This window comes from Rahnella sp. RFA10(1/100) (assembly GCF_004195115.1).
GTDB classification, from domain to species: Bacteria; Pseudomonadota; Gammaproteobacteria; order Enterobacterales; family Enterobacteriaceae; genus Rahnella; species Rahnella perminowiae.
In genome coordinates this window covers 1-230,686 of the sequence record NZ_SEWR01000007.1, presented here as the reverse complement: position 1 = coordinate 230,686, position 230,686 = coordinate 1, and the positions used below count along the sequence as shown (strand labels likewise).

Sequence of the window (230,686 nt, the reverse complement as noted above, 5' to 3'; positions counted from 1 at the left end):
GGTTTTCACCACGCTGGCTTCGTTGACGTCGAACTCCAGCAGGGCACCGTCGCTTTCAATAGCGCCGACACTGGTCACCAGATAGTCGGCACGGAATCCTGCAACAAAAGCCGTGGCGGCAGGGCCGATAATTCCGCCATTGTGCGGACGCAGTGTTCCGCCCGGCACCATCACTTCAAAGCGCGGATTCTTATACAAGATATGTGCGACACGCAGACAGTTGGTGATAATCCGCAGGCGGTTATGATTGAGCAGCGAATGGGCGACCTGCTCGACCGTGGTACCGATGGTGATAAACACTGTCGAGCCGTCAGGAATGTAATCAGCGATGGCTTCCGCAATGGCTTTTTTCTCTTCCGTCCAGGAAATCTCGCGCTGTTCGAAGGCGGTATTAACCACACTTGACGCACGCCCCGCACCGCCGTGATGGCGCGTGATCAGCCCCTGATCGCTGAGTTTGCGGATATCGCGGCGGGCAGTTTGGGTCGAGACATCCAGCAGCGCCGCCAGCTCTTCAATGTTCATGTAACCGCGCTCGGCAATCAGTGCGAGCAGTTGATCGTGGCGCGGATTGCCGGTCAGTTCAGTAAGACTCATGGATACATCCTTCAAAATGAGCGTCTGAGTCGTATTCTATACAGAAAGTGACAAAAAAGACCGGGTCTGATCACAGTCAGGTATCCCCGCGCGGCCACCAGGCTGTGTACATTTCAGTGCCGCGACCCCGCTGGCAAAGCGAACCGCTTCGGCAGGCAAGGCGTCCTGAGACAGACTGACCGCCAGTGCGCCATGAAAAACATCGCCTGCGCCGGTTGTGTCTACGACATTAACGGCGAAGCCCGGCTGATGATGCAGCCTGTCATTTTCCAGCCACAGACAACCTTGCCCGCCCTGTGTGACATAGACATGACCCTTTGTGAGCGTTTTGGCTTTGGCTAATGCAGAACCGGCGTCAGATTTTCCGGTCAGCCGTTGTAAACCCGGAGCGGAAAACGCGGCGTGATCGCTTAAAGCGACTAAATCGGCGATATCTTGCGGCGTCACATCGGCATCCAGCACCGTCATTACACCCACCTGACGCGCCAGCGTAAATGCCTGTTTCGCTCCCTCATGCCAGCGCACATCTGCCAGCACCACATCCCACTGTGAAAAATCGATAGCCTGTAACCATGTGGCACAAGCGGGCAAATCCGGGCCGGGATAATTGATAATGATCCGCTCACCGTTGTTGTCCACCAGAACGGCGGATTGCGACGAGCTGGCGCCTTCCACGCGGCGGACGTACCGGGTATTTACCCCCAGGGAGTCCAGCTCCGTGAGCAGCCGGTTTCCGGTATCGTCATCACCCACACGGCCAATAAAATCCACCTGCGCCCCCAGCCGGGCTGCCGCAACGGCTGCCGTAGCGGCGGGACCGCCGCCCACTTCATGATATTTTTCAGCGACATATTTTCCCCCTCCCGCAGGCAATTCTTCAACGTAATAGATCCGGTCCATTACGGTAATCCCGACACAGGCAATGCGAATCATGGCTATTCCTTAAGCGTATTTTGATGAGGTTATTTTAATTTAGCCAATTGTTAAAAAAGTGATGGCTGTCAATTTTTTGACTTTAAATTACAAATACGATCAAAAAACGACAAATAAAGACACCGCTGATTATCAAAAAGTGACATGTCTGATCAGCACAAAGGAGAGACGCATGGCAAATGTGGCATTTATTGGTCTGGGGCAAATGGGCGCTCCGATGGCGGCCAATCTGGTTAAACAGGGGCACCGGTTAGCGGTGTTCGATCTCAACCCGCAGGCGGTACAGAAGCTGGTACATCAGGGCGCATCGGGCGTTAAGAGCGCGGCAGAGGCGGCGCAGGGTGCGGATTTTGTTATCACCATGCTGCCCAATGGTGATCTGGTACGCGAGGTTCTGTTTGGCCCTGAGGGGGTCTGCGAAACCCTGAACCCGTCGGCACTGGTTATCGATATGTCGACAATTCACCCGTTACAGACCGACAAGCTGATTGCTCAGATGCATGAAAAGGGCTTCAGCATGATGGATGTGCCGGTGGGCAGAACCTCTGATCATGCAGTGGCCGGGACTTTACTGCTGCTGGCGGGCGGTACGCCTGAACAGGTTGAACGCGCAACGCCGGTGCTGATGGCGATGGGGTCTGAACTGATCAATGCGGGCGGGCCGGGCAAAGGGATCCGCGTCAAGCTTATCAACAACTACATGAGCATTGCCCTGAATGCGCTCTCCGCTGAAGCCGCCGTGCTGTGCGAGGCACTGGATCTGTCTTTCGATGTGGCGCTGCAGGTGATGAGCGGAACACCGGCCGGAAAAGGCCACTTCACCACGTCATGGCCGAACAAAGTGCTGAAAGGGGATGTGTCACCCGCTTTCATGATTGACCTCGCCCATAAAGATCTGGGTATTGCGCTGGATGTCGCTAATCAGCTGCATGTGCCGATGCCGCTCGGTGCGGCTTCCCGTGAAGTATACAACCAGGCACGCGCCGCAGGACGCGGACGTCAGGACTGGACGGCCATTCTTGAGCAGGTGCGCACCAGCGCCGGTCTGACACAAAAAATACATCCGTAACGCCTTAACCAAGGAAAGTTGAATGACTCACTACAGCCTTAACGATATCACCCGTCCGTCCGGCGGATTCGCCATGCTGGCGGTCGACCAGCGTGAAGCCATGCGTTTAATGTTCGTGGCCGCCGGCGCGAAAGCTCCGGTTACCGATCAGGTGCTGACCGATTTTAAAGTCAATGCCGCGCGGATTTTATCGCCGTACGCTTCTGCAATTTTGGTCGATCAGCCGTTCTGTTACCGCCAGATTGTTGAGCAGAATGCCATCGCGCAAAACTGCGCCATGATTGTGGCGGCTGACGAATTTATTCCGGGCAACGGCTTGCCGGTGGACAGCGTGGTGATCGACAAAAGTGTAGATCCGCAGGCGGTCCGGGAAAACGGCGGCAAGGCGCTGAAATTACTGGTGTTGTGGCGCAGCGATGAAGATCCGCAACAACGTCTGGAGATGGTGAAAACATTTAATCAACGCTGCCATGCGCACGGTCTGCTGAGCATTATCGAACCGGTGGTCAGGCCGCCTCGCCGTGGCGATAAATTTGACCGCGAACAGGCGATTATTGATGCCGCGAAAGAACTCGGTGACAGCGGCGCTGACCTTTATAAAGTCGAAATGCCCCTTTGCGGGCGCGGTACACAGGCCGAACTGCTGCACGCATCACAACACCTCAATGAACACATTCATATGCCGTGGGTGATCCTCTCCTCAGGTGTTGATGAAAAACTCTTTCCGCGCGCAGTCAGCGTCGCCATGACGGCAGGCGCCTCCGGTTTCCTGGCCGGCCGTGCAGTCTGGTCATCCGTGGTCGGTTTACCGGATACCGAACTTATGCTCAGGGATATTTCCGCGCCGAAATTGCAGCGTCTGGGCGAGATTGTCGACGACATGATGGCCCGCCGCCGCTAACGAAAGGAGTGGAAAATGAAATGGTTTAACACGATGAGCCACCACCGCTGGCTTGAACAGGAAACCGACCGGATCTTCGAATTTGGCAAAAATGCCGCTGTCGCCACCGGCTTCGGCTGGCTGGGTAATAACGGACAAGTCAGGGCGGATATGGGGACCCATTTGTGGATCACCGCCCGCATGTTGCATGTGTATTCGGTTGCCGCAGCCATGGGGCGTCCCGGAGCGTATGCGCTGGTGGATCACGGGATCCGCGCCCTTAACGGCGCACTGGCGGATAAACAGTACGGCGGCTGGTACGCCTGTGTAAACGATGAGGGCGTGGTGGATGCCTCGAAGCAAGGTTATCAGCATTTCTTCGTTTTACTGGGCGCGGCCAGCGCCGTCACCACCGGCCATCCGGAAGCCAGAACGTTACTCGATCAGGCTATCGGTGTGATCGAAAAATACTTCTGGAGTGAAGATGAACAGATGTGCCTCGAGTCGTGGGATGAAGCGTTCAGCCAAACCGAAGCTTATCGCGGCGGCAATGCAAATATGCACGCCGTCGAAGCTTTCCTGATTGTCTACGACGTTACGCACGAGCGGAAATGGCTGGATCGCGCACTGAGAATTGCCTCGGTGATCATTCATGACGTCGCCCGTCGCGGCGAATACCGGGTCAATGAGCATTTTGATACGCAGTGGAACCCGATCCGCGATTACAACAAAGATAATCCGGCGCACCGTTTCCGTGCTTACGGCGGCACGCCAGGGCATTGGATCGAATGGGGCCGCCTGATGTTGCATCTTCATGCTGCGCTGGAAGCCCGTTTTGAAACGCCTCCGGCCTGGCTGCTGGAGGATGCAAAAGGGTTGTTCCACGCCACAATCCGCGATGCCTGGGCACCGGACGGCGCAGATGGTTTTGTCTATTCCGTCGGCTGGGACGGGAAACCCATTGTGCGTGAACGTGTGCGCTGGCCGGTTGTTGAGGCGATGGGCACCGCGTATGCCCTGCATTGTGTTACCGGCGAAGCGCAATACGAAACCTGGTATCAGACCTGGTGGGACTATTGCGTGAAGTACCTGATGGATTACGAAAATGGTTCATGGTGGCAGGAGCTCGATACCGACAATAAAGTCACTACCAAAGTCTGGGATGGCAAACAGGATATTTATCATCTCCTGCATTGTCTGGTGATCCCGCGTCTGCCGCTGGCACCGGGGCTGGCACCTGCCGTGGCCGCCGGACTGCTGGACATCAATGCAAAATAAAAATCACGGAGACCATCATGAGTACCCTACAAAATAAAAATACTCAGATTGAATTTACCGCCGGTAATAATGAATTTTCGCTGATTTATCAGCAGCGCCTGATTTTACGTCATACCGCGCAAGCACCCTGTTTATGGATTGGCGGCGGCGAAGCGGATATCGCTATGTTTCGTGGCAATTTCAGTATTAAAGATCGCCTGAATGAAAAGGTTGCGCTGACGGATATCACCATCACCGCTCAGGCTGCGGGGTGGCAAGTGCGTTTCAGCCGTGGTGGTACGCTCAGCGCAACGCTGATTATCACCACCGATGATACCGGGCGTTTACAGCTCAACCTGCAAAACGACGACAGCAGGCATAACCGTATCTGGTTGCGGCTGTCGGCGCAGGCAGAAGATCATATTTACGGCTGCGGTGAACAGTTCTCTTACTTCGATTTACGCGGCAAACCCTTCCCGCTGTGGACCAGCGAACAGGGCGTCGGGCGCAACAAACAAACCTATGTTACCTGGCAGGCCGACTGCAAAGAGAACGCAGGCGGCGACTATTACTGGACGTTTTTCCCACAGCCGACCTTTGTCAGCACACAAAAGTATTACTGCCATGTGGAAAACAGCGGCTATATGAATTTCGATTTCAGCGCGCCTGAATACCATGAACTGGCCTTTTGGGAAGATAACGCCACCCTGCGTTTTGAATGCGCCAGCGACTATATCAGCCTGCTGGAAAAACTCACCGCGCTGTTAGGCCGCCAGCCTGAGTTGCCGGACTGGGTGTATGACGGCGTGACGCTGGGCATTCAGGGCGGTACGGAAGTCTGCCAGCAAAAACTGGACGTGATGCGCGAAGCGGGTGTGAAGGTTAACGGCATCTGGGCACAGGACTGGTCCGGCATTCGCATGACCTCGTTCGGTAAACGTGTGATGTGGAACTGGAAATGGAACAGCGAACTGTATCCGCAGCTTGACGCACGTATTCCGCAGTGGAAAGAAGAGGGCGTGCAGTTCCTTTCTTACATCAATCCCTACGTTGCCAGCGACCGGGATTTATGCGCCGAAGCCGCAAAAAAAGGCTACCTGACGCGGGATGCCAGCGGCGGTGATTATCACGTCGAGTTTGGCGAGTTCTATGCAGGCGTGGTGGACCTGACTCATCCGGCGGCCTATGAGTGGTTCAAAAACGTTATCAAAAAGAACCTGATTGAACTGGGTTGCGGCGGATGGATGGCAGATTTTGGCGAATATCTGCCGACCGACACTTTCCTGCACAACGGCATCAGCGCGGAAATCATGCATAACGCCTGGCCTGCACTGTGGGCGAAATGTAACTACGAAGCCCTGCAGGAAACCGGCAAACTCGGTGAGGTGCTGTTCTTTATGCGTGCCGGTTACACCGGCAGCCAGAAATATTCGACGATGATGTGGGCGGGCGACCAGAACGTGGACTGGAGTCTGGACGACGGACTGGCCTCGGTTATTCCGGCGGCATTGTCTCTGGCGATGAGCGGTCACGGTTTACATCACAGCGACATCGGCGGTTACACCACACTGTTCGGGATGAAACGTAGCAAGGAATTGCTGCTGCGCTGGTGCGATTTCAGCGCCTTCACGCCGATGATGCGCACCCACGAAGGCAACCGTCCGGGCGATAACTGGCAGTTTGACGGCGACGCCGAAACCATTGCGCATTTTGCCCGCATGACCGGCGTATTCACTCATCTCAAACCCTATATCCGGCAGGCCGTACAGCAAAACAGCCAAAGCGGTTTACCGGTGATGCGTCCGCTGTTTCTGCATTACGAAGAGGATGCCCGCACGTATACCCTGAAATACCAGTATCTGTTCGGTCGTGATCTGCTGGTGGCACCGGTGTATGAGGAAGGGCGCAGCGACGGGTCTCTGTATCTGCCGCAGGATACCTGGATCAACATCTGGACCGGCGAAACGCATCACGGCGGCGATGTAACGGTGGCCGCACCGTTGGGTCAGCCACCGGTCTTTTATCGTGCAGACAGCGAGTGGGCAGCGCTGTTCGGTGCATTACGTCATATCTGATAAGACTCAGCCGCCGGGGTTGGCGACCACGCCCCGGCGTATGAAGGAGAATCATAATGAGTCAGACAACACCGGAAAATCCCGCGACCCTGCGCCTGCCTTTCAGGGAAAAACTGGCGTACGGCATGGGGGATTTAGGCTCCAATATCCTGCTCGATATTGGCACGCTGTACCTGCTGAAGTTTTACACGGACGTGCTCGGTTTGCCGGGCACTTACGGTGGCATCATTTTTCTGATCGCCAAATTCTTTACCGCCTTCACCGATATGGGCACCGGCATCATGCTGGATTCACGGCGTAAGATCGGCCCAAAAGGCAAATTCCGTCCCTTCGTATTGTATGCCGCGTTTCCGGTCACCCTGCTGGCGGTCGCCAACTTTGTCGGCACACCGTTTGAGATAACCGGTAAGACCGTCGTGGCAACACTGCTGTTTATGTTGTACGGGTTGTTTTTCAGCATGATGAACTGCTCCTATGGCGCGATGGTGCCTGCCATCACCAAAAATCCGGACGAGCGTGCGTCGCTTGCGGCCTGGCGGCAGGGCGGTGCCACACTGGGACTGCTACTGTGCACTGTCGGTTTTGTGCCGGTAATGAATCTGCTCGAAGGTAATGCGCAGCGCAGTTATATCTTTGCCGCGACGCTGTTCTCGCTGGTGGGTTTGCTGTTTATGTGGCTGTGTTATGCCGGAGTGAAAGAGCGTTATGGCGAGGCGCAGCCTGCAAATCAGACGCAAAAACCGGGGCTTTTGCCGTCATTTCGCGCCATCGCCGGTAACCGTCCTTTGTTCATCCTGTGTATCGCCAATCTCTGTACGCTGGGGGCGTTTAACGTCAAGCTGGCGATTCAGGTGTATTACACGCAGTACGTGCTGAACGACCCTATTCTGCTCTCCTATATGGGCTTTTTCAGCATGGGATGCATTTTCATCGGCGTATTCCTGATGCCTGCCGCCGTCAGACGATTCGGCAAGAAAAAAGTCTATATCGGCGGTCTGGCGCTGTGGATCGTCGGCGACATCCTCAACTACTTCTATGGCAGCGGCTCCGTTAGCTTCGTCGCATTCTCCTGTCTGGCGTTCTTCGGTTCGGCGTTCGTCAATAGCCTGAACTGGGCACTGGTGTCCGATACGGTGGAATACGGCGAGTGGCGTACCGGCGTTCGTTCGGAAGGTACGGTTTACACCGGCTTCACCTTCTTTCGCAAAGTCTCACAGGCACTGGCAGGATTTTTCCCCGGCCTGATGCTGACGCAAATCGGCTATGTGCCCAATGTTGTGCAGTCGGCGCACACGCAGGAAGGGTTGCGTCAGTTGATCTTCATTTATCCCTGTGTGCTGGCGGCAATCACCATCGTGGCGATGGGCTGTTTCTATAACCTCAACGAGAAAATGTACGTGCGCATCGTTGCGGAAATTGAACAGCGTAAGCAGACGGCATAGTGCATTCACTGTAACAGCGCCCTGCGGGGCGCTTTGAGGATTGCCATGAAGGATTTTCATCACCCTGATCCGCTGACATTGCGGGAGAAGTGTGCCTATGGAATGGGCGATTTTGGCTCGAACCTGATGTTGTGTATCGGGACGCTGTATCTCCTGAAATTTTATACTGATGAGCTGGGCATGCCGGCGTTTTATGGCGGCATCATCTTTCTGGTGGCGAAGTTTTTCACCGCGTTTACCGATATGCTGACCGGCGTGTTACTTGATTCCCGTCGTCATATTGGAGCCCGGGGTAAGTTCAGGCCGTTCATTTTATATGCCTCCGTGCCGGTCGGGCTGGTTGCGACGGCGCAGTTTATGGCGAATGATTTCGGTCTGCCGGTAAAAACGGCACTCGCCACTGTCCTGTTTATGTTGTTCGGCTTGTTCTACAGCCTGATGAATTGTTCTTACGGCGCGATGGTGCCGGCTATCACCAGAAATCCGCATGAGCGGGCGCAGCTTGCCGCCTGGCGTCAGGGCGGTGCCACACTCGGGTTGCTGCTGTGTACGGTCGGGTTTATGCCTGTCCAGGCGTTGCTGGGCAATTCCCCTTCGGTGGGATATTTCTGTGCCGCGCTGATTTTTGCCACCTGCGGTATTCTGTGTATGGGCTGGTGTTATCGCGGCGTCAGGGAGCGTTACGTCGGGATTACGCCTGCGGAACATAAATCCGGGATCCTGCGGTCATTTCGCGCCATATTCCGTAATCCGCCGTTACTGGTATTGTGCCTCGCCAACTTGTGTACGCTGGCGGCGTTTAATATCAAACTGGCGATCCAGGTGTATTACACGCAGTACGTTCTCCACGATATTCATCTGCTGTCATGGATGGGTTTTTTCAGCATGGGCTGCATATTGATTGGCGTGTTTCTGGTACCGGGTTGTGTGAAACGCTTCGGCAAAAAGCAGGTATACCTGGGAGGATTATTGCTGTGGGCAACCGGCGATATACTTAACTTCTTTTGGGGAAACAGTTCGTTAAGCTTTGTGTTGTTTTCCTGCATGGCATTCTTTGGCACCGCATTTGTCAACAGCCTGAACTGGGCACTGGTACCGGATACCGTGGATTACGGCGAATGGAAAACCGGTATTCGTGCCGAAGGCTCGGTGTATACCGGTTATACCTTTTCACGAAAAATATCTGCCGCGCTTGCCGGTTTCCTGCCGGGAATTATGCTGACGCAAATCGGTTATATCCCGAATGCGGTGCAGGGCAGCGCGACCTTACTCGGTTTACGCCAGTTGATCTTTGTCTGGCCCTGCTTACTTGCCATTACCGCCGCCATCATTATGGGCCTCTTTTATAAACTGAACGAAGCACGCTTCGCGAAAATAATTGAGGAAATCGCTCAGCGCAAAAAAGATAACGAGCCTGAAACACCGGCTGAAAAAAGCAATCTTTCCGCCGTCATACAATAAAAAAGCAGGTCGCCACGATGAACGGATAATGGGGCGGCCTTTTTCATCTTTACGGCTCTTTACGTCTCCCGCCTTTATTTTTCGCCATGTTGTTGCACACTTACTACAGTTGAATTTACGGCTGAAAGGATGTGGAAAGTATATGTGGCATCAGCAAACTATTACGCTCGGCGCGAAAGCGCGGGGTTTCCATTTGATCACCGATGAAGTGGTCAGCCAAATTGAGCGTCTGCATGAAGTACAAACCGGGCTGGTGCATTTATTTATTCAGCACACTTCAGCGTCGCTGACGCTGAATGAGAACTGTGACCCGACCGTGCGCTACGACATGGAACAACATTTCATGCGTACCGTGCCGGAAAACGCGCCCTACGAGCATGACTACGAAGGCCGCGATGATATGCCGGGTCACATTAAGTCATCGCTGTTAGGTGCATCATTAGTGCTGCCCGTTTCCCGGGGAAGGTTGCTGCTTGGCACCTGGCAGGGGATCTGGATGGGCGAACATCGGATCGACGGCGGACAACGCCGGATCGTCATCACGTTACAAGGAGAAATCCAGGCATGACCAGTTCAGAATTGCTGACCTACTGCATGGGGAAACCCGGTGCGGAGCAAAGTGTTGAAAATCAGCGCGGCGCAAATCAGGTAAAAGTGGGCGATGCGATGTTCGCCATGGTGTGTGAAATCGACGGTCGCGAGGCCATTTCGCTGAAAGCCAGCCCGGAGCTGGCAGAGCAATTACGTGCAACACATCCGGATATCGTGCCGGGAGATCATCTCAACAAAGCACACTGGAATACGGTATTCCTCGACGGTTCGCTGCCCGATTCCCAGTTTTATTATCTGATCGACGGCTCTTATGCGTTGGTGGTATCCGGTCTGCCGGAAGCGATACGTCAGGAAATCGGCCGCTGATTGTCCGGCCAGTTGCCGCTGTTAAGTGTTGAGGGGGAGAAGTCTGCCGCCTCAGCCCGCCATGGCAGTGCGCCACGAAAGCGCCACGCGCGTGTGATGTCCAGACTCCAGTAACGTTCTGCGCCCGCAGGCCCTGGAATATCTTCCGGGTGCCAGTGGATCTGCGTGTGTCCCTGAAGATGCAGCACATCACCGTTCTCAAAATCGATAAACAGCAGTGCCGCACGCGGTTCTGCCAGTAAATTCCCCAGCGTATTCATATAACGGTTACCGCGAAAATCAGGCACCCACAAACGGTTTCCCACCAGATGCGCAAACCCCGGCTGACCGCCGCGATGTGACATATCGGCACCGCCGTGTGCGTGGCTGGCGATAAAAAACGTATCGGCACGGGCAATCAGTGAGCGGGCATCAGCATCCGGTTCGGACATATCTTCCCGCGCAGGCAGCGGCAAACTGACGGGTACATCGGCCAGTTTGCGAACCTGAATATACTGCGGACAATTGCCAAAACTCTGATCGACGACGATCTCAATGCGGTTTTTATCCATGCGCCCGATCCTGCCGTTCACACGGTTACGCCGCCGGTTGGAAAAATCGATCCCCAGCCCGCCGATCTGTTTCCCCGGTTGTAAGGCGGCCAGCGCCGGATCGTCATCCCGCCGCGGTGTATTGATCCGCAAATGCGACGCGTCCGGCGTACGGATAAACCCGGCGGGGCCGGTCAGCAGAGTCGCCACCGGCCAGCCGTGGTCATCCAGCGTCGAGATAAACAAATACGGTAGCGCGGCGAAAAACAGCCGGTGCTGTTCCGGCATCGCATCGCGGATGCCGTGTGCGGAAACGTCAAACCCTGCCATGTCCTGCGCCAGGATTTCGTCTGCATGGAAGGGGTTATTCATCGTCTTTTACCCCGCGTTCTCAGGCAGTGGCAACGCCGGAAGTGGTGTAAAGCCCGGCAGGCTTTCGATCCGTTTCAGCCAGCGGTGAATCGCCGGATAATCCGCCAGCGAAACGCCGCCTTCCGGTGCCGCCGCTACATAGCTGTAACAGGCCAGATCGGCAATCGTGGCCCGCTCCGTCGCCAGAAACTCGTGGTTTTCCAGATGCTGTTCAAGCTGCGGCAGGAATTTTGCCGACACTTTCAGCGCACTTTCATACACTTCCGGTGCTGAGAATTGTTTCACCATACGGGCAGATGCCGGGCCGTAGCGCACTTCACCGGCAGCGCGGGACAACCACTTTTGGACTTCCGCCGCCTGGAACGGATCTTCCGGTAACCAGTGACTGTCGGGTGCGTAGCGTTTCACCAGATACACCAGAATCGCATGACTGTCGGTGACAATGTGTTCGCCGTCGGTCAGCACCGGCACTTGTCGCAGCGGGTTTAACTGCGCGAATTCTGCGGTCTGGCGAACCTCTTTGCCGCCGTCTTTAGTTTCAAAGGGCAGACTGAGCATGTTCAGCAGCAGGATGACGCGGTGGCAGTGACCGGAAAGCGGCGTATTGTAAAGTTGAATGGCGGGCATGGGTTGTCTCCTTTTGAGGTATGAATCAAAGATTACTCTTGCGCCAGATGATTGTGATCCACGAAGATTGAAATTGAGCGTTTCACTTTGTGGAAGAATCTATGGACCGTTTGGATGAAATGGCGATTTTTGTCGCTGTACTTCAGTATGGCAGCCTGGCGGAAGCTGCCCGTAAACTTCACCGTTCTCCACCGGCCATCACCCGCGCCATCGCCTCGCTGGAACACCGGTTCGGCGCAAGGCTGGTCGAGCGCACCACGCGCAGTCTGGCGCCGACAGAAGCGGGCGCACGGCTGGCGGAAAAAGCCCGGCTGCTGCTCAGCCAGTATCAGAATGCGGTAGAAGATACCGCTGAAACTCAGCTCAGCGGCCTGCTGCGCATCACCGCGCCGGTGCAGTTCGGGCGTAAACACGTTGCGCCCCTGGTGATGGAGTTTCTGGCGCAACACCCTGATATGCAAATCGAAATGATACTCAATGACCGCAATCTGGATCTGATCGACGAAGGGTTAGATCTGGCGGTACGCATCGGTCATCAGGAAGATTCAGGCAAAGTCGCGCGCAAGGTCGCCGAAGTCACCCGCGTGCTGGTCGCCAGCCCGACGTATCTGGCGCAGCATGGCGAACCGAAGCATCCGTCTGAACTGGCGGTGCATCAGACGGTGACGGGCACGCTGCGCACGCAAATCTGCGAATGGCGTTTCGGGCCGCATGAGGATGATTTGCGCGTCCGGTTGTCGCCGCGTCTGCTCTCCAATGATGTGGAATCGCAGTTGCTGGCGGTGCGCAGCGGGCAGGGGATAGCACGGTTACTGTCGTATCAGGTGAAGGATGATGTGCAGGCGGGCCGTATGGTACGGCTTCTGGCGGATTTCGAACCTTTGCCTTTGCCGGTACAACTGGTGGCGCAGCAGGTCCAGCAGATGCCACGCAAGGTGCGGATATTCTGGGATTTTGCTTATCAGCGACTGAGTGCATTGCCTCAGCTTCATGCGTTAGACGCATCTTCTGAACAGTGACGCCGATCACGCCCGCTGGCGGCAAAAATAATCTACTCTGAGAGTTGTGCAAAAACAGTGAGTTACTTAAGGGCACGTTGTCCATTTGCTCACGCCAACCCAAAAGGAAAGGATGATGACCCGTAACCGGCTGAATCTTGCCACGCTTTTGATTCTGGCGCTCAGTGCGCCGTTTCCCCTGACCGTCAGTGCGCAAAGCCTGCCGCAGGATCCTGATGCGTCGGTGCCTGCGAAGAATTACATCACGGCGGTGAATCCTGATTTAACCATCACTTACCGGTTGTATGCGCCGACGGCTGAACATGTCGATGTGGTGACCGGTGCCACGCCGGTGACGTACATTCCACATCAGATGACCAAGGACGATAAAGGTATCTGGAGCTGGACGTCAGATGTACAAAAACCTGATCTCTATGAATATTTCTTCAACGTCGATGGCTTGCGGATTGCCGATCCGGGCAGTGCAATGCCCAAGCCACAGCGTCAGGTGAATACCAGCCTGATTCTGGTGCCGGGCAGTATTCTGGATGTGAACAAGGTGCCGCACGGAGAAGTGCGTACACTGACCTATCATTCCGTCGCGCTGAATTCTGAACGTCAGGTCGCGGTGTGGACGCCACCGGGTTACAGCGATGCCTCACAGCCGCTGCCGGTGCTCTATTTCTACCACGGTTTTGGCGACACCGGCCGCTCGGCGCTGGATCAGGGTCGCATTCCGCAAATCATGGATAACCTGCTGGCGGAGAAAAAAATCGTGCCGATGCTGGTGGTGATCCCGGATACAGAAACCGATGCCAAAGGGGTGGTGCCGGAAGATTACGTCACCAAAGATCGCCGCAAGGAATTCTATCCGCGCAATGCTGCCGCTGCCGATAAAGAACTGACCGGTGACATTATCCCGCTGATTTCCAAAACTTTCCGCGTACGTGATGATGCCGCCGGACGCGCGCTGGCCGGGCTGTCACAAGGGGGTTATCAGACGCTGGTCAGCGGCATGACGCACCTCGACCAGTTCGGCTGGCTGGCGACCTTCAGCGGTGTCAGTACCACGACGGTGCCGAATGCCGACATTGAGAAACGCTTCGCCGAACCGGATAAAATCAACGCGCAGCTGAAAAACTTTACGGTCGTTGTCGGCGAAAAAGATGTGGTAACGGGCAAGGATATCGCCGGACTGAAGTCTGAGCTGGAAGAGAAAAAGATTAAATTCGATTACCACGAATACCCGAAGCTTGGCCACGAAATGGACGTCTGGCGCCCGGCCTATGCGGAGTTTGTGCAGAAGATATTTAAGTGATCTCAGCGCCCTCCCCTTCGCAGGGGAGGGCGCTGATCGGCGCTTAAAGATTACGCTGTTTTCTTCGCCTGCTGGCTGTGGCGTTCCAGCAGCGGTTTCAGGAAGCGCGCGGTATGCGATTCTTTGCATTCCGCGACGGTTTCCGGTGTACCGGCGACCAGAATCTGTCCACCGCCCGCGCCACCTTCCGGCCCGAGATCGACAATCCAGTCCGCGGTTTTAATCACGTCCAGATTGTGTTCAATCACCACGATAGTATTGCCCTGATCACGAAGCTGATGCAGCACTTCCAGCAGTTGCTGGATATCGGCAAAGTGCAGGCCGGTGGTCGGCTCGTCGAGAATATACAACGTCTGACCGGTGCCGCGTTTGGACAGCTCACGCGCCAGTTTCACACGCTGTGCTTCACCGCCGGACAGCGTGGTCGCGGACTGGCCAAGGCTGATGTAGGTCAGACCGACGTCGATCAGCGTCTGCAATTTACGCGCAAGCGCAGGGACGGCATCAAAGAAATCACGCGCTTCTTCAATGGTCATCTCCAGCACTTCGTGGATGCTCTTGCCTTTGTATTTAATTTCCAGCGTTTCGCGGTTATAGCGTTTGCCTTTGCACTGGTCACACGGCACATAAATATCCGGCAGGAAGTGCATCTCGACTTTGATCACGCCGTCGCCCTGACAGGCTTCGCAGCGGCCGCCTTTGACGTTAAAACTGAAACGCCCCGGCGTGTAGCCGCGTGAACGTGATTCCGGCACACCGGCAAACAGCTCGCGCACCGGCGTGAAAATACCGGTATAGGTCGCCGGGTTGGAGCGCGGCGTACGGCCAATCGGGCTCTGGTCGATGTCGATGACTTTATCGAAATGTCCCAGGCCTTCGATTTCACGGTACGGCGCGGCTTCAGCAATCGTCGCACCATTCAGTTCGCGCTGTGCCAGCGGGAACAGCGTGTCGTTGATAAGCGTCGATTTACCGGAGCCGGACACGCCGGTGATACAGGTAAACAGGCCCACCGGCAGCGTCAGCGTGACGTCTTTCAGGTTATTGCCTTTAGCGCCCGACAGTTTCAGCACTTTTGCCGCATCCGCAGGGACGCGCTGTGCCGGTACAGAGATTTCACGTTTGCCGCTCAGGAACTGCCCGGTCAGTGAATTCTCGGTCGCCATAATGTCTTCAGCCGTACCTTCAGCCACCACTTCGCCGCCATGCACGCCCGCGCCCGGTCCGATATCAATAATATGGTCAGCGGCGCGGATGGCGTCTTCGTCATGCTCAACCACAATCACCGTGTTACCGAGGTCGCGCAGGTGGATCAGTGTTTCCAGCAGACGTTCGTTATCGCGCTGATGCAGGCCAATGGAAGGTTCATCAAGTACGTACATCACGCCCACCAGACCAGCACCAATCTGGCTTGCCAGACGGATACGCTGGGCTTCGCCGCCGGACAGTGTTTCCGCAGAACGAGACAGCGAGAGGTAATTCAATCCGACATTCACCAGGAATTTCAGGCGATCGCCGATCTCTTTCAGCACTTTCTCAGCAATTTTGGCGCGCTGGCCGCTGAGTTTCATATTGCGGAAGAAATCCATCGCATGACCGATGCTGAAATCGGAGATTTCCGGCAGCGTGGTTTCTTCGACAAACACGTTACGGGCTTCTTCACGCAGACGGGTGCCACGGCAGGACGTACACGGACGGTTGCTGATGTATTTCGACAGTTCTTCACGTACCGCGCTGGATTCCGTTTCTTTATAACGGCGTTCCATATTGTGCAGCACGCCTTCAAACGGATGGCGACGAATCGAGGTATCACCGCGATCGTTGATGTATTTAAATTCAATCGTAGTTTTGCCGGAACCGTGCAGGATGGCATGTTGTATGTCGCTGCTCAGTGCATTAAACGGCGCTTCCACGTCGAAATCATAGTGCTCGCCCAGCGAGCGCAACATCTGGAAGTAATAGAAGTTACGGCGATCCCAGCCACGGATCGCGCCACCTGCCAGTGAAAGCTCAGGATTCTGCACCACACGATCAGGATCGAAAAACTGCTGTACGCCCAGTCCGTCACAGGTCGGACAGGCACCGGCCGGGTTGTTGAACGAGAACATACGCGGTTCAAGCTCACGCATGCTGTAGCCACACACCGGACAGGCAAAGTTAGCCGAAAACAGCATTTCTTCCGCTTTCGGGTCATCCATATCGGCGACCACGGCGGTACCGCCGGAAAGCTCGAGCGCGGTTTCAAACGATTCCGCCAGACGCTGGGCCAGATCGTCACGTACTTTAAAGCGGTCGACGACCACTTCAATGGTGTGTTTTTTCTGCAGTTCTAATTTCGGCGGATCCGACAGGTCACAGACTTCGCCATCAATACGCGCACGGATGTAGCCCTGCGACGCCAGGTTTTCCAGCGTCTTGGTATGCTCGCCTTTGCGGTCTTTGATGATGGTCGCCAGTAACATCAGGCGCTGGCCTTCCGGCTGCGCGAGTACGTTATCCACCATCTGGCTGACAGTCTGGGCTGACAGCGGAATATTATGATCCGGGCAGCGCGGCTCGCCCACGCGGGCAAACAGCAGGCGCAGATAATCGTGGATTTCCGTGATGGTCCCGACGGTAGAGCGCGGGTTGTGTGATGTTGATTTTTGCTCAATCGAAATCGCCGGAGACAGACCTTCAATATGGTCGACGTCCGGTTTTTCCATTAAGGATAAAAATTGGCGTGCGTAGGCTGACAGCGACTCGACGTAGCGGCGCTGGCCTTCGGCGTACAGTGTATCAAACGCCAGAGAAGACTTGCCTGAACCAGATAAGCCGGTGACAACAATCAGTTTGTCGCGCGGGATAATCAGGTTGATATTCTTGAGATTATGGGTGCGTGCGCCCCGAACTTCGATCTTATCCATTCATCATTCCCGGATTAACTTGATAGCTCACCGTGCCGGTGACCGCCGTGAAAACCTGTTTCGCGCCAGTCATCGAATCGGGCACAGAGAAGAACGTAACGCGCAATTATGACACAAATCACAGCCTGTGCCACCCCAAAACCTGAATGTATATCCAGTACTCGATGTAACGATGGAATGTTTGCTGAACAATCTGGAAAGAAAATCCCAACGTTTTACATCCATGGTACGAAGGCAACGTTTTGTGGTTATAATGTCGCGAAGTGAGTTCCTCACACCCCAAACTGTGGTTTCAGCCACGACATACATCATCAGGAGAATCCACATGGCCAGCAGAGGCGTAAACAAAGTTATTCTCGTCGGTAATCTGGGGCAAGACCCGGAAGTCCGCTACATGCCTAACGGCGGTGCAGTCGCCAACATTACTCTGGCAACGTCTGAAAGCTGGCGTGACAAAGCAACCGGCGAGCAGAAAGAAAAAACGGAATGGCACCGTGTTGTGCTGTTCGGTAAATTAGCTGAAGTTGCGGGCGAATACCTGAAGAAAGGTTCCCAGGTTTACATCGAAGGCGCACTGCAAACCCGTAAATGGACCGATCAGGCTGGCGTTGAAAAATACACCACCGAAGTCGTGGTTAACGTGGGTGGGACCATGCAGATGCTCGGCGGCCGTGCCGGCGGCGGCGCACCAGCAGGTGGCGGTCAGCCATCCGCAGGCGGCCAGCAGGGCGGTTGGGGTCAGCCTCAGCAACCACAAGGCGGCAACCAGTTCAGCGGCGGCCAGCAGGCACGTCCGGCTGCGCAAAACAACGCGCCAGCACAGAACAACGAACCACCAATGGATTTCGACGACGATATCCCGTTCTGATTTGTTGCCTTCGGGCTCCTCTGTCAGAAAAACAAAAAGCCCCGAAAGGGGCTTTTTGTTTTCTGGCTTTTACCGCTCTCAATCTTTTGCCGACGCACCAGGCTGGCTCATTGCGCCGCCATTGCGTCAAAACAGCGCCTCGTTTTAGCGCATTTTTTTCCCGTTCAGGGCTGCGGCGGATTGTACTTAAGATTGTATACAAGGCTCCGGCGGCAAATCGCTTTTGTGGTACAGAAATTGCTTTTCTCCAGAGAGACTCAGGGGAGAAAAATATGAAAGCGATCGTGATTGGTGGCGGGATTGGCGGTGCATGTGCGGCGATTGCGCTGAAGCGTTTTGGTATCGAAACGGCGGTATACGAGGCGGTGAAGGAGATCAAACCGGTAGGCGCGGCGATTTCTATCTGGCCTAACGGCGTCAAATGCCTGAATTATCTCGGCATGAAAGAGGCGCTTCGTGAACTCGGCGGCAATATGCGCTTCATGGCCTACAAAGACTATCAGCAGGGGCAGACCATGACGCGGTTCAGTATGGAACCGCTGATCCAGAGCGTTGGCGAACAACCCTATCCGGTGGCGCGTGCTGAACTGCAATCAATGCTGCTTGATACCTATGGCCGCGATAAGGTGCAGTTCGGCAAGCGCGTGACGCATGTTGAGGAATCTGACGACAGCGTCACCGCCTGGTTTGACGACGGCACCTCCGCGACCGGCGATTTACTGATTGCGGCCGACGGCACCCATTCTATTATCCGCCAGCATGTGCTGGGCTATGCGACGGAGCGCCGCTACGCCGGTTACGTCAACTGGAACGGTCTGGTAGAAATCGATGAAAGTATTGCGCCTGCCGATCAATGGACGACATTTGTCGGCGAGGGTAAACGCGTTTCACTGATGCCGGTAAGCGGCAACCGTTTCTACTTTTTCTTTGACGTGCCGCTGCCGAAAGGCTTGCCGCAGGATCGCACCACCGTGCGCGATGATTTGCAGGGTTACTTTGCGGGCTGGGCAGAACCGGTGCAAAAACTGATCAGTCAGATCAACCCGGAGACCACTAACCGCGTTGAAATCCACGACATCGAACCCTTTATGCAACTGGTCAAAGGCCGTATTGCGTTGCTCGGCGACTCCGGCCACAGCACCACGCCGGATATCGGGCAGGGCGGCTGTGCGGCAATGGAAGATGCGATCGTACTGGCGAATATGTTGCAAACCAATTCGTTAGGCATCGAAGATGCGCTGTTGCGTTATCAGGAGAAACGCGCCTGTCGCGTGAAGGATCTGGTGCTGAAAGCGCGTAAACGCTGCGATGTCACTCACGGCAAAGAAATGGCCGTGACCGAACAATGGTACGAAGATCTGAAAAGTGAAACCGGCGAGCGCATTCTTTCCGGTATGTGTGAAACCATTCTGGGTGGGCCGCTGGAATAAATCCGGGGCGGTTTTTAAAAGAAATAAATTTTTACACATCCTTAAAGTTCCCTGCGTTTTTGCCGAAAATAACATCAGAAGGATTAGGGTATCCACTGGCGCTACGGCGCAAAACATAGGGACTTATCGGGATGACAGTTATCTCCTCGGCAGGTAATCAGGCGCTTAATACACTGGTTACGACGACAAAATCACTGACGGCGGTGTCCTCCGCCGCCAGTCAGCAGCAGGCTTCAACGGCGCAATCAGCAGCGGTGATTATCGGCCAGACGGACACCACGTCGCCGGTCTATACCATTACCAAACCGGTATTAGTCTGGGAACGCTCTTCCAGCGACCTGATGTCTTCCAAACTCGCATCGAATTTCAGCAACGCCGGCAATGCGTCGCGTTTTGCCGGGCTCGGCGCGGCGCTGCTTGAGCGTTTTACCACTGACGGCAGCAGTTATTCGCAATCGGTAATAAAGCAAACTTCGGCTTCGCAGGCCACTGCGGCGGCCAATGTGGCTGCCCAGTCCCAACTCCATACCAAAGCCGATAATCAGATAAGCCTGAGTATTAAAACCGCCAGCGGTGCACGGGTGGATATTACGCTGGGCAGTGGTGATGACGGTCTTGGCGTGCAGGTGAATGTCAGCAAAGGCACGCTCAGTGATGCCGATCGCAAAGCGCTGGCGGGGCTGGCGGAAGGTTTCCAGAAAGCGATTGATGGTCTGACGGCGCAGCCGCCGAAGCTGGATCTGAGCGGTCTGACGAAGTTTGATTCCTCGGTACTGTCATCGGTGGATTTACACGCTACGCTGGGCACCACCCATACTCAGACGCTGGATTTTCACGCTGATGCCAATACCCGCTCAGTGAAATCGACCGGTATTGCCGGTACGGTGGATATCAGCGTCGACATGAGTAAGCGCGCACTGCTCGGCACAGAAAACCAGCAAAAGCAGGCGCTGAACAGCTATCTCAAACAGATCAACAGTGCGGGTAATCGTGGCAATGCTGATGATTCGCTGATGACCATGTTCAAAGAGGCTTTTACCGCGCTGAACAGCAATTATGGCGATACGGCGACAACCTATAAAAGCCGGGGTTCTGAGCCGGTGTATTTCTCGCTGACCAAAACCGATAAAAACATGATGACCGGACTGGCGGATTTCACGGCCTCGGTGACGCAGACGCCGGTCAGTTCTACCAATCCGATGCGCCCGGATGAAACGGATACATTCTCTTATCAGGTGTCGCAGGCCAGCACCATCACCGGCACCAACACGCAGGATCGCAATATCACGCAGAAACAGCAGTCACATCTGGTCGCCAGCTACCATGAGTCGCTGACACCGGGGCTGAAACTGAATCTGACCAGCGACCGTAACTCGCAGAATTACCTTTACTACCAGATTGATGACACGGCAGAAAGCACGACGTCCGTGCAATATCACAAAGGTGCGCTGGTGAGTGCGTCGGTGGATCAGTCCGCCACCAACTCAACACATATTCAGAAATATGTGAAAGGTGCGCTGGAATCCGACATCACCACGCCGGAAATCACGTCGAAAACTACTGACCTGCTCGGCAAGCTGCAATCCGCCTGGGAAAATAACGCCCCGCGGATGTCGTTCCGGGATTATCTGGATCATCAGACATTGCCGGATCTGAGCGGGATGGTACTGATGGAATCGGATCCTGCGGTATTAAAAAATCATTAATCCTTTGCAGTAACGTAATTAAATAAACGGAAAATATAAGCCTCTCTGAATATTTCAGGGAGGCTTTTTATTTATCGGGGATGTGATGTTTATTAATTTAAAATTGGAGACAGGAAATATAATGGAAATCCTTCGTTAAACATTTAAGGAATGAATGTGCAGCTCTTACCATTAACCGCACTATTACTCTTTTTTCCTCTGAGCGTATTTGCCAGTCAGGATATCTCGCCGGAGCCATTAAGACTAAAGCAGGCAATGCAATCTGCGATGGACAGCCTGGGCAGGCAAACCACGCTATGTGACAAAAAAGAGCAACAAAAGCCGAAAATCACCGCAGAAGATCTGAAGCCTTTTGATCGGGAAACGATATCTACTGCGCTTATTTACTTTAAAAATGAATCGCTGAAATCCTGTATTAAACAGCAAGAATATGAATATATGCTGAGTATGATTGCCTATGCGGGCAGTTTTCCTGAAAGCGCACATAGCGGGCAAGATTATCAAACAGTGATCGAATCTTTGATTGTCCTTTCGCCAGGTGCAAATCCCTCTGTGATAAAAACAGAAGGTCGGTTTTTAGCTTTACCCGCACCTTTACAGGAAAAACTTAAACAGACATTCCACTCGAAAACCTTCGATCTCGAATTCGTGCTCAATTATTACGACATCCACGGGCAGGGAAAAAATAAATCCTGATCCAGGGCTAACGTATTAGCGGCCCCGTCCGGGGCTGTTCTTTTCTCTTTAATGCTTACCTGGATATCTCAAACTTCGTCCCTTTCACCACAATTTCATCAAATTGCAGATGATGCATAAACTCGCGCAAAATCAGCAGCGTGGCGGCGAAATCATTGCCGTCAGGAATGCCTTCGAAATGCGCAGGACGGCCATTAATCACCAGCGCCAGCCGGTCAAACGTGCGTTCCACTGCATCCCGCGACAACGTCATAACTTCGTTTTCCGCCTCACCGGCAATGCGGGCCAGCACGCGGATGTCGTTGTCTGTGCTGAATAATTTAGCGCCCGGTGGAATGTCGTGCCGGATGCGCGTCACTTCATCTTCGACCACCATAATGGCGGTTTCCATTTCATCCGGCGTCGGCGGTGAATGGCGGAAATAGCCGACGGAGGTGAGTTGAGAGCCCAGTGTCAGGAGCAAACTTTTATCTTCGCTATCGTCATTACGGACGATAACTTGCGTTTCTTCGCTGCCGATATGCAGCAATACAGCAGGTGTGATCATCGGCTTCTCCCAATCGTTAACGTTGTGACGTCATGCTTTCTGAGCAGAAAAACTATCATGTCAGATGCGAATCACGCCGCGCAAACTCTTTCACCATCCAGTCGATAAACACCCGCACACGGGGCGAAAGCTGGCGGTTACGCGGGTAAAGCAGGGAAACCGGCAGCGAACCGGCCGGGAAATCCGCCAGAATTTGCACCAGGCTTCCCTGTGCCAGATCCTCCAGCAGACCGTAATGCGGCACCTGAATAATTCCCATCCCGCGCCGTGCGGCTTCTTTCATGCTTTCCGCGCCGTTGACTGACAAACTGGTTGGCAGCAGGATTTCGCGTGTTTTGCCTTGCTGCTGAAAAACCAGCGGCAGCAGCCCGCCGGTCGCACTGGAACGAAAACCAATCATCCGGTGACCGGCCAGATCGTCAGGTGTTTCTGGCGTTCCACAACGTTGCAGATAGTCCGGGCTGGCGCAGGTAATTTCCGGCAACGTACCAAGCGGCCGCGCCACCATATCGCTGTCTTTCAGCTCTCCGGCTCGGATCACGCAATCGATGCCTTCCCGCACCAGATCCACCAGCCGGTCACCTTCACTCATGTAAAACTCAATGTCGGGATACTGCGCCAGAAAATCCGGCAGGCCGGGCAGCAGAAAATGCCGCGCCATCGACCCGTGCACATCCACCCGCAACAGCCCTTTTGGCTGCGCACCGGCAAAGGCCATCTCGGCATCTTCCACATCCGCCAGGATACGCAGACAGCGCTGATAATAGGCTTCGCCATCCAGCGTCGGGCTGACGTGGCGGGTGGTGCGTTGCAGAAGCCGGATGTTCAGCCGCGACTCCAGTTGCTTAATGGCATCGGTCACCGTCGAGCGTTTCAGGTTCAGCGCCTGTGCAGCCTGGGTAAAACTGCGCAGTTCCACCACGCGGGTGAATAACTGCATGCTGTCGAGCTTATCCATGATAATTGTTCACCTTTTCCGGATAGTGATAACGAATATCAGGTAATTATCCGGCAGCGTCAATCGGCTACGCTTTCCTCACCGACAACAGATCCGAATCACTGAAAAAAGGGAACGCATCATGACTTCATCCAAACCGAAAGTCGCGCTGGTCACCGGCGCATCACGCGGTATCGGCGCCGCCATCGCAGAGCGTCTGGCGCGCGACGGTTTTACCGTGATTGTGAACTACTCACGCGGTGCGTCAGAAGCCGACGAGGTGGTCAGAAAAATTGAACAGGCAGGCGGAAAAGCCATCAGCGCGCAGGCGGATGTCAGCGACGCGGCGGCGGTCAGCCGGATGTTTGCCAGCGCGGAACAGGCGTTTGGCGGCGTGGATGTGCTGGTGAATAATGCGGGTATTATGACGCTTTCCGCTATCGCCGACACCGACGATGCAACATTCGACCGCCTTATCGATATCAACCTGAAAGGCACTTTCAACACGCTGCGTGAAGCGGCGAAAAACCTGCACGACGGCGGACGTATTATCAATTTCTCATCAACGGTTGTCGGGTTATATCAGCCGACTTATGGCGTGTATGCCGCGACCAAAGCCGCTGTCGAGGCGCTGAGCCGCGTGCTCACCAAGGAAATGCGCGGCCGCCAGATAACCGTCAATACTGTTGCGCCCGGTCCGACGGCAACGGATTTATTCCTCAACGGTAAATCCGAACAACTGGTGGAAACCATCGCCAAAACCTCGCCGCTCGAACGCCTCGGTCAGCCGGAGGATATCGCCTCCGTGGTCGCCTTCCTCGCCGGACCCGACGGTGCCTGGGTCAACGGCCAGACGCTGAAGGTGAATGGCGGGATTATTTAATCCTTCCGTTTAACGCAGGAAAATAAAAAGCCGGAATGCAGCTCGCAAAAACCCGTACCAGGAATACTGTGACGGGTTTTTGGTTGTATACTCTTTGTAGATACAACGGTGGAGAAATGAACATGCGTACTCGGGCCACATTACAGAAATGGGGTAACAGCATCGCGTTAAGGCTGTCCGGAAATTTGAAGTCAATTCCACAATTCGAGGAAGGTGATGTCGTTGATATCGAGATTTCTGAAGACGGGCTGCAAATTCGTAAAGCCGAAAAGCAGAAGGTCACTGAGGCCAGCTTGTTATCGGGGCTGAGCGCGTATAATGCTCACGCTGATGAATTGGCAGAACCGACTGACAGGGAGCTTGATTATTAATGTATTTACCAAAGCGCGGGGATATTTGCTGGCTGGATTTTGAACCCACCAAAGGAAAGGAAATAGGCAAATATCGACCAGCGCTGATCCTGTCTCATGAAACTTATAATCAGGTTACCGGGCTGGTGATTTGTATGCCGGTGAGCAGCAGTATCCGGGGCGCGCCGACCGAAGTGCCGCTCAACAATCTGAGCGCACCTTATGTGGTTGCCACCACGTTGATACATACAATGGACTGGCGGCACCGGCAGGCTAAGTTTATCGCTGTTGCCGAAGATGGTGTGTTTAACGATGTACTTGCCCGGATTATTCCGCTGATTGGCGGTGAGAACTTACTGGCCTGAAGTTAATCTTCAGGCCACGTATCATGCGTATTGCGCTTCGCCGTTGCCGAAGGACCAGTTTTCTTTCGGCACTTCGACCAGGCTGATGAACACATCTTCCAGACGTAATCCGACTTTTTCATGCAGCCCGTAAGCTACGGCGTGATAGAACGCCTTTTTCATTTCCAGTGTACGGCCGGCGTTGAGCGTTACCTGAATCACAATGCAGTTCGGGCTGCGCTGGATATTCAGATAATCAGGAGAAATCATCATTTCTGCCGGAGAGTGCTCGGAGATGACAATAAACTTGTCGTTTTCCGGCGCATTAAGAGCTGAGCGCAGCGCGTCATAGACCACTTCGCCGACGGTTTTGCGGTAGGTTTCAGGTTTTCCTTCAACCATATCAATACGTACAAAAGGCATTTTATTCTCCTCATTATTTTCTGTAGGGCGTGCATCTCTGAGGATGCGGTCGTTAAGGTATGCAACACGAGGAGTAGAGTTGTCGAGCGATTTTTTGTACGTACCGGTATTCTACGTACACTTCCTCATTAGCCCTTGCTTATCTCATGATACTTAAAAGTATAATAATAACTAAGGTAAAATAGTTCGTTTTCAGTAAAAGTAATAATCCGTTGTAAATGATATTTATCATGCCTTTATTGCAACTTTCTTGGTATTTTATGTCCCCTTTTTCTGATAACGATTGTTTTCAGAATTCACAGCAATAGTTAATTCAAGCATAGCCTTTCGGCGTTTGCTTCTTTCATGTTCCAAAAGGATCACAATGCTGTCAAAAGTGCTGGAATCTTTGTTAAGTGCAATGGATTCATCAACGATAACCGATTGTTTTATTTGGGCTGTTGTACTCGTTTTTTTTGGTGCTTTATATGCCAGGTATAAGAGTAAATCACCCCGTTTTTTGGAATACGCACCGACTTTAATGACTGCGCTTGGGATCTTGGGGACCTTCGTAGGGGTCGTGATTGGACTTTTGCATTTCGATACAACCAATATAGAACGCAGCATTCCTGTCTTATTGGGGGGATTAAAAACAGCATTTATTACAAGTATTGTCGGTATGTTAGGTGCTCTAGCATTTAATATTTTAGATACGATGCTCTCCTCCCCCCGGCCAAACGGTATGAATGTAGCCCAGCCAGAAGCGGTGACGCCTGATCATATTCACCAGGTTCTCCAGTCGCAGCACAAGCTTTTAGAACGAATTGCGTTCGGTTTTGATGGAAATGATGAGGTCTCTTTAGTGGGGCAATTGAAATTGTTGCGCACTGACATGGGTGATATTTCTAAATTGCAAAGAAATCATCATGAAGAGTTCAGTCAGAAATTATGGGCTGAACTGACTCACTTTGGCGATTTGATGGCAAAAGGCGCAACAGAGCAAATCATCGATGCCCTGAGAAAAGTCATTGTCGATTTTAATAATAACCTTACGGAACAATTTGGTGAGAATTTTAAGGCCTTAGACAGTTCTGTTAAAAAACTCGTTGAATGGCAAGGTGCTTATAAAGACCAAGTCGAAGTGATGAGTGAGCAATATAAGCAAAGTGTTGATTCGCTTATGGAGACAAAAAATTCTGTCGCGGGTATTTGGGAAGAGTGCAAAGAAATCCCTCTCGCAATGGCAGAACTGCAAAATGTATTGAAGGTCAATCAGCATCAGATTGATGAACTTTCAAGGCATTTAGACGCTTTCGCGACCTTAAGAGATAAAGCCACCGAAGCTGTCCCTGCAATTCAAATGAAACTGGATGAAGTTGGGGAACAATTAAAAGCCGGTGCTTTAAGTGTCAGTGCTTCGCTGGAACAGACTGGCGGACAGTTGTTGGTCAATGCTAACTCTATGCGTGTTGCTCTGGATGAAGGTGCAGAAGGTTTCAGAAACTCCGTAACGCAAACCCAGCAATCTTTTGCTTCTATGGCACATGACGTAGCGAACTCCTCAGAAGTCCTGACATCCTCTCTTGGAGAAACTGTGGAGGAAATGAAGTCCAGCGCCATTGAACTTCTTACTTCGATGCAAATCTCTGTATCCGACATGGGAGGAAAACTGAAAGATCATTCTGCGGACCTTTCCGCAATGATGAAAACTCAGTCTGATGAACTTTCTGGCGCGTTGAAAAGTAATTCGAGCAATATGCTGGATACTCTGCAGAGTTCGTTTGATAAGGCAAACTCCGGACTTACCGAACATGTTAATGATTCCCTAGGTCGTTTTGGAGAGGCAATCAATAGTCAGCTCAAAGCCTTCGGAGAGGCAACCGATCGTGAAATGAATCGTGAATTACAAATCCTGGCTGATTCACTTATTTCGATCAGTAAAGGCTTCATAAATAACTATGACCAGTTAATTAAAGAATATCAGGTTGTTATGGGGCAACTTAAGTCGATGATTAACAGCAATGAGCGCAGGTAAAAAATGGAGAAATTCTTAGGTAAACCTGTGGAAGTTAAAAAACAGGACAATGAACACTGGATATCCATGTCAGATCTGATGGCGGGGTTAATGATGGTGTTCCTTTTTATTTCTGTTGCTTATATGCACTATGTTCAGGTAGAAAAAAATAAGATCAAAGAAGTCGCCGTTGCTTATCAGAATGCACAAATAGAACTTTATAATGCGCTTGAAATGGAGTTTGCCAAAGATCTGCCTGACTGGGATGCTGAAATTGATAAGCAAACATTAGAATTTCGTTTCAAATCCCCAGATGTATTGTTCAGAACAGGTAGCTCGGATCTTCAATTAGGATTTAAGTCTACTCTCGATAACTTCTTTCCCCGGTATCTTACCGTGCTTGATAAATTTAAAGAACATATTACTGAAGTCAGAATTGAAGGCCATACCAGTAGTGACTGGACCGGGACATCTGACCGTGATGTTGCTTATTTTAACAATATGGAATTGTCGCAAGGTAGAACCCGAACAGTACTGGAATATGTCTATGAAATGGATGAAATTAAAAGCCAGCGGCCTTGGATAAAATCTCATTTTTCAGCAGTAGGTTACTCATCATCACACCCCGTGCTTAACGCTTCTGGCAGAGAAGACCCGAGCCGCTCAAGACGAGTCACCTTTAAAGTCGTCACTAATGCTGAGTTGCAGATTCGACGGATAATTCAGGAGTAATATAATGAAACTTAATATTAACTTATCTGAATTAATCCGGCTGGGAAAACGCATGCTACCAGAAGGATCGGGTTTTATTTTGGGCGAAAAGTCAGTGAGTTTTGAACCTTTAGATGTTGAATTGGAAAGCGGTATAAAAATCAACATTAGTGAGTTGGATGCCGGCACAGGGTTGATTTCATTTAAGGGACGTCAGGTTCTACTTTATATCCGAGATCATAGTCAAATATATGATTCTGCAATAGCTGATCCTGGTAGAGGCAATAAATTTCATATTGCATGGTGTAAAACGCTGGATACTATGCGGCAGGACGGTCGTTTTGGTCGCTATCATGCAACAAACCGACTTGATGGATTTTTCGAAATCGACGATGGCCATGGAAAACATCAGGATATCGAACTTAAAGTCTGTAAAAATTGTCTGGAGAAATTGAATTATCGTGAAAGCGCTAATAAGGCCGTTAGACATATTGTGTTTGCTTCTTTTGTGCTCAAAGATTTCTTTTCTCATTACAGTACTTGTTTTAGCTATATGCCTAAAGGTTTATATAACGCCACAAATAGCGGCTATACTGAAGACTGGAAAGAAATATCTAACAGGATAAGAAAGAGAAGTGGTTTTGTATGCAGTGACTGTGGTGTTGATATGAGTTCACACCGTAATTTGTGCGACGTACACCACAAAGATGGTGTGAAATATAATAATACGGAAGAAAATCTAGAAGTCGTTTGTCGCGATTGTCACCGGAAAAAACCGCAGCATGGATGGATGTTCCTTTCATCATCGGATATGCAAGTTATAAAGGCTTGCCGACTACAACAAGGCGTTAATAACGTCAATACCTGGAGTGACGTTTATTCCCTTACTGATACTTCTATTCATGGCGATATTAATATATTAGAAATGAAGAAATATCCATTACCCAAGCTGGGTTATCAGATAGAAAATGCGGGGCAGGGTAGAGAAATAACTCTGGATGCTGCCTGGGTATCGGAAAAAATTGCTGTAAATCTGGAGCCCGTTTTTTTGCCCGGTTGGACTATTTTTACAGTCAGTGAAGCTGTGTCATATATCAATGAAGGCTAAGGCTGCCGGTTTGCGGCGACCTTGCCAATTGTGTGACGTTACTGGATTTACTTAAACCACAACAGCCTTCCTCCTGAACATCCCCCGCCAGCCTGGGCGACAGAACATCACCAGATTCCCCAGCAGTATCAGCGCCAGCCCGATAACCGCATTAGTGTGCCACTGATAACCTTCATAAAATGTTGAAACCGTCAGCGCGACCAGCGGGAACAGCAGTGTGCTGTAGGCCGCCTGACTGGCACCGATACGGCCAACCAGTGTGAAGTAAATACCGAAGGCCAGTACCGAACCAAACACGGAAAGATAAACCAGTGAGCCGAGATATTGCGGTGTCAGGTCGATGGCAAAGGAAGCGCCCTGCACCAGACTCAGCGCGCCCATGACTGCCGTGCCGTAAAACATTGCGTAGGTGTTTGTGGAAAGCACATCCAGCCCGTGACGCTGATGGCGTGAACTGATCATATTCCCCAGCGAGAAGCCGTAGGTGCCGAGCAGGCTGAGGCCGATGCCTTTTAGCAGTTCCGGTGCAATGTGTGCCGCACTCAGATCATGCCAGAACAATGTGATAATGCCTGCCAGCCCGAGAACCGACGCCGGGATCACTGCCGGAGCCAGTTTCTGGCGGAAAAACAGCATGCCATTGAAGGCGTTAAACAGTACAGCCATCGAGAAAATCACCGATTCCAGCCCGCTGGTGATGTAGGCTGCGGCGTGATAGAAGCAGTAAAAATTGAAGCAAAAAACGCAGCAACCCTGAACCACGCAGAACAGGTGATCTTTCAGCGCCAGGCGGCGCAACCGGCGTGTTGCCAGCAATGCCAGCAGCATGATCACCGCAGCCAGCAGGAAACGGTAGAAAACGGACACCGTCACCGGTACGTCCCCCTGTTGCAGATAAATCGCAAACCAGGTGGTGCCCCAGATCAGGATCACCGAAATATAAAGCAGTGCGTTCATAGAATTCTCTCACCCGAAAAGTAATGACTGAGGGAATTCTGCGGTAACGGCAGGCGTCTGGCTTTCAGCGATTTGCGCTGAGTTGCATATTCTTGCGCATTTTTCCGGTCACCAGCTCAGCAAGATCTGGCTCTGCGGCGGGGAAAAACCGTAAAATGAGCGTCATCTTTCTTCCACACGGGCATGTCATGACTAAGGTTTATCAGGCTTTCGAAACGCTGCGTCAGCATAAAGCGGTTCTGCATGACAGTGTGGCGCTGGGTTCCGGCATTCAGCTGGCGGCGTGGTCGAATAAAAATGACATCGTGAATCAGGAAAGCGCCGATCACCATACGCTGAGCCTGTACGTGGCCGATGGCTACGAGTGTTATCACAAAACCCGCAGTGGCTGGCGTAACGGCGGCGGGCCGGATCGTTTTTGTCTGATGCCCAAAGGCAGTATGTCGAGCTGGGATGTGCGCGACGATTTATCGTTTGTGCATCTGTATTGCTCCGACGAACATCTGCGGCATCTGGTGGAGCAGACCTGGGATCGCAGCCCGGCAGCGATTGAGCTGGAAGAACGCACATTCGAAGAAGATCCGCAAATTACGTTATTATATCGCCACTTTTTGCTCAGCAGTCAGTGGCAGGAAAACAGTAATCAGCTGATGCTGAGCAGCGCCGCCAATCTGCTGATGGCGCATCTGGTGAAACATTACACCCGTCTGCAATGGGCGCTGCCAACGGTACGCGGCGGTCTGGCACCGCATATTCTCAACCGCCTGAAAGATTATATTCATACCCATCTCGCGGAGCCTTTATTACTGCCGGAGCTTGCCGCGCTGGCAGAACTCAGCGAATTCCACTTTGCCCGCATGTTTAAACAAAGCATGGGGATGGCGCCGCACCAGTACGTGATGAATGCCCGCCTGATCCGCGCGGAAAATTTGCTAAAAACCAGCCGGATGGACATCACCACAATCGCGCTCGAATGCGGTTTCAGCTCTGCCAGTCATTTCAGTAACCGCTTCAAATCTGTGCGCGGCATAACGCCGACGGCGCTGCGTGGCGGCATTATTACCTGATTTTTATTTCCTGCTAAAACCTCTCTTCCTGTCTGGGCAATTACGGTGCTAACGTAATGGTTCTTCACCTTATTCAGGAAAAACCATGCAGACCTCCGCTCCCGTTATCGAAACCGAACGTCTGATTTTACGGGGTCATCATATTGATGATTTTGAATACATTGCCGCGCAATGGGCCAATCCGGCCGTCGTGAAATATATCGGTGGTACACCGTCAGGTCGCGAAGCCAGCTGGAGCCGCCTGTTGCGTTATCCGGGTCACTGGCAGATGCTCGGTTTTGGTTACTGGATTGTGTTCGAAAAATTGCAGGGTACAGAAGGTGCGTTTGTCGGCGAAATGGGTCTGGCGGATTATCAGCGTGACATCACGCCATCGCTCAATGGCATGGCAGAAATGGGGTGGGTGATTTCGCCGGCATTTCACGGCAAAGGTTACGCCTTTGAAGCGGCAAAGGCGGTGCTGAACTGGGCCGGTGCACATGTCGATCGCCAGCTATGCTGCATTATTGCGCCGGAACATCAGGCCTCCGTTCGTCTGGCGGAAAAGTGCGGTTTCGTGGCTCAAACCGATACCACTTATCATGGCTCAGCCACGCGGATCTTCGTTCGTCCGTCGTGACCGGCTATTCATGCATCACATTAACAGGAGCAACCATGCTAAAGATTCTGGGTAAATCACCGTCGATCAATGTACGTAAAGTGTTGTGGACCTGTCATGAACTGGGGCTGGACTTTGAACAGGAGCAGTATGGTTCGGGTTTTCAGTCTGTCCAGACAGCGGAATTTAAGGCGCTGAACCCGAATGCGATGGTGCCGGTGATGATCGACGGCGAGTTTGTGCTGTGGGAATCCAACGTGATTTGCCGGTATCTGGCGGCGCGTGAAGGACGTGAAGATTTGCTGTCATCCGACCCGAAACGTCGTGCCCTGGCCGAGCAGTGGATGGACTGGCAAGCTGGTGAACTGAATAATTCCTGGCGTTATGCGTTTCCGGCGCTGGCGCGCAACAGCCCGCAGCATCAGGATCCGGCACTGATTGACGCCGGTGTCAGTGAATGGAACCGTCACATGCAAATGCTCGAAGAACAACTTCAGCGTAGCGGCGATTATATTCTGGGCGATAATTTTACGCTGGTGGATATTCCCATCGGGCTGGCGGTGAACCGCTGGTCGATGACACCCATGTCGCGTCCGGCCTTACCGGCAGTGACAGCCTATTATGACCGGCTCAATCAGCGCGAGGGATATCGTCTCTATGGCCGCAATGGCTTAGTCTGATCCCCGACATGCTTCACGCTGCCTTCATTCACCCCGGTCACTTACTTATGTAAGCTCCCGGGGTCTCATTCAGTTGCCGCCTGAATGCCACGAGAATGATGTCAGGAAATATTAATTATTTAACAGACGTCGGGTTTATTTAAAATCCACCTGCATCAGTTCACTAATAGACTGACCGCGGGTTGAGGAAACACATTTATCAATATAGCTATTGAAGGCGGCGGGTTTTGGAATACCCATGTCCAGTAACCGGGAATTATCAAATTTCACGTTTAACTGCGCAAACCCGCCGTAAAGTTTAATTGCGCGTAGAATGATTTTATCATTGCACGGGCCGAGTACATCTTTAAATTGTTTACGGATGCCGGTAAATTCCTGATAACTGATTTGTTCATATTCACTGATAATCCGCGGAGCATTATTGGCTTTTGCCACCGAAGTATCTATTTCATGAAATGGTGTACACATCTCTTCGCCGGAAGAAATATGATAGAAATTATGGCTGAGGCTTTTGGCGAGACACAGTTTTACCAGCACCATCGCGCAATAGTCTACCGGAATGACATCCACCTGATCGTCGAGCGTGCAGGTGAATTTCTTCAGTTTAATTGCCATCATGAACACCCAGAAGATGCTGCTTGAAGGCTGGCAACCATGCTGAGTGTGGCCGACGATAATCGACGGTCGGGCAACCACGAACGGCAGCGACGGGCATTCGGCGCGGACGAGATTCTCAATCGCGCGCTTGGAAGCCGTGTACTGCACCAGATCTTCGTTCTGTTCGTTGTCCGGCATACCTTCGTAGAAAACGCTGTCTTTATCCGGCATTGATGCCATTGCCGTGCCGACATGCACAAATCGCTGCAAACCTTTGACCTGTGCCATGCGTTTGGCGAAGGTCAGTGAACCTTCGACATTTACGCGCCACATAGCCGGATTATTGCCAAAAGAGGCGATCGCAGCGCAGTTAATAACGTGCGTGACATTATCTAAACGTGAGTCATGAATAAAACTTTCCGGTTCGGCCAGGTCACCGGTCAATATAGATTGCTCATTCAGTGCAGAAAAATGGGCATCATTTAATTCAAATTTCTTCAGGTTATCAATAATTCTGGCGAGTCCCGTCGCTTTATCGTCAGCCCTGACTAAGAGTAATAATGCATTATTGGTGGTAAGTTGCTGGCGCAGGAAATATTCGACGACAGCTCCGCCAACAAAACCAGTGGCACCGGTTATTAAAATAGTATTCATATCAGAAAGACCTGCAACGGGAAATTACCGGCACAGTACCACCTCTATTGTAAACGGAACGTATACCATTTTTGGGCTTAAATAAACGAAGGGTAAACAGCACGAAAAGCTTAAAATTGATAAAAAGTTCCGGAAACATAAAAATTTTCTCACCGCAGATTTTACTTACAGAAGGAAATAATTATCGGGCGTGAATTAATTATTTAAGCCAAATTTAATGCTGTTGCAATAAAATTCTGAGGGGTTTTACCGGTGAAAAGAACGGCTAAAAAGTGATAACGTATGTGCATAAAGTATCCACTCCATCGCCACTACGTTAAACTGTACCCCTGAGAACAGTGAGCGATAAGGATCAGAAAGGATGACGCGAACGGCGTGTCTGGTGTGTAATGCAGGGAATATTGCGCAGGTCATTCCCTCATGCGCTGAAATAAGGTACAAGGCTGCATGAAAATCCCAAATAGAATCCAACCTCTGGTGGATGACGGCCTGATTGATGATGTGGTCCGTCGACTGAAAAGTGGCAAAGAGGCCGACGTTTACACCGTGTTATGCGGTGAAGAGATCCGTTGCGCCAAAGTGTATAAAGAAGCGACACAACGTAGCTTCAAACAGGCCGTGCAGTATCAGGAAGGCCGTAAAGTCCGTAACACCCGCAACGCGCGTGCGATGCAAAAAGGGTCAAAGTTCGGGCGTAAACAGCAGGAAGAATCCTGGCAGACAGCCGAAGTGGATGCGCTGTTCCGTCTGGCGAATGCCGGTGTGCGCGTGCCGCAACCTTACATTTGTCTGGACGGTGTGCTGCTGATGGAGCTTATCACCGATGCTGACGGCGTGGTCGCGCCGCGCCTCAGTGACGTCATCCTGACGGAAGAAGAAGCGATAGCCGATTTTGAGACCATGATCCGCAACATCGTGCGCATGCTGTGCGCCGGTATCGTTCACGGTGACTTATCGGAGTTTAACGTGCTGATGGATGCCGAAGGGCCGGTGATTATCGACCTGCCGCAGGCCGTCGATGCCGCTGCCAATAATCACGCCGAATCGATGTTCGAACGCGATGTGAATAACATGACGGAGTACTACGGCCGGTTCGCACCGCAGCTGCTGGAAACGCGCTTCGCCAAAGAAATCTGGGCATTGTACGAAGACGGCAAACTGACGCCGGAAACTATTCTGACCGGGCTGTTCACCGAAGATACGCATAAAGCCGATGTGGATTCGCTGCTCGATGAAATCACTGCCGCTGAAGATGAGTATTACGACCGTCAGCGGGCAATGAAGGAAAGAGACCTCGATCACTAAGGCATGGTTGTAGGTCCTCTATTCCGGCATTACCGCATGTTTTCCGCAAAAACCTGCGTTCTGCAAAATACGCTGGCCGGTTTCTGAGAGGATAAAGTCTGCCAGCGGTTTCCCTTTCTCCGTGCAGGTCGCCAGCGCATAACGGGCCCGCACGTTATAATCTGCCGGAATATTGAAGACTTCCAGCGCGTCGTTTTCCCGTAACAGCGTGGCATAACTGGTGTAGCCGATGAAAACATCGGCCTGACCGCTGCAGATCAGCCATTCTGCCGCCAGTTTACCTGCCGGGATTTTTGCCGATTTTTCACCGCCCACCAGACGCAGTGCTTTGTTGCGTAAAATCGCCCCGGCATCAGGATGCCGCCTTTCAATCAGTTCGAACATCTGCCAGGTGTAATCACCGGAAGGATCGCTTTGCGGTGTGGACGTCGCCAGACGAAAACGGGGATCCAGTAACACGCTCAGCCAGTTGAGTTTTTCCAGTTCCGGCCCTTTTCGGGCGGTGACACACAGGCTGTTACCGCAAAATGCCTCCACTTCCAGCGCCTTACCGTGCTGCTGCAACGTCAGTGGATGCGCGGTGTTGGCGGAAGCAAACAGATCGACCTTTTCGCCCTGTTCGATCCGTTCGCGCAACAGCCCGGCGGGGCCGAATTCTACGTCGATTTTGTTGCCCGTCTCTTCCGTAAAGGCATCGCACAACGGTGCCCATGCGCGGCGCAAACTCCCTGCCGCCAGCACTTTAATCGTCTTTGTCATCAGGTCTCCTTATCACATTGCCTCTGCGTAAAGCGCCGGAGACGAGGCTATTTCTCCGCGCGCGCCGCATCTGCCGCCGATTTAAAATCTGTCCGGTAGAAGCGCTGATAATAAGCATCAGCCTGTTTGTGCATATCAATGTCAGCAAATTTTTGCGGGTAGAGTTTCTTCGCCATCCACAGTTCGCCAATCGCCAGCGCTTCAGGCATCGGATAGCCCCAGGCTTTGGCATATTCCGGCATCAGATAAACACGGTGATTTTTGACCGCATCAATACTCTGCCATTTGGGATCACCGGTGATCTGTCCGACCACTTCCGGATAACGATCCTGTACGAAGATCACCTGCGGGTTCCAGGCGATCACCTGTTCCAGCGCGACCTGCTTAAACCCTTTTACCGTCGCGGCAGCAACGTTCATCGCACCGGCATGGGCCATCATCAGGCCGGTATATTTGCCGGAACCGTAAGTGGTCAGATCGGGATTTGCCATATACGTGCGGATCCGCTGATTGGCCGGAACACCTTTCAGCCGCCCGGCGGTTAACTGGCGCTGAGAAAAAGTATAGTCGATCAACGCCTGTGCCTGTTTCTGGTGATTGACGACTTCGCCAATCAGCGCAATACCTTTCTTCAGCCCTTCGGTATACGCCTTATCCTCATCAGGCAAGACCGGGTTCATCATGTGTTCTTCGCCTTTCGGATCATCACGCAGTGAAACCGCCACGACGGCGATCCCGGTCTGGCTGATCTGGTCGATCATTTCCTGCGGTGCATAGTGGGTGACGAATACCACTTGCGGATGCAGTGCCACCAGACTTTCCAGATTCACGCTGGTCAGGTCGCCGACCACCGGTGTTTTCGCCAGTTCCGGCGCGAGGCGAACATAACCGTTGCCCAGTTGCCGCTGCCAGTTATTCAGTACGCCGACAATATCTTTAGTGGCATCCAATTGAACCAGCAGGTTGAGGGTCTGATGCTGCAATACGACGACACGGTTAACCTGATCAGGAAGCGTGACCTGACGGCCGAGCTGATCGGTTATCTGGCGGGTGGCAAAAACGGAAGGGGAAGACAGGCTCAGGGCCAGCCCGAGCAGGGTAACCGAGGGCAAAAAACGCAATGAAAATGGGTGCACGGAAAAATCCTCTGATTTCGTTATGCAGAGGATTATATAGCGTTGGTGCGAAACTGAATATAACCGGTGACAAATGGCCGGTTATTTACGTCCGTCCAGCAACATACGCACTGCCAGTCCGCCCAGTACTGCGCCCATAAACCAGCGCTGGATGATCATCCACACAGGCCGTCCTGCCAGGAAAACGGCGATGTAACCGGCCGAAAGCGCAATGAGTGCGTTAACTGACGCACTGATCAGAATTTGCGAGCCACCAAGAATCAGTGACTGTGCCAGCACATGCCCCTGTTCCGGCACGATGAATTGCGGCAACAGTGTCAGATATAATACCGCCGCTTTCGGATTCAGCAGGTTCGTGACCAGCCCCATGGTGAACAGCTTTTTATTGCTGTCACGTGGTAACTCCCTGACCTGAAACGGTGAGCGGCCACCGGGTCTGACCGCCTGCCACGCCATATACAGCAGATACGCCGCACCGCCGATACGCAGGGCGTCATAGGCAAATGGCACCGCCATCACCAGCGCGGTAATACCGAGCGCAGCAAACAGCATGTAAAACAGGAAGCCCAGCACAACGCCCCCCAGGGAAATCAGACCGGCTTTCGGCCCCTGACACAGCGAGCGCGAAATCAGGTAAATCATATTCGGGCCAGGCGTTAACACCAGCCCGAGGCAAATTAACAGAAAGGGGAACCAATGAGCGGCATCTGGCATGACAGCCTCCGGCAGGCTTCAGAAAGTGGCAGCCCACAGATATAGAATGTTTAGCACTGGTTTGGCAAGTGACAGCTTGTCATTTTTTATTCATCGATTCCGGTGCATTCTATAAAGGTGACTTACTTCCTTCAGACTGAAAAATCAGGATTTATGATGACGAACACAACGATGTCGGCGCGTCTGGCGATTGCCGGTCAGATTGCGGCACAGGCCGCTGAACTGGCGCTGGGTTTTTTTAACCGCCGGGACGCCATCGAGGTCAGCAGTAAACGCACCCAGGATTTCGTTTCTGAAGCTGATGTGGCGGTCGAGCAGTTTATCCGCAGCCAGCTGGCGCAGCATTTCCCGCAGGACGCGGTGATCGGTGAAGAGATGGGGGGCGTACTGACGGATGCCCCTTGCTGGGTGATCGACCCGATCGACGGAACGTCGAATTTCCTGCGTGGTTCGCCGCTGTGGGGCGTATCACTCGGACTGGTAGAGAATAAAAAGCCGTTGATCGGTATTGTGGCGCTGCCGGTATTAAATGATCTGTTTGCGGCAGAATCCGGCAAGGGGATTTTCCTCAACGGCAAGCCGTTTCGTCGTGATGATCGTTTTGAAGATGTGCAGATTGTGTCGCTGGGTGACAGCTCGGACGACAAACTCGACGAAGCCTCGGCATTTTATCAGGGCCTGCGTGCAGCAGACTGGTCGGTGCATTGCTATCGCTGCACGACCGTCGGCATGGTGTTTGCGGCAAAAGGTATTATCGGCGGGCATTTGCAACGCCGCACGACGCTGTGGGACATTGCAGGTGGCACGGTGCTGTGCCAGGAAGCCGGACTGGACACTGTGGTCAAATTTGCCAGTACCGCAGACGGCATTGAGGATTATCGCCATATGTCAGTAGCCGCCGGCACGGCGGATCTGCTATCGGCAGTCATTCCGCTATGGCCCGGATTTGAACCGAAGTAAGTGGCGGTAATCGCTCTCTCTTTATGAGAGAGCAAATTGTCGAAACGTCTGTCAGATCCTATTTTTAACGCTGGCCGGTAACATGAAAAATTTGTCCGGTAACCCTAAAATTACATTTCGAAAGTCAGCATTTAACAAAATGAAATATAGTTTCATTTTCACTAAAGTTCCCTCTGTTCCGGCCGTTATGAGTGTTTCCTGTCACTGACTTTCCGATGTGCCCAGATGAAAAAGATCATCAACCTTTCCATACTTGCCCGTTTGCTGGGTGCATTTGCACTCGTCCTGAGTTTGCTGTTAATTTTGGCGGCGATGTCAGCCTGGCTGCTTAACAGCAGCAATCAGCAGATTGAAAACTACCGCGCTTACCGGCTTCCCGGTGTGCAGTATCCGCTGGTGATGCGTGGCACGCTGGCAGAGTTACGCCTGCAGCAGGTGCAATATATCGCCTCGCCGGAGGGTGCACCGCGTGACGGGCACCGGGGCGAAATCCTTCAGGCAGTGGCCACCTTTAAAAACGCGGAAAATGCGTATCTGAAGCTCAACAGCGGCGGCAGTCAGTCAGATCTGTTTAAGCAGATCGTCGCTAATTTTGAACAGTTTTCGCTGGCGAATAATCAGGTTATTGCGGCAGTTGAGCGCAATGATATTGCGCAGGCCACACAAATCAGTGGCGATAACTCACGTAAATACCGCACACAACTGATGGCGGATCTGGCAACGCTGGTCAAAAACGAGCTGACCAACAGTGAAACGGCGGCAGCGGATGCCCGCAGCAGTTACCATACGGCCAGCGCGATGTTTTTAGTGCTGGTCTGTGTGGCCTTTATTCTTTCACTGGCCATGGCGCTGCTGCTGGCGCGCACGCTGGTGAAGCAGCTCGGCGGGGAGCCAGCATATGCCGCATCCATCATGCGTGAAATTGCCGCCGGTAATCTGGCGGCAAAAATCACGCTGAAACCGGGTGATGATGGCAGTTTGCTGGCTTCGCTGAACGGCATGAATCAGCAACTGAATAAAACCATTCATCAGATTATGGAAGGCAGTGAATCCATCAATCACGCCGCCAGTGAAATTGAACAAGGCAACGTGGACTTATCACAGCGCACCGAAGAACAGGCGGCCTCGCTGGTGCAGACCAGTTCCAATATGCAAAACCTGACCATGACTGTCAGCCAGAATGCCGAGAATGCCCGGCAGGCGAGTCAGCTGGCGCTGGAAACCTCGAAAACGGCGTCTCAGGGCGGCGTAATTGTGACGGGGATGCAGGCGCATATGCGTGATGTTTCGGGCAGTTCGAATGAAATCATCAATATCATCAGCGTGATTGAAGGCATTGCCTTCCAGACCAACCTGCTGGCGCTGAACGCTGCTGTGGAGGCGGCGCGTGCCGGTACGCAGGGCAAAGGGTTTGCGGTGGTAGCGAGTGAAGTGCGGGTGCTGGCGCAAAAAAGCGGGCAGGCGGCAAAAGAAATTAAAGATCTGATCCAGGGCACCGTCAGCAAAATTGCCGAAGGGTCACAGCAGGCCGATCGCGCCAGTAAAGCCATGAGTGAGATCGTCAGCTCGGTGAATAAAGTGGCAGAAATTGTCCGGGAAATCTCGACGGCAAGTTCTGAGCAGCACACCGGTATTCACGAAGTGGGGATTGCCGTTGATCAGATGGATCGGGTTACCCAGCAGAATGCCGCACTGGTGGAGCAGGCGGCGGCAGCGGCGCAATCCCTCACGGAACAAAGCATTGATTTGCGCAACGCCGTGCGGTTTTTCCGCACGGCGACAGCCTGAGCCGCGCGCATCAGCCTTTATGCGTCAGGGGGAGTTTTGACTCCCAGTCCGTATCGGGGTGTTGGGCAATTTGTTGGGGCGTCATCGGACGTCCCAGAAGATAACCCTGCAAGGTATCGCAGCCCAGTTGCGTCAGGAATTCCTGCTGTTGGGTAGTTTCAACGCCTTCGGCCACCACTTTGAGGTTCAGCGTCTGGCCGAGGGCGATGATCGCAGAAACAATACTGGCATCTTCGCTGCCTGCAATCAGGTCGTTAATAAATGCGCCGTCGATTTTCAGCTCACTGGCGGGCAGACGTTTCAGATAGAGCAGGCTGGAATAGCCGGTACCGAAATCGTCAATCGAGGCTTTTACGCCGTACTGTGTCAGGCGCTCCAGAATTTCTACGCTGCTATCCGGGTTGCGCATGGCGGTGGTTTCGGTGACTTCCAGCGTGAGCATTTCAGGCGGGATCTGATGGCGTTCAATGGTTTCTATCACCATTTCGACCAGATTCGTCTGTTCAAATTGCAATGTGGAAAGATTCACCGCCACCGTCCATTGCGTATGTCCGGCCATATGCCATTCCCGTAACTGGCGACAGGCTTCGTTCAGCACCCATTCGCCGATCGGAATAATCAGGCCGGTTTTTTCTGCCAGCGGCAAAAATATATCAGGGCTGAGGATGTTACCCCCGCGCTCCCAGCGCAGCAGTGCTTCGAAGCCGCTCACCGGCCCGTAAGGCGCAATAAATTTTGGCTGATAGTGCAGGCGCAGCTCATGGTGTTCAATCGCCAGACGCAAATCATTGAGCATCTGCAACTGGTTCTGCGCGTTGGCGTTCATCGACGGCTGGAAGAAACTGTGGCCGTTGCGACCGGAATTTTTGGTGTGATACATCGCGGCGTCGGCATTGAGCATCAGCTCGCGCTCATTCTCTCCATCGCCCGGATATACTGCAATCCCCACGCTGGCAGAGACCAGCAGTTCATAGCGGGAAACATAAAACGGACGTGCAATCAGATGTACCAGCTTATCGGCCAGTTGTGACGCATCGGTCGGTTCGGTGATTTCAACCAGCAGTACAAATTCATCGCCGCCGAGACGCGCCAGCGTATCCGCCGCCCGGAGCTGTGATTGCAGACGTTCAGTGACGGAAATTAACAGCTGATCGCCGATGTGATGGCCGAAGGCATCGTTAACCGCTTTAAACCCGTCGAGATCCAGAAACAGTACCGCAAATTGCGATTCACCACGCAACGCTTTCTGAAGTGCCTGACTCATGCGGTCTTCCAGTAACAAACGATTAGGTAAACGGGTCAGATTGTCGTGCAGCGCCAGTTGGGTCAGCTCGCGGTTTGCCTGTGCCAGAGAAGACGCCAGAATTGAGGTGCGTGCCTGCATCCGGCCATCGAGAATAGAGATGATCAAGGTGATGGCCAGAATCGCCAGCGTGACCACAATCACCAGTAACGCCAGCCAGTTATTATCCACGCCGCTGAACGCTGCCATACTGTGACTGTCCGTCGGGAATCGGGCTGCCTCCATGCCGATGTAATGCATACCGACAATCGCGGTGCCCATTATCACCGCAGCGCTGATGCGCAGCAGGCGGACATTAGGCGACTGCTGGCGCAAATTGAATGCCATCCACAGCGCCGCGCCGGAAGCGACAATCGCAACAACAACAGAGAGCACCACCCAGCGGTAATCGTAGGTAATGGGCGGCATCATCTGCATGGCGGCCATACCGGTGTAATGCATAGCGGCAATACCGCCGCCCATCAGTAAGGCACCGGCAAATAATCGTCTGGTCGGTAATTCCTGCAGACAGACCAGCCACAGCGCGAAGGCTGAGGAAATGATGGCGATCACCATAGAAAGCAGGGTGATGAAAGGGTCATAACCCATCGGCATCGGGGAATTAAAAGCCAGCATGCCGATAAAATGCATCGACCAGATGCCGATGCCCATTGCAATGGCGCCACCTGTTAACCAAAGTCGGGAAGCCCTTCCTTCCGTGGTGGCGACCCGGCCCGCCATATCTAGCGCGGTATAAGAGGCAAGCATTGCAACAATGAACGAAAACATCACAAGCACATTGTTGTAATTACTGGAAAACATGTGAGGCTCCACAAAGAGAGAGTCGATAGCGACGGGCTGATTTTTATCCGGCGATAATGGCATTAAGAATTATTAAAGGCGAATGAACTTACGATATTTTTTTTCGTGTAATTAAGATTAATCCGTAAGTGATTTTAATCAAATAAAAAGTTTTTTGATAAATTAATCCTGAAGAAAGGGAGGGTTTTAAAACGAAACAGATACGCGTTTTGAAAGCGTTGTCTATAGTTAACAAATAATTAAATGAAACAGGACGACAGACATTTATGTTAACAGTGCATCATTTGGATAATTCCCGTTCGCAGCGAATCTTATGGATGCTCGAAGAACTGGACATTCCTTACGAAATCAAACGTTATCAGCGGGATAAAAAATCCATGCTGGCACCGGCATCACTCAAAAAAATTCATCCTCTGGGCAAGTCACCCGTACTGGAAGATAACGGACTGATCCTCGCGGAATCCGGCGCCATTATTGAATACCTGCAGGAGGTGTATGACGATGCGGGCACGCTGAAACCCACGGCGTTTGCTGAGCGTCAGCAATATCGCTACTGGATGCACTACGCTGAAGGATCGCTGATGCCTTTGCTGGTCATGAAGCTGATTTTCAGCCGTCTGGGTCAACCGCCAATGCCATGGCTGATCCGCCCGATTGCCGGCGCGATCGGGCAGGGCGTGCAGAAAAATTATCTGGATAAACAGATCCATACTCATCTGGATTATCTTGAACAGCACCTGGTAACTCATCCTTATTTTGCCGGTTATCAGTTCAGCGCAGCAGATATTCAGATGAGTTTCCCGATAGAAGCGATCAATGCCCGGTCCGGACTTGGGAAATACCCGCAACTGAATGCCTGGCTATCAAATGTGACTGCACGTCCGGCCTATCAGAAGGCGCTGGAAAACGGCGGACCATTTAATATTTTACGTTAATCCATTACGCGCTTTTATATTATTCAGGCATTGATTGCGCGTGATGGGGTACGCAATCAGCGCCTGATAAAAATAAACCACAATAAATACCCTGCTATTTATTTCGCCTCTTTTTCTTCCTTTTTTGCCACCGGATAAATTTCCACCACAATCGCGTTTTTATTGACCGGACAACGGTAAATTATTGCCATTCACAGTTGATGTGCGCCGGTTAAAGGCGAGATAATCGTTTGCGTACCTCCCCTTCATACTTCACGTTGCAGACGTGTTGGCTACGGTCGGTCACCCGAATCACTTACCTGAGTAAGCTCATCGGGATTCCCTTCCTTGCCGCCTTCCTGCAACATGAATTATTTGGGGCGTTTTTTTAATGAGTCCCCGCCATACGCGCTGCGAGTTAAACGTTTGCTTTGCCGTACTGACGCTGTTTCCGGCGATTCAGGACGACAAATAAGGAAAGGAACGTGCAGAAACGGTTTCATAATGACCACGCCGGCTAATCAGTAAAGACATTCAGAGGATTTTCCATGTCGAGTCAACAACCTCAGGCGGGCAGCGCCGTTGCGCCAAAAAGCCCGCTTGATGCTTTTTTCAAAATGAGTGCGCGTGGCAGTAATGTCCGTCAGGAAGTGATAGCGGGCTTAACGACTTTCCTGGCGATGGTATATTCGGTCATTGTCGTGCCATCCATGCTCGGCAAAGCAGGCTTCTCGCCAAGTGCAGTATTTGTTGCGACCTGTCTGGTTGCCGGTTTTGGTTCCTTGCTGATGGGCCTGTGGGCAAACCTGCCGCTGGCGATTGGTTGCGCCATTTCTCTGACTGCCTTTACCGCTTTTAGTCTGGTTTTGGGCCAGCATATCAGCGTACCGGTGGCACTCGGCGCGGTATTTCTGATGGGCGTCTTGTTCACTATTATCTCGGTGACGGGCATCCGTTCGTGGATTTTGCGCAATCTGCCAACAGGCGTTGCGCATGGCACCGGTATCGGTATTGGTTTATTCCTGTTACTGATCGCCGCCAACGGTGTTGGCCTGGTGGTGAAAAACCCGCTGGACGGCTTACCGGTGGCACTTGGCGCGTTCACCTCTTTCCCGGTAGTGATGACATTACTCGGTCTGGCGGTGATTTTTGGCCTGGAGAAACTGCGTGTTCCGGGTGGCATCTTGCTGGTGATTATCGCGATTTCGATTATCGGCCTGATCTTCGATCCTGCCGTGAAATATCAGGGTTTGTTTGCGATGCCTTCTCTGGCTGGCGCTGACGGCAAATCGGTGATTTTCGATCTGGATATCATGGGCGCGCTGAAAGCTGCGGTATTACCCAGTGTACTGGCCCTGGTGATGACGGCGGTGTTTGATGCCACCGGCACCATTCGCGCGGTCGCCGGTCAGGCCAATCTACTGGATGAAAACGGGCAGATCATCAGCGGCGGCAAAGCCCTGACGGCTGACTCCGTGAGCAGTATTTTCGCTTCCCTGGTTGGCGCTTCTCCGGCTGCGGTTTATATCGAATCGGCAGCCGGCACGGCGGCTGGCGGTAAAACCGGCCTGACAGCCACCGTGGTCGGTGTGCTATTCCTGCTGATGTTGTTCCTGTCTCCGCTGTCTTATCTGGTTCCTGCTTACGCCACCGCACCTGCGCTGATGTACGTTGGTCTGCTGATGCTCAGCAACGTCACCAAACTGGATTTCAGCGATTTTGTTGACGCGATGTCAGGGTTACTTTGCGCGGTCTTTATTGTTCTGACCTGTAACATTGTCACCGGCATTATGCTCGGTTTCAGCGCACTGGTGATTGGCCGTATTTTCTCCGGCGAATGGCGTAAACTTAACGCTGGGACGGTGATTATCGCTGTGGCGCTGGTGGCGTTTTATGCGGGCGGATGGGCGATCTGATCTGTTTGCTCCTCCCTCTTCGCAGGGGGAGGAGCAAATCCTCTCTGATGTAACCGCACGCACTGATTTAAATCACATCTCCTTTTGATCTACTATTCCTTAGTTCGCTCCGGACTCACTCACCTGCGTCTGGCTGAAATTTATAAAAACAAGAGTCTAAGGAAAGCATGGAAATCTTCTTTACCATTCTGATTTTGATTCTGGTGGTGTCGCTCTCCGGCGTCGTCACCAGAATGTTGCCGTTTCAGGTTCCTCTTCCGTTAATGCAGATTGCTGTCGGTGCCTTGCTGGCCTGGCCAAATTTTGGTTTGCATGTGGATTTCGATCCTGAGCTGTTTCTCGTCCTTTTTATCCCGCCGTTACTGTTTGCTGATGGCTGGAAAACCCCGACCCGCGAATTCCTCCACCACGGGCGCGAAATTCTCGGGCTGGCACTGGTGCTGGTGTTACTCACCGTCGTTGGTATTGGCTATCTGATTTATATGATGGTGCCGAATATCCCGCTGGTGGCCGCGTTCGCGCTGGCAGCCGTGCTTTCACCAACCGATGCCGTGGCGTTGGGCGGGATTGTCGGTAAGGGGCGTATTCCGAAGTCGATCATGGGCGTGCTGGAAGGTGAGGCGCTGATGAATGACGCATCCGGCCTGGTCTCCCTGAAATTTGCTATTGCTGTGGCGATGGGCACGATGATTTTTACCGTCGGTGGTGCAACGGTCGAATTTCTTAAAGTGGCGATCGGCGGCCTGATGGCCGGTGTGGCGGTGACGTGGTTATACAGTAAATCGCTGCGCATCATGAGCCGCTGGAGCGGTGATGATCCGGCGACACAAATTGTCTTCCTGCTGCTGCTGCCGTTCGCCTCGTATCTGATTGCCGAACATATCGGTGTGTCGGGCATTCTGGCCGCAGTGGCGGCGGGGATGACCATCAGCCAGTCCGGCATTATACGTAACGCGCCACTGGCGATGCGCCTGCGCGCGAACAGCGTGTGGGCGATGCTTGAGTTTGTGTTCAACGGCATGGTGTTTATCATGCTGGGCCTGCAATTACCGGGGATCCTTGAGAACTCTATCGATCAGGCCACACACGACCCGTCTATTGTGACATGGCATCTGTTTGCCGACGTCGGAATTATCTATTTTGCGCTGCTGATCCTGCGTTTCGTCTGGCTGTGGGTAATGAAGAGTTTCAGCAACCGTTTTCTGAAAAAGAAACCGCTGCTGTTTGGCAACTACAGCACGCGTGAGCTATGGGTGGCCTCTTTTGCGGGTGTGCGAGGGGCCATTACGCTGGCCGGTGTGTTGTCGATTCCGTTATTCCTGGCTGATGGTTCGGCGTTCCCGTCGCGTTATCAACTGGTCTTTCTGGCGACCGGCGTCATTCTTTTCTCACTGATCGCAGGCGTGATTGCCTTGCCGTTCCTGCTCAGAGGTGTGGTGGTGGCTGACGGCACGACCTACCGTGAAGAAGAACGCATGGCGAAATCGATCGCAGCAGAAGTGGCGATCGAAAGCCTGCATAAAATGGAAGAACGTCTGGCGGCAGATACCGAAGAAAATATCGATGAACAGACGCTGAAGGAGATCAGTTCGCGGGTGATCGGGACGTTACGACGACGCACGGCAAACCGTGATGATATGGAAACCGCGCTGAAGCTGGAAAATCTGGAGCGCCGCTTCCGTCTGACTGCACTGCGTGCGGAACGTGGTGAGCTTTATCATCTGCGCGCCACGCAGAAAATCAGTAACGAGACCCTGCAAAAACTGCTGCATGATCTGGACTTACTCGAAGCATTGTTAGTCGAAAAAGAAGTGTAAAAGTTACAAGCAATATCAGGAACCGCGTGTGCTGCAACGTTCACGCGGTTTTTATTTCCCACTAACTTCCCGCTATTTCCAGTAATCCCTGCACAGAGTGATCCAGGCCTGCGCACTGTGCGAGAGATAACTGCCCTGATGCCAGATAAGCCCGAGCTGCCACGGCATCAGCGGATCCAGCGGTAGCCACATCAGCGCATTTTTATCCAGCCGCTGGCAGACCGGTTCCGGCAAAATCGCCACACCCATACCGGTTTGTACCATCGCTGCCAGGAAATCCCATTGCCCGCTGCGTGCCGCAATTTTTGGCGTAAAACCGTGTGAGGCGAAGGCATCCATCAGCTGGCGGTACAGGGCAAAATCTTCGTTATAAATCAGGATGCTTTCTTCAGCCAGTTCGCTTATCGACATACGCGTCCTGTTCAGCCAGTGCGGGGTGCGGGGCATCACCACACACATCGGATGGCTGAAAAGCGGCAGAGAGGCAATAGAAGGCACAGCGTCCGCCGGCAGGGCGGTGAGGGCCAGATCCAGTTCGCCGGATATCACCGCCTGTTGCACCGTCAGGCCGCCAAACTCGGAAATAATCAGTTCGATGCCGGGATATTGCTGGCGAAAGCTGCCGATAAGCGGCGCAATTTGCGTACCGACCATCGGGGGGATGCCCAGCCGTAAATGACCGGATTTCAGCGAGTTAATGTCTTCCAGTTCTGCTTCCAGCTGGCGAAACTCTTCAAGAATATTCAGGCCGCGCTGATACAACGCCTGACCACTGTCGGTCAGCCGTAAGCGGCGTCCTTCGCGGACAATCAGCGTGCATGCCAGTTCTTCTTCCAGATGACGCAGCATTTTGCTGATTGTCGGCTGGGTGACAAATAACTTTTCCGCTGCGCGGGTAAAGCTCTGCTGGCGAACCACTTCGACAAAATAGCGTAAGGTACGAACGTCCATGGGCGGATATTTTCCCGGTCAGATCGGCGAGTCACGAAGTATTCCAAACTGGAATCATTTTTATAATTTTAATTCATTTCTTTACCGGTTTCCTGCCAGCGTATACTTCTTTTTCACTCTTTCCTCTTTCGAGGTTATTCCCATGTTGTTGGCGTTGCGCACTAAAGCGCCGTCCCTGCTGACCCGTTGCCAGATCCCTGTTCAGGTGGTGCTGTATGCGGTGTTATTCGTTATAGCCGATCGCCTTGTCACTGCGCTCCATCTGCCTTTGCCTGCCAATATTGTCGGGATGCTGATGCTTTTGCTGCTGATTATGTTCCGTATTTTACCGGTGAAATGGGTGAAAGCCGGTTCCCGCTGGCTGCTGGCAGAGATGCTGTTGTTCTTTGTGCCGGCCGTGGTGGCTGTGGTGAATTACGCCCAGTTGCTGATGATCGAAGGCTGGAAAATCTTTCTGGTGATTGGTATCAGCACGATGCTGACGCTCGGGGCGACCGCAGTGGTCGTTGATAAAGTGTATCGTCTGGAGCAACGTCTGGCGGCGAGGAAGGCAAACCGTGACTGATTTACTGATCAGCATGTTGTGTTTCGTGGTCACCCTCGGGCTGTATTACGGCAACAAAAAACTGTACCGCCAGAAACGCACATTGCTCCTGATGCCGCTGGTGTTCACACCCATCGTGCTGGTGATTTTGCTGGTGGTGACGCATACGTCGTATCAGGATTACATCGGTGAAACGCACTGGTTGCTGTGGTTGCTCGGGCCGTCAACCATCGCGTTTGCGGTGCCGGTTTACGAAAATATGGCAGTGATCCGTCGTCACTGGATGTCACTCAGTGCAGGCGTGCTGACGGCGATAGTGGTTGCCGTCAGCAGTTCGGTCTGGCTGGCACGCATGCTGACGCTGCCGGAAGAAATCCAGCGCAGCCTGGCGGTACGCTCCATCACTACGCCTTTTGCGCTGGCCGCCGCTAAACAAATGGGTGGCCAGCCGGATCTGGTGGCGCTGTTTGTGGTGATCACGGGCGTCTTTGGTATGGCGGTCGGCGATATGCTGTTTCTGCGCCTGGCGGTAAAAAGCGGCCTCGCAAAAGGTGCCGGTTTCGGTGCGGCGTCACACGGTGCGGGCACGGCGAGAGCTTATGAACTGGGTGCGGAAGAAGGTGTGGTGTCGAGCCTGGTGATGATGCTGGCGGGGGTTGTCACGGTGGTGATTGCGCCGGTGATTGGGGGGCTGATGTGGTGATGATCTTTTGAAAAAGATCTGAAACTTTAAGTTCAAATTCAAATTCAAATTCAAATTCAAATTCAAATTCAAGGTTGTGGGCGTCGGCCCACACCGAACAGAGACCCGGTAACGCGCGGGCCTCTGGACTCCGCGCTTTTTTAACTGCGTGCTTCGCTCGCTGGCCATGTTTCAGGTGCGGCAGCGACAGCCGCAAAATTCCGCCGCTGCGCGGTGCCCTCCCGTCGGGTTACAACCCGCGCAAACTACCGCGCGGTTTTCCACCTCTCGTCCGGCGATATTTTGGAACCGGCCTCAGCGTTAACCTCACAACCTCACCATCTTCTTTTAAAAAAGCCTGCGGGCGATTCAGAAAGCTTGCTGAACGGAGCGGCCTGGAGACCAGAGGCTCCAGGACCGAGGGAAGGAACCGCGCAGCGGCAAGATTTCCAGCCTGTCACTGTGGTGGCTGAAACATAGCCAGCGAGCGATAGCGCGTGTTGAAAAAGCGAGGGGAAATCCAAAAGGGGAAAAGCACTTTCCCCTTTTGGGCGGTTTCGGCGGCAGCCGCTAAGCGAGCACCGCTATTGAGAAACCGAAACCTTCACCATTCCGTTCATATGCCGGTCAAGCTGCGGCCTCAGCTTAATGGATCACCTGCGATAAGAACTCCCGCGTCCTCGCTGATTTCGGATTGGCGAAGAACTCCAGTGGTGGTGCCTGTTCGACGATCTCCCCGCGATCCATAAAGATCACCCGGTCGGCGACGGTTCTGGCAAAGCCCATTTCATGCGTCACGCACAACATAGTCATGCCTTCTTCTGCCAGCGTAATCATGGTGTCCAGTACCTCTTTCACCATTTCAGGGTCGAGTGCAGACGTGGGTTCATCAAACAGCATGATTTTAGGCTTCATACACAGCGAACGGGCGATGGCTACGCGCTGCTGCTGACCACCGGAAAGCTGACCGGGGAATTTATGCGCATGTTCGGCGATGCGCACACGTTTCAGGTAATGCATCGCCAGTTCTTCGGCTTCCTTCTTCGGCATCTTACGCACCCAGCACGGTGCCAGGGTACAGTTCTGCAACACGGTCAGATGCGGGAACAGGTTGAAGTGCTGAAATACCATACCGACTTCGGTGCGTACGCGTTCGATATTGCGCAAGTCATCGTTCAGTTCAGTGCCGTCCACTACGATGCGCCCTTGCTGGTGCTCTTCCAGATGGTTAATGCAACGAATGGTCGTTGACTTCCCGGAGCCGGAAGGGCCGCATAACACGATACGTTCACGCGGTTTCACGCTCAGGTTGATATCTTTCAATACGTGGAACTGTCCGTACCACTTGTTCACGTTTTCCAGCGTGATCATCATATTTTGGTTTTCAGTGACTTGATGGTCGCTCATGGTTTACCTCAGTGTGCGGAACGTCCGGTGTGAAAGCGTCTTTCCAAATGCTGGCTATAACGCGACATGCTAAAACAGAAAATCCAGTAGACGGCGGCGGCGAAGACATAGCCTTCGGTCGACATGCCGAGCCATTCGGGATCGACGGTGGCTTGCTGAACGCTGCTAAACAAGTCGAACAGGCCGATAATGATCACCAGACTGGTGTCCTTGAACAGCGCGATAATGGTATTGACCAGACCCGGTATCACCATTTTCAGCGCCTGCGGCAGAATGACTAAGCCTTGCGTTTTCCAGTAGCCGAGCGCCAGTGACTCGGCGGCCTCGGTCTGACCTTTCGGCAGCGCCTGTAACCCGCCGCGTACCACTTCCGCGACGTACGCGGACTGGAACAACACAACCCCCACCAGTGCGCGCACCAGTTTGTCGATATTTGTCCCTTCGGTCATAAACAGCGGCAGCATCACCGAGGACATAAACAGCACGGTGATAAGCGGCACGCCGCGCCAGAATTCGATGAAAATCACTGAGAGAATGCGCACGACAGGCAGGCTTGAACGCCGTGCCAGCGCCAGCATAATGCCCAGCGGTAACGCACCGGCAATACCGACTGCGGCAATGATCAGCGTCAGCGTCAGGCCGCCCCATTGGCGGGTTTCGACGCGACTCAGTCCCAGGAAACCGCCGTACAGCATGATCCAGGTGAAAATCGGGAAGAGCACCATCCAGCACGCGATATAACGTCCGCGCCGGGGCATGGCTTTAAAGAAGATCGGCGCAAGAGTCAGCAGACCGACGATCAGTGTGACGTTGATACGCCAGCGTTGATCGAACGGATACAGCCCGTACATGAATTGCCCGAAACGTGCATGGACAAAGACCCAGCACGCGCCAGCTTTGGTGCAGTCAGTGCGCGCGGTGCCGACCCAGTTGGCCTGGAAAATCACCCAGTTCAACAACGGAGGGATCACCAGCCACATCAGCCATATACAGAACAAAGTCAGCAGGCTGTTAAACCAGCTGGAGAAGAGATTTTTACGCGCCCAGAGCACGGCGATACCAAGTGGCGTACCGGGCTTCACGGCTCTGACTCCCGGAGGAAGTGTTGTCATTGTCATGGGATTCCCTTAACGCTCGACCAGTGCGATACGGCGGTTGTAAATGTTCATCAGGAAGGAAATTACCAGGCTGATGATCAGGTAGACTGACATCGTAATAGCAATGGTTTCAATTGCCTGACCGGTCTGGTTGAGCACGGTACCGGCGAACAGCGATACCATATCCGGATAGCCAATTGCTGCCGCCAGAGAAGAGTTTTTCACGATGTTCAGATACTGACTGGTCAGTGGTGGAATAATCACCCGCATCGCCTGCGGCAAAATGACCTGACGCAGGGTGACCGGATTCGGCAGACCTAACGAACGGGCGGCCTCATGCTGACCGTGCGAAACAGACTGGATACCGGAGCGGATTACTTCGGCGATAAAGGTTGAGGTATAGACCGATAACGCCAGCGTTAACGCTGCCAGTTCCGGGATCAGCACCATGCCGCCACGGAAGTTGAAACCGCGCAGTGCAGGCTCGTCCCAGTGCAATGCAGGCCCGAAAAACAGGTGTGCCAGCGCCGGAAATGCAACGATCATGACAATCGCCCACGGCCAGATATGCCAGATCCGGCCGGTGTGTATCTGTCGGAAATGGTTGTAGCGTTGCAGCGCAATGATGCCAAAAATAGCCAGCAGCACGGCGATAAAACCCGCCAGACTTCCCGGTGCCAGTTCCGGTGACGGCAGGTACAGACCGCGGTTACTGACAAAAGCCAGGTCAAAAGCATTCAGGCTTTGACGCGGCCCCGGCAGGTTACGCAGTACGGCGAAATACCAGAAGAAGATTTGCAGCAGCGGTGGAATGTTGCGGAACGTTTCGATATACACCGTCGAGACTTTACGAATCAGCCAGTTATCGGAAAGGCGCCCTAAGCCGATAATGAACCCGAGAATCGAGGCAAAAACGATACACAACGCAGAAACCAGCAGGGTATTCAGCAGACCGATAACAAATACGCGCGCATAGGTGTCGCCTTCCTGATAGTCAATCAGATGCTGAACAATGCCGAAACCGGCACCTTTTTCAAGAAACGCAAATCCCGAGGTGATCCCTCGTGTTGTCAGATTGGTAATGGTGTTGTGGAGCAGGTAACCCAGACAGGCCACCAGCAACACCACCGCGAAAATTTGGTAAATCCAGGCTCGTACGGCTGGGTTTGCCAGCGAGAACGAGACTTTTCCGGTTGGGCGTTGCGACATAAGATCCTCGACCTGCAGGTAAAACAGTGGAAGTGATGCACCGGGGAACGACCGGTCCATCAGCTTCCTTTATCAGACTGAACTTTTGTTTATCCAAAGTAACTGGCGTTGCAGCAAGGCGGCAAGGGAGGGAATCCCGATGAGCTGACACGGGTCAGTGATTCGGGTGACCGAATGCCGCTAACGCCGCTGCAACGTCAAGTACGAAGGATAAAATCAACGGACAGGGGGTGCATACTGGATGCCGCCTTTATTCCAGAGGGCGTTCTGGCCACGTTTAATTTTCAACTCGCTGCCCTGACCGACGTTGCGCTCGAAGCTTTCGCCGTAGTTACCCACTTGCTTAACGATTTTCACGACCCAGTCGTTAGGCACTTTCAGGTCAGCACCGTAAGTCCCGGTTTTGCCCAGCAGGTTGCTCATATCAGGTGTCGTCGGGTTAGCCGCCAGTTGAACAACGTTCTGAGAAGTCACGCCCATTTCTTCAGCATTGAGCATCGCGAACAGTGACCAGCGAACGATCGCCAGCCAGTCTTCATCACCACGGCGCACAACAGGTCCCAGCGGTTCTTTAGAGATAACTTCCGGCAGCACAATGAAATCATCCGGTTTGCCCAGTTTGATACGCAGTGCATACAGCTGAGACTGGTCAGAAGCCAGGGTGTCACAACGACCGGAGTCCAGCGCTTTGGCGCTTTCATCTGAACGGTCAAAGGTCACCGGGGTGTAAGTCATTTTGTTGGCTTTGAAGTAATCAGCCACGTTCAGCTCGGTATCTGTACCGGCCTGCAGACAGACCGTTGCGCCATCGAGTTCTTTGGCGCTTTTCAGACCCGCTTTCTGGTGGGTCAGGAAGCCGATACCGTCGTAGTAGTTTACGCCGGCGAAAATCATGCCCATGCCCGCATCGCGGGAAGAGGTCCAGGTGGTATTACGGGACAGGATATCCACTTCGCCAGACTGCAGGGCGGTGAAGCGCTCTTTCGCGGTCAGCGGGGTATATTTCACTTTCTCAGAATCACCAAACACCGCAGCAGCCACCGCGCGGCACACATCAACGTCGATACCGGTAAATTTGCCTTTGGAGTCAGCGTAAGAGAAGCCTGGCAAGCCATCGCTAATACCGCACTGAATAAAGCCTTTCTTTTTTACTGCATCCAGAGTGGTACCTGCATGAGCCTGACCAGCCAGTGTCACGAAGCTTGCTGCGGCAATCAGTGTTGAGAGCAATATTTTTTTCATAAAGCGTCCTGTGAGACAAAACTGAAAATTATTATTGTGTGAGTGCCGGAGCACCCTGTCTGTTATGGGGCAACGCCCTCTGCACCTGTCTTTGCAAAGGGAGTGCCAACATGAAAAATGCCCCATCAATCAAGTTGCATAGAGGAATTGCACAGTAACATTGACGAGGTGTATAAAATTTATTGCTCTCTTTCAGTGCGTGGTCAATGTGACTGCCTTAAATGAGTGCGGAATATTTCAATATTGGAGTGCAGATCGCGATGTTTGCAGCGAAGTGAAATATGCCCTCATATTTGGAAAAAAAATGAGGCAAAACCATGAGCAAATCTCTCAGTTCGGATGAGCTGAGAGATAAATTGGCATAACGGGGTGTAAAACCGGGGCAGTGCAGCGGAGAAAAACGGGACGTCTTATTTGGCCTGATCTTTACTGCCTGTGATCAGTTTGCGTGCAGCCGCGATCTGGTCGCTATCCGGTGCTTTGGGTTTGGCTTTATTGAGCGCGGTGCTGAGGCCTGAACGTCCCCAGAGGTCAAAGCTGTCATCATCTTTGAGATGGTCGAAGATAGACGGTGTTGCGTCGTTTTTTTTAGCCATGAAAGTTACAGATCTCTTAATGGGATGCGATGAATGAAAAAAGCCCGACGCGGTGGCATCGGGCTGAGGGTTTATCCACTCTTGCGCTTATCAATAAAGCGAAGGTGCACCCGCCGGGCGGGTTTTAAAGCGGCGGTGCAGCCAGAGATACTGATCGGGTGCACGCATAATTTCTTTTTCGATTACCCGGTTCATGTAGGCGGCGGCTGCCATTTCATCATCGAGCGGGTAATCCTGTAATTGAGGCTGGATCACCAGTTCATAACCGGTACCGCCAGCTTTACGTACCAGCACGACAGTCACCAGCGCAGGTTTTGCCAGACGTGCCAGCATAAAGGTTCCGCTGGTGGTTGCGGCCTGATCGACCGCAAACAGAGGGGCAAATACGCTGCCGCGCGGGCCGTAATCCTGATCCGGTGCAAACCAGACGGCTTCGCCTTTTTTCAGCGCGTGAACCATACCGCGTAAATCTTTGCGATCGAGCATCGCTTTGTTAGACCGCATACGGCCCCAGGTCTGCACAAATTCCATCGCTTTATTGTTGTGCGGTCGGTACATCGCCATCATCGGCTGACATAAGCCCATCGCACGGCCGCCTAATTCCAGCGACATAAAGTGTACGCCAATCACCAGCACACCCTGTTTATTTTCCTGCGCCTTTTTCAGGTTATGCAGGCCGCTGACGTCAAACCAGCGTTTTACACGGGCGTCCGACCAGAACCAGGCCATGCCGGTTTCCAGCAGACCCATGCCGAGGGATTCAAAGTTGCTGATGATGCGCGCTTCGACCTGATCAGAAGGGATATCCGGGAAGCACAATTGCAGGTTACGGCGCGTTATTGATACACGGCGTTTCAGGAAGCGCATGGACGTTCGGCCCAACCAGATGCCGAGGCGATTTAACACCGGATAAGGGAGTTGAACCAGCAGGAACAGAACGCCAAGACCAAACCAGGTCAGCCAGTAACGTGGACGTAAAAAAGATGCGCGAAAACGAGGAGATGTCATAAAAGCCCAATCATATGCATAAAAAACCGGGGGTAACGCGTCAGGGGTTTGCTCAGTCGCGATACGGATTGTCTGTTAAAGAGTGGGACAACATCAAGGTGTAAACGTTTTCGAAAGTACACAAATTGACTCACTTTTACTTAATCAAGACATAATTTTAAAAGGCGGGATCGCGAAGCTGAAGGGCTGTCCGTAGGCGTTGAGCGGGGCGAATACGACTCTTGAGGCGAGTATAACATGCCGCGTGATCTAACCGCAGAGGGGAATCGTCCGATAAACGCACTATTTACTGTTTCTTTACGGAAGGGTTTACACAACAAAATGAAAACGCTACCGAAAGAAGGGAGTTTTCCTTCAGACGTCGCAGTTACACCCGCAGGATATTTCAGCACGCTCCTTTGGCGAAGCATGCTGAAAAGGGGAGTATCAGCGATATAACGGATTACTCATCACAGAATATCGGCCACTGCCATACAGTGCGATCACTACAGCAGCCATGAAATAATAAACGATATCTTCAATTGCCCATGCGCCGACCGGAGAGAGCGCGAAGGTGTGGTGGACACCGACCATCAGCCAGGCGACGACCATGGTCGCAGCCGCAGAGAGCGCCGCGAGGCGGGTGAAAATCCCCAGTATCATCATAACAGGAGCGATCACCTCACCAATGATCACGCCGTAGGCGACAAATGCCGGAATACCATATCCTGCCAGCATGCCCTGAATGCCGCCCAGTCCGTCGTGCAGCTTATGCCAGCCGTGAAAAATCAGCAGGCCATAGGTGATCCGCAACAGCAAAATCGCCAGATCCGGTTTGTTCAGTGCAGCGGTAAAACGGAGATAAAGTTGCTTCATCAGTATCACTCCTGGAGACATTTTATTGTCTCTATAAAGTAATTCTTAATCACTGAATGCAGGGGATAATTATTCTCATTTGGGTTGATCTGGATTAGGTTTTGCGCAGATTTTGGACTAAAGGTTTTTCGATAAAGCAGAAAACAAAAAGGCGCTCCCCTTACGGAAAAGCGCCTTTTTAAGACATTAACTGATGAATATCAGTTCATGCCGTATTTTTTCAATTTCTTACGCAGCGTACCGCGGTTGATACCCATCATCAGGGCCGCACGAGTCTGGTTGCCACGGGTATACTGCATCACCATGTCTAACAGTGGCTGTTCAACTTCAGCCAATACCAACTCATACAGGTCATTCACGTCCTGACCATTCAATTGAGCAAAATAGCCCTTAAGTGCTTGTTTTACCGAGTCACGCAGAGGCTTTTGAGTCACCTGATCTTGTGAGTTTACGGTAGAAACGGTCAGTACGTCAGAATTCACGCGTTGTTCGAACATAGTTCTGTCAGCTCTTTTTTGTTACGCAAGATTTTCGAAATATGCTTCCAACGCCTCCAGCTGTTCGCTGGCATCCTCTATGGCGTTGAAGGAGCGCCGAAACTGGTCATTTGGGGCATGCTCCTGGAGATACCAGGAAACGTGCTTACGGGCGATACGGAATCCCTTGCCTTGACCGTAAAAGTCGTGCAATTCCCGTACGTGCCCTATTAACAAGCGCTGAACCTCACCCATAGAAGGTGGAGGTAACAACTCCCCTGTGTCCAGATAATGCTGGATTTCCCGGAAGATCCAGGGTCTCCCCTGAGCGGCACGTCCTATCATCAGAGCATCAGCTCCGGTGTAGTCGAGTACCGCCCTGGCTTTATGCGGGTCAGTTATGTCGCCATTCGCGATAATCGGAATGGAAACATTCTGCTTAACTGTCCGAATACTGTCGTACTCTGCTTCTCCATTGAAGAGACAGGCACGGGTTCGGCCATGAATTGTCAGGGCCTGAATTCCACAGTCTTCAGCCAATTGGGCAATTTGTACACAGTTACGGTGTTCCGGTGCCCATCCAGTACGGATTTTCAACGTGACTGGCACATCTACTGCATTCACAACGGTAGTCAGGATTTGTTTAACCAAATCCGGATACTGCAGTAATGCAGAACCTGCCAGTTTGCGGTTCACTTTCTTGGCCGGGCAGCCCATATTGATATCAATGATTTGCGCACCGCTTTCCACGTTAATTCGTGCAGCGGCCGCCATATCTTCGGGGTCACAACCGGCAATTTGCACGGCGCGGATCCCCGGTTCATCGTTATGTACCATACGCAAACGTGACTTATCCGTCCGCCACACCTCCGGATTGGAGGAGAGCATTTCAGATACTGCCATCCCAGCCCCCATCGCATGACATAAGGCACGAAATGGTCGGTCAGTGATACCGGCCATCGGGGCCGCAATCAGGCAATTTGTAAGCTGGTGGTGTCCGATGCGCATGAACTAGGAATGACCATACTGATGTCCGCAAGGGCGCGTATATTACGCATTTTCGTTGCGATATGAAAGGCCAAACTTTGAGCAATTGGATAAGAAAATGCCTTGCTTGCGATGTAAGTCACTGCATTTTGTTTTTTTATCTTTGTTTTACATGGCGTTATCATGATGTGGTTAAATTGTGCGCTTGTGCAAATTCCTAATATCTCTCTGAATCCCCCTGATATAACAGTTGATTCTAAGGGTAGATTTGCCCTTTTAAGCAGCAACAACCACAAAATTCCGTGACGTAGATCACTCTTTGGTCAAAAATACGTCTCACCGACTGCCGCAGGATGAGTTCAGACTTGTCTGGCCTAAAGGCTGCGCCGTTCCCCTTTTTCTCCGCTCCCAGCGTATGGGATAAACTCTAATAATAAGCATGCTAAATGTATCATGTAGAGAAACAGGATTTTTATTACTATTTGGTTGAATTATGATCACCCCCTTATTTTGGAGACGGGTCATGTTTGAACAAATTATTGAAGAATTTCAAAACGGGGACATTATTTATGGTCTGGATGCTCCCCGGGATGCGGTGTGCCGGGCAATTAGAAGCATGATGAGAGACAACGGTATATTTATTAAAATATTACGCCACGGGAGAAAACGACAGGATATTATTATTCAAAATCAACTGACCAACAGTGTGGTCAATGTTTCAAAAATAAGCCACCGGCTGCATGCGCCCGGAAAGTTTTACTCGCCTGATAGACAAATCCGCTCAAGAGGAGAAGCGACCGCGGATCCGAAAAGGGCGATCCAATTTAAGCATTTTTTACGTAACCATCAAAAATGGAACCTGGAAAACGGAATATCTCCTCACCAGATAAAATCAGTTCATCAGGCACAATACATACACTGGGGAAAAACGGTTGAAGTGGATATTTCTCGTTTGAAAAATGCGAGGATACGGCAACTACCCCCCAAAAAGTCTAATACAAACCTCGATATTGCTAAAGAAGCATGGATTCGGGCCAGTAAAGCCGGGCTGGAGTTTCAAACCAAAACCAGAAATAAAAGGGTGCATTTTATCCTTGATGAAATCGCGTTTGAGCGGGTTATTGAAAAGAGACCGGGCGATATTACCAGCGCTGAAATAAGATGGCTTTACCGTAACCGGGGTAATCCTCAGGTCGCCAATAATGTGGTTTACTGGCTGGGTGGCGTTAAAGTTATGCCGCCCTGGGAATGCGAGCCTATTTCATCCATATTTTCCCGGTACCTGCCTCGCTCAGAATATCCTGGAATTAATCAGGAGTGCCAGGAGCTGTCAGTATGCTTTAACAATCTTAATGATTATGTTAATCAGGAAGACGAGATCACGAGACTGTAATTTATCAGACAGTATTGAGTGATATACCGGCTACGGAAAATAACAGGGAGTCATATTTCAGCCGATATATTTCTGTGTATGAAATATCGCAGAGAATACATGGAATAGAGGAAGGGCATCCAGGTTTTAAAAATAAGGCAGCGGGCCCGCTCTGCTGCCTTGAAGGGGAAGCGCAATTATTGCGCGACGATGACCCGGCCATGCAGCCCTTGCACCGGGCGATTATTCGCATGATGCATCGCATGCTGGAATTTCTCCAACTGGGTTTCAGACAATGTCTGAGGCTCTTTAACCACCAGCCAGCGTACCCCTTCTGTGCACGGTGGAGTGGTCAGTGAGCCGCTGAAGCGGTAATGCGTCAGGTCTTTTGGCATCAGGCTAAGGAGATCAACTTTCGTCTTCAGTGCGACAGGTTCTCCTGCTTTATCAGGCATTTGTTGCCATATTTTTTCCAGTCCGGCATTAGCCTTGCCGGTTTCAAACATCACCGCAATCACCGCAATCTCCCCTTCAGCATTCATATGAACAAAATGCGCCTCCATCGGGAAGGATTTACCGTTGAGGGTATTTTCGCTCGGGGAATGGAAATGGAATTGTTGCAGAACGAATTTTTCGCCGTCCAGTGTAACGAAGTCCCCCTGCTGAACATTTACCTGCACGCTGTGACCGTTATTAATGACACTGACCGGTGGCAACTGATAGCTGAGCTTAAGCGGGCGGGGGTGCACCTGTAATGCATCTTTGATATCGATAGGCGACTGTGCTTTACCCTGTTCACACAGATAAAAATCAGGGCTGAGTTTCGACCAGTTTTGCGGGGCAGTGTCGCCATCATATGACCAGTGCGACGCTTCGTTTGCGCAGGCGGGTTGTGCAGAAACTGACAAGGTCAGTGCGGCCAGCGCGGCAGAGAATAATTTTCCTTTCAAGAGATATCCCTTTCATGTGTTGAGTAATAAAACCTCGCAAAGTGTAAGGGTTTTGTGCGGCAGGAGAAATATGAGAACAGGCCGTAAAAGAGTTTTAGAAGAAAATCCGCTCTTTCTGCACAAACAGAAAGAGCGGGGAACATAAATCAGGCTTTTTTAATGCCGGTGATGCGGCACCACTCTTCTTTCTCGGCCACCGGATCCAGGTCAAACTTGTCTTTATAGGCATCCGCCACGCTTTGTGCCTGGCTGGCCAGTACGCCGGACAGTCCCAGATGGCCGCCTGCGACCGGCAGTACACTGATAAGGGGAGCCAGTTCGCGCAAAGGGCCTGCCAGAATGTTGGCGACTACCACGTCGGCCGACAGATCCTCAGGCTGGTCTTGCGGCAGATACAGCGACAGACCCTCTGAAACACCGTTACGTTCGGCATTATCACGGCTGGCCTGTATGGCCTGCGGATCGATGTCGATCCCGACCACATGCTTTGCGCCCAGCTTCAGCGCGGCGATCGCCAGAATGCCGGAGCCGCAACCGAAGTCGATCACGGTTTTACCGTTCAGATCCAGACTGTCTAGCCATTGCAAACACATGGCCGTGGTCGGGTGAGTACCGGTACCAAACGCCAGCCCCGGATCCAGCATGACGTTCACGGCATTCGGATCCGGCACATCGCGCCAGCTCGGGCAAATCCACAGACGCTCGCCAAAACGCATGGGATGGAAGTTATCCATCCATTCGCGTTCCCAGTCTTTGTCTTCCAGTTGTTCGATTTTATGCGCAAAACCTTTGCCCAGCAGCGGTGCGTTTTCCAGTATAGCGATCACTTCGTCCATATCGGTTTCCGCGTCGTAAAGGCCAATAGCGTCAGTATCCCCCCACAACAGGGTTTCGCCGGGCAGCGGTTCGAAAACCGGGTTATCGTGAGTATCCTGGAAAGTCACGGATACCGCGCCACTTTCGATAAGCGCATCACTCAGCGTTTCCGCGTCGTTACCGGTGGTATTAATCTTCAGTTGGATCCAAGGCATAGCCATTCTCTTCTTAACAATCTGTAATAGCAGTACCGTCCGTTCAGGACGGCCTGAGTACGGTTTCGCGTGGCTGTTTGCCAAATTTATTGCCGGCATAAAACGCCAGCAGGCTCAGCAACAGCGACGGCACAATCGGATGCAGACCGGCAATATGCAGGTCAAGACTGGCGAGCAGGGTATAACAAACTGCGCCAACAATCATTGCGCTCAGCGCGCCCGCAGCGTTTGCCCGTTCCCAGTACAAACCGAGCACCAGCGGCCACAGGAACACCGCTTCCAGCCCGCCGAATGCCAGCAGGTTCAGCCAGATAATCATTTCCGGCGGACGCCATGCGGCCAGCAACACCAATAATCCCAGTATAAAGGTGGCCCAGCTTGATAAGCGTTTTAACTTACGCTCGTTAGTCAGTTGCTCCGGTTTAATACCGAGGTACAAGTCTTTAACGATAGTCGCTGATGACTGCAAAAGTTGCGCATTGATGGTCGACATAATGGCAGCCATCGGCGCGGCAAGAAAGATACCGGCGGCGTAAGGGGGGAGTACGGTGATCATCAATGTCGGGATAACCTGGTCTGGGATTTTCAGATCAGGCAATACCGCACGTCCCAGCGCGCCGGCCAGATGCATACCGAACATCAAAACGGCGACCACAATCGTGCCGAGCACAATGCCACGGTGTACCGCTTTGCTGTCTTTGTAGGAAATACAGCGCACAGCGGTATGCGGCAGGCCGATCACACCAAAGCACACCAAAATCCAGAAAGACGCCATAAAAGGCAGTGAAAGGACGTCATCTCCGCCATGCACGGACACCAGTTTCGGGTCGATTTGCCGGAGCTTATCTACCGCGCTGTGCAGACCCCCTGCGGCGTGAATGACGGCGATCAACAGCAAAATAGTGCCGAGCAGCATCACCAGCCCCTGCATGGCATCATTGAGGACGCTGGCACGGAAGCCGCCAAAGGCGGTGTACAGCGCAATACTGATGCCGAAGATCAGCAGACCGGTGTCATAAGGAATACCCGCCGCCGTTTCCAGCAAGCGTGCGCCACCGATGAACTGGACGGTCATCGCACCCAGAAACGCCACCAGCAAGCTCAGGCTTGCCAGCCAGACCAGTAAGCGGCTCCGGTAGCGCGCAAAAAGCATGTCGTTCAGCGTGACCGCATTATAACGACGCGCAAGAATGGCAAATTTTTTACCCAGTACGCCGAGTGAAAGCCAGACGGCAGGCAGTTGAATCATCGCCAGTAATACCCAGCCAAGACCAAATTTGTAGGCCGCACCGGGGCCGCCGATAAAGGAACTGGCACTGATGTAGGTGGCGGTCAGGGTCATGGCCAGTACGAAACCACCCATTGAACGGCTACCGAGGAAATATTCGGTCAGAAAGTTGCCCTGTTCGCGGCGGGTATAGGCATAGACAGACAACCCGAAAACCAGCAGTAAATAGGCAATCAGTGGCAATAAGACTTCAGTCTGCATTAATGTCCTCCAGCGGAATATCGCGATAAATCACGCGAACCATCAACCAGCTTAAAAGAACGAAAATCAGCGGTACCAGCAGGCAGGCCATTTCAAACCAGTGCGGCAGACCGGTGATACCCTGTTTGTCGTCAGGAATATACGCAGCAAAACACCATGCCAGCAGATAGGCAATCGTCAGCCCGAATGCCCAGCGGGCTTCGCGGTTGGCTTGCAAAAAACGTTTATCCAATGCCATTTATTTGTCTCCCCTCAAAACGTAAAAAAGGCCGGAATATCCGGCCTTGATAAGAGAGTACGCAACGGTACGGTCTTTTTATTTTTCCTGCAAACCGAGTTTTTTCTCAAGATAGTGGATGTTGGTGCCACCATGCTGGAAATTCTCGTCGTCCATAATGCGCATTTGCAGTTCAATGTTGGTTTTGATGCCGTCGATGATCAGCTCTGCCAGTGCATTTTTCATGCGGGCAATCGCCACTTCACGGGTTTCGCCGTAAGTGATCAGTTTACCGATCATGGAATCGTAGTACGGAGGCACAGTGTAGCCTGCGTAAATATGGGATTCCCAACGAACACCGAAGCCGCCAGGTGCGTGGAAGCGGGTGATTTTGCCCGGGCTTGGCAGGAAGGTATTAGGGTCTTCCGCGTTAATACGGCATTCCACCGCATGGCCTTTGACCTTCACTTCGCTTTGTTTGATCGACAGCGGCTGGCCGGATGCAATACGCAGCTGTTCTTTGATCAAATCCACACCGGTGATCATCTCGGTAACCGGATGCTCAACCTGGATACGGGTGTTCATTTCGATGAAGAAGAACTCGCCGTTTTCGTACAGGAATTCGAAAGTACCTGCGCCACGGTAGCCAATATCCACACAGGCTTTGGCGCAACGTTCGCCGATGAAACGACGAAGATCTTCCGTAATGCCTGGTGCTGGCGCTTCTTCGACGACTTTCTGGTGACGACGCTGCATGGAGCAGTCACGTTCAGCCAGATAAACGGCGTTGCCCTGACCATCAGCCAGTACCTGAATTTCCACATGACGTGGGTTTTCCAGGTATTTTTCCATGTAAACCATGTCATTGTTGAAAGCCGCTTTGGCTTCCGCACGGGTCATGGAGATGGATTGCTCGAGGTCTTTGTCGCTGCGGACAACACGCATACCACGACCACCGCCGCCGCCAGACGCTTTGATGATGACCGGATAGCCGATGCGTTTTGCGAAGGCACGGTTTTGGTCCATATCATCGCCCAGCGGGCCGTCAGAGCCTGGTACACAAGGTACGCCGGCTGCTTTCATCGCATGGATCGCAGAAACTTTGTCACCCATCAGGCGGATAGTTTCAGCTTTCGGGCCGATGAAAATAAAACCAGAACGCTCAACCTGCTCTGCAAAATCGGCATTCTCGGACAGGAAACCGTAGCCCGGGTGGATAGCCACCGCGCCAGTGATTTCCGCCGCCGCGATAATGGCAGGAATGTTCAGATAGCTTTTTACTGAAGCTGCAGGGCCGATACAGACGGTTTCGTCTGCCAGCAGCACATGTTTCAGGTCACGGTCAGCGGTGGAGTGCACAGCAACGGTTTTGATGCCCATTTCTTTACAGGCACGCAAAATACGCAGGGCGATTTCGCCGCGGTTCGCGATAACAATTTTATCTACCATGGTACGCCTCGTTATTCGATGACGACCAGCGGCTCGTCGAATTCAACCGGTTGGCCGCTTTCTACCAGAATTGCTTTAACAACACCGGATTTGTCTGCTTCGATTTGGTTCATCATTTTCATCGCTTCAACGATACACAAGGTATCACCCGCGTTCACTTTCTGACCCACTTCGATGAAGGCTTTAGCGTCCGGGCTTGGCGTACGGTAGAACGTCCCTACCATCGGTGAGCGAACGATATGGCCACTGATTGCTGCCGGAGCCGCTTCTGCTGGTGCAGCCGCAGGGGCAACCGCAGCAGCCAGGCCTGGCTGTTGTTGTACAGGCATGGCATAAGCCTGTTGCATCATAGGATAAGCCTGCGCAGGTGCAGCACGGCTGATACGAACTGACTCTTCGCCTTCAGAAATTTCCAGTTCAGAAATGCCTGATTCTTCAACCAGTTCGATCAGTTTTTTAATTTTACGAATATCCATGGGTGTGATTCCGGACTCTTTTTGCGTAGAAATTAGTGGGTTTTTGACAAGCGGTTAACCGCTGCCTGTAATGCAAAGTGGTAGCCATCTGCGCCAAGTCCGCAAATAACGCCCACTGCGATGTCGGAAAGATAGGAATGGTGCCGGAACGCCTCACGGGCATGTACATTCGACAGATGGATCTCGATAAACGGAATCGATACCCCCAGTAATGCATCGCGCAGCGCCACGCTGGTATGGGTAAAGGCCGCGGGATTGATCAAGATAAAATCGACGTTTCCGCGTGCCTGATGAATACGTTCAATCAGGACATGTTCTGCGTTGGATTGCAGATGGCTCAGTGCCACACCGGCAGCAGCAGCCTGAACTTCCAAACCTTTAACAATATCGTTGAGCGTGGTGTGTCCGTACGTTTCAGGCTCACGGGTCCCTAACAAATTCAGGTTAGGACCGTTCAGTAGCAAAATGTCAAACTTATGCGCCATTGTGAGCCTATCTCCGGCAATTAGACAAAGATTGTAGAAAATACCCTGATGTCACCGGTTTGTCACCTTTTTCGCGGCAAATCAGCCCGTATCTTCGGCATGAGGTCGGGCATTATAATGATATCGTGGCAATTCGCAGCTAAATACTGGTCTTATCAGCGAAGATAATCAACCCTCGACGGGTGAATGTGCGCGCAATTGGCGAAATTCTGAGAGGCTGTGCCTACGCGCTTTCCCCGGTTTATCGCAGCCACTGACGGAATTTTTTATAGCGCAAGGCCAGCAGGATGGCGGCAAGTGTTGCATAGATGATCGGTTGTGGTGACAACACTTTGACTGACCAAAGGTAATGGATCGGCGCCAGTATGGCGATCAGATAGATGAGATTATGTAGCTTTTGCCAGCCAGCGCCCATTTTACGCTGGGCCCACAGTGTCGACGTACAGGCCAGCGCCAGCAGGAGGATCCAGCAGATGATACCCAGTGTGAGGTACGGGCGGGAAATCAGCTCGCTGCCCAGCAGGCGGATATTGTTAATCCCCAGTTCGAGGAATGAATAGCTCAGAAGATGCAGGGTTCCCCACGCGAAACACCATAATCCCAGCAAACGACGGGTGCGGATCAGCAATGGTTGTTTGCCATAGCGCGCGACAGGCGTCACCAGCAGTGTCACCAGCAAAAATTTCAGAGTCATCCTACCGGTAAAATGCTGAATATCTTTTGCCGGATCGGCGCTGAACCAGCCCTGGTTGATGGACAGCAGGAGCCAGAGAAAGGGCAGAATGGCAGCAAGATAAATAATGACTTTCAATCCGGTAATACTGGCAGGGCTTAAACGACGCATAGCTGAACGGCCTCTTCCTTAATAGAACTTACGCAAATCCATACCGTGATACAGCGACGCCACCTGATCGGCATAGCCATTGAACAGCAACGTCGGCTGGCGCTGAACGTCCAGCAACCCGCCGGAACCGATAAAACGTTCCGTCGCCTGCGACCAGCGCGGGTGATCCACATGCGGGTTCACGTTGGCATAAAATCCGTATTCGTTGGAGGCAATCTGGTTCCAGGTGGTCGGCGGTTCATCCTGAGTAAATTTGATGTTCACGATGGATTTAATCCCCTTGAAGCCGTACTTCCATGGAATGGTCAGACGGATGGGTGCGCCGTTTTGTGGCGGCAGTGCTTTGCCATAAACACCCACGGTCAGCATCGCCAGCGGATTCATCGCTTCATCTATACGCAGCCCTTCAACATAGGGATAATTCAGCCCGCCGCCGATAAAACGGTCTTTCTGCCCTGGCATATGTTCCGGATCATATAAGGTAGTGAAGGCGACATAACGCGCTTTGCTGGTCGGCTCTGCCAGTTTGAGAATTTCACTCAGCTGGAAACCCACCCACGGCACCACCATCGACCAGGCTTCAACACAACGCATCCGGTAGATACGCTGCTCGAGCGGGAAACGCTTCATGATGTCATCCATATCCAGCGTGATCGGTTTAGCGACTTCGCCTTCTATTTTTAACGTCCACGGTGACGTGATCAGTTGCCCGGCATTGGCGGCAGGATCGGCTTTATCCAGCCCGAACTCATAGAAGTTGTTGTAGCCGGAAACTTTGTCCTCGGGGGTGAGTCTCAGGTCATTTTGATAAGCAGCGGGCTTGGTGAAATCCAGCGGTTTACCGGCTGGGGCGGCCGGGCGGTCATGACCTTTGAACCAGGAAAGGATATCCGCACGTGCGTTTTGAGGGACTGCGAGTGCCGCGGCACTGATCCCCAGCGCCTGCAAAACTTTGCGTCGGTCATAAAAAATACTTTCGGGTGTGATGTCTGCTTCGGTCAGTTTGCGGGGTGTGGACATAGCATTCTCCGGCATTCTCATTGTTGCGATTCATTTTTTTATGGTTATAGACAGAGCATGGCGTGAAAACGGCGGCTTTGCGAGATATCGCGCTAAAAAACCGCATCCTGCCGGCAGATATTGAGTCAGCGTTTACTGTTTATATAAGAATTCCGAATTGATTGGTTTTTGTATTGCTATGCTATGAATGTATACACACGACTCTTTGGTAAATTTCTCCTTTCATCGCGTTTTTCTGTTTTATAGTAGCGGCGTTTTTTCGTAGCAGGCTCAGAGAAAGGGTTTGTTTCCTCCTCACCGTAGCGAGTAAGGCACAGGGATGCGATTTACTACCAGACTATCGGCACTGATGACGATGTTAGTCGCGCTGGCAATGTTACTGATGTTGCTTGGCGTCACTTTCAGCTTTATCTATCTGAATAAACAAGACACTGAGCAACACCTTCAGGCGCTTGCCACAACCTATGATCAGGCGTTGCTGACACACACTCCCGCAGAAGCCCAGCGCTGGATGCCACAGGCTATGCGCATGCTCGATGTGACTGATATCGAAGTCAAACTTAATGACACCACTGTTTTTGAATACCATGAGCGTCCGGATGTGCATCGCTCGTGGGACAGCGTGATGCCGGAATATGACACTGCCATTATCCCGCTGATGCAAAATCACGCCATGTCGCTGCATATTTCCTATGTTGATCCTGTCAGCAGCTATATCCGCTCCCTGCGTTCTACATTCACGATTGGGATCGCCATTCTGCTCATGCTGGCTATGCTGCTGCTGAGTTTTCGCTGGTTACGTCAGGAAACGGACGGCGTGGAAAAACTGGAAGACCGCGCGGTCAGAATATTACGCGGCGAACGTGAAGGATTGTCCGGTGATATGGGCGAATGGCCGCATGCTGCCAGCAGCGCAATAGATCGTCTGCTGACGGATCTGAATGAAGCACGCGAGCAGCGCAGCCGCGTGGATACCCTGATCCGCGCTTATGCTCAGCAGGATGCGCAAACCGGCCTCAGTAACCGCCTGTTCTTTGACAATCAGCTTGCGACACAACTGGAAGAAAAGGGGGCGCACGGTGTGCTGATGTTATTGCGCTTGCCAGATTTCGACACTATGCGCGAAACGCACGGTCAGGCCGTGGTCGAAGAACTGCGTTCGGCGATGGTGAATCTGTTATCGACATTCGTGATGCGTCATGTCTATGCGCTGCTGGCACGTTATTTCCACAGTGATTTTGCCGTGCTGTTGCCACACCGTACCTTAAAGGAAGCGGAAGTGATGGCCTCCCAGCTCGTCAATGCGCTTGGCGTTCTGCCGACCTCGTCGCTGATTGACCGTGACGCGCTGATGTATATCGGCATCAGTGCTTACCGTTTCGGCCAGACACCGGATCAGGTGATGGATATGGCTGAGCAGGCGACGCGGCATGCGGCGTTCCAGGGAAGTAACAGCTGGTTTATTTACGATAAAAATGTGCCGGAAAAAGGCCGTGGCAGTGTGCGCTGGCGGACACTGCTTGAAAATACACTGGCGCGCGGCGGCCCGCGTCTTTATCAGAAACCCGCGTTCACCCGGGACAACAAACCCGATCACCGTGAATTACAGCGCCGGGTCTTCGATGGTGAGCAGGAATTGCTGGCGGCGGAGTTTATTCCGCTGGTGGTGCAGTTCGGACTCTCGCAAAGCTTTGACCGGGTGATGTTAAGTCAGATTATTCCGTTACTTAACCGTTGGCCGGACGAAACGTTAGCATTTCACCTGACGGTTGATTCATTATTGCAGCGCTCATTTGTGCGCTGGCTGCGCGATACCTTGCTGCAGTGCGAAAGATCGCAACGAAATCGAATTTTGATTGAACTTGCTGAGGCCGATCTCTGTCAACATACCGACCGGCTACGTCCTTCGATCAGATTATTACAGGGTTTAGGCTGTCGTCTGGCTGTTTCCCAGGCCGGACTGACGGTGGTCAGTACCTCTTATCTGAAAACTTTTCCCGTGGAAAGAGTCAAGCTTCATCCTGGATTAGTGCGTGACATTGATAAAAGGGTTGAAAATCAGCTCTTTGTACAAAGCTTACTCAGTGCATGCGAAGGGACTCAGGCGCGGGTATTTGCCTCCGGCGTGCGGACAAAAGAGGAATGGGCTGTCCTGCTGAAAAGCGGGATCCACGGCGGGCAGGGGGATTTTTTTGCCGGTCCGGAGCCTGTTGAACCGGTCGGTAAAAAATATTCACACAACCGCGATGTTTAAGTGACCGTTAATGCATTATTTAACGTAGAATGAGCCAGCTTTTGACCTACGCCCTTGTCTGCTAGCCGGTGCTTGTGCTCAGGCCGCAGATGGAGGGAAGATGTTGGTAAAAGTGTAAGAATTTATGTGCGGTGTTGCTACTTCGCCTGGGTGCCTGCCCGAGGTAAACCGAGCCTGCGAGACAGAATTATTTCGCAGTGCCATCAGCCTCAAAAAGTCACAGCAAGTGAATGGCGACATCGCGGACAATTTTCACGGAAGCAGGACGTTTTTGCGCCTTGTCGCTGCTTCGCGTGGTTGGTAAAGTAGGCGGATTTTATTTTCCGCCCCCAGCTAGCAGGATTATCCCTTCGTTATGTTTAAGAAATTTCGTGGCATGTTTTCCAACGACTTGTCCATCGACCTGGGTACCGCCAATACCCTCATTTATGTAAAAGGACAAGGCATCGTGCTGAATGAGCCATCAGTTGTGGCTATTCGTCAGGATCGTGCTGGTTCACCTAAAAGCGTTGCTGCTGTTGGTCACGACGCAAAACAGATGCTGGGTCGTACTCCTGGCAATATCGCCGCTATTCGTCCAATGAAAGACGGCGTTATCGCTGACTTCTTCGTGACGGAGAAAATGCTGCAACACTTCATCAAGCAAGTTCACAGCAACAGTTTCATGCGCCCAAGCCCGCGCGTGCTGGTGTGTGTACCAGTGGGTGCAACTCAGGTTGAACGCCGTGCTATCCGTGAATCTGCACAAGGTGCAGGCGCGCGTGAAGTGTTCCTGATTGAAGAGCCGATGGCGGCGGCAATTGGTGCCGGCCTGCCGGTATCTGAAGCGACCGGTTCAATGGTGGTGGATATCGGTGGTGGTACCACAGAAGTTGCCGTCATCTCCCTGAACGGCGTGGTGTATTCCTCTTCTGTGCGTATCGGCGGCGATCGTTTCGACGAAGCTATCATTAATTACGTACGCCGTAATTACGGTTCACTGATCGGTGAAGCAACGGCTGAGCGTATCAAGCACAGCATCGGTTCTGCCTATCCAGGTGATGAAGTGCATGAAATCGAAGTGCGCGGCCGTAACCTGGCTGAGGGTGTTCCACGTGGTTTCACGCTGAACTCCAACGAAATTCTGGAAGCCTTACAAGAGCCGCTGACCGGTATCGTCAGCGCGGTAATGGTTGCGCTGGAACAATGTCCGCCAGAACTGGCTTCCGACATCTCCGAGCGCGGCATGGTGCTGACCGGCGGTGGCGCATTACTGCGTAACCTTGATCGTCTGCTGATGGAAGAAACAGGTATCCCTGTTGTTGTCGCAGAAGATCCACTGACCTGCGTCGCCCGTGGCGGTGGTAAAGCATTAGAAATGATCGACATGCACGGCGGCGACTTATTCAGCGAAGAGTAATCTCAGCCAAGACTGGCTGATTTAAGCAAGTCTTGTTGCAAACAAGAATAGTCTGCCCGGGAAGGTGGTTGTCCGTCAGGTAAAACCTGCAACGTGAAGTGTGCAGTGTTCAATGTGGATCCGCGCAAACACTGGCTGAGCGATAAAGCTCTGCCAGTGTTTTGGCTATCCCATGAGATTGCCGCCTTTCTGTCAGGGGAAGTCTTTACTTCGACTGGCTGAAATCTTCTGTTGCCGAGGAACTCGCATATTTTATGAAGCCAATTTTTAGCAGGGGGCCTTCCCTGCAACTGCGACTTTTTTTGGCTATTCTCACGGCCATTGTCCTGATTGTTGCCGACAGTAAAATAGGTACGTTTGTTAAAATCCGCACCTATATGGATACGGCCGTCAGTCCCTTCTATTTTTTGTCCAATGCCCCGCGTGAATTCTTAGATCAGGTTTCCTCTACTTTTGCCACCCGTGGTCAGCTGGAACTTGAAAACCGCGCTTTGCGTCAGGAATTGTTGCTGAAAAACAGCGACCTGATGTTGCTTGGCCAATACAAACAAGAAAATGCCCGTTTGCGCGAGTTGCTGGGATCACCGTTGCGTCAGGACGAGCATAAAATGGTGACGCAGGTGCTCTCCACCAGCAATGATCCTTACAGCGATCAGATCGTCATCGATAAAGGCAGCAACAACGGTGTGTATATCGGGCAACCTGTTATCAGTGATAAAGGCGTCGTCGGCCAGGTTGTTGCTGTTGCCGCACTGACCAGCCGTGTACTGCTGATTTGTGATGCTTCACATGCGTTGCCGATTCAGGTACTGCGTAATGATATCCGCGTTATCGCTGCCGGTAGCGGTTGTGCTGATGACTTGCAACTTGAGCATCTGCCAAGCAATACCGATATTCGTGTCGGTGATGTGCTGGTGACGTCCGGTCTGGGGGGGCGTTTCCCTGAAGGTTATCCGGTCGGCGTGGTATCTTCGGTTAAGGTCGATAATCAGCGTGCCTATACCGTGATACAGGCACGTCCGACCGCCGGTCTGCAACGTTTGCGTTACCTGCTATTGTTGTGGGGGTCTGACCGCAATGGCGAGCACCCTTTACCACCGGATGAAGTGCATCGCGTTGCCAATGAGCGCCTGATGCAAATGATGCCGCAAGTATTGCCGCCTCCGGGAGATATGGGGCCGCCGGCACCTGTTCCTCCACCGGCAACCGGAACAGTCACTGCGCCTGCCAGTACGTCTGCTGTTCAGGGAGCGGCAGAATGAACAGCTACCGGAGCCACGGACGCTGGATTATTTGGCTATCCTTCTTAATAGCCATGCTATTGCAGGTGATGCCATGGCCTGAACAGATCTATATGTTCAGGCCGTCGTGGCTGTTGCTGATCCTGATTTACTGGGTGATGGCATTACCGCATCGCGTCAACGTGGGTACCGGTTTTGTTGTCGGCTTTATCATGGATTTGATCCTGGGATCGACGCTGGGTATTCGCGCACTGGCCTTTGCCATTACCGCCTACCTGGTCGCGTTCAAATTCCAGCTATTCCGTAACCTGGCGCTGTGGCAACAAGCGCTGATTGTCATGGTGCTTTCACTGGCTGTGGATGTCATGGTGTTCTGGGGGGAATTCCTGGTCGTCAACGTGTCATTCCGGCCTGAAGTTTTCTGGAGCAGTGTGGTCGACGGTGTGCTGTGGCCATGGCTGTTCCTGCTGATGCGTAAAATCCGTCGTCAGTTTGCTGTGCAATGAGGATGTTATGACCGCACTTTATCTGGCTTCCGGGTCACCACGTCGCCGTGAATTACTGGCCCTGCTGGAACTGCCTTTTGAGCGTCTGATGACTGACGTTGCAGAAGAGCGTCAGCCTGGCGAAGCCCCGCAAGATTATGTTTTACGACTGGCGAAAGATAAAGCGCAGGCCGGTGTGGCGGTCGCGGCAGAAGATTTGCCGGTGCTTGGCGCAGATACGATTGTGGTCCTTGATGGTAACGTCCTGGAAAAACCACGGGACGAAGCCCAGGCCGCTATTATGCTTAACGCATTGTCTGGAAAACAACATCAGGTGATGACCGCCATTGCGTTTGCCGACAGGCGGGATTGCCTCAATACGGTGGTTGTGACCGATGTCACCTTCCGTTCACTATCCTCCGACGATATTGCACATTATATTCTGAGCGGTGAGCCCATGGATAAAGCGGGCGCTTATGGTATTCAGGGAAAGGGCGGTTGTTTCGTCCGTGAAATTCGCGGCAGTTACTATGCAGTTGTGGGGCTTCCTCTGGTGGAAACCCAGGAACTGCTGAATGAATTTTCTGCCTTACGCGAGCTTAGGAGAAAACATGACAGCTGAATTACTGGTCAATGTCACCCCGTCTGAAACCCGCGTGGCTTACATTGACGGTGGCATTCTGCAGGAAATCCATATTGAGCGCGAGACCAAGCGCGGGATTGCCGGCAATATTTATAAAGGGCGTATCAGTCGTGTTCTGCCAGGTATGCAGGCGGCATTTGTTGATATCGGTCTTGAAAAGGCCGCCTTTTTACATGCGTCAGACATTATGCCGCATACTGAATGTGTGGCGCGTGACGAGCAGAAAAATTTCCATGTGCGTGACATCGCTGAGCTGGTTCATCAGGGCCAGGATCTGATGGTGCAGGTGGTGAAAGATCCGCTTGGCACCAAGGGCGCACGCCTGACGACCGACATTACTTTGCCTTCCCGCTATCTGGTATTCATGCCCGGCGCGTCCCATGTTGGTGTTTCGCAGCGTATTGAAAGTGAAGCCGAGCGCGACCGTCTCAAACGTATTGTCTCGGAATATTGTGATGAGCACGGCGGCTATATTATTCGTACCGCAGCCGAAGGCGTGGGCGAAGAAGAACTCAAACAAGATGCGGCCTACCTGAAACGTCTGTGGACCAAGGTAATGGAACGCAAGCGTCGCAATAAAACCAAGTGCAAGCTGTATGGAGAACTGGCGCTGGCGCACCGCGTGCTACGTGATTTTGCCGGTGAGGCACTGGACCGCATCCGTGTAGACTCCCGCCTGACGTATGAATTGCTGGTCGAATTCACCAGCGAATACATGCCGGAAATGACCAGTAAACTGGAGCATTACAGCGGTAAGCAACCCATTTTCGACTTGTTCGATGTGGAGAACGAAATCCAGCGTGCGCTTGAGCGTAAGGTGGAACTCAAGTCCGGTGGCTATCTGATTATTGATCAGACCGAAGCCATGACCACTGTGGATATCAACACGGGGGCGTTTGTCGGTCATCGTAATCTGGAAGACACGATATTTAACACTAACACCGAAGCGACGCAGGCCATTGCCCGTCAGCTGCGTTTGCGCAATCTTGGCGGCATTATCATTATCGACTTTATTGATATGTCCAATGAAGATCATCGTCGCCGTGTGCTGCACAGCCTTGAGCAGGCGTTGTCTAAAGACCGCGTGAAAACCGGTATTCACGGTTTCTCCGCGCTCGGTTTGGTGGAGATGACCCGTAAACGTACCCGCGAAAGCGTCGAACATGTGCTGTGCAGCGATTGTCCGACCTGCCATGCCCGCGGCACGGTGAAAACTGTTGAAACTGTCTGTTATGAAATTCTGCGTGAAATCGTACGTGTGCATCATGCCTACGATTCCGATCGTTTCCTGGTTTACGCGTCTGCCGCAGTAGGGGAAGCGCTCAAGGGGGAAGAATCCCATGCACTGGCCGAGGTGGAAATCTTCGTCGGCAAGCAGGTGAAAGTGCAGATTGAGCCGCTCTACAGTCAGGAACAGTTCGATGTCGTCATGATGTGATCCGATGGCTAATCGTCTGAAGCATCAAGAAGTTAAAGGTTTCCATTGCCGTCTGTGCAGGTGAAAGCCAGCATGGAATGGAAAACAAGGAGAGAGGTTTGAGGCGACTGCCCGGTATTTTATTAACCACCAGCGCAACCCTTGTCGTGATAGTGGCTTTGGTGATCAGTGGCTTACGGCTGGCATTGCCTCAACTGACCCGTTTTCAGGATCAACTGGTCGGGAAAGTTGAGGCGGTCACGGGCGTACCGATCGAATTATCGCAAGTGAGCGCCAGCTGGAAAACCTTTGGTCCGATCATGGAGATCCGTGGCCTTCAGGTCACCTTGCCGGACTCAACGTGGCAGGTTCAGCGCATTACGCTGGCGCTGGACGTCTGGCAATCCCTGCTGCATTTCCGCTGGCAGTTCCGCGACCTCACTTTCTACAATTTACAGCTGGATTTAAACAGCACGCTGGGGGGCGATAACAACAAAGGCAATGGCATCCAGCCAAACCGAGTCAGTGATATCTTCCTCAGACAGGTCGACCATTTCGATCTGCGCAACAGCCGCATTTCCTTCCTGACGCCTTCCGGCCCGCGTGCGGAATTTGATATTCCTCAGTTGACCTGGCTGAACAGTCACAACCGCCATCGCGCCGAAGGGCAGCTTAGCCTGTCGAGCTTTAACGGGCAGCATGGCATTGTGCAGTTGCGTATGGATCTGAACGATACCAACGGTCTGCTCAATAACGGTAAAATTTATCTTCAGGCCGACGATATCGACATGAAACCGTGGTTCAGTCGGTGGTTGCGCAACAATACGGGGCTGGAAAGTGCTAACTTCAGTCTGGCCGCCTGGCTGACCGTACGTAATGGCGATGTTTATGCCGGTGACGCGCTGTTGAAAAAGGGCTCTGCCACCTGGAAAAACGGTGACGATGCGCACCGCCTCGATGTTGATAACCTGACTTTGCACGGCAGCCGCCAGGGTAACGGCTGGCAGATTGGTACGCAGCAACTGAATCTGAAAACTGACGGCGTGGCGTGGCCAAAAGGGCGTCTTGAAGCGCTTTATCTGCCCGAAAATAATAATTTCCTCGGCCCCTCGCAGGGCGAAGAATTGCGTATCCGCGGCACAAATCTGCAACTCGAACGCTTAGGACCGGTGATCCCGACTTTCTCGTTTCTGACCCCGGCCTTGCTGGAGCGTTGGCAGGATTTAAAACCTGCCGGTAATGTGGCTCGCCTCGCGCTGGATATTCCGCTTAAGCAGCCGGAACAGACCCGTTTTGATGTGAACTGGCGCGATGTCAGCTGGCAGCGTTGGGAACTGTTGCCAGGCGTTAACCATTTCAGCGGTGGTCTGAAAGGCAGCGTCGCGGACGGGCAGATGACGGTGAAATTACAAGACAGTCTGCTGCCGTTCGGCGAAATGTTCCGTGCACCGCTGGACGTCAGCACAGCGACCGGAACCTTTAACTGGACCAACGGTAAAGAAGGCTGGTCGTTGTCGGGTAAAAACGTGGATGTCAAAGCGAGCGCACTGTGGGCGAAAGGCGATTTCCGCTACAACCAGCCTGCCGAAGGCGAGCCGTGGCTGAATATTCTGGCCGGTATTCGCTTATATGACGCCGGTCAGGCCTGGCGCTACTTCCCTGAGCCGCTGATGGGTAAACATCTGGTGAATTATCTGAGCGATGCGATCCGGGCTGGTCAGGTGGATAACGCCACGCTGACTTTTAACGGCAATCCTCAACATTTCCCGTTCAAAAAGAACGAAGGGCAGTTTGAGGTCTGGGTTCCGCTACGCCACTCGACCTTTGAATTCCAGCCTGGTTGGCCAGCGCTGACCGATCTGGATATCGATCTTGATTTCCTTAATGACGGCCTCTTTATGAAAGCCGCGCACACCAAACTGGGCAACGTTGACGGTAATAACGTCGTTGCCAATATCCCTGACTACCTGAAAGAAAAACTGTTTATTGATGCTGACCTTCGCGGGCAGGGTAAAGATATCGGCGACTATTTCATGGATACGCCGTTGCATGATTCGCTGGGTTCGGCGTTACAGGAATTGCAGATTGGCGGCGAAGTGAATGGTCGCTTACATCTTGATATTCCACTGGATGGCGAAGTGGTGCACGCATCCGGTGGCGTCACGCTCAATAACAACAGCCTGTTTATCAAACCGCTGAACAGCAAAATCAGCCAGCTCAGCGGCCAGTTCAGTTATGACAACGGCAATCTGCAAAGTAACCGGCTCACCGGTAACTGGTTCGGTCAACCGGTCAACGTGATGTTCAGCACGCAGGAACTGCAAGATAATTTCAACGTACAGGTCGGGCTGGATGCGAACTGGCAGTTGTCCAAAATCCCCGGCTTGCCTGCGGCGGCGGCCAGTAAAATCTCTGGCGGAACGCCGTGGAAAGGCGATGTTAATATCACGCTGCCGCATAAAGGTACGCCGACGTACACCGTCAATGTGAACGCCGATCTGAAAGATGTGAGCAGTCACTTACCCGATCCCCTGGATAAGAAAGCCGGGCATGCGATGCCGCTGGTAGTGAACGTTAAAGGTGACCTTCACAGCTTTAATCTGCAAGGGGTGCTGGCGGGTAAAGACCAGTTCAACAGCCGCTGGCTGCTGGGCAAACAACTCCAACTGGATCGCGCCTCCTGGCAGGAAAACAGTAAAAAGACACCCCCCTTGCCGGATGACAGCAGCCTGACACTTCATCTGCCCGCGCTTGACGGTGAAAGCTGGCTGGGTTTGCTGTCGCCGGATAAAGCGACGCAGGATACCAATACTAAACTGGCGGGTTTCAGCTTCCCGCACCAGATCATCCTGACAACACCTGCGCTTACGCTAGGCGGGCAGGTCTGGAACGATCTGATTCTCACCTCGGTTCAGGGGCATCAGGGCATGGAAGTCAGCGCCAAAGGTAAGGAAATCGATGGCAGGCTGAATATGAATGACAACGGCCCGTGGCTGGCAAAGCTGAAATATGTTTATTTCAATCCGCAATGGACGCCGGAAGATGTGGCCGGCAGCGCACAGCCGGGCGGTAATCCGTTTGCTACCAATAAGATTTCGTTTGCCAGCTGGCCGTCATTACAGCTGCGTTGCGAAGCCTGTTGGTTCCTCGGTCAGAATTTCCGCAAGGTGAATGCTGACCTGACACCACAGGGCGATCAGCTGATGTTGCGTAACGGTCTGATTGATACCGGCGTCGCGCGGCTTGATGTGCAGGGCGACTGGACGCAGAACGGGCAGGGCGAGAACACCGGTCTCAAAGGCAAACTGACCGGTAAAAATATTGAGCAGGCAATGTCATTCTTTGGTGTGACCACCCCCCTGAAAGGTGCGCCGTTTGATATTAACTTTGATCTGCACTGGAAATCGGTGCCGTGGAAACCTGATGTCAGCACACTGAACGGCACGTTGAAAAACACGCTGGGTAAAGGCGAGATTGCGGATATCGGCGCGGGTCGCGCCGGACAGTTACTGCGTCTGATCAGCTTCGATGCGTTGCTGCGCAAACTGCGTCTCGATTTCAGCGATACCTTTGGTCAGGGCTTCTATTTTGACTCGATCAAATCCACCGCCTGGATTAAAGATGGTGTACTTCATACCGATGACCTGCTGATTGATGGTCTGGAAGCGGATATCGCTATCACCGGGAAAGTCAATTTCGTCAATCAACAACTGGATCTCGAAGCGGTCATTGCGCCGGAAATTTCCGCCACAGTGGGCGTCGCGACGGCATTTGTTATCAATCCGGTGGTCGGGGTTGCCGTTTTCGCTGCCAGTAAAGTGCTGGCACCGTTGTGGAATAAAATCTCGCTTATCCGCTATCAGATTGACGGCACCATCGCCGAACCTCGTATTAACGAAATTCTGCGTAAACCCGTTGAACATCCAAAAGTGGCCGCTGCGCAGTAATGCTTCGGGTGAAGGTGGCAGGAAACCTCTTTCGTGCTGTGTTAGGCTGTTAATAACCTTGTAACAATGGATTGTCTTGCGGGCAGACTGTGTAAACCTCAGTCTGCCTGCCGGACTTTCGTCTAAAAGAGAGTGAACATCTATGAGTCTGGCCTTAGTCAGTGAGCAGTTACTAACTGCTAATAATCTGAGTCATCAGGATCTGTTTTCCATTTTGGGCCAGTTGTCTGAACGTCGTCTCGATTATGCCGATCTCTTTTTCCAGTCCAGCTTCCACGAAGCCTGGGTGATCGAAGACAGCATCATCAAAGACGGTTCTTACAATATCGATCAGGGTGTCGGTGTCCGTGCGGTAAGCGGTGAAAAAACCGGTTTTGCCTATGCTGACCAAATCACGCTCAATGCCCTGAATCTCAGCGCAACAGCGGCCCGCAGTATTGTCCGCGAACAGGGCAATGGCAAAGCGCATATGCTGGGTGAAATTGCCTACAAATCTCTTTATTCTCCGCTGGATCCGCTGCAAAGCCTGCCGCGTGAAGCAAAAATCGAACTGCTGCACCGCGTCGACAAGATTGCCCGTGCGGCCGATAAGCGCGTGCAGGAAGTCAGTGCCAGCATCACCGGCGTGTATGAACATGTGCTGGTGGCTGCCACTGACGGTACGCTGGCGGCAGATATTCGCCCGCTGGTGCGCCTGTCCGTAAGCGTTCTGGTTGAACAGGACGGACGTCGTGAGCGTGGCTCCAGTGGCGGCGGCGGTCGTGTCGGTTATGATTACTTCCTCGAAACCGTGAACGGTGAAGTGCGCGCGGAAGCCTTTGCCCGTGATGCTGTACGTATGGCATTGCTGAACCTGACGGCAGTCGCCGCACCGGCTGGCGGCATGCCTGTTGTGCTGGGTTCCGGCTGGCCGGGTGTGCTGTTGCATGAGGCGGTAGGTCACGGTCTGGAAGGTGACTTTAACCGTCGCGGGACCTCGGTATTTAGCGGTCAGATGGGCAAGCGTGTGGCCTCTGAACTGTGTACCGTGGTGGATGATGGTACGCTGCCGGGTCTGCGTGGTTCACTGGCGATTGATGATGAGGGTGTGCCGGGTCAGTACAATGTGCTGATCGAAAATGGTGTGTTGAAAGGCTATATGCAGGACAAGCTGAATGCGCGTCTGATGGGGGTTTCGCCGACCGGTAACGGCCGTCGCGAATCCTACGCACATCTGCCGATGCCGCGTATGACCAATACCTATATGCTGGCCGGGAAATCAACGCCGGAAGATATCATCAGTAGCGTGGAATATGGCCTGTATGCGCCCAACTTCGGCGGGGGGCAGGTGGATATCACCTCGGGTAAATTCGTGTTCTCGACGTCCGAAGCGTATCTGATCGAAAAAGGCCGCATCACCAAACCGGTGAAAGGCGCGACGCTGATCGGCTCGGGCATTGAAGCAATGCAACAGATTTCCATGGTCGGCAACGATCTGGCGATCGATAAAGGGGTTGGCGTGTGCGGTAAAGAAGGTCAGAGCCTGCCGGTCGGGGTCGGTCAGCCCACCCTGAAGCTGGATAATCTGACCGTCGGCGGCACTGCGTAGTAGAAGATTATTTCGGTGTTATCCCTCCCCTTTCACACGGGGAGGTTTAATTCCACTGTGTGACTTTTATCCCCTGCCGGTATCCCTGATACACCTTGCTCACCCGTTTGAAATAATCCGTCAGATAATCAATACAGACCTGGACCTTCAGCGGCAGTTTGTCCTTTTGGGTATACAGCGCGTAAACCGGCCGCGGATCAGACTGATAGCTCCTGAACAGAATTTCCACTTCACCGGCATTGATCTCTTCAATGACCCACATCAGCGGCACATACGCGATACCGACACCGGCTTTCAGCCAGCGGATCATGGTCTGCGAATCGTTGGTGACGAAGCGGCCCTGCGGAGTAATGCGGGTCGAAATACCTTCGGGGGCGATCAGTTCAAATTCGCTGTCCGGGCGGACGCTGTACTCCAGCCATGAGAAATTCACCATATCTGCCGGTTTCTCCGGCGTCCCGTGCTGCGCCAGATAACTGTGTGCCGCGCATACCACCATCGGCATTGAGCCCAGGCGGGTGCAGAACAGACTGGAGTCTTGCAACGCACCCACGCGGATGACCATGTCCAGCCCGTCGGCGATAAGATCCGGTGCCGGAATGCCGGTCACCAGATTCACCGTCAGGCCGGGGTATTCAGTGAGCATTTCGGCGGTCATCGCAGCAAGAACATTTTGTGCCATTGTCGATGAGCTGCCGATGCGTAATGTGCCGGTCGGGGTGTTGTTGAAGGCATACAATTGTTCATGTACTTCGCGCACATCGTGCAACATTTTCCGGCAACCCTGATAGTAAAGCTTACCGGCTTCCGTCAGGCCAAGACTGCGGGTGCTGCGGTTTAGCAGTTTGATTTGTAAATCATTTTCCAGCTTTGAGATCGTCTGACTGATGGCGGAAACGCTCATGTCGAGGCGTCGTGCGGCCGCAGTAAAGGAGCCGCTTTCCACTACCTGAGCAAAGATCGACATGCGTTTTAATCGGTCCATTGTTAACTCTGGCTTAAAAGTGATTTAGATCACAGAACGTTGATTAGTTGATAATAAGCACGCTAATATACCCTTCCGGGCGATAAAGCTCAGGTTTCAGTTTTCCTGACATCATGCTTACCTTCGCACACTTCCCTGGCAACTTTGCAGCTTCATTGCTCTGCTCCCGTTGAATTATTTTTCATCGGGGTCGCGTGCCGTTGCCTAAAATAATAAATAATGCGTGCGCGGGACGTTATGCGTTTGTCCGTCGTAATAATGTAAGGAATTTTTGATGAGTTTGCTTCCGGTAATGGTGATTTTCGGATTGTCGTTTCCTCCGGTGTTTTTTGAAATACTGTTGGCGCTGGTGGTATTTTTTCTGCTGCGGCGTGTATTGCAACCCACCGGAATTTACGACTTTGTCTGGCACCCGGCGTTGTTCAACACAGCTTTGTACTGCTGTCTTTTCTACCTGATCTCCTGCATGTTCGTCTGAGGGCGTTGTGAAAAATTTCTCCATAAAAATAATACGTTACACAATAACGTTGATTCTTGTCGTGCTGGCTGTCATCGCAATCTTCAAAGCCTGGACGTTCTATACAGAATCTCCATGGACCCGTGATGCCAAATTTACCGCTGACGTGGTGTCTATCGCGCCCGATGTCACCGGTCTGATTACCGATGTGCCGGTGGTTGATAACCAACTGGTGAAGAAAGGCCAGGTGCTGTTCAAAATCGACCAGCCGCGCTACCAGCAGGCGCTGGACGAAGCGAGCGCTGACGTCGCGTATTATCAGGCGCTGGTTTCTGAGAAAAAGCGCGAAGCCGGACGCCGTGTGAAACTGGGCGTTCAGGCCATGTCGCAGGAAGAAATCGATCAGGCAAATAACGTGCTGCAAACCGCTCAACATCAGATGGCGAAAGCGCAGGCTGCACGGGATCTGGCGGTGCTGGATCTGGAACGTACGGTGGTGGTGGCACCTGCCGACGGCTGGGTCACTAACCTGACCGTCCATCCGGGTAACTACATCAACCGTGGCTCGACTGCCGTGGCGCTGGTGAAGAAAAATTCCTTCTATATTCTTGCCTATCTTGAAGAAACCAAACTGTCCGGGCTGAAAAAAGGTGACCGTGCGGAAATCACGCCGCTCGGCAGCAACCGCATCATGCACGGTACAGTCGACAGCGTAGCGGCCGCGGTGACAAACAGTTCTTCTTCTGCGGCGACCAACGGTCTGGCGACTATCGACAGCAACCTCGAATGGGTGCGCCTGGCGCAGCGTGTGCCGGTGAAAATCCTGCTTGATGCCGAAGATCAGCAACATCCTTATCCGGCAGGTACCACGGCGACGGTGGTGATTACCGGCAGCCATGACCGTAAACAAGATGAAGGATCCCCGTTCCTTCGCCTCCTGCATCGTCTGAGAGAGTTTGGTTAAGGCCGGAAAGATGAATAGCGTACTTATCCCGCGTGTGCGTTTTGCCTGCAAGCTGACGTTCGCGATCCTGGGCGCACTGGTTCTCGGCTTTTATCTGCAACTCGAAACCCCGCGCTGGTCGGCCATGACCGCCGCCATAGTGACATCCGGCCCTGCGCTGGCCGCGGGGGGAGAACCCTTTGCCGGTGCTATTCGTCATCGTGGTTTTCTGCGTGTTATCGGCACTTTTATCGGCTGTATCGCGGCGCTGGTGATCGTGATTGCCACCGCCCGCGCGCCGGTTGTTATGCTGTTGCTGTGCTGCATCTGGGCGGGCGTGTGCACCTGGTGGTCATCGCTGGTGCGTATTGAGAACTCGTATGCGCTGGGGCTGGCCGGGTATACCGCGCTGATTATTGTGGTGACGTCCGCCAGTTCACCCCTGCAAACGCCGCAGTTTGCGGTTGAGCGTTGCAGTGAAATCGTGATCGGGATTTGTTGCGCCATCGTCGCTGACCTGCTGTTCTCTCCCCGTTCTATTAAAAAAGATATCGACCGTGCCGTCAGCCAGCTGATGTTGGATCAGTTTGCGCTGATGCGGATTTGCGTGAACAGCGGGACGAAGGAAGATATCGATAAGTCCTGGAATAATCTGGTAAAAAGCACGACTGCGCTGAACGGTATGCGTGGCAGCCTGATGATGGAATCTTCGCGCTGGCAGCGATGCAATCGTCGCCTGAAAGCGCTGCACAGCACCTCCCTGAGCATGATCACGCAGGCTTGTGAAACCTATCTGATTTTACAAAACTCACCGGATCGGATTTCGCCTGAACTGAAGGCGTTGTTTGCTGAACCCGCTGAAAACGTGGCGGATGTACACCGCAGGCTGAAGCAGTTGCGCCAGATAATTACCGGCATGCACAGTGATAACGTGCTCATGACGGTCAGCGCCTGGACCGGTGCCGGCACCCGTGCGCTGTTGCTGATGAAAGGCATCCAGACCAACAGCAGTATCAGCGCCACAGAAAACGGTGTGCTTGACGGCGAAGTGGTGGTGCGGCCTGTTTCGGCAGAACGTCACCATGCGCTGGTCAACGGCCTGCGAACCTTCACTGCAACAGCTATCGGCTGCCTGATGTGGCTGTGGACCGGCTGGACATCGGCCAGCGGCTGCGTGATTATCATTGCTGTGGTGACCTCGCTGGCGATGCGTACGCCAAATCCGAAAGGCATGGCTATGGATTTCATCATCGGCATGTTGCTGGCGATCCCGGTCGGTTCGATGATGTTTATGCTGATTATGCCCGCGACGCAGCAGAGTCTGTTCCTGCTGTGTCTGATGCTGGGGATCTTCACTTTCTTTATCGGTATCGAAGTGACCAAGCGTCGTCTCGGTATGCTCGGATTGCTGGCGGGTACCATTAATATTCTGGTGCTCAGCAATCCGATGGTATTTAACGTCACGTCGTTTCTGGATAACGCGATGGGGCAGGCGATAGGTACGGTGATCGCGATGGCGGTGTTACTGATTGTGCGGGATAAATCCCGTGAGAAAACCGGCCGTACGCTGCTTAACCGTTTCATGAGCAGCGCAGTGTCGGCGCTGACCACCAAAGCGTACCGGCGTCGTGAAAACCACCTTCCTGCGCTTTATCACCAGCTTAATCAGTTGCTGGTGATGTTCCCGAACGATATCGACAAATACCGTCTGGCGCTGATGCTGATTATCGCGCACCAGCGCATGAAACTGGCAGAAGTGCCGGTGAATGACGAACTGTCTGCGTTCCACAAAAAAATCCGTAATACGGCCGATCACGTGGTCTCTGCATCAGGTGAAGGCAAGCGCACCTATTATTACCAGCGGTTACTGAAAGAGCTGGGTGAGTATCAGGAAAAGCTGGTCGAGTACGACGCACCGCTGAAAGTGACCGAGCCGGTAAGGCGTCTCACTGACATGCTGCAACGTTATCAGCATGCTTTCCTGGCCTGATAACTCACCAGGACAGTGAAAATAAAAGGCCGGTGCATAAATGAATGCACCGGCCTTTTCTACTTTCGGGCCTCATTATCTTAAAAACGTTTCGCGATCAGCTGCGGTGATCGGGCGTATCACCCGGCACGGCACACCTGCTGCAACCACATCGGCTGGAATGGACTTCGTGACCACGCTGCCCGCGCCAATCACGCTGTTCCGGCCAATGGTCACACCCGGATTCACCATCACGCCAGTGCCCAGCCAGACGTTATCTTCGATGATGATGGGCAGGGAGAATTGCTGTCCGGTGATGCGGATTTCAGGGTCGATAGGATGACCTGCCGTGGCGAGGGTCACATTTGGCGCGATCATCACGTTATCGCCAATCGTCACCGTGGCGTCATCCACCACCGTGAGATTGAAGTTGGCGTAAAAGTGATTGCCGATATGAATATGCGAGCCATACGCGACATGCAAGGGCGGCTCTATCCAGCAGGATTTGCCCAGACTGCCCATAATGCTTTTGAGCAAATCCAGGCGCTTTGCCTCTTCGGACGGTCGCGTGAGGTTAAAATCATACACGCGCTCTTTTCCGGCGCGACGTTCCTCCGGCAATCCTTCGCCCATGTCTGTATACAGCTCGCCCATATTCATCTTTTCGCGCGTCGACATATCCTGTTCCCTCATCAGAAATTTACGGGGTAAAACCGCAGTCTACTGACCGGAAAAAGAAATGTGAACGTGCGACAATTTCATTGAGTCAACTATGCGACACGGGTCTCGCGTCGCGGGCTGACGGGCGGGTCTTCTTCCTCCATATCCGGCGGGATTTCCAGTTTTTCATGTCCAGAAGCCACACCCCAGTAATAGCAAACCAGCGTCGCGATAACCACCAGCACCATATCCAGCGGGCTTGAAATGGTGCCGGTGCCACCGTAAGTCCCGAAATAAGAGAGAATGAAAATGGCGACGTAATACGCCAGCAACCACCATGCGCTCCGGACATCACGTTTGAAATGCTGATCTTTCTTACCAAACAACACATACGCCACCCAGGCAATCACCAGTATCGGGATCAGCAGCTCATTCACTGACCAGCCGCTCCAGTAAATCAGCAGGGTACTGGCGACAAATGCCAGCGGGCTGAGCAGGGCGAAAACCGGCAGTCGGAACGGACGCGGCAAATCGGGCAACCGTGAGCGCATAACACCGGCATTGACCGGGCCGGGCATATAGGTAAACACGGTGGCGGAAGTGACGGCACCAATCAGCCCGCCCCAGACCTGAAACTCAGACGGCAGCGTCCACGCAATCGCCAGTATCAGCGACAGCCAGAGTGCGCCGCGTGGTACGCCAGATTTCGGATCGACCTTGGCGAAAATCGAAAACAGATGACCATTCTTTGCCCAGGCAAACAGCACGCGGGAAGCCCCGGCGAGATAGATATTTCCGGTACCTGCCGGTGAAATCACTGCATCAATCAGGATCAGGTTGATCAGCCACGTTATGCCCAGGCTGCGGGCCAGATCGGCATACGGAGACTGGAAGATAGTTTTCAGCCCCACCCAGCCGTGTGCGCTGAGAATGTCGGTTGGTACCGCACCCATAAAGGCGAACTGCAACAGAATGTAGATAACAAAACTGATGCCGATAGCCAGCATGATGGCGATCGGGATATTGCGCTGCGGGTTTTTCGCCTCACTGGCGAAATCCACCGCCTGGCGGAATCCGAGATACGCAAACACAATTCCTGCGCCGGTCAGGGAGGAGAATATACCGTGGATCCCCCCCGGTGCGGTACCTGGCACGCTCAGGTTGCCGCCATGGAAATAGCCAAATAAGGTGACGATCACCATCAGCGGCACAATGAATTTGAACGTCGTGATGATGGTGTTGATGCGCCCGAAGAAACTGACGCTCCAGTAGTTAAGCAGGAAGAAACACACCAGGAGAACGATTTGCATCACAAAGCCGAGGCGGGTCGGGCTGCCGTCGGACTGACCTAACGCGGGCCACCAGTACATGGCATATTGCCGCACAGCTTCCACCTCCACGCCCGCCGTGCTGGTATACGCCAGTAAGGAACTTACACCGATCACAAAACCGACCACATTCCCATGGGTGTAATTCGGATAGCGTACAAAACCACCCGCCCGCGGAATAGCCGCTGAAAGCTCGGCGAATACCAGCCCGATCAACAGCACCATCACGGCGCCCAGCAACCAGGCCCAGCCGGTTAAACCACCCGCATAGCCGGAACTGGTGAGTGCCGCATAGAGCCATCCTGAACCGATCATGGATCCGACACCAAGCAAGGTCAGATCCACCAGGCCTAATTTTTTTTTCAAAGTCCCCTGAGTCATAGGATCCTCTTTAGGGTTGAAGAGTTGGGAAGACGGCAGAAATCTTCACTGCCAAAAAAGGGAATTAGCACCCGCGCCGGGATTGCGCGGTCAGAGGGTATTGAGCATGAACCATGCCAGTAATGTGATTTTCGCCACACAGCACCGTGGCGGGCGTAAATACACAGTGCTTATGGTTTGCATGCTATCTGATGGCGCAAAAAGATCGCGCAGAGGTCACGCGGTGCACCTGTGTGGGGCAGGAAAAACATCAGGGTTATGCGGATATTTTCCACAATCTCAGCAGAAAAGTCCGGTGTAACTGAATGTTACAAGCACAGAACGCTAAACGCCTTGTGACCTCGTCCCGGTTTTTAGCGTCTATACTTACTGCCATATTCCGTTTTGAATGGCATAAATCAGGAGGATCCCTTATGTCTGCCCAGATTGAAAAACTCTCCGCACATCCTTTATTTAAGACCGGCTATTTTGCTGGCGGTAAATGGCTTGAGGCCAAAGACACCTTCGATGTGCTGGATCCGGCAACCGGCGAGGTGGTCGCCAAAGTGGCAAAGGCCGGAAAGGCGGAAACGGAAGCTGCAGTGAAGGCGGCCAGCGACGCTTTTCCACAATGGCGTAAAACCACGGCGAAAGCGCGTTCTGAAATCTTGCATCGCTGGTATGAACTGATGCTGGAAAATAAACAATTCCTGGGTGAACTGATGGTTGCCGAGCAGGGCAAGCCGCTGAAAGAGGCATTGGGTGAAGTCGATTACGCTGCAAGCTATCTGCAATGGTTCAGCGAAGAGGCCAAACGTGCCAACGGCGAAATCATTCCTCCGGCCAAATCCGGCTCACGCATCCTGGCGACACGCGAACCGGTCGGCGTGGTGGCGGCAATCACGCCATGGAATTTCCCGCTGGCGATGCTGACCCGCAAACTGGGACCGGCGCTGGCGGCAGGTTGTACCGGCCTCATCAAACCGGCCAGTAACACTCCGCTGTCTGCATTTGCTTTGTTGCAACTGGCACAGGATGCGGGCGTACCGGACGGTGTGATTAACGGCGTGGCCGGTGACACCGGTGCTATCAGTGAAGTGATTATGACCAGCGACGCGGTACGTAAAGTCTCCTTTACCGGCTCGACGGAAATCGGCAAAACATTAGTACGCAACAGCGCCGACACCATGAAGAAAGTGTCAATGGAACTGGGCGGTAATGCCCCCTATATCGTGTTTGACGATGCCGACATTGAGGCGGCCGTGCAGGGCGCGATCACCTGTAAATTCCGCAATTCCGGTCAGGTCTGTGTATGTATCAACCGCATTTACGTGCAGGACGGGGTGTACGAGGCATTTACCTCACGGCTGGTGGAAGAAGTGCGCAAACTGAAAGTCGGCAACGGCATGGACGAAGGTGTGATTGTCGGGCCACTGATCAATATCAAGGGGCTGGAGAAAGTCGAAGAACACGTCAGGGACGCGCTGGAGAAAGGCGCACGCCTGATGGAGGGCGGTCAGCGGCATAAACTCGGTGGCAACTTCTTCCAGCCGACAGTGATTATTGATGTTACCGATGACATGAAAGTGGCGCATGAAGAAACCTTCGGCCCGCTGGCGGCCTGTTTCCGTTTCAAAACGGAAGAAGAAGTGATTAAGCGCGCCAACGATACACCTTTCGGGCTGGCGGCGTATTTCTACAGCCAGAATCTGCAACGTATTTTCCGTGTCGCGGATGCCATAGAAAGCGGGATGATCGGCATTAACGAATGCGCGATTTCCAACGAAGCCGCGCCTTTTGGTGGCGTAAAAGAATCCGGCCTGGGACGTGAAGGTTCGGTGCTGGGACTGGAAGAATATTTGCAGGTGAAAACGCTGCATTTAGGGAACCTTTAAGTCAGCTTTCCAGAAGCTGTTTTTTAAGAAACAATAAACAGGAACATATTCATTCGGCTTAATACAAAGGACGTCAATGAAGGCATTTAACGGGCTGCGTTCGCGCACTCTGGTGATGGCAGCCGCCGTGGTTTTTGCGCTGTGCGGTATCGCGGGGCAGGTTGTCGCTAAATCGACATATAATCAGGGCACAATAGTCCCGGGTACCGATGAGCAAACAGTGATCGGCTATTTGCGCCAGAATCATCAATTGCCTGAAAATTACATCACCAAGAAAAAGGCACGCGAAGCGGGCTGGGATGCCCGTGCCGGGAATTTATGTGAGGTATTACCCGGTAAAGCGATTGGCGGTGACCGGTTCTCAAACCGGGAAGGGCGTTTGCCTTCGGCGTATAAAAGGGTGTGGCATGAAGCGGATATTAACTATCGCTGCGGGCGTCGCGGGGCAGACCGGGTGTTGTTTGCCAGCGACGGGCTGATTTATGTCAGTAAAGACCATTATCAGAACTTCGTTCGGGTGGAGTAATGTCGATGAATAAAATGAGCTTCGATTTTAATCACATCCCGGATTTACCCGCATTCTACCGTGAGTTCGTCCGTCAGCTTGAACTGACCGACAGCTTTGGTGCGAATCTGGATGCACTCTGGGATGAGGTGACGGGCGGAATAACACTGCCGGTTGAGATAGATTTCATTAATCTGAATGCCAGCCGTAAACGTCGTTTCGGCGCATTGATTCTGTTGTTTGAAGAAGCGGAAGAGGAACTGGAAGGCGAGCTGCGGCTGAACTTACTGGAGAAACCGGTCGCAAAGGCCAAAGGCTGAAAAGAAAAAACCCGCCATTTTCGGTTAAGTAAAAAGGCGGGCTTTTGTTTTTTTATTCCTGACCTTCAGCCAGTTCGCGCAGATACTGGAAAATCTGGCGGTAAGATTTCGGCGGCTTGTTTGCGGCTTTTTCTTTCTGCGCGTTACGGATCAGCGCACGCAGTTGCTGGCGGTCGGCTTCCGGATACAATTCCAAAACCGGCGGGATCGCATCATCACCTTCTTCGACCAGACGATCTCGCAGCATTTCCAGTTTATGGAACAGTGACACCTGCTGGTTATGGCGGTTTTTCAGCTTATCCAGCGCCGTCTGGATCGGTTCAACATCACGTGAACGCAGCATTTTACCGATCAGTTGTAACTGGCGGCGACGACCTTCTTTCTTGATCTTCTGCGCTAAGTCGATGGCTGCACGCAGATCGTCGTCCAGCGGCAGTTTGTCCAGCGAGTTTTTACCCAGCTCAACCATTTCCGCACCGAGATCTTTCAGCGCCTCGGCGTCACGTTTGATTTCACTTTTACTGACCCAGATGATTTCATCATCATCGTCGTTCTCGTTGGTTTCGGGAACGTCATCGTGCCAGTCGTCAATTTTCTTTGTCATGGGCGCTTCCTCTTAACGAGGTAATCCTGTCAGTTTGATTGTGCTTTATTGCTTCGGCGGCATTATGCAGGGTTATGCCGCATACATCCATGTTCTGTTGCAACTTTGGGCATAACAACGCCGGTGTGAATGCGAAATTATGGCGAGTCTCTGTTAGACTCAAAGATATTAGTTTCTGAATACCCGTGTAGAACAACCTCTTAATCTCATAAGCGATGGCATGCCGATGAATGTAGTCAATCAAGTTGCGCAGCAGCGTAAAACCCTGGAACAGGCCGTATCTCAGGCGCTGGAACTGGCGAAAGCGGGTTCAGATGCCGCCGAAGTTGCGGTCAGCAAAACCACCGGTATCGGCGTCAGCACCCGTTTTGGCGAGGTCGAAAATGTTGAATTCAACAGCGACGGCGCACTGGGGATTACCGTTTATTATCAGAACCGTAAGGGCAGCGCGTCTTCTACTGATTTAAGCCCGGATGCCATTTCCCACACCGTGCAGGCAGCGCTGGATATTGCCCGTTATACTTCGCCGGATCCGTTCGCGGGTGTGGCGGACAAAGAGATGCTGGCATTTGATGCGCCGGATTTGGATTTATTCCACCCGGAAGAGTTGGATCCGGATCGCTGTATCGAGCTGGCCGCCCGTGCTGAACAGGCGGCTTTGCAGGCTGATAAGCGCATCACCAATACCGAAGGCGGCAGTTTCAACAGCCATTACGGTATCCGCGTTTTTGGCAACAGCCACGGCATGTTGCAGAGCTATTGCTCAACGCGTCATTCCATTTCCGCTTCAGTGATTGCTGAACACGAAGGTGACATGGAGCGCGACTATGCGTATTCCATCGCCCGCAAAATGAGTGATCTGAAAGACCCTGAGTGGGTCGGCACCGAGTGTGCCCGCCGCACCTTGTCACGTCTGGCTCCGCGCAAATTACCCACCATGCAGGCACCGGTATTGTTCGCTTCCGAAGTGGCGACGGGTCTGTTCGGGCATCTGGTGGGGGCGATCAGCGGTGGCAGCATTTACCGTAAATCGTCTTTCCTGCTCGACAGCTTGGGTAAGCAAATCCTGCCGGACTGGCTGACTATTGAAGAGCATCCGCACCTGTTGCAGGGACTGGCTTCCACGCCCTTCGACAGCGAAGGTGTGCGCACCGAGCGTCGTGATATCGTCAAAGACGGCGTGCTGCAAAACTGGCTGATGACCTGTTATTCCGCCCGTAAACTGGGTCTGCAAACCACCGGTCACGCGGGCGGCATCCACAACTGGCGCATCGCGGGTCAGGGGGATGATTTCGCAGGCATGCTGCGTAAACTGGATAAAGGCCTGGTCGTCACTGAGCTGATGGGACAGGGCGTCAGTGGCGTCACCGGTGATTACTCACGTGGCGCGGCCGGTTTCTGGGTCGAGAATGGTGAAATTCAATATCCGGTTAGCGAAATCACCATTGCCGGTAATCTGAAAGATATGTGGCGCAACATGGTCGCGATTGGTAGCGATATCGAGACTCGCAGCAATATCCAGTGTGGTTCCGTGCTGTTACCCGCAATGAAAATCGCTGGCGAATAACCCTTCCTGAAGCAGCGGTCGCCCGATCGCTGCTTTAATTCTTTACAAAAAATTCATGCCGTTTTTCTCTCTCTCAGCTTATTTTTATAAAGCCTTACAAGTAATGTCGTTTTATCTAACAAATAAATAACAACAGAGAGAAAATCATGCGTAAACAACTGATGGCGTTAGCGGTGATAGCCCTGCTCGGAAGCAGCACGGCAGCACTGGCAGCAGATTTAGAAACGGACATGGACACCATTGCTGATAACTACGGCAAGGTTTTGAAAACCAACGATCAGGCCGAGCTGACCACGGGTCTGGCAAACATGAAAGCGGCTGCCGAAGACGCGAAAAAAGCGACGCCACCAAAACTGAAAGGTAAAGCCCCTGACAGCCCTGAAATACAGGATTATCACAAAGGGCTGGATACGTTGATCGGACAGATTGATAAGGCGTCAGAACTGGCGAAAGCCGGAAAGATTGATGAAGCGAAGAAAGAAGCGGAAGGGTTTAAAGCCACAAGGAATGAGAACCACAAGAAGTTTAAGTAAGCAGATGGCCGGTGTCTGAGCGGCATTCTCAATGCTGAGGGCGGTGAAAGTTTCGGTTTTTTAATCGCGGTGATCGCTCGGTCTTTCGCGCCGAAACCGACCAAAGAGGGCTAAGACGAGCCCTCTTTGGAATTTCCACGTCTTAAACTGCGCGCTCCGCTCGCTGGCTATGTTTCAGATTTCCAGCCTGTCTCCGCGTTACCTGAAACATAGCCGCCAGCGACAGCGCGCAGTAAAAAAACGGAGGGAGATCCAAGAGGGAGAAAGCACTTCTCCCTCTTGGGCGGTTTCGGCGCTGCGCGTTAAGCGATCACCGCAGGTGAGAAACCGAAATGTTCTCGGTCTTTAGTAAAGCAGTGCAGCGGCTTCTGCATATGAGAAACCGAAATTTTCTCATTCTTAAGTAAAGCCGCCATTGCAGCGGCTTCTGCAAAAGAAAACCCTTAACGTCTCAACTCTCCCGCTGCCTCCGGCTGAAACAACAACTCCAGCACGGTAATGTCACTCTCAGCACCATTGGGCATTTCCCACGTAATGCTTTCGCCCACGCGCAGCCCCAGCAGCGCAGCACCGAGCGGAGCCATCACCGATAATTGCTCGTTGCTGTCCTGCAATGCTGCCGGATACACCAGCGTGCGGATGTGTTCTTCGCCGTCTTTACCTTCTGTAAAGCGTACCTTGCTGTTCATCGTGACCACATCGGCCGGAATTTGCTCAGGCGGCAAAATCTCTGCGCGATCTAACTCTTCGTTCAGTGCATCGGCCACCGGGCTGTTGGCAAAGGCCGGTTGTGCCAGCAGTGTATCCAGGCGTTCTGCGTCAAGTTCGTTGATGATCAGTGTCGGTTTACTCATAACATTCTCCGTGGTTCCTTTTGCATCACCCGCCTCATGCGGGTGGGGTGCCGGTCGGCAAAAAATAACACCCCCGCGGGTGAGCGCGGGGGTGTCGGTAATTTGCATGTGTTCTTTGATACTAGGCATTCTCAGGCGGAAATGAAAGCATTGTGTGGGAATTAATCCGTATTGCGAAAATTCCGATTACCAGCGAAATACGCTGCTACATGCCGCAATATTCAGTGATATGGCGACTTAACTTTTCGTTTTGCGAATGAGATCTGCTCAGCGCATCGTATTTCCACTTCGAACTGGAAAAAGACCCTCTACACAGGAAATGTACTCGGGGTTAGGGTAAAGACAGACAAAATAAACGGCTGGAAATAGTGAGTCAGACAAGGAGAGAGGTAATCGCGAGTGAATAACGCAAGCGCATCTGTGAACGGGGTCGGGCGGATTGGATTGAATGATGCGGCGGCGATAACAGAGCAAGTATTAAAGGATATTCAGGCGATGCAAAGTGCAAAGAATATCTACACCACAGATGTTCAGTTGCAGATGTTAACGTCACACGTTAAAGCCATGGTATTACGCTCTATTACCGGCGAGCCGTTACCTGATGTCGAGAAAGATTTATTTGATGAAATTTCTGCCGAGTCCATGCAAATGGCAGAGGAAGTGGTCAGCTGGTTTGGAAATTTACCGATTGAGGAGGCGTATTTACTCTCGGTGCATTTCGAAGTCGCAAGAGATAATGAGCCTGAATAAATTTTACCGAAAATTTAGCGAATTAATTAATCCGGAGATGTGAAACATGGGACAAGTATTAGTGGTGATCGGCGACCGTTTAGGGAAAGGCCAGAAAGTGGCAGCAGGCGTGGAAGCAGCGGGTGGAAAAGCCATTGTTGTCCCTGGCATGGCAGCAGATATGAAACTCGGCGATGTGATGAAAGCAGAGGGTGCCAGCTTAGGTATTTCTTTCTGCGGCAGTGGCGGTGCGGGTGCGATTACCGCACAAAACAAATACGGATATAAAGCTAAATATGGGATGCGCTCCGTGGATGAAGGAGTTACGGCAATTAACGAAGGCTGTCTGGTATTAGGGTTCGGCTTTATGGATAAAGAAGAACTGGGGCAGCGTCTGGTTGAAGCTTATAACAAGAAGTATGGTCAGGCGTAATGAAGCAACAATTAACCACGACGGTCCGGGTTGAAGGAAAAGGCGAAAATAAGGCTGCCGCCTTTTCTTCCGCACTGAGTCAGGTTCAGAGAACGGTTCTCAAGTCATCTGCCAATAATGTCTTGCTACGCATTGAACCGCAGGACGTCAAGATAATAAAGGCAGAAGAATCAGTCAAAAGGGAAAAGTTTCTGTTCTTTTTTCTGGCCAGGGAAAGAAAGAGTTATTACGTGGCGTTAGACATTACCGTCAACCTGACTGTTATTAATACGGAACAGGTAGTTTTTGTCACGAAATAAAAACGTTAGCTATAAATGACAAGGATATACTGATGTTTTTAATTATTTTATTTAAGTCGCTTATTATCGGCGGACTGGTCGGTGTGGGCGTAGGTGCGGGTGCCGCACGTATGTTTCATGCACCCACCGTGCAGGGAATGGGGGCTTTTCGTACGCTTGGGGAATTAAACTCCTGTGAAGGCGATCCGGCTTCACATTTCTCCTTTGGTCTCGGCTTCTTCTTCAACGCCTGGGCTTCTTCCGTGGCGGCAGGTTCTTTCACTCAGGACGTTGACCACCGCATTATTCCTCACTGGGCAACCGCCGCCCTGATGTTCAAAAACCGCAATGTGGCTGAAACCCTGCACGACCCGCGCAAGATGGCAATTGCGGGCGGCATCATCGGCATGATCGTGGTCGCCTTCCTCAACACTACCGCCTCTGCGGTACCTGCAGCGTTACAGGTTACGGCAATTAAAGTGCTGGTACCTGCGGCTAACCTGTTGGTAAACACCGTGATGCCGGTAATTTTCTGGCTGGCGGCAATCGATGCAGGGCGTCGTTCCGGTTTCTGGGCCACCATTTTTGGCGGTATGGCGCAGATGATCATGGGTAACGCCGTGCCGGGTCTGGTGCTGGGTATTCTGATTGGTAAAGGTGTTGAAGAAAGCGGCTGGAACCACGTCACCAAAGTGATGATGGCGGCGATTATCGCGCTGTTTGTCCTCAGCGGCTTCTTCCGCGGGTTCGACGTCAAGCTGTTGCAGTCATTCATGCTGGACGTCCCGACATGGCTGAACGGCATTCACAATTCACTCAGCGGTAAGTAAGGGAGCATGACAATGGAAGAACAAGCCAAACGTGGTTTCTGGTACGCCGAGTGGTCGTTCCCGATCTTTGTCGGACTGCTGTCTTCCGGCGTTTTCGCTGGGACACATATGTATTACCTGTACGGCATCGGCGCGTTTAACGAAGTGGCCTTTGTGTCGATGCTACGTTCCGGCATGGACACCGGCGTGTACGGCGCAGTGGCGGCTTTCGGTGCCAGTTTCCTGTTTGCCCGCATCATCGAAGGCTCGCTGGTCGGTATTCTCGATATCGGCGGCGCGATCCAGACCGGTATCGGCCTGGGCGTTCCGGCACTGTTGCTCGGCGCCGGGATCATCTTTCCGGTGGCGAACTTCGCGGCCTCACTGGTGACCGGCCTGATCCTCGGGCTAGCCGTGGGATACATCATCATTCTGGCGCGTAAATTTACCATCAATCAGAGCAATTCAACCTACGGTGCTGACGTCATGATGGGCGCGGGTAACGCCTCGGGCCGCTTCCTCGGGCCGCTGATTATCCTGTCAGCCATGGCGGCATCGATTCCTATCGGTCTGGGCTCGCTGATGGGTGCGCTGGGTTTCTATTTGTGGCAGAAGCCGATTACCGGTGGTGCCATTCTCGGTGCGATGGTGCTGGGCGCTATCTTCCCTGTTTCACTGTAGCAATAGCAGCGGATCAGCGGTAAACGGGCGTCAGGAGCATTCCTGATGCCCGAGATTATGGAGAATGTCGTATGTATGACTTAATCATCCGGCAGGCATTACGCGCAGACGGTAGCCTGACTGATATTGCAATTCGCGACGGCAAATTTGCCGCCATTGGCACACTGGCCCCCGGTGCCACTGCCCGCCAGACTCTCGATCTGCAGGGTAAGGTTTACGCCAGCGCTGGCTGGATCGATTCCCATGTTCACTGTTACCCGAAATCGCCGATTTATCATGATGAAGCTGATCTGATCGGGGTCGCCTGCGGTGTCACCACCGTGGCGGATGCCGGCAGCACTGGCGCAAATGATATCGACGATTTCTATCAGATCACCCGTAAGGCGAAAACCAATGTTTATGCTTTCCTGAATATCGCCCGCACCGGCATTGTGACGCAAAACGAACTGGCGGATATGACGCAGATTGACAAGATCGGCGTGCGTGATGCCATCGCGCGAAATCCCGGTTTTATCATTGGTATCAAAGCACGCATGAGCAGCAGCGTGGTCGGGCAGAACGGCCTGAAACCGCTGGTGCGCGCCAAAGAAATACAGCAGGAAAACGCTCCTCTGCCGCTGATGGTGCATATCGGCAATAACCCGCCGAACCTCGATGAAATCGCTGATTTGCTGACCTCAGGTGACATCATTACTCACTGTTATAACGGCAAGCCGAACCGCATTCTCTCGCCGGAAGGCGTACTGCGCGACTCCGTTAAGCGTGCGCTCAGCCGTGGCGTGTTGCTGGATGTCGGTCATGGCACTGCGAGTTTCAGCTTTGAAGTAGCAGAACTGGCTATTAAGCAGGGCATTTTGCCGCACACCATCAGCTCCGATATTTATTGCCGCAACCGCCTGAACGGGCCGGTTCACAGTCTGGCGACCGTAATGTCGAAGTTCTTCAGCGTCGGCATGACATTGCCACAGGTCATTGATTGCGTGACCACTCACGCCGCCGGTGCACTCTGTCTGCCTGCCAAAGGCCGTCTGGACGCAGGCGCAGATGCCGATCTGACACTGTTCGAGTTACGTCAGGCACCGCAGGTATTTATTGATTCCGAAGGAAAGTCCGCGAAGGGCGAAAGTGTGCTGGTGCCCCTGGCCGCCGTGGTCGCGGGTGTCATCCTGTTAACCGAAGAAGGGAAATCTGCTCATGTCTTCTGAACAATCTTTATATGAAAAATATGATTTAAAACAGGTTATTAACGCATCAGGTCGCATGACGGCACTGGGTGTTTCTACTCCGCGCGAGGAAGTGGCAGCGGTAGTGAATACCGGTCTGAATCATTACTTTGAAATGAAAGATCTGGTGAACAAAACCGGCGCTTACATCGCGAAATTGCTTCACGTCGAAAGCGCGGTGGTCGTCTCCTGCGCCTCGGCCGGGATCGCGCAATCTGTCGCGGCGGTGATTGTGAAAGATGATGCCTGGCTGCTGGAAAACCTGCATGCCGCGCCGCTGGACATTCCGCACGACATCGTGCTGCCAAAAGGCCACAACGTGAATTTCGGTGCGCCGGTCGCAACGATGGTGACGATGGGCGGCGGCAAGGTAGTGGAAGCCGGTTATGCCAACGAATGTTCTGCCGCGCAACTTGCCGCCTGCATTACGCCGCGCACGGCCGCAATCATGTACATCAAATCACACCACTCGGTGCAGAAAAGTATTTTATCAGTCGCCGAAGCCGCCGAAGTGGCGCGTGCACATAACGTGCCGCTGATCGTCGATGCTGCCGCTGAAGAAGATCTGACGTGTTATTACGAAACGGGTGCGGATCTGGTGATTTACAGCGGTGCTAAAGCCATCGAAGGGCCGACCAGTGGCCTGGTGCTCGGTAAAAAACAGTATGTCGAATGGGTAAAACTGCAATCCGGCGGCATTGGCCGTGCGATGAAAGTCGGCAAAGAAGGCATTCTCGGCCTGACGCAGGCGATCGAAAGCTATCTCACCCTGCCGAAAACCACCGGACAGGAAATGGTCGACAAGATGACGCCATTCATTGCCAGCCTGAACGAAATTAAGGGTGTGACTGGCCGCGTGGTCTGGGACAGCGCCGGACGTGATATCGCCCGCACGGAAATTACTTTCGATGAAGCCGTACTCGGCTGGAAAACCAAAGCCATTGTGGACGCCATGAAGAACGGCGATATCGCGATTTATTTTCGTGGTTACCGGGCCAATGAAGGCAAGATTGAAGTCGACGTACGCAGCGTAACGCCGCCTCAGCTTGCCATCGTCGCGCAACGTTTTAAACAACTTTTCAAGGGAGACAACGCATGAAGCTGACTCCGAACTTCTACCGTGACCGTGTGTGTCTGAACGTTCTGGCCGGCTCAAAAAACAATGCGCGTGATATCTATGAAGCCGCAGAAGGCCACGTGCTGGTCGGCGTGCTGTCAAAAAATTACGCGGATGTGGCCAGCGCGGTAGCGGATATGAAGGAATATGCGGCGCTGATTGAAAACGCTTTGTCCGTCGGGTTAGGCGCAGGCGATCCGCGTCAGTCGCTGATGGTCAGCCAGATTTCTGCACAGGTTCAGCCGCAACACGTCAACCAGGTCTTTACCGGTGTCGGCACCAGCCGTGCCTTGCTGGGGCAGAATGACAGCGTGGTGAACGGTCTGATTTCGCCAACCGGTAAAGCCGGCTTTGTGAAAATCAATACCGGACCGCTGAGTTCAGGCTCTGCTGACGCGATTGTGCCGGTAGAAACGGCCATTGCGCTGCTCAGAGACATGGGGGGCAGCTCGGTGAAGTATTTCCCGATGGGGGGCCTGAAAACCCGTGACGAATTCGCTGCCGTGGCCCGTGCCTGTGCCGAACAGGATTTCTGGCTTGAGCCGACCGGCGGTATCGACCTGGAAAACTTCGAGCCGATTATGGAAATCGCGCTGGCGGCAGGTGTCACCAAAATCATCCCGCATATTTACAGCTCGATCATCGACAGTGCATCGGGTAATACGCGTCCTGAGGATGTGAAAACCCTGCTGGCCAGCGTCAGAAAACTGGTGGGTTAAGGTTCTGACACTTGCTGCCGGAGGACAAATATATTTACGCAATGAATCAACGAAGCGATAACATCACCAGATTCAAGGTATCAGCCGAAAGCGGCACGCTGTCTTTTCCGATAGTTATGTGACGGTGGGCAGCCCCTCACCGAGGGTGATGGTGCCTTAAATGGCGCGGCAACAGTGACACCCCCGTTCGCGACACGCATTTGCTGTGAACGGGGGCCCGTTGAAACGAACTGGAAGAACTATGGTGAGATTTCCCAATCAACGTCTGGCGCAACTGTTTGATGCGCTGCAAACCGAAACGCTGCCTCAGGACGAACTGGCAAAACGTCTGTCGGTGTCGACGCGAACGGTTCGTGCGGATATCACTGCGCTTAATGAAATCATCGCAGACTATGGCGCGACTTTTATACACAGTCGTGGCAGCGGATATCAGCTGCGGATTGATGACCATGGCCTGTTCTCGTCGTTGCAGCAATCGACACAACCTAAACCGAATCCGACACCCCGCACAGCCGCCGGGCGGGTGAAGACGTTGTTGATCCGCTTTTTGACTTCTGCCTTTTCATTAAAGCTGGAAGATCTGGCCGATGAATGGTTTGTCAGCCGCGGAACTCTGCAAAATGATATGGCTGAGGTAAGGGAGCATCTGGCCCGCTATCACCTGAATATCGAAACCAAGCCGCGCTATGGCATGAAGCTGTTTGGCGCTGAGCTGGCAATCCGTGCCTGCCTGACTGACCTGCTGTTTCAGCTCGATGCTGAAGAACAAACCAATCCGCTGCTCAAATCGGAAAGCCTGGAACCGGAAGCGCTGGTGCCACTGACGCGCTTTATGCATCAGCTTCTGAGTCAGTCTTCTATTCAGCTAACTGATGAGGGCGAGCACTATCTGATCCTCTATTGTGCGGTGGCCATTAAGCGTATCGCCAGGGGCTATCCGCTGACTGATTTTGATGCCGAAGATGGCGACCCGGCGGTGAAACAGGTTTCTGTAAGGCTGGCGGCAGAGCTGAAAGCGCTGGTCGGCAAGGAAATTCCTGCCTCTGAAGAGGCGTATCTGCGGGTGAATATCGCCGCGCGTCGCGTACAGCAAATTCTGCCGACAGACATCAATGCAGATGATGATGAATCGCTGGTCGATTACATCCTTTCGTATATCAACTCGCACTATAACTATGATTTGCAAGGCGATAAGCAGCTGCGTGCTGATCTGCTGACGCACATTAAGACCATGATTACGCGGGTGAAGTATCAGATTAATATTCCCAATCCGCTGCTAAACAACATCAAACAGCATTATCCGATGGCTTATGACGTCACGCTGGCGGCGGTTTCAAGCTGGGGGAAATACACGCCGTATACACTCAGCGAAAACGAGATTGGTTTTCTGGTGCTGCACATCGGCGTCGGGCTGGAGCGGCATTACAATATCGGCTACCAGCGACACCCGCAGGTGATGCTGGTATGTGATACCGGCAATTCGACAATCCGCATGATTCAGGCGCAGATTAATCGCAAGTATCCGCAACTGGTGATGAAGCAGGTTGTGACGTTGCGTGATTATGAGCAACTGGAACACATCGACGAAGATTTTATTATTTCCAATGCCCGCATCAGTGAGAAAAATAAGCCGGTGGTGGTGCTGTCGCCATTCCCGACCGAATACCAAATGGAGCAGCTCGGTAAACTGGTTCTGGTAGACCGCACGCGGCCTTATATGCTGGAAAAATTCTTCGACGAAAAACATTTTATGATCATCAATGAACCGATGACGCAGGCGGAGTTATTCCGCCATGTGTGCTCGCAGCTGGAAGCGGAAGGTTATGTCGATCAGGCGTTTTATCCGTCGGTGGTAGAGCGTGAAGAGATTGTCTCGACCATGCTGGGTGAAGGCATTGCGCTGCCGCACTCGCTGGGGTTGCTGGCAAAGAAAACCGTGGTAATCACGTTGCTCTCTCCCCAGGGCATTGCATGGGGAGAAGGGGAGACCGCACACGTAATTTTCCTGCTGGCGATCAGCAAAGCAGATTATGAAGAGGCGATGGCGATTTACGATTTATTCGTGACGTTTGTGCGGGAACGCTCAATGAGCCGTTTGCTGAGCAGTGAGAATTTTGAAAGCTTCAAGGCAATTGCAATAGATTGCCTTTCACGCATTTAAAATCTTACTTATCCCCAAAATAGTTCGAGTTGCAGGAAGGCGGCAAACGAAGGAGTCCCGATGAGCTTACACAGGTAAGTGATTCGGGTGACTGAGCGCAGCCAACGCACCTGCAACTTGAAATATGACGGGGATTAGTCCTCGTCAAAACCGGAGTTGATCAGATTTACGACAGCGGTGAGCGCCTGTTCTTCATCGGGCCCCGTGGCTTCGATTTCGATTTTCTGGCCTTTCGGGGAGTCGAGCATCAGCAGCGCGATAACACTGCTGGCCTCCGCTTCAATGCCCGTGCCGTTGCGCAGCATAACTTCTGATTCAAAGCTCTGCACCAGTTCAAACAATTTCATTGCCGGTCGGGCGTGCATGCCTAACCGGTTTTTGATTTCTACCGTTTGTTTCACCGTCATGATTTGCGTTTTTCCAGCGTGCGATGGCGGGACTGCACATTCTTCCCGCGGGAACGGAAATAGTCGGCCAGTTGCTCTGCGATGTACACCGAACGGTGTTTACCGCCAGTACAGCCAATGGCGACGGTCAGATAGCTGCGGTTGTTGGTTTCCAGCATTGGCAGCCACTGTTCGAGGTAGCTGCGGGTCTGGTAGATAAAGTTATGCACTTCAGTATGACGGTCGAGGAACGCCGCCACCGGCTTATCAAGGCCGGTCATCGGACGCAGTTTCGGATCCCAGTGCGGGTTCGGCAGAAAACGGACGTCGAAGACGTAATCCGCATCAATCGGTATGCCGTGTTTGAAGCCGAAGGATTCGAATACCATGGTCAGTTCGCGCTCGCGTTTACCCAGCAGACGGGTACGCAGCATTTCTGCCAGTTCATGAACGGACATTTCGGAGGTATCGATGATCAGATCCGCCGACGAACGCAGCGGTTCGAGCAGATCGGCTTCTTCATCAATGGCACTTTCGAGGGACAAATTTTTGCTGGAAAGCGGGTGCAGACGACGGGTGTCGCTGTAACGGCGGATCAAAGTATTACGGTCGGCATCAAGGAATAACAGCTGCGGCGAAAAACTCTCCGGCAGTTGTGACATCGCATGCTCATAAACTTCGGGTGTTTCCGGCATGTTACGGACGTCAATGCTCACGGCCGCTGACGTATTACGTTCAACGAGTGTCTGGGCAAGCTGCGGCAATAACACCACCGGTAAATTGTCCACACAGTAAAAACCCATGTCTTCTAATGCCCGTAGGGCAACCGACTTCCCGGAACCGGAACGGCCGCTGACAATCATCAGCACCATGGTGACACTCCCCTGGCATTCAGTGTTCAGAATTCATTTTCCCGGCACCGTACCGGGAATCAGCAATTTATTCGTTTTCAGTCATTATCTGGAACAGTTCTTCGTCGCTTTGCGCACCACGCAGACGCCGACATACTGTTTTATCAGCTAATTTCTTCGCGACTAAAGATAATGTATGTAAATGGGTTTTACATTGATCTGCCGGTACCAGCAAGGCAAAAAGCAAATCTACCGGCTGATTATCGATGGCGTCAAAAGCAATCGGCTGTTCAAGCTGAATGAACACGCCAACGGCACGTAAAGTGTCTTCTTCCAGCTTACCGTGCGGGATGGCGATCCCGGCACCGATCCCGGTGCTCCCCATACGTTCGCGGGTCAAAATAGCGTCGAAAATCACCTGTGGCGACAAATTTAATTGTTTGGCGGCCAGCTCGCTGATGATTTCCAGTGCGCGTTTTTTGCTGGCGCAATGAACGCCGCTTTTGGTGCATTCGGCATTAAGCACCGACGTTAATTGCATTGCAGTATCGTTAATCATGTCATCTTTCACTTTTGCGCTGTTTCACCCTTAAAGCTATATCGGCTCGTTTCCCGAAGGTCACAAGCCGATGCCCGAAGGTTTGTAGCACAGGGTTGGCTACATGAATGTCAGTGCTGTTTCAGTTTGTCTTTATGTTTATTCAGCTGTCGGGCCAGTTTATCAACCAGCCCGTCAATCGCTGCGTACATATCCTGATGTTCCGAGGTGGCATGTAATTCGCCTCCGTTCACATGCAAAGTGGCTTCCGCTACTTTCTGCACCTTTTCCACGCTCAACACCACATACACCTGATTAATCCTGTCGAAATACTGCTCGAGCTTAGCCAGTTTCGACGTGATGAACTCTCTCAGGGGATCCGTGATCTCAATGTGATGTCCGGTAATGTTGAGCTGCATAATGTCTTCCTTCTCTGTTGAGGTCAAACTAACTGTTTACGTTGGTTTGAGGGCGGGATGGACAAAGACTCTCGGTATTTGGCGACAGTCCGGCGCGCAACCATAATTCCCTGATCGGAAAGCAGGGTTGCTAACTTGCTGTCACTGAGCGGTTTTACAGGATTCTCCGCTGCGATTAATTTCTTCACCAGCGCCCGGATCGCGGTTGACGATGCCTCGCCGCCGCTGTCTGTACTGACATGGCTGGAGAAGAAATACTTCAGTTCGAAAATACCACGCGGACTGTGCAGGAACTTTTGTGTCGTCACGCGTGAAATCGTCGATTCGTGCATTTCAACGGCACTGGCAATATCGGCCAGCACCATAGGTTTCATAAATTCTTCACCCAGTTCAAAGAACGCCTGCTGCTGCTCAACGATGCAGCGCGTCACTTTCAACAGCGTGTCGTTACGGCTTTCCAGGCTTTTAATTAACCACTTGGCTTCCTGCAGATTGCTGCGGATAAATTGCCCGTCGCTGTCGCTGCGTGTGGAGTTACCCATCGCGGCGTACTGCTGGTTAATCTTCAGACGCGGAATGCTGTCGGAATTGAGTTCTACCGTCCAGACCCCTGACACTTTACGCACCAGCACATCCGGGATCACGTATTCGGATTCGCCGGTATTGATCGACTGACCCGGACGCGGATCCAGAGACTGGATCAGAAGCATCGCTCCTTTGAGTGTATCTTCTTTTAACCGGGTTGATCGCATAAGTGCGCGGAAATCATGGTTCGCCAGCAAATCGAGATGTTCGCTGATGATAAGACGGGCTTCAGTGATGAAAGGCGTGTCAGTGGCATATTGAGACAGCTGGATCAGCAGACAATCGCGCAGGTCACGTGCTGCCACCCCCACCGGATCAAAACGCTGAACGCGTTTAAGCACGGCCTCAACTTCGTCCATCGTGATGTTTTCATCACCGACGCTTTCGAGGATGTCTTCAAGGGAGACGGTCAGGTAACCGGTGTCATCCACCGCATCGACAATTGATGTGGCAATCGCGGCATCAGTATCAGAAAACGGTGTCAGCTCAACCTGCCACATCAGGTAATCCTGAAGGGTCTGGGTGGTTTCACCCTGATAAATGGGCAGCTCGTCGTCGCTGTAATCATTACCGGTACCGGACGGCGTGCCTGCGGTGTAAATCTCATCCCAGGTCGCGTCGAGCGGCAATTCTTCCGGCATATCTTTTTGCTCGAGCGCCTCACGGGTGTCTAACCCCTCGCTGTCGGTGGCTTCTACCGAGTCGATTTCTTCATGAAGGTCAGTTTGTTCCAACAGAGGGTTGCTCTCCAGCGCGAGTTGGATCTCCTGCTGGAGCTCAAGCGTGGACAGTTGCAACAAGCGGATGGCCTGTTGTAACTGGGGAGTCATAGCCAGTTGTTGGCTGAGTCTGAGTTGCAAACCTTGCTTCATATCTTGGCTTAATTCCGTTGATGAGTGAAAACGGCAACACTTCTGTCAGAGACGGCCTGTTTCAGTGTAGGTGGAAACAGGCACGGTTCCGGCGGCACAGATCACAGACGGAATTCTTCACCAAGATAAACACGTTTAACTTGTTCATCAGCAAGAATGTCGGCTGGCGTGCCGTGGGCAATCAATTTCCCCTGACTGACAATATACGCGCGTTCACAAACGTCGAGTGTTTCGCGCACGTTATGGTCAGTGATCAGTACGCCGAGGCCGCTGTCACGTAAATGCTCAATGATTTTTTTAATGTCGATAACGGAAATCGGGTCAACCCCGGCGAACGGTTCATCCAGCAGGATGAATTTAGGGTTTGCTGCCAGCGCACGGGCAATTTCCACACGACGTCGTTCACCACCGGACAGTGACTGACCGAGGTTATCGCGCAAATGAGAAATATGGAACTCTTCCATTAATTCATTCGCGCGGTCATTACGCTGTTCTTTGGTCAGATCATCACGGATCTGCAGCACCGCCATCAGGTTATCAAATACACTGAGACGACGGAATATGGAGGCTTCCTGCGGAAGATAACCAATACCGCGACGGGCGCGGGTATGCAGCGGCAGCAGGCTGATGTCTTCATCATCAACGATGATACGGCCCGCATCGCGCTGGACAATGCCCACGACCATGTAAAAGGTGGTGGTTTTACCCGCACCATTTGGGCCCAATAACCCGACGATTTCACCCGAGTTGACCATCAGGCTGACATCTTCAACGACCTTACGGCCTTTGTATGCCTTGGCGAGATTCTCTGCGATTAATTTAGCCATAAAATATCAGTTACTCTTTTTGGTCGGCTGGCCGCCCGCTGCAGGCGTTTTTTGTTGCAGCTGCGAAGGGACCAGAACGGTCGTCACACGGTTACCCTTATCACTAAAAGCTTCCATTTGCTGTTTCTGTACCAGATAAGTAATGCGGTCGCCTTTCACATTGCTGTCCAGTTGCTCAAGGTAAGCATTGCCGGTCAGCGTGACGAGGTCATTTTCCACTTCGTAGCGGACTTTCTGGGCATGGCCTCTTACCGGCTTACCGTTGTCCTGCATCTGATAGAACGTCACCGGGTTACCGTAACCTTCTACCACTTCTTTACCGGACACACCCTGCGGACGTATCACCACCACTTTATCGGCTTTAACCTGGATCGTGCCCTGATTCACCACCACATTGCCGGTAAACGTCGCGGTATTGGTGTTGACGTCGAGTGCCTGATTTGCCGAGTCAATGGTGATCGGTTTCGTTGTGTCGTCTTTTAAGGCAAATGCCGGAACGCTGACGGCTAACAATGAGCTGACGATCAGAAGATCACGGATTTTATTTTTTGCTTTGAATTTCATAGGAAGTCGATACCTTTTCGATCAGCTCTGCTGTTTTATCACGCAGATTACCACGCATTTTCATGCCGTTAGATGTAAAACCTGTACCATAAAGCGTCACTTCATCGTCTGAGGCAACGTCCTGTGTCGTCAGGTTAACCTGTGCATTGTCCGTTTTGATTCTTTGCAGCTGTGATGTCTCAGGCGTCAGGCTATCGGCCTGCACATGCCCATAGAGATAAAGCATCTTATCCTGAGTCAGTTTCGCTTTATCGGAACGTAATACCCAGGTGGCTACTTTGTTCTTGTCATACATGGTCGCGACCGGATGAGTAAACCACGACACCTGATCCGTGGTGTAATATTTTACCTCGTCTGACACCAGTTTATACGTCAGGCTGCCCATCGGGTCATATACCATCGTAACGGTGTGGGAAGTCTGATAAGTCGGATCCTGATCGTTAACCACCTGCGGAACATCATCGCTGTTGTCAGACAATGACCAGCCAATCAGCACCAGGACAATGGCGGTAAGCGCCAGAATAACCCAAAGTTTTGCTTTACTCATATCGACAGCCCTTTGGCGTCCTCCAGCTTGCCCTGCGCCAGCAGAATCAAATCACACAGTTCGCGAACTGCACCACGCCCGCCAGCGATACGGGTAACATAATGCGCTTTTGGTAACAAAACAGGATGTGCATCCTGAACCGCCACAGAAAGACCCACTTCGGCCATCACCGGCCAGTCAATCAGGTCATCACCAATGTATGCCACTTCTTCGGCCCGAAGAGACAGTGTATCTAACAGTTCGCGGAAGGCCAAAAGCTTATCCGACTGGCCCTGATACAAGTGGCGAATACCCAGAGTTTTAGCGCGATCTTCCAGTAATTTTGCATTGCGGCCTGTAATAATCGCGACTTCGATGCCGGATGTCAGCAGGCAGCGGATACCGTAACCATCGCGAACGTTGAAACTTTTCAGCTCTTCTCCCTGATTTCCCATATAGATCAGGCCATCAGACATGACGCCATCGACATCGCAAATCAGCAGGCGGACCGCTTTCGCCCGTTCAAGCACTTGCGTACTGACCGGACCGTAGCAGGTTTCCGCCAGGGCTGCGCTATTACTCATTTAGGGAATTCCTCAATTAAACTACGCCAGCGCGCAGCATATCGTGCATATGTAACACACCCAGCAACTGGTCACCATCAGCAACCATCACACACGTGATGTGTTTGTCCTGCATTAAATTCAGCGCATCAACTGCCAGCAGTGACGGACGTACGCGAATGCCGCCTGTCGTCATCACATCCGCAATTGATGCCGTATTGATGTTGACACCCATATCAAAGATGCGTCGTAAATCCCCATCGGTAAAAATCCCTTCGATTTTCATCAAATCGTTGCAGATAACCGTCATGCCCAGATTTTTACGGGTGATTTCCAGCAACGCATCCCGTAACGACGCCTCGCGGCTGACGTGCGGGATCTCATCTCCGGTGTGCATGATATCGCTGACGCGAAGCAACAGCTTGCGACCCAGTGCTCCGCCAGGGTGTGACAGGGCGAAATCTTCCGGTGTGAACCCGCGAGCTTCCAGCAGTGCGACAGCCAGAGCATCGCCCATCACCAGCACCGCTGTGGTGCTGCTGGTCGGTGCCAGCCCCAGCGGGCAGGCTTCTTTGGGCACTTTTACACAAAGATGGACATCCGCCGCTTTTCCCATCGTGCTTTCAGGGTTAGACGTCATGCAGATAAGCGTAATGCCCAGGCGTTTGAGTACCGGAATCAGCCCCAGAATTTCATGGGCTTCACCGGAGTTGGAAATCAGAATGACGACATCCTGCTTTGACACCATGCCCAGGTCACCGTGGCTGGCTTCACCGGGATGCACAAAGAAGGCCGGCGTGCCTGTACTGGCAAAGGTGGCGGCCATCTTACGGCCAATATGACCGGATTTGCCCATGCCCATGACAACGACTTTGCCATTGCAGGCGAAAATTTTTTCGCAGGCGCGGGTAAAATCACCGTTAATGTATTGATCTAACTGCTCAAGTCCTTCACGTTCTGTTTTCAGTACATCACGTCCGACGGCCTGAAAATCAAAACCGGGGGCGAAGGTATCGTTAGCCATAGTCGGTTCCTGACAGAGTTCAGAAGGCAATGCTGTCTGGTAACAGGAACAGCACTGCCATATAGGCGATAAATCCACACAGCAATAATGCACCGGCTAAATGGCCGATACGGTGTTTACGCATCAGGCATAGCCCGGAAAGCACCACGCTGACCGCCAGCATGACCCAATAATCGCGATGAAATGCGTCCGGGTTGAACGAACCTGGTGCCACCAGCGCGGGTAATCCCAGCACCAGACAGGTATTAAAAATGTTTGCGCCAATGATGTTACCCAGCGCAATGTCATCTTCGCCTTTGATAGCACCGGCGATAAAGGTCGCCAGTTCCGGCAGACTGGTACCGATGGCGATGACCGTCAGGCCGATCACCAGTTCGCTGACACCCAGATAACGTGCGATGACGGTGCTGTTATCAACGATCATGCCCGATGCCAGGGGCATGATGATAAAGCCCAGCGCCAGCCATAAAAATGCGACCGTATTGCTGCTGTCTTGTGGAAGTTCGGACATTTGCTCATAGGTCAGCGTATCCAGGCCTTCTTTTTCGGCAGCACGGGCGATTTTTATCACCAGCATCATGAACACGCCTGCACTGGCCAGCAACAAAACACCATCAAGCCGGCTGAGTTCTCCGTCGCTTAACAGAAAACCACACAGAGCCGTCACCAGTAACAATAATGGGAGTTCGCGGCGTAATATATCAGAACGAACGGAAAGTGGATGAATCAGGGCGGCACCGCCCAAAATCAGAAGAATATTAATGATATTCGAACCAATGGCGTTTCCGATGGCCAAATCCATCTGATCGTTGATAGCCGCGGTGGTGGAAACGACCAGTTCAGGAAGAGATATTCCGACGCCGACGACAGTCATACCAATTACCAGCGGGGAGATGCCTATCGAGCGAGCCAGCACTGCGGCTCCGTACACCAGACGATCAGCGGCATACACTAACAGTAACAAGCCGACAATCATCAGTACGATAGCGAGAAGCATGAAACATCCTTTATTGGGTATAATGCGAGGTTCGTTGCCTTTACGGGCAGGCGATTCCTTCGTCAACATGAGCTAAGGCGACATTTTGTCTGAAAACAATGCCACCAGGTTCCTGTATGTTAGACGATGAAGGCTTTTAATTTAAAATGGTAATTGGTTGATTTTGACCATCTGTGGCTGAAAAGTAAATCGATGGCAACTTTGGTAACGAAACCGGGGTAAGTTTTTGTAAAAATACCAAAGTTATACGATACCCTGTGCGTGTCAGACGTATTCTTAGCGAAAGCATTCCGAAGGGAAAAACTGAATGAGTCAAAGCGAATCGAATCTGGTTGAGATCAAGGGCATGAGTTTCGTGCGTGGCGATCGTCCCATTTTCGAAGAGATAAATATGACAGTGCCGCGTGGCAAAGTCACCGCAATCATGGGGCCTTCGGGGATCGGTAAAACCACCTTGCTGCGTCTGATCGGCGGTCAACTTACGCCCAACAACGGCGAAATCTGGTTCGACGGCGACAACATTCCGACATTGTCCCGTCGCAAGCTGTACGAGTCGCGCAAGAAAATGAGCATGTTGTTTCAGTCCGGTGCATTGTTTACTGACCTGACTGTGTTCGAAAATGTGGCGTTCCCGTTGCGTGAACACAGCAAATTGCCGGAGGAATTACTGCGCAGTACGGTGACCATGAAACTGGAAGCGGTAGGGTTGCGCGGTGCCGGTAATCTGATGCCTGCCGAATTGTCCGGTGGTATGGCGCGGCGCGTCGCACTGGCGCGTGCCATTGCGCTGGACCCTGAGCTGATTATGTTCGATGAGCCTTTTGTGGGGCAGGATCCGATCACCATGGGCGTTCTGGTCAAACTGATTGATGAGCTGAACCATGCGCTGGGCGTGACGTGCATTGTGGTTTCCCACGACGTGCCTGAAGTCCTGAGCATTGCTGATTATGCCTATATCGTGGCCGCACAGCATGTCATCGCAGAAGGTACGCCAGAGGAGTTGCAAAATAATCCTGATCCGCGCGTTCGTCAGTTCCTGGATGGTATTGCCGACGGACCGGTGCCTTTCCGTTTCCCGGCCGGTGATTACAAAACCGAGTTGCTCGGATGATGGAGTTATCTGCTTATGTTAACTAAGGCACTCGCCTCAGTCGGACGTCGCGGGATAAACACCTGTGCGTCTTTTGGTCGTGCCGGACTGATGCTCTTTCGGGCATTGGTCGGTAAGCCGCAATTTGCCAAACAATGGCCGCTGCTGATCAAGCAGCTTTACAGCGTTGGCGTACTTTCCCTGTTGATTATCCTGGTTTCCGGTTTGTTTATCGGCATGGTGCTTGGCTTGCAGGGGTATCTGATTTTAACCACCTACAGCGCTGAGGCCAGCCTCGGTATGATGGTGGCGCTCTCTTTACTGCGCGAGCTTGGACCGGTGGTCACTGCACTGCTTTTCGCCGGGCGCGCGGGTTCTGCGCTGACCGCTGAACTGGGATTGATGAAAGCCACCGAGCAAATCTCCAGCCTGGAGATGATGGCCATTGATCCGCTGCGCCGCGTTGTGGCACCGCGTTTCTGGGCCGGTCTGATTTCCATGCCTTTGCTGACGGCGATTTTTGTTGCCGTGGGGATCTGGGGGGGATCGCTGGTGGGAGTGGACTGGAAAGGCATCGACAGTGGTTTCTTCTGGTCAGCGATGCAAACTGCCGTAGACTGGCGGACCGACCTGCTTAACTGTCTGATTAAAAGCCTTGTTTTCGCTATCACCGTGACCTGGATTGCATTGTTCAATGGCTATGATGCGATACCGACGTCCGAAGGGATTAGCCGGGCAACGACACGTACTGTGGTGCATTCGTCACTGGCGGTGCTGGGATTGGATTTTGTGCTGACAGCACTGATGTTTGGAAATTAAACCATGCAAACGAAAAAGAGTGAAATCTGGGTAGGCGCATTTTTAATCATCGCTTTGATTGCTGTGATCTTCCTGTGTCTTAAAGTGGCCGACATCCGTTCAATCGGCTCCGACCCGACTTACCGTATTTCTGCTGACTTCGACAATATCGGTGGCCTGAAAAGCGGTTCACCGGTCAAAGTCGGTGGCGTGGTGATCGGCCGCGTCAGCAGCATCACGCTCGATAAAAATTATTCTCCACGTGTAGAAATGGATATCGACCAGAAATACAACCAGATCCCGAGCACCAGTACGCTGGCGATCCGCACGTCTGGTCTGCTGGGCGAGCAATTCCTGGCGTTGAATATTGGTTTTGAAGACCCTGAAATGGGAACGACTATCCTTAAAAACGGTGGCGTTATTCAGGACACTAAATCAGCGCTGGTTCTCGAAGACCTGATTGGTCAGTTCTTGTATAAGAGTGGCGATGGTAAGGCTGATCCTGACGCAACGGCGGCACCTGCAGGGAATGCTGCACCTGACGCCAATACGGCGCCGCAACCGGCTGCCCATTAACAATTTGCCATCACGGATTCTCCATAAAAGAGGAAATAAGTATGTTTAAACGTTTAGTGATCGCTGCACTGCTGGTGGTTATGGCTCCGCTGGCGAATGCCGCCGTGGACAAGACCAATCCTTACAGCGTGATGAATGAAGCGGCGAGCAAAACCTTCACCCGCCTCAAAACCGAACAACCGAAAATCAAGCAGGATCCTAACTATCTGCGCCAGATTGTTCGTGAAGAATTGTTGCCGTATGTGCAAATCAAATACGCCGGCGCGCTGGTGTTAGGCCGCTATTACCAACAGGCGACACCTGCACAGCGCGACGCTTACTTCGCGGCGTTCTCAGACTACCTGCAACAGGCTTACGGCCAGGCTCTGGCGATGTACAACGGCCAGAACTATACGGTGCAGCCTGAGCAGTCCTACGCAGGTAAAGACATCATTGCTATCCGTGTCACGATTACCGATCCGAACGGCCGTCCTCCGGTTCGTCTGGATTTCCAGTGGCGTAAAAACAGCCGCACCGGCGACTGGCAGGCTTATGACATGATCGCCGAAGGCGTCAGCATGATTTCGACCAAACAGAACGAATGGGCAGATATTTTGCGCCAGAAAGGTATTGATGGCCTGACTGAGCGCCTGAAACAAGCCGCTGCTCAGCCGATCACGCTGGATAAACAACAATGAGTGAAGCCCTGCGCTGGGAATCGCAGCCGCCGCGACTGTCGTTGCACGGTGAGTTAGATCGCGAAACGCTGGTGGCATTCTGGGATGTACGCAAAAAGCTGATGCCCGGCGTGACCTGTCTGGACGTCTCCGGGCTGGCGCGTGTTGACTCTTCTGGCCTGGCTTTGCTGGTGCATTTACGCGAGGAAGCCAGTCAGCAGGGGATCACGCTGACGATTGCGGGTATCACTGACAGGCTGAGAACACTGATTGCTTTGTATAACCTTCAGGACATTATTCCGTCGGAGACCACGACTTGTTCTGTTGAATAAATAGTTGAGCAGTTCCCGTGGGTTAGGCTGTGGGATATGAAGCGTTATCGGTATGTCCATAAAGCCCCTGTGCGAAACTCTTCGTCAGGGGCTTTTTCGTGGTTTAAGAATTGCGCCAATCCCTATAAGATATCGGGCTGTTATGATTCTTCAGAAGAATAGATCCCTATGGAAACGAGTGAAATTAAAGACGTGCTGATGAAGGCATTGGCACTGGACGAAGCCCACATTACTGGCGATGGCAGTCATTTTCAGGCCATTGTCGTTGGTGCGATGTTTGATGGCATGAGCCGCGTGAAAAAACAACAGACCGTTTACGCGCCGCTGATGGAATACATCGCCGACAATCGAATCCACGCTCTGTCTATCAAGGCTTATACCCCTGAAGAATGGGCGCGTGACCGTAAACTGAGCGGTTTATAAGACTGCCGGCGTTCCGGCAGCTTCCTCCTATCTGACCTGTCGTTTTAATAAATAGAGAGCAGTCATAATGGATAAATTTCGTGTACAGGGTGGGACTCGCCTGAGTGGTGAAGTCACTATCTCTGGTGCAAAAAATGCAGCACTTCCTATTTTGTTTGCCGCACTGCTTGCTGAAGAACCTGTTGAACTCCAGAACGTTCCTCACCTGAAAGATATCGATACCACCATCAAGCTGCTGAGCCAGCTGGGCACCAAAATCGAACGTAACGGTTCTGTTTTCGTTGACGCCAGTGCGGTGAATGAGTTTTGTGCGCCGTATGATCTGGTAAAAACCATGCGTGCTTCCATCTGGGCGCTTGGCCCGCTGGTGGCGCGTTTCGGTCGCGGCGAAGTTTCTTTACCGGGCGGCTGTGCTATCGGTGCACGTCCTGTTGATCTGCATATTACGGGTCTGGAACAGTTGGGCGCGACCATTGTTCTGGAAGAAGGCTATGTGAAAGCCTCTGTCGATGGCCGCCTGAAAGGCGCGCACATTGTGATGGATAAAGTCAGCGTGGGCGCAACGGTCACTATCATGAGCGCGGCGACCTTGGCTGAAGGCACCACCATTATTGAAAATGCCGCGCGTGAGCCGGAAATCGTCGATACCGCGAATTTCCTCAATACACTGGGTGCGCAAATTACCGGTGCGGGCACCGATAAAATTACCATCGAAGGTGTTGCCCGTCTGGGCGGCGGGGTTTACCGCGTGGTGCCTGACCGTATCGAAACCGGCACCTTCCTGGTGGCGGCGGCGATTTCCGGTGGCAAGATTACCTGTCGCGAAGCCCGACCTGATACGCTGGATGCCGTACTGGCAAAATTGCGTGAAGCCGGTGCCGATATTGAAGTGGGCGAAGACTGGATCAGTCTCGATATGCATGGCAAACGCGCCAAAGCAGTGACCTTCCGCACCGCGCCGCATCCGGGCTTCCCGACTGACATGCAGGCGCAGTTCAGCTTGCTGAACCTGGTAGCAGAAGGTACAGGTGTGATCACCGAAACCATCTTTGAAAACCGTTTCATGCACATACCTGAACTGATCCGTATGGGCGCACACGCTGAAATCGAAGGCAGCACCCTCATTTGCCATGGCGTTGAAAAACTGTCTGGCGCTCAGGTGATGGCGACCGATTTACGGGCCTCTGCAAGTCTGGTTCTGGCGGGTTGTATTGCCGAAGGTGTGACCGTGGTTGACCGTATTTATCACATCGATCGTGGCTACGAGCGTATCGAAGATAAACTGCGTCAGCTGGGTGCAAAAATCGAGCGCTTTAAAGGCGAGTGATTCATAACGCCTGCGCAATAAAAAAGCCGGAAGGGGAAACCTTTCCGGCTTTTTCGTTTCTGCAATGAATGGTTGTCAGTGGTCAGGATATTCCTGCACCGTAACCTGCAATGTCAGTTTCTGACCATCACGCATAATTTCTACCGGAATGACGGTTCCCGGACGAATTTCTGCTACCTGATCCATGGTCTCGATAGCGGAAACGGCCGGTTTGTTGTTGACGTTAATAATCACGTCTCTGACCTGCATACCCGCATTTGCCGCCGGGCCATTTGGCGTGACTTCGTTCACCACAATTCCCTGAATATGATCCAGCCCGCTGTTCGGCCCGTGCAGAGGGGAAACTTCACGCCCGCTGATCCCGATATAACCCCGAATAACACGGCCATCACGAATCAGCTTGCCCATGACTTTTGTCGCCAGTGCGGTCGGGATAGCAAAGCCGATGCCTTCCGGCGTGGCGCCGTCATTACTTTGGTCAAAGGACAGCGTATTAATCCCCATCAGTTCCCCGAGCGAATTCACCAGCGCACCGCCGGAGTTCCCCTGATTGATCGAGGCATCGGTTTGCAGAAAGTTCTGGCGGCCGGACGGGCTGAGGCCAATACGACCGGTGGCGCTGATAATGCCCTGTGTGACTGTCTGACCGAGGTTATAGGGGTTACCGATTGCCATCACGACATCACCGACATGCGGGGTACGATGTGGATTAATCGGGATGACCGGCAGATTTCCGGCGTTGATTTTCAGCACGGCCAGGTCAGTCAGGCTGTCAGAGCCGACCAGCAACGCTTCGAATACGCGGCCATCCTGCAAGGCGACGATAATTTGATCGGCATTATTGATCACGTGTTTATTGGTGAGGATATAGCCGTTATCATTCATGATCACACCGGAACCCAGTGTGCGGATGGCCAGTTCGTTCTGTGTACTGTTACCCATGTTGCGGTTATAGACATTCACCACGGCCGGAGCAGCATGGCGGACGCCTGAGTTATAACTGACGGGTTCTTCGCTGTTCTGGGCGAAGTTTTTGTCAAACAGCGGTTCTGTGATGTTTTTACGCAACATAGGTACCGCCGCCAGCAAAATGCCAGCAACAATCAGGCCGATAACAGCGGATCTCAAGAGCTTAACAAACATGGGTGTATGGGATGCGAGATAAAAGTGAGGGAAGAATAGCATGACTTAATCGGACGCAGCAGCACCTGCGTCCGATTTTCAACGCTTTACGGCATGAATAAGTAGATATTTTGTCCTTTACGCAAGATGCTCAGTGCGATCAGGTCCGGTTTGCTTTCCAGAATTTTGCGGAAGGCTGCCAGATTTTCGAGCGGCTCGCGGTTGACACCAATAATCACATCACCTTTTTCAAGGCCGATCTGGTCCGCCGGCGTGCCTTTCTTCACGTCATCGACATGCACACCTTGGGTCTTTTTATCGGTGGTATCACTGAGCGTCACACCCTGTAATGCCGGATTGAGTTTCTCAATGCTGACTTCCACAGCCGGGCTTTTATCCAGCGTGACACTGACAGTCATCGGTTTGCCATCGCGCAGCAAACCAATCTGCATCGTGACTCCCGGGCCGGCAGTGCTCACTTTCGCGCGTAACTCAGCAAAGCTGCTCAGCGTTTTACCCTGCAGGGTAATCAGCACGTCACCCGGTTTAATACCGGCTTTTGCCGCTGCCGAATCCGGCAACACCTCGTTGACGAAAGCGCCGCGCTGGCTGTCGAGTTTGAATGCCTGTGCCAGTTCCGGTGTCATTTCGCTGCCGCGGATCCCCAGCAGGCCGCGTTTCACTTCGCCAAATTCAATCAGCTGATGGCTGAGATTCTTCGCCATGTTCACCGGAATAGCAAAACCGATACCGACACTGCCACCCTGCGAGGAAATGATGGCGGTGTTGATACCAATCAGTTCACCTTTCAGGTCGAGCAGCGCGCCACCGGAGTTACCGCGGTTAATCGACGCATCAGTCTGAATAAAGTTTTCCAGCCCTTCAAGGTTCAGGCCGCTGCGGCCAAGGGCAGAAACAATGCCGGATGTCACGGTCTGGCCGAGCCCAAACGGATTACCCACGGCAACGGCAAAATCGCCTACACGCAGGTTATCGGAATCCGCCATCGTAATTTGTGTCAGATTTTTAGCATCAATCAGCTGGATCACCGCGATATCGGACTGATCGTCTTTGCCGATGAGTTTGGCTTTGTATTCGCGGCCATCGTTGAGCTGAACGTTGATTTTATCCGCGTTGTTCACCACATGATTATTGGTGAGCACGTAGCCTTTGGCGGCATCAATAATGACACCGGAACCCAGCCCTTCAAAAGGCTGCGGCCCCTGATTGGGTTCCGGATCCTGCTGACCGAAGAAGAACTTGTATTCTGGTGGTACATCCGCACTTGGCGGCTGGGTGCCGGAAACCTGAACGCCCACGACGGCGGGTAATACTTTTTCCAGCATCGGTGCCAGACTTGGCAAAGGTTGTCCCTGAACTTCCGTTGGTAAAGCCGCATTCGCCATAGGCGCAGAAGCGAAAGTTAATCCAAGGCTAACAGCTAACACACTGAGCAAAAATAACTTTTTCTTCATCACGATAACTCTCTCGCTTTCTGTAATGGACGTCAGTTATGGATAACAGAACGGTGATTCACAACACGGGAAGGGTCTTGAGAACGGCACACGCACGGGACATGTGCCGTAACTGCATAACGATTGTTGTGCAGGTCAGGGGCGTCTGTTATTTACGAACCTGACGCTCGCCACGCAGCAAACCGGACGCGCCGTCAGAATAATCGCGTGGCATTTGCACCGGCACCTGATCATTATCGGCTTCAGAACCGGTCAGACGATAATTAAACGGATTATCCTGCTCAGGCATATCGGGCAGTAAATTGTTGGAGCTTTTAGCCATGTGCTGATACAGCTGACGGTAATCCGTCGCCATGTTATCGAGCAACTCTGCGCTGCGGGCAAAATGGCCCACCAGCTCCTGACGGTATTCGTCGAGTTCGGCTTTACTTTTCTCCAGTTCGTTTTTCATGACTTGTTGATCACGTAATTTACGATTACCAAAGCGCATCGCCACCGCACCAATTGCGATACCGACCACTAATCCAATGAGTGCATACTCCCAGGTCATAATGACTCCTATTTTGACTTCGTTGTCCCGCAGGGCTTTTTCACGTAACTTTTATGACTTAACTTTTTTACACAATGGTTTTAACGTAATTGTTACACGCATGCGTCATGCAATAGCTCCACTATAACCGTTAACCTTGTCAGAGTGGAATCCTGCGGGGAAAATCACTGCCATCTGTTGGTTTTTTCATACACAGACAGCCGGGAAAAGCGGCGAATCCACGGCAAAAAAGCGGCTAAACGACGTGAAAAACATAAAATTTTTTTCTCAGGGACGTTAACGAAGATGCAATCTCAATCACCCCTTTTTCTTTATCAGAACGCTGTGGATGCCGGTGAGTTCCAGGCGGATGCCGTTCAGAAACAAGCTGTCGCACAGCTCGATACGATTTACCAGGCATTGTCCGCGCAGCCCCTGACACGTCCCCGGTCTGCCAGCCGTGGCGGGTTGCTGAGTCGTTTGTTTACCAAAAGTCCGCAGAAAACCCCTTCGCGACCGGTACAGGGGCTGTATATGTGGGGCGGAGTGGGGCGCGGCAAAACCTGGCTGATGGATTTGTTTTTCCACAGCCTGCCCGGTGATCGCAAGCTTCGCCTGCATTTCCACCGTTTTATGTTGCGCGTCCATGAGGAACTGACGCAACTTCAGGGGCAGGAAGATCCGCTGGAAGTGATCGCGGACCGCTTTAAAGCAGAAACCGATGTGCTCTGTTTTGATGAGTTTTTTGTTTCGGATATTACCGATGCGATGCTGCTGGCGACGTTATTGCAGGCTCTGTTTGCCCGGGGTATCACGCTGATTGCGACATCAAATATTCCGCCTGATTTGCTGTACCGCAACGGCCTGCAACGGGCACGGTTCCTGCCTGCGATTGATCTGATTAAAGAATACTGCGATGTGCTCAATGTGGATGCAGGTATCGATTACCGTTTGCGCACGCTGACGCAGGCCAATTTATGGCTGACACCTGCGGGGCCGGAGACTGCTGACGCGATGCATTCAATGTTAGGGAAACTGACCGGCAATCACAGCGGTGCGCAGATGGGCGAAAGACCGCTGCTGGAAGTGAATCATCGTCCGCTGCAGGCTATTGCCGCCGTTGATGGCGTGCTGGCGGTGGAATTTCATACCTTATGTGAAGAGGCGCGCAGCCAGCTCGATTATATTGCGCTGTCGAAAATCTATCACAGCGTACTGCTGCACAATGTGCCGGTGATGGGCGCAGACAGTGAGAACGCAGCCCGGCGTTTTCTGGCGCTGGTCGATGAATTCTATGAGCGCCATGTAAAACTGGTCATTTCCGCCGCCGTCCCGATGTTTGACATTTATCAGGGCGAACGGCTGAAATTCGAATATCAGCGTTGTCTGTCACGTCTGCAGGAGATGCAGAGCGAGGAGTACCTCAGACGGCCGCATCTGCCGTGATTTTTTGTGTGGTTATTTTTTGATCAGTTCGTGGTATAAAAAGCGTCAGTAAAGCCTGCAGGGTGAACCCTCAGAAGGCGGGGAGGGAAATCTTCCTTTTTGTCGAAAAAGGGTTCGATCTTTGTAGGAGACTTCTCTATAATCTTGCGACCCCACGTTACTACAAAGTTTTTTTCCCGAAACTTTATAAGTGCCAGCATTGGCTATTCGAAGGGGTAGGTTTGCTGGACGATGGTCGTGTGAACCTCAAATACTTATTTTATAAACAAGTAAGCGTTCGGGTGTTCGCCAACGTGTAACTTTAATTGGGTAAGCTTTTAATGAAAACTTTTACAGCTAAACCGGAAACCGTACAACGTGACTGGTTCGTAGTTGACGCTACCGGCAAGACCTTAGGTCGCCTGGCCACTGAACTGGCCCGCCGTCTGCGTGGCAAACATAAAGCGGAATACACTCCGCACGTTGATACTGGTGATTACATCATCGTTCTGAACGCAGAAAAAGTTGCTGTCACTGGCAACAAGCGTAACGACAAGATTTATTACCATCACACCGGCCACATCGGTGGTATCAAGCAAGCGACCTTTGAAGAGATGATCGCTCGCCGTCCTGAACGCGTGATCGAGCTCGCGGTTAAAGGCATGTTGCCAAAGGGCCCGTTGGGTCGTGCAATGTACCGTAAAATGAAAGTTTACGCGGGTAACGAGCACACTCATGCGGCGCAACAACCGCAAGTTCTTGACATTTAATTCGGGATTATAGGCAATGGCTGAAAATCAATACTACGGCACTGGTCGCCGCAAAAGCTCCGCCGCTCGTGTTTTCATCAAACCGGGTAGTGGTAACATCGTAATTAACCAGCGTAGCCTGGAACAGTACTTTGGTCGTGAAACTGCCCGCATGGTAGTTCGTCAACCACTGGAACTGGTCGACATGGTTGAGAAATTCGACCTGTACATCACCGTTAAAGGTGGTGGTATCTCCGGTCAAGCTGGTGCTATCCGTCACGGTATCACCCGTGCACTGATGGAATATGACGAAAATCTTCGTGGCGAACTGCGTAAAGCAGGCTTCGTTACCCGTGATGCTCGTCAGGTTGAACGTAAGAAAGTCGGTCTGCGTAAAGCACGTCGTCGTCCTCAGTTCTCCAAACGTTAATTTTCTGCTGCTTTTGCAGCTCAGTGCTTCGGCACGAAAATCAGCGTCAAAAACCCGGTGTTTCACCGGGTTTTTTTATGTCTTTTTTTCGGTAATTGCGGAAGAAAATGATCTCCTGACACACAATTCGCCATGAAATCGTTTCACCGTGCCCCACAGCCTGCGTAAAATCTGGTAAACTATCACACACTTTTGTACCTGTTCGCCGAGCAGTTGACGTTGCCGCGCTTCCTGGCTGGGTTCGCCTTGCCGATGGTTGTCTATGAAACTACGGGACAAAAACTGCAGGCTGGCGATAACTCGCTGTAATATTCTAGATAAACTTGGAGGTTTTCATGGCTGTCGCTGCCAACAAACGTTCGGTAATGACGCTGTTTTCCGGCCCGACCGACATTTTTAGCCATCAGGTACGTATCGTACTGGCGGAGAAAGGTGTCAGTGTCGAGATCGAGCAGGTTGAGATGGATCACCTGCCGCAGGATCTTATTGACCTCAACCCTTACCGCACTGTACCGACGCTGGTTGATCGTGAACTGACCCTGTTCGAATCCCGCATCATCATGGAATATCTTGATGAGCGCTTCCCGCACCCGCCGCTGATGCCGGTTTATCCGGTTGCCCGTGGTGAGAGCCGTCTGATGATGCACCGCATCGAAAATGACTGGTATTCGCTGATGCGTCAGATCGAGCAAGGTTCGGCAAGCGAAGCCGATGCCGCGCGTAAGCAATTGCGTGAAGAGCTGCTGGCTATTGCGCCAATCTTCTCATACATGCCTTACTTCAAGAGCGAAGAGTTCAGCCTGGTCGATTGTTACCTGGCTCCGCTGCTGTGGCGTTTGCCGGAACTGGGTATTGAACTGGCAGGTGCCGGTTCTAAAGAGCTGAAAGGTTATATGACTCGCGTCTTCGAACGAGATGCTTTCCTGGCTTCCCTGACCGAAGCAGAGCGCGAAATGCGTTTGCATACCCGAGGTTAAGGTATGGAGATGACCGACATGTCTCCGCGTCGCCCCTATCTGCTGCGGGCTTTTTATGACTGGTTGCTCGACAACCAGTTAACCCCGCATCTGGTGGTTGACGTAACGATGCCAGGCGTGATGGTGCCGATGGAGTTTGCGCGTGACGGACAAATTGTCCTGAACGTTGCGCCGCGTGCTGTCGGCAATCTCGAACTGGGTAACGATGACGTACGCTTTAATGCCCGTTTTGGTGGCGTACCGCGTAACGTGTTTGTACCAATTGCCGCTGTTCTGGCGATTTATGCCCGCGAAAACGGTGCCGGTACCATGTTCGAACCGGAACCAGCTTATGAAGCCGAAGGTGCCTTTGAGGGGGATCTGAGCGCTGATGAGCCGGCAGAACCGACGATGTCAGTCATTGATGGCGATTTGCCCGATGTGGCTGAAGAAGATCCGAACGATGAGCCGCCAACGCCGCCACGCGGTGGTCGTCCGGCACTGCGCGTAGTGAAGTAACAACCCACTCACTCCGGTTCCGTGCTTAAACCCTGCGTTGTTACGCGGGGTTTTTTATTGCCTTCAGTCCGCTGACTTCTCCTTCCGGCAGTGCAGATTTGCTGTGTCATCATTGAACACGTTATTCGCTTGAACCGAAGCTGAGCCTGACGCTATGAGGATATTCGACGAATAACCGGCAGAAAAGGGGATGTCATGAGGAATTCTTTTGAGTTATGCGTAAAAAAGGTCTGCCAACCATTGTTAGCAGACCTTTTTATGAGGCGATGGATCAGACTTCGAGGAAGTTCATGATGCCTTCTGCTGCTTTACGGCCTTCAGCAATAGCGGTCACCACCAGATCGGAACCGCGAACCGCATCGCCACCGGCGAAGATTTTCGGGTTGCTGGTCTGGAAGGCATTGTCGCTGCCTTCCGGTGCCACGATACGCCCCTGGGTATCCAGCTCAACGTCGTGGGCTGCCAGCCATTCCATTTTATGAGGACGGAAACCAAACGCCATCACCACGGCATCGGCTTCCATTACATGTTCGGAACCCGCCACGATTTCAGCACGACGACGACCATGAGCATCCGGTGCGCCCAGTTCAGTACGCGCCATGCGTACACCACATACGCGGCCAGAATCGTTCAGTTCGATGCTCAGCGGTTGCAGGTTGAATTTGAAATCAACGCCTTCTTCGCGCGCATTCTTCACTTCACGACGTGAGCCCGGCATGTTCTCTTCATCACGACGGTATGCACAGGTCACGTGAGTAGCACCCTGACGGATTGAGGTACGCACGCAGTCCATCGCGGTATCACCCCCACCCAGCACCACCACACGTTTTTTATCCATGGTGACGTAAGGCTCTTCCTGACTGTCGGCATAACCCATCAGTTGCTTGGTATTGGCGATCAGGAACGGCAGGGCATCGTAAACGCCCGGTGCATCTTCATTCGCCAGACCACCGCGCATTGACTGATAAGTCCCGACGCCGAGGAACACAGAATCGTATTCCGCCAGCAGTGCATCAATGGTGACGTCTTTGCCGACTTCAGTATTGAGCTGGAACTCGATACCCATCTCAGTGAAGATTTCACGACGTTTGGTCATCACCGATTTTTCCAGCTTAAAGGCCGGGATGCCGAAAGTCAGCAAGCCGCCGATTTCCGGATGGCGATCGTAAACCACCGCTTTCACACCGTTGCGGGTCAGGACATCAGCACAGGCCAGACCCGCCGGCCCTGCGCCGATAATCGCCACGCGTTTGCCGGTTGGCTGTACGTGAGACATATCCGGACGCCAGCCCATCTCAATGGCTTTATCGTTAATATAGCGTTCGATGTTACCGATGGTCACTGCACCGAACTCATCGTTCAGGGTGCAGGAACCTTCGCACAGACGATCCTGCGGGCAAACACGCCCGCAGACTTCCGGCAGGCTGTTGGTCTGGTGCGCGAGATCTGCCGCTTCCATGATGCGGCCTTCGTTCGCCAGCTTCAGCCAGTTCGGAATATAGTTATGTACCGGACATTTCCATTCACAGTAAGGGTTACCGCACGACAGACAGCGGTCTGCCTGTGAGGCGGCTTGCGTCGCTGAGAACGGCTCATAAATTTCCACAAACTCAATTTTGCGGATCTTCAGCGCTTTCTTAGGCGGATCAACACGCTGTAAGTCGACAAATTGATAAACGTTTTGACTCATCTTAACCTCTTACTGCGCTTGTACCCGCAGCTCAGCTGCGGAACGACTACGGTGACCCAACAATGCTTTGACATCACTGGACTTCGGTTTTACCAGGGCAAATTTAGGCGCCCACTCCGGCCAGTTCGCCAAAATCTCTTCACCACGGGTCGATGCGGTCAACTGTACGTGTTCGATGATCAAACCGCGCAGATGCTCTTCATGGATAGCCAGATCGGCCACTTCCAGGACTTCAACCAGTTCCGGGTTAACACGTTTGCGGAATTCGCCATCTTCATCAAGGACATAAGCGAAACCACCGGTCATGCCTGCGCCGAAGTTGACGCCGGTACGGCCGAGCACACACACAATACCACCGGTCATATATTCACAGCCGTTATCACCGATGCCTTCTACCACAGTGATAGCACCGGAGTTACGGACAGCGAAACGCTCACCCGCACGGCCTGCCGCAAACATTTTGCCACCGGTTGCACCATACAGACAGGTGTTGCCGATGATGCTGGCTTCGTGGCTGCGGAATGCAGAACCGATTGGCGGACGAATGGCAATACGGCCACCGGCCATGCCTTTGCCCACATAGTCGTTCGCATCGCCGGTCAGCATTAAATCTACGCCGCCAGCGTTCCAGACGCCGAAACTCTGACCCGCGGTGCCATTGAAGTTAATGCGCACCGGATCAGCCGCCATACCCTGATCACCGTGTTTCTCCGCAATCGCCCCGGACAACATGGCACCCACTGAACGGTCAGTGTTGCGGATATCAAAGTAGAACGCTTTGCTCTGCTTCGAATCGATATGGGGTGATGCCTGTTCCAGAATGTCTTTATTCAGCTGACCCTTATCGAACGCCGGGTTGCTTTCTGTGCAGTACACAGATTTACCTTCATGCGGTGTGGCCGTTGCCAGTATCGCAGAAAGGTCGAGATTGTTTTGCTTGGCGGTGAAACCGTCCAGCTCAGTCAGCAAATCGGTACGACCAATCAGATCCACCAGCTGGCTGATGCCCAGCGCGGCCATGATTTCACGGGTTTCCTGGGTAATGAAGCGGAAGTAGTTCGTCACACGTTCCGGCAGTCCGTGATAATGGTTGCGACGCAGTTTTTCATCCTGAGTTGCCACGCCCGTTGCACAGTTGTTCAGGTGGCAAATACGCAGGTATTTACAACCCAGCGCCACCATCGGGCCGGTCCCGAAACCAAAGCTTTCTGCCCCCAAAATCGCTGCCTTGATGATGTCGAGGCCGGTTTTCAGGCCACCATCCACTTGCAGACGAATTTTGTGACGCAGCCCGTTCGCCACCAGCGCCTGTTGTGTTTCCACCAGCCCCAGTTCCCACGGACAGCCGGCGTATTTCACGGAAGACAGCGGGCTTGCGCCGGTGCCGCCATCGTAGCCAGCGATCGTGATGAGATCGGCGTAGGCTTTTGCCACGCCGACGGCGATAGTGCCGACGCCCGGTTCAGAAACCAGCTTCACCGAAATCATTGCTTTCGGGTTGACCTGTTTCAGGTCGAAAATCAGCTGCGCCAGATCTTCAATGGAATAAATATCGTGGTGCGGCGGTGGAGAAATCAGGGTTACGCCCGGCACGGAATAACGCAGTTTCGCGATGTACGGCGTCACTTTGTCCCCCGGCAACTGGCCGCCTTCGCCTGGTTTTGCACCCTGCGCCACTTTGATCTGAATAACATCGGCATTCACCAGATACGCCGGTGTTACCCCGAAACGACCCGATGCAACTTGCTTGATACGGGACACTTTATTGGTGCCGTAACGCGCCGGATCTTCGCCGCCTTCCCCGGAGTTAGAACGTCCGCCGATGCTGTTCATCGCCTCGGCCAGAGATTCATGCGCTTCCGGGCTCAGTGCGCCGATAGACATTGCAGCCGTATCGAAACGGGTAAATAAACCTTCCGCCGGTTCAACCTGATCAACAGGGATCGGCTGGCCTTTAGGCGTGACTTTCAGCAAGTCGCGCAGCGTGGCCACCGGACGTTCGTTAACCAGTTTGGCGTATTTCTTATAATCGTCGTAATCACCGCTGTTGACGGCAGTTTGCAGGGTAGTGACCACGTCCGGGTTATAGGAATGGTATTCGCCACCGTGGACAAACTTCAGCAGACCGCCCTGATCCAACGTTTTGCGTTTCAGCCATGCGCGTTTGGACAGGTTCAGCAAGTCCTGTTCGAAGTCGCTGTAACCGGCACCGCCGATACGGCTGACGACGCCGTTGAAGCAGGTGTTGCACAGATCTTTCGCCAGACCGACCGCTTCAAACAGTTTAGAGCAACGGTAAGAGGCAACGGTTGAGATGCCCATTTTGGACATGATCTTGTACAGGCCTTTATTGATGCCGTTACGGTAATTCAGCATCACTTCACGGTATTTCTTCTCGATGACCTGCGAGTCAACCAGTTTTGCCAGCGTTTCGTAGGCCAGATACGGATAAACCGCTGTGGCACCGAAACCAATCAGCACGGCGAAATGGTGCGGGTCACGGGCGCTGGCCGTTTCAACAATGATGTTGGCATCGCAGCGCAGGCTTTTCTCAACCAGACGCAACTGTAGCGCACCGACGGCCATGGGCGCAGGCAGCGGCAGACGGTTCGGGGCGATGTTGCGGTCAGACAGCACCAGCAGAACCGCGCCGTTACGCACTTTCTGTTCGCCTTCGTCACAGAGTTTCTGGACGAACTGCTCCATATTTTGTTCGGTCGGATCGTACGTGATATCCAGTGTTTCAGCGCGATAATGCTTGCTGTCGAGCGTGGTCAGCTGTTTAAAGTCAGACCACAGCAGGATTGGCGATTTGAAGCTCAGGCGGTGAGCCTGACCTTCGGCTTCGCAGAACACATTCATCTCACGGCCAATGCTGGTCGCCAGAGACATCACGTGGGCTTCACGCAGCGGATCGATTGGCGGGTTGGTGACCTGCGCAAACTGCTGGCGGAAGTAGTCATATACGATACGCGGACGGCTGGAGAGCACGGCAAATGGCGTATCATCGCCCATGGAACCGACGGCTTCCTGACCGTTTTCACCCAGCACGCGGATGATCTGATCGAGTTCTTCACTGCTGTAGCCGAACTGCTTCTGGAAGGTTTCGAGTAACGAATCTTCCAGCTCGCGGCTGCCCACCTGATCTTCCGGCAGGTCTTCGAACGGCACCAGACGCTGGACGTTTTTCTCCATCCATTGTTTGTAAGGGTGACGGCCTTTCAGGTCGTTATCGGTTTCAGCGGAGTGATGAATTTTGCCACTGCGGGTGTCGATCACCATCAGCTCGCCCGGTCCGACGCGGCCTTTTTCGACCACTTCATCAGGCTGGTAATCCCAGATGCCAACTTCAGAGGCACAGGTGATCAGCTTGTCTTTGGTGATGACATAGCGCGCAGGGCGCAGCCCGTTACGGTCAAGGTTACAGGCGGCATAACGACCATCTGACATTACGATGCCGGCAGGACCGTCCCACGGCTCCATGTGCATGGAGTTAAAATCGAAGAACGCGCGCAGGTCGTCGTCCATGTCCGGGTTTTGTTGCCAGGCTGGCGGCACCAGCAAGCGCATGGCGCGCAGCAAATCCATCCCGCCTGCCAGGAACAGTTCGAGCATATTATCCAGCGAGCTGGAATCCGAACCGGTTTCATTCACGAAAGGTGAAGCATCTTGCAGATCAGGGATCAGCGGCGTTTTGAATTTATACGCACGGGCACGTGCCCACTGGCGGTTACCGGTGATGGTGTTGATTTCACCGTTGTGCGCCAGATAGCGGAAAGGCTGAGCCAGCTGCCAGCGCGGTACGGTGTTGGTCGAGAAACGCTGATGGAACAGGCAGATGGCCGATTCCAGGCGCAGGTCGGCCAGATCTAAATAGAAGCGTGGCAGATCCGCCGGCATACACAGGCCTTTATAGATCGTGACCACGTTGGAGAAACTGCAGACATAGAAGTCTTTATCCTGAATGCGTTTCTCAATGCGGCGGCGCGCCATATACAGGCGACGCTCCATGTCACGCGGACGCCAGCCGGCGGGCGCGTTGACAAAAATTTGTTCGATGCGGGGCAGGGAGGAAAGCGCGATTTCACCAAGTACGTCCGGATTAGTCGGAACGTCACGCCAGCCCACCACGGACAGCGTCTCGTTTTGCAACTCTTCTTCAACAATGCGGCGGCTTGCCTCCGCTTCTTTTTCATCTTTGCTGAGGAACAGCATGCCAACGGCATAGTTTTTCGCCAGACGCCAGCCACGTTCTTCGGCAATCATGCGGAAGAAGCGGTCAGGTTTCTGTAAATGAAGGCCACAGCCGTCGCCGGTCTTGCCGTCAGCAAGGATCGCACCACGGTGTTGCATACGGGCCAGTGCGTGGATCGCAGTACGCACGACCTTATGGCTAGGTTCGCCTTCTATATGGGCGATCAGGCCGAAACCACAGTTGTCCCTCTCTTGGGATTTATCGTACAACATTACGTGAACCTCCCCAGGCTCTGCGAGACTCTCACACCAATCACGAGCGGGCTTATACACAGAGGTTTATCCGCAATTTCGCGCACTCTTGCGGTGCGTTGATTGCCCGGACATCTCCGTCAAAGTCCTCTCGTGATGGTTCTCACAAGTGGTGGTTGACTTGTTTTAATGAGGGAGTCTTCAATTACTGCATAAATATGACGAGTTGCTCACCCGTCGAGATTGCTTCCAGCGGACTCCCAACTTAGCGAGAAAGCACAGACAGGTCAAATGGCGATTTAAGTTATATTAAAAGTGATATAAAGCGATTTAACTTATTGAAATATATTTAATTTATGGTGTTTTTATTGGCGTATTTTCGATAGGGTCATGCCCGTAAAGTGTGAGCTGACTCACTATGGGGAAAGCGTAAGATCTCCGCACCATGCTGGCAGGGGCGTAATTACCAGTATTTTATACTGGAAAATGCTGTGCACATGCGGTTTGTCACTGTTTTTAACCTGACAGTAATAATGTGTTAGTCGCGGGTTTGTAATAAGAATTATTCATACTGCCAGGAGTGACTTTATTTGCAGTAATAATGAATAGTTATGCCTGTGCGAAATACGCCGGCAGGGAAGATATTCGGAGGATAAAAGGAAAAAATGTTAGCCGGACGGCAGTTGGCGATGCTTGCGGCCTGATAAAGCCGGCCGATATTAATAATATCACCGCAGATAATAGTCAATACTCTGCCCCCCTTACCTGCATTGCACCATGACAAGCCCCTGCAAGGTGCATCTCGCAAACTTCACGTTCAATTTATGCCCTGCCATCACGCCGGGGAGGTTTTGCGGTATGATTCAGAGGACTTCGTTTTAAGGGAAACGTTATGAAGCAAATCCGGGTTTTAGCGCAGTATTATGTCGATCTGATGGTCAAGCTGGGGCTGGTGAGATTTTCACTGTTGCTGGCATCTGCGCTGGTGGTGCTGGCAATGATTGTCCAGATGGCGGTCACTATGCTCCTGCGCGGGCAGGTTGAGAGTATCGACGTCGTTCGTTCCATCTTCTTTGGTTTGCTGATTACGCCCTGGGCGGTTTATTTCCTGTCGGTGGTGGTTGAACAGCTTGAAGAGTCACGTCAGCGTTTAGCGCGTCTGGTCGATAAACTGGAGGAAATGCGCCACCGAGACCTCGAACTTAATCAGCAACTCAAAGACAATATCACCCAGCTGAATCAGGAAATCGCCGACCGTGTGAAAGCGGAAGAAGCACGTCTGGCGGTGGTCGATAAGCTGAAACTTGAAATGCAGCACCGCGAACAGGCGCAAATCGAACTGAGTCAGCAATCTGCATTATTACGCTCTTTCCTCGATGCCTCGCCGGACCTGGTGTATTACCGTAACGAAGACAAAGAATTCTCCGGCTGTAACCGTGCGATGGAACTGCTGACCGGCAAAAGTGAGAAGCAATTGATCGGCCTGACGCCTAACGATGTTTACACGCCGGATATCGCCGAGAAAGTGGTTGAGACTGACGAGAAGGTTTTCCGTCACAATGTTTCCCTGACCTACGAACAATGGCTGGTCTATCCGGACGGACGTAAAGCCTGCTTTGAATTGCGCAAAGTGCCGTTTTATGACCGCATCGGCAAGCGGCACGGGTTGATGGGCTTCGGACGCGATATTACCGAGCGTAAGCGCTATCAGGACGCGTTAGAGAATGCCAGCCGTGAGAAGACCACCTTTATCTCAACGATCAGCCACGAGCTGCGTACACCGCTTAATGGCATCGTCGGGCTAAGCCGCATACTGCTCGATACTGAACTGGATAAAGAACAGCACAGCTACCTGAAAACTATCCATGTCAGCGCCATCACCCTCGGTAATATCTTCAACGATATTATCGAAATGGATAAGATCGAACGCCGCAAAGTGCAGCTTGATAACCAGCCGGTCGATTTTACCGAATTCCTGACTGATCTTGAAAATCTTTCCGGCCTGCTGGCTCAGCCGAAAGGGCTGAAATTTATCATGGAGCCTGATCTGCCGTTGCCGCGCAGCATTACGACGGACGGCACGCGTCTGCGCCAGATTTTATGGAACCTGATTGGCAACGCCGTCAAATTTACCCGCGAAGGTCAGATTGTACTGAGCGTGCATTATGAGCCGAACGATATGCTGCGCTTTGTTGTGCGCGATTCCGGTCTGGGGATCCCGCAGGATGAGCAGGACAAAATCTTCGCCATGTATTATCAGGTAAAAGATCGCAACGGCGGTAAACCGGCAACCGGTACGGGTATCGGACTGGCGGTGTCAAAACGTCTGGCGCAGGCGATGGGCGGCGATATCACCGTCAGCAGTGTGCCGGGGCAGGGCTCCTGCTTTACGCTGACTGTCCGCGCACCGATGCTGGATGCACCGGCTGATCTGGCCGGTGACGAAGAAGACATGCCGTTACCGGCGCTGCATGTGCTGCTGGTCGAAGATATCGAGCTGAACGTGATTGTGGCGCGTTCGGTGCTGGAGAAGTTAGGCAACAGCGTTGAAGTGGCGATGAACGGCCATGATGCGCTGGAGATGTTTGATCCCGACGAATTCGATCTGGTGCTGCTGGATATTCAGCTACCGGACATGACCGGACTGGATATCGCCCGTAAGCTGCGTACCGATTACGCCGGGCAATCTCTGCCGCCGCTGATTGCCCTGACAGCAAACGTGCTGAAAGACAAAAAAGAGTATCTTGATGCGGGAATGGATGATGTGCTGAGCAAGCCGCTGTCTGTTTCCGCACTGACCACGATGATTCAGCAGTTCTGGGATCATCAGCCTGACGTTTGCGTATTGGAAAAGGAGCCTGTAGTGATGAAAGACAGCGAATCGTTGCTTGATACCGCCATGCTCGAGCAGTACATCGACCTGGTCGGGGCGAAACTGATTTATCAGAGTGCGGATATGTTTGAAAAAATGATGCCGGGCTATCTGGCTGTGCTGGATTCCAACATGACCGCGCGAGATCAGAAAGGGATTGCCGAGGAAGGCCACAAAATCAAAGGGGCGGCCGGTTCCGTTGGCCTGAAACATTTACAGCAACTGGCACAACAGATCCAGACCCCGACGCTGCCTGCCTGGTGGGATAATGTTCAGGAATGGGTTGATGAGCTGAAGGCTGAATGGCGCAATGACATCAAAGTATTGCGTGACTGGACGGCAAACGCTGAAAAAAAATAACCCCAGCCGAGGCCGGGGTGCGCGAATACTGCGCCAACACCAGGGAAAGAGGTAACCCACGATAGTTTTTAGGGTTTGGTTTTCGCAGGTCTTGGAATTCAGTTTTAAAGTCTAATACATCCTGTAGCAATCAACATAACAAATATAAGCAAGGCTGTTACAACATTCATTAAAAACTGTGATGTAGATTAGTCTTTGTCTATACAAAACATCAAGCCTTTATCGCAGGATTTTTCACAGAATACAAATGAAGCCTGTTGATGTTGTATCGGCGACATGCAATTTTGCTTATGGAACTGAACACGAGCAGACTGTTTTACCGGCGGATTTGCGATATGCTCGTTTCTGAAACCGGTTCTATAAAATCTAAAACAATGTATAACTCTTTGTAATATCTGTTTTTATGCTGAATTTTAACGAACTGGCTTTTCGGAAACCCCAAGCGACCTGAAATTTATGTTAAATGAAAAAATTTCACTTAGGTTGATGTGTTTTTTATCTGATAAAAAGTCATCCGGGATGCTGATTTTTATACATCACGGGTAATTTATTTGACTTAGTGCATCCGTTCGCCCATGAATAATCGATGAGAATTGATTCACTTTTGCCGATCTTAATCATAATTTTTGCTAATGTATTTTTCGCGGATTAGGTTACAAGTATTTTACTTTTTTGCTTAAAAATTATCCATCGTGAAAAAAGTAAGCATTTCAGGCTATTTGCCGGAACTCCTTGATGGCAGTAGTTTAATCGGAATTACCTGGGCTGAATGTAAGTAAAAGTTTCATTGTTATTGCTGAGTTGTTAGCAATATTGTTCACCATTTCGCTAGCCTGATCTTGCAGGTTATTATTGAGATTGATTAGATGGTCGGATGTGTTGTGGAAAGCGCCAAATGAATAAAATGACTCGAAAGAGCGGGTTGCGGTTGCCGCTGTTATGGATGAAACGCGCAATCCTGCTCTTACTCAGCTTATGGATAACGGGCATCCTTCTTTTTTCTTTTATACCCGTGCCTTTTTCTGCCGTGATGGTGGAACGACAGATTTCCGCATGGTTGACCGGTGATTTTGGCTATGTTGCTCATTCGGACTGGGTGCCAATGCGTGAGATTTCCGCACCCATGGCGCTCGCGGTAATGGCAGCAGAAGATCAAAAATTCCCGACCCATTGGGGATTTGATGTCGATGCTATTCAGTCGGTGCTGGATAAAGACGGCGGAAAAATGCGGGGGGCTTCCACACTGTCCCAGCAGACCGCTAAAAACCTGTTTTTGTGGGACGGGCGCAGCTGGGTGCGTAAAGGGCTGGAGGCCGGCCTGACGGTGGGCATTGAAACCGTATGGACAAAACGTCGCATTCTGACGGTGTACCTGAATATTGTGGAGTTTGGCGACGGCGTCTTTGGCGTCGAGCAGGCTGCGCAGCATTTCTTTCATAAGCCAGCCAGTCGCCTGACCGCTTCTCAGGCTGCGTTACTGGCGGCCGTGTTGCCGAATCCGCACCTGTTCAAAGTCAACGCGCCTTCCGCGTATGTCATTCGCCGTCAGCAATGGATACTGCGCCAGATGAGCCAGCTCGGCGGGGAGTCTTTTCTGCAAGAACATAAACTTCATTAGTACGGGTCATTAACGCAAAAAAGGACAGCACGCAGGCTGTCCTTTTTGTTATCACGCACTGAATTATTTGACGTAGGTAAATGCCGTAGTGACGTGTTTAACGCCGCTCACGCCAGCAGCAATCCCCGCCGCAGATTTACCTTCTTCCTGCGTCACCAGACCCAGCAGGAACACTTCGCCGTTTTCGGTAGTGACTTTGACGTTAGATGATTTAACCGAATCACTGGTCAGCAGCTGAGAACGGACTTTGGTGGTGATCCACGTGTCCATAGACGCTGTGCCCATGCTTACCGGTTTACCGGTACGGATTTCGTTATACACTTCGGTTGCGCCTTCAACACCCATCGCAATTTGTTTGGCGCGTGAGGCCATATCCGCCGTCGGTGCCTGACCGGTTAACAGGACTTTACCCTGATACGCTGTCGCCACGATACGGGCTTCGTCTTTCAGTTGTTTATCTTTGCTCACCGCGTTAGAAACACGGGCTTCCAGCGTGCTGTCATCAACCTGCGTACCGACCGTACGTGGGTCAGTCGTTGTTTTTGTTGCGACGCCAGCTGCACCAACTACCGCAGCGGCGACACAGCCTTGTAACAGAAGGGCGCTTAACAATACTGCAAAGAGAGGACTCGCCTTCATGTGATCTCCTTAATCGTCCTGGTGTGGGAACAGCGTGTTATCTATCAGGTCACAGAGACAGTTAACTGTGAGCATATGCATTTCCTGAATGCGGGCGCTGCGATGAGACGGAATACGGATCTCAACATCATGAGGCCCCAGTAAACCCGCCAGTTCGCCGCCGTCATAACCTGTTAATGCGACAATAGTCATATCACGGGTTACCGCTGCTTCAACGGCTTTGACAATATCACGGCTGTTGCCGCGGGTAGAAATGGCCAGCAGAACATCACCCGCCTGACCTAAGGCGCGCACCTGTTTAGCATAAATTTCTTCATGCAGACGATCGTTGGCAATCGCAGTCAGCACAATGTTATCTGCACATAATGAGATTGCAGGAAGGCTCGGTCGTTCAGTTTCAAAACGATTAATCAGACTGGCGGAAAAATGCTGTGCGTTTGCCGCAGAGGTGCCGTTGCCACAGCACAGAATTTTATTGCCGTTGAGCAGCGATTGCACCAGCGTCATCGCGGCGCGGGAAATCGCGTCAGGCAAAGCTTCTGCCGCCGCAATCTGAGTTTGGATACTTTCTGTAAAGCAGACTTTGATTCTATCCAGCACGGGTTGTCGTCCAGTCAGTCGTCGTAATATTTATTCCGCATTGAAGGCATCACGCAGCCATTCTACCTGGCTGCCGGTGATGGCAAAAACATCAAAACGGCAAGATGATGTGTCAAAGCTTGCATTCTTTCCTGCAAGCCAGAAAGACGCAGCGCGTAACAGGCGCTGCTGTTTTTGAACCGTTACGCTGGCCGCTGCGCCACCAAAACTGGCGTTGCGCCGGTAACGAACTTCAACAAACACCCAGGTTTGCTGGTCATGCATAATCAGGTCAATTTCACCGGCACGGCAGGCCACATTGGCCGCCACAAAGGTTAACCCGGCTTTTTCGAGATAGCGCCGTGCAAAGGCTTCGTATTTATCGCCGCACGCCCGCGTCTTTGACAAAAAAGGCTTCATCAGTACGTCCTTGTACCTGTAATCGTTGAGAATTCCGATCTCAGTCATGCTGTTTCAGTTTTCTCTTAAGAAGAAACTGGCACCAGCGAGCCCTGGCGGTATTGCAGCCATGGCAATTTACGGTGGATGACACAGTTGCCATTGGCACTCAAATCTCCGGTGCTGCCGGAAACCTGGAAGCCAGGCAATGTGCGCATCTGGGAGAAGTGATTCGCCAGACTCCAGGCATCGATACCCATCGCATAGAGACGAACCAGTGAATAATCGTTACCAAATTTCGCGGCTGCCTGCTGCATCAGCGCCGGGTTACCGCCTGCCAGCAACGGAATATCGCTAAACTGTACGCCTTCCATTTCCAGACGGTAGTCCGGCCCGGCACCTGCCTGGTAGCTACGTGAACTGGCATAGACTGCCGGATGTGAACGGCCATTTACGGCAAGATCCAGCATCGGTTTGATCAGCGTCAGTTCACTTTGTGTCGCGACAACGTAGACGGAATCCACCGCCCCCCCGGTACTGCCTTGCGTAATCTGTGCATCAGTTGGCGGTGCCGGGATAGTAATGCCACCAATAGTCACGCCCTGCGCTTGTGCTGGCGCGGCGGCATCACTGGCGATGACCGGCGTACCCGTCAGGCGGATACCGCTGCCGATAGAAGAACGTAATTCACCGGCTGAACCGAGACCTTGTTTCAGCACGGTTTGGCCGCCCAGTTTCTGCCATTCATTAGCAAAAGCCTGTGCGATACGGTCGCCGAAGTTGCCACGCGGCACCAGTAACAGCGGCATACGTTTCTGCTCAGACCACATGTGGCGCGCAGCATCCTGTGCCTCGTCTTCCGGCGAGAGCGCAAAGTAACAGATATTCGGGCTGTTTTTCTCAGTTTCTGGCTGATTGAGCGCTAAAACATTCAGCGGGGTCTGATCAGAAGAGAGTTCATTCACCTGATCTTTCAGCAGCGGACCGACAACCAGCGTTGCGCCATCCTGCTGAGCCTGCGTCAGAAGTGCGGCCAGCGGCTGACCATTGGTGTCATACACTTTCACCTGCGCATTACTGCTGGCAACGGGGGCCGCCGCCGGCGTTGCGGCCGGCTGGGCCGGTGAAGGATCGGTCTGCGCCGGGGTGTTTTGTGCGCCGGCATCCGGTGCGGAGGTACTGACGGCCGCGTTCGGGTCAGCCGGTGCCTGCGGTTGTGCGTTAGCATCCGCCGTTGCTGCCTGCGGCGCCGGCAGGCTGATCTGACCGTTCATGGCCGCATTAAAGCCCTGCTGAATGGCATTCCCGTAAACTTGTGCCGGGCCGCTCATCGGCAGGAACAGTGCAATTTTGCCGGTTGAGGCAGGCTGGAAGGTCAGCACATTATTAAGCTGAGTTGGCAGACTTTTCGCTGCCGGATTCACCGGATAACGACGTTGCCAGTCTTTAATCCCGGCTTTCAGCAAATCAGGATCCTGCTTGTTGCTTTGCCATACGCTGAGTAAATCCAGCCATCCCTGCAACGTATTTTCATCAGCATTGATCACGATGCTGCTGACGTCCTGCGGGGACAGCTGCGTCAACGCCATCCAGGTGTGGTCAATATTGTCCTGATGTGGCTGTCCTTGTAACAGCGATTCCTGTGCGATATAGGCGCGGATCACGCCGAGGCTGGTGCGTCCCTGGCTGGCATCGATTTGCGCCTGATAATAACGGGCTTTCTGATCGTTGGTCAGACTGTGAGGGTCGAGCTGGCTCAGGCTGGTGGCGGCTGCCGGATAATTTTTCAGCGCAACCTGCACTTCTGCACTGGTCAGTTGCTGCTCGACGGTTTGAGCGGCGGTCAGATTTTGCGGTACTTTAGCCAGTTGCTCCGCCGCCTGAGGCGCTTTGCCTTCGCGTATCAGGGCACGCACTGCAAGCAATTGCCAGTCAGCCTTGTTATCATCACTGCTTTGCTGCGCCTGCTGCAAATAATAGTCAGAGCTGCCGGACGCTGCACCCTGGACACTTTCTGTCGGTGCCTGCGGCGCCTGGCCAGAACAGCTGGCGAGAAGCATCGCCACGATGATGGCAGGGAGTAAACGTCCCGAACGGGTACGAAAGGTCATTGAGGAAGGCATTCAGTTTCCAGTGATGTTTTTTTAAGATGCTCAATATTAAATCGGCAATCCGGATGAAACAATGAATCAAGACGATCAAGCAGATATTTCTGCCTCAACGCTGTATATCGTACCGACGCCAATTGGCAATTTAGGGGATATTACCCAACGCGCGCTGGCCGTACTGAACAGTGTCGATTTGATTGCTGCAGAAGATACCCGCCATACCGGATTGCTGCTGCAACATTTCGCGATCACCGCAAAAATGTACCCGCTGCATGACCATAACGAACAGCAGAAAGCCGAGCATTTACTGGCGAAATTGCAGGAAGGCCAGACCATTGCGCTGGTCTCGGATGCCGGTACGCCGCTGATTAATGACCCCGGTTATCACCTGGTGCGTCGCTGCCGCGAAGCCGGTATCCGCGTGGTGCCGTTACCCGGTGCCTGTGCGGCGATCACCGCCCTTTGTGCGGCGGGTTTGCCTTCTGATCGTTTCTGTTACGAAGGGTTTCTGCCCGCCAAAACCAAATCCCGTAAAGATACGTTGCAGTCACTGATTGAAGAACCGCGCACGTTGATTTTCTATGAATCAACGCATCGTTTACTCGACAGTCTGCAGGATATGGTCGAAGTGTGGGGGCCTGAGCGGTATGTGGTGCTGGCGCGTGAACTGACCAAAACCTGGGAAAATATTCACGGTGCGCCCGTCGGCGAGCTGCTGGCCTGGGTGCAGGAGGTCGAAACGCGCCGGCGCGGCGAAATGGTGCTGATTGTTGAAGGCCATAAAGTGGATACCGAAGCGTTACCTGCAGAAGCCCTGCGTACTCTGGCGCTTTTGCAAAAAGAACTGCCACTGAAAAAAGCCGCCGCGCTGGCCGCTGAAATCCACGGTGTGAAGAAGAATGCGTTGTATAAATACGCGCTTGATGAGCAAGAGGGTGACAAATAGGGCGTAATACCCTATTATCCGCCGCGGAGTTGACCAGACAGTCGCCGCTTCTTTGCCGTCCCTTTCGGGGGAGACAGAAGGAGGGGAGGAAAGTCCGGGCTCCATAGGGCAGGGTGCCAGGTAACGCCTGGGAAGCGCGAGCTTACGACAAGTGCAACAGAGAGCAAACCGCCGATGGCCTGCGCAAGCGGGATCAGGTAAGGGTGAAAGGGTGCGGTAAGAGCGCACCGCGCGGCTGGCAACAGTTCGTGGCATGGTAAACTCCACCCGGAGCAAGGCCAAATAGGGGTTCACATGGTACGGCCCGTACTGAACCCGGGTAGGCTGCTTGAGCCAGTGAGCGATTGCTGGCCTAGACGAATGACTGTCCACGACAGAACCCGGCTTAACGGTCAACTCCACTCCATTGAAAACAGAAGCGGGTGTTCCCCTCAGGGATACACCCGCTTTTGTTCCCTTCAGGACAGCTTGTACAAACGATAACGTCCGTTCTGCAACAGAACTTTGTAATGTCCAAACACTGTCTGGTTTGCACCGGCGTAGATCGTTTTCCCTTTATATTTCACCATCACTTTTTCCTGACCGCCTATTTCCGTGACCAATATAATTTTCGGAACCGCAGGTTTCGGCGGACTGACGGCTGCGGCAGGCAGAACAGTATCTGTCTCTGAAGCCGACAGGAGTTTTGCTGAATCCATTGTCTGCCCGTGATACATCAGCTCAAAATGCAAATGTGGCCCGGTGCTGCGTCCGGTATTCCCGGAGTAGCCAATCACTTTGCCCCGTTCAATTTCTTGCCCGGTGGCCACAGTGATCCTGTCAAGATGCAGATAGCGGCTACGCCACCCGAGCGGATGACGTATTACCACGTAATTTCCCGCAGTCGGATGAGACATGGCTTCCACGACGATCCCCTTCTCCGTAGCCAGCACCGGCGTTAACCGTGGCGCGGCAAAATCAGTCCCCTCATGCGGGGAAAAACGTTGCATGAGGGGGTGCCACCGCAGGCTGAACGGGGACGTGATCCGCAACGGAATATTTAATGGCGAAAGGAAGTGGGGATAGCGAATTGACGATGTTTTTGATGTCTCTGTATTCCCCTCTGATACTTTGTCTCCTGGGGCAGTCAGTAACATTGCTGAAGAAAAATGATCCTCAATAACTTCAACATCGGGACGCGTAGCCTGAATCAGAGCCAGCGTTACCGCCACATCGTCCGTCGCCTGAGTTAAAAGCGGAATGAGCAGCAGGAAAAGTAATACCCGGCGCATGGATTAAAGTCGCTCAATAAAAAACATCACCAGCCCGGCCATGGCGATTGAAGGTCCGAAGGGGATGTAATGTTTGGCGGATTCAGGATGGTCTTCATCCAGCGACCGGCGTTTGTTGAGTACTGTACAGAGCAGGTAAACAATAATACCGGACCCTGCAGACCAGAGAATCAGTTCAGGGAGTTTTTCCATGCCCAGCCAGGCGGTGATGGCAGCCATCAGTTTAACGTCGCCATAACCTAATCCTTCGCGGCCACGTAATTTTTCATAGGCTGCCATGAGGGTATAAAGCAAAAGCCAGGCAAGCGCTGCGCCACAAATCGCTGAGCGAGGCGCAATATCAGTCGTACCCAAAACCGAACCCAGTAAGCCGCTCCATAGCAGCAGCGATACTAAACCGTCAGGCAAAATCAAATGCTGAAAATCAATCACTGACAAGCTGTAGAGCAGGCAGAAATAGAGGAAAAAGCAACAGACCTGAATTTCAGTAAACTGCGGCAGCGCCACCAGGGTCAGCAAGGTAAAAACACTACCGCACAGTATTTCGGATATCAGATACTGTGGAGAGATAGTGCTCTGACAATGACGACACTTGCCTTTCAGCCACAACCAGCTCAGAACAGGAATATTGTCACGTTTCCAGACCGGCGCCCCACATGCCGGACAATGGGAGGGGGGCCACCAGAGGTTTACTTTTACCGCATCCGGTTCCGGGCTTAATTCAGAAAAAATCATTAACGGAAGCCGGTAAATCATTACATTAATAAAGCTGCCAATAAACAATCCGAATATCAGTGCCATGATAGGATAAAACCAAAAATAGAAAAGCGTCATTAAAAAATTCCCTGCGAGAATGAACGGAAGAATACGGTATTTTCAGTGGGAGCATTATTTCTCTGTGATACCTTTTTTTACTTCCATAAAATCAATGAATATATTTGGTCGTTCTTCCGTTGCAATTTCTAATCGCTGCGAAAATAACTGAGTGCCTTTGGTGTCGCAAATATAAGCATTGTCTGATGTCGGTTGCTTTTCCATCATTTGTGCAAAGGTAAATCCTTTCTGCCCTTCCGGAACATGGATAATATTGAAACCGGGCACTTCCCTAAACGAATCGACAGCCGGATCCTGGAAATGGGCTAAGTCGGTATAATCATCCACCGATCCTTTAGCACCATTCAGGCATGTAAATATATCACTACCCCGTATACCTTGCTCGTTAATAGCCCCCTCTCCTTGCCAGAGCCCCGACCAATGCACACCTCCGGCAAGACGAGTATGAATTGCAGCAACATCTGTTATGGCTATCCTCTCGTTATCCAGGTAGTAGGGAATAAGGTACATACTCTCTGTTTTACGATGATTGAGCGTATCTTTCCCGTTTGAAACGAAAGCATAATTCGCAGGATAATCATTGTTGATCCTGAAACTTGTATAGGGTACGAAATATTCTCCGTCATCACTTTGGAGTGTCCAGGCTGCAAGCCGTTGCTCACTGCCATCAGCATCGCCGAGCAACAAGGCCTCTAAGTGTATGACTTCCATATGACGATGAGGAAGATAAACAACTAATTCATGCCCTTCTCCCCCCGTGCTGTTGTTGCTGGTATTACCTTCAGGTCCGTCTGAAGCGCGGGGGAAAATAATCGTACCAACCCATAACTTTTGATTTTTGCTGGCGGCCAGTTCAATCAGTTCATCATATAAAGAGAGGTTTCGCGTCGAGCTCGTCATTGCTGGCTTACATTTATAACGCTGTTCTTTCAGGGTGACAGGCGTACCTGAACATGCCGTAATTGCCGGAAAAGGGTCGCCTTTCTGATAGGGTTTCGCATTAATGATGGGGAGGCCCCAGTCTCCTTCTTTACCGCCACTCACCCAGCTGTAATTGGCTTGTGTATCATAGTGAAGGTAGTGTTCTGAGAAATCAAAATTGTCATCTGTTATCTCCGGTAAACGCTGGGCAGGAACCTGTCCGGAAGAGGATTCTATATACATAATATTTATTGCAATTGGCAGGGAGTTTTTCTCCTCATAGGAATATTTGTTACCACTTCGGGTATATCCAAAAAAATTAGCAATAGGTAACGCGAGGGGCATATCCAGCGGTTGTGCTGTACCGCCACCGCTATCAGGTTCAGCAAATTTGAACGCGCCTCCTTTAGGTATCTTGGCCGAAAAGCTATTAACCGATACTATATTCAAGATAATGAAAAGCATAATTATTTTTTTCATCATACATCCTTTTAAAAAGAACCGCTTGCGCCCATTTTCCCTAATGTATCTGAAAGGGCGAACAGTGCTGCGAAAACCCATATAACACAGCCACCTAAAACGAGGGTAGATAATGACTTGAGTAAACCGGATAATTTCTGAATATATTCTCTGATATGCTCTCTTGATTTATGCGATACAGAGGTTAATACTTCATTGAATGACGATAAGCCCGCATAGAGGCTAATGTTTAGCAAAGTTTCAGGGCCAAATAATCCGGTATTCAGCGCATCACCGTATCCTAACCCTATCGCCATTTTTTCCCGCATAGTGTTGATATGATTTTTCAGCCATCGGTTGGAGTTCAATAAAATGATCGCCAGGCCATCATTCAGTGGGATCCCATTCTTAAGCATTAGCGCCAGATTGTTGAGGAAGATAGAGGCCGCAATTTGCTTGTAAGTGGAAAAGGGTAAAATACGGTCAAGAAATTTATTCCTGAATGAGCCGCAAAGATTAATCATGACAAACCGGATAATAAAGACGGTCAAAAGAATAGCAATTAACATGTAGATCCATAACCCTGCGACCAGGGATAGACCAAAAGAATAAAGTGACTGGGTGATACCTGGCCATTTAGTCACCGGGACAACACTTTCAAAGGCAGGAAATACTTTGACAGAGTAGCCTGCGATCACTGTTAATGAAAGGATCAGCATAATGAAAGGAAAGAGGACGGCAGACGTCAGTTTTTTCTTTAACTCACTATTATAAGTGATGACATTAACTAAGGTTATAAACCCGTCAGCGAGACTGCCGCTCTGTTCGGCTGCATTGATAACACTCAGCTCACTTTGTGGAACAAGGCCATCAAACATAACCGCAATAGACGCACCCGTCAGACCTGCTTTCATGTTATTGGTTAATATGCCAATGTTTTTGGCAAAGCCAGATCCCAACAGGCTTTTCCCTTCAACCTGAAGTTTTAACAAAGAATCGTAAAGTGGTAATTCTGTGCTGATCATGTCAGCACAGAATTTATAGAGAAATAATCGTTGTTTTTTATTGAATTTTGCCAAGGATCACCGCCATGTTTTCCTGTTCGACATCACCAAACTCCATGCTAAACCAGGCTGCACAAACCCGACCGCGAAGTATCTCAGCGAAGACCTTTTCTTTTATTTCAAACCCTTCGCTCAGGCCAGGTGCTGACAGCCTTTTTTTCCGCCATAGGGTATAAACCTGCAACCATTCCTGTTTTGAAATCGCGGCAAGTTCATCGTAAGTGGGAAGCATATACTCCATCACCAGCTGTCTGCCGCTGATGCCGGTATATTTACAATGAACGCAACCAGATTCATTTTGTTCATATAGCGACATTATTTTTCCACCGAATGTCATTTCAACGGAACGATGACAATGGGGACAAATAACCGGAACCAGCTTCTGGCACTGCAATCCGGCAATAAAACCGGGTGTAGAAAGTTTATCGCTGGTGATACCCATCGCAGATAAACGCTGAAGTAATGAGACGATATTCCCGGCATGCACGGTCGTGAAACAGTAGTGCCCGCTCTCTACGGCACCGGCAAGCGCATTGGCCGAAATATTGTCACGTATTTCTCCCACCATCAGAACGTCCGGATCCCGGCGCAGTGCAGATTTAATCGCAGAATGAAAACCACCGCCTTCTACACTGACGACAGAGCTTTGTTTGGCACCGAAGATCTGATACTCAACCGGGTCTTCTACCGTCAGGAAACACCCTCTGCTGCTGTAGCGGTTTATTTGCAGCCATTCCATTAAATTCTTCAGCGTTGTAGATTTACCCGAACCGGTCGTACCGGCAATGATGTAAGCACCATAAGGATTACTGAGGATTTTTTTTAAATCTTCCAACTCATCATCTGAAATACCCAGCCTGCTAAGATTTGCGACGGCACTTTTCGATAATCCGGAAGGAATAATACGTAACACGGCGTGATAGCAATCATTCGTCTCACCAAAAATGGGGAAATGCGCATAGCGGAAGCGGAAACTGAGTTTATTAAGTGTGTAGAGGATATTGGCGCTTTGCGGAATGGTGCGGTTCCACGTGGTGTCACGTGTACTGGCCTGGACGTTATACAGCACGAAAACCAGTTCATCACATTTGCTGGATGCCATCTGCATCATGGGCACCAACATACCGTTTACACGCACTTCCAGCTGAGCCAGGATATCGTTGCGGGTTATATGCAGGTCACTGGCCCCCATATTTACCGCTTCAATTAATATCGCCTCGAGCTCTTTCTGCGTTTCACTGATATCCAGGGCCACACTGCTGAGCTTCTGTAATGAAACCAGCTCGAAAATTTTGAAATAAACGCTTTCGCTGACCCCCGCTACCCCGAGTACCTGATGACGATGAACATCATTGAGTTTGCGAATTTCATATTGAATAATATGCAACTCTTCTACTACAGAGCGTTGGGAGACCAGAAACTCCTGCCCCTGCGAGCGGGCCAGAAGCATATGATCTTCTATTTCAGAGAAAGTCCATTCACCATTGTGAAGGGATTCTTCGGTAAGCCGGACAAAATCGAGGATCACCGGGAAATTTCCTGAACATATGAGTGCTGCCCGTTTTTATCCTGATGTACCGTATAGCGCTTTCCGTTAGCAGAGAAGACTTCACCTATACGCACGAATACTGTTTTCGTGCCCACTGAAACAGCCGCTTTGGTAATGCCTGCAATTTGCGACAACATCATCACCCGGGGCTCATCCACCGGCGCTGATTCGGTTTTCGGCTCTTCGCCTGAAGGCCCGTCGTTCATAATTGGCATCGCAGATACCGGATTCAGTTCAGCTGCTTCATTTTTGATTTTCGCCATCTCAAGCCGTAATTTCGCCAAGGCAAGTTGCTGGGAAAGCAGTCGCTGAGACTGATTAAACTGCATGTCTTCTTCCATCAGCCTGGAAATATGTTCCTGTACAGGCGCAGGGACGGGAGAGGTATTCTGACCGGTTGTGCTGATCTCGTCAGCAAAGTTGCTGGTCGAAAATAAAGCGACCAGGGTAGTGAGGATTATTTTCCGCTTCTGCATACCATTACTCCTGTAATTTTATTTTCCTTGCTACTATCAACTTTTTGAATGATAAAAGCGTCCCTAAAGGCATGACGTTCCAGTACGCTGGCGATCTTCAATATATCCAGATAATGAAGTGGTTTGGGAAGTGACATCTCCCACGAAATAACGTTTAAACCGTAATATTTCGCCTTACCTTTCTGTGAAATTTTCTTTTCAGTTGCTATTACAGCAGCGCCTGGCAGGGCGGTTATTTTCAGCGCCTGTTCGCTTCCCGTCGCAGAGTTATAGGAGTAAATATAATTCAATGCATTGCTACAGGCAGGAGGCGAAATTTCCTGCTTCCTTTTATAGGCATTCAGGAGGGGATTTTCGCTAAGACCCGATTTTACCTCTGTAAAATCAAAAGTGTTTTCAGAAAAGTTGGCGTTATAGGTTTTTCCCCAGAAAATTTTTTGGGCAACGCTAAATATCGCCCCCTTGCTTAACTGATAACTGAATGCGCACTTTTGTGCATCACAAGAGAATGTTTCATTCGTATAATTCATGTTATACAATTTACTATAACTATTGGTTATCTCAACGGCCAGTTTAGTGAAGGCCGAAATACTTCCTCCCGTGAGCGCTTTCAAATAGAAGGCGTCAACAGCTTTAACATCTGCGGCCAGTTGTGTTTGTTCACGAACTTTTTTTGCTTTCAGTTCCTGACCAGGTTCATACACTAAGTAATACCAACCGGCAAAACCTGCCGCAATCAACAATACCAGAGTGGCGGCGGCAATACCTAATTTAGTATTCTTAGAAACCGGTAGCGTATTTTTCCGTAATTTTAATTTTTTGATCATTTTTTATCCGGAAATAATAGTATATAGAAAAACAGATGACGCAATAAGTAACAAAAATATGCCAAATCCTACTGCGCTCCAAAACATACGTTGTTTCTTTTTGAAAATTTTCTGATTTGATTTACAAGATTCAGCAATAGTGTCTAATTGCGCCAATGAAATTTCAGTTACCTGAAGTCTGGCGTATTTTGACTCAGGCAACGAAGCCACCATTTCCTGAAAGAAATTTTCAGTAATAACACAGTCACTGCCGCTGATAATGATACCGTCCATGATCATCAGCAAGTAAATCTGTCCTTTACCTGCAGAAAAATAATAGAATCCGTCACCATAGAGATTTCTAAGATGGACAGCAAAAGGTTCACAACCCGGAGATGTTCTTTCAGAATAACCGATAAGCTCACTGACTTCAGCATCCCCCTGAACACTATAAATATATCTCCGGTGACTACGCCGTATGTTTGCCATCCATTTTAGATATCCCGGCGCCATATTATCGTGTATGGGTAAGTCCCAGATTAAACCGGTCAATATGTTATTGCGCGATAGTGTATTTAACATGACTGTCACATCCAATAATTAATGATTCAGAGGTGCACGATAATAGTCAATACCCACAACCATCACGACGGTATTCTCATCGTCAGCCGTATTTTCACCATAACCTAACAACTGATATTCTTTATTTTTACTCAGGTCATTCATTTCATACTTCGCGACCATGAGTAAACTGCCCGGCGTAACCGCTGTAGAGTTAAACATCTCGGTGGTAGTCACATTGGGCAACTGTACGGTGTCGAAAACATCAATAGAATTTAACTGACTCTTGGTAAAACCGCTGGTGACTTCTACCCGACCGTCTTTATTGATCCGTGGGGTAATAATAAAACTGGTGCCGGTGATGATTTCAGAGGTTTCGATCTCTACATCTTCCTGACCATTATCATTATTAATGGTGCGTGTTCGCCCGGAAACATAGTATTGAGAATTTGTCATATTGAGCGGTACCGGCGTGTTATTACGGGTGACAAATGTCCCGCTCTGCAGAACTTTACTGCCCGTCAGGGAATAGAGTGCGTTCAATTTGGCCGATACACTGAGTGCATGATCAGCACCCGCACCGAGCGTCATTCCACTATCCATTGTATTCATCATGGCAGTATTAATAACAATGCTTTCACCGCTGTCTATATAGGACATGTTCAGACCTGCACCATACTCTTCCATTTTCTCTTTATTGAGTGTGAAAATTTTGTAGGTGACAATGAATTGGCGATTATTGTCAGCCTGGTATTTTTGCAACACATCATTCAACGCTTTATATTCTGACGGCCGTCCGGTTAGCGTTACGATGGAAGCATCTTTAAATACGGTATACATGCCGCTTGAGACATACTTTTCTGCCATGTCTTCAACGTCATCCCAAAATGTAGATTCGAATTTAGTTTCTGATTTACCTTTAAGTCCCCCATTGCTAACCGCATCATTCGAAAGATCGAGACTGGCTTCAAATTTATTATTTTCTCCATAAAAATCCAGTTTTATGGCATAGACGCTATAAGCATCCACTTTAAGAATATTATTCTCATCAAGGGTAGTATTCACATCGTAAAGGGCTGAAACATAGCGCATGAATTCTTCAAAAGTCCCTGTGAAATTAATGCTGTGTGCTTCAATGTTTACTTTACCGCCTTCAAGGCCTTTCTGGTCGGGGAAAGCCAAATTTACTTTATGGCTGACACCTGTTTGCGCGAGTAAAGCATCGAGCACGGTATTCAGATCAGTGGGTTCATAGGAGTTCACAGTAACTTTCTTAGCGAGCAGTGTTTGCCGCGTAGAACTGTAATCCACTTTTTTACCTAAATAAGCAGCATCATATTTCACATAAGGTTTAACTTTCATTTCTCCTGCAGAAGTCGCTCCCGGTAATGTATCCTTAACATTTTCACGTGCAAATGTCTGATTGAATTCATGGGTACACCCCTGAATAAGCAATACCAATGTAATTAATCCAATTCTAGTTTTCATATATCCTTATCCTGAAAATCAGTCGTTACATATCATCAACAAGTAAAACGCGGTTCTTCTGATAGTTTTTGATGATTAATCCATAATTTTCAGAAGCAAAAAGATCCCCTAAACCTGTCAGCACCTCGTCTTCATTTTTGCCTGTCAGGGTGATGGGGCTAAAAATTAAATAATCACTTTTACTTTGCCAAAGTAATTTATATCCGAAGTCCCTGGCCCATTTCTGTAAACCCTGGCTCAGCAGATCACCGCTATTCAATAACAAAGTCACTTGTAAAGGAGTTGATAAGACGCCCTTAGGTTCAGCAGGAATGGGCAACACGGGAGAATTCCCGCCGGAGAAGGGGTTGCGGCCTGTTTGTGAGGATGTACTCACTGAAGGGGGTTGAGATGTTGCTGAAATAGTGCCATCGGCATTGACCATTGCATGTGCATATTGCCCCATAGCCACGGACAGTATAATAACGCATCCAATCATATTAATTTTCATCTTATTTCATCCTGAAATTTTCATAAAAATACAGTGCCGTACCTTCATTTACGTTGCGCTAATAGGGCGGCATGGGGACATCAGCCCCAGCAGCGGGTTGTTTGATCGAGCTACACCATGAAGTCAGCACAACTGAAAGCGAACTTGGATTAATGACACTGACACCTTTCCCTGAAATATTATCAAACACGCCACTGGTGGCGCTGATGACCCAGTAATCGTCAGGAGATATTTTTTTGTCATTCTCCTGGATGAGATTCACCTGTACGGCAACACCGCTTAAATGATCTAAAACGCCTTTTGTCGTTGTCCGGTTATTTTCGCTGTTGGAGAAATCAGAAAAATCCTCCCCGCCTTCACTTTCGCTGCCTGCATTTCCTTGTTTGCCTACATCAGCGACAATGGATGAGATTGCAGCAGCCAGCCGTGGATAAAGTACTCGCGGCGCATTTTGGGGATTACCCGGGGCCGGAGGCGCTAAGGGGCATTTTTGCACCGGAATTTTAATATACCCCGGCTCATCGGTGACGCTTTTATCATAGTTATCCGGGTCATCAATAATGACATCATTGGTGCCCCTGTCTTTTTTATTGCCAAAGGAGTGATAGGAAACAACCGGACTGGTCATGAGCGCAATGATATTTCCTTTTTCAGGATCGAAAGCTTCACCTTCAAAAATAACATTCGCCATTAATGTTCCCGTTACAGTTTGGTTGTTGGCATCTTTGGCTGTCAGATGCATGACGCCTTCCTCATTGTTCCGGCCTGTACCGTCTTCAACTTCCAGGCAATGCGTCATCATATTTTCTTTAAGATTCCAGCAGAGCTTATCCACGCCGACTAAACCATCGGGTTTTATCACTTTCCCCATACCTGCCTTAAAACTAAACCTAACCCCCAGCTGAGCGGCAGTTTGGTCAATCTTATCGAGGTAGGACACCATGCTGCCGAAAGGTACCGCTTCGTCATTTGTCTTCGCGTCATGGGTTTTCAGCAGTTTCCAGCCGGTGCCGAAATTTGCTACATCGGTGCCCTTTGCTTCCCGCCGATAGATATAATCAGCGTGTTGATATGCCAGGTCGTAATGAGTGAATGCTTTACTAAACGCTGTCGCATAATTTTCGATAGTAAATTTATCCATATCATTTTTACCGTTAATTCCCGGATGAAAACTCACGTAGAAATCAACGCGATCAATAGTCCGTGTCTCTTCGTCACCCACCAGATCCACACGTTCTAATACCAGAGATTTATCCTGGTTGTTTGCCGGTTGATTGCAGGCTAAATCTTCTACCTTGAATTCCTTATCAGCGACTTTCTTGTTGCCCGTGCTGTAACAGCGATGGCTGGTGAAATAACCACGAGACAATGTGTTATCCCACTGAATAAAATGGTCAGTGTCTTTCGGGTCAGTGCTGAAAGCCTGATCCTCTACACGCCAGCCATAAGTTTTACCTTTTTCATTAGCTGTAGAAATCGTTCTGTCGAAAAGCGGGTTCACTATGAAATCCATTTCACCATCAGCGTCGCTGTCCTCAGTAATCTGAATTTCATCCCTGTTAATAAATTGCAACATGCCATGCACTTCGTTCGCAATAATATTGGTCAGGTTTTCTCTGGCCACTGATTCTATTTGTTTCTTTTTAAAGAGAGCGAATGAAGTAAAAATGAGACCCATGATTCCCATTACAACGATCATTTCCAGTAAGGTAAAACCTTTGCTGTTGCTTACCTTTGGCATAAAAATTCCCATCGTTATGGAAGTCATCGAAAATGAGCCTGCAACGATAACGGTCGCAGGCTCCTGTACTCATAAAAACAATTATTTACTGCCTAAAATCAGCGCATTATCTGAACCTGTTGATGCATCGCAGAATCCTGTACCCACGATGGTTGTCGGACTCAGGGTATCGGCAGTCAGGGTTTTGAGAATAGACGTGGTAGGTTCGCCGGATAACTCTTCCGGTTGTGGTGTTACGAGTGCGCCGGCTGCGGCAGTACCAGAAGCCACATAATCCCATTGTCCGCCCAGCTGGGAAGCAATGTTACGGCAGTCTTCTGTTTCCAGCCCGTTTATCACCAGATAGAAGCCTTTCGCTTTTGCATCTTCAGAGACGTATTTAACCCCACCAATTTCAAACGCATCATTTGACATGCCATTAAAGGCTTCAGCCGCAGAAATTTTCCCCATTTTAACTAACGTAGAAATTATTGAGCCAGTCGTGTCGGTTGCAGTACCAATTGTCGACTTAGTTAGATCAACAGCACTCACCATCGCAGGGTATTCTGCACTGTCTTTATAAGCTTCAGTCGTCCCTACCCGCACTGAGTTGGTATTATCGGCTAAATCACTGATATCCTGCGCAGTAAAGGCACGGTTTGCCAGGATTACAACACCTGCAGCAATAATACCGATAATGCCCAGCACGATGATGATTTCCAGTAAGGTCACACCGCGTTGTTTCTTAAGTTCCTGATATTGATTTGCTTTGCGCTTTAGCGCATTAATTGCGTTTTTCATACCTTAATCCTTAGGCTTGAAATATATTTATAAAATGACATAGTAATACGATCCCGCTGAAATACAGTGGGAGTAATATAAAAATAGAATGTAAGACTAAAGTCTTAATGTTATGTCTAACGTTTTAAAGCTATTAGTGCATCTCACTCCTTATTATAAACCCCCATTTTCCTGACCAGCGTTGAAAAGCATAAATCAAAATAAAGCGTTCGTATAGATAATGGGGCAATAAAGAAGACAAAAAATAAATTATAATTTAATTATCAAAATACAACCTGTAAGATCATTTAAATGAATATTATAAATACAAACATCAATATAAAGATTTAAGTATCAATATTAATGATCATTCATGACTTTTAATAACTGACTGTTTTGAGGTTATTTATTTGTTTTTCAGACAGTTGAAAGGATATGGGGTCTGTCCCATCGAATCACGGTAAAAGGTTAGTCTGTCCCGCAAATTGCACGATGACAGGACGAAAAAAGCAGGACCGGATAGCATTTCCCTGAGGGAAACTGATAAACAGGTGTACAAAAAACCGCACAAAAGAATTTGTGCGGTGTGGTTTTTATAACAAGGGCCGGAGAATCAGAGTGGCATATCAATCAGTAGCGCCCGTAACGGGGTGCAGGCACAAACCGTCAGGCTGTTTTCCTGATGGATAAATGCGCCATCACCGCAGGCCAGTTTTTGCAGTTCACGGCTGGCTGATCCCAGAGCATCCACCTGGCCATGAATCGATTGCAAATATGCGCGTGGCCCGCGTACCGGCAGCGTAATTTTTTCACCTGCCGCTAAATCCAGATGATGGATCCACACCTTTTGCCGCAGTTGCAGGCTCCCGTTTTCACCGTCCGGTGAGGCCAGCAGGAAATGCGTGACCTCCGGCAGCGTCATTTTCTGCGTCAGCGGATTCTCATGCTCAGGGCAGGCATCCAGCCACAGTTGCATCCGTGTCAGTGGCCGGGTGGTGCTGGTATTCAGTTCGCTGTAACTGACATTCGCCTGCGTCGACAGCAATGCGGCTTCACCGGCACTGACCCCGGTACTGTTGCCTTCACTGTCACGGTATTCCGCTGAACCCTGTAACACCAGATTCAGCACATCCACGCGAGGATAGGTGCGTGGCTGGAAACTGGCGCCGGGTGCCAGCACTTCCTGATTCAGGACGCGCAGAGACGCATATCCCATCAGTTTGGGGTCAAAGTAATGGCCAAAGGAGAATGTATACCGTGCCTGGAGCCAGCCAAAGTCAGCGGTACCGCACTCTTTTGCCGTTCTGCTGGTAATCATGGCGGTCGCCTCTCTTAAAAATTTCGATGTATAAATGGTAAGCGTCTGGACGTGTGATTGTTAGCCAGTTAATCTGGTCGCTATATTCAAATTTCCTGAAAGAGAAAAGAATGGCTAAGGATCGCGCACTCACACTGGAAGCATTACGGGTCATGGATGCGATTGACCGCAGGGGGAGTTTCGCCGCAGCTGCTGATGAGCTGGGCCGCGTCCCGTCTGCACTGAGCTACACCATGCAGAAACTGGAAGAAGAACTGGATGTGGTGTTATTTGACCGTTCAGGTCATCGGACAAAATTCACCAATGTTGGCCGGATGTTGCTTGAGCGCGGACGGGTGTTGCTGGAAGCTGCAGACAAGCTAACGGTGGATGCCGAAGCGCTGGCCCGCGGTTGGGAAACCCATATCACCATTGTCTGTGAAGCCTTATCGCCGGCCGCGCAACTGTTCCCGCTGATTGAAAAGCTGGCGCTGAAAGCCAATACGCAGGTTTCTCTGATCACCGAAGTGCTGGCCGGCGCGTGGGAACGTCTTGAGCAAGGCCGCGCAGATATCGTGATCGCGCCGGATATGCATTTCCGATCTTCTACCGAAATTAACAGCCGTAAACTGTATAAGCTGGCCAGTATCTATGTGGCCGCGCCGGATCACCCGATCCACCTTGAAGCCGAGCCGCTGTCGGAAGTCAGCCGGGTTAAATATCGCGGGATCGCCGTGGCGGATACTGCCCGTGAGCGTCCGGTATTAACCGTTCAGTTGTTGGATAAACAGCAGCGTCTGACGGTCAGCACCATTGAAGAGAAGCGTAAAGCGTTACTGGCGGGATTAGGGGTGGCGACAATGCCTTATCCGATGGTCGAGAAAGATATCGAGGAAGGGCGTTTGCGGGTGGTGAGTGCGGAATATAACCGTGAAATCGATATTATCATGGCGTGGCGTCGCGACAGCATGGGTGAGGCGAAAGCCTGGTTCCTGCGTGAAATTCCAAAGCTACTGGCTACGCGGGAAGTGAAGTCATAGCGTTTTTATTCAGTAAACCCATACCCGATGCCAACCTTCCCCTGGTGAAAGGGGAAGGAGCAGAACGAAATCAAAAACGGGTATCGCGGCCGTGCTCAGAGTCTAAATCCTGCGCCGGTCCGGTGGAAATAATGCCATACGGGTTGATGGTTGCATGGCTGCGGAAGTAGTGATTACGAATGTGCGCGAAGTCCACCGTTTCACGAATGCCCGGCATCTGGTAGATATCACGCAGAAAACCATACAGGTTCGGGTAATCACTGATGCGGTAGCGGTCACATTTGAAATGAGTGACATACACCGGATCAAAACGCACCAGCGTGGTCCACAAACGCAAATCCGCTTCGGTCAGCTGATTGCCGGTCAGATAGCGGTGCTTGCTCAGCAATTCCTCAGCACGGGACAGCGCGTTAAACACACCCTCAACCGCTTCGTCGTAGGCATCCTGAGACGTTGCAAAACCCGCCTTATAGACACCATTGTTAATTTGCGGATACACCCACTCATTGATCTCATCAATCTCTGAGCGTAATGCCTGCGGATAGTAATCTCCGGCTTTGGCACCCACGGCATCAAATGCGCTGTTGAACATGCGGATGATATCAGCGGATTCATTGCTGACGATGGTTTGCTGCTTTTTATCCCACAGGATCGGCACGGTGACGCGGCCGGTGTAATCATTCTGCGCCCGCAGATAGATTTCATAGGCATAATTGAGATGATACAAATCGTCGCCGGTGGCTGCCGGAAAATCGGTGCCGAACGTCCAGCCGTGTTCCAGCATCAGCGGATGTACCACAGATACCGGAATAATCTCCTCCAGTCCTTTGAGGGTTCGCATCAGTAAGGTGCGGTGCGCCCACGGGCAGGCCAGTGAAACATACAGATGATAACGGTCACGTTCTGCGGTAAAGCCGCCAACGCCATGCTCGCCCGGTTCACCGTCAGGCGTTATCCAGTTGCGAAACTGCGCTGCTGAACGTTTGAAATGACCGCCGGTTGACTTGGTGTCGTACCAGGTGTCCTGCCAAACGCCATTGACTAGTTGCCCCATTTTTCCTCCTTCCCCATCATCCTTCGAGCTGCCTCTGCGTTGGCTGCCTTCTCAAACTCCAGTCACATACTATTGTATGCTCCCGGGGATTTACTCAGTTGCCGCCTTGATGCAACTCGAATGATTTAGGGGAGATTTACCGATAAGTAATAAAAAAGGGCGAGGTGATAAATCACATCGCCCTGCAGGTCTGACATAGTGTCTTATTTAATTATAGCTGAGCTGTCACTCCCTGGTGTCGGAGCAATTACCAGTTTTTCTTGATCAGACGGTCGATGCTGAATGCACCAGGACCGGAAGCAAACAGGACGAAGAATCCTCCAGCGATAGACAGGTTTTTCATAAACATCATCTGGTTCACGCCCTGTGCAAAATCAGTGTGGAAGATCAGAGCCGTCAGGATAGTGAAAATTGCCGTGATCAGCGCTGTGGTGCGGGTAAAGAAGCCGAACAAGATGGCCAGACCACCGCCAAACTCTAACAAGATAGTCAGTGGCAGGAAGAAGCTTGGCACGCCCATAGACGTCATATAGCCCGCAGTCGCGGTGTAACCGTTAATTTTGCCCCAGCCTGCAACGATAAAAAGCACTGGCATCAAAATACGCGCAACCAGCAAAGCAGTGTCTTGTAACTTGTTCATCTTCGACTCCGAGAGTGATATACCCAAATTGGGTTAAAAGTGTTACCGGCCCGGTCGGAAAATGTTTCCTGCCGTTACCGCATCAGTTGATGACGAGATAATAAGTCGGATGAATAAGTTATGTTAGCAAGTAAATCTGTCTGAATGATTCAAATAAATTGAACAGCCACGGGGTTGTTATTCAAAAAGAAAAGGGCTGATGGTTTACCCATCAGCCCTTTTTGATTGCGGAGGTTGAGACTATTTGTTGCCGAGGGTTTTACGGAACAATTTTACGGTGCCCCAGATGCCGAAAGCGCGCCGTGACCAGCGAACCACTGCGCTGGGATGGCGAATACCGTAAACGGCCAGCAGGCTGGAGCCGACAACCAGATATTTACGCATATCCACGAGTTTTACCCAATAGTGATCCACTTTCGCGGTGGCATCCAGCCAGTCTGAACCGGCCTGAGAAAGCTCGCCGCGCTGACGCTCAATTTTGCGCATCAACCTGACTTTTTCGATAGCACGGTTCGGGATACTCATAGCTCGTCATCCTTTTCCAGCAGGGCACGATCGATGTCCAGTTGCTTACGGGTGAGGCTAAGCAGGGTTGAGCGTTTGGCTTTCGCCAGCGTCATCGCACCCAGGATCACCGCCAGAAGCAGCAACACGCCGGTCGTCGTTGCTATCGCCGTAAGGCGATAGGCCGGGTCAATGGCCCAGAATAAAACCACCAGCAAACTCATCAGACCAAAGGCGGTAAATATCAGGGTAATGCCAGCCATGAGCAGCAATTGGAAAATATTGGCCTTTTCCTCTTCCAGCTCAACCACGGCCAGCCGGACACGTGTTTCAACAATGCTTACCACCACGGTAGCAATGCGTGAAACGATGTCAAATAACCCTTTTCCCGGCCCTTGTGGCGCAGGTTTGATTGGTTCAGCCATAATCAGCGGCGGGCTAACAGAACGCCAATCACAACACCGACCGCGGCACCAATACCGACGCCCGTCCAGGGTTTTTCACGCACATAATCGTCAGCTTTGCCCGCAATTTCTTTGGTCTGATAGGCAATTTTATCACCTGTGTCACTCAGACGCTCACGGGTATCTTTGAGCAGGGATTCTGCTTTACCACGCAGTTTATCGAGTTCAGCTTTCGGCTTGTCGGTAGAGGTCTGGAGAACTTCTTCCAGGGTGTCCGCCAATGACTTGAGTTCAGCGCGCAGTTGTTCTGATGTATTACTAGCCATGTGTAAGTCACTCCATACGTTAACTGATTCGAACTTTTAACATAGCGGATATTCGGGTGATCGCAAATGCGAATCGTCTGTTTCAAAAGGCAAGATCACTGAAAATCCGCTGTGGCATGAGATAAAATCTGTCAGGCTGAAAAGCGATTAATGGCCTTCCGCTTCTTTGAGTTCTGACGTCGCTTCTTCCAGTTTTTGCTGTTTCCTGAGGATTTTTTCGTGATCGCCTTTGGCCAGAGCCTCTTTCAGCTCCTGCTCACGTTCGGCAACTTTTTCACGTTTTTCATCAACACGTTTTTGGTTTTCAGCTTTCAGACCTGCATCGGTGCAATGCGCTTTATTTTCACGTAATGCTTTCTCCAGACCGTCAATGCGGTTCTGGTTGTTATGCGCACGGGCTTCGCCGATTTGTTTCTGGATTTCCTGTTGTTTGGTTACACAACTTTCCGGCTGAGGTGCGGCAAAAGCGGCTGTGGTGAACAGCAATGCAGGAACAAGCGTGAGGGCAGATAGCGTGATTTTCATCGTCAGGTTTCCTTTTGACGTTTAAGTGAGTGTGGCACTTAATTCCATTAATGATTTTTTCCTGAATGTGTAGCGTCTAAATCATATCACCGCTGAACAGGCGGTGATATGAGACAAATCCTGCGCGTTTTCTTATCCAAATTTGATGCGGTCAAGATCCCGTTTAGCCACCCAGGTTTTATCATGCGGAGGTTCGTAGTACCGGATGATGAATCCGGCTGGCAAAATGTCCTGTAATACGGTTTCGGCCATTTTGCGTTGTGAGGCGGTGTCCAGTTGCACCACCAAAGCATCATCCAGTGGCGTAATGCTTTTAATATGGATACCGTGCTGGCTCAGCCCCTGGTATACATAAAAACCATCAGGTAAGGAGATGCCCGCTCTGGCGGGGCGGATTTGCAGCGCGCCGGCCGGTGCCGGCAGACGTGATACTGCCAGCCCGATCATAGCGGCGGCGGCCAGCAGTATGAGCAGCACAGGCCAGATAAATGAACGTTTGAGCAATCTGCGCTTCATTATGCGTTCTTGCCTTTGTTCTGTCGGTCTGCGTGTTTTTTGCGCCACAACACGACAATCGAACCGACCAGGCCACCGACCAGCAGCAGGACAGGGAGCAGCATCAGGCAGTTCATCACCTGATCTTCGTACTTCAGGAACAGCGGGGTTTTACCGAGGAAATACCCCAGCGAGGTCAGGATCAGGATCCACAACAACCCGCTGGCCCAGTTGAAAAACTGGAAACGGCTGTTGCTCAGGCCTGACAGCCCGGCAATGGTTGGCAGCAGTGTACGTACAAAGGCCAGAAAACGCCCGACTAACAAGGCGGAAAGACCGTGTTTATGGAAAAGTGCGTGCGCACGTTCATGATAATGCACAGGTAAATGGGCCAGCCAGCTTTGTACTATTCGGGTGTTGCCCAGCCATTTTCCCTGAGCGTAACTCAGCCAGCAACCGAGGCTGGCCGCACTGGTCAGCAGGAAAATGGTGAGGGGGAAATTCATGGCATCTTTGGCGATCAACACGCCCACCAGGATCAGCAGGCTGTCGCCCGGCAAAAAAGCCGCAGGCAACAAACCGTTTTCCAGAAAAATAATCATGAATAAAATCAGGTACAACGCCCAGACTAATTGCGGATTAGCCAGAGTTTTATAATCTTGCTGCCAGAGGGCATCGATAAGTGAACTGATAATTTCCATCGGTGTAGTAAAACTCCATCATTTTCAGTGGGTCAGCGAAAGACATCAGCGGAGAATTCGTCTCGACGCTGCCTGTTTTACTGATAAGGTCGCCTTTTCCCTGGCGGGCTTCTGGTCATGAGTTCTTCGGGGATTTACGCGTCCCGGCGCCTGTTTAACCGGGCCTGAACGGGTAAAAAAAGTGGTCTAACTGTAACAAAATAACAATAACTCAGACAGGTAAATATAGCGTGTTGAGACCGATCATTTAAGTCTGAAGCACATTATGGAAAAGGGTTTTACATTGACTGACACTACTCGACAGTGCCTGACAGGATTGACGGGGAGAAAGCAGAAGCTGGAAAAAGGCAGGTTGGGGGAATTAACCTGCCTTAAGGGGAATTTATTTAGTATTCAGTAGCGGCGGATCGAGATGAACAACCGGGTTTTCTGAATAAAGATAACGGTCTACGTTGAACTCGAAATCATCGCTGGTGGCGCGGAAAAGCATTTGTTTGGTATTTTCCAGATGCTGCCACATCGCCAGTTTGGCGGCGTGCGGATCACGGCGGATCAAGGCTTTCAAAATCAGATCATGTTCTTCACACCAGCTCTCAATAGACTTCTCATCGATGTGCTCATGCAGTTTGCGCCAGTACGGGTTATGCAAACGCTGGCTCCACATCTTTTCCACGATAGTCGCCAGGGCATTATTCTGCGTGGCCTGTGCCACCTGCACGTGGAATTTTAAATCCCATTCGGAATCGCGGAAGCGGTCTTCCTGGCGCGCATGCTCCTGAATCTCCATCAAACGCATGATGTCTTGCTTTGTGACCTGCGTGGCGGCGAATTCAGCGATGTTACTTTCAATCAACTGACGTGCCTGTAACAGCTCAAACGGACCGGCGGTACCAAACTCGCTGCCACAATCGGTCACCACAAGGTGGCGCTGTTGATTGGACATCACATGAATTCCCGACCCTTTACGGACTTCTACATAACCTTCAACTTCCAGCATGATAATCGCTTCACGCACGACCGTGCGGCTGACATCCATTTCATCGGAAATCAGACGTTCGGCGGGCAGCTTCTCGCCAACCGGATATAAGCCTGTTTCGATGCGTTCCTTGAGCGTGGCAGCCAGTTGTTGATAGAGGCGTCTGGTGTCTGTGGATTCCATATGAGTGCTCTTTAAAGTAGTGAAACCTGTAAGAAGTGAGTGTCGGACAGACCTGTAAATTTATTATACCAGTGCCAGTATACGTTTTACGAAAGGTTGATGCACCGTACATTGGACAGAAAGGCACCGCAGAAAGGGCAGAAAAAGCAAAGCCCGGTAAAGATACTTACCGGGCTGACAAACAAGAACTCAGGCTTTCGCGGTTTTCAGCGGAGCCGGGACAGGTTCTACAGCAGAACGGTTCTGCAAGACTGTCCAGATGATGATGGCACCAAGCAGGTCGAAGACAGCAAGGGCCGCAAACAGCGGGCTGAAACCGATGGTATCGGCCAGCGCACCGACCACCAGAGCAAACATGGTGCTTGCCATCCAGGCTGCCATCCCGGTCAGACCGTTGGCGGTAGCCACTTCGTTACGACCGAACACGTCAGAAGACAGAGTGATCAGCGCACCGGACAGTGACTGGTGAGCAAAACCACCTACACACAATAAAGCGATAGCGGCGTAAGGGCTGGTGAACAGGCCAATCATGCCAGGGCCAATCATCAGAACCGCCCCCATGGTCACGACCAGCTTACGGGAAACGATCAGGTTAACTTTGAAATACTTCTGGAATAACGGTGGCAGATAGCCGCCCAGGATACAACCGAGGTCTGCAAACAGCATCGGCATCCAGGCAAACATCGCGATTTCTTTCAGGTTAAAGCCATACACTTTGAACATAAACAGCGGGATCCAGGCATTGAACGTCCCCCAGGCAGGTTCCGCCAGGAAACGTGGCAGCGCGATGCCCCAGAACTGGCGGTTACGCAGGATCTGCCAGGCAGACATTTTCTTGCCGTTGTTGGTCTGATGCTGTGCTTCCTGACCTTCCAGAATGTAATTACGTTCCTCAGTGCTGAGTTTCTTCTGATCTTTAGGATGCTTGTAGAAGACCAGCCAGCTCAGCGCCCAGATCAGGCTCAGTGCACCGGTAATGATGAAGGCCAGCTGCCAGCTGTGCATCACGATACACCAGACGACCAGTGGCGGCGCAATCATCCCGCCGATTGATGAACCGACGTTGAAGTAACCTACGGCGATAGAACGCTCTTTGGCCGGGAACCATTCACTGCTGGCTTTCAGGCCGGCAGGGATCATCGCGGCTTCAGCCATACCGACGGCACCGCGGGCGATAGCCAGGCCACCCCAACTGCTCGCCAGCGCGGTCGCCATACAGAAGACTGCCCACATGATGGCGAACATGGCATAGCCTACTTTGGTGCCCATGACGTCGAGAACGTAACCGGCGACCGGCTGCATCAGGGTATAGCAGGCAGAATAGGCGGCGATGATGTATGAATATTGCTGTGTGGTGATGTTTAACTGGCTCATCAGCGTTGGCGCTGCGGCTGCAATGGCGTTACGTGTCAAATAACCTAATACAGTGCCGCATGTCACCAGGGCGATCATGTACCAGCGTAACCCTTTAATCTTACCCATTTAACTCTCTCCCAGTAAATAATCCGGCGATGACAACATCAGGCTGTCAGGGCGCATTTCGCACCACCTGAACAAGCGTGGGGGTTCTGGCTTCCTTAAAGTATTTTCGGGAACGTGGCCGCCAGATGATTTCACTGGGAGCTGCCCGTGTTATTACGCACTGCGTTATTGTTATCTGTGCGTAAGTGTCCGATGAACGTCCTGAACACCAGAATTACTGCTTCGCCAGGGATGACTGCACCCGGGAAGTGTTTTGCCCGGGCAACAGCGAAGGGACGTGGCAGGTAATCTCTGACGCTCTTGTCCGGGCGATGCAAAGATAACTTGTCATACAGATTTAAAATTTGAATGACATCACAAAACCACATTTATATTGTGTGGTTACGTAAGTTTTTTAACTACATACTTATTTACTTGATTTTACAATGAAAGTGGCCTTTCGCATGATCAGCTTCACACTTTTAGAACCATCAGTAACAATGACAATCTGATTATCGAAACGTAATTGGTGTAACAACTTTACGAAACGATCACATTTAAAACGCACAGTTAATGAACGACCTTATTTGTTCATTTATGAGAGATAATCCGTACGACAAATGAGCATCCGGTCGCCGGAGCCTTACGTGATGGTGCTCCGCTGTGGCACGGGCGGGGGCAGGCTGAAGGGAAAGGTGTAATTAAAGAATCACCGAACTTTTATTACATTGGGCATCAATTAACTTGTCATACAGATTTAAAGTTTGAGTGACATCACAAAATGACACTCTGATTGTGAGGATAATAAGCACCAGTACCTGATGGCGATAAAGCCATTGTTTTACAGAGAATTAGTTTGTTTTTTGGAATGAAATCAGGCGGTTTAGCGGCTTTTGTCCGTTAAAAAGTACTGGACGATAGCTTAAATTGGTGTGATAACTTCGCACCATTGAGTGATAACTCTACAGAATTGATGATGAGGAACTTAAGATGGCGCAGTTTTTAACGGAAGACTTCCTTCTCGACACTGAATTCGCACGTCGCCTGTATCATGACTACGCGAAAGATGAGCCCATTTTTGACTACCACTGCCATTTGCCGCCTGAGCTGATTGCGCAGGACTACAAATTCAAAAACCTGTATGACATTTGGCTGAAAGGCGATCACTACAAATGGCGCGCAATGCGTACCAACGGTGTGCCTGAACGTATGTGTACGGGTGATGCCAGCGACCGCGAAAAATTTGACGCCTGGGCGGCAACCGTTCCTCACACTATCGGTAACCCGCTTTATCACTGGACTCACCTTGAGCTGCGCCGTCCGTTTGGTATCACCGGTAAACTGCTTTCGCCGTCTACCGCAGGCGAAATCTGGGAACGTGGTAATGAATTGCTGGCGCAGGATGCATTTTCTGCCCGCGGCATTATGAAACAGATGAACGTGAAAATGGTCGGTACCACTGATGATCCTATCGATTCACTGGAACATCATAAAGCTGTCGCCCTGGATTCCGCTTTTGATATCAAAGTGCTGCCAAGCTGGCGCCCGGACAAAGCTTTCAACATCGAAGCGGCAACCTTTGTGGATTACATGAAGAAACTGGAAGCTGCCGCAGATGTGTCCATTACCCGTTTCAGCGATCTCCGCGATGCCCTGAAAAAACGTATGGATCACTTCGCGGCCCACGGTTGCAAAGTGTCAGACCATGCGCTGGATGTGGTGGTTTATGGTGAAGCGGATGACGCAACGCTGGATGGCATTTTGGCCCGTCGTCTGAGTGGTGAAACGCCAACTGCACAAGAAATTGCTCAGTTCAAAACCGGCGTTCTTCTGTACCTGGCGTCTGAATATCAACGTCGTGAATGGGTACAGCAATATCACATTGGCGCGCTGCGTAATAACAATACCCGTATGTTCCAGCTGATTGGCGCAGACGTCGGTTTTGACTCGATTAACGACCAGCCGCTGGCTGAACCGTTGTCTAAATTACTGGGCGCACAAGGTCTGGCCGGTGGCCTGCCAAAAACTATCCTGTATTGCCTGAACCCGCGTGATAACGAAGTGATCGGCACCATGGTCGGTAACTTCCAGGGAGAAGGGATGCCGGGCAAAATGCAGTTCGGTTCCGGCTGGTGGTTTAACGACCAGAAAGACGGTATGCAACGTCAGATGACGCAGCTTGCTAACCTGGGCTTACTCAGCCGTTTCGTTGGCATGCTGACCGACAGCCGCAGTTTCCTGTCTTATACGCGTCATGAGTACTTCCGCCGCATTCTGTGCCAGATGATCGGTCGCTGGGTGGAAGATGGCGAAGCACCGGCAGACATCGAACTGCTGGGCAGCATGGTAAAAAACATCTGCTTCGATAATGCGAAACAGTATTTCCAGATTGAACTGAATTGATCTGCAGGAACTGAGCAGTACGACGGAGCGCAGGTTCCTGCGCTCCTGAAAATAAATACTTAAATAACAAACAACTATCCCAATAGACAACGACGGCCACGGGGCAATTTTCCCGCCCTCAAAGACCGGAGTCTGAGCAAATTAAGGTGAATGTGAGATGCAAAGGTTAAATCGCCGTGACTTCCCTGGCCGTCAACATCCGGACAAAATTATTCAGTTCGGTGAAGGTAATTTCCTGCGGGCGTTTGTCGACTGGCAAATCGACCTGCTGAACGAACATACCGATCTGGATGCCGGGATCGTAGTGGTTCGTCCGATTGACACCGACTTCCCGCCTTCACTCAGCACGCAGGATGGCCTGTATACCACCATCATCAGCGGCCTGAACGAACAAGGGCAAACGGTGCGTGATACCCGAATCATCCGCTCCGTTAACCGTGAAATTAATATCTACCATCAGTTTGATGAGTATCTGGCGCTGGCCCGCGATCCGAATATCCGCTTCGTGTTCTCTAACACCACTGAAGCGGGTATCAGCTATGTGGAAAGTGACCGTCTGGACGATACGCCTCCGGCCAGCTTCCCGGCCAAACTGACCCGGTTACTGTTCGAACGTTTCACACATTTCTCCGGTGCGGCTGATAAAGGCTGGGTTCTGCTGCCCTGTGAACTGATCGACTACAACGGTGAAGCATTGCAGGAACTGGTGCTGCGTTACGCACAACAGTGGGCGTTGCCAGCGGCATTTACTCAGTGGCTGGAAAGCAGCAACACCTTCTGTTCAACGCTGGTTGACCGCATCGTCACCGGTTATCCGCGCAGTGAAGTTGACAGCCTGCAGGAAGAACTGGGCTATCAGGACAGTTTCTTCGACAGCGCCGAACACTTCTATCTGTTCGTGATCCAGGGGCCAAAAAGTCTCGCTCAGGAACTGCGTCTGGACAAACTGCCGCTGAATATCCGCCTGGTTGACGACATCAAACCGTATAAAGAACGCAAAGTGGCGATCCTTAACGGCGCGCACACCGCACTGGTGCCTGTGGCCTTCCTGTCAGGGCTGAATACCGTGGGCGAATCGATGAATGATGCGCAAATCAGCCGCTTTGTCGAACTGGCGATCTCCGAGGAAATCTCTCCGGTGCTGGATTTGCCGCAGGATGAACTGACGTCCTTTGCTCAGGCGGTACTCAGCCGTTTCCGCAACCCGTTCATCCAGCATCAGTTGCTGTCGATTGCCCTGAACGGTATGACCAAATACCGCACCCGCATTCTGCCGCAACTGCTGGCGAGCCAGGAAAAGAATCAGCTCCTGCCGCCGCGCCTGACGTTTGCGCTGGCAGCATTGCTGGCGTTTTATCGTGGCGAACGTAACGGTGAAATTTATCCGCTGCAGGACGATGCACACTGGCTGAGCCGCTTCTCCGAACTTTGGGGCAACGTGCGCAACGGCAGCCTGCCGCTGGCCGGGCTGGTCGAGACCGTGCTGGCGGATGAAGAACACTGGGGACGTGATCTGAATACCGTGCCGGGTCTGACGGCAAAAGTGACCGAACAATTGCAGTCAATTGAAGACCGTGGCATGCGCGATGCGTTGGCGGCTTACAGCTAAGAGAGCAACTATGCAAAGTATCATTCAAATCCATACCGCTGATAACGTCGCCGTTGCTTTGCGCGATATCGACGCGGGTGAGCAGGTCGAAGCAGGCGGTTACACCGTGGTGTTGCCTCAGCCTGTTGCACGTGGTCATAAGTTTGCTCTGCGCCCGATTGCGGCGGGGGAAAACATCGTGAAATACGGTCTGCCGATCGGGCATGCGCTGACGGCGATTGAACCAGGTGTGCATATCCATTCGCAAAACGGCAAAACTAACCTGAGCGATCTGGACGAATATCAGTATCAGCCGGACTTCGCCAGCCTGCCGGAACAAATGGCGGATCGCGATGTGCAGATCTTTCGCCGCAAAAACGGACAGGTGGGGATCCGTAACGAACTGTGGCTGATCCCGACCGTCGGTTGCGTCAACGGTATCGCGCGTCAGATCCAGTCACGTTTCCTTAAAGAGACCAATGATGCGGAAGGCACCGATGGTGTTTACCTGTTCACGCATCCGTTTGGTTGTTCGCAACTGGGCGATGACCATGTGAACACCCGTACGATGCTGCAAAACATGGTACGCCATCCGAACGCCGGTGCGGTGCTGGTGATCGGCCTCGGTTGTGAAAACAATCAGGTGGACGTATTCCGTGAAACGCTGGGCGAAGTCGATGAAGAGCGCGTGCGTTTCATGACGCTGCAAAAATTTGACGACGAAGTGGAAGCGGGTCTGGAACGTCTGCGCGAACTGTATGCCGTAATGCGTGACGACAAACGTGTGCCCGGTAAACTCAGCGAACTGAAATTCGGGCTGGAATGTGGCGGCTCTGACGGCTTGTCGGGTATCACGGCTAACCCGCTGCTGGGACGTTTCTCTGATTATGTGATCGCCAACGGTGGTACTTCCGTGCTGACAGAAGTGCCTGAAATGTTTGGCGCAGAACGGATCCTGATGAGCCGTTGCCGCGATGAAAGTACGTTTGAGAAAACCGTTCACATGGTGAACGATTTCAAACAATACTTCATCGAACATAATCAGCCGATTTATGAGAACCCGTCTCCGGGTAACAAAGCCGGGGGTATCACCACGCTGGAAGAAAAATCGCTGGGTTGTACCCAAAAAGCGGGCCAAAGCCCGGTGGTGGACGTACTCAAATACGGCGAACGCCTGACTATGCCTGGGCTGAATCTGCTAAGTGCGCCAGGCAACGACGCCGTTGCCACCAGTGCGCTGGCCGGTGCAGGCTGTCATATGGTGCTGTTCAGTACCGGACGCGGCACGCCTTACGGCGGCTTTGTGCCGACAGTGAAACTGGCCACCAACAGTGAACTGGCAGCAAAAAAACCGCACTGGATCGATTTTGATGCCGGACGCCTGATCCACGATGTCAGTATGGATCAGTTGCTGGGTGAATTTGTGGATCTGATCGTTGCGATCGCTGATGGCCGCAAAGCCAAAAACGAACTTAATGATTTCCGCGAATTAGCCATCTTTAAAAGCGGTGTCACATTGTAACAGTTCAGTTTTCTCGTTAGAATGAAACGGCGTTTCAATTATGAAGCGCCGTTTGCTTTTGCAGCGTAAGCATTTCACGTATGAGACGCCTGACAAATGACGTATTACTGGTTTGCCCAGTCAGTGGGTGTTGTGGCCTTTATGGTTGGCATCACAATGTTTTTCAACCGCAGCGACCGCCGCTTTAAACAACAACTTTCTGCCTACAGCGCGATTATTGGCGTGCATTTTCTGATGATGGGGGCTGCCCCTGCAGGCATGAGCGCCTTACTCAATTCCCTGCGCACACTGATTTCCCTGCGTACCCGTAATCAGTGGATTATGGTGATTTTCATCGTTCTGACGCTGGTGCTCGGGCTAAGCCGTGCCCACCACTGGGTGGAACTCTTGCCCGTCGGCGCGACCGTGGTCAGTACCTGGGCACTGTTCCGCACCAGCGGACTGACAACCCGCTGCATTATGTGGTGCTCTACGTGTTGCTGGGTAGCGCATAACATCTGGCTTGGCTCGATTGGTGGCTCACTGATTGAAGGCAGTTTTCTGTTGATGAACGGATTTAACATCATCCGTTTCCGTCGCCTGCAACTGCGTGGTATCGACCCGTTTGAGGTCGAGAAGAAGATTGTTGAGAAGATGGATAAGCAGGGATAATCCCTGCTTTTTTATCCTTTATTTGTTTATCCTCTTTATTTTGAATCTGCTCACAGATTGCAATAATAATTCTCTTTTTCTCCCTGTATTGATTCTTCCGGCCTGTTTGCCTCGTTGACAACTTCCGGACGCAGGAGTAGTTTCCTTTTTCGTGGGAGCGGTCCCACGGAAAAGGAAGAATCATGGACGCTATTAAGGGATTACTGAAAGACATATATGCCGGGAAACTGTCACCGGTATTTTTAGATGATCTGTTTACACGTATTGACGTTGCCAGAAATGAAATGGCCTATACCGCAAAACAGGGATGGGATGAAAAAGATGTGGTATTGATCACCTACGCAGATCAGTTCACAAACAAACAAGAAAAAACACTCTCCGTATTTGATTATTTTTATCAGCGTCATCTGGCGGATGTTTTTAATATTGTGCATCTTCTGCCATTTTATCCTTATTCGTCGGATGATGGTTTCTCCGTAATTGATTATCAGCAAGTCAGTCCGGTGGCGGGGGACTGGGAAGATGTTCGCAAGCTTGGATTATCTTCACGGCTGATGTTTGATTATGTGTGCAATCATATTTCCGCCAGCAGTGAATGGTTTAGACAATTTCTGGCGGGTAATTCGAAATACGAAAACTATTTTATTAGCCTGAACGGGGATAGTGATTTATCTGGCGTGACCCGCCCCCGACAGTCGCCGCTGTTAACCGCGTTCCGTTGTGAAAATGGCGAAACCCGCCATGTCTGGACCACCTTCAGCGCGGATCAGATCGACCTGAATTTTGCGCATCCTGACGTGTTGCGCGATATGCTGGACGTGTTGCTGAAATACCTCGCAGAAGGCGCTGAGTATGTGCGTCTCGATGCGGTCGGCTACATGTGGAAAGAACCCGGCACCTCCTGTATTCATCTGCACAAAACGCACTTACTGGTGAAGTTATTCCGCGCTGTGGTGGATTATGTTTCCCCCGGCACCGTGATTATTACCGAAACTAACGTGCCGCATCAGGACAACATCAGTTACTTCGGTAACGGGTATGATGAAGCGCAGATGGTCTATCAGTTCCCGCTGCCACCACTGGTTCTGCATGCCATACACTGTGAAAATGGCGAAACGCTGAAACGCTGGGCCGCCGGTCTGGATGCCTGTACTCCCGCCACTACCTTCTTTAATTTTCTTGCTTCACATGATGGCATTGGCCTCAATCCGTTGCGGGGATTACTGCCGGAACCGGAAATCCTCAGGCTGGTGGAGGCGCTGCAACAGGAAGGCGCACGGGTGTCGTATAAAAATAATCCGGATGGCAGCACCAGTCCGTATGAAATCAACGTCACCTATATGGATGCGCTGAACCGGCAGGCGGACGGTGATGATATCCGTTTGCAGCGCTTCATGCTGGCGCACGCCATTTTGCTGGCGTTCCCCGGTGTTCCTGCGGTGTATATTCAAAGTATTCTCGGTTCACGTAACGATATTCAGGGCACAGAAATCGCCGGGCATAACCGGGCAATTAACCGGCAAAAATATGATGTCACGGAAATTGAAAAGATATTGTCGAAACCTGATTCATTACGTGCACGGGTATTTTGCGAACTGAAAAAATTAATCGCCTGCCGGACTGAACAAACGGCATTTCATCCTTGCGCGCCGATGCGTGTCATTGAATGCCATGAAAGTGTGTTTGCTTTTACCCGGGGGCAGGGTAAGGAAGAAATAGTTTGCCTGTTCAACCTTTCCGCAACACCTGTTCAGATAAATTTCCCTTCGGGGAGTTATCAGGTTTTACCTGGCCATCTCTCTTTGGAATGCCACGGAGAAATAACATTAAAGGCTTACCAATATATCTGGTTGTGTCATTAAAGAAGTCGTTATTTAAATGCTTAATAGCCTAAGGGTTTGATATTCCACAGGCCAGTGATTTCGGCTGGCTATAAATTAGAAAAGGAAATCTTCATGAATATAAAAATGAAAAGAAAATATATCCTTATAGCCCCGTTAGTCTTATCCGTATTATGTTTATCGGCCTGTGAGGATGTTAAAGAGCAACAAGTTACCATTGAGTTTATGCATTCTTCGGTCGAGCAGGAACGTCAGGTGGTGATTAATCAGCTGATCGCGCAATTTGAACAGGAAAATCCGCAGATCACCATTAAACCGGTGCCGGTAGAAGAAGACGCCTACAACACCAAAGTGATTACGCTGGCCCGTACCGGCGCACTGCCGGCCGTTATCGAAGTCAGTCACGATTACGCCAAAGTGATGGATCAGGAACAACTGATTGACCGTGATGCCATCAGGCAGGTGATCGACGGCATCGGTGCAGACCAGTTTTATCCCGGCGTATTACGCATCGTGCGCACGGAAGAGGGCCAGCACTATACCGGCGTTCCGATCCACGGCTGGATACAGGGGATCTGGTACAACAAATCACAACTGTCCGAGGCCGGATTTTCCGCGCCGCAAAACTGGCAGGATATCACCCGCATTGCCACGGCATTTAATCAGCCCGCCCGGAAAAAATACGGCATCGCGTTACCGACTGCTGAAAGTGTCCTGACCGAACAGGCTTTCTCGCAGTTTGCGCTTTCCAATAATGCCAACGTCTTTGATGCTCAGGGGCAAATCACGGTGAATACGCCGGAAATGCAACAGGCGCTGGCCTATTACCGTCAGCTCTCCACCTTCTCCATGCCCGGCTCCAATGATGTCATGGAAATCAAAGATGCCTTTATGAACGGCACGGTGCCAATGGCAATTTACTCCACTTATATTCTTCCGGCGGTATACAGCGAAGGCAAAGCTGACGATCTCGGGTTTGCCGTGCCGACCGAAAAATCCAAAGCTGTTTACGGCACCATCACCTCACTGACCATTTCTAACGGGCTGGATACGCCTGAGCGTGAAGCTGCCAAACAGTGGGTGAGCTTCCTCGAAAAACCGGATAACGCCACGGCGTGGGTGCTGATGTCGCCGGGTGCCGCGTTACCGGTGACCAAAGGCGTGACCGGTAACGCCACCTGGCAAAACAACCCGGTGATTAAGGCATTTGGCACGCTGCCACAAATGCTGGTGAACGAGTTTGCTAACGTGCAGGTCTTCGGTTCCGTTGGGGAGAAAAACTTCGCGGCAATGGGCGATATCACAGGCTCCGCAGTACTCAGCGAAATGCTCAATAGCGTGACCGTCGGGAAGAAGGATCCGCAGCAGTCGCTGGCGGAAGGGCAAAAGCGTATCGAAACACTGATGCAAAAACGCTAAACGCAGGAGCCTGAACTCTCAGGGAAGTTGATGAAATTACGTAAATTTAACCATTCTGACGGTCGGTTTGCGCTGCTCCTGCTCGCCCCCAGCATCCTTTTGCTGGGGCTGCTGGTGGCGTATCCGATGCTGTCGAATATTCAGATCAGTTTTCTGCAAATCCCGCTGAATCCGCGTCTCGATAACCGGTTTGTCGGGCTGGATAACTACCTCAGCATTCTCAGTGACCCGGGATTTTATCATTCGCTGTGGGTGACATTCTGGTACACCGCGCTGGTCGTCGCGGGCAGCACCGGGCTGGGGCTGGGCGTCGCATTGTTTTTTAACCGTCAGTTCCGCTTTCGCAAAACGGCGCGTTCGCTGGTGATATTGTCCTACGTCACGCCTTCCATTTCGCTGGTATTCGCCTGGAAATACATGTTCAACAATGGCTACGGCATTGTGAATGTGATCGGGGCTGACATGTTGCACCTGTTCAGAGATGCCCCGCTGTGGTTCGACAACCCGGTCAGTAGTTTTATTCTGGTGGTGTTGTTCGCCATCTGGCGCTACTTCCCCTATGCCTTTATCTCATTTCTGGCGATTTTGCAGACCGTCGATAAATCCTTGTACGAAGCCGCAGGTATGGACGGTGCCAATGCCTGGCAGAAATTCCGCATCGTCACGCTGCCCGCCATCATGCCGGTACTGGCAACGGTGGTCACGCTGCGCGCGATCTGGATGTTCTACATGTTTGCTGACGTCTATCTGCTGACCAACAAAGTCAATATTCTGGGTGTGTATCTCTATAAAACCGCCTTTGCTTTTAATGATTTAGGCAAAGCCGCTGCCATATCCATGGTGCTGTTTGCCCTGATCTTTATCGTGATTCTTCTTGCCAGAAAACGGGTGAATATCAATGGCAGCAACTAACCGCAAGATCCTGCGCAAAGCGGGCTTTTATGTCAGCCTGCTGATTTTTCTGGGTGTGATGTTATTTCCGTTTTTCATCATGCTGATGACCTCGTTCAAAAGCAGCAAAGAGGCGATTTCCCGCCATCCGACGCTGTTCCCGCAGGCGTGGGATTTCCACCATTACGTGGATATTTTCAACCCGCAAATTTTCCCGTTCCTCAGTTATTTTAAAAACAGCCTGACCGTGTCGGTGCTGGCCTCTGTGATCGCCGTGTTTTTCGGCATCCTTGGCGCTTATGCGTTGTCGCGGCTGCGTTTTAAAGGGCGCGTCACCATCAATGCCAGCTTTTATACCGTCTACATGTTTTCCGGCATTTTGCTGGTGGTACCGCTGTTTAAAATCATATCGGCACTGGGACTCTACGACACCACGACTGCACTGGTGATCACCATGGTGGTCCAGACGTTACCGACTGCGGTGTTTATGCTGAAAAGTTACTTCGACACCATTCCTCACGATATTGAAGAAGCGGCAATGATGGACGGCCTCAACCGGCTGCAAATCATTTTCTACATCACCGTGCCGCTGGCAATCTCCGGCATCATTTCGGTATTTGTGTACTGCTTTATGGTGGCGTGGAATGACTATCTCTTTGCCTCGATTTTCCTCTCCAGTTCCGCCAATTTCACCCTGCCTGTTGGACTGAACACGCTGTTCAGTACACCGGATTATGTCTGGGGAAGAATGATGGCCGCCTCGCTGGTGACCGCGCTGCCGGTGGTGCTGATGTATGCACTGTCTGAGCGCTTTATCAAAGGCAATCTTACCGACGGCGGCGTAAAAGGCTGACGTAACCCCTTAAATTGACTGATGAAAGATGAAGGAATATCCGATGAAAAAACTGGTCGCAACCCAGCCGCGCGTGGCTGAACTGATGGATTATGCGGACCGCCCGGTCGCGGCACATGAAGTCAAAATTCGCGTGAAATTTGGCGCACCGAAACACGGCACCGAAGTGGTAGATTTTCGCGGCGTCAGCCCGTTTATCGACGAAGAATTTTCTGCTGAATGGGGCATGTTTGTGCCGCGTCCGGCAGATGCGCCGCGGGGTATTGTGTTCGGCGAATTCCAGCTCGGCAACATGGTGGTGGGCACCGTCTGCGAAAGGGGCGACGAGGTGACGGATTACGCGTTGGGTGATGATGTCTGTACCTACGGACCGCTGAGCGAAACGGTGATCGTCAACGCCGTGAACAATTACAAATTACGCAAAATGCCCGCCGGTGCCTCATGGAAAAACGCTGTCTGTTATGACCCGGCACAGTTTGCCATGAGCGGTGTGCGCGACGGCAATGTCCGCGTAGGGGATTTCGTGGTGATTGTCGGGCTGGGTGCCATCGGGCAAATTGCGGTGCAACTGGCGAAAAAGGCCGGTGCGAGCATCGTGATTGGCGTCGATCCGCTGGAAAAACGCGGGGAGATTGCGCTGAAAAACGGCGCGGATGCAGTGTTTAATCCGATCGGCACTGACATCGGACTGGAGATTAAAAAGCTCACCGGCAAGCTGGGTGCTGACGTCATTATCGAAACCAGCGGCAACGCCCAGGCCCTGCAGGCGGCGCTGCGCGGCATCGCTTACGGCGGCACTATATCTTATGTCGCCTTTGCCAAACCTTTCGCCGAAGGCTTTAACCTCGGGCGGGAAGCCCACTTCAACAACGCCAAAATCATCTTTTCCCGCGCATGCAGCGAACCCAATCCTGACTATCCCCGCTGGAGCCGTAAACGCATCGAAGACGCCTGCTGGGAACTGCTGATGAACGGCTACCTGAACTGCGATGATCTGATCGACCCGGTGGTCACGTTCAGCAACAGCGCGGAAAGCTACATGAAATACGTCGATCAACATCCTGATCAGAGCATCAAACTCGGCATCACTTTCTAAAAGGACTTAGACATGAAAATCGGTACACAAAATCAGGCGTTCTTCCCGGAAAATATTCTGGAGAAATTCAAATTTATCAAGGCAATGGGTTTCGACGGCTTTGAGATCGACGGTAAATTGCTGGTGAACCATCTTGACGACGTGAAAGCCGCCATTGCTGAAACCGGCCTGCCGGTGATCACTGCCTGCGGCGGCTATGAGGGTTGGATCGGCGATTTCATTGAAGAGCGTCGTCTGAACGGGGTGCAGCAAATCACGGCGATTCTGGAAGCGCTTTCGCAGGCCGGCGGTAAAGGGATCATCGTGCCCGCCGCCTGGGGCATGTTTACCTATCGCCTGCCGCCGATGACCTCGCCGCGCAGTCAGGCGGGCGACCGTCTGGCGGTCAGCGCATCCCTGCGGGAGCTGGAAAATGTGGCCAGACGCACCGGCACAACGGTGTATCTGGAGCCGCTGAACCGCTATCAGGATCACATGATAAACACGCTGGCGGAGGCACGCCGTTATATCGAAGAAGGCGCGCTTGAGCACGTCAAAATCATCGGCGACTTTTACCATATGAACATTGAGGAGGACTGCCTCAGCGCTGCATTCCATCAGCAACGTGATCTGCTCGGCCACGTCCACATTGCTGACAATCACCGTTACCAGTCTGGCAGCGGCAGTATTGATTTTGGTCGCGCATTTCAGCAACTGAAAGAAGATGGTTACGACGGCTATATCGTCTACGAATGCCGTGTGCGGGCAGAAAATCCGGCACAGGCTTATCAGGATTCACTGACCTATCTTCGCAATTTACTCTGACGGACAGGCCGCAAAATGGAATTTATAACGAGTACGGCAGGAACGCTGAAAGTGGCGCTGGTCGGTGCCGGTCAGGTGGCGGAAAAGGTCCATGCGGCCTGTTACCGCCAGCTTCCGGGGCTTGAGCTGGTGGCTGTCGTGGACTGCGATAGGGCGCGCGCCCAGGCATTTGCAGAGCGTAACGGTATCGCCCGCGCCTGTACCTCGCTGGAAGAAATGCTGGAGGCTGAACATCCCGATATCGTCAGCATTTGTACGCCCAACCTTTTCCATCATCAGCAGGTGATCACGGCATTGCGGCACGGCTGTCATGTGTTCTGTGAAAAACCACCGGCTATGAGCGCCGCACAGGCGCTGGAAATGTGGCAGGCAGCAGAACAGGCCGGACGGTTACTGGCCTATGATTTTCACCACCGTTTCGCCGAAGATGCACGCATTTTACGCGCAAAAGTCACAGCCGGTGAACTGGGTGAGGTCTATGTCACCACCGCACGGGCACTACGCCGCTGCGGTGTGCCCGGCTGGGGAAATTTTACGGATAAAACGCAGTCCGGCGGCGGACCGCTGATCGACATCGGCATTCATATGCTGGATGCCGCCCTCTACGTGCTCGGTTTTCCGGCGGTACGCAAGGTGACCGCACAGATGTTTCAGAAAATCGGCAACCGTAAAAGTGAAGGGCAGTTCGGACGCTGGGATCCGCAGAAATACAGCGTGGAAGATTCGGTATTTGCCGCTATTGAGTTTTGCAACGGCGGGTTGCTGCGTCTGGAAACTTCGTTTGCGCTGAACATACAGCCACAGTCGGTCATGAACGTTGAGTTTTGCGGTGATAAAGCCGGTGCCACGCTGTTTCCTGTACAGGTATATACCGATGAAAAGGGCGAACTGGTGAGGTTATTCCACCGGGACGTTGCTGACGATCAACGCCATGCACGCAGCGTTCAGGCATTTGTCGGGGCAGTGCGCGGAGACAGGGCAGATGTTGCAAATGCTGAACAGGGATACCGGGTCCAGCAACTGGTGGCGGCAATCTATGCGTCGGCAGAGTCGGGAGAGAGTGTGTATTTATGATCCAGCCTCAGATCCTGCCCGAAGCACCGTTTTCACCCCATCGCCTGAATAAGTACGCGAGCCTGCATGCCTGTGGCAATGGCCGGATTGGCATCCGTGGCTGTCACGAGGAAGCCTATACCGACCAGCAGCGGGGCATGTTTGTCGCGGGTTTTTATCACCGCGCGAATGCGACGGAAGTCACCGAACTGGTCAATCTGCCGGATATTACCGGCATGCGTATTGAGCTGAACGGCGAAAGTTTATCGTTGCTTTCCGGCACCCTGATTGCCTGTCAGCGCGAACTGCGCACCATGAACGGCGAGCTTTACCGCGAACTGGTGTGGCAGTCGCCCGCCGGGCAGCGGTTCAAAATCGAAACCCGTCGTTTTGTGGCGCTTTCTCCGCTGATGCTGGTGGCGAGCCGTTTAACGGTCACCGCACTGGATACTGACGCGCATCTGTGCGTCAGTACCGGCATGGATGCCACGCAGACCAACAGCGGCAGACAGCATCTGAACGAGCGCTCAGTGCGGGTTTTCGATCAAAACGTTTTACAGGGTTGGTATGAGACCACAGACGGCCAGCAGCAGGCGGTCATCACCAGCCAGTGCCTGTTTCCCGCCCGCGCCAGCAGCAGTTTTTCGGCGAAAAACCGTCAGTTATTACAACATATCGGCCTGCCGTTATCTGCCGGTGAAGCGGTCACGCTGGAGAAATTCAGCTGGATTGCCACATCGCTCGATGCGGACTTCCTGCCTGAAAACACCTTCGCTGCACGCTGCCTGGAAGCCTTAACGGTGCATGCACAGCAAGGTTACGGACAACTGCTGATGGAAAATACCCGTCACTGGCAGCATTACTGGCAGGCATCGCGGGTCTGCGTGGCGTCAGATCATCCACAGGATCAGCGTGCACTGGATTTTGCGCTTTATCACCTGAAGCTGATGATCCCGGCGCATGATGCGCGTGCCAGTGTGGCGGCGAAAGGACTGACCGGCGAAGGCTATAAAGGGCATGTATTCTGGGATACCGAAATATTTATCCTGCCTTTTGCGCTGCTGAACGCGCCCGGACAGGCGCGAAAACTGCTGGAATACCGCTATCGGAATCTGGTGCAGGCGCAGGAGAAAGCCAGGTGTAACGGCTATCAGGGAGCGCTGTTCCCGTGGGAAAGTGCGTTCAGCGGGAAAGAGGAAACGCCGGAATTCGCGGCGATCAATATCCGCACCGGTCAGCGGCAACGGGTGGCATCAGCGTTAGCTGAGCATCATCTGGTGGCGGATATCGCCTATGCCACGGTGGGCTATTTTCAGGCCACGCGCGACGCTGAATTTATGCAACAAATGGGGCTGGCGTTGCTGAAAGAGACAGCCCTGTTCTGGATGAGCCGCACTGAACGGCGTGGGGACCGGTGGGTAATTCTCAACGTCATCGGGCCGGATGAATATACTGAACATATTGATAATAATGCGTTTACCAATTATATGGCGCAGTACAACGTCCGGGAAGCCTGCCGGTATTTGCAGGCATTTAATCACCAGGATGCTGCATTTTTCACACAGGCGGAAGATTTCCTGACGCACCTGTACCTGCCGCAGCCCGATGCGCAGGGCGTGATCGCGCAGGATGATTCCTTTCTCAGCAAACCTCAGTGCGACCTGACTCCCTATAAATCCCGGCAGGGTACACAGGCCATTTTGCTGGACTATTCCCGTGCAGAAATCAACGAGATGCAGATCCTCAAACAGGCCGATGTGGTCATGCTCATGCAACTGCTGCCCGCGCAGTTCACGCCACAATGCCAGGCTGCCAATCTCCGTTTTTATGAACCGCGTACGATTCATGATTCTTCGCTGAGCAAATCGGTGCATGCGATTGTTGCCGCCCGGACCGGGCAAACAGCGCTGGCATTGCAGTTTTACCGCGAGGCGTGCCGCATCGATCTGGGCGAGGAACCTCATTCTTCGGATGACGGCATTCATGCGGCAGCCGCTGCGGCTATCTGGACAGGGGCACTGATGGGGTTTGCGGGGCTGGATTATCAGTCGGGTGAACTGCATTTTTGGCCCTCACTGCCGCAGGGCTGGACGCGGTTGCAGTTCCCCCTGAACTGGCGCGGAACGCGCCTGATGGTCACCCTCGAACCACAGCAACTTACTCTCAGCAAAACGGATGCCCGGCCGCTAAAGGTCTGGATCAACGGCATCTCTCATATGTTTACGGAAAGCCTCGTTCTGGAAGGATCTCATGATGAAAACTAAACCCCTGCTGCCGCGTGCCGTCATTTTTGACCTCGACGGTGTGGTGGTGGATACCGCCCATCTGCACTTTATGGCCTGGCAACGGCTGGCGCAGCGCATCGGGATCCACATTGATACTGGGTTTAATGAGCAGCTCAAAGGCGTCAGTCGTCAGGGATCACTGCTGAGGATCCTCGCCTCGGGCGGAAAAACCGGGAGTTTTACGCAGGCCGAATGTGACGCAATGGCTGCTGAGAAAAATGCTGATTATGTCGGCTTACTTGCCGGACTGACCACGACGGATATTTTGCCGGGGATGGGGGAATTGCTGCATACGCTGCACGAGCAGGGTGTGCTTACCGGTCTGGCTTCCGTTTCACAAAATGCCCCGCGGGTGCTGAGGGCGCTGGGACTGGAGCAGGCTTTCGATTATGTCGCGGACACCCGCCGTATCACGCATTCCAAACCCCATCCGGAAATTTTTCTCAACGTTTGCGAGGCGCTGAATATCTCGCCGCAACATGCCGTTGGGATTGAGGATGCGCAGGCGGGCATTGATGCCCTGCGTGCCGGCGGTATTTTCGCCATAGGCATTGGTGCGACGCTGGAAGGGGCAAATTACCGTCTGGCTTCTACTGAGGGGCTGTCTTGGGCAGTTATCCGGCAGCAATGGTTGCGTCATCACGCTGACATTTAAGGGAAAATTATGGCTCAGATTACACTGCAACACATTCAGAAAATTTACGACAAGCAGGTTCACGTGGTGAAGGATTTTAATCTGGAGATCGCGGATAAAGAATTTATCGTGTTTGTCGGCCCCTCCGGCTGCGGAAAATCCACGACCCTGCGCATGATCGCGGGGCTGGAGGAAATATCTTCCGGCGATCTGCTGATCGACGGCGTGCGGATGAACGACGTCGCACCGAAAGATCGCGAGATCGCCATGGTATTTCAGAACTATGCGCTGTATCCGCATATGTCGGTGTACGACAACATGGCGTTTGGCCTGAAGCTGAGAAAAATTGCGCCGGAGGAAATCAGCCAGCGGGTGAAATATGCGGCGCAGATCCTCGGGCTGAATGAGTACCTGGCGCGACGTCCGGGGGCATTATCCGGCGGCCAGCGTCAGCGGGTTGCGCTCGGGCGTGCCATTGTGCGGGATGCCAAAGTCTTTTTAATGGACGAACCGCTGTCGAATCTTGATGCCAAGCTGCGGGTACAGATGCGTGCTGAAATCAGCAAGCTGCATCATAAACTCAATACGACAATGATTTATGTCACTCATGATCAGACCGAAGCCATGACCATGGCAACGCGGATTGTGGTCATGAAAGACGGCGTTATCCAGCAGGTTGGCGCGCCTAAGACGGTCTATAACCATCCGCAAAATATGTTTGTGGCCGGTTTTATTGGTTCTCCGGCGATGAACTTTATCCGCGGCGCGCTGGATGGTGACTTTTTCGTAACGGAAAGCCTGCGTATTCCGGTGTCTGAAGACAAACTGGCGATACTGAATACGCAGGGTTATCAGCGTAAACCGCTGGTACTCGGTATCCGACCTGAGGATATTGCCGGTGCGGAGCAGCAGAGTGCACATTTTGATGCGCGAATTACAGTGGCTGAACTGACCGGTGCAGAATTTATGTTGTATTGCTCGGTTGGCGGTCATGAGTTTGTTTGCCGTTCAAACGCGAATACCGATTATCAGGCCGGGCAATTATTACCCCTGCGCTTTGATATAAATAAATGTCATTTCTTTGATGGTGAAACAGAGCAAGTGATTACCGCAGATTAATAATCCATTTCACTAACATGTATAAATAATACGAATTTTAAAAGAGGTTAGCTGTTTTTTAATATCCATCCGTCCCTACTGTAAAAGGAATTATTATAATGAAAATAAAAGTGGCTGCCGCATTATTATGCGGCGCGGTCTGCTCGTCGGCTTTTTCCGCTGAGAGCGAAAGCGTGAATAAAAATGAAGATTATAACTCACCGGAAATGCTGACACCGGTACCGATCGGCAACGCAGCGTTACCTGCCGAACCCTGGCAGGTGCAGATCGGTGCCATGCAGGAAACTGAGAACACAGAAGGTCAGGGCGATAAAGACGGCGCTTATGAACCCACGGTATTTGTTAACTTCAGCAAAGGAAAGTGGAACTTATACGGCGCGTTTTATCAGGAAGATCATAATGTTGATTATTCCCAAAACACACGCAGCGACTGGTTTAATCAGGTTGAATTCGATGCGCATTATCAGTTTGCCGATAATGCAGATTATGCACTGGGGCTGATGCTCGGTTTCAGGAACTACCAGTGGCAATATAATGAAGATAAGAAGAAAGAGGGCAGTTCTTATAATACCCAGCGTTATACCATTCAGCCAGACTGGTCGGTTTCACTCAGTCCTGCGTTGAAATATAACGGCTGGATGGCGTTGTATAATTATTATAATAGTATGGATGATAACGGCTATCTGAATAAAGAGCTTGAAGGTGAGACGGGTTTGAAATACAGCTTCACCGACGATATCGCAATGCAGGTCAGTTATTATTTAGATCGCGGATGGAATACCGGTGACAGCCAGCGTGGCGAATTCGCCAAACAGGAGGCGCGTATCTATTTGCCGGTGAGTGTCGATCTGTTCTCCGGCGGGAAAACCGTGCTTACACCTTATGCCCGCCGGACGCTGGATACCTATTATTACAATGATGACCGCGCAGAGCGTGAGGGCGAAACTGATACGCGATTCGGGCTGTTAATCAATCAGCCTTTACCTAACGGTTTTGCCATCTCACTGGAATATGCCTACGAATTGCAGCTGCACGATAATACCGATGCCAGCGCCAATGCGAAGACCAAATTCCATTATACCGGTGTCGGTGTGACCTATTCTTTCTGATGCCTCTCATCCCCAACCGGAAGCCGTTTTTCCGGTTGGGGTTTTTATTTTCTGGCCGCGAGCGGTATGGCGGAATGATTCACCACCAATTGGGTCGGCACCAGCGTGCGGGAGTGAGTGCCGGGGCGGTCAAAAATTTTATCGAATAATAAACCGCAACCCTGACAGCCTAACTCGCGGATAGGAATTTCAATGCCAGTAAGCCCCGGAGAAAGGAGGGGGGAAATATTGTCACTGCTGTAACCGGTGATGGAAATTTCGTCGGGGATGATCTTTTTCTGTTCATGGGCCGCACGGTAAATGCTCATGACTTTCACGGCATCGGTGGCGAAAACGGCTGTCGGCGGACGGGCACATTGCAATAATGTTGTCGCCGCCAGATAGGCACTTTCTGTGGTATAACCGCCGTCAATCATCAGGTCGGGTTGCACGGGCAGACCGGCATCCTGCATGGCGCGCTTATATCCCGCAAGACGATCAATGGATACGTGGTAATCCAGCGGCGCGTGCAGGCAGGCAATATCCTGGTGACCGAGCGAAATAAGATGTTCTGTCAGCCGGTAGCTGTCCTGAAAATTATCGGTATCGACGGAGAAAACGTGCTGATACGTTCCTTCAATATTGCCAATCACCATCACCGGCACCTGACAATTATCCAGTTGCTCCAGGATATATTCATCGGCAGGCGAACTGAGCATTATCACGCCTTTCACCATTTTTTCAGTTATTTTCGCGACACACTTTTGCAAATCTTCTTCGCTATTTTTGGATGTTTGCAAAATAACATCAAAACCCTCTTCTTCAGCTCTCAGGGCAATGGATTGCAATATTTCGGAGAAGAAAGGGTTACCGGCGGTGGTTTTGGTCGAACGGGTGGAAATCACCAGAATCGCATCAAAACCTTTGGACGTCAGCGCCCGCGCAAGTTTACTTGGCTGATAATTCAGTGTGCGGATGGCATCCAGCACGCGCTCCCGGGCATCTGGCGAAATATTGGTCTGGTTGGTGATAACTCTGGAAACGGTAGACTTGGACACTTTTGCCAGACGGGCAATATCATAAATAGTGACTGCCACAATATATGCACCTCAAATATCCGTATTAAGGACGGGATAGGGATAATACGGGGCAGGTCTGAGGTTGTCCATTTTCCCCAGACCCGATGTGGCGGTTTGTTACTCGTCTAATTTCAGCGGCGGCAACTGCGCAAAAATACTCAGCAGGCCTTCGCCCCAGCCTTTGCGGATCATGTCGAAATACGGATGTGTTTCGGTGATCCGGTGCTGTTGCGCAGCGTTGAAACTGTCTGTCGGATAGGTCATCACATCCAGTGGCAGGCCGACGGAAAGATTGCTGCGTAATGTGGAATCCATCGAAATCAGCGCACATTGCATGGCCTGATCCAGCGCGGTGTCGTAACTCAGTACGCGATCGATAATCGGTTTGCCGTACTTACTTTCACCAATCTGGAAATACGGCGTGTCGTGCGTGGCTTCGATGAAATTCCCCTGCGGATAAATGTGGAACAGCCGCTGGCCCTCCCCCTTAATCTGGCCACCGAGCAACAGGTTGCAGCTGAAATCCGTGTTGCCGCCCTGGTTTGCGCCGCTGTCACGCGCAATCACTTCACGCACCGTTTCACCCAGCAGGCTGGCGGCATCGTAGAGCGATTTCACGTTCAGCAGGTTTTCCCGCTCATCATCTACACAGCGGCGATGCAGCAGACTGATAATACTCTGTGTGGTCGCCAGATTTCCGGCGCTCTGAATCACCAGCACGCGTTCATCGCTTTGATGAAAAACATGCAGCTTACGGAAGGTGGAAATATGGTCCACTCCGGCATTGGTGCGTGAATCTGAAACAAACACCAGGCCAGAGGACAAGCGCATGGCCACACAGTAAGTCATAAAAATGTTTCCTCAGGGATTCAGGGTCATTGCGGAACGTCAAGCATAGCAACGGCCGCGACAGTACGCATATCTTCGCTTCCTCCGCCCAACCGGATACCGCGGACCGGGCATGCATCAAGATAATCTATGCCGATAGCCAGTTTCAAATGCTGATTCGGTTTGCAGGTGTTGTTGGTGACATCAAAGCTCTGCCAGCGGTCATCCAGCCAGGCTTCCGCCCAGGCGTGCATCGCCACATGCGTTGAATCTTCCGAGTAAAGATAGCCGCTGACGTAGCGCGCCGGAATGCCCAGGCTGCGGCAACAGGCGAGGAAAACGTGCGTGTGATCCTGACATACGCCCGTTTGTGCGGAAAAGGCTTGTGAGGCGCTGTCTTTTACCGTGGTGCTGCCGGGGTTGTAAGGCATTTTCAGCAACAACTCGCCCATCAGGTTGCACAGACTTTCGTGCTGCGCCTGTGGCCGGTAATAACGGCTGGCGAAATCGCGGATTGCGCCGTCGGCCAACGTCAGCGGGCTGGTGCGCAAAAACACCAGTGGCGAGAGATGTCCGCAATGGTCGTCCTCGGTATTGTCTTCTATCTCGACCACACCGTTGGCTTCAATGGTGATCGCCTGATGAGGCTGATCGAGCGTCAGGACATGCAATACGTTGCCGTAGGCATCCAGCGTGCGGGTAGCGTATTCCGGCAAAGTCAGATCCCATGACAAAATCTTTTGATGGCTGGAATCCTGCGGCGTGAGGCGCAGATATTGCGTGCTGTGTTTAACTTGTTGTGCATAGCTGTAATGCGTCTGATGCGTGACATTCAGTTTCATTATTGAGCCTCCAGATAGGTTTGATGAATGCTCTCAGCGATGGCATTGGTCTGATCCAGAAACTGCATTAACCACGGGCTGAGACCCATTTCAACGATCTCGTCCATTTCAGTGAAACGAAGCTGAGCGTGCAGGGTGTGGACACGGCGGCGTGGCAGATTGCCTGCGCTACCCCCGATTTCTTCAAGTTGTTCAGCCATGATTTCGACACAGGAAAGTAAGGATCGCGGTAATTCGCGGCGCAGTATCAGCAGCTCTGCAATATGTTTCTGGCTGAGTTGCTGCTTGTAAAGTGTGTGGAATGCCTCGCGGGCGCTGACCGCACGCAGCAGGGTATCCATCCGGTAATATTCGCGCACCGGATCTTCATCAGCATTCAGCAACTGATTTTTGGCATCCAGCAAACGGGCGGTACTGTCTGCACGCTCAAGCATGGTGCCGAGACGGATAAAGTTCAGGGCATCACTGCGCAGTAATGTACCGAACATGGCACCGCGGAACAGGTGTGAGCGCTCTTTAACCCAGTCGAAGAAAGCGTCCGCACCGGCAGAACCCACGCCCTGACGGCGGATCAGTTTCATCTCGATCCAGGTGGCATTAATGCTTTCCCAGACTTCAGAAGAAAGGCTGCCGCGCACCGCATGCGCATTGTTCCAGGCCATTTGCAGACAACTGAAAATGCTGCTGTGGTTGGAACTGTCCAGCGCGAAGAAGTTGAGCAGATTGCCCATGGATTCCTGCGGATAATGCTCGTTGAATAATGTCCGTGTGCCGGTCATGGTCAGCGGCACCAGCAAATCATTGTTTTCATCGCGTGCGTTGACGTCACGAATCGACATCAGCGACAGCTTATTGGTCACGTCCAGCAGACGTGCAATATTCTCGGCGCGTTCCAGATAACGCGCCATCCAGTACAGTTCGCTGGCTGTTCTGCTTAGCATGCGTCATCCTCCGTCGGATTCTCTTCCAGTACCCAGGTGTCTTTGGTGCCGCCGCCCTGAGATGAGTTCACGACCAGCGAGCCTTCAGCCAGCGCCACGCGGGTTAATCCGCCCGGTACCAGCCGGATTTCCGCACCGCTCAGGGCAAAAGGCCGCAGGTCGATATGACGCGGAGCCAGCCCGTCCCCCACGAAAGTCGGGCAGGTGGAAAGCGCCAGCGTTTCCTGTGCGATGTAGTTTTCCGGGCGGGTGCGCAGTAATTCGCGGAAGCGTTCAATTTCCGCTTTACTGGCCGTCGGGCCAATCAGCATGCCGTAACCGCCTGCACCATGAACCTCCTTCACCACCATTTTTTCCAGATTCGCCAGCACGAAAGACAGATCGCTTTCCTTGCGGCATTGCCAGGTCGGCACATTATTGAGGATCGGTTCTTCGGCCAGATAGTAGCGGATCATATCCGGTACATACGGGTAGATCGATTTGTCGTCCGCCACGCCGGTGCCGATCGCATTGGCCAGCACCACGCCGCCAGAGCGATACACGGAAAGCAAACCCGGTACGCCGAGCATCGAGTCGGCGCGGAACGCCAGCGGATCAAGGAATGCGTCATCGATACGCCGGTAAATCACGTCAATTTTGCACGGTCCGGCGGTGGTACGCATAAACACCGCGCCGTCTTTCACGAACAGATCGACGCTTTCCACCAGCTCAACGCCCATTTGCTGGGCAAGGAAACTGTGCTCAAAATACGCACTGTTAAAACGCCCCGGCGTGAGCACCACGACGGTCGGATCGTTGACGGTCGTGCTTTCGCGCAGGGTTTGCAGTAAATGGGAAGGGTAGCGGGAAACCGGTGCGATACGCTGCTCGGCAAACAATTCAGGATATAGCCGCATCATCATTTTGCGGTTTTCCATCATGTAAGACACGCCGGACGGCGTACGCAGGTTGTCTTCCAGCACGTAGTATTCGCCATCGCCTCCCCGCACCATGTCGGTGCCGGCAATGTGCGCGTAAGTGTCCCGGTGAAGATCAATACCCTGCATGCACGGCTGATACTGATCGTTGGCCAGTACCTGTTCAGTGGGCACGATCCCCGCTTTGAGGATCTTCTGGTCATGATAAATATCATGCAAAAAGGCATTCAGCGCCTGAACCCGCTGACGGATCCCGCGATCGAGCATTTGCCATTCACTGGCCGGAATAATGCGCGGCACGCTGTCGAACGGGATCAGCCGTTCCGCGCCATCATCTTCGCCATAAACATTAAAGGTAATCCCCACCCGGTGAAACAACAGCGCGGCTTCCTCTTTTTTGCGCTGGACTGCCTGTTGATCGGCTTGCTGCAACCATTGCCAGTAGGCCTGATAATGGCTGCGGTGTTTGCCTTCAGCCATTAACATCTCATCAAAAAAGGGTGAATCGGAAAGGTCAATCTTGATCATCATCACCTCACAAACTGGACAGGCTGCAATTGAATCGTTCAATAACAATGAAGATCAGGCATAAAGTGTGCCAGCGTGCAAAACGGGCTGAAAAATGGGGGAAATGAGGCCGGTCTGCTTAATTATAGGGCGAGGTGAAGTTTGTTTGCCTGAAAACAGGGCAAAAAAAACCAGCCCGCAGGCTGGTCTGGTGCATCACTGACGCGGTTTAACGGCGGACGGCGATGGCTTCGATTTCGATTTTCACATCTTTTGGCAGACGGGCCACCTCTACGCAAGAACGGGCCGGGAATGGCGCATTATGCTCAGTGAAGAAGGCTTCGTAAGTGGCGTTAACGGTGGCAAAGTCGTTCAGATCTTTTACGAAAACGGTCGTTTTCACGATATCTGACACTTTCAGGCCGGCGGCTTCCACGATCGCCTGAACGTTTTCCAGTGACTGACGCGCCTGTGCAGCAATGTCGTCAGCGACTGCACCGGTTTTAGGATCCACAGGGATCTGACCGGAAGTGATGATCATGCTGCCCAGATCCACACCCTGAACATAAGGACCGATAGCGGCCGGGGCGTTTTCAGTGCTGATTTCGCGGGACATAATGTCTCCTGATTTGAGTTAAGGGGAACGAGAAGTTATCCCCCAGTATAAAGGCTCAGTCGTTATTGAGCACCACCTGATGCTCAAACTCTTTCTCGCAGTATTTGCATTTCAGGTGCACGCCGTCTGCACGTTGTTTCACCGCAAAGCTGGAATCCACCGGTTCAAAACGGCTGATACAGTTGCCGTTCGGGCAGCGCAGAACACCAACGATACGGTCCGGCAGCGTTGGCATCAGCTTTTTCACTACGTCGTAATTATCGATGCGGTTCACCGTCGCACGCGGTGCATACACCGCCAGCTGATTGACCTGTTCATCGGTCAGGAAGGTGTTTTCGATTTTAATGATGTCTTTACGGCCCAGCTCACCGGAAGGCAGATTCAGGCCAACGGTGACACGCTGCTCCGTTTGGGTAAACTTGAACAGAGACAGGAGCTTAAATCCGACCTGCGCCGGAATATGGTCGATGACCGTACCGCATTTGATCGCTTCAACCTGAAGTTTATTGTCGTGTGTCATAATCGTTTTCTCCTCAAGTTTACTGTGCAGTGTCTGCGTTCAGAACCAGCGCCAGCAAAGCCTGACGCGCAAAAATTCCGTTACCGGCCTGCTGGAAATACCAGGCATACGGCGTTTTATCGACATCCGGCGTGATTTCGTCGATGCGCGGCAGCGGGTGAAGCACTTTCAGGTGCGGCTGAGCATCCGTCAGGTCAGCCGCCCGCAGGACAAACTGCGCTTTCACGTTGGCGTATTCCGACGGATCAAGACGCTCTTTTTGCACGCGGGTCATGTACAGAATGTCGATTTCAGAGACCACTTCATCAATGCTGCTGTGCAGGCTGTATTCGATGCCTTTCTCTTCCAGTAACGTCAGGATATACCCCGGCATCGCCAGCGCATCCGGCGCGATAAAGTAGAATCGGTTGCCGTTAAATTTTGCCAGCGCCTGCGCCAGTGAATGCACCGTGCGGCCATATTTCAGGTCACCGACCATGGCGATCTTGATGTTATCGAGACGCCCCTGCGTTTCCTGGATGGTGAACAAATCCAGCAGGGTTTGTGTCGGATGCTGGTTCGCACCGTCACCGGCGTTGAGTACCGGAATACCGCCGGAGAATTCGGTTGCCAGACGTGCCGCGCCTTCCTGCGGATGACGCATCACAATCGCATCGACGTAGGTGCTGATAACCGAAATGGTATCGGCCAGTGTTTCACCTTTTTTACCGAGCGATGTGTTGCTGCTGTCGGAGAAACCGACCACTGAGGCCCCCAGACGATGCATTGAGGTTTCAAATGACAGGCGCGTACGGGTTGAGGCTTCGAAGAAACAACTGGCGATCACTTTGTGTTTCAGCAATTCAGGCTGCGGGTTGGCTTTCAGGCTGGCAGCGGTATCGAGTACCAGTTCCAGCTCTTCGCGGCTGAGATCGTTGATAGAAATGATGTCTTTCTGATACAGCGGATTAGCCATAGTCATTCTCCTGTGCTTTACGTATAAAAGTATGGCGCTCAAATTCCGGACAAAAAAAAGCCCCTCAATGAGGGGCTTTCAGTAAAACGGTAATACCACGGGAGAACAACGGCAGCGGACTGCCTGACGGCACAGTGTTTGGTCGATGATCTGAGCACAAAACATGGCGATTTTTCATGGGTTCTCCCGACAAATTGTGGCGCATTATACGCGGGTCATTGACGACATCAAGCGGAAAAATACCTTGCAGGCAATCGATTGGTATGACGGAAAACGGAGACAAAAACTGTTAACTGGATCAAAGGGTGTAGCCTTTGCGTGCATTATCATGTGCAGGCATTGAAACACTATTTCATTTTCACATTAGCGAAGGGAATACCATGATAACCGGCAATATTAACCAACTGCATCTTGTCCCTTATCTGCCCGCTGAACTGCGCGAGGCCATTGAATACGTTAAACAACACATCACACCACAGACGCCGCTGGGCAAACACGATATCCGTGGTGACGACGTCTTTGTGCTGATTTCCAATGATTCGACGGCACCGCAGGCTGAACGCCGTGCTGAATTCCACGCGCGTAATCTGGATATTCAGATTGTGCTGAACGGCACCGAAGGCATGACATTCAGCAATTTACCGGCAGGGTATGTCGATACCGACTGGCTGGAAGATAAAGACATTGCGTTCCTGGCTGCTGGCGAGCAGGAAAAAACCATGATCATGCAGACCGGTGACTTCGTGGTGTTTTATCCGGGCGAAGTGCATAAACCCCTGTGCGCCGTCGGCGAACCGGCCAACGTACGTAAAGCCGTGGTGAAAATGAACGTCAGCGCATTGTCCGCTTAATGCCTATTGTGTAGCGCTTTGTGCGCTTGATCAGCTTCATCCGCCAGCGACGCAGCCTGCCGAGGCGTTCCGGCGCTTTGAGTTTGTGTTTGATCCATACTACCTGCCACGGCCGGAGACGCATCTGGCCGTTAAACACTTCTCCGCCAATCAGATCCTTCCCCTCGACTGCCAGCTTCAACATCTGAGAATGATCGCTGATATTGAATATGCAGCTGATCCGGTCTTCAGTTTTTGGATCATAGCGTTCCATTGCAAACAGGGATTTGCCCAGATCAAACACGCGCTGGCCAGCCTGTGGTGAAAACGCCGGATGTTCGCGGCGGTGCCTGATGAGTGTCTGTAACCCGTAAAAAATGCGGGCACGCAAGCCGTCTTTTTTTTCCAGTTCAGCTTCAAGGGTCGTCAGATCCAACTTTTTACGGTTGATACGGCGGTTGATCCCGGACTGGTGCATGCCGTCAAGATCGTTCTCACTGCCCAGCAGGCTGTGAATATAAATCGCCGGGACGCCGATAAACGACAGCAACAGCGCCTGGGCTGCCAGAAACTTGCGGGCTTTCATTTCGGTACTGTCTTCCGGCTCGGTCAGCGCGCTCAGGTAATTAATGTTCAGTTCGTAAGGGGAATGCGTGCCGTCACCGTTGTCTTTATAGGATACACGGCCTTCCTTACGCAGTGTCTCCTGCGCCATGTATTTACGTTCGTCATCGGTCAGGAAGGTTTCGGTCGGGCGTAAACCGATGCCGTCGTGGCTGGCAAGGAAGTTGAAATAGGTGGTGTCCGGGTAACGCGCTTCTGCATTCAGGCTCTTCGCCCACTGGGTCAGTGTGGTGGTGTCCTGACGCAGAAAAGCGTACAAGGTCAGCGGCGGCAGCGGGAACTGATACACCATATGTGCCTCGTCACCTTCGCCGAAATAACTGATATTTTCGTGATGCGGGACGTTGGTTTCCGTAATGATCCGCGTGCCGGGGATCACTTCATCGAGAATGGTGCGCCAGACTTTAATAATATTGTGCGCCTGAGGCATGTGAATACAGCGCGTCCCGGCCTCCTTCCAGATATAGCCAATCGCATCAAGGCGGATCGACTGCCCGCCGCTGGCGGCGTACTGCAACAGCACATCGATGCTTTCCAGCAGGACCTGCGGATTTTTGAAATTAATATCCACCTGGTCTTCACTGAACGTCGTCCACAGATATAACTCGGTGCCGTCGGTTTTGATAAATGGTGAGAGCAGCGGTGAAGCGCGCGGGCGTACGACGCGGCTGTAATCCAGCTCAGGATTAGCGGCAATAAAGTAATCTTTGTAATACGGATCGTCATGCAGATAGCCTTTCATCCACTCGCTTGAGCGTGAAATATGATTGATCACGCAGTCAAACATCAGGTTGAAATTGGCCGAAAGGTGATGAATATCTGACCAGCCGCCGAGATGTTCATCGATCCGCCGGTAGTCAATGACGCTGAATCCATCGTCCGAACTGTAGGGATACATCGGCAGTATATGGATATCACTGATGATGTCGCGCAGATAGGTGTTGGCGAAGTGATTGAGCGTCGCCAGCGGTGGTTGCTCGCCGTGACGGATATTATCGCCATAAGTAATCAGATAAACGTTGGTGCCATCCACCCAGCCGGTGGTGCGGTGTTTGCCGTAATTCCATTTGTCGGCGAGATGCAGGATTTTTTTCAGCAGGTCGGCGATGTGTTCCCGGGGGTAAATCCTGCTTAGCAGGCTTTCCAGCCGCAGAACATACTCAAGATTCACTGAGCTCATATCGGTTCCTTCTTCTGCATTTTTGTTTTTTTGATGAAACGCTTTAAAAAGGTTAGTTGAAAATGCGGTCTTCTGACGGGAACGGGCGGGATAAAGTGCAAAATGATGTAAAGATTACGGCGTGCAGGAAAGTTATCCTTGCTGCACGCCGGGAAAAATCAGTGGTTAGCGAGCGTGGCAACCATTACCGCTTTGATCGTGTGCAGACGATTTTCCGCCTGATCAAACACTACGCTGTGGCGGGATTCAAAGACGTCATCGGTGACTTCCATCCCCCCGTGCAGGCCATACTCTTCTGCCATTTGTTTGCCAAGTGTGGTCTGGTCGTCATGAAATGCCGGCAGGCAGTGCAGGAATTTCACCTGCGGATTGCCGGTCAGCGCCAGCATCGCGCTGTTCACCTGATAAGGACGCAGCAGATTAATGCGTTCTTTCCACACTTCTTTCGGCTCCCCCATGGAAACCCAGACGTCGGTGTAAAGGAAATCAGCATCTTTCACGCCGGTTGCGATATCTTCGGTCAGGGTGATGCTGCCGCCGTTTTCTTTCGCCAGGTGTTCACAGGTGGCGACCAGTTCGGCTTCCGGCCAGCAGGCCGAAGGCGCAACAAGGCGCAAATCCAGTCCGCATAACGCCGCAGCCTCCAGCAGGGAATTGCCCATGTTGTTACGGGTATCTCCCAGATAGGCCAGACGCATGCCTTTCAGCGGCTGGCCCGGCAGATGTTCCTGCATGGTCAGCAGATCAGCCAGCAGTTGTGTCGGGTGAAATTCGTTGGTCAGGCCATTCCATACCGGTACACCGGCATAATGGGCCAGAATTTCCACTTTATCCTGCCCGTAACCGCGATACTGAATACCGTCGTACATGCGCCCGAGGACGCGGGCGGTATCTTTCATCGATTCTTTATGGCCGATCTGGCTGCCACTTGGGCCGAGATAGGTGACTTTTGCGCCCTGATCGTATGCGGCAACTTCGAAAGAGCACCGGGTGCGGGTTGAGTCTTTTTCGAAGATGAGCGCGATGTTTTTGCCTTGCAGACTGGCTTTTTCGGTGCCGTTCTTCTTAGCGGCCTTTAATTCTGCGGAGAGTTTCAGCAGTGACGAAATCTCTGACGGGGTAAAATCCAGTAACCTGAGAAAATGACGTTTACTCAACAAACTCATGATGTCGCTCCATAGCGCGTAAGCATTTCGGATTGAATTTAAATTCAATTTAACTGTATGAATATGCAAATACAACCCCGCAGTAAAAACTTTGTCGTTTATAGTGGAGACGCGCCCTGCGGTGTGTGAAAATAGCGTACAAACGTCACATTGATTGAGGACAGAGATATGGCAAACCGTGAATTGCTGGAAGAACAACGTGAAGAGACTCGCTTAATCATCGAAGAACTGCTGGATGATGGCAGTGATCCTGACGCGCTTTACACTATCGAACACCACTTATCTTCAGAGAAATTTGACGTTCTGGAGAAAGCGGCCGTTGAAGCTTTCAAACTGGGTTATGAAGTTACTGATGCTGAAGAGCTGGAAGTGGAAGACGGTTCAGTCGTGATGTGCTGTGATGTAATCAGCGAAATCGCGCTGAAAGCGGAGCTGATCGACACCCAGGTTGAGCAACTGATGAATCTGGCCGAAGCCAACGGTGTCAGCTATGACGGCTGGGGCACTTACTTCGAAGGCGATGACGACGAAGAAGGTGAAGACGGCGAAGATGAAGATTTTGTCGACGAAGATGATGACGGAAAGCGTCATTGATTTTTTCTGAATTTGAAACAAAAGGCTGCTGAATTAAGCAGCTTTTTTTATTTCTGCATAACCCCCTTCTCTTTGTGAGACGCCTCTCGTTTGGTAAATTTCATAAACCATAAGCAAAATATGGTTAAATTCAACACAGCTGCCAAAAGTTAACATACCAATTCTGAAAGATATTCTACCTCATGGTTTGGAGTCAGATTATGGCAGCCGTAAAGAAATTGTCTGTTATAGAAAAACTCGGTTTTGGTATGGGTGACGCCGCTTGCGGGATCGTTTATTCCTCGGTCACGATGTTTCTTACCTACTTTTATACTGATATCTACGGGCTCTCCGCCGCCGCTGTCGGGGTGATGTTTCTGGTTACGCGCATTCTGGATGCCGTGAGTGATCCGCTTACCGGCATTATCGCTGACCGTGTAAAAACCCGCTGGGGGCATTTTCGCCCGTGGCTGATATGGTTTGCCATTCCTTATGCAGTGCTGGCCGTAATGACCTTCACAACGCCTGATTTCGGTCATTCAGGCAAACTGCTTTACGCCTACATCACTTACTCATTGCTGATGCTGTGTTACACCTTTATCAATATTCCTTACTGCGCCCTGGGAGGCGTAATTACGACGGATGATAAAGACCGGCTCTCTGCACAATCTTATCGTTTTACCATCTCCTCTCTGGCCGGTTTACTGGTTTCTGTCGGCACCCTGTGGCTGGTGGATTATTTCGGTAAAGAAAATCTGCAGGCAGGATATCAGGCGACGATGGCGGTAATGGGCGCAATTGCTATTTGTATGCTGGTGTTTTGTTTTTGTTTCACTAAAGAACGGATCACGGCGGAGGATACCCGTGAGGTGTCGGTTCTCAGTGATTTGAAAAAGCTGCTGTCCAATGATCAGTGGCGTATTGTCGCCATCATTACCTTCTTCTCCAGTATGGCCGGGGTGATGCGCAGTTCCGCAACGTTGTATTACGCGACGTATCTGATGCTGGATAAGGGACAGAGTCTGATCAGTGGCACGGCGATGAAAAGTACGTTTATCACGACCAGCGTGGTCGGCACGATATTTGGGGCAATAGCAGCGGGATATTTTGCCCGGCGTTTTAGTACACTGACGATGTTTAAAAATATCAATTTGCTGTTGGTTCTGGCGGGCGTCGTGATGTTTTTTGTACCGCCGAAACTCCTGCCAGTAATTTTTCCGCTTTATTTCATTATCGGTTTTTTACACCAGATGTATCAGCCGTTTAAATGGAACATGATGGCCAATGCGGCGGATTATGGAGAATGGAAAACAGGACGTCGTATTACGGGCCTTTCTTTCTCCGGAAATCTGTTCGCGTTAAAACTGGGAATGGCCTTTGCGGGCGCTTTCGTCGGGTTCTCACTTGGCTGGTTTGGTTATCATGCGGGAGCAGAAACACAAACCGCTCTGGCGACCACGGGTATTATTGGTCTCCTGACCGTGGGGCCGTCGGTGTCCTATCTCATTCTTTATTTCCTTGCCCGTTTCTACAAACTCGACGATGCCACCATGAACAAAATCCAGAATGATCTGGCAAAACGCAGCACTGAGATCGCCGACAGGCAGGAAAATAAACCTGACCTGATCCCGGCGGGTCTGGTGGCGAAATAATGGAGATAACCTCAATGGATGATGTATTAAATTCAGGCTGGCAACCCGATTTGGGTGACGGGCATTATCAGAACCCTGTCTTGTATGCGGATTATTCAGACCCGGATATTGTCTGTGTGGGCGACAATATTTACATGGTGGCTTCAAGTTTTAACCATATTCCGGGCCTGCCTGTTCTTCACTCAACAGATCTGGTGAACTGGAAAATTATTAACCATGTTGTGCAGCGGATTAACTATCCCGCCTACGACAATATGCAGCCCGGCAAAGGGATCTGGGCACCGAGTATTCGTTATCACAACGGGCTGTTCTGGGTGTTTTACAGCATGCCTGATGAAGGCATTTTTATGTCTTACACCGCAGACCCGGCCAAAGACTGGAGCGAGCCGCATTGTATTAAAGCGGTGAAGGGCTGGATCGATCCTTGCCCGTTCTGGGATGACGACGGGCGCGCATGGCTGGTTCATGCGTTTGCTTACAGCCGTTCCGGGATTAAACATCAGCTACAGCTTTGTGAAATGGCGCCCGATGCGACATCTCTTCTTGATGAGGGAAGCATCATTTTTGATGGCGCGGTTTCCCATCCGACCATTGAAGGGCCAAAAATGTATTGGCGTAATGGCTGGTATTACATCTTCGCTCCTGCCGGGGGCGTCGAAAGTGGCTGGCAGACTGTATTACGTTCGCGACAGATTAACGGCCCGTTTGAGGCCCGGGATGTGTTGCATCAGGGCACCTCGAAAGTGAATGGCCCGCATCAGGGCGGATGGGTCGAGCTGAAAAACGGGGAATGCTGGTTTATGCATTTTCAGGATGCTGCACATAATGGCCGGATAGTGCACTTACAGCCCATGCGCTGGAAGCATGATGACTGGCCGGAAATCGGTGAGAAGGTTGATGACGCAGGGCCCGGGCAACCCGTGTCGGTTTACCCAAAACCCATGACAGGCAAAGAGGGTAAATCCTGCAAACCGCAAACAACTGACCGCTTTGCTGACGGCCGTTTTGGCCTGCAATGGCAGTGGCAGGCGAATCCGCAACGTGACTGGATTATTCCGTCACCGGAGGGGCTGAAACTGGTCTGCCGGCCTTTTGGTGCGCGGTCTTTGTACGACACACCCCAACTCCTTTTGCAGAAATTATCCGCACCTCAATTTACGGTAACTACGCGTCTGACTCCGCATTTTAACCACGACGGGGAACAGAGCGGCTTGATTGTCTATGGCGAGAGATATGGAGCGGTTTCGGTGTGCCGGCAGGAAGGCGGATGGGCGCTGGTGTTTGATTTCGGCTGGATGAGCGATAAAGGTGTTCTGAGTCAGAAAAGAACCGTGCTGTCGACGCTCATCCGCAACGAAGCGGTGTTCATCAGAGCGGAGATATTGCAACGTGGTGTCTGTCATTTCTCTTTCAGACAGATCGAAACCGAAGAGTGGAAAACCGTTGAGCCACAACTAGCAATTTCAGCGGGGAAATGGGTAGGGGCAAAAATCGGTATTTACTCTGCCGCGTCCGGACTGGACTCAGATGCAGGATACAGCGAGTTCTCGTATTTCGAGGTAAAACGTTACTAGTCATAAAAGCCAGCTCCGTCAGGAGCTGGCTGTCTGCGATTTAAAGCACCTCTCCGTTACTCTCAATCACTTTCTGATACCAGCCGAAGCTCTCTTTTTTAGAGCGCGCCATGGTGCCGGTGCCGTCATCGTTCTTATCGACGTGAATAAAGCCGTAACGTTTGCTGTACTGGCCCGTGGTAAACGACACGCAGTCGATGCAGCCCCACGGCGTGTAGCCCATCAGATCCACACCATCTTCCAGTACGGCTTTTTTCATCTGCTCAATATGGGCTTTCAGGTAGGCGATGCGGTAATCATCATGAATGATGCCGTCCTCCCCCGCTTTGTCGATAGCGCCAAAGCCATTTTCGACAATAAACAGCGGCTTCTGATAACGTTCGTACAAGATATTCAGTGTGTAGCGCAGACCCACCGGATCAATCTGCCAGCCCCAGTCAGAAGCTTTCACGTGCGGATTCGGTACGCTGCCCGCAAAACCGGACAAGCCGTTATCATCACTGGGATTGTGTGCCGATATGGCGTTACTCATGTAATAGCTCAGGCCGATATAATCTGCGCAGCCGTCGCGCAGCGCCTGTAAATCGCCGTCTTCCATGTTGATGTTAAAGCCGCGTCGTTCCCATTCTTTCAGCGTATAGGCCGGGTAATAACCGCGCATATGAACGTCGCTGAACAGGAAGCGTTCGTGCATCGCTTCGACGGCATACATCACATCGTCCGGGTGGCAGGAAAACGGATACAACGGCACCATGGCGATCATGCAACCAATCTGGAAATCCGGATTGATGTCATGGCCGAGTTTGACCACTTTGGCGCTGGCCACAAACTGATGATGCAGCACCTGATACATCGTTTCTTCCGGATTTTCCTGTTCGGTGAATACCACACCGGAGCAGCAATAACCGAACAGCGGATATTTCCAGTTACGCTGGTTATTGATCTCGTTGAAGGTCATCCAGTATTTCACTTTGCCTTTGTAGCGTTCCATCACCACCTGGCTGAAGCGTACAAAGAAATCCACCACCTGACGGTTTTTCCATCCGCCGTATTCTTTCACCAGATGCCACGGCATTTCGAAGTGGGAAAGGGTGATGACCGGCTCGATATTGTATTTGAGCAACTCATCGAACATATCATCATAGAATTGCAGTCCGGCTTCGTTTGGCTGTAATTCGTCACCGTTCGGAAATATACGCGTCCAGGCAATCGAAGTGCGGAAGCATTTGAAACCCATTTCAGCGAATAAAGCGATGTCTTCTTTGTAATGCGAGTAGAAATCGACGGCTTCATGGTTTGGATAGCTGTAACCTTCAAGCACGCCGTCGGTCATCACGCGGTCAACGCCGTGTGCGCCGCCGGAAAGCACATCGCAGATACTGATGCCTTTACCGTCTTTGTTCCAGCCGCCTTCAACCTGATGCGCCGCAACCGCGCCGCCCCATAAGAAATCCTTTTGTAACTGATGGCTCATTTGATTCTCCTCGATACCTGGTGAGGGCAGAGTGCTTCTGCCCTGTAGAACGTAATCTGTGACTTAATTCATTTCAGCCTGGGTGGCGCGTGGTGTTTCTGCCTGCGGTTTTTGGGTTGCGGCGACATCCGGCTCATCTTTGAAGCCGACCAGCCAGGTGAACAGCGCGCCGAGGACAAACGCGACGGTAATCGACAACAGGAAACCGAGGAACTGCGGCATATGGCCTTCTTTGAAGAACACCGGCAGTACGGCGATACCCGGCAGGCAATAGCTCCACGACACCGCATTAAAGGAACCGGCAATCGCGCCGCCGATACCACCTGCTACGCAACTGCACAGGAACGGTTTTTTTAGGCGCAGCGCCACACCGTAAATTGCCGGTTCCGTGATACCGAACAGACCGGTGACGCCAGCAGACAGTGAGATACCTTTCATTTCGCGACTGCGGGTTTTCAGGTATACGCCAAACATGCTGCCGGTCATGGCGAAGACGGCAGACGCCTGCAGACCGGTAAAGGTGTCATAACCCAGCGTGGCGTAGTTGCCGACGGTGACGGGTGTAATGCCCCAGTGAACCCCCAGGGTGACCAGTGGCTGCCAGAAAGCTCCCACCACAAAACCGGCAATCGTCGGGCTGAGGTGATAGAGCGTGTTGTAAACGCCGCCAATAGCACCGCCAATCAGATTACCCACCGGCCCGAACACCAGCAGCGTCATGGGCACCATAATCGCGATACAGAACATTGGCGTGAACAGGTTACGGATCACCACCGGCAGGAATTTATTAAAGAAATGCTCGATATAAGACATCGCCCAGACCATCAGAATGATCGGGATAACGGACGCGGTATAGCTCAGGTATTTCACCGGAATCCCCAGGAAATCCAGAGTGGGTGCCGAAACCGGAATGCCGACAACATTCTGTAAAATGTTGGCGATATCAGGATTACTGACTGCTTCGCGCATCAGTTGTTGCATGGCCGGGTCAGCGGAGTTGACCGACGTGATTTTGAACGCCGTCAGCATATTCATGTAATCGGGGCTGATCAGTGCACAGGCGGTAATGACGGCGGTGAAAGGGTTGACGTTGAATTTTTTCGCGGCGGTGAATGCAATCATCACCGGCAGGAAGGTAAAGGCCGTCCAGGAGACAAAATTCAGGATACGGTAAGTGCCGCTGCTGGCGTCCATAATCCCGACGGCGGCCAGGAAGGAGATAATTCCCTGTAAGATACCGCAGGCGGCAAGCTGATAAAGGAAAGGCGTAAAGATGCTGGAAATAACGTCCATGACACGGCTGACAATACCGACATTTGGCGCTGAAACCGGCGCGTTTTCATCAATCCGGATCAGTTTCAGCACCTGTTTGTAAGCATCGCTCACGTGGTTGCCGATCACCACCTGCATCTGTCCGCCGGCTTCGATAACAGTGATAACGCCTTTCACACGTTTTAATTCTTCTTTATCGACCGCTTTATTATCTTTCAGAACAAAGCGTAAACGTGTGGCGCAATGTGTGATACTAATCACATTATTATCGCCGCCAATATATTTAACGATCTCCTGAGCTGTCTGAGCGTAATCAATAGCCATTATTTATTATTCTCCTGCGGGTATACAGAGGTGAGCTTTTTTGTTTTTTTACTCGTTGGCAGGAGTGTAGCAAAAGAAAGTATATTGTCACGATATAACAAAAATCGAATCGGGTGATTTGTTACTTCTTTAAAACACCCTGTTTTTTCATTGCGCTGAGTCACGTTTTATTAAAGGTAATTTCTTCCCGATAGTCTCGATAATATAAAGTACCGGGATCTGCGTGGTAATATTATATTGCCCTTCGAGGACTATTTGCGGCATGTGGTAAGAGATGTTGAGGTCTGCCATCCGCGCCAGTGTTGAATTCTCGCTGTTAGTCAGGCTGATGATCTGGCAATTATGCTGGCTGAACTGCGTAGCGAAACGCAGCACTTCTTCCGTTTCACCCGAGACAGAAAGAATAATGGCGATAGCATCTTTATACATATCGCTGTTGATCGGGAAATAAGGGTCGTCAATAAAGGTACTGAATTTCCCGACATTAGAGAAAAAGCGTGCACTATACTTGCCTAATGAACCTGATGTTCCCACGCCCACAAATATAATACGTTGCGCATTGGCAATCTGGCGGGCTGCGTTTTCTAATAATTCATCAAACTCACTGTTATTAATGCTTTTGAAATAACTGATGATCTCACTGATACCAAATGATACCGGTGGCTTTTCTTCATGTTCTAAAAACAGCTTAAAGCGGATGCGGAATTCAGAATACCCCTCGCAGTCCATTTTCTTGCAGAAACGCAAAACGGTCGTGGTCGAGACGCCTGCGGCATCTGCCAGTTCACGAATGGTCATGTACATCGCCTTATCGCCGTTTTTGACGATGTAGTTGTAGACCGTCAGCTCCAGTTCATTTAACGCGGAAATGGCTTTATGTGTGAACATTCAGATGCCTGTTTGCAAAGAGCGGATAAAGGATGAACACGGTGTCAGAGATATTTTAACATCGTCACTTCACAATCAACATGGCCGGTATTGCCAAGTGCGCAATCAATGTGGTGAAAACCCAGACGCTCATACAGTGCAATGGCCTGGGTCAGACTGGCAGTGGTTTCCAGATAGCAGCGGGCAAAACCCTGCTGGCGCGCATGTTCAATAGCCTGTAAGGCCAGTCGTTTTGCCAGCCCCTGACCGCGCAGTGCCGGCATAAAATACATCTTCTGCAATTCACACAGATCACTCTCTGCACCGGATAATGGCGCGACGCCGCCGCCGCCCGCAACCACCCCGTCAAGTTCTACGACCCAGTAGGCGCAGCGCGGCTGACTGTAGGTTTCAAACAAATGATCCAGATTTGGATCCGCGACGGTATAGCCTTTATCGGCGGTCAGGCCAAATTCGGCAGAAACGTGGCGGATCACGTTGGCGATGGCTGCATTATCTTCATGGCGTATCGGTCGCACCCGCACGCTGACAGGAAGGGAGGTCGTCATGTTACTCACTCAGTTTCAATAACAGGTAATCAAACAGACCGTTTTAATACCACCTTAGGGCCTGCTGATGCAACGCCGCAGGCGTTTCCCGGTGGTTTTACTTATCTCAGATGAGCATTTTCCCCTGTACTGAAGGCAACTATTCTTTGCCTCCAGTACAGGGACATGATCAAACCTTCCTCGTTACACCCGTTGCGATGCCCCTTTCTTCTTTTAAGAAAGGCATTCTGCCAGCCTTTCAGAAGGCCAGATAAAATATCAGTTAATAATCAATACCACGTTAACCTGCGCCAGGTTCAGATTCAGGTTCAGCGTAAAGGCGGAGAGTGTTTAAGAATCGCTATCACTTATCGCTGACGCGTATTATTCCTCGTTATCGGGTAAACAACTTTTCGAACGCTGAATGTACTATTTAGTAATCTTAAATGCTGGTGTATCTGTATGAATGATCGGAAATTTATATGAATTTTCTATTTTTCTAAAAAACGGACGGATTTTCATTCTAATTTGTTAAAGGTATAGTTCAGTAAAGTTTATTTCCTCATAGACAGAATGTGTAAAGCTGGCGTTTTATATCACTGTCTGCTTTTCTTTTAAATTGATTTTAATGAATAAAATCAGATCATTTGTATTAATAAAATACATCAAATTTACTTACAGGTAAGGAGACCAACAATGAGTAACTTGACTATGATTGAGGGTGAGAATACGAATTTTCGTAACACACCTGAGATCAGAGGGCTGGAAAGCATGAAAGAGAACATACTCACCGATCGTTTTAAAATGGTGAAAAATTTTGATCTCAATTTATTAACTACGTTTGAGGCTGTTTTCATTCATCGTAGCGGAACCAAAGCGGCGGATGCTCTTGGCATCACACCTTCCGCTGTCAGTCAGGCTCTGGGGCGTTTGCGGGTTCATTATAATGATGCGTTGTTCATCAGGGATGGTAAGGCGCTGGCACCCACAACCGTTGCAGTGGGTATACATGAAGGGCTGGCAGAGGCTTATGACAATCTGATTGCGAAATTGCAGAATATCTCATTTGATTCTGTACCCACCCGCCTTGTTGTTAACTGTTCACCTTACTTATCTATGTTTACCATGAATGTGATGCGCAAGGTGCTGGATGAAGTGGCACCTGATTGCGAGATAATTCATCACGTCAGCAATAACTCCCTGACTGATATCGAAGAGTCGCTGATTTTCCGTAAAGCAGACATTGTTTTTGATATTCATCCGCACATTAGTCACTCCCGGGTAAGCCAGCATATTGCCGATGAAATGCCGGTCCTGATTTGCCGCGGTTCACATCCGCGCATCAAAGGAACGGTGACACGCGAACAGGCAATTGCTGAAGAGTATATTTTTGTGGATTCGGAAAGTGCCAGCGCTTTATCTAACCGGCTGAACGTGAATAAGATGCTGCAGCACGAAAGAAAAGTCAGATACATCAGCCCTTCATTACTCTCTATTATTTCAATGGTTGAGGTTTCTGACCTGCTGGCGTTTGTTGCCGAACGTTTCTATGAAAAAGTAAAAAATTCGTTCGATGTCCAGAAGCTGGAAATGGAGTTCGATTTACCTTCTCAGCCGATATATATGATTTATAACAAAGCGGCTCTTAATAACCAATTTTTTGCCACGCTGGTAAAAAAAATGACCGAGCTTTTTGTGGACGCGCATAACAACGATTCTCAGCCCTGAAGCAGATTAAATAAAAAAGGCCAGTCAGATTACGCTGACTGGCCTTCGTTTTTATTGTGTTTTAACGCTTACGGATAACCGGAATTACAGCGCGGCAATCGTGGCTTTCTGTTCTGCCAGTTTCACTTTTGCTTCGCCACAGGCCGTCAGACGTTCACGTTCTTTGGCGACGACGGCTTCCGGCGCACGCGCCACGAACCCTTCGTTAGACAACTTGCCTTCGATGGAGGCAATCTCGCCGTCCAGTTTTGCCATCTCTTTGTCCAGACGGGCCAGTTCGGCATCTTTATCAATCAGACCGGCCATTGGGATCAGCAGTTCCGCACCTTCCACCAGTTTGGTGACAGAAACCGGGCCTTTGTCGCCAGCAGGCAGAATGGTGATGGATTCCAGACGTGCCAGCGATTTAATAAAGCTCAGGTTCTGTTCCACACGACGTTGTGCATCTGCACTTGCGCCGCGCAGCAGCAGTTCCAGCGGTTTAGCCGGGGACAGGTTCATTTCAGCACGCACGTTACGGATAGCGATGATCGCCTGCTTAATCCACTCCAGATCAGCCAGCGCCAGTTCGTCCGCTTTTGCTGCGTCAAACTCAGGGAAAGGCTGCAGCATAATAGTTTCTGCCGTGATGCCTTTCAGCGATTTCACGCGCTGCCAGATGGTTTCTGTGATGAACGGGATGATCGGATGCGCAAGACGCAGCAAACCTTCCAGCACTTCTACCAGTGTATGACGGGTGCCGCGTAGCTGGGCTTCGTTGCCCCCGTTCATCACCGGCTTGGTCAGTTCCAGATACCAGTCACAGAACTGGTTCCAGGTGAATTCATACAGAATGCTGGCAGCCAGATCGAAGCGATAGTTATCCATCGCTTCACGGTAAGTTTTTACCGTGCGGTTATATTCCGCGAGGATCCAGCGGTCAGCCAGTGACAGCTCAAGTTCGCCGCCGTTCAGGCCGCAATCCTGATCTTCGGTGTTCATCAGTACAAAGCGGCTGGCATTCCACAGCTTATTACAGAAGTTACGGTAGCCTTCAAGACGCTTCATGTCCCAGTTGATGTCACGACCGGTAGACGCCAGTGCCGCCAGTGTGAAGCGCAGGGCATCAGTACCGTGCGGTTCGATACCGTTCGGGAATTGCTTCTCGGTGCGCTTGCGGATTTTCTCTGCCAGCTGCGGTTGCATCATGTTGCCGGTACGTTTTTCCAGCAGATCTTCCAGCGAGATACCGTCGATCATATCCAGCGGATCGATAACGTTACCTTTGGACTTGGACATTTTCTGCCCTTCATCGTCGCGGATAAGCCCCGTCATATAAACGGTGTGGAACGGAACCTGCGGCTTGCCGTTCTCGTCTTTCACAAAGTGCATGGTCATCATGATCATGCGCGCGATCCAGAAGAAGATGATGTCGAAGCCGCTGACGACCACGCTTGAAGGGTGGAAGGCTTTGAGGTCAGGTGTCTGTTCTGGCCAGCCCAGCGTGGAGAAAGTCCACAGACCGGAAGAGAACCAGGTATCGAGCACGTCTTCGTCCTGAGTCAGTACAACGTCTGCGCCCAGGTTATTTTCGCTGCGTACTTCCGCTTCGTCGCGGCCAACAAATACGTTGCCTTCGGCGTCATACCACGCCGGGATACGGTGTCCCCACCACAGCTGACGGGAAATACACCAGTCCTGAATGTCACGCATCCAGCTGAAATACATATTCTCGTATTGCTTTGGCACGAACTGAATGTCGCCTTGCTCAACGGCTTCCACCGCCACTTTCGCCAGCGGCGCAGTCCGCACATACCACTGGTCAGTCAGCATGGGCTCGATAACGACGCCGCCACGGTCACCGTAAGGCACAGTCAGATCATGAGGTTTGATTTCTTCCAGCAGACCGGCTTCGTCGAAGGCAGCGACCACGGCTTTACGCGCAGCAAAACGCTCAAGCCCACGGAACTGTTCAGGGATCTCATTGCTGCAGGCATCCGTTTCTTCGCCGTTGGTATCGAAAATTTCAGCGGCCTGGCGGATATCGCCATCAAAAGTCAGAATGTTGATCATTGGCAGGCCGTGACGTTTACCGACTTCATAGTCGTTAAAGTCATGCGCCGGGGTGATCTTCACGCAGCCGGTGCCTTTTTGCATATCGGCGTGTTCATCGGCAACAATCGGGATACGACGACCTACCAGCGGCAAAATGATCTCTTTGCCGATCAGATCCCGGTAACGCGGATCTTCCGGGTTAACGGCCACGCCGGTATCACCGAGCACGGTTTCCGGGCGCGTCGTCGCGACCACCAGGTAATCTTTGCCTTCAGCGGTTTTCGCGCCGTCAGCCAGCGGATAACGCAGGTGCCACATGGAACCTTTTGATTCGCGGTTTTCCACTTCCAGATCGGAAATCGCGGTGCGCAGTTTCGGATCCCAGTTCACCAGGCGTTTGCCACGATAAATCAGATCTTCTTTATACAGGCGAACAAACACTTCGCGCACGGCGTCAGACAGGCCTTCATCCATCGTGAAGCGCTCGCGCTCCCAGTCTACGGAATCGCCCAGACGGCGCATCTGGCGGGTAATGGTGCCGCCGGATTCTGCTTTCCAGTCCCAGATTTTGTTGATGAAGGCTTCGCGGCCATAGTCGTGACGGGTTTTGCCTTCTTCTGCGGCGATTTTACGCTCAACCACCATTTGCGTTGCGATACCCGCATGGTCAGTCCCCGCCTGCCACAAGGTGTTTTTCCCTTGCATGCGCTGATAGCGGATCATGGCGTCCATGATGGTTTGCTGGAAAGCATGACCCATGTGCAAGCTGCCGGTAACATTCGGCGGCGGGATCATGATGGCAAAGCTTTCTTTACTGGTGTCACCATGTGGCTTGAAATAGCCCTGTTGTTCCCAGTGCTCGTAAAGCGGCTGCTCGATGTCTTGCGGGTTATATGTCTTATCCATTTCGCTTCGTATTTTCGTCGGTCGATGTGGTGACTGAGGGCGTCGGGGCCGTCGTCAAAGAGAAACCCACGCTGCGATAGGCTTTGTAGCGTTCGCGCGCAAGTTGTTTAAGGGAATCTTCGTAAGGAACGAAGTCTACCACTTCATGGAAAGCAGTAGCAAAATCTGCAAACTCAGGCATCAGGCTGATGAGCAAGTCGCGCGGGGCATTACCGCGTTTTCCCGGCCAGCATAATTCAACCGGCGCGCCAAAACGCGGCCCTTCGCCAGCCAGGTTATGCGGGACAAAATGGCCCGGTTCGCGTTGCCAAAGCGCCTCATCCAGGCGTTCAGCCTGTTTTTGGTCTTCACAGGCCAGCAGAACACGTTTGCCCATCCGGTAACGTTCAGCGGCGACCACGCAGGCCAGGGCTTCGTGTGAGCTGAGCTCGCCACTGGCGTCCGGCGCATCGAGAAGAAAGAAGGTTGCCTGTTTCATGATGAGTTCACTGTGCTGCTGAGAAAAAAACAGGGGCGCAACTGGTGCGCCCGCCTGTGACAGGTCTGGCGAACCAGACCCTGATAGTGAAGATTATATCTTATTTAGCGCTGGAATCACTCATCGCCATCCAGGCCTGCACGGTTGAGCAGGAACTGTGACAGCAGTGCCACCGGACGACCGGTCGCACCTTTGTTCTTACCTGAACGCCATGCAGTACCGGCGATATCCAGGTGCGCCCAACTGTATTTACGGGTGAACCGTGACAGGAAACATCCGGCGGTGATAGCCCCGCCCGGACGGCCGCCGATGTTTGCCATATCCGCAAAATTAGAATCCAGCTGTTCCTGATATTCATCAGCCAGCGGCAGACGCCATGCACGGTCACCCGACTGTTCGGATGCACCGATCAGTTCATGAGCCAGCGGATTGTGATTCGACAGCAAACCGGTGATGTGATGGCCAAGGGCAATCACGCAGGCACCGGTCAGCGTGGCGACGTCAATCACCAGCTCAGGATCGAAACGCTCAACATAAGTCAGCGCATCGCACAGCACCAGACGGCCTTCGGCATCGGTATTCAGCACTTCGACAGTCTGGCCGGACATGGTGGTCAGAATATCGCCCGGACGGAATGCCTGACCGCCTGGCATGTTTTCACAGCCAGCCAGCACGCCAATGACGTTCAGCGGCAGATTCAGTTCAGCCACCACGCGCATTGCGCCATAAACCGCTGCGGCGCCACACATGTCGTACTTCATTTCGTCCATATCCGCGGCGGGCTTAATGGAAATACCGCCGGAATCGAAGGTCAGACCTTTACCGACAAGCACGATAGGCTTAGCGTCCGGATTAGGATTTCCTTTATATTCCATCACCGACATCAGTGATTCGTTTTTCGAACCCTGACCCACCGCCAGATACGCATTCATACCCAGCTCTTTCATCTGCTGCTCGCCGATAACGCGGGTCGTGATGTTGGTGCTGAACGCATCTGCCAGCTGACGGGCCTGTGACGCCAGGTAAGCGGCGTTACAGATGTTGGGTGGCATGTTGCCGAGATCTTTCGCGGCTTTAATACCGGCTGCCACCGCCAGACCGTGTTGAATAGCGCGCTCACCGCTGGTCAGTTCACGGCGGGTCGGCACGTTGAATACCATTTTACGCAGCGGACGGCGGGGTTCGGTTTTATTGCTTTTCAGTTGATCGAAGGTGTAAAGCGATTCTTTGGAGGTTTCGACCGCCTGACGCACTTTCCAGTAAGTATTACGCCCTTTAACGTGCAGCTCGGTGAGGAAGCAAACGGCTTCCATAGAACCGGTGTCGTTCAGGGTGTTAATGGTTTTCTGGATCACCTGCTTGTACTGGCGCTCATCCAGCTCGCGTTCTTTGCCGCAACCAATCAGCAAAATGCGTTCTGAAAGAATATTCGGTACATGATGCAGTAAGAGGGTCTGGCCCACTTTGCCTTCAAGTTCGCCACGGCGAAGCAGGGCGCTGATGTAGCCATCACTGATTTTGTCGAGTTGTTCGGCAATCGGTGACAGACGGCGAGGTTCGAAAACGCCGACTACAATACAGGCACTGCGTTGTTTTTCCGGGCTACCGCTTTTTACGCTGAACTCCATGCACTCTCCTGAATCTTAAAGACAAGGGCGGGAGGTACGGCTAGAATGAGTCGCCGGAGACACTCTCCCGTCATTGTGTTAACGACCTGTGTTAACCTTAAACGGCGTTAGTTTTTATTTTGGCGGCTATAAGCAAGTTCCTATAGGACACCCCAATTCTCGGTGTTGTAATACTATTTTAGCTGCGAAGGTTGCCATATGATGAGAATAAATGACGGATTAGCGATGAAACTAGCGATTTTCCTTCAAAAAGACAAGTTTTCACAGGCGTATTAAGCGTGATCATCATTAGATATCTGGTTAGGGAAACCTTCAAGAGCCAATTTGCCATTCTGTTCATTTTGCTTCTCATCTTCTTCTGTCAGAAGCTGGTCAGAGTGCTCGGAGCAGCGGTCGATGGCGATATCCCAACAAATTTAGTTCTCTCACTTCTGGGCCTTGGCGTTCCGGAAATGGCGCAGCTTATTCTGCCGCTCAGTCTGTTCCTCGGCCTGCTGATGACGCTCGGTAAACTTTATACCGACAGTGAAATCACGGTCATGCATGCCTGTGGCCTGGGAAAACGCTCACTGGTCATCGCCGCACTCATTCTGGCGCTGTTTACCTCATTCTTTGCCGGTGTGAACGCGATCTGGCTCAGCCCGTGGTCGTCCAAACATCAGGACGAAGTGCTGGCGGAGGCGAAAGCCAACCCGAGCATGGCCGCAATGGTGGAAGGTCAGTTCCAGCAAGCCCAGAACGGCAATGCGGTTCTGTTCGTTGGCAGTGTTAAAGGGAAAGAGTTCCATAATGTGTTCCTGGCACAGCTGCGACCGAACGGCAACCAGCGGCCTTCCGTCGTGGTGGCTGATAAAGGCCATATGTTGCAGCGTGCGGACGGTTCCCAGCAGGTGATGCTGGATAAAGGCACCCGTTATGAAGGCACGGCGCTGCTGCGTGATTTCCGCGTGACAGACTTCACCGATTATCTGGCGGTCATCGGCCATCAGACAGTGCAGCTTGACCCTAATCAGTCTGATCAGATGACCATGACGCAGCTCTGGCACTCTTCTGAGCCGGAAGCGCGGGCAGAGATGAACTGGCGTTTAACGCTGATCGTTTCAGTGTTTATCATGGCTTTGCTGGTGGTTCCGCTCAGTGTGGTGAATCCCCGTCAGGGGCGCGTACTCAGCATGCTGCCGGCTATCCTGCTGTATCTGATTTTCTTCCTGCTGCAAACCTCGCTGCGCTCCAACGGAGCCAAAGGTAAGCTGGATCCGATGCTCTGGATGTGGGGAACCAACCTGCTCTATCTGGCACTGGCGCTGGTGCTTAATGCATGGGATACCTTGCCGGTTCGCAAAATCCGTGCGCGTCTGAGAGGAGCTGCCTGATGTTTGGCGTATTAGACCGTTACATTGGTCGCACTATTTTCAACACCATCATGATGACGCTGTTCATGCTGGTGTCACTCTCCGGCATCATCAAGTTTGTCGATCAGCTGCGTAAAGTCGGGCAGGGCGGATATTCTGCCGCAGGGGCAGGTTTATATACTCTGCTGAGCGTACCGAAGGATATCGAAATCTTCTTCCCGATGGCGGCATTGCTGGGCGCATTGCTGGGCCTCGGCACGCTGGCAACACGCAGCGAGCTGGTGGTGATGCAGGCTTCCGGCTTCACCCGTATGCAGATTGCGGCCTCTGTGATGAAAACCGCTATCCCGCTGGTGCTGCTGACCATGGCGATTGGTGAATGGGTGGCGCCGCAGGGCGAACAGATGGCCCGTAACTACCGTGCACAGGCCATGTACGGCGGTTCACTGCTTTCTACCCAGAACGGATTGTGGGCAAAAGACGGTCACGATTTTATCTATATCGAACGCGTGGCCGGTGAAAAAGAGCTGACCGGCGTCAACATCTACCATTTCGATGAAGAGAATAAACTGCAGTCGGTCCGTTATGCGTCCTCCGCGACCTTTGATAATGGCGAGTGGAAACTCTCGCAGGTGGATGAGTCTGACCTGACGGATAAGCTGCAAATCACCGGTTCCCAGACACTGACCGGGGTATGGAAAACCAACCTGACGCCGGACAAACTGGGTGTTGTGGCACTCGACCCTGATGCGTTGTCGATCAGTGGCCTGCACAACTACGTGAAATACCTGAAGCAGAGCGGACAGGAAGCAAAACGTTACCAGCTGAATATGTGGAGTAAAATCTTCTCGCCACTGTCGGTTGCAGTGATGATGCTGATGGCGCTGTCATTCATCTTCGGGCCTTTGCGCAGCGTCCCAATGGGCGTACGTGTGGTGACCGGTATTTGCTTCGGTTTTCTGTTCTACGTGCTTGACCAGATCTTCGGTCCGTTAAGCCTGGTTTATAACATTCCGCCGATTCTGGGCGCCTTGCTGCCGAGCGGACTGTTCTTCGTCATCAGTATGTTCCTGCTGCTGAAAAAACGCTAAATCCGGCAGTGCACGGATACCGGTAAACAAAAAGCAGGCCTTTTACCGGGGCCTGCTTTTTTTACGTCTGTCTGCAGAGATGAGCAATCAGATCTCGTTATTGCGCACCAGATCAGCCACCAGATCGTTCACGCCATCACTCATATTTTTAAACTTGGTCAGTTCGCTGCGGGTCACCACCACGAACACGCCCACACCGCGCTGCGGCACCATCGCGACATAGGTGATAAAGCCACCGCCGCCGCCGGTTTTCTGAATGATGCGTGGCAGCAACGGCGTCGGCGCCATGGTTACCCAACCCATTCCCAGCGAGTCCGCCATTCCCGGCACATCCATCCCTTTGAGCGAGACCAGGTCCGTGCGCTTGTAATACATCTTCTGCGCCATGTCGGCGGTCGCGGTGCGCTGGCCGAGGAACTGACGCATCCAGCGGCCCATATCGGCAGGCGTGGAATAAAGACCACCGCTGCCCGCTGCTGCTATCGTGTTAATACACGGGCTCGGACGCAGACCTTCCATCAGGCGTGAACACTGGCTGGCGTTTGGCGTCAGCGTGGTATCCACCATGCCCAGCGGCTGAGTGATTTGATCGCGCAGCAACTGGGTATAAGGCTGATTCGCGGCCTTCGATAACGCATCGGAAAGCAGGTCAAACGCCAGATTTGAATAAGAGGCACGCGCACCCGGCGGCACGGTGAGCTTGGCGACACTCAGCCAGCTCCAGCGATCACTCTTGGTCGGCCAGGTAAAGACTGCCCGGTTCGGCGCACCACCCGGTTGCTCACGCGGCAGACCGCTGGTGTGCGTAGCGAGATTGAGCAATGTGATCGGATTTGTGCCGCTGTAAGCAGGAACGCGGGCACCGGCCGGGGCATATTTACGCAGCGGATCATTAATACTGACTTTACCCTGCTGCGCCATTTTCACCAGCACTTCACTGGTAATCAGCTTGGTCAGCGAGGCGATACGCACCACGGAGTCTTCACGCGGGCGCAAATCGGAGCCGGGACGGGTTTCCCCGAAACTGCGGAAGACCTGCTGATTATTATCGACCACCACCAGCGCCATTCCCATCGCGCCGCTGCCGTAAAAGATGTGTTCTGCATGGTCATCCACGACCTGCGACGCCAGACGCGCATTCTGCTGCGCGTGGCTCCATAAAGGCGTACTGGCGAAGGCCAGCGCGAGGAGCGAAAGTGAGAGTTTTTTCAACAAGCTGGTATCCATCAACAGGGCAAGATCTATTCGTGATTTGTATACTAATGCGAAGTTTGAGAAACGGCATTGGAAAAACGTGGCCAGACAGAAGATTTTTGTCAGCAAATCCTCCCTGTGTTGCGGAGTATGTCTGTTTTTTCAACACTTAAACCGAACAAGGCGGGATAACTATTGCGTGCCCGGCTGGTCTGGGTATAATGCCCACGTTTTCCGCATACTACTTACAGTGCCGAAGTGGCGAAATCGGTAGACGCAGTTGATTCAAAATCAACCGCCGCAAGGTGTGCCGGTTCGAGTCCGGCCTTCGGCACCATTAGTATGTAAATAGACCTCAACTGAGGTCTTTTTTTATGCCTAAAATCCAGTCCCCGCAAGGCTTTGCCCCGCTTTTCAGTCAACCGACGTCAATCTGAGTTACTCCACATCAACATGCTTGTGAGTATAGAACCGAGTATATATGCTGGTTCGATAATGCTTATATACTCACGGCAGCATATGGAAGGAATACCATCATGGCCCTGACTGATACCAAGGTGCGTTCGGCAAAACCAGAGGCAAAGGAATACTCGCTCGTCGATGGCGACGGCATGTTTTTGCTGATACATCCTAACGGCTCCAAATACTGGCGTTTCCGCTTTCGCTTTGGCGGCAAGCAACACCTGATGGCCTTTGGCGTTTACCCAGAGACATCTCTGGCTGATGCCAGACATAAAAGAGAAGCTGCCAGAAAACTGGTTGCGGCAGGTATTGACCCCCGCGAACAAAAGCGTGCAGTAAAAGAAGAGTTGGCGAAAGAAGTCTTCACCTTTGAAGTAGTTGCCAGAGAATGGCATGCATGCGACTAATAAGAAGTGGTCAAAAGATCACAGCGCTCGAGTTTTGAAAACCCTGGAAGATTTTCTTTTCCCGGCTATTGGTAAACACAATATCACCGAACTTAAAACTCGAGATTTACTGGCACCTATCAAAGCCGTGGAGAAGTCTGGACGTCTTGAGGTGGCTTCGCGTCTGCAACAGCGCACAACAGCAATCATGCGCTATGCCGTACAAAGCGGTTTGACCGATTACAATCCCGCGCAGGAAATGGCTGGAGCCGTCGCTACAGCAAAACGGCAACACCGCCCCGCCTTAGAACTTAGTCGTACTCCTGAACTCCTTCATCGTATTGATACCTACACCGGCAGACCGCTCACTCGTTTAGCTATAGAGATGACGCTGCTGGTATTTATCCGTTCAAGCGAACTGCGCTTTGCCCGTTGGTCAGAGATCGACTTCGAAACAGCAATGTGGACGATACCGGCAGATCGCGAACCATTGGAAGGCGTTAAGCACTCTCACCGTGGGTCAAAGATGCGTACTCCGCATTTGGTGCCATTATCGCGGCAGGCAGTTGCAGTTCTAGAGAAAATAAAACGGCTAAATGGCAATCGCGATTTAATTTTCGTTGGGGATCACGATCCCCGTAAACCGATGAGTGAAAACACGGTGAACAATGCACTCCGGGTGATGGGCTACGATACGAAAGTAGAAGTCTGCGGTCACGGTTTTAGAACCATGGCATGTAGTTCTTTAATCGAGTCAGGGATGTGGTCTAAGGATGCAGTAGAACGACAGATGAGCCATCAGGAACGTAACTCTGTGCGTGCGTCTTACATTCATAAGGCAGAGCACTTGGATGAACGCAGGTTGATGTTGCAGTGGTGGGCAGATTTTCTTGATGCGAATCGGGAGAGGGGGGTTAGTCCGTTTGATTTTGGGAAATTCAATCGTGGCAATGTGGACTGAATGTACCCGTAAACCTAGCAATTGTAGCTTAGAAGTCCTCATGTACAGACGAAAATCTAAGTATGGATTACCAATCTTGGCGAAAACAATGCCGAGAAAATTATTTGAATGGCTGCAAACTCCGTATAGTCGAACTTTCTTCCTGTCTTGGTGCCTGCGTTGCTCAGATTGCCAGCCCAAACGATATCAAGGATAACGTCATCCTTAGGTCTCACCTGTTTATGTTCCGTGACGGCACAAAGATATCTTCTCGTTAGCGATTATATTGGCGAACTTGGAACCCGGTTGTATGGGGGATATGTAGATGATGAATGATACCCTTAAAAAATCGTAACTAATTGTAGGCTATAATTAAAATGCAAAAATTATGCAATGGGTTTGCTTTCGGTTGTATCTGGAGATAATATTTTTACAATAATGGCCTTTTACTCATAAAAGACCATTTTATTTCCTAATTATCAATGAATTACTGATAATAATCCGCAAGATTGCTGCTGAATAATGATTCTGCATTTACAGCCGCAGCCACAGCATTCTGAACATCCTGCCGTTTCAAATCTAATACCCGTAATTTGCCCTTCACTTCGGCGACGGATTCGATTCGTCTGTAAACATCAGAATGATGCTTAGCATACAACGCCAGCCCTTTCAGTTTGGGCAAAGCATCAGCCAGATGCAGGCCATGTGGATCTACTAGGTCCACAACCATTTTGCCATCCTGTTTGGCAAAGAACAGGAAATCGGGACGAACAATCTTGTACTGTTCGGCTTCAACATAGGCGATTCCCAGTGACGACTGCCCTGTGTACTGTGGATTACGATACCAGAAAGCAAATCCTTCACGCTTGGTTTCGGTCTCGAAAACCGTGGTTTCCCACTGGTTCAACTGAGCCGGATAGTTCCCACTTTCATCACACAACAGATGGTGTTTCCAGGTTGGAAGGTCAGTTTCCTTCTCTCCTTCACGAGCCCGGGTCATTTCAAACTTGTTCTCTGGTCTAACTAAAACTATGTCCTGCGGTTCGGTGCTCATTTCGACGATTTGACGATAGGCCTCTTTACGCTCATCTTTCAATGATTTGATCTGCGGTGAGTACTCGGCCAGCCATGCCTTCGCCAGTTTATCGGCCTCTCCATCGAAGTAATCCTGCACCTCCATCACTAGCCCCAGGCCAGCAACGGTCACACGAGTTTCCATGATTGCTTCCAGATATTCCTCTGCATCCTCTTCTCGATCCGCGACCTTATCGGCCAGATATTCGACATAGGTACGTGAAACATCCGGGCTGAAGATTCGGGCTGCACGCCGGTAGGCGTCATCAATCACCGCTACGTCCGCCTCCTCCCAGAATTCGTTGAAGGTCATTGCTTTGTTCTTCAGGCTGGCAACCACCGCCTTACCATCCACAACGAGCACTGCATTGCGCTTGTTTTTGATTTTTTCAGCATTTTCTATCTGGAACTTGTCCAAGACAGCGTGCAAAGCAGCATGGGCTTTCCTGACGGCCCCATCAAGGATGCCGTCATCAACCAGTTCCTGTGCCAGCGCGGTCAGACGTCTGGCGGGTCTGGCTCCTTTCTGTGGTCGGGTTTGTGAAGGTAGCGCTTCAAATACTTCCCATACGACAGCTGAAGCCGCCGGGTTAGGTTTCATCTCCACAGGGTTAACCAGGACACGTCCGCTCGGCGGTGAGGTATCATCGCCCTTAAACAAGGTATTTACGACTTCTCTCACAGTATTAGTATTAAACTTGGGCAGCAGGCATTCTACTGAGTTTAAGCGCTCATTACCCGGAATACGTCTTGCCAGTGGAGTACGCACCATACGCCCCAGCAATTGCGTAATATGCGTCCTGTCGCTGGCAGAGCGGAAGGAAACCATTACTTCAGCACGTGGGCAATCCCAGCCAGTGCTGATGGCATCTTTAGCAATCAGTACACGCACCCAAGTTGATTCCTGCACCCGCTGCGGTTCAATATAAGGTACCTGATGTTGGCCGAAACGCTGTGTGGTATGTTCACCGAAAACATGAGCAACACTGTCAACGGGTAATTCGGGGTAACGAGAGAATAGCGAATCCAGCCAACGTCCCACTTCGTTCGGGTCAGGCGTATTGGGTACCTGGAATACCATCAGCGGCACTACTCCGCGCACAGTTTCTTGCTGTTTTGCATACTCTGCCCAGGCATCGGTCACTTCCCTGAGTCTGTCGGCAGCACGGCGTACCCACACGGTATCGAAGTCACCGGCTTCATCCGGCACACCAAGAATGATATCGTCCTTGATAAGTCCCGATTCCTGCACTTTAGCCGAGTCGACCACCACATTCGGCAGTTTGACATGAAGGCCAGCATTCGCAATGGCTTTGTCGAAACGTTCAACTGTGGCGGAAATACCCCACACTACTGGGATACCCTTCACTTCAGCCGAACCATTGATGAGCCTTTGTACAATGGTACTTTTAGCTGCTTCGCTGGAAGTCGTTGACGAACCCATCCCCCTGTGCGCTTCGTCCAGTACCAAATAAAGTGTCAGATCCGGGTCTTCGATGGTGTTCTGGATGGTATCCCACAGCGTATAAGCCAGTGCATCAGGGGCTGCTTCGAAAAGCCCGCCTTTATCATCGAACCCGCGCACCAGCAGGCTTTTTTTGCCAAACTTCTGCGTGTTAAGGAAATAGATTTTTCCAGCCTGAAATTTGCGCCGACTGAAAGGATGTTCAACCACCACCATATCGTTGTAGTTGATACGGTCACTGGCCTCCATCAAGCGAAAGCGGGTTTGCTCGTTCAGTGCAGGATCGTCACTGAACCAGATCACTACCGCGCCAGGATCGGCATCGAAATTAAATTCGTCGTCGCCATGAAACAATGCTTCAAACGCAGCGGCAGCCATGACGGTCTTACCTGCACCGGTCACAGCCGTTAAAGAGAAGGCGCTCTTGTCATTTTCGTTATGCCAATAACGGCGAGCTTTTCTGAGATTCACTAGCGAATCACGTACCGCATCGCGCTGGTAGTCCTTAAGAGTGAACTTCATTCTGTTAATTCCCCACTGGTGAAGCTGAAATTGGTCAGGTACGATTCGTACAAACGTACCGGCTCAACACCTTTTGGCAGACGCCTAGTGACAGCTTGGAAGTGGCGGTCATCGTCAGTGACGATAAAGGCCACCCGTACGTCATTAGCATGGCTAATGGCTTCAATGAAAGGTGTGGCCTGATCCACAGCCGGCAACAGGCCATAAGCATCAGCCACCGCCCATCCTTCAGCAGGCAGTTTTTCAATACGTGTGCCACGTGCACCTGCGCGTAGCCACAGCAACGGTGCAATGCGCGCATAGGCTAGGTTGTGGCTAACCGATTTTTCAGCTTCGTAGGTCAAGGTGAAGAACTCGGCGTTTTCCTCGAAGCCTTCAGACATCGGGAATTCGTTGATAAACTTGTAGTCGCCTTTAATTGGTTCTCCCTCAGGTGTCTTTCCTGTGATGGCGGCCTGTACTCGTGGCTTAGTGATGTAGTCACAGATCCCCCACTTTTCCCATTCGGGGTCCCCGGGGCGTAAGCCCTGTTCGCGCAACTGTTTCTGTTCGCTGGCGGCAACTTCGTTGTTTGTGACGGAGATGCACTGGCGACGACCGCCGTCTTGTTTGTTCAGGCGCATGATCGCGTGGGCTGTTGTGCCTGAGCCACTGAAGAAATCGAGGATGATTGCTTCGGGTTTGCTAGCAATAAAAAAGCGAAGAGCATCTTCGACGGCATAAAGCGATTTAGGGAATGGAAATTTTCGCCCAGGGATAATAGATTTAATAACACCGGTGCCTCCGTGCTCAGCACTATGGGAAGTAAAATCCCATTGCGTGGTCACATGCTTGAACGTTGCATTTTCATATTTTGCAATAATGGAGCCATCAGCACGTTTACGTTCAACGATTGCAATTCCATCCGCAATTTCATTACGTGCCTTATTAGGAAGATGTTGGATGATGTAAGGCTGAGGTTCATCTTTTTTACCATTCGCGCGAATATAACCTTCTCTCCACCACTTATCGAATGCAGAGTCAGTATATTCCCAATTCATTTCAGTTCCATCTGAACGAACAGGGAAAACCGCAATAGTACCTAAGGGGGGGATGATGCTTTCACGAGGAACGTCAGCATTCAGTGGATCGCCACGCCCAATAATGGCACCTGATGCCTCGTCTACAAAAATGGGATAGAACTGATTTGGACCACAAGCCCCTTTACCTTTTCTGCCTCTTATAGATGCAAGGTTTCGTCTCCTCATTGTTTCCCAAGCAACTTCAGCGCCAACAGCGGCTTCATCGGGTCTGCCACTGACAGTTGATGCCCCAAATCGTACAAAAAACAAAAATTCATTCGTACGGGCAAAATCACCTGACCTGCCTGTGCCTTTAGGATTTATTACAGAAGAGACCATCTCAATCTTTGCATTCGGATATACTTGTTCCAACAATAACCCTAATCGTAAATATTCTTTTTCGTCGATTGTGACGATCAATACTGAATTAGCAGGATTTAACAATTCCTTAGCTATCAGCAGGCGGCGCTCCATAAAAGCTAACCACTTGCTGTGACGATACAAGTCTTGTTCTTCGACGTAATCGTTATTGTATTTCCAGTCTTTCGCACCTGTATTATACGGCGGGTCGATATAGATGGCATCCACCTTGCCTCTGTGCGTGTAGGTCAACGCCTTCAAAACATGGTAGTTCTCGCCATTGATGACTGAGTGGAAAGGCTTGTCTAAACCGCGTTGCACTTTTCCCGTACTAACCAGACCCGGCCAGATCGTGTCACGAAATTCAGCTATAACTACAAGATCGCTCAGAGGTATAGTCAGAGTCTCGACAGCAGCCGCGCCCAGTAACTCGAGATCAGCGATCTTCTTCGCCTTGTGGATGGTTTTAACCTGCCACAACCGTTGATCACCTTTCTTCGTGGACCCACGCTCTGGCAGAACGCGAACCTTGTCTCCCTTGCGAATAGGCCTCAATGGCAACTCAACAACTTCAGGGCTATGTCGTTCGAAATTAAGACCAAAGGGAAGGCGTGACGACAGGATCTTGATTTCTCGATCCAAGTCAGCACCCAACTGCGGGTCTTTAGCCTTCGCTTTTGCAATTAAATCAGTCAGCCTGGACATATTTTCCTTTTTTCTTATCAATTTTGAGCATTGCAGGTTCTGAACGTTTGGTTCTCAGGAGAGCCCAATATGATTATTTATTGACGGAATCAGAACGCTGAAAAATTGGCGGTAATATTAACACTAATCAATGACTTCATCGATCCTAAAACCGGATGGTACTGGTTATTACCTGCATGTCTGTATCACTGCCCCATTATCATGTGGCATCAGATAGCCGCACATATGCTTCGACACCAAACTATAGATTAAGTATGTCTACGGGTTTGTCTACTCCAATTTAGCTAGCAAACCGATTTGTAACTAATATATGTTACGTTGCTGTCCCTTGTATTATTAGGAAGATTTTTGCACAAACTCTCAACTCTTAAACACCTGACACTGATGCCATTCAATAAACCTTTCCGCAGGCCAGTAAACTTTATCCTGCGGTAAATAAAGTTGTTTTCCGTCACGCTGCCAGAAAAGGTGATCCACAACCGGGCTGCGGTTTACGCCACCGGAAATACGGATAGTCATATGCTCATCTATTCCTATCGCTCCCATATCAAAGGCAGAATGATGAAGGGAACAAAGGGCCAGTCCGTTATTCACTTCGCACGGCCCGCCATATTGCTTCCAGCGGATATGCGCCGCCTCCAGTCCTACGAGTGCGCCATCCAGCCGCAAATCGTAGCCACATATTGCGCAGCGCGAGTGATATGCCCGAAGAACAATTTCCCTGAAACGCGGATCACGCGCTTTCAGCAGTGACGTAAAATCAAACCCCAGACGGTCTGCGAGAAGTATTTGGAGGCTTTCCGGGAAACGCTCTGTCATGATCTGTTGCGCCAGCTTGTTAATCATTTCCGGCGCTTCACGAAGGATCTGGTAGCTGCTTTCGTCAAACCCCCCCGAAACATGATTCTCAATCAGCTCACGTTTTGTCGGCTGGATATTGCCCTTGCGTGGCTTACAACCTTCGGTATTTTCCAGCGTCCAGAACCCGTCAGTCCTCAACCGCCAGAAAGGCATATTCGGATAGTAGTCGCGCCGTTTAGGGCCGAAGTCCGCCAGCAATTTTGTCAACGGCTCGTGGATCTCTTCCCCGTAGTCGAAGAGTCGGGAATGACCGTTCAGATATTGCGACAGAACATAGAGCAGCAGCAGAGGTTTATGCGGCGCGCACTGGTCGCCGTTGCGCCAGACTGCCACATTGGAAATTGCTGTTTGCAGTGCTTTACATGGGGTCATAGCCGAAGGTTAACAGATTGAAGTTCTTGCGATCATGCTCGCAAAGAATAGGTAATTCAATGAAAGTCAGGTAAAAATAATCTGAGGTGTCACGAAAATATCGCGACCCCGGATCAACGGGATCGCGCGCGGGATGTCACTGAATCTCAGCATCCCATAAGGCATTCTCTGTGCTCTGAAATTTTATCCACCAGCCAATTCACCCCACCATCATCAGCAATCTCCGCCAGCGGTACAGAAAACCCGATGCCTTTGATGCTCTTATCATCCGATAACTGGATCTTTGAATCAGTCTCAGGATATCCGTCATAGTTCCACCACAGGTCTTCGGCTGACGCGTAAGTAGCGTCATCGTTTACCGCAGAAAAGAGATACACAGTCAGATAGCTTTTAGCTTCTTCCACCGGGGTTTTCAATCCTGTGGCTGGCGGTTCGTCATCTTCACCGTATTGCAACACGCGCTGGTCACATTCCAGCTCGCTGTCTGTCACCAGTTTAAAGTCCAGCACATAATCGGTCGCTGCCATCGGCGTATTGGGTTCTTGCTGCTTACTGAACACAAATGAAACGTCCATCATTGGCAGGAAGTCCCATTTCCAGTTTTCCAGCGGATTTGCCCCGCGGCGCGGCGGCTTGTTGAAACTCCAGGTGTCCCACAGCAGAAACGATGCCTCCATTTTCTGCGCGACTTCGTTGATCATCGGGAGTATATGCTGGTAATACGCCCCGCAGATGCGGTGGGCTTGTCGGACCTGAGCAAAGGGATCGTGCATGATTATTGTGCCTTCAAAAATGAGAAATCAGTGGAGAGTGGCGTAGCTGCCAGAAATTGATGAAATTGCTGCCAGGGGAGCAAAGGTTCCCGGATGCCATAGAGCGCAAGGGCCTTCAGGCAATCAGCGACGATGCGTTTATCCTGTGGCGCTTCCCACTCTGCGTACTGGAAAACCTCCCGGACCCTGCGCCATTCCATGCCATGAAACTCGACCTGCGGGAACTGTGTTTTTAATTCCTGAAACCAGTTCTCTGTAGTGGCAGGCAAATTACCCAGCGCCAGAAAATGAACGCTTTCTTTGGCGTTGTCATCTGCCAGATAGGTGTAGAGCTCTTTCCGCCATTGCTGTAGATATTGCCTGCCGCCAGCCGGTGGTTTGACTTCAATGATCAGCGCCGTATGCTCAAAAGTGATCACGAGATCGGGTTCGGCAAATCGTTCGTCTCCTGAAAGAAAGGGTTGCATCTTCTCATCAGCCGGATCAGGGAAAACATATTTGGGCCAGAAGGTGATGGATTCAAATTTTCCCCAACTGTCCCGGTTAATTCCCAGCATCTCTGAAAAAAACTGATCCATTGCTGCCGGGGATAAATAGCTAACGCGGCTCCAGATTGCTGCTGTGAGTAAATCTTCATAAGACTGAAAAACGGTTCGCCAGCTTTGTGGTTCACTGCCATTGAGCATTATCCTGCCCGCTTTTCCTTCCAGAATGGCATTTAGCATTTGGCACTCCTTTGTTAATTAAATTTATTATTTTTCTTATCCCGGATCCTGCCCAGTTTAATCGTCACCGTTTTTGACATTACATCCAGATTATCCTCCCGTAGTCCCGGCACCACGTTGTAGCCTGCCAGCGCGAACGGTTATCAGGCGTGGCAGCGGTGCGAGCTTTGTCGGCGAGAAGGTGCTGCCGATGGGTTCTTCCGTATTCTTCAGAATAAAATCCGTGTTAAGCGTCGTTCCGGCTATACCCATTGTGTCCCGGACTGACTGAGCGTCAGCGGTTCGGTCAGTTCGGGAATATCATCATCAATCTTTTGCCGCAGTTTGGCCATCATCAGCGAAAAGCCCTGAAACAACCGCTCGACCGAGTCATCGCGCGGAACCGGACTGCCGTCTAACCCCAGGGCGCGCCCCAGTTCCGGGAATTCTTTCGCAAACTCCAGCCCGGCTTCCTTCAGGTAGCGCATTTCGCCGTCAAAATATTTTAAGAAATCGTCTTCCATTACTGCGTTTTCCCAAGCTGGAGCCGGTTGTCATTGATCTCAACAATCCGGTCCTTGCTGTCATCGAGGTCGCTGCTTTCCAGAACCAGCCGCCAGGTGTTGTTTGTGACATCCGGTGCCATAAAGAGGGCAACCACGGCGACAAACTGTGCGTCGGCATGCAGCGGCACGGCCACCGTCGCCTCTGCGTCCGGCATTATCTGGACAATCTGCCGGTCGAGCAGGTCAGCGGCCAGCACGGTGTTGTCCTGCCTGAGCAGGGCAGCGTAGCTGGCGGTATCAAAAGTTTTACGGTCTTTGAGCTGATAAACGCGCACCACCGTCGGCAGCGCCTCGCCGCCTTCGTTGTTGTTGAGCGCGGCGCGGGAGGTCAGCGTCAGGTGCAAAGTGTCTATTTTACGGTAGATTACGGCATCTGCGACCGCAGAGGCGCCGTTGCCCACGCGCTGCGTCAGGCCGCAGCTGTTTATCAGCAAGGGCAGTAATAACAGCGCGGTGCCGCGTCTTAGTCGCTGGAAATTATCGGGCGTCATGGCGTGTTGTGTCCTCCGCATTGTCCGTGGCCAGGCCCGGAGAGGTAAATATTTGGGCCGGCAGCTTAAAGCGTCGCAGGGTAAGCAGCTCCAGCGGGCCGCCGCCGCTTTGGGTACGTAAGACCACGTTCAGCGTCTCTTTGGTGGCGGTTTGCCAGCTCAGGCGATAGCGGCTGCTGTCGAGCTGTTCAACCTGCGCCTTATCGAGTAAACGCAGCCAGGCCCAGCCGCCGTCCGCCTGAAAATAGTTCTGGAAGGCGTCGGCGCTTTTCCCCGATGCCGCGACCGGTGAGTACGTCAGGGACACCTGCGGGTGATCGCTGGCGGCGTCTGGCCAGCGGAACGTCTGCCAGCCCGGCAGTTGGTTAAAGTACTTCAGGACAGCGTCATCAATCTGCAGGTCGGTTTCGACCACGTTGCGGGTCGGGCGGATCTGCAGCTCAAAGGTCACGCCGGGTTTACCCTGCGGGAAGACGCGGCGGCCAAGCTGGCTCAGCGGGTTAACCGCGCTGAGGAAGTCCGGATTGATGTGCATTCCCTGAGTGTTGAGCGGGTCAGGCACCCAGCTGTCACCCTGTTTTTCCAGCACGCCGGCCAGTTGCCGGGTAATAAACTGGTCAATCAGGCCGGTATCCGGCGTCAGATAGTGAGCCAGCTGGGTGAAATCTGCGTCATTTTTGGTGTTATCGAACGGGTAGCGTCCGGTAAATTCCGCCTGCCACGGGTTCTGCACCTGAACCTGCCAGGCGCTGTTGATCCCCTGCTGTGCCGGAGTCATCACGCCGTTCCACGCCTGTTCCAGCGGCTGGACAAACGCGGCGTCGGCAAAGCTGCTCCATTCGCCACCCAGGCTGGCTGCCAGAAGCTGCGCGTAGCGACGGCCCTGCGACAGCGTGGTGTCACCGTTGCTGAAGGCGGATCTGACCAGGCTTTGTGCCATCGCCTGCGGGTCCGAGGCATTGGCCACCTGCAGCAGCTGCAGTCGCGTTTGTGACACCTGCAGCAAATAGTTGCTGACGGTAACGCCGGAGGTGTTTTGCGCGGCCTGCGTTTCACCTGCCGCCGGGCTCTCCGGCGGTAACACGGCCAGCAGCGGGGCGAAGGTCTCGCCCAGCACGCGGGTCGGGTCATTGTGGCCGCCGGCGAAACCGGCTTCCGGCGTAGTTTTCGACACCAGTTTTTGCGCCGATTTCAGCAGGGAGTCCCCCATCGCTTCGCGGTGCTGACCGGCCGCGCCCTGATAACGCAGGGTGCGGCTCAGGGCCAGCAGCGGCGACTGGCGGGCATCGGCCAGCTGGGTCAGCTGATCGAGGGAGGTGCTCAGCGAGTCGCTGGTGTTCCAGCGGATGCTGTTGAGGAAATTGAGCCAGGCGCTGGTGTAATCGGCAAAGTAGCGCTCGGTCAGGCGGTACTGCAGCTGGTCTTTGGTCAGCAGCTGTTGCTCACCTTTATCATCCAGCACCCGGTCGGTGGTGACGTGGCGTGCCGCAGCTGCTTTATCAATCGCGTCGCTGACCTCTCCCTCCCAGGCTTCACGGGTGAACATGCCGGGCAGGGTGTCATCGGTGGAGAACAGCTGACCGCCGGCGGACTCCCCAAGCAGGCTGTCGAGCGTGACGTCGGCATAGTGCGGCGACACGCTCAGCAACACCTGCTGATACAGCGCGTTTTCGCTGTTGCTGATGCCTTTCTGGCTGCGCAGGATGGTGCGCACGTTGGCCACCAGCGGATCATCGGCAGGCAGCTTCCACTGCGGATGACGCGGCAGTTGCTGCAGATAAAAGGCGAGCAGTTTGTCTGAACGGGCCAGCCATTCTCCCGGCGCCACGCCGCCCGGCGACGTCCACAGAGGAGACAGCACCGGCTGCATAAAGGCCGGATCGGCGTGTTCAGGATGCAGCAGCATCAGGTAGGCTTTCAGTTGCTGATAGGCCATTTTTCCGGCCAGACGTCGTTCGGCAGAGCCCGGCGGCAGGGACACAAACGCCTGCAGCCGGTCTTTTAGCGCGTTTACCACCGGCGTTATCAGCAAAGCCTGACTTTGCCGGGTATAGGCGGGCCACAGTGCGTTGATCACCGCATCACGCTGATCGAGGCCGAAGCGGTTCAGCCACGGCGAGCCGTTTTGCTGCCACCACAGCAGGCGGTCAATGTGGTCCTGCAGGGCCACGCTGCGGGTCAGCGTGTCGGACATCGGGGCCGGCGTGCGGGCCGCCTGCAACAGCGCCTGGCTGTCGGCGATAAGCGTGCGGTTGGTACAGGCAGATATTCCCATGCCCAGCACCCACAGTCCCGCCAGCGTCAGCGTGCCGATGGCCAGTCTGTCACCGGTGGACAGGTGGTCGCGGCGACCCTGCTGTATCCGGCTTTGCGCGATAACGCCGTTCCAGGCGGGGGACAAATAGCAGGCGTGGGAGCGTTGCTGGACAGAAGCCGGTTCAGGGGCAGCAGGCATAAAGAAGATGCCGCCGGCCAGCACGCGCTGATGCTCACCGCGCCACGGCTGAAAACGCTGCCTGAGCAACGCGCCGGTGTGATGTTTCAGATCCCCTGACAGCTGCAGCAGCCAGGCCCAGCGTTTGTTCTCGTTCAGCTGCGCAATGCCCTGCGGGATGAGCGTGGCGGCAAGCTGACTGAGCTGGTCATCAAGTGAGACCGGCGTGCCCGCCGGCCAGTGACAGCCGATACTCTGCACAGGACGGTCGTCCTGTTCCCACTGCGGCTCACTCAGGCACACGCCAAACACCGGCGGACGCCAGCTGAGGGTGCGCCCGAGCGCGATAAACTGACGATAGACTGCGTCGCTGTTGCCCGCCGGCAGCGTCTGATTAGGCACCGGCTGCGTGGTCCACAGGTATTGTGGCTCTGCCGTCACATCGGTGACCCACAGCACGGCGTTAAAGGCGCGGCACCCGCGCATGTCGCGCAGCTGCGTGACGGCGGCTACATCCAGCGCGTCAGCCTCGCCACATCAGATAAGGACGGCGTTCTGGCTTTCCTGCCAGCGCGCCTGCGTCAGGCCGGGGGCGACTTTCTCCACCACCTCCGCCTCACCGGTGACCAAAAGCCACGGCTGCTTGTGCTTCCAGTGCCAGCCATCGCGGTGACGCAGGGTGAAACGCAGGGTATCAAACGCCGTGATGCGGGCGTCGTCCTGTGCCTCGGGCGGGCGGTTAAAATCGAGCAGTTCCAGGGCAAAAGCGTAGCGGGTCAGCAGAAGATAGCTCAGCAGGATAACGCCGGTTGCCCACCAGGCCACGCCGTGGGTGAGGGTTTCTCCGTTGGCGTTCAGCCACAGAAGGCTCAGGGCCAGGGCGAGCATCACCACCAGCATCAGGTGAAGGCTTTTAGTCATGACGTTGTTGTTCCAGCAGGTGCCATTCCACATCGAGCCGCTTACGCCATAAACGCAGTGCCAGAGGGACAGAGAAACTCAGTAAGGCGGCGACCACCACCAGTCCGCCGCCCAGCCAGGGCAGCATGCCCACCTGCGTATCACGATCGGCGGGGAGTAATATCAGGGCCAGCATCACGGCCACGATCCCCGCCAGATAGGCCAGCGGATAGCGTGAAATCGTATCGACAGGCATGTTCACGGGCGCAGCAGGCTGGGTGCTGAGCTGAACCAGGCTGATGGACTCCTCAGACTGTGCGGCGACCAGTTGGCCGCGCTGGCCTAAATCGCATCCCTGCGCCGCGAGGCACAGGGCAAGCCAGAAGGAGGCCGGACTCGCAGGGCCTAACAACAGGGACAGATCGTGACGCCCCTGTGCCGGCAGCATCACGTTGTGTTCATCCAGCAGAGCCAGCAGGGCGCCGCGCTCGCGGCTGTGCAGCCCGGCATCCCACAGATGGCTCAGACGTTTGGCCTCGGTTTGGCCGGCGGTCAGAAATCGCGGGAAGTCCGCATCGAGGTCGTGCGACTGTGTCACCAGCGGGCGGAACAGGTATACCGGTCGGAAAGGCGGGGCTTTTATCACCGGCCCGGAAGACCTCAGGAAGAGCAGGGCAGAGCTGCTGGCACTGGCCTGGCTTTTACCGTCAAGCAAATGCAGGGCAATCACCAGACGCGGAACGGAAATGTCTTCATCACACCAACTGTCCAGCAAGGCGGCGTCCGGTGCATCTTTCTGCCAGTGGATGTTCTCCGTGGGCAGGCGTTTTTTTAATTTGGCAGACCAGTACTGTTCGACCGCGTTTGTGGCTTGTTCTTTCGGCGTATTTGCATACAACCATATTTCGATAGAGGACTGCGCGCGCAACGTCTCTGACAGTGGTTCGAGCGTCTGGGAGAGAATATCTTTCAATGGAGATTCGCCCAACTGCAAGGGTTGAACGGGGACGATCTCTCCCGGTTTCGCAGGAGCCTGCGGATGCAGTCCATCCAAACCCAGCGTACGGCTGGCGATATCCGGTTCCGGCGTCAGACAGTGGAATGCCACCAGCCGCAGAGACCTGCGTCCCCAGTGCTGCCAGTGGGCATACTTACGGTCAATAAACAGATGCCGCCAGTCAGTCTGACGACGTGCCTGCAATGCCGCACTGAGCACAAAGGCCATCACTGCGCTGGAAACCAACACCGGCAACAGTAACAGCCAGAACCAGAACCGCAGGTTGGTAAACCCCCGCTGAACCGGCCAGGTGAAAAACAGTGCGATGGCTGCCAGTGCAATACTGGCTGCCGGTACCGCTAACCACCACCAGCCAGGAAATTTGGGTAAGGCGTGGCGGGCCATCTGCGGAAGATGCCAGTTCATCATTGTGCTCCGGCGTTCGGCAGGGTTGTTTTGAGAGTGCAACCACACTGCGCAACACAACCGTCAACAATCACAGCTTTGCCGTTCATTTTCCAGGTCGGATGCCCCTGATTCACCGGCACGGTGCCATGCTGAGAACAACTGACAGTATCACCGGCTAACATCACCGGTTTACCTTCAAATAATGCCCCAGACGCTGAGCTGACGTTGCCGCCGTGGGTATGGGGATCGCCTAAGCGAATGACTCCGCGCATAAAAATATCCTTCCCTGAATATGTTACTTTTTGTTGAACTCAGCGATAGCCTTATCTGGTAGTGAGTTGCTTGTTCTACTCATTCCCGCTATACCCCTTGGGGTATTGTTATATCTCAAAACATAATCAGTATTGATTGCTTTTTCATAATCTTGGGAATCAAAATGTAGATGATAAATAGTACCTTTAGTAAAAGGCATCAGGTAACCTAACCGTTCAATATGCAATGTGCAGTCCGGTAGTGGCATTTGATAAAAACTCTCTTTGCGATCTTTATCTGTTATGGGACTTGCTGTTTTAGCCATGAGAGGATAGGTCGGGATGTCGAGAAGAACCTTATAATTTTCAGCGCCGTCTTTTTGAAGATAAAGTTGGGTCTCACCTTCTTCAACCTTATAAGTGCCTTGCATGTCTGGACATGCAAATAATGGATTGCTACCACTTAGCAAGGTGATTAATACGAGTGTTTTAAAAATTCCATGTTTGTCTTGCATTTGAAATCCTTATGAACGATGCGTCTTCGCATACATAACAGGAAAAGGAGCGCCTAAAGTAAAATGATACTTTTCATTCAACTGATTCGCAGTGATTTGAGCATTTTCGATTTGTTTTTTAGACATTTTATTAGTAATAATATTTAAGCTCCGATCGGCTTCTTTATTGCCAATCAATTTGGCGAAATAGAACCAGGCGTAAGCTGTCTGAATATCTTTGGGTGCACCTTCTCCGTGGTAATACGACTGCCCAATAATTAAGCTTGCCATTGCGGCAACATCTCTATAATCACGACTGTTTGAGGCCGCTTCCATATACCATTTTGTTGCCGCAACCTCGTCCTGCTTAACGAAAACCCCATGGCTATACATGAACGCGACATTAAACTGTGCAGGTGCCATACCCTTAGGCGATTTTGCAGCTTTTAAGTACCAATTGAAGGCTTGTTCATCACTTTTAGGTACGCCACGCCCGTCACTGTACATATTTCCTAAATCATACTGTGCTTCGGGGATCCCTTTATCTGCAGCTTTTTGGTACCAATACACTGCTTTTTTATAATCGACAGGAACACCATCACCGTTATTGTAACGAGTGGCCAAAATGACTTGTTCTGCCACGTCGCCATCTTCAGCACCTTTTTTTGTACAGTCTAAATCTGTTGTACAAGCCTGAGTGGGTGCCGGATTTTTGGTGAGATGGTTCTGGCAACCTACTAAAACAAGAAACCCTGTCAGAATTAATAATTTTTTTAACATGTGATATTCCTTATTACATGGATGATTGTTTATATTTTTGACATTCTAATAACCGGCCTTGCTAATTCATTTTCCCTGTTCCGATGCAGGCAATCCTAAATCAGGGTTACAGCGCATCTTGTCCCAACCTGTGTAGTTTTTGACTACAGGAACTTTGTTGGGAATATCCTGAAAGTTTTTTCTGTCCGAATCGATTGTCCAGCGTTCAGGACCAGCAAATGAATTCCATGAAGCATATTCTTTGCCCCATTTTCCACCGTGCCCCTCTGGGTCATAGGCGTCGAAAGGCTTGGAGCTCATATAAATATCGCCCCATTTTGTCAGTACAAAACCCTGATCGGCGACGACAGTTAATGAGATTATGTCTTCATACAGAGGGGAAGTATTTTCCCCTGCTACGACTTCCATTCCGGACGCAGTTTTTCTTGCTGGGATTCGTTTCCCATAAGGATCTGCACCGGCTCCAGGGGAATAACGCGCTCTTTCCCAAGTTTTCCCGTAATCTTTTGAAATAGTGAAAGTACTCAGATCCTCATACTCAGGGATGACGATATAGCGTTCTGATGGATGAATATAAATTTTGGTATAGACCCGATAACCTGAGTAACCATCATAGATATCAGTAGTAATATTCCTTTTGGTATCAATGTACTGAAGACGCCCTTGACAGTTAAATCCGGTCAGCTCCAAATAACGATGATCATCAAAGCGGTAGACTACCTGCGTTGGAGGAGAGGAGGAATTATTTGCGCTCTGAACACAAGCAGAGATACCCAACAGGCTAGCTAATACCAAAAATCTGTTTATCTTTTTCATGATATTCCCTTAAACCAGTGGTTTAGGCATCGCCCATTGCAGTTCAGTAATAGATTCGTTGGCGTTAGTTCCCAGTTGGCCGTAAATATTTTTATGTGGTGTTTGTTGAGTTTTAGACGGGGCGTAATCATTGACTACTCCGAATTGCCCTTTTGGAGTACCGTGGTCTCTCTCTGGTTTATTCATCAGAGATTTAAATTCAGGAGGTAAATAACCATAAAGGTAATACTGTCCAACTTCTGGTCGCGGATTTGCCGCCTGCCGCCAGTCAGCCTCCAGTAATAACCCCTCCCAAAAATCCTTATACTCAAACGCCTGACATTCCCCAATTGCCAGGTCATACACCATCGCTTTTTCAGGGACGTCTTTACTGGTCACAATGGATGAATGCTGGCTGATCTGAATGTTATTTTTGGCATTCATAACGGCCTCAGTTAACTCATCATCGTTCATGCGGCGAGTGATCTCGACCTGGGTGGCCATCATTTGTCGGGAAGGCCCTATCGCGGTAGCGCGAATAGCATCTATCTGATAAATCTCACTAAGAGCCGCCAGTTCTGCGCCGGTGAAATTATGTTGATCACGCATGAAGCCAAACCCGTCAGGAATCGCGCGAGTTTCATGTATAAATTGCTCATCAGCCAATGCAGTTTTTGCGATATCGGGATCAAGGCCCTCAAGAGTTGTTCGGTACTGTTCTTCAGGAATTATTGGTTTTTTTTTGTGTTCTACGCCGTTATTTTGCCCGCCCAGTTTGAACTGAAATGTGACGGGTAAAATAGGTGCATCAACGGTGATGTCTTTGAAATTGTAGCTGGCATTCTTAGCACCCATTTGCCCTGAATCACTCAGCGCTTTGGAAAATTCAAAACGTTCCCCGGTGTTATGCCCAACATAAACATCCTTGCAAAAAACTCGCTGATTAAAATTAGCGCCGAGTTTCGCCCGCAATGAGTCAGCAATACCACTCCAGCCAAAGCCCTGAACCTGCTTCATGGAAACAATGGTGTCATTTGGGCAGAAGTAGTTGTAGACCTTACCAAAGTTGTTACGGCTATAGCGGGCGTCGCTCCATTGGGCATTATTTGACAGACAAAGCGTATCTTTCAGTTTTTGTAAGTCATCCCCCGAGTACTGCCCGTTTGGAGAATATTTCGGGTTAGTCGCCATTAGTTTGCAAAAATTAGTCAGCGTCCTTTCACGCCCGTCTGTGGTTTGCTGATTACCAGGGCTCCAGCTTTCAATCAAACGAAAATCCGTAGAATAGGGAGAGTGGTTCAATATCACGCAATCTGCTGGCTCTAAACCTTCTTCCTTTACCCACATATTTGCCAGGATAGTGATAATAGTGCCCTGACTGTGAGCGACGATATTAATGGTGTCATTTTTTGAGCGCTTATCACGTCGGATTGTCAAAATTAAGTCAGCAAGTCTGCGGGCAGCGAAAGCCTGATAGATACGATGCGGGTTGTCATAAATTGGGTGGCTCCAGTCGCCACTATTTGTGATATGGGAGCGGGAAACCCAGCCAGCAGCTGTCATCGTCCACCCTGTACCTCCCGGGCCGAACATATCAGGTATGCTTGTCGTTGCATTAGCAAAAGTGCCACCGCCTTTAGATTTGGCTGGATCGAGCCAGTTAGCGTAATTATCAATTTTAGCTTTGTTATGGGCTTTAATTTTCCGTGCATCATTTTCAACGAACGAGTCAAAAGCTAAATCTGCTTCATTTTTTTTCTCGCGCAGTTCTGCCTTGTATCGTTTTTGGTCTGCTTCCCAAACATCCTTTTCAACCGGTCGATATCCCCAGTAAAAGGGGATAATCGGCGAACGATTTGCCTGCCCGACACAGGTCTGATTATCAACAGAGCACTCTTGCGTGAAAACATTGCCGTCAGCATCTGAAATCTGAAACTCTTGATTTTTCCAGCTATGGGGGAATAAGTCCGTACGCCCCAGACGGGTATTCAGACCTTTGCAAATGCCTTCATCCTGATTTTGGTAGGCTTCCCCGACATCGTTGACGCCATGTACCAGAATAACAATGCACGGCAAGGGACGTTTTATAAGGCAATTCTGTTTGACCATCTCGCCTGCAGTGACCGGTCGGCAAACATCTCCAGCCGACAAAAAACCGTCATTACGTAAACTATCGTTTTGTGAGTTACTCATATTCATAGTCCCTTAATTAGCTCAATCGCCGCATTTTCCAGTTCGTTCATATGAAGTAAGGACGATTCGCCGTTGGCATCCGTAGCCCCTTCGGTTATAGATCCATCCTGGCGGTGGATGCGGAATTTCTGATTTTTAAGCACCTGAGTCGGGTCATCTTCTGCATGGAGCCGATACTGAATGGCGTACTTGCCCTCTTCAAATGACGGCATCGCCTGTTTCACGCTATCCCCACCCTGATATTCCAGTACCGGCGATTTTTGGGTAATACGGGTTGGTGCCAGTTCTTCGATCGTTCCATCCTTAATGCGGATCCCCGCCCCGCCACACATCAGCAGTAGCTCTTTTTTGGCATTAAGCACGATGCGGCCGTTGGTGCTGGTGATCTGCATGTCCTCGAAGGAGGTCAGTTCCATCTGGTCTTTTTGCGCCTGAAGCTGCACCTTTCCTGCCGCGGCAATGAGCTTGATGCCTAACTTGTTCGCAAATACGGAGAACAGTTCACCGGCGGCGACCGAGAAACGACGGAATACGCTGAAACTGGCATCCTGGCCAGCAGTGGCTACCAGATTCTTACCGGCAGTTTGTTGGATCGTTTTCGGCGTGGTGTGCGCAATTCCGGCATCGCCGTAAACGACGACACCGGGCTGAGCGAGTTTGGTGAGGTCTGTCTTGAGCAGCTCCTGATCGGTGGTTTCTGCCGGAGACGCCTGAGCGATATCGGCGCTACTCTTCAGGGTTTTGGCCAGAGCCAGGGCTTTTTCAAGCTGGGCAATGGCGGCATCCATATCCAGCTGCTGCCCCTGAGCACTGTTCTTCGGCTCGGTAGAAAGCAGAATGCCCTTGCCGCCACGAACGGCAACATAGGCATCGGTACGCAATTCTGCGCCTTCACCGCGTTGCTTTCTGGCACTGTCCATCAGGTGTCCCAGACTGAGCTGGCTCTTACCAGAGTGTACTGTACTGATTTTTATATGTTCTTTGCCGCGTTGATCATCAAGTCGGATTTTATTTCCAGAAGGCGTACGGATAACGTTCCGCTTGTAGTTCGGCAGCGCCACAGGGTCCGGATGCCGTGAATCGTGCAGTGCATAAGCAATGTACGGCCGGTCAACGTCGCCGTTCTCGAAGGCAATCGCCACGCCGGTGGAATCCAGCAGCGGCATATGGAAGCCGCAGGTATCCCCTGAATAGGGTTTTGCCAGACGCAGCCAGCAGCTCTCAAAGCCTTTCTGCCATTCGGTGCGGTCGAAAGCAAACCGGGCGCGGTACAAACCGTCGGCGCTGATATGGGCATAAGGTTCATCCGGATGCGCGCTGGAGATGCGGGCGGGCAGCGTGCCGGTGACGCTCGGCCACGGCAGCAGAGCGGGGCGATACGGATGCCGGGTATTGCGCGGCACGGCGGTGAAGGTGACAAAATACGCCGTGTCGCGGGCGACGTTTGTAGAGTTCGTGGAAACTATCAGCAGGCCGTCCGGCGCTTCCGGCCAGTCTTTACCGGGCGTAGTAATGACCATCCCCGGACGCAGCGTCATGCAGTTGGACTTGCCCTCGAAGGTGATTTGTTCGCTCAGATAACGCTCCTGACGGCGTCTGGCGTACCACATCCCCTGACCGGGCTCGTTGCTGTATTCCTTGCCCGGCTCAGGATAGGACTCACCCCAG

General features: G+C 51.9%; 210 protein-coding genes, 1 tRNA gene, 1 other RNA gene and 2 pseudogenes (1 of these 214 cut by a window edge). 98 read left to right on the top strand and 116 right to left on the bottom strand.

The genetic code is table 11. The features are described 5' to 3' along the window. Both ETV65_RS19910 and ETV65_RS19905 read right to left on the bottom strand, forming a co-directional pair. On the bottom strand, positions 1 to 597 hold the 5' portion of the coding sequence (locus ETV65_RS19910) for a DeoR/GlpR family DNA-binding transcription regulator (RefSeq protein ID WP_129954816.1). It extends 189 nt beyond the left edge of the window; 597 of the gene's 786 nt are visible here — the first part of the coding sequence; its start codon is at positions 595 to 597; its stop codon lies beyond the left edge, outside the window. Positions 598 to 633: 36 nt separating this feature from the next. Beyond that, on the bottom strand, positions 634 to 1,530 hold the full coding sequence (locus ETV65_RS19905) for a sugar kinase (RefSeq protein ID WP_129954815.1): 897 nt from the start codon (positions 1,528 to 1,530) through the stop codon (positions 634 to 636). A 61-nt stretch (positions 1,531 to 1,591) separates the two neighbouring features. On the opposite strand from ETV65_RS19905, the gene yihU reads away from it, so the two are divergent. The 8 genes from yihU to ETV65_RS19865 all read left to right on the top strand — a co-directional run bounded on the left by yihU (position 1,592) and on the right by ETV65_RS19865 (position 10,632). Then, positions 1,592 to 2,599 (top strand): sulfolactaldehyde 3-reductase, encoded by a 1,008-nt coding sequence (yihU, locus tag ETV65_RS19900; RefSeq protein ID WP_338019986.1) that lies wholly within the window; start codon positions 1,592 to 1,594, stop codon positions 2,597 to 2,599. Positions 2,600 to 2,621: 22 nt separating this feature from the next. Further along, complete coding sequence (yihT, locus tag ETV65_RS19895) at positions 2,622 to 3,500, top strand: sulfofructosephosphate aldolase (RefSeq protein ID WP_129954813.1); 879 nt, start codon at positions 2,622 to 2,624, stop codon at positions 3,498 to 3,500. A 15-nt stretch (positions 3,501 to 3,515) separates the two neighbouring features. Further along, complete coding sequence (gene yihS / locus ETV65_RS19890; RefSeq protein WP_129954812.1) at positions 3,516 to 4,757, top strand: sulfoquinovose isomerase; 1,242 nt, start codon at positions 3,516 to 3,518, stop codon at positions 4,755 to 4,757. Positions 4,758 to 4,774: 17 nt separating this feature from the next. Further along, entirely contained in the window at positions 4,775 to 6,811 is a 2,037-nt protein-coding gene (locus ETV65_RS19885; protein WP_129954811.1) for an alpha-glucosidase, read from the top strand. 56 nt (positions 6,812 to 6,867) lie between these two features. Next, complete coding sequence (locus ETV65_RS19880; protein WP_129954810.1) at positions 6,868 to 8,253, top strand: MFS transporter; 1,386 nt, start codon at positions 6,868 to 6,870, stop codon at positions 8,251 to 8,253. 45 nt (positions 8,254 to 8,298) lie between these two features. Beyond that, positions 8,299 to 9,714, top strand: coding sequence for an MFS transporter (locus ETV65_RS19875; RefSeq protein ID WP_129954809.1), 1,416 nt, complete (start codon positions 8,299 to 8,301; stop codon positions 9,712 to 9,714). A gap of 142 nt (positions 9,715 to 9,856) precedes the next feature. Beyond that, positions 9,857 to 10,282, top strand: a complete 426-nt coding sequence (locus ETV65_RS19870; protein WP_129954808.1) for a secondary thiamine-phosphate synthase enzyme YjbQ — start codon at positions 9,857 to 9,859, stop codon at positions 10,280 to 10,282. Beyond that, positions 10,279 to 10,632: an MmcQ/YjbR family DNA-binding protein gene (locus ETV65_RS19865; protein ID WP_129954807.1), complete on the top strand. Its 354-nt coding sequence runs from the start codon at positions 10,279 to 10,281 to the stop codon at positions 10,630 to 10,632. The genes ETV65_RS19870 and ETV65_RS19865 overlap by 4 nt, the downstream gene beginning before the upstream one ends. Here ETV65_RS19865 and ETV65_RS19860 read toward each other — a convergent pair. Both ETV65_RS19860 and ETV65_RS19855 read right to left on the bottom strand, forming a co-directional pair. After that, positions 10,614 to 11,534 (bottom strand): pyridoxamine 5'-phosphate oxidase family protein, encoded by a 921-nt coding sequence (locus tag ETV65_RS19860; RefSeq protein WP_129954806.1) that lies wholly within the window; start codon positions 11,532 to 11,534, stop codon positions 10,614 to 10,616. The two genes, ETV65_RS19865 and ETV65_RS19860, sit on opposite strands and share 19 nt — an antisense overlap. A 6-nt stretch (positions 11,535 to 11,540) precedes the next feature. Continuing rightward, entirely contained in the window at positions 11,541 to 12,161 is a 621-nt protein-coding gene (locus ETV65_RS19855; protein WP_129954805.1) for a glutathione S-transferase, read from the bottom strand. 101 nt (positions 12,162 to 12,262) lie between these two features. On the opposite strand from ETV65_RS19855, the gene ETV65_RS19850 reads away from it, so the two are divergent. Together ETV65_RS19850 and ETV65_RS19845 are read left to right on the top strand one after the other, a co-directional pair. Next, positions 12,263 to 13,180: a LysR family transcriptional regulator gene (locus ETV65_RS19850; RefSeq protein WP_129954804.1), complete on the top strand. Its 918-nt coding sequence runs from the start codon at positions 12,263 to 12,265 to the stop codon at positions 13,178 to 13,180. Positions 13,181 to 13,295: 115 nt separating this feature from the next. Next, a complete protein-coding gene (locus ETV65_RS19845) occupies positions 13,296 to 14,477 on the top strand; it encodes an esterase (protein ID WP_129954861.1) in 1,182 nt (393 codons plus the stop codon). Between the two features lie 50 nt (positions 14,478 to 14,527). Here the strand turns inward: ETV65_RS19845 and uvrA are convergent, their stop codons facing one another. Then, the gene (gene uvrA, locus ETV65_RS19840) at positions 14,528 to 17,383 is read right to left on the bottom strand and encodes an excinuclease ABC subunit UvrA (RefSeq protein WP_129954803.1); all 2,856 of its coding nucleotides are present in this window, start codon (positions 17,381 to 17,383) and stop codon (positions 14,528 to 14,530) included. 325 nt (positions 17,384 to 17,708) lie between these two features. Here uvrA and ETV65_RS19835 point away from each other — a divergent pair, with 325 nt between their 5' ends. The 4 genes from ETV65_RS19835 (at position 17,709) to ETV65_RS19820 (ending at position 22,083) form a co-directional block, all read left to right on the top strand. Then, positions 17,709 to 18,251: a single-stranded DNA-binding protein gene (locus tag ETV65_RS19835; RefSeq protein ID WP_095924349.1), complete on the top strand. Its 543-nt coding sequence runs from the start codon at positions 17,709 to 17,711 to the stop codon at positions 18,249 to 18,251. A gap of 272 nt (positions 18,252 to 18,523) precedes the next feature. Further along, positions 18,524 to 19,681, top strand: coding sequence for an FAD-dependent urate hydroxylase HpxO (gene hpxO / locus ETV65_RS19830; protein ID WP_129954802.1), 1,158 nt, complete (start codon positions 18,524 to 18,526; stop codon positions 19,679 to 19,681). 131 nt (positions 19,682 to 19,812) lie between these two features. Beyond that, entirely contained in the window at positions 19,813 to 21,387 is a 1,575-nt protein-coding gene (locus ETV65_RS19825) for a hypothetical protein (protein ID WP_129954801.1), read from the top strand. 156 nt (positions 21,388 to 21,543) lie between these two features. Beyond that, positions 21,544 to 22,083 (top strand): hypothetical protein, encoded by a 540-nt coding sequence (locus ETV65_RS19820; RefSeq protein WP_129954800.1) that lies wholly within the window; start codon positions 21,544 to 21,546, stop codon positions 22,081 to 22,083. A 55-nt stretch (positions 22,084 to 22,138) separates the two neighbouring features. On the opposite strand, the gene ETV65_RS19815 is transcribed toward ETV65_RS19820, so the two are convergent. Beyond that, positions 22,139 to 22,630, bottom strand: coding sequence for a hypothetical protein (locus ETV65_RS19815; RefSeq protein ID WP_129954799.1), 492 nt, complete (start codon positions 22,628 to 22,630; stop codon positions 22,139 to 22,141). 55 nt (positions 22,631 to 22,685) lie between these two features. After that, positions 22,686 to 23,588 (bottom strand): LysR family transcriptional regulator, encoded by a 903-nt coding sequence (locus ETV65_RS19810; RefSeq protein WP_129954798.1) that lies wholly within the window; start codon positions 23,586 to 23,588, stop codon positions 22,686 to 22,688. A 121-nt stretch (positions 23,589 to 23,709) separates the two neighbouring features. Here ETV65_RS19810 and ETV65_RS19805 point away from each other — a divergent pair, with 121 nt between their 5' ends. From ETV65_RS19805 to ETV65_RS19795, 3 genes are all read left to right on the top strand, one after another. Then, complete coding sequence (locus tag ETV65_RS19805) at positions 23,710 to 24,450, top strand: SDR family oxidoreductase (RefSeq protein ID WP_129954797.1); 741 nt, start codon at positions 23,710 to 23,712, stop codon at positions 24,448 to 24,450. Between the two features lie 116 nt (positions 24,451 to 24,566). After that, positions 24,567 to 24,821 carry a transcriptional regulator gene (locus tag ETV65_RS19800; RefSeq protein WP_235173420.1) on the top strand — a complete coding sequence of 85 codons (255 nt, stop codon included), beginning with the start codon at positions 24,567 to 24,569 and terminating at the stop codon, positions 24,819 to 24,821. Then, the gene (locus ETV65_RS19795) at positions 24,821 to 25,165 is read left to right on the top strand and encodes a type II toxin-antitoxin system PemK/MazF family toxin (protein ID WP_129954796.1); all 345 of its coding nucleotides are present in this window, start codon (positions 24,821 to 24,823) and stop codon (positions 25,163 to 25,165) included. The genes ETV65_RS19800 and ETV65_RS19795 overlap by 1 nt, the downstream gene beginning before the upstream one ends. A 21-nt stretch (positions 25,166 to 25,186) precedes the next feature. Here the strand turns inward: ETV65_RS19795 and ETV65_RS19790 are convergent, their stop codons facing one another. After that, complete coding sequence (locus tag ETV65_RS19790) at positions 25,187 to 25,567, bottom strand: tautomerase family protein (RefSeq protein ID WP_129954795.1); 381 nt, start codon at positions 25,565 to 25,567, stop codon at positions 25,187 to 25,189. 364 nt (positions 25,568 to 25,931) lie between these two features. On the opposite strand from ETV65_RS19790, the gene zorA2 reads away from it, so the two are divergent. From zorA2 to zorE, 3 genes are all read left to right on the top strand, one after another. Beyond that, positions 25,932 to 27,581 (top strand): type II Zorya anti-phage system protein ZorA2, encoded by a 1,650-nt coding sequence (zorA2, locus tag ETV65_RS19785; protein ID WP_129954794.1) that lies wholly within the window; start codon positions 25,932 to 25,934, stop codon positions 27,579 to 27,581. A 78-nt stretch (positions 27,582 to 27,659) separates the two neighbouring features. Beyond that, positions 27,660 to 28,292 carry a type II Zorya anti-phage system protein ZorB2 gene (gene zorB2 / locus ETV65_RS19780; protein ID WP_238483592.1) on the top strand — a complete coding sequence of 211 codons (633 nt, stop codon included), beginning with the start codon at positions 27,660 to 27,662 and terminating at the stop codon, positions 28,290 to 28,292. Between the two features lie 4 nt (positions 28,293 to 28,296). Then, positions 28,297 to 29,379, top strand: coding sequence for a type II Zorya anti-phage system protein ZorE (gene zorE, locus ETV65_RS19775; protein ID WP_129954792.1), 1,083 nt, complete (start codon positions 28,297 to 28,299; stop codon positions 29,377 to 29,379). Positions 29,380 to 29,430: 51 nt separating this feature from the next. On the opposite strand, the gene ETV65_RS19770 is transcribed toward zorE, so the two are convergent. Further along, complete coding sequence (locus ETV65_RS19770) at positions 29,431 to 30,336, bottom strand: EamA family transporter (RefSeq protein WP_129954791.1); 906 nt, start codon at positions 30,334 to 30,336, stop codon at positions 29,431 to 29,433. Between the two features lie 188 nt (positions 30,337 to 30,524). Between ETV65_RS19770 and ETV65_RS19765 the strand changes: the two genes are divergently transcribed. The 3 genes from ETV65_RS19765 to ETV65_RS19755 all read left to right on the top strand — a co-directional run bounded on the left by ETV65_RS19765 (position 30,525) and on the right by ETV65_RS19755 (position 32,681). Then, positions 30,525 to 31,403 carry an AraC family transcriptional regulator gene (locus ETV65_RS19765; protein WP_165383761.1) on the top strand — a complete coding sequence of 293 codons (879 nt, stop codon included), beginning with the start codon at positions 30,525 to 30,527 and terminating at the stop codon, positions 31,401 to 31,403. A gap of 85 nt (positions 31,404 to 31,488) precedes the next feature. Further along, the gene (locus ETV65_RS19760; RefSeq protein WP_129954789.1) at positions 31,489 to 32,022 is read left to right on the top strand and encodes a GNAT family N-acetyltransferase; all 534 of its coding nucleotides are present in this window, start codon (positions 31,489 to 31,491) and stop codon (positions 32,020 to 32,022) included. A 35-nt stretch (positions 32,023 to 32,057) separates the two neighbouring features. Continuing rightward, the gene (locus ETV65_RS19755) at positions 32,058 to 32,681 is read left to right on the top strand and encodes a glutathione S-transferase (RefSeq protein WP_129954788.1); all 624 of its coding nucleotides are present in this window, start codon (positions 32,058 to 32,060) and stop codon (positions 32,679 to 32,681) included. 135 nt (positions 32,682 to 32,816) lie between these two features. Here ETV65_RS19755 and ETV65_RS19750 read toward each other — a convergent pair whose 3' ends face one another. Continuing rightward, entirely contained in the window at positions 32,817 to 33,932 is a 1,116-nt protein-coding gene (locus ETV65_RS19750) for an SDR family oxidoreductase (RefSeq protein ID WP_129954787.1), read from the bottom strand. A 447-nt stretch (positions 33,933 to 34,379) separates the two neighbouring features. Here ETV65_RS19750 and ETV65_RS19745 point away from each other — a divergent pair, with 447 nt between their 5' ends. Continuing rightward, positions 34,380 to 35,237, top strand: coding sequence for a PA4780 family RIO1-like protein kinase (locus ETV65_RS19745; RefSeq protein ID WP_129954786.1), 858 nt, complete (start codon positions 34,380 to 34,382; stop codon positions 35,235 to 35,237). 18 nt (positions 35,238 to 35,255) lie between these two features. Here ETV65_RS19745 and ETV65_RS19740 read toward each other — a convergent pair whose 3' ends face one another. The 3 genes from ETV65_RS19740 to ETV65_RS19730 form a co-directional block, all read right to left on the bottom strand. Then, the gene (locus ETV65_RS19740) at positions 35,256 to 35,996 is read right to left on the bottom strand and encodes a molybdate ABC transporter substrate-binding protein (RefSeq protein WP_129954785.1); all 741 of its coding nucleotides are present in this window, start codon (positions 35,994 to 35,996) and stop codon (positions 35,256 to 35,258) included. 47 nt (positions 35,997 to 36,043) lie between these two features. Further along, a complete protein-coding gene (locus ETV65_RS19735; RefSeq protein ID WP_129954784.1) occupies positions 36,044 to 37,132 on the bottom strand; it encodes an ABC transporter substrate-binding protein in 1,089 nt (362 codons plus the stop codon). Between the two features lie 81 nt (positions 37,133 to 37,213). After that, complete coding sequence (locus tag ETV65_RS19730; protein ID WP_129954783.1) at positions 37,214 to 37,846, bottom strand: LysE family translocator; 633 nt, start codon at positions 37,844 to 37,846, stop codon at positions 37,214 to 37,216. 153 nt (positions 37,847 to 37,999) lie between these two features. Here ETV65_RS19730 and ETV65_RS19725 point away from each other — a divergent pair, with 153 nt between their 5' ends. Next, positions 38,000 to 38,806 (top strand): inositol monophosphatase family protein, encoded by an 807-nt coding sequence (locus ETV65_RS19725; protein WP_235173413.1) that lies wholly within the window; start codon positions 38,000 to 38,002, stop codon positions 38,804 to 38,806. A 225-nt stretch (positions 38,807 to 39,031) separates the two neighbouring features. Next, on the top strand, positions 39,032 to 40,594 hold the full coding sequence (locus ETV65_RS19720; protein WP_129954782.1) for a methyl-accepting chemotaxis protein: 1,563 nt from the start codon (positions 39,032 to 39,034) through the stop codon (positions 40,592 to 40,594). Positions 40,595 to 40,604: 10 nt separating this feature from the next. Here the strand turns inward: ETV65_RS19720 and ETV65_RS19715 are convergent, their stop codons facing one another. After that, positions 40,605 to 42,698 carry a bifunctional diguanylate cyclase/phosphodiesterase gene (locus tag ETV65_RS19715; RefSeq protein WP_129954781.1) on the bottom strand — a complete coding sequence of 698 codons (2,094 nt, stop codon included), beginning with the start codon at positions 42,696 to 42,698 and terminating at the stop codon, positions 40,605 to 40,607. A gap of 266 nt (positions 42,699 to 42,964) precedes the next feature. On the opposite strand from ETV65_RS19715, the gene ETV65_RS19710 reads away from it, so the two are divergent. The 3 genes from ETV65_RS19710 (at position 42,965) to ETV65_RS19700 (ending at position 47,345) form a co-directional block, all read left to right on the top strand. Continuing rightward, positions 42,965 to 43,633, top strand: coding sequence for a glutathione S-transferase (locus ETV65_RS19710; RefSeq protein ID WP_129954780.1), 669 nt, complete (start codon positions 42,965 to 42,967; stop codon positions 43,631 to 43,633). 527 nt (positions 43,634 to 44,160) lie between these two features. Further along, on the top strand, positions 44,161 to 45,528 hold the full coding sequence (locus ETV65_RS19705) for an NCS2 family permease (RefSeq protein ID WP_129954779.1): 1,368 nt from the start codon (positions 44,161 to 44,163) through the stop codon (positions 45,526 to 45,528). A 167-nt stretch (positions 45,529 to 45,695) separates the two neighbouring features. Continuing rightward, positions 45,696 to 47,345 carry a Na+/H+ antiporter gene (locus tag ETV65_RS19700; RefSeq protein ID WP_129954778.1) on the top strand — a complete coding sequence of 550 codons (1,650 nt, stop codon included), beginning with the start codon at positions 45,696 to 45,698 and terminating at the stop codon, positions 47,343 to 47,345. Between the two features lie 72 nt (positions 47,346 to 47,417). Here ETV65_RS19700 and ETV65_RS19695 read toward each other — a convergent pair whose 3' ends face one another. Further along, positions 47,418 to 48,296, bottom strand: a complete 879-nt coding sequence (locus ETV65_RS19695; RefSeq protein ID WP_129954777.1) for a LysR family transcriptional regulator — start codon at positions 48,294 to 48,296, stop codon at positions 47,418 to 47,420. Between the two features lie 142 nt (positions 48,297 to 48,438). Here ETV65_RS19695 and ETV65_RS19690 point away from each other — a divergent pair, with 142 nt between their 5' ends. Together ETV65_RS19690 and ETV65_RS19685 are read left to right on the top strand one after the other, a co-directional pair. Continuing rightward, entirely contained in the window at positions 48,439 to 48,861 is a 423-nt protein-coding gene (locus ETV65_RS19690) for a CidA/LrgA family protein (RefSeq protein ID WP_129954776.1), read from the top strand. Continuing rightward, entirely contained in the window at positions 48,854 to 49,543 is a 690-nt protein-coding gene (locus tag ETV65_RS19685) for an LrgB family protein (RefSeq protein WP_129954775.1), read from the top strand. The genes ETV65_RS19690 and ETV65_RS19685 overlap by 8 nt, the downstream gene beginning before the upstream one ends. Positions 49,544 to 50,167: 624 nt before the next feature. On the opposite strand, the gene ETV65_RS19680 is transcribed toward ETV65_RS19685, so the two are convergent. The 9 genes from ETV65_RS19680 to dusB form a co-directional block, all read right to left on the bottom strand. After that, positions 50,168 to 50,929 (bottom strand): amino acid ABC transporter ATP-binding protein, encoded by a 762-nt coding sequence (locus tag ETV65_RS19680; protein WP_013577309.1) that lies wholly within the window; start codon positions 50,927 to 50,929, stop codon positions 50,168 to 50,170. A gap of 8 nt (positions 50,930 to 50,937) precedes the next feature. Continuing rightward, entirely contained in the window at positions 50,938 to 52,041 is a 1,104-nt protein-coding gene (locus tag ETV65_RS19675; RefSeq protein ID WP_129954858.1) for an amino acid ABC transporter permease, read from the bottom strand. 15 nt (positions 52,042 to 52,056) lie between these two features. After that, positions 52,057 to 53,235: an amino acid ABC transporter permease gene (locus tag ETV65_RS19670; RefSeq protein ID WP_129954774.1), complete on the bottom strand. Its 1,179-nt coding sequence runs from the start codon at positions 53,233 to 53,235 to the stop codon at positions 52,057 to 52,059. A 216-nt stretch (positions 53,236 to 53,451) separates the two neighbouring features. After that, positions 53,452 to 54,477 carry an amino acid ABC transporter substrate-binding protein gene (locus ETV65_RS19665; RefSeq protein WP_129954773.1) on the bottom strand — a complete coding sequence of 342 codons (1,026 nt, stop codon included), beginning with the start codon at positions 54,475 to 54,477 and terminating at the stop codon, positions 53,452 to 53,454. 410 nt (positions 54,478 to 54,887) lie between these two features. Next, positions 54,888 to 55,073, bottom strand: coding sequence for a hypothetical protein (locus tag ETV65_RS19660; RefSeq protein WP_129954772.1), 186 nt, complete (start codon positions 55,071 to 55,073; stop codon positions 54,888 to 54,890). A gap of 90 nt (positions 55,074 to 55,163) precedes the next feature. Beyond that, positions 55,164 to 56,081 (bottom strand): kdo(2)-lipid IV(A) palmitoleoyltransferase, encoded by a 918-nt coding sequence (gene lpxP, locus ETV65_RS19655; RefSeq protein WP_129954771.1) that lies wholly within the window; start codon positions 56,079 to 56,081, stop codon positions 55,164 to 55,166. 426 nt (positions 56,082 to 56,507) lie between these two features. Further along, complete coding sequence (locus ETV65_RS19650) at positions 56,508 to 56,936, bottom strand: DoxX family protein (RefSeq protein WP_129954770.1); 429 nt, start codon at positions 56,934 to 56,936, stop codon at positions 56,508 to 56,510. Positions 56,937 to 57,136: 200 nt separating this feature from the next. Further along, positions 57,137 to 57,433: a DNA-binding transcriptional regulator Fis gene (gene fis, locus ETV65_RS19645; protein WP_004097144.1), complete on the bottom strand. Its 297-nt coding sequence runs from the start codon at positions 57,431 to 57,433 to the stop codon at positions 57,137 to 57,139. A 21-nt stretch (positions 57,434 to 57,454) separates the two neighbouring features. Further along, positions 57,455 to 58,420, bottom strand: coding sequence for a tRNA dihydrouridine synthase DusB (gene dusB, locus ETV65_RS19640; protein ID WP_129954769.1), 966 nt, complete (start codon positions 58,418 to 58,420; stop codon positions 57,455 to 57,457). A gap of 502 nt (positions 58,421 to 58,922) precedes the next feature. Between dusB and ETV65_RS19630 the strand changes: the two genes are divergently transcribed. Further along, positions 58,923 to 59,792, top strand: coding sequence for a hypothetical protein (locus tag ETV65_RS19630; protein WP_129954767.1), 870 nt, complete (start codon positions 58,923 to 58,925; stop codon positions 59,790 to 59,792). Positions 59,793 to 59,968: 176 nt separating this feature from the next. Here the strand turns inward: ETV65_RS19630 and ETV65_RS19625 are convergent, their stop codons facing one another. From ETV65_RS19625 to msrP, 9 genes are all read right to left on the bottom strand, one after another. Beyond that, positions 59,969 to 60,721 (bottom strand): carbonic anhydrase family protein, encoded by a 753-nt coding sequence (locus ETV65_RS19625; RefSeq protein ID WP_129954766.1) that lies wholly within the window; start codon positions 60,719 to 60,721, stop codon positions 59,969 to 59,971. A 146-nt stretch (positions 60,722 to 60,867) separates the two neighbouring features. Further along, entirely contained in the window at positions 60,868 to 61,752 is an 885-nt protein-coding gene (prmA, locus tag ETV65_RS19620) for a 50S ribosomal protein L11 methyltransferase (protein ID WP_129954765.1), read from the bottom strand. A 43-nt stretch (positions 61,753 to 61,795) separates the two neighbouring features. After that, positions 61,796 to 63,241, bottom strand: a complete 1,446-nt coding sequence (panF, locus tag ETV65_RS19615) for a sodium/pantothenate symporter (protein WP_129954764.1) — start codon at positions 63,239 to 63,241, stop codon at positions 61,796 to 61,798. Then, positions 63,231 to 63,473, bottom strand: a complete 243-nt coding sequence (locus tag ETV65_RS19610; protein WP_165383762.1) for a YhdT family protein — start codon at positions 63,471 to 63,473, stop codon at positions 63,231 to 63,233. The genes panF and ETV65_RS19610 overlap by 11 nt, the downstream gene beginning before the upstream one ends. An 84-nt stretch (positions 63,474 to 63,557) precedes the next feature. After that, positions 63,558 to 64,907 (bottom strand): acetyl-CoA carboxylase biotin carboxylase subunit, encoded by a 1,350-nt coding sequence (accC, locus tag ETV65_RS19605; protein ID WP_129954762.1) that lies wholly within the window; start codon positions 64,905 to 64,907, stop codon positions 63,558 to 63,560. A gap of 11 nt (positions 64,908 to 64,918) precedes the next feature. Continuing rightward, positions 64,919 to 65,383, bottom strand: coding sequence for an acetyl-CoA carboxylase biotin carboxyl carrier protein (gene accB, locus ETV65_RS19600; RefSeq protein WP_013577296.1), 465 nt, complete (start codon positions 65,381 to 65,383; stop codon positions 64,919 to 64,921). A gap of 32 nt (positions 65,384 to 65,415) precedes the next feature. Next, positions 65,416 to 65,868, bottom strand: coding sequence for a type II 3-dehydroquinate dehydratase (gene aroQ / locus ETV65_RS19595; protein ID WP_095924388.1), 453 nt, complete (start codon positions 65,866 to 65,868; stop codon positions 65,416 to 65,418). Positions 65,869 to 66,109: 241 nt separating this feature from the next. Next, positions 66,110 to 66,712, bottom strand: coding sequence for a protein-methionine-sulfoxide reductase heme-binding subunit MsrQ (gene msrQ, locus ETV65_RS19590; protein WP_129954761.1), 603 nt, complete (start codon positions 66,710 to 66,712; stop codon positions 66,110 to 66,112). An 18-nt stretch (positions 66,713 to 66,730) separates the two neighbouring features. Next, on the bottom strand, positions 66,731 to 67,732 hold the full coding sequence (gene msrP, locus ETV65_RS19585) for a protein-methionine-sulfoxide reductase catalytic subunit MsrP (RefSeq protein WP_129954760.1): 1,002 nt from the start codon (positions 67,730 to 67,732) through the stop codon (positions 66,731 to 66,733). 319 nt (positions 67,733 to 68,051) lie between these two features. On the opposite strand from msrP, the gene csrD reads away from it, so the two are divergent. From csrD to tldD, 8 genes are all read left to right on the top strand, one after another. Beyond that, a complete protein-coding gene (csrD, locus tag ETV65_RS19580; protein WP_129954759.1) occupies positions 68,052 to 69,986 on the top strand; it encodes an RNase E specificity factor CsrD in 1,935 nt (644 codons plus the stop codon). A gap of 355 nt (positions 69,987 to 70,341) precedes the next feature. Then, a complete protein-coding gene (gene mreB / locus ETV65_RS19575; RefSeq protein WP_013577291.1) occupies positions 70,342 to 71,385 on the top strand; it encodes a rod shape-determining protein MreB in 1,044 nt (347 codons plus the stop codon). A 254-nt stretch (positions 71,386 to 71,639) separates the two neighbouring features. Then, complete coding sequence (mreC, locus tag ETV65_RS19570; protein WP_129954758.1) at positions 71,640 to 72,647, top strand: rod shape-determining protein MreC; 1,008 nt, start codon at positions 71,640 to 71,642, stop codon at positions 72,645 to 72,647. After that, the gene (mreD, locus tag ETV65_RS19565; RefSeq protein ID WP_129954757.1) at positions 72,644 to 73,132 is read left to right on the top strand and encodes a rod shape-determining protein MreD; all 489 of its coding nucleotides are present in this window, start codon (positions 72,644 to 72,646) and stop codon (positions 73,130 to 73,132) included. Before mreC ends, mreD begins: the two co-directional genes overlap by 4 nt. Positions 73,133 to 73,139: 7 nt before the next feature. Next, entirely contained in the window at positions 73,140 to 73,733 is a 594-nt protein-coding gene (locus tag ETV65_RS19560) for a nucleoside triphosphate pyrophosphatase (RefSeq protein WP_129954756.1), read from the top strand. After that, the gene (gene rng / locus ETV65_RS19555) at positions 73,723 to 75,192 is read left to right on the top strand and encodes a ribonuclease G (RefSeq protein WP_013577287.1); all 1,470 of its coding nucleotides are present in this window, start codon (positions 73,723 to 73,725) and stop codon (positions 75,190 to 75,192) included. Before ETV65_RS19560 ends, rng begins: the two co-directional genes overlap by 11 nt. Before the next feature lie 98 nt (positions 75,193 to 75,290). Continuing rightward, on the top strand, positions 75,291 to 79,118 hold the full coding sequence (yhdP, locus tag ETV65_RS19550) for an AsmA2 domain-containing protein YhdP (RefSeq protein WP_129954755.1): 3,828 nt from the start codon (positions 75,291 to 75,293) through the stop codon (positions 79,116 to 79,118). Between the two features lie 142 nt (positions 79,119 to 79,260). After that, positions 79,261 to 80,706, top strand: a complete 1,446-nt coding sequence (tldD, locus tag ETV65_RS19545; protein WP_129954754.1) for a metalloprotease TldD — start codon at positions 79,261 to 79,263, stop codon at positions 80,704 to 80,706. Positions 80,707 to 80,752: 46 nt separating this feature from the next. On the opposite strand, the gene aaeR is transcribed toward tldD, so the two are convergent. Further along, entirely contained in the window at positions 80,753 to 81,691 is a 939-nt protein-coding gene (aaeR, locus tag ETV65_RS19540; protein WP_129954753.1) for an HTH-type transcriptional activator AaeR, read from the bottom strand. 274 nt (positions 81,692 to 81,965) lie between these two features. Between aaeR and aaeX the strand changes: the two genes are divergently transcribed. Genes aaeX through aaeB form a run of 3 tightly spaced genes read left to right on the top strand, consistent with a single transcriptional unit; the run spans position 81,966 to position 85,081 of the window. Next, a complete protein-coding gene (aaeX, locus tag ETV65_RS19535) occupies positions 81,966 to 82,169 on the top strand; it encodes a p-hydroxybenzoic acid efflux pump operon protein AaeX (RefSeq protein ID WP_015698919.1) in 204 nt (67 codons plus the stop codon). 7 nt (positions 82,170 to 82,176) lie between these two features. Further along, positions 82,177 to 83,112, top strand: coding sequence for a p-hydroxybenzoic acid efflux pump subunit AaeA (gene aaeA / locus ETV65_RS19530; RefSeq protein ID WP_129954752.1), 936 nt, complete (start codon positions 82,177 to 82,179; stop codon positions 83,110 to 83,112). A 10-nt stretch (positions 83,113 to 83,122) separates the two neighbouring features. Continuing rightward, positions 83,123 to 85,081: a p-hydroxybenzoic acid efflux pump subunit AaeB gene (gene aaeB / locus ETV65_RS19525; RefSeq protein ID WP_129954751.1), complete on the top strand. Its 1,959-nt coding sequence runs from the start codon at positions 83,123 to 83,125 to the stop codon at positions 85,079 to 85,081. Between the two features lie 75 nt (positions 85,082 to 85,156). Here the strand turns inward: aaeB and ETV65_RS19520 are convergent, their stop codons facing one another. Both ETV65_RS19520 and ETV65_RS19515 read right to left on the bottom strand, forming a co-directional pair. After that, positions 85,157 to 85,738, bottom strand: coding sequence for a maltose acetyltransferase domain-containing protein (locus ETV65_RS19520; RefSeq protein ID WP_129954750.1), 582 nt, complete (start codon positions 85,736 to 85,738; stop codon positions 85,157 to 85,159). A gap of 92 nt (positions 85,739 to 85,830) precedes the next feature. Next, a complete protein-coding gene (locus tag ETV65_RS19515; RefSeq protein WP_129954749.1) occupies positions 85,831 to 87,429 on the bottom strand; it encodes an APC family permease in 1,599 nt (532 codons plus the stop codon). 413 nt (positions 87,430 to 87,842) lie between these two features. On the opposite strand from ETV65_RS19515, the gene ETV65_RS19510 reads away from it, so the two are divergent. The 3 genes from ETV65_RS19510 (at position 87,843) to ETV65_RS19500 (ending at position 90,128) form a co-directional block, all read left to right on the top strand. Further along, a complete protein-coding gene (locus ETV65_RS19510; protein WP_129954748.1) occupies positions 87,843 to 89,303 on the top strand; it encodes an NAD-dependent succinate-semialdehyde dehydrogenase in 1,461 nt (486 codons plus the stop codon). A 76-nt stretch (positions 89,304 to 89,379) separates the two neighbouring features. Next, on the top strand, positions 89,380 to 89,829 hold the full coding sequence (locus tag ETV65_RS19505) for a ribonuclease domain-containing protein (protein WP_129954747.1): 450 nt from the start codon (positions 89,380 to 89,382) through the stop codon (positions 89,827 to 89,829). 5 nt (positions 89,830 to 89,834) lie between these two features. Continuing rightward, entirely contained in the window at positions 89,835 to 90,128 is a 294-nt protein-coding gene (locus ETV65_RS19500) for a barstar family protein (protein ID WP_129954857.1), read from the top strand. 52 nt (positions 90,129 to 90,180) lie between these two features. Here the strand turns inward: ETV65_RS19500 and yjgA are convergent, their stop codons facing one another. After that, positions 90,181 to 90,732, bottom strand: a complete 552-nt coding sequence (gene yjgA, locus ETV65_RS19495) for a ribosome biogenesis factor YjgA (protein WP_129954746.1) — start codon at positions 90,730 to 90,732, stop codon at positions 90,181 to 90,183. A gap of 226 nt (positions 90,733 to 90,958) precedes the next feature. Here yjgA and pmbA point away from each other — a divergent pair, with 226 nt between their 5' ends. Further along, positions 90,959 to 92,299: a metalloprotease PmbA gene (gene pmbA / locus ETV65_RS19490; RefSeq protein ID WP_129954745.1), complete on the top strand. Its 1,341-nt coding sequence runs from the start codon at positions 90,959 to 90,961 to the stop codon at positions 92,297 to 92,299. A gap of 146 nt (positions 92,300 to 92,445) precedes the next feature. Beyond that, on the top strand, positions 92,446 to 92,832 hold the full coding sequence (gene cybC / locus ETV65_RS19485) for a cytochrome b562 (RefSeq protein WP_129954744.1): 387 nt from the start codon (positions 92,446 to 92,448) through the stop codon (positions 92,830 to 92,832). A 443-nt stretch (positions 92,833 to 93,275) separates the two neighbouring features. On the opposite strand, the gene rnk is transcribed toward cybC, so the two are convergent. Beyond that, on the bottom strand, positions 93,276 to 93,686 hold the full coding sequence (gene rnk / locus ETV65_RS19480) for a nucleoside diphosphate kinase regulator (RefSeq protein WP_015698907.1): 411 nt from the start codon (positions 93,684 to 93,686) through the stop codon (positions 93,276 to 93,278). 444 nt (positions 93,687 to 94,130) lie between these two features. On the opposite strand from rnk, the gene ETV65_RS19475 reads away from it, so the two are divergent. The 9 genes from ETV65_RS19475 to ETV65_RS19430 all read left to right on the top strand — a co-directional run bounded on the left by ETV65_RS19475 (position 94,131) and on the right by ETV65_RS19430 (position 101,836). Beyond that, positions 94,131 to 94,436: a PRD domain-containing protein gene (locus tag ETV65_RS19475; RefSeq protein ID WP_205951615.1), complete on the top strand. Its 306-nt coding sequence runs from the start codon at positions 94,131 to 94,133 to the stop codon at positions 94,434 to 94,436. A 46-nt stretch (positions 94,437 to 94,482) separates the two neighbouring features. After that, positions 94,483 to 94,848 carry an SFCGS family glycine-rich protein gene (locus ETV65_RS19470; RefSeq protein ID WP_120508349.1) on the top strand — a complete coding sequence of 122 codons (366 nt, stop codon included), beginning with the start codon at positions 94,483 to 94,485 and terminating at the stop codon, positions 94,846 to 94,848. Continuing rightward, positions 94,848 to 95,147 (top strand): DUF4312 family protein, encoded by a 300-nt coding sequence (locus tag ETV65_RS19465; RefSeq protein ID WP_129954742.1) that lies wholly within the window; start codon positions 94,848 to 94,850, stop codon positions 95,145 to 95,147. Before ETV65_RS19470 ends, ETV65_RS19465 begins: the two co-directional genes overlap by 1 nt. Positions 95,148 to 95,179: 32 nt before the next feature. After that, on the top strand, positions 95,180 to 95,956 hold the full coding sequence (locus ETV65_RS19460) for a DUF4311 domain-containing protein (RefSeq protein WP_129954741.1): 777 nt from the start codon (positions 95,180 to 95,182) through the stop codon (positions 95,954 to 95,956). 12 nt (positions 95,957 to 95,968) lie between these two features. After that, positions 95,969 to 96,616 carry a DUF4310 family protein gene (locus tag ETV65_RS19455; protein ID WP_129954740.1) on the top strand — a complete coding sequence of 216 codons (648 nt, stop codon included), beginning with the start codon at positions 95,969 to 95,971 and terminating at the stop codon, positions 96,614 to 96,616. Positions 96,617 to 96,687: 71 nt separating this feature from the next. Then, a complete protein-coding gene (locus ETV65_RS19450) occupies positions 96,688 to 97,821 on the top strand; it encodes an amidohydrolase/deacetylase family metallohydrolase (protein ID WP_129954739.1) in 1,134 nt (377 codons plus the stop codon). Continuing rightward, positions 97,811 to 98,938, top strand: coding sequence for a DgaE family pyridoxal phosphate-dependent ammonia lyase (locus tag ETV65_RS19445; protein WP_129954738.1), 1,128 nt, complete (start codon positions 97,811 to 97,813; stop codon positions 98,936 to 98,938). Before ETV65_RS19450 ends, ETV65_RS19445 begins: the two co-directional genes overlap by 11 nt. Continuing rightward, positions 98,935 to 99,675, top strand: coding sequence for a KDGP aldolase family protein (locus ETV65_RS19440; protein ID WP_129954737.1), 741 nt, complete (start codon positions 98,935 to 98,937; stop codon positions 99,673 to 99,675). The genes ETV65_RS19445 and ETV65_RS19440 overlap by 4 nt, the downstream gene beginning before the upstream one ends. 241 nt (positions 99,676 to 99,916) lie before the next feature. Next, entirely contained in the window at positions 99,917 to 101,836 is a 1,920-nt protein-coding gene (locus ETV65_RS19430) for a PRD domain-containing protein (RefSeq protein WP_129954736.1), read from the top strand. A 134-nt stretch (positions 101,837 to 101,970) separates the two neighbouring features. Here the strand turns inward: ETV65_RS19430 and npr are convergent, their stop codons facing one another. The 11 genes from npr to ETV65_RS19375 form a co-directional block, all read right to left on the bottom strand. Then, on the bottom strand, positions 101,971 to 102,243 hold the full coding sequence (npr, locus tag ETV65_RS19425; protein ID WP_120131579.1) for a PTS phosphocarrier protein NPr: 273 nt from the start codon (positions 102,241 to 102,243) through the stop codon (positions 101,971 to 101,973). Beyond that, entirely contained in the window at positions 102,240 to 103,094 is an 855-nt protein-coding gene (rapZ, locus tag ETV65_RS19420) for an RNase adapter RapZ (protein WP_129954735.1), read from the bottom strand. The genes npr and rapZ overlap by 4 nt, the downstream gene beginning before the upstream one ends. 67 nt (positions 103,095 to 103,161) lie before the next feature. Continuing rightward, positions 103,162 to 103,644 (bottom strand): PTS IIA-like nitrogen regulatory protein PtsN, encoded by a 483-nt coding sequence (gene ptsN / locus ETV65_RS19415; protein WP_173362074.1) that lies wholly within the window; start codon positions 103,642 to 103,644, stop codon positions 103,162 to 103,164. 98 nt (positions 103,645 to 103,742) lie between these two features. Then, a complete protein-coding gene (hpf, locus tag ETV65_RS19410; RefSeq protein WP_013577259.1) occupies positions 103,743 to 104,030 on the bottom strand; it encodes a ribosome hibernation promoting factor in 288 nt (95 codons plus the stop codon). 23 nt (positions 104,031 to 104,053) lie between these two features. After that, positions 104,054 to 105,487 carry an RNA polymerase factor sigma-54 gene (rpoN, locus tag ETV65_RS19405; RefSeq protein ID WP_129954734.1) on the bottom strand — a complete coding sequence of 478 codons (1,434 nt, stop codon included), beginning with the start codon at positions 105,485 to 105,487 and terminating at the stop codon, positions 104,054 to 104,056. A gap of 101 nt (positions 105,488 to 105,588) precedes the next feature. Then, on the bottom strand, positions 105,589 to 106,314 hold the full coding sequence (gene lptB / locus ETV65_RS19400) for an LPS export ABC transporter ATP-binding protein (protein WP_013577257.1): 726 nt from the start codon (positions 106,312 to 106,314) through the stop codon (positions 105,589 to 105,591). 6 nt (positions 106,315 to 106,320) lie between these two features. Next, the gene (gene lptA / locus ETV65_RS19395; protein ID WP_129954733.1) at positions 106,321 to 106,878 is read right to left on the bottom strand and encodes a lipopolysaccharide ABC transporter substrate-binding protein LptA; all 558 of its coding nucleotides are present in this window, start codon (positions 106,876 to 106,878) and stop codon (positions 106,321 to 106,323) included. Further along, positions 106,856 to 107,425, bottom strand: a complete 570-nt coding sequence (lptC, locus tag ETV65_RS19390; RefSeq protein WP_129954732.1) for an LPS export ABC transporter periplasmic protein LptC — start codon at positions 107,423 to 107,425, stop codon at positions 106,856 to 106,858. Before lptC ends, lptA begins: the two co-directional genes overlap by 23 nt. Continuing rightward, on the bottom strand, positions 107,422 to 107,988 hold the full coding sequence (gene kdsC / locus ETV65_RS19385) for a 3-deoxy-manno-octulosonate-8-phosphatase KdsC (protein WP_129954731.1): 567 nt from the start codon (positions 107,986 to 107,988) through the stop codon (positions 107,422 to 107,424). The genes lptC and kdsC overlap by 4 nt, the downstream gene beginning before the upstream one ends. Before the next feature lie 16 nt (positions 107,989 to 108,004). Next, positions 108,005 to 108,991, bottom strand: a complete 987-nt coding sequence (gene kdsD, locus ETV65_RS19380) for an arabinose-5-phosphate isomerase KdsD (RefSeq protein ID WP_129954730.1) — start codon at positions 108,989 to 108,991, stop codon at positions 108,005 to 108,007. 19 nt (positions 108,992 to 109,010) lie between these two features. Beyond that, positions 109,011 to 109,988, bottom strand: a complete 978-nt coding sequence (locus ETV65_RS19375; RefSeq protein ID WP_129954729.1) for a calcium/sodium antiporter — start codon at positions 109,986 to 109,988, stop codon at positions 109,011 to 109,013. A 307-nt stretch (positions 109,989 to 110,295) separates the two neighbouring features. Between ETV65_RS19375 and mlaF the strand changes: the two genes are divergently transcribed. The 7 genes from mlaF to murA all read left to right on the top strand — a co-directional run bounded on the left by mlaF (position 110,296) and on the right by murA (position 115,190). Further along, positions 110,296 to 111,099 carry a phospholipid ABC transporter ATP-binding protein MlaF gene (mlaF, locus tag ETV65_RS19370; RefSeq protein ID WP_129954728.1) on the top strand — a complete coding sequence of 268 codons (804 nt, stop codon included), beginning with the start codon at positions 110,296 to 110,298 and terminating at the stop codon, positions 111,097 to 111,099. A 15-nt stretch (positions 111,100 to 111,114) separates the two neighbouring features. Then, positions 111,115 to 111,897: a lipid asymmetry maintenance ABC transporter permease subunit MlaE gene (gene mlaE, locus ETV65_RS19365; RefSeq protein ID WP_015698890.1), complete on the top strand. Its 783-nt coding sequence runs from the start codon at positions 111,115 to 111,117 to the stop codon at positions 111,895 to 111,897. A gap of 3 nt (positions 111,898 to 111,900) precedes the next feature. Further along, complete coding sequence (mlaD, locus tag ETV65_RS19360) at positions 111,901 to 112,452, top strand: outer membrane lipid asymmetry maintenance protein MlaD (RefSeq protein ID WP_129954727.1); 552 nt, start codon at positions 111,901 to 111,903, stop codon at positions 112,450 to 112,452. Between the two features lie 41 nt (positions 112,453 to 112,493). Next, positions 112,494 to 113,129: a phospholipid-binding protein MlaC gene (gene mlaC, locus ETV65_RS19355; protein WP_129954726.1), complete on the top strand. Its 636-nt coding sequence runs from the start codon at positions 112,494 to 112,496 to the stop codon at positions 113,127 to 113,129. Next, on the top strand, positions 113,126 to 113,440 hold the full coding sequence (gene mlaB / locus ETV65_RS19350; protein WP_129954725.1) for a lipid asymmetry maintenance protein MlaB: 315 nt from the start codon (positions 113,126 to 113,128) through the stop codon (positions 113,438 to 113,440). The genes mlaC and mlaB overlap by 4 nt, the downstream gene beginning before the upstream one ends. Before the next feature lie 168 nt (positions 113,441 to 113,608). Then, positions 113,609 to 113,863 carry a BolA family iron metabolism protein IbaG gene (gene ibaG / locus ETV65_RS19345; RefSeq protein ID WP_129954724.1) on the top strand — a complete coding sequence of 85 codons (255 nt, stop codon included), beginning with the start codon at positions 113,609 to 113,611 and terminating at the stop codon, positions 113,861 to 113,863. Between the two features lie 67 nt (positions 113,864 to 113,930). After that, the gene (gene murA / locus ETV65_RS19340) at positions 113,931 to 115,190 is read left to right on the top strand and encodes a UDP-N-acetylglucosamine 1-carboxyvinyltransferase (RefSeq protein WP_129954723.1); all 1,260 of its coding nucleotides are present in this window, start codon (positions 113,931 to 113,933) and stop codon (positions 115,188 to 115,190) included. 75 nt (positions 115,191 to 115,265) lie between these two features. Here the strand turns inward: murA and degS are convergent, their stop codons facing one another. From degS to zapG, 3 genes are all read right to left on the bottom strand, one after another. Further along, positions 115,266 to 116,333, bottom strand: coding sequence for an outer membrane-stress sensor serine endopeptidase DegS (gene degS / locus ETV65_RS19335; protein WP_129954722.1), 1,068 nt, complete (start codon positions 116,331 to 116,333; stop codon positions 115,266 to 115,268). An 86-nt stretch (positions 116,334 to 116,419) separates the two neighbouring features. Then, positions 116,420 to 117,787, bottom strand: coding sequence for a serine endoprotease DegQ (gene degQ / locus ETV65_RS19330; RefSeq protein WP_129954721.1), 1,368 nt, complete (start codon positions 117,785 to 117,787; stop codon positions 116,420 to 116,422). A gap of 148 nt (positions 117,788 to 117,935) precedes the next feature. After that, positions 117,936 to 118,337: a Z-ring associated protein ZapG gene (zapG, locus tag ETV65_RS19325; RefSeq protein WP_129954720.1), complete on the bottom strand. Its 402-nt coding sequence runs from the start codon at positions 118,335 to 118,337 to the stop codon at positions 117,936 to 117,938. A 285-nt stretch (positions 118,338 to 118,622) separates the two neighbouring features. On the opposite strand from zapG, the gene zapE reads away from it, so the two are divergent. The 5 genes from zapE (at position 118,623) to sspB (ending at position 122,395) form a co-directional block, all read left to right on the top strand. Continuing rightward, positions 118,623 to 119,762, top strand: a complete 1,140-nt coding sequence (gene zapE, locus ETV65_RS19320; protein ID WP_129954719.1) for a cell division protein ZapE — start codon at positions 118,623 to 118,625, stop codon at positions 119,760 to 119,762. A 320-nt stretch (positions 119,763 to 120,082) separates the two neighbouring features. Next, a complete protein-coding gene (rplM, locus tag ETV65_RS19310; RefSeq protein ID WP_013577239.1) occupies positions 120,083 to 120,511 on the top strand; it encodes a 50S ribosomal protein L13 in 429 nt (142 codons plus the stop codon). A gap of 16 nt (positions 120,512 to 120,527) precedes the next feature. Continuing rightward, positions 120,528 to 120,920: a 30S ribosomal protein S9 gene (gene rpsI / locus ETV65_RS19305; RefSeq protein ID WP_013577238.1), complete on the top strand. Its 393-nt coding sequence runs from the start codon at positions 120,528 to 120,530 to the stop codon at positions 120,918 to 120,920. Positions 120,921 to 121,255: 335 nt separating this feature from the next. Further along, a complete protein-coding gene (sspA, locus tag ETV65_RS19300; RefSeq protein ID WP_129954717.1) occupies positions 121,256 to 121,897 on the top strand; it encodes a stringent starvation protein SspA in 642 nt (213 codons plus the stop codon). 3 nt (positions 121,898 to 121,900) lie between these two features. Continuing rightward, positions 121,901 to 122,395 carry a ClpXP protease specificity-enhancing factor gene (gene sspB, locus ETV65_RS19295; RefSeq protein WP_129954716.1) on the top strand — a complete coding sequence of 165 codons (495 nt, stop codon included), beginning with the start codon at positions 121,901 to 121,903 and terminating at the stop codon, positions 122,393 to 122,395. A gap of 271 nt (positions 122,396 to 122,666) precedes the next feature. Here the strand turns inward: sspB and ETV65_RS19290 are convergent, their stop codons facing one another. Continuing rightward, entirely contained in the window at positions 122,667 to 124,085 is a 1,419-nt protein-coding gene (locus ETV65_RS19290; protein ID WP_129954715.1) for a glutamate synthase small subunit, read from the bottom strand. A 9-nt stretch (positions 124,086 to 124,094) separates the two neighbouring features. Then, entirely contained in the window at positions 124,095 to 128,552 is a 4,458-nt protein-coding gene (gltB, locus tag ETV65_RS19285; protein WP_129954714.1) for a glutamate synthase large subunit, read from the bottom strand. An 871-nt stretch (positions 128,553 to 129,423) separates the two neighbouring features. On the opposite strand from gltB, the gene arcB reads away from it, so the two are divergent. After that, complete coding sequence (arcB, locus tag ETV65_RS19280) at positions 129,424 to 131,763, top strand: aerobic respiration two-component sensor histidine kinase ArcB (RefSeq protein WP_129954713.1); 2,340 nt, start codon at positions 129,424 to 129,426, stop codon at positions 131,761 to 131,763. A gap of 895 nt (positions 131,764 to 132,658) precedes the next feature. Then, on the top strand, positions 132,659 to 133,381 hold the full coding sequence (gene mtgA / locus ETV65_RS19275) for a monofunctional biosynthetic peptidoglycan transglycosylase (protein WP_129954712.1): 723 nt from the start codon (positions 132,659 to 132,661) through the stop codon (positions 133,379 to 133,381). 63 nt (positions 133,382 to 133,444) lie between these two features. On the opposite strand, the gene dolP is transcribed toward mtgA, so the two are convergent. The 4 genes from dolP to ETV65_RS19255 form a co-directional block, all read right to left on the bottom strand. Further along, on the bottom strand, positions 133,445 to 134,020 hold the full coding sequence (gene dolP / locus ETV65_RS19270) for a division/outer membrane stress-associated lipid-binding lipoprotein (RefSeq protein ID WP_013577231.1): 576 nt from the start codon (positions 134,018 to 134,020) through the stop codon (positions 133,445 to 133,447). 9 nt (positions 134,021 to 134,029) lie between these two features. Continuing rightward, positions 134,030 to 134,620 (bottom strand): DnaA initiator-associating protein DiaA, encoded by a 591-nt coding sequence (gene diaA / locus ETV65_RS19265; protein ID WP_013577230.1) that lies wholly within the window; start codon positions 134,618 to 134,620, stop codon positions 134,030 to 134,032. A 30-nt stretch (positions 134,621 to 134,650) separates the two neighbouring features. Further along, positions 134,651 to 135,019 carry a YraN family protein gene (locus ETV65_RS19260; RefSeq protein WP_129954711.1) on the bottom strand — a complete coding sequence of 123 codons (369 nt, stop codon included), beginning with the start codon at positions 135,017 to 135,019 and terminating at the stop codon, positions 134,651 to 134,653. 65 nt (positions 135,020 to 135,084) lie between these two features. Next, positions 135,085 to 137,121, bottom strand: coding sequence for a penicillin-binding protein activator (locus ETV65_RS19255; protein WP_129954710.1), 2,037 nt, complete (start codon positions 137,119 to 137,121; stop codon positions 135,085 to 135,087). A gap of 61 nt (positions 137,122 to 137,182) precedes the next feature. On the opposite strand from ETV65_RS19255, the gene rsmI reads away from it, so the two are divergent. Both rsmI and rnpB read left to right on the top strand, forming a co-directional pair. Beyond that, positions 137,183 to 138,052: a 16S rRNA (cytidine(1402)-2'-O)-methyltransferase gene (rsmI, locus tag ETV65_RS19250; RefSeq protein ID WP_129954709.1), complete on the top strand. Its 870-nt coding sequence runs from the start codon at positions 137,183 to 137,185 to the stop codon at positions 138,050 to 138,052. A 25-nt stretch (positions 138,053 to 138,077) separates the two neighbouring features. After that, an RNA gene (rnpB, locus tag ETV65_RS19245) (RNase P RNA component class A) lies at positions 138,078 to 138,456 on the top strand. A 54-nt stretch (positions 138,457 to 138,510) separates the two neighbouring features. Here the strand turns inward: rnpB and ETV65_RS19240 are convergent. From ETV65_RS19240 to ETV65_RS19180, 13 genes are all read right to left on the bottom strand, one after another. Further along, positions 138,511 to 139,041, bottom strand: a complete 531-nt coding sequence (locus ETV65_RS19240) for a M23 family metallopeptidase (RefSeq protein WP_240782863.1) — start codon at positions 139,039 to 139,041, stop codon at positions 138,511 to 138,513. Between the two features lie 285 nt (positions 139,042 to 139,326). After that, positions 139,327 to 140,124 carry an A24 family peptidase gene (locus ETV65_RS19235; protein WP_269154573.1) on the bottom strand — a complete coding sequence of 266 codons (798 nt, stop codon included), beginning with the start codon at positions 140,122 to 140,124 and terminating at the stop codon, positions 139,327 to 139,329. Positions 140,125 to 140,211: 87 nt separating this feature from the next. Then, positions 140,212 to 141,558: a hypothetical protein gene (locus ETV65_RS19230; protein ID WP_129954706.1), complete on the bottom strand. Its 1,347-nt coding sequence runs from the start codon at positions 141,556 to 141,558 to the stop codon at positions 140,212 to 140,214. 11 nt (positions 141,559 to 141,569) lie between these two features. Beyond that, positions 141,570 to 142,616 carry a type II secretion system F family protein gene (locus ETV65_RS19225; protein ID WP_129954705.1) on the bottom strand — a complete coding sequence of 349 codons (1,047 nt, stop codon included), beginning with the start codon at positions 142,614 to 142,616 and terminating at the stop codon, positions 141,570 to 141,572. After that, entirely contained in the window at positions 142,600 to 144,129 is a 1,530-nt protein-coding gene (locus ETV65_RS19220) for an ATPase, T2SS/T4P/T4SS family (protein WP_129954704.1), read from the bottom strand. Before ETV65_RS19220 ends, ETV65_RS19225 begins: the two co-directional genes overlap by 17 nt. Beyond that, positions 144,126 to 144,626: a hypothetical protein gene (locus tag ETV65_RS19215; RefSeq protein ID WP_129954703.1), complete on the bottom strand. Its 501-nt coding sequence runs from the start codon at positions 144,624 to 144,626 to the stop codon at positions 144,126 to 144,128. Before ETV65_RS19215 ends, ETV65_RS19220 begins: the two co-directional genes overlap by 4 nt. Then, a complete protein-coding gene (locus ETV65_RS19210; protein ID WP_129954702.1) occupies positions 144,608 to 145,453 on the bottom strand; it encodes a hypothetical protein in 846 nt (281 codons plus the stop codon). Before ETV65_RS19210 ends, ETV65_RS19215 begins: the two co-directional genes overlap by 19 nt. Positions 145,454 to 145,456: 3 nt before the next feature. Beyond that, on the bottom strand, positions 145,457 to 146,014 hold the full coding sequence (locus tag ETV65_RS19205; protein ID WP_129954701.1) for a pilus assembly protein: 558 nt from the start codon (positions 146,012 to 146,014) through the stop codon (positions 145,457 to 145,459). 18 nt (positions 146,015 to 146,032) lie between these two features. Next, positions 146,033 to 147,481 (bottom strand): type II and III secretion system protein, encoded by a 1,449-nt coding sequence (locus tag ETV65_RS19200; protein WP_129954700.1) that lies wholly within the window; start codon positions 147,479 to 147,481, stop codon positions 146,033 to 146,035. Between the two features lie 25 nt (positions 147,482 to 147,506). After that, positions 147,507 to 147,971, bottom strand: coding sequence for a TcpQ domain-containing protein (locus ETV65_RS19195; protein ID WP_240782862.1), 465 nt, complete (start codon positions 147,969 to 147,971; stop codon positions 147,507 to 147,509). A gap of 58 nt (positions 147,972 to 148,029) precedes the next feature. Then, positions 148,030 to 149,712, bottom strand: coding sequence for a type II secretion system protein (locus ETV65_RS19190; protein WP_129954699.1), 1,683 nt, complete (start codon positions 149,710 to 149,712; stop codon positions 148,030 to 148,032). 81 nt (positions 149,713 to 149,793) lie between these two features. Further along, positions 149,794 to 150,492, bottom strand: a complete 699-nt coding sequence (locus ETV65_RS19185) for a prepilin-type N-terminal cleavage/methylation domain-containing protein (RefSeq protein WP_129954698.1) — start codon at positions 150,490 to 150,492, stop codon at positions 149,794 to 149,796. A 592-nt stretch (positions 150,493 to 151,084) separates the two neighbouring features. Further along, entirely contained in the window at positions 151,085 to 151,789 is a 705-nt protein-coding gene (locus ETV65_RS19180; RefSeq protein ID WP_129954697.1) for a pirin family protein, read from the bottom strand. Positions 151,790 to 151,899: 110 nt separating this feature from the next. Here ETV65_RS19180 and ETV65_RS19170 point away from each other — a divergent pair, with 110 nt between their 5' ends. Next, positions 151,900 to 152,808, top strand: coding sequence for a LysR family transcriptional regulator (locus ETV65_RS19170; RefSeq protein WP_129954696.1), 909 nt, complete (start codon positions 151,900 to 151,902; stop codon positions 152,806 to 152,808). Between the two features lie 70 nt (positions 152,809 to 152,878). Here the strand turns inward: ETV65_RS19170 and ETV65_RS19165 are convergent, their stop codons facing one another. The 10 genes from ETV65_RS19165 to ETV65_RS19120 form a co-directional block, all read right to left on the bottom strand. After that, positions 152,879 to 153,862, bottom strand: a complete 984-nt coding sequence (locus ETV65_RS19165; RefSeq protein WP_129954695.1) for a glutathione S-transferase family protein — start codon at positions 153,860 to 153,862, stop codon at positions 152,879 to 152,881. A 247-nt stretch (positions 153,863 to 154,109) separates the two neighbouring features. Beyond that, the gene (locus tag ETV65_RS19160) at positions 154,110 to 154,502 is read right to left on the bottom strand and encodes a DoxX family protein (RefSeq protein WP_129954694.1); all 393 of its coding nucleotides are present in this window, start codon (positions 154,500 to 154,502) and stop codon (positions 154,110 to 154,112) included. A 240-nt stretch (positions 154,503 to 154,742) separates the two neighbouring features. Then, complete coding sequence (locus tag ETV65_RS19155; RefSeq protein ID WP_129954693.1) at positions 154,743 to 155,027, bottom strand: YqjK-like family protein; 285 nt, start codon at positions 155,025 to 155,027, stop codon at positions 154,743 to 154,745. Then, positions 155,024 to 155,431 carry a phage holin family protein gene (locus ETV65_RS19150; protein WP_129954692.1) on the bottom strand — a complete coding sequence of 136 codons (408 nt, stop codon included), beginning with the start codon at positions 155,429 to 155,431 and terminating at the stop codon, positions 155,024 to 155,026. The genes ETV65_RS19155 and ETV65_RS19150 overlap by 4 nt, the downstream gene beginning before the upstream one ends. A gap of 2 nt (positions 155,432 to 155,433) precedes the next feature. Then, complete coding sequence (locus ETV65_RS19145; protein ID WP_129954691.1) at positions 155,434 to 155,736, bottom strand: YqjD family protein; 303 nt, start codon at positions 155,734 to 155,736, stop codon at positions 155,434 to 155,436. Positions 155,737 to 155,883: 147 nt separating this feature from the next. Continuing rightward, positions 155,884 to 156,261, bottom strand: a complete 378-nt coding sequence (locus tag ETV65_RS19140) for a DUF1090 domain-containing protein (protein WP_129954690.1) — start codon at positions 156,259 to 156,261, stop codon at positions 155,884 to 155,886. A 132-nt stretch (positions 156,262 to 156,393) separates the two neighbouring features. Then, positions 156,394 to 156,777 (bottom strand): EnvZ/OmpR regulon moderator MzrA, encoded by a 384-nt coding sequence (mzrA, locus tag ETV65_RS19135; RefSeq protein WP_129954689.1) that lies wholly within the window; start codon positions 156,775 to 156,777, stop codon positions 156,394 to 156,396. After that, entirely contained in the window at positions 156,777 to 157,457 is a 681-nt protein-coding gene (locus ETV65_RS19130; RefSeq protein WP_129954688.1) for a DedA family protein, read from the bottom strand. The genes mzrA and ETV65_RS19130 overlap by 1 nt, the downstream gene beginning before the upstream one ends. 382 nt (positions 157,458 to 157,839) lie before the next feature. Beyond that, positions 157,840 to 158,616 (bottom strand): transcriptional regulator ExuR, encoded by a 777-nt coding sequence (exuR, locus tag ETV65_RS19125; RefSeq protein WP_129954687.1) that lies wholly within the window; start codon positions 158,614 to 158,616, stop codon positions 157,840 to 157,842. A 189-nt stretch (positions 158,617 to 158,805) separates the two neighbouring features. Next, complete coding sequence (locus ETV65_RS19120; protein ID WP_129954686.1) at positions 158,806 to 160,098, bottom strand: MFS transporter; 1,293 nt, start codon at positions 160,096 to 160,098, stop codon at positions 158,806 to 158,808. Between the two features lie 969 nt (positions 160,099 to 161,067). Between ETV65_RS19120 and uxaC the strand changes: the two genes are divergently transcribed. The 15 genes from uxaC (at position 161,068) to ETV65_RS19045 (ending at position 179,345) form a co-directional block, all read left to right on the top strand. After that, the gene (gene uxaC / locus ETV65_RS19115) at positions 161,068 to 162,480 is read left to right on the top strand and encodes a glucuronate isomerase (protein ID WP_129954685.1); all 1,413 of its coding nucleotides are present in this window, start codon (positions 161,068 to 161,070) and stop codon (positions 162,478 to 162,480) included. 157 nt (positions 162,481 to 162,637) lie between these two features. After that, the gene (locus tag ETV65_RS19110) at positions 162,638 to 164,089 is read left to right on the top strand and encodes a tagaturonate reductase (RefSeq protein ID WP_129954684.1); all 1,452 of its coding nucleotides are present in this window, start codon (positions 162,638 to 162,640) and stop codon (positions 164,087 to 164,089) included. 10 nt (positions 164,090 to 164,099) lie between these two features. After that, the gene (locus tag ETV65_RS19105; protein ID WP_129954683.1) at positions 164,100 to 165,590 is read left to right on the top strand and encodes an altronate dehydratase family protein; all 1,491 of its coding nucleotides are present in this window, start codon (positions 164,100 to 164,102) and stop codon (positions 165,588 to 165,590) included. A gap of 96 nt (positions 165,591 to 165,686) precedes the next feature. Next, positions 165,687 to 166,241, top strand: coding sequence for a YgjV family protein (locus ETV65_RS19100; RefSeq protein WP_129954682.1), 555 nt, complete (start codon positions 165,687 to 165,689; stop codon positions 166,239 to 166,241). 182 nt (positions 166,242 to 166,423) lie between these two features. After that, positions 166,424 to 168,103, top strand: a complete 1,680-nt coding sequence (locus ETV65_RS19095) for an alpha-amylase family glycosyl hydrolase (RefSeq protein WP_129954681.1) — start codon at positions 166,424 to 166,426, stop codon at positions 168,101 to 168,103. A gap of 105 nt (positions 168,104 to 168,208) precedes the next feature. Next, complete coding sequence (locus ETV65_RS19090; RefSeq protein WP_240782864.1) at positions 168,209 to 169,501, top strand: extracellular solute-binding protein; 1,293 nt, start codon at positions 168,209 to 168,211, stop codon at positions 169,499 to 169,501. A 30-nt stretch (positions 169,502 to 169,531) separates the two neighbouring features. Further along, the gene (locus tag ETV65_RS19085; protein ID WP_129954679.1) at positions 169,532 to 170,413 is read left to right on the top strand and encodes a sugar ABC transporter permease; all 882 of its coding nucleotides are present in this window, start codon (positions 169,532 to 169,534) and stop codon (positions 170,411 to 170,413) included. Next, positions 170,400 to 171,245, top strand: a complete 846-nt coding sequence (locus ETV65_RS19080; RefSeq protein WP_129954678.1) for a carbohydrate ABC transporter permease — start codon at positions 170,400 to 170,402, stop codon at positions 171,243 to 171,245. Before ETV65_RS19085 ends, ETV65_RS19080 begins: the two co-directional genes overlap by 14 nt. 43 nt (positions 171,246 to 171,288) lie before the next feature. After that, complete coding sequence (locus ETV65_RS19075; protein WP_129954677.1) at positions 171,289 to 172,341, top strand: zinc-binding alcohol dehydrogenase; 1,053 nt, start codon at positions 171,289 to 171,291, stop codon at positions 172,339 to 172,341. Positions 172,342 to 172,353: 12 nt separating this feature from the next. After that, positions 172,354 to 173,145: a sugar phosphate isomerase/epimerase gene (locus ETV65_RS19070; protein ID WP_129954676.1), complete on the top strand. Its 792-nt coding sequence runs from the start codon at positions 172,354 to 172,356 to the stop codon at positions 173,143 to 173,145. A 15-nt stretch (positions 173,146 to 173,160) separates the two neighbouring features. Next, complete coding sequence (locus ETV65_RS19065) at positions 173,161 to 174,219, top strand: Gfo/Idh/MocA family oxidoreductase (protein WP_129954675.1); 1,059 nt, start codon at positions 173,161 to 173,163, stop codon at positions 174,217 to 174,219. Then, positions 174,216 to 176,462: a glycosyl hydrolase family 65 protein gene (locus ETV65_RS19060; RefSeq protein ID WP_129954674.1), complete on the top strand. Its 2,247-nt coding sequence runs from the start codon at positions 174,216 to 174,218 to the stop codon at positions 176,460 to 176,462. The genes ETV65_RS19065 and ETV65_RS19060 overlap by 4 nt, the downstream gene beginning before the upstream one ends. Beyond that, positions 176,452 to 177,138: a beta-phosphoglucomutase gene (gene pgmB, locus ETV65_RS19055; RefSeq protein WP_129954855.1), complete on the top strand. Its 687-nt coding sequence runs from the start codon at positions 176,452 to 176,454 to the stop codon at positions 177,136 to 177,138. The genes ETV65_RS19060 and pgmB overlap by 11 nt, the downstream gene beginning before the upstream one ends. Before the next feature lie 9 nt (positions 177,139 to 177,147). Beyond that, the gene (ugpC, locus tag ETV65_RS19050; protein ID WP_129954673.1) at positions 177,148 to 178,236 is read left to right on the top strand and encodes a sn-glycerol-3-phosphate ABC transporter ATP-binding protein UgpC; all 1,089 of its coding nucleotides are present in this window, start codon (positions 177,148 to 177,150) and stop codon (positions 178,234 to 178,236) included. Positions 178,237 to 178,334: 98 nt separating this feature from the next. Beyond that, a complete protein-coding gene (locus ETV65_RS19045; protein ID WP_129954672.1) occupies positions 178,335 to 179,345 on the top strand; it encodes an OmpG family monomeric porin in 1,011 nt (336 codons plus the stop codon). Between the two features lie 44 nt (positions 179,346 to 179,389). Here ETV65_RS19045 and ETV65_RS19040 read toward each other — a convergent pair whose 3' ends face one another. The 8 genes from ETV65_RS19040 to pyrB form a co-directional block, all read right to left on the bottom strand. Further along, positions 179,390 to 180,421, bottom strand: a complete 1,032-nt coding sequence (locus ETV65_RS19040; protein WP_129954671.1) for a LacI family DNA-binding transcriptional regulator — start codon at positions 180,419 to 180,421, stop codon at positions 179,390 to 179,392. 99 nt (positions 180,422 to 180,520) lie between these two features. Beyond that, the gene (locus ETV65_RS19035; RefSeq protein ID WP_129954670.1) at positions 180,521 to 181,252 is read right to left on the bottom strand and encodes a proteasome-type protease; all 732 of its coding nucleotides are present in this window, start codon (positions 181,250 to 181,252) and stop codon (positions 180,521 to 180,523) included. A gap of 26 nt (positions 181,253 to 181,278) precedes the next feature. Continuing rightward, positions 181,279 to 182,073, bottom strand: a complete 795-nt coding sequence (locus ETV65_RS19030; protein ID WP_129954669.1) for a transglutaminase family protein — start codon at positions 182,071 to 182,073, stop codon at positions 181,279 to 181,281. Next, on the bottom strand, positions 182,073 to 183,014 hold the full coding sequence (locus ETV65_RS19025; protein ID WP_129954668.1) for an alpha-E domain-containing protein: 942 nt from the start codon (positions 183,012 to 183,014) through the stop codon (positions 182,073 to 182,075). The genes ETV65_RS19030 and ETV65_RS19025 overlap by 1 nt, the downstream gene beginning before the upstream one ends. Beyond that, entirely contained in the window at positions 183,008 to 184,459 is a 1,452-nt protein-coding gene (locus ETV65_RS19020; RefSeq protein WP_129954854.1) for a circularly permuted type 2 ATP-grasp protein, read from the bottom strand. Before ETV65_RS19020 ends, ETV65_RS19025 begins: the two co-directional genes overlap by 7 nt. A 208-nt stretch (positions 184,460 to 184,667) precedes the next feature. After that, positions 184,668 to 185,054: a 2-iminobutanoate/2-iminopropanoate deaminase gene (gene ridA / locus ETV65_RS19015; RefSeq protein ID WP_056776488.1), complete on the bottom strand. Its 387-nt coding sequence runs from the start codon at positions 185,052 to 185,054 to the stop codon at positions 184,668 to 184,670. Positions 185,055 to 185,109: 55 nt separating this feature from the next. After that, positions 185,110 to 185,574: an aspartate carbamoyltransferase regulatory subunit gene (pyrI, locus tag ETV65_RS19010; RefSeq protein ID WP_013577172.1), complete on the bottom strand. Its 465-nt coding sequence runs from the start codon at positions 185,572 to 185,574 to the stop codon at positions 185,110 to 185,112. Positions 185,575 to 185,593: 19 nt separating this feature from the next. Beyond that, the gene (gene pyrB, locus ETV65_RS19005; protein ID WP_129954667.1) at positions 185,594 to 186,529 is read right to left on the bottom strand and encodes an aspartate carbamoyltransferase; all 936 of its coding nucleotides are present in this window, start codon (positions 186,527 to 186,529) and stop codon (positions 185,594 to 185,596) included. Between the two features lie 380 nt (positions 186,530 to 186,909). Here pyrB and ETV65_RS19000 point away from each other — a divergent pair, with 380 nt between their 5' ends. Continuing rightward, positions 186,910 to 187,380 (top strand): YhcH/YjgK/YiaL family protein, encoded by a 471-nt coding sequence (locus tag ETV65_RS19000; RefSeq protein ID WP_129954666.1) that lies wholly within the window; start codon positions 186,910 to 186,912, stop codon positions 187,378 to 187,380. Here ETV65_RS19000 and ETV65_RS18995 read toward each other — a convergent pair. Both ETV65_RS18995 and argF read right to left on the bottom strand, forming a co-directional pair. Beyond that, a complete protein-coding gene (locus ETV65_RS18995) occupies positions 187,361 to 189,163 on the bottom strand; it encodes a sugar phosphorylase (RefSeq protein WP_129954665.1) in 1,803 nt (600 codons plus the stop codon). The two genes, ETV65_RS19000 and ETV65_RS18995, sit on opposite strands and share 20 nt — an antisense overlap. A gap of 158 nt (positions 189,164 to 189,321) precedes the next feature. After that, entirely contained in the window at positions 189,322 to 190,329 is a 1,008-nt protein-coding gene (argF, locus tag ETV65_RS18990) for an ornithine carbamoyltransferase (RefSeq protein ID WP_129954664.1), read from the bottom strand. 168 nt (positions 190,330 to 190,497) lie between these two features. On the opposite strand from argF, the gene rraB reads away from it, so the two are divergent. The 3 genes from rraB to ETV65_RS18975 all read left to right on the top strand — a co-directional run bounded on the left by rraB (position 190,498) and on the right by ETV65_RS18975 (position 194,128). Continuing rightward, positions 190,498 to 190,923: a ribonuclease E inhibitor RraB gene (gene rraB / locus ETV65_RS18985; RefSeq protein ID WP_129954663.1), complete on the top strand. Its 426-nt coding sequence runs from the start codon at positions 190,498 to 190,500 to the stop codon at positions 190,921 to 190,923. A gap of 200 nt (positions 190,924 to 191,123) precedes the next feature. After that, complete coding sequence (locus ETV65_RS18980) at positions 191,124 to 192,554, top strand: glycoside-pentoside-hexuronide (GPH):cation symporter (RefSeq protein WP_129954662.1); 1,431 nt, start codon at positions 191,124 to 191,126, stop codon at positions 192,552 to 192,554. Positions 192,555 to 192,568: 14 nt separating this feature from the next. Beyond that, positions 192,569 to 194,128, top strand: coding sequence for a glycoside hydrolase 43 family protein (locus tag ETV65_RS18975; protein WP_238483165.1), 1,560 nt, complete (start codon positions 192,569 to 192,571; stop codon positions 194,126 to 194,128). Positions 194,129 to 194,168: 40 nt separating this feature from the next. Here ETV65_RS18975 and ETV65_RS18970 read toward each other — a convergent pair whose 3' ends face one another. The 4 genes from ETV65_RS18970 to ETV65_RS18955 all read right to left on the bottom strand — a co-directional run bounded on the left by ETV65_RS18970 (position 194,169) and on the right by ETV65_RS18955 (position 198,634). Beyond that, positions 194,169 to 195,602: a 6-phospho-beta-glucosidase gene (locus ETV65_RS18970; RefSeq protein ID WP_129954660.1), complete on the bottom strand. Its 1,434-nt coding sequence runs from the start codon at positions 195,600 to 195,602 to the stop codon at positions 194,169 to 194,171. Positions 195,603 to 195,665: 63 nt separating this feature from the next. Further along, positions 195,666 to 197,198: a PTS transporter subunit EIIC gene (locus ETV65_RS18965; protein ID WP_129954659.1), complete on the bottom strand. Its 1,533-nt coding sequence runs from the start codon at positions 197,196 to 197,198 to the stop codon at positions 195,666 to 195,668. A gap of 147 nt (positions 197,199 to 197,345) precedes the next feature. Continuing rightward, positions 197,346 to 198,086, bottom strand: a complete 741-nt coding sequence (locus tag ETV65_RS18960; protein ID WP_129954658.1) for a MurR/RpiR family transcriptional regulator — start codon at positions 198,084 to 198,086, stop codon at positions 197,346 to 197,348. A gap of 44 nt (positions 198,087 to 198,130) precedes the next feature. Then, on the bottom strand, positions 198,131 to 198,634 hold the full coding sequence (locus tag ETV65_RS18955; RefSeq protein ID WP_129954657.1) for a GNAT family N-acetyltransferase: 504 nt from the start codon (positions 198,632 to 198,634) through the stop codon (positions 198,131 to 198,133). Positions 198,635 to 199,384: 750 nt separating this feature from the next. Between ETV65_RS18955 and ETV65_RS18950 the strand changes: the two genes are divergently transcribed. Further along, a complete protein-coding gene (locus tag ETV65_RS18950) occupies positions 199,385 to 200,341 on the top strand; it encodes a LysR family transcriptional regulator (protein WP_205951613.1) in 957 nt (318 codons plus the stop codon). Between the two features lie 84 nt (positions 200,342 to 200,425). Here the strand turns inward: ETV65_RS18950 and ETV65_RS18945 are convergent, their stop codons facing one another. The 3 genes from ETV65_RS18945 to pepA all read right to left on the bottom strand — a co-directional run bounded on the left by ETV65_RS18945 (position 200,426) and on the right by pepA (position 205,387). Continuing rightward, entirely contained in the window at positions 200,426 to 203,281 is a 2,856-nt protein-coding gene (locus ETV65_RS18945; protein WP_129954655.1) for a valine--tRNA ligase, read from the bottom strand. After that, entirely contained in the window at positions 203,274 to 203,759 is a 486-nt protein-coding gene (locus ETV65_RS18940; RefSeq protein ID WP_129954654.1) for a DNA polymerase III subunit chi, read from the bottom strand. Before ETV65_RS18940 ends, ETV65_RS18945 begins: the two co-directional genes overlap by 8 nt. Before the next feature lie 116 nt (positions 203,760 to 203,875). Further along, the gene (pepA, locus tag ETV65_RS18935; RefSeq protein ID WP_129954653.1) at positions 203,876 to 205,387 is read right to left on the bottom strand and encodes a leucyl aminopeptidase; all 1,512 of its coding nucleotides are present in this window, start codon (positions 205,385 to 205,387) and stop codon (positions 203,876 to 203,878) included. A gap of 278 nt (positions 205,388 to 205,665) precedes the next feature. Here pepA and lptF point away from each other — a divergent pair, with 278 nt between their 5' ends. Next, positions 205,666 to 206,760, top strand: a complete 1,095-nt coding sequence (gene lptF / locus ETV65_RS18925; RefSeq protein WP_129954652.1) for an LPS export ABC transporter permease LptF — start codon at positions 205,666 to 205,668, stop codon at positions 206,758 to 206,760. Further along, positions 206,760 to 207,830: an LPS export ABC transporter permease LptG gene (gene lptG, locus ETV65_RS18920; RefSeq protein ID WP_129954651.1), complete on the top strand. Its 1,071-nt coding sequence runs from the start codon at positions 206,760 to 206,762 to the stop codon at positions 207,828 to 207,830. Before lptF ends, lptG begins: the two co-directional genes overlap by 1 nt. Positions 207,831 to 207,917: 87 nt before the next feature. Here lptG and ampH read toward each other — a convergent pair whose 3' ends face one another. After that, positions 207,918 to 209,057, bottom strand: coding sequence for a D-alanyl-D-alanine-carboxypeptidase/endopeptidase AmpH (ampH, locus tag ETV65_RS18915; protein WP_129954650.1), 1,140 nt, complete (start codon positions 209,055 to 209,057; stop codon positions 207,918 to 207,920). 219 nt (positions 209,058 to 209,276) lie between these two features. Here ampH and ETV65_RS18910 point away from each other — a divergent pair. Both ETV65_RS18910 and ETV65_RS18905 read left to right on the top strand, forming a co-directional pair. Continuing rightward, positions 209,277 to 209,361: transfer RNA gene (locus ETV65_RS18910), tRNA-Leu, on the top strand. A gap of 199 nt (positions 209,362 to 209,560) precedes the next feature. Next, a pseudogene (locus ETV65_RS18905) lies at positions 209,561 to 210,833 on the top strand (integrase arm-type DNA-binding domain-containing protein). Between the two features lie 466 nt (positions 210,834 to 211,299). On the opposite strand, the gene ETV65_RS18900 reads toward ETV65_RS18905, so the two are convergent. From ETV65_RS18900 to vgrG, 17 genes and pseudogenes are all read right to left on the bottom strand, one after another. Next, positions 211,300 to 213,873 (bottom strand): DEAD/DEAH box helicase family protein, encoded by a 2,574-nt coding sequence (locus ETV65_RS18900; RefSeq protein WP_129954649.1) that lies wholly within the window; start codon positions 213,871 to 213,873, stop codon positions 211,300 to 211,302. Beyond that, complete coding sequence (locus ETV65_RS18895) at positions 213,870 to 215,999, bottom strand: DNA methyltransferase (protein WP_129954648.1); 2,130 nt, start codon at positions 215,997 to 215,999, stop codon at positions 213,870 to 213,872. Before ETV65_RS18895 ends, ETV65_RS18900 begins: the two co-directional genes overlap by 4 nt. Before the next feature lie 360 nt (positions 216,000 to 216,359). Beyond that, positions 216,360 to 217,232: a phosphorothioated DNA-binding restriction endonuclease gene (locus tag ETV65_RS18890; RefSeq protein ID WP_129954647.1), complete on the bottom strand. Its 873-nt coding sequence runs from the start codon at positions 217,230 to 217,232 to the stop codon at positions 216,360 to 216,362. Between the two features lie 146 nt (positions 217,233 to 217,378). Further along, positions 217,379 to 218,005 (bottom strand): hypothetical protein, encoded by a 627-nt coding sequence (locus ETV65_RS18885; protein ID WP_129954646.1) that lies wholly within the window; start codon positions 218,003 to 218,005, stop codon positions 217,379 to 217,381. Between the two features lie 2 nt (positions 218,006 to 218,007). Continuing rightward, positions 218,008 to 218,730, bottom strand: a complete 723-nt coding sequence (locus ETV65_RS18880; protein ID WP_129954645.1) for a hypothetical protein — start codon at positions 218,728 to 218,730, stop codon at positions 218,008 to 218,010. Between the two features lie 14 nt (positions 218,731 to 218,744). Next, positions 218,745 to 218,895, bottom strand: a pseudogene (locus ETV65_RS25385) (type VI secretion system baseplate subunit TssG); the annotation flags it as partial. Between the two features lie 77 nt (positions 218,896 to 218,972). Beyond that, complete coding sequence (locus tag ETV65_RS18870; RefSeq protein ID WP_238483541.1) at positions 218,973 to 219,233, bottom strand: type VI secretion system baseplate subunit TssF; 261 nt, start codon at positions 219,231 to 219,233, stop codon at positions 218,973 to 218,975. Continuing rightward, positions 219,233 to 219,766 carry a type VI secretion system lipoprotein TssJ gene (gene tssJ, locus ETV65_RS18865; protein ID WP_129954644.1) on the bottom strand — a complete coding sequence of 178 codons (534 nt, stop codon included), beginning with the start codon at positions 219,764 to 219,766 and terminating at the stop codon, positions 219,233 to 219,235. The genes ETV65_RS18870 and tssJ overlap by 1 nt, the downstream gene beginning before the upstream one ends. Continuing rightward, a complete protein-coding gene (locus tag ETV65_RS18860) occupies positions 219,753 to 222,686 on the bottom strand; it encodes an ImcF-related family protein (RefSeq protein WP_240782861.1) in 2,934 nt (977 codons plus the stop codon). The genes tssJ and ETV65_RS18860 overlap by 14 nt, the downstream gene beginning before the upstream one ends. A gap of 51 nt (positions 222,687 to 222,737) precedes the next feature. Continuing rightward, positions 222,738 to 223,121, bottom strand: a complete 384-nt coding sequence (locus ETV65_RS25245) for a hypothetical protein (RefSeq protein ID WP_240782860.1) — start codon at positions 223,119 to 223,121, stop codon at positions 222,738 to 222,740. Then, positions 223,114 to 224,526 carry a hypothetical protein gene (locus ETV65_RS18855; protein ID WP_240782859.1) on the bottom strand — a complete coding sequence of 471 codons (1,413 nt, stop codon included), beginning with the start codon at positions 224,524 to 224,526 and terminating at the stop codon, positions 223,114 to 223,116. The genes ETV65_RS25245 and ETV65_RS18855 overlap by 8 nt, the downstream gene beginning before the upstream one ends. Continuing rightward, positions 224,523 to 224,777: a PAAR domain-containing protein gene (locus tag ETV65_RS18850; protein ID WP_129954643.1), complete on the bottom strand. Its 255-nt coding sequence runs from the start codon at positions 224,775 to 224,777 to the stop codon at positions 224,523 to 224,525. The genes ETV65_RS18855 and ETV65_RS18850 overlap by 4 nt, the downstream gene beginning before the upstream one ends. 23 nt (positions 224,778 to 224,800) lie before the next feature. Next, positions 224,801 to 225,271, bottom strand: coding sequence for a hypothetical protein (locus ETV65_RS18845; RefSeq protein ID WP_129954642.1), 471 nt, complete (start codon positions 225,269 to 225,271; stop codon positions 224,801 to 224,803). 9 nt (positions 225,272 to 225,280) lie between these two features. Continuing rightward, the gene (locus ETV65_RS18840) at positions 225,281 to 226,030 is read right to left on the bottom strand and encodes a tetratricopeptide repeat protein (protein ID WP_129954641.1); all 750 of its coding nucleotides are present in this window, start codon (positions 226,028 to 226,030) and stop codon (positions 225,281 to 225,283) included. Positions 226,031 to 226,096: 66 nt separating this feature from the next. Beyond that, the gene (locus ETV65_RS18835; protein WP_129954640.1) at positions 226,097 to 226,846 is read right to left on the bottom strand and encodes a hypothetical protein; all 750 of its coding nucleotides are present in this window, start codon (positions 226,844 to 226,846) and stop codon (positions 226,097 to 226,099) included. Between the two features lie 9 nt (positions 226,847 to 226,855). Then, positions 226,856 to 229,018 (bottom strand): DUF3274 domain-containing protein, encoded by a 2,163-nt coding sequence (locus ETV65_RS18830; RefSeq protein WP_129954639.1) that lies wholly within the window; start codon positions 229,016 to 229,018, stop codon positions 226,856 to 226,858. Between the two features lie 2 nt (positions 229,019 to 229,020). After that, on the bottom strand, positions 229,021 to 230,686 hold a 1,666-nt coding region (vgrG, locus tag ETV65_RS18825), incomplete at its 5' end, for a type VI secretion system Vgr family protein (RefSeq protein ID WP_129954638.1).

Coding starts and splice junctions, on each gene's coding strand:
- ETV65_RS19760 (WP_129954789.1), top strand. CDS start 31,489: ATGCAGACCTCCGCTCCCGTTATCGAAACCGAACGTCTGATTTTACGG.
- ETV65_RS18965 (WP_129954659.1), bottom strand. CDS start 197,198: ATGGCTATTGATTACGCTCAGACAGCTCAGGAGATCGTTAAATATATT.
- panF (WP_129954764.1), bottom strand. CDS start 63,241: ATGCAGACTGAAGTCTTATTGCCACTGATTGCCTATTTACTGCTGGTT.
- ETV65_RS19470 (WP_120508349.1), top strand. CDS start 94,483: ATGGGACAAGTATTAGTGGTGATCGGCGACCGTTTAGGGAAAGGCCAG.
- zapG (WP_129954720.1), bottom strand. CDS start 118,337: ATGACCTGGGAGTATGCACTCATTGGATTAGTGGTCGGTATCGCAATT.
- ETV65_RS19725 (WP_235173413.1), top strand. CDS start 38,000: ATGATGACGAACACAACGATGTCGGCGCGTCTGGCGATTGCCGGTCAG.
- rng (WP_013577287.1), top strand. CDS start 73,723: ATGACAGCTGAATTACTGGTCAATGTCACCCCGTCTGAAACCCGCGTG.
- ETV65_RS19065 (WP_129954675.1), top strand. CDS start 173,161: ATGGAATTTATAACGAGTACGGCAGGAACGCTGAAAGTGGCGCTGGTC.
- ETV65_RS19815 (WP_129954799.1), bottom strand. CDS start 22,630: ATGATCACACCTGCTGTATTGCTGCATATCGGCAGCGAAGAAACGCAA.
- ETV65_RS25245 (WP_240782860.1), bottom strand. CDS start 223,121: ATGACTAAAAGCCTTCACCTGATGCTGGTGGTGATGCTCGCCCTGGCC.
- rraB (WP_129954663.1), top strand. CDS start 190,498: ATGGCAAACCGTGAATTGCTGGAAGAACAACGTGAAGAGACTCGCTTA.
- ETV65_RS19290 (WP_129954715.1), bottom strand. CDS start 124,085: ATGAGTCAAAACGTTTATCAATTTGTCGACTTACAGCGTGTTGATCCG.
- ETV65_RS19025 (WP_129954668.1), bottom strand. CDS start 183,014: ATGCTAAGCAGAACAGCCAGCGAACTGTACTGGATGGCGCGTTATCTG.
- ETV65_RS19650 (WP_129954770.1), bottom strand. CDS start 56,936: ATGAAGCAACTTTATCTCCGTTTTACCGCTGCACTGAACAAACCGGAT.
- ETV65_RS19200 (WP_129954700.1), bottom strand. CDS start 147,481: ATGAAAACTAGAATTGGATTAATTACATTGGTATTGCTTATTCAGGGG.
- ETV65_RS18870 (WP_238483541.1), bottom strand. CDS start 219,233: ATGGAAGACGATTTCTTAAAATATTTTGACGGCGAAATGCGCTACCTG.
- ETV65_RS19560 (WP_129954756.1), top strand. CDS start 73,140: ATGACCGCACTTTATCTGGCTTCCGGGTCACCACGTCGCCGTGAATTA.
- ETV65_RS19255 (WP_129954710.1), bottom strand. CDS start 137,121: ATGCCTTCCTCAATGACCTTTCGTACCCGTTCGGGACGTTTACTCCCT.
- ETV65_RS19765 (WP_165383761.1), top strand. CDS start 30,525: ATGACTAAGGTTTATCAGGCTTTCGAAACGCTGCGTCAGCATAAAGCG.
- dusB (WP_129954769.1), bottom strand. CDS start 58,420: ATGCGCATCGGACACCACCAGCTTACAAATTGCCTGATTGCGGCCCCG.
- ETV65_RS19140 (WP_129954690.1), bottom strand. CDS start 156,261: ATGAAAATCACGCTATCTGCCCTCACGCTTGTTCCTGCATTGCTGTTC.
- ETV65_RS19460 (WP_129954741.1), top strand. CDS start 95,180: ATGTTTTTAATTATTTTATTTAAGTCGCTTATTATCGGCGGACTGGTC.
- zorE (WP_129954792.1), top strand. CDS start 28,297: ATGAAACTTAATATTAACTTATCTGAATTAATCCGGCTGGGAAAACGC.
- ETV65_RS19450 (WP_129954739.1), top strand. CDS start 96,688: ATGTATGACTTAATCATCCGGCAGGCATTACGCGCAGACGGTAGCCTG.
- ETV65_RS19860 (WP_129954806.1), bottom strand. CDS start 11,534: ATGAATAACCCCTTCCATGCAGACGAAATCCTGGCGCAGGACATGGCA.
- aaeX (WP_015698919.1), top strand. CDS start 81,966: ATGAGTTTGCTTCCGGTAATGGTGATTTTCGGATTGTCGTTTCCTCCG.
- ETV65_RS18855 (WP_240782859.1), bottom strand. CDS start 224,526: ATGATGAACTGGCATCTTCCGCAGATGGCCCGCCACGCCTTACCCAAA.
- lpxP (WP_129954771.1), bottom strand. CDS start 56,081: ATGACATCTCCTCGTTTTCGCGCATCTTTTTTACGTCCACGTTACTGG.
- pgmB (WP_129954855.1), top strand. CDS start 176,452: ATGAAAACTAAACCCCTGCTGCCGCGTGCCGTCATTTTTGACCTCGAC.
- ETV65_RS18840 (WP_129954641.1), bottom strand. CDS start 226,030: ATGTTAAAAAAATTATTAATTCTGACAGGGTTTCTTGTTTTAGTAGGT.
- lptG (WP_129954651.1), top strand. CDS start 206,760: ATGTTTGGCGTATTAGACCGTTACATTGGTCGCACTATTTTCAACACC.
- dolP (WP_013577231.1), bottom strand. CDS start 134,020: ATGAAGGCGAGTCCTCTCTTTGCAGTATTGTTAAGCGCCCTTCTGTTA.
- yihS (WP_129954812.1), top strand. CDS start 3,516: ATGAAATGGTTTAACACGATGAGCCACCACCGCTGGCTTGAACAGGAA.
- degS (WP_129954722.1), bottom strand. CDS start 116,333: ATGTTTGTTAAGCTCTTGAGATCCGCTGTTATCGGCCTGATTGTTGCT.
- ETV65_RS18945 (WP_129954655.1), bottom strand. CDS start 203,281: ATGGATAAGACATATAACCCGCAAGACATCGAGCAGCCGCTTTACGAG.
- ETV65_RS19155 (WP_129954693.1), bottom strand. CDS start 155,027: ATGAGTATCCCGAACCGTGCTATCGAAAAAGTCAGGTTGATGCGCAAA.
- ETV65_RS18995 (WP_129954665.1), bottom strand. CDS start 189,163: ATGAGCTCAGTGAATCTTGAGTATGTTCTGCGGCTGGAAAGCCTGCTA.
- ETV65_RS19445 (WP_129954738.1), top strand. CDS start 97,811: ATGTCTTCTGAACAATCTTTATATGAAAAATATGATTTAAAACAGGTT.
- ETV65_RS19745 (WP_129954786.1), top strand. CDS start 34,380: ATGAAAATCCCAAATAGAATCCAACCTCTGGTGGATGACGGCCTGATT.
- ETV65_RS19865 (WP_129954807.1), top strand. CDS start 10,279: ATGACCAGTTCAGAATTGCTGACCTACTGCATGGGGAAACCCGGTGCG.
- msrP (WP_129954760.1), bottom strand. CDS start 67,732: ATGTCCACACCCCGCAAACTGACCGAAGCAGACATCACACCCGAAAGT.
- ETV65_RS19440 (WP_129954737.1), top strand. CDS start 98,935: ATGAAGCTGACTCCGAACTTCTACCGTGACCGTGTGTGTCTGAACGTT.
- mreB (WP_013577291.1), top strand. CDS start 70,342: ATGTTTAAGAAATTTCGTGGCATGTTTTCCAACGACTTGTCCATCGAC.
- ETV65_RS18940 (WP_129954654.1), bottom strand. CDS start 203,759: ATGAAACAGGCAACCTTCTTTCTTCTCGATGCGCCGGACGCCAGTGGC.
- uvrA (WP_129954803.1), bottom strand. CDS start 17,383: ATGGATAAGATCGAAGTTCGGGGCGCACGCACCCATAATCTCAAGAAT.
- ETV65_RS19170 (WP_129954696.1), top strand. CDS start 151,900: ATGGCTAAGGATCGCGCACTCACACTGGAAGCATTACGGGTCATGGAT.
- ETV65_RS19120 (WP_129954686.1), bottom strand. CDS start 160,098: ATGGGTAAGATTAAAGGGTTACGCTGGTACATGATCGCCCTGGTGACA.
- mtgA (WP_129954712.1), top strand. CDS start 132,659: ATGAATAAAATGACTCGAAAGAGCGGGTTGCGGTTGCCGCTGTTATGG.
- ETV65_RS19195 (WP_240782862.1), bottom strand. CDS start 147,971: ATGAAAATTAATATGATTGGATGCGTTATTATACTGTCCGTGGCTATG.
- ETV65_RS18845 (WP_129954642.1), bottom strand. CDS start 225,271: ATGCAAGACAAACATGGAATTTTTAAAACACTCGTATTAATCACCTTG.
- ETV65_RS18835 (WP_129954640.1), bottom strand. CDS start 226,846: ATGAAAAAGATAAACAGATTTTTGGTATTAGCTAGCCTGTTGGGTATC.
- ETV65_RS18975 (WP_238483165.1), top strand. CDS start 192,569: ATGGATGATGTATTAAATTCAGGCTGGCAACCCGATTTGGGTGACGGG.
- ETV65_RS18980 (WP_129954662.1), top strand. CDS start 191,124: ATGGCAGCCGTAAAGAAATTGTCTGTTATAGAAAAACTCGGTTTTGGT.
- ETV65_RS19870 (WP_129954808.1), top strand. CDS start 9,857: ATGTGGCATCAGCAAACTATTACGCTCGGCGCGAAAGCGCGGGGTTTC.
- rnk (WP_015698907.1), bottom strand. CDS start 93,686: ATGAGTAAACCGACACTGATCATCAACGAACTTGACGCAGAACGCCTG.
- ETV65_RS18955 (WP_129954657.1), bottom strand. CDS start 198,634: ATGACGACCTCCCTTCCTGTCAGCGTGCGGGTGCGACCGATACGCCAT.
- mreC (WP_129954758.1), top strand. CDS start 71,640: ATGAAGCCAATTTTTAGCAGGGGGCCTTCCCTGCAACTGCGACTTTTT.
- accB (WP_013577296.1), bottom strand. CDS start 65,383: ATGGATATTCGTAAAATTAAAAAACTGATCGAACTGGTTGAAGAATCA.
- ETV65_RS19715 (WP_129954781.1), bottom strand. CDS start 42,698: ATGTTTTCCAGTAATTACAACAATGTGCTTGTGATGTTTTCGTTCATT.
- ETV65_RS19375 (WP_129954729.1), bottom strand. CDS start 109,988: ATGCTTCTCGCTATCGTACTGATGATTGTCGGCTTGTTACTGTTAGTG.
- ETV65_RS19705 (WP_129954779.1), top strand. CDS start 44,161: ATGTCGAGTCAACAACCTCAGGCGGGCAGCGCCGTTGCGCCAAAAAGC.
- mlaC (WP_129954726.1), top strand. CDS start 112,494: ATGTTTAAACGTTTAGTGATCGCTGCACTGCTGGTGGTTATGGCTCCG.
- pmbA (WP_129954745.1), top strand. CDS start 90,959: ATGAATGTAGTCAATCAAGTTGCGCAGCAGCGTAAAACCCTGGAACAG.
- tssJ (WP_129954644.1), bottom strand. CDS start 219,766: ATGACGCCCGATAATTTCCAGCGACTAAGACGCGGCACCGCGCTGTTA.
- ibaG (WP_129954724.1), top strand. CDS start 113,609: ATGGAAACGAGTGAAATTAAAGACGTGCTGATGAAGGCATTGGCACTG.
- rapZ (WP_129954735.1), bottom strand. CDS start 103,094: ATGGTGCTGATGATTGTCAGCGGCCGTTCCGGTTCCGGGAAGTCGGTT.
- prmA (WP_129954765.1), bottom strand. CDS start 61,752: ATGCCTTGGATCCAACTGAAGATTAATACCACCGGTAACGACGCGGAA.
- gltB (WP_129954714.1), bottom strand. CDS start 128,552: ATGTTGTACGATAAATCCCAAGAGAGGGACAACTGTGGTTTCGGCCTG.
- ETV65_RS19835 (WP_095924349.1), top strand. CDS start 17,709: ATGGCCAGCAGAGGCGTAAACAAAGTTATTCTCGTCGGTAATCTGGGG.
- ETV65_RS19130 (WP_129954688.1), bottom strand. CDS start 157,457: ATGGAAATTATCAGTTCACTTATCGATGCCCTCTGGCAGCAAGATTAT.
- sspB (WP_129954716.1), top strand. CDS start 121,901: ATGGAGATGACCGACATGTCTCCGCGTCGCCCCTATCTGCTGCGGGCT.
- murA (WP_129954723.1), top strand. CDS start 113,931: ATGGATAAATTTCGTGTACAGGGTGGGACTCGCCTGAGTGGTGAAGTC.
- ETV65_RS19185 (WP_129954698.1), bottom strand. CDS start 150,492: ATGAAAAACGCAATTAATGCGCTAAAGCGCAAAGCAAATCAATATCAG.
- yihT (WP_129954813.1), top strand. CDS start 2,622: ATGACTCACTACAGCCTTAACGATATCACCCGTCCGTCCGGCGGATTC.
- ETV65_RS19700 (WP_129954778.1), top strand. CDS start 45,696: ATGGAAATCTTCTTTACCATTCTGATTTTGATTCTGGTGGTGTCGCTC.
- mzrA (WP_129954689.1), bottom strand. CDS start 156,777: ATGAAGCGCAGATTGCTCAAACGTTCATTTATCTGGCCTGTGCTGCTC.
- ETV65_RS18900 (WP_129954649.1), bottom strand. CDS start 213,873: ATGAAGTTCACTCTTAAGGACTACCAGCGCGATGCGGTACGTGATTCG.
- ETV65_RS19660 (WP_129954772.1), bottom strand. CDS start 55,073: ATGGCTAAAAAAAACGACGCAACACCGTCTATCTTCGACCATCTCAAA.
- ETV65_RS19150 (WP_129954692.1), bottom strand. CDS start 155,431: ATGGCTGAACCAATCAAACCTGCGCCACAAGGGCCGGGAAAAGGGTTA.
- msrQ (WP_129954761.1), bottom strand. CDS start 66,712: ATGCGTCGTTTAAGCCCTGCCAGTATTACCGGATTGAAAGTCATTATT.
- ETV65_RS19210 (WP_129954702.1), bottom strand. CDS start 145,453: ATGATCAAAAAATTAAAATTACGGAAAAATACGCTACCGGTTTCTAAG.
- mreD (WP_129954757.1), top strand. CDS start 72,644: ATGAACAGCTACCGGAGCCACGGACGCTGGATTATTTGGCTATCCTTC.
- sspA (WP_129954717.1), top strand. CDS start 121,256: ATGGCTGTCGCTGCCAACAAACGTTCGGTAATGACGCTGTTTTCCGGC.
- ETV65_RS19215 (WP_129954703.1), bottom strand. CDS start 144,626: ATGCAGAAGCGGAAAATAATCCTCACTACCCTGGTCGCTTTATTTTCG.
- ETV65_RS19105 (WP_129954683.1), top strand. CDS start 164,100: ATGCAAAGTATCATTCAAATCCATACCGCTGATAACGTCGCCGTTGCT.
- ETV65_RS18950 (WP_205951613.1), top strand. CDS start 199,385: ATGAAAGAGAACATACTCACCGATCGTTTTAAAATGGTGAAAAATTTT.
- ETV65_RS19235 (WP_269154573.1), bottom strand. CDS start 140,124: ATGGCACTGATATTCGGATTGTTTATTGGCAGCTTTATTAATGTAATG.
- ETV65_RS19145 (WP_129954691.1), bottom strand. CDS start 155,736: ATGGCTAGTAATACATCAGAACAACTGCGCGCTGAACTCAAGTCATTG.
- ETV65_RS19110 (WP_129954684.1), top strand. CDS start 162,638: ATGCAAAGGTTAAATCGCCGTGACTTCCCTGGCCGTCAACATCCGGAC.
- lptB (WP_013577257.1), bottom strand. CDS start 106,314: ATGGCTAAATTAATCGCAGAGAATCTCGCCAAGGCATACAAAGGCCGT.
- ETV65_RS19880 (WP_129954810.1), top strand. CDS start 6,868: ATGAGTCAGACAACACCGGAAAATCCCGCGACCCTGCGCCTGCCTTTC.
- yjgA (WP_129954746.1), bottom strand. CDS start 90,732: ATGACAAAGAAAATTGACGACTGGCACGATGACGTTCCCGAAACCAAC.
- yihU (WP_338019986.1), top strand. CDS start 1,592: ATGGCTGTCAATTTTTTGACTTTAAATTACAAATACGATCAAAAAACG.
- ETV65_RS19205 (WP_129954701.1), bottom strand. CDS start 146,014: ATGTTAAATACACTATCGCGCAATAACATATTGACCGGTTTAATCTGG.
- tldD (WP_129954754.1), top strand. CDS start 79,261: ATGAGTCTGGCCTTAGTCAGTGAGCAGTTACTAACTGCTAATAATCTG.
- ETV65_RS19850 (WP_129954804.1), top strand. CDS start 12,263: ATGGACCGTTTGGATGAAATGGCGATTTTTGTCGCTGTACTTCAGTAT.
- ETV65_RS19020 (WP_129954854.1), bottom strand. CDS start 184,459: ATGATCAAGATTGACCTTTCCGATTCACCCTTTTTTGATGAGATGTTA.
- arcB (WP_129954713.1), top strand. CDS start 129,424: ATGAAGCAAATCCGGGTTTTAGCGCAGTATTATGTCGATCTGATGGTC.
- ETV65_RS19505 (WP_129954747.1), top strand. CDS start 89,380: ATGAAGGCATTTAACGGGCTGCGTTCGCGCACTCTGGTGATGGCAGCC.
- ETV65_RS18895 (WP_129954648.1), bottom strand. CDS start 215,999: ATGTCCAGGCTGACTGATTTAATTGCAAAAGCGAAGGCTAAAGACCCG.
- ETV65_RS19875 (WP_129954809.1), top strand. CDS start 8,299: ATGAAGGATTTTCATCACCCTGATCCGCTGACATTGCGGGAGAAGTGT.
- mlaF (WP_129954728.1), top strand. CDS start 110,296: ATGAGTCAAAGCGAATCGAATCTGGTTGAGATCAAGGGCATGAGTTTC.
- rpsI (WP_013577238.1), top strand. CDS start 120,528: ATGGCTGAAAATCAATACTACGGCACTGGTCGCCGCAAAAGCTCCGCC.
- csrD (WP_129954759.1), top strand. CDS start 68,052: ATGCGATTTACTACCAGACTATCGGCACTGATGACGATGTTAGTCGCG.
- zorA2 (WP_129954794.1), top strand. CDS start 25,932: ATGCTGTCAAAAGTGCTGGAATCTTTGTTAAGTGCAATGGATTCATCA.
- mlaB (WP_129954725.1), top strand. CDS start 113,126: ATGAGTGAAGCCCTGCGCTGGGAATCGCAGCCGCCGCGACTGTCGTTG.
- ETV65_RS19855 (WP_129954805.1), bottom strand. CDS start 12,161: ATGCCCGCCATTCAACTTTACAATACGCCGCTTTCCGGTCACTGCCAC.
- ETV65_RS19695 (WP_129954777.1), bottom strand. CDS start 48,296: ATGGACGTTCGTACCTTACGCTATTTTGTCGAAGTGGTTCGCCAGCAG.
- ETV65_RS19755 (WP_129954788.1), top strand. CDS start 32,058: ATGCTAAAGATTCTGGGTAAATCACCGTCGATCAATGTACGTAAAGTG.
- rplM (WP_013577239.1), top strand. CDS start 120,083: ATGAAAACTTTTACAGCTAAACCGGAAACCGTACAACGTGACTGGTTC.
- ETV65_RS19630 (WP_129954767.1), top strand. CDS start 58,923: ATGTTTGAACAAATTATTGAAGAATTTCAAAACGGGGACATTATTTAT.
- ETV65_RS18970 (WP_129954660.1), bottom strand. CDS start 195,602: ATGAGCCATCAGTTACAAAAGGATTTCTTATGGGGCGGCGCGGTTGCG.
- exuR (WP_129954687.1), bottom strand. CDS start 158,616: ATGGAATCCACAGACACCAGACGCCTCTATCAACAACTGGCTGCCACG.
- rsmI (WP_129954709.1), top strand. CDS start 137,183: ATGAATCAAGACGATCAAGCAGATATTTCTGCCTCAACGCTGTATATC.
- ETV65_RS19045 (WP_129954672.1), top strand. CDS start 178,335: ATGAAAATAAAAGTGGCTGCCGCATTATTATGCGGCGCGGTCTGCTCG.
- ETV65_RS19730 (WP_129954783.1), bottom strand. CDS start 37,846: ATGCCAGATGCCGCTCATTGGTTCCCCTTTCTGTTAATTTGCCTCGGG.
- ETV65_RS19455 (WP_129954740.1), top strand. CDS start 95,969: ATGGAAGAACAAGCCAAACGTGGTTTCTGGTACGCCGAGTGGTCGTTC.
- ETV65_RS19100 (WP_129954682.1), top strand. CDS start 165,687: ATGACGTATTACTGGTTTGCCCAGTCAGTGGGTGTTGTGGCCTTTATG.
- ampH (WP_129954650.1), bottom strand. CDS start 209,057: ATGGATACCAGCTTGTTGAAAAAACTCTCACTTTCGCTCCTCGCGCTG.
- ETV65_RS19800 (WP_235173420.1), top strand. CDS start 24,567: ATGAACATGCGTACTCGGGCCACATTACAGAAATGGGGTAACAGCATC.
- ETV65_RS19905 (WP_129954815.1), bottom strand. CDS start 1,530: ATGATTCGCATTGCCTGTGTCGGGATTACCGTAATGGACCGGATCTAT.
- ETV65_RS19750 (WP_129954787.1), bottom strand. CDS start 33,932: ATGAATACTATTTTAATAACCGGTGCCACTGGTTTTGTTGGCGGAGCT.
- ETV65_RS18885 (WP_129954646.1), bottom strand. CDS start 218,005: ATGCACGATCCCTTTGCTCAGGTCCGACAAGCCCACCGCATCTGCGGG.
- ETV65_RS19520 (WP_129954750.1), bottom strand. CDS start 85,738: ATGTCGACGCGCGAAAAGATGAATATGGGCGAGCTGTATACAGACATG.
- aaeR (WP_129954753.1), bottom strand. CDS start 81,691: ATGGACCGATTAAAACGCATGTCGATCTTTGCTCAGGTAGTGGAAAGC.
- ETV65_RS19710 (WP_129954780.1), top strand. CDS start 42,965: ATGTTAACAGTGCATCATTTGGATAATTCCCGTTCGCAGCGAATCTTA.
- ETV65_RS18830 (WP_129954639.1), bottom strand. CDS start 229,018: ATGAGTAACTCACAAAACGATAGTTTACGTAATGACGGTTTTTTGTCG.
- ETV65_RS19035 (WP_129954670.1), bottom strand. CDS start 181,252: ATGACTTACTGTGTGGCCATGCGCTTGTCCTCTGGCCTGGTGTTTGTT.
- mlaD (WP_129954727.1), top strand. CDS start 111,901: ATGCAAACGAAAAAGAGTGAAATCTGGGTAGGCGCATTTTTAATCATC.
- ETV65_RS19075 (WP_129954677.1), top strand. CDS start 171,289: ATGAAAAAACTGGTCGCAACCCAGCCGCGCGTGGCTGAACTGATGGAT.
- ETV65_RS19790 (WP_129954795.1), bottom strand. CDS start 25,567: ATGCCTTTTGTACGTATTGATATGGTTGAAGGAAAACCTGAAACCTAC.
- ETV65_RS19845 (WP_129954861.1), top strand. CDS start 13,296: ATGACCCGTAACCGGCTGAATCTTGCCACGCTTTTGATTCTGGCGCTC.
- ETV65_RS19095 (WP_129954681.1), top strand. CDS start 166,424: ATGGACGCTATTAAGGGATTACTGAAAGACATATATGCCGGGAAACTG.
- ETV65_RS19260 (WP_129954711.1), bottom strand. CDS start 135,019: ATGAAGCCTTTTTTGTCAAAGACGCGGGCGTGCGGCGATAAATACGAA.
- kdsD (WP_129954730.1), bottom strand. CDS start 108,991: ATGGCTAACGATACCTTCGCCCCCGGTTTTGATTTTCAGGCCGTCGGA.
- ETV65_RS19180 (WP_129954697.1), bottom strand. CDS start 151,789: ATGATTACCAGCAGAACGGCAAAAGAGTGCGGTACCGCTGACTTTGGC.
- aaeB (WP_129954751.1), top strand. CDS start 83,123: ATGAATAGCGTACTTATCCCGCGTGTGCGTTTTGCCTGCAAGCTGACG.
- ETV65_RS18890 (WP_129954647.1), bottom strand. CDS start 217,232: ATGACCCCATGTAAAGCACTGCAAACAGCAATTTCCAATGTGGCAGTC.
- ETV65_RS19770 (WP_129954791.1), bottom strand. CDS start 30,336: ATGAACGCACTGCTTTATATTTCGGTGATCCTGATCTGGGGCACCACC.
- ETV65_RS19165 (WP_129954695.1), bottom strand. CDS start 153,862: ATGGGGCAACTAGTCAATGGCGTTTGGCAGGACACCTGGTACGACACC.
- aroQ (WP_095924388.1), bottom strand. CDS start 65,868: ATGGCGCATAAGTTTGACATTTTGCTACTGAACGGTCCTAACCTGAAT.
- ETV65_RS19085 (WP_129954679.1), top strand. CDS start 169,532: ATGAAATTACGTAAATTTAACCATTCTGACGGTCGGTTTGCGCTGCTC.
- ETV65_RS19720 (WP_129954782.1), top strand. CDS start 39,032: ATGAAAAAGATCATCAACCTTTCCATACTTGCCCGTTTGCTGGGTGCA.
- ETV65_RS19670 (WP_129954774.1), bottom strand. CDS start 53,235: ATGTCGCAACGCCCAACCGGAAAAGTCTCGTTCTCGCTGGCAAACCCA.
- ETV65_RS19825 (WP_129954801.1), top strand. CDS start 19,813: ATGACAGTTATCTCCTCGGCAGGTAATCAGGCGCTTAATACACTGGTT.
- hpf (WP_013577259.1), bottom strand. CDS start 104,030: ATGCAGCTCAACATTACCGGACATCACATTGAGATCACGGATCCCCTG.
- hpxO (WP_129954802.1), top strand. CDS start 18,524: ATGAAAGCGATCGTGATTGGTGGCGGGATTGGCGGTGCATGTGCGGCG.
- ETV65_RS19230 (WP_129954706.1), bottom strand. CDS start 141,558: ATGAAAAAAATAATTATGCTTTTCATTATCTTGAATATAGTATCGGTT.
- ETV65_RS19430 (WP_129954736.1), top strand. CDS start 99,917: ATGGTGAGATTTCCCAATCAACGTCTGGCGCAACTGTTTGATGCGCTG.
- zapE (WP_129954719.1), top strand. CDS start 118,623: ATGCAATCTCAATCACCCCTTTTTCTTTATCAGAACGCTGTGGATGCC.
- ETV65_RS19240 (WP_240782863.1), bottom strand. CDS start 139,041: ATGCAACGTTTTTCCCCGCATGAGGGGACTGATTTTGCCGCGCCACGG.
- ETV65_RS19740 (WP_129954785.1), bottom strand. CDS start 35,996: ATGACAAAGACGATTAAAGTGCTGGCGGCAGGGAGTTTGCGCCGCGCA.
- ETV65_RS19805 (WP_129954797.1), top strand. CDS start 23,710: ATGACTTCATCCAAACCGAAAGTCGCGCTGGTCACCGGCGCATCACGC.
- ETV65_RS19160 (WP_129954694.1), bottom strand. CDS start 154,502: ATGAACAAGTTACAAGACACTGCTTTGCTGGTTGCGCGTATTTTGATG.
- ETV65_RS19810 (WP_129954798.1), bottom strand. CDS start 23,588: ATGGATAAGCTCGACAGCATGCAGTTATTCACCCGCGTGGTGGAACTG.
- ridA (WP_056776488.1), bottom strand. CDS start 185,054: ATGTCCCGCGAAATCAGCACTGAAAACGCCCCGGCCGCTATCGGTCCT.
- pyrI (WP_013577172.1), bottom strand. CDS start 185,574: ATGACACACGACAATAAACTTCAGGTTGAAGCGATCAAATGCGGTACG.
- rpoN (WP_129954734.1), bottom strand. CDS start 105,487: ATGAAGCAAGGTTTGCAACTCAGACTCAGCCAACAACTGGCTATGACT.
- ETV65_RS19030 (WP_129954669.1), bottom strand. CDS start 182,073: ATGAAACTGAATGTCACGCATCAGACGCATTACAGCTATGCACAACAA.
- ETV65_RS18850 (WP_129954643.1), bottom strand. CDS start 224,777: ATGCGCGGAGTCATTCGCTTAGGCGATCCCCATACCCACGGCGGCAAC.
- lptA (WP_129954733.1), bottom strand. CDS start 106,878: ATGAAATTCAAAGCAAAAAATAAAATCCGTGATCTTCTGATCGTCAGC.
- ETV65_RS19665 (WP_129954773.1), bottom strand. CDS start 54,477: ATGAAAAAAATATTGCTCTCAACACTGATTGCCGCAGCAAGCTTCGTG.
- ETV65_RS19080 (WP_129954678.1), top strand. CDS start 170,400: ATGGCAGCAACTAACCGCAAGATCCTGCGCAAAGCGGGCTTTTATGTC.
- ETV65_RS19510 (WP_129954748.1), top strand. CDS start 87,843: ATGTCTGCCCAGATTGAAAAACTCTCCGCACATCCTTTATTTAAGACC.
- ETV65_RS19070 (WP_129954676.1), top strand. CDS start 172,354: ATGAAAATCGGTACACAAAATCAGGCGTTCTTCCCGGAAAATATTCTG.
- ETV65_RS19675 (WP_129954858.1), bottom strand. CDS start 52,041: ATGACAACACTTCCTCCGGGAGTCAGAGCCGTGAAGCCCGGTACGCCA.
- ETV65_RS19000 (WP_129954666.1), top strand. CDS start 186,910: ATGATAACCGGCAATATTAACCAACTGCATCTTGTCCCTTATCTGCCC.
- ETV65_RS19690 (WP_129954776.1), top strand. CDS start 48,439: ATGTTGTTGGCGTTGCGCACTAAAGCGCCGTCCCTGCTGACCCGTTGC.
- ETV65_RS18860 (WP_240782861.1), bottom strand. CDS start 222,686: ATGCGCGGGTGCCGCGCCTTTAACGCCGTGCTGTGGGTCACCGATGTG.
- npr (WP_120131579.1), bottom strand. CDS start 102,243: ATGACGGTGAAACAAACGGTAGAAATCAAAAACCGGTTAGGCATGCAC.
- cybC (WP_129954744.1), top strand. CDS start 92,446: ATGCGTAAACAACTGATGGCGTTAGCGGTGATAGCCCTGCTCGGAAGC.
- ETV65_RS19680 (WP_013577309.1), bottom strand. CDS start 50,929: ATGAGCGACCATCAAGTCACTGAAAACCAAAATATGATGATCACGCTG.
- accC (WP_129954762.1), bottom strand. CDS start 64,907: ATGGTAGATAAAATTGTTATCGCGAACCGCGGCGAAATCGCCCTGCGT.
- lptC (WP_129954732.1), bottom strand. CDS start 107,425: ATGAGTAAAGCAAAACTTTGGGTTATTCTGGCGCTTACCGCCATTGTC.
- ETV65_RS19465 (WP_129954742.1), top strand. CDS start 94,848: ATGAAGCAACAATTAACCACGACGGTCCGGGTTGAAGGAAAAGGCGAA.
- ETV65_RS18880 (WP_129954645.1), bottom strand. CDS start 218,730: ATGCTAAATGCCATTCTGGAAGGAAAAGCGGGCAGGATAATGCTCAAT.
- zorB2 (WP_238483592.1), top strand. CDS start 27,660: ATGGCGGGGTTAATGATGGTGTTCCTTTTTATTTCTGTTGCTTATATG.
- ugpC (WP_129954673.1), top strand. CDS start 177,148: ATGGCTCAGATTACACTGCAACACATTCAGAAAATTTACGACAAGCAG.
- ETV65_RS19060 (WP_129954674.1), top strand. CDS start 174,216: ATGATCCAGCCTCAGATCCTGCCCGAAGCACCGTTTTCACCCCATCGC.
- ETV65_RS19500 (WP_129954857.1), top strand. CDS start 89,835: ATGAATAAAATGAGCTTCGATTTTAATCACATCCCGGATTTACCCGCA.
- ETV65_RS18960 (WP_129954658.1), bottom strand. CDS start 198,086: ATGTTCACACATAAAGCCATTTCCGCGTTAAATGAACTGGAGCTGACG.
- pepA (WP_129954653.1), bottom strand. CDS start 205,387: ATGGAGTTCAGCGTAAAAAGCGGTAGCCCGGAAAAACAACGCAGTGCC.
- kdsC (WP_129954731.1), bottom strand. CDS start 107,988: ATGAGTAATAGCGCAGCCCTGGCGGAAACCTGCTACGGTCCGGTCAGT.
- degQ (WP_129954721.1), bottom strand. CDS start 117,787: ATGAAGAAAAAGTTATTTTTGCTCAGTGTGTTAGCTGTTAGCCTTGGA.
- ETV65_RS19090 (WP_240782864.1), top strand. CDS start 168,209: ATGAAAAGAAAATATATCCTTATAGCCCCGTTAGTCTTATCCGTATTA.
- pyrB (WP_129954667.1), bottom strand. CDS start 186,529: ATGGCTAATCCGCTGTATCAGAAAGACATCATTTCTATCAACGATCTC.
- uxaC (WP_129954685.1), top strand. CDS start 161,068: ATGGCGCAGTTTTTAACGGAAGACTTCCTTCTCGACACTGAATTCGCA.
- ETV65_RS19515 (WP_129954749.1), bottom strand. CDS start 87,429: ATGACTCAGGGGACTTTGAAAAAAAAATTAGGCCTGGTGGATCTGACC.
- ETV65_RS19190 (WP_129954699.1), bottom strand. CDS start 149,712: ATGCCAAAGGTAAGCAACAGCAAAGGTTTTACCTTACTGGAAATGATC.
- mlaE (WP_015698890.1), top strand. CDS start 111,115: ATGTTAACTAAGGCACTCGCCTCAGTCGGACGTCGCGGGATAAACACC.
- argF (WP_129954664.1), bottom strand. CDS start 190,329: ATGAGTTTGTTGAGTAAACGTCATTTTCTCAGGTTACTGGATTTTACC.
- fis (WP_004097144.1), bottom strand. CDS start 57,433: ATGTTCGAACAACGCGTGAATTCTGACGTACTGACCGTTTCTACCGTA.
- ETV65_RS19885 (WP_129954811.1), top strand. CDS start 4,775: ATGAGTACCCTACAAAATAAAAATACTCAGATTGAATTTACCGCCGGT.
- ETV65_RS19795 (WP_129954796.1), top strand. CDS start 24,821: ATGTATTTACCAAAGCGCGGGGATATTTGCTGGCTGGATTTTGAACCC.